We start from the raw sequence: 230,686 nt of genomic DNA, 5'->3' as shown, positions 1-230,686 counted from the left end.
GCGGGCGCGCAAGTCGATGTTATTGTTCGTCATGAGACGATTTTAGCGAACTTCTATCAACCATTTGTGACAGAGCTAGTTGCTAGTTTGAAGGCAGAAGGTGTTCGTTTTATCATGGATACTGATGTTGAAAAAGTTCAGGCCCAGGGAGCAAACTACCTGATTTCAGGGGCTGGTGATTTTGCATTAGAAACGTACTATGTGCTGAATGCAACTGGTCGGGTACCAAATGTTGAAAATATCGGCTTAGATATAGTTGGTGTGCAATATAATGCTAAAGGAGTCGTAGTTGATGAATTCCTGCAAACTTCAGTTGCAGGAATCTATGCGGCAGGGGATGTCGTTGATAAGCAAGTGCCTAAACTAACCCCGACAGCAATTTTTGAATCACACTATTTGGCAAAATTACTCAGTGGTGAAACAACTGCACCAATCAAGTATCCGTATGTACCAACGGTGACGTTCACGACACCACGGATTGCGATGGCTGGGGTAACACCTGATGAAGCCGCTGCACATCCTGATGTGTATGAGATTACAGAAAATAACGTGCGTGATGATTGGTATCGCCAAGTGCGTAATGAAAACTTTGGCCAAAACATCCTAGTTTTCGACAAAGCACATCATTTAGTGGGGATTACTGAAATTAGTGATCGGGCCGATGAAGTTGTTAATGCCGTATTACCAGCGATGGAATTTGGTTGGGGTCCAGCTGAATTTGAACGCTTACCAATGTTATTCCCATCAATCACCGCTTCCGCATTTGGCCAAATTTAATTACAAATAAAATTGACTCCATTCCGGCTGATGTGGGATTGAATAAAATTGGCCACTCCGTGCCGGCAAATTGCCGTCACTGCGTTAGTTAGTAATAATTCTCAAACTAGCAAAAAAACAGGCGTGAGGTGTAGATTTAATAAAATCAGTTATCGCTGATTTTGTGATTCGCTCAAACTAGTTCCTAAGGTATATTCGTTGGTACATGAGTATTCTTAAACCAAAGTCCAGAAATGAGAATCCCGCGCTAGCATAAATAAATCTATAAAAATAAGCGTCAGCCTAAATTAGTGGGCTGGTGCTTTTACGGTGCTTGCGTGGAAAAGAACGTGACCGGCATACAATAAGATGATGGCAGCAAAGATGACGTTCCAAAAGAGGGTAACGTGGAACATCGTGATTAACAGAATTGCGAGTGCGACGAGAATAACTGATAGTAATTTCATGAGGATTACCTCCAAATGCTTCTGTTACTATTGATACGTTAATTATAACGCATGCTGTGAATTAGCTGGGACCAGTTAGCTTGAGGTACCGGAAATTCATAGTGATTATTTTCCCAAAAGCACGTTAAAAAATAGTATAATAATTAAGGAATTAAATCACGGATAACAAAGAGGATAATCAACATGACAACAACTAAACCAATCGTAATCGGGGTAACTGGTGGTTCAGGTTCAGGGAAGACTACGGTTACTGAAGCTATCTTGAGTCAATTACAAGGCGAATCAATTTTAGTGTTGCAACAAGACTTCTATTACAATAATCAAGACGCAATGACAATGGATGAACGTTTGGCCGTTAACTACGACCACCCAGACGCCTTTGATACTGATTTGTACGTTGAAGATATTAAGCAATTAATGAATCGTGAAGCAATCGAAGTGCCAGTTTATGACTACAAAGAATTCACACGGTCAAAAGAAACTCGGCATCTTGAACCAGCTGATGTCATTATTCTTGAAGGTATCATGGTCTTTGCGGATCCACGCTTACGTGATTTAATGGATATTAAGGTTTACGTTGACACTGATGATGATGTCCGCTTTATCCGTCGTTTGGAACGTGATGTTGCTGAACGTGGGCGCACGGTCGAATCAGTAATTTCCCAATATATGGCAACTGCTAAGCCAATGTATCACCAATTTATTGAACCAACGAAGCGTTACGCGGACTTGATTGTGCCAGAAGGTGGTGAAAACAAAGTTGCTATCGACTTGTTGACCTTGAAGGCGCGCGATATTTTGGATGAAGCTAAAGCTAGCCAAGTAGATTAATAAATTATGAAACGGAATCACCATTTTACGGTTGATTCCGTTTTTTGCTGTTTTTTCGGGGCGCTATTGCGTCTGACGTGGAATTTATAAAATGTGATGAGATGTATGATGTCACTCCGCTAGATAAGCGTGGAATTATTGATTACCACTAAACTTGCAGCGACAAGGATTACGGCATATAACTAGTTAGATTGCCTGCTCAAACTAACGAAGAGGCTGGAAACAGGCTGGACTTTAGCTCGCACCGTGATGGCATAATCAGTAACGGGTTTCGTTACTGATTATGGATTTGTGAAGATGGTTACCGCGTTAGCGAACCAAGCTTCGCAAACATTTGAAGACCGCACTGTGGCTTCAAATGCTTGTCTTCCATCACGGTGTCCAGACTGGTTCCAGCCTCGTAGTGGGAATCAATCTGAGACATATATCCAAATTCCACGCTAGAAAAATTTTAGCCTTGTTAGGCCAAACGTTAATTGCTAATTATCTGAGAAGTCTGGTATGCTAATAAAGAATGAATTTTTAAGTCCTGAAAATACTACTGTCTGCAGTTTGACTGCTAATGTTGAACCAGCAGATAATACTTATAAAATTTAGCAAAAATCTAGTAAACGGATCGAGAAACATGGAAAAAGATAAAGTAACAATTACTGAAATTGCCGAGTTGGCGGGGGTTTCCATTGCGACAATTTCACGTTATATTAACGGACATCTAGACCGGATGTCACAAGAAACTTCAAAAAAGATTGCTAAAATTATTGCCGAAAATGACTTTGTGCCCAATAAAGCCGCGCAAAAATTGAAACGCCAGGCGACCGGCTTAATCGGCGTAATGATTGCTAACATTGACGATAATTTCTCAACAGAATTATTCAAAGGCGCCGATTCAATTTTACAAGCATCCGGTTATGATGCAATTTTGTTGAATTCAAACGCGAATGAAGATCGTGAACGCGACCAATTTGTAAAATTACGTAGCCAACAAATTGAAGGCTTGATTATTCAACCACTTAGCACGGATGGGGCACAGTACAATGATTTGCAAGATGACGAAATGCCGGCAGTCTTAATTGACCGTGAATTGACGCAAACCAATTGGCCAGTTGTTGAATCGAATAATTTTGATATTAGTGCGGAACTCGCAGGAGTGGTTGCTGACAAGGGTTATGAAAAAGTAATTGTTGTTACTGAACCTGTTGGGATGGTTTCAACACGGCATCAACGAGTAACTGGAATTGAAGCTGGTCTGGCTAATCGTGGGATTAAGCTGGAAATTTTAGAAGTTAGTGAAAAAGATTTTGATAGCAAAAAGATATATGCAGCGCTATGTGAACGGACCGCAGACTTTACGATAAAAACGGCGGTCATCGCACTGAAAGAACAGTTATTATTACGGTTATTAGCAATGGCATACCAGCATAATGTTAGTTATCCAGCAATGATTGGGTTGACTGGTTTTGCCGATACGGAAATGGTGCGCGTGTTGGCACCCGAACTGACAACTGTGCAACAAGGGCCATTTGCAATGGGTGCTGCCGCTGCCGAAATTTTAGTTAATCGAATTCAACATAAGAGTGAACAAGTTGCTAGTTATATCGTCAAAGCACACATCATGCAAGGAAATTCAATTTAGGGGTTGACGGGGACGTATTATTCGGGATAAAATACGTAATAAGGAAAACGTTTACCAAAGAGCTAAGACTAGTAGAGTACTGATTGATAGTAACAATCAGTACTTAATTTTCGCCTTTTAGGTAAACGTTTACCAACGAAACTTTGAATCTGCCGGTTTAATGCAGGTAAGGGTACTTATTTGTGCATATAGCTAACAGATAAATATTTTTTGTCATTTAGGTAAACGTTTACCTAAAAAAGGGGGAGGGATTTACATGAGTCGGACATTTATTGATGCCAAAGAATTTGCGATGCATTTTATGGATTCAGTTCAGTTTAACGATGAAGATCGTGATTTGACGAATGCGGCGAAGAAACGGTTAGTTGCATATTTAGCCGCATACTATGTGATTGAAGATTTTAATGCCGTTGAACGGCAAAATTTTGCGTCAGCGACGGAAAAGAAGTTTCAAGAAATGTCGTATGAAGAATTAATTGAACGCGTTAAGCATCTTAACAAATATTAGGGTGCAATGCGGGGGTTATCACTACAAGTTTTTGTCAACTTAGTAAGATATTAAAAAGGAGTACAGCATGAAACACACACAAATCGTATTAAATAATTTAGTTTTCGCTAAAGATGTCGCAGCAGGGGTTAAGCAATTAGCATTACTTGATCAAGCATTGGCATTGGGTATCACCAACGTCGAAGTGCGGCGGGAATATTTTACCGACGTGCTGGCAGAGGCACCTGTAATTAATGAAACGGCCGTCGCTAACAAGATGCGTTTGTTTTACAGTGTGCCGGAAGAAGTATTTGTTGATGGTCAGATAAATCCAGACTTACAAAAATATTTCGATGAAGCACAGGCACTTGGAATTTACGCAATCAAATTCAACATTGGTGATTTTGCAAACTTCACGGGTGATTTGAAGCGCGAATTGGCGCCATTTACGAGTCAAGGATTGCAAGTTAATATTGAAAATGATCAAACAAAAATTTCTGGAACGTTACAACCAGTTGAAAAATTCTTAAAGCAAGCAGAGCTAGCCGGTGTAGAAGTTGGTTATGTGTACGATCTTGGTAATTGGCGTTTCGTGGGTGAAGATGAACTACAAGCTGCCCGGGCGTTAGCACCATACACGCAATATATTCACGTCAAGGATGTTGAATACGTTGATGAGAAACCCGTAGTTGTTCCTTTGGGGGATGGGGTTGTTGATTGGCGCCAAGCATTAGCGCTATTGCCTAATGACAAACCGGTAGCCATTGAATATCCAACGGACAATACTGAGACAATTGTGGCAGCAATCGCAGCGTTAACGGAGGTTTAAAGTACTGTCATGACAAATATGATTATCGGGATTTTATTATTACTAACATTCTTTGCCTTTATCGTTTATGTCATTAAGGGCGGGAACCTAATGCTTGGTTTCTTCTTTATGGCGATCTTATGGTCAATTATTGGTTTGGTGCCACTGCAAACGGCAATTCAAAAGGTGTTCGCAGAGCCAGCCTTAAATTACGGACCGACCATTATCTATATTGCATTTGGTTCGTGGTTTGGACGGGTTTTAGTCGATAGTGGGATTGCCCAATCGATTAGTGCTAAAACGGAAAAAGTCGGTCGCAAATCACCACTACTTGCGGCAATCTTAGTAGTTTTAGTTACCGCCTTTATCTTCGTGAGTGCCTACGGGGTTGGTTCGGTAATCGCAATTGGGGTGATCCTCTTGCCAATTTTGTTCTCACTGGGTTTGCCAAAGCCGGTGGCGGTGGCAGCGTTTACGATGGCTATCGGGTCATCAATGTATGTCAACGTGGTTTTATTCAACCAAATCAAAGCATTTTTCCCACAAGTTCAATTTGGTGGTAAATACTTGCAATTCGGTTGGACTGCAATGGGAATTCAATTAGTTGCGGTAATTATCTTCTTGTTACTGAATTCGAAGAAAATTCATGCCAACCAAGTAAAAACGGAAATGGCAGAAGAAGTCAGCACTGATCCGGCCTTGCCAAAAATTAATCCAGTTGCGTACATCATTCCAGTATTACCCGTATTCTTTAACATGGTTTTACATTGGGATGCCGTACCAGCGTTAGTATTATCAACAATCTTAGCAATGTTATTGACTGGTAAATTGAAGTCATATAAAGGTGCAGTTGAATTTATCAATAACACCATCCAACAAGCAATTTCTGATATTGCCGGCTTGGTGATGTTCTTGATGGCGCTGGTGATGTTTTCATCAGCCGCAGTCATGAACACGCAACGGTTCCAAGGAATCTTTGCCGCTTTGATTCCATCAAATACACTCGTATTGGCGATTACCATCGGTGTTTTGGCACCATTAGCACTTTTCCGTGGCCCTTTGCACGTCTGGGGTGCGGGGGCAGCAACCGCCGCAGTCCTAGCGGCAACTGGGATGTTTAGTCCATATTTCTTGCTGCCATTACTTTATATTCCAAGCATCATGGCGGTTTCCGGGGATATTACACAATCATGGAATGTTTGGGCGTTAGAGTACACCAAGGTCCAAGCTAAAGAATTTTATAAATATACAATTCCAGTGATGTGGACGGTTTCAATTGTTAATGAACTTGTCGGCTGGGTATTCTTTGGCCGCTAAGCATGATTACTAAATAAAAATATTAAATACAATGAAGATGAGGAACGAACAATGAGCGAATTTTTAACAATTGGTGAACCCGTTGTGACATTTGGTGCGACTGATGCTGATATGGATTTAGCTGATGCACTTAATTATAAAAAGATTTTAGGTGGTGCGGAATTAAATGTGGCTGTCGGGGTAACTCGTTTAGGCCACAGTGCCCAATATATCAGTGCAGTTGGTGCAGATCCACTGGGCGAATTTACTAAACGTGAATTAGCAAAAGAAAATATTGGCACGGATTACATGAGTGAAACGGCTGACTATTGGACAGCATTTCAACTAAAACAACGCGTTACAAAGGGGGATCCAGAAACATTTAATTTCCGGAAAGGTTCGGCAGCTGCGCATTTAACGGCAGATAAATTAGATGGAATCAATTTTAGTGACGTGAAAATGGTCCACTTGTCAGGAATTTTCCCAGCAATTTCACAAACATCGCGGGCAACTTTTCGGCATTTGATTACGTTAATTGAAGAACATCACGTACCAACGACGTACGATCCTAACTTACGACCATCATTATGGGAATCACAAGAAGTGATGATTGAAACTGTAAATGATTTGGCCAAGCATGGTGAAATTGTCTTACCTGGTATTAACGAGGGTGAAATTCTGATGGGGAGTCGGGATCCGGAAGCAATTGCGGACTTTTACTTAAATAATTCAGAACGGACGCATACTGTCATCGTTAAGTTAGGAGCCGAGGGGGCTTTTGTGAAAACGGATGATGGTCAAAGCTATACAGTGCCAGGTTTCAAAGTTGAACACGTCGTTGATACCGTGGGAGCTGGTGATGGGTTTGCTTTGGGGATTATTACAGCGTTGTTAGAAGGCTTAACTATGCCTGAAGCAGTGCGACGTGCTAATGCAGTGGGGGCGTTGGCAGTGCAGGCACCTGGGGACAATGACGGTTATCCAACACAAGCACAATTGGCTGATTTTTATGCCACATATGAGAAATAGGAAGGAACGCTAATAATGAAATTACAAGTCGCAATTGATCGCGTTAGTTTGGCTGAAGCTCTGAAGCTCGCCTTACTTCTTGATAGCGAAGTTGATATTATTGAATTTGGAACATCGCTTGTTAAGGATTATGGTTTGTATGCCTTACAAGACGTGAAAGCTCAATTGAAGCACGCTCAAGTTTTGTTTGATTTAAAAACAATTGATGAAGGTGTTTACGAATTTGAAAAGGGCTACGCAGTTAACGCTGATATTTTGACCGTAATGGCAGGCTCAGCCAAGGACACTTTGACCAAAGTTTATGAAGTCGCTGAACGTGAAAACAAAGAAATGCTAATTGATTTGATGGAGACTGATGATACAAAATTAGTACAAATCACGGATTATGAGCATGCCATTTATGGGTTACACCATTCACACGACCGTGAAGACTTATTGGATGCAGCCGCAAGCGTTGCTGATTTTCATGAAAAATATCCAAACGTTAAGCGGATTGCAATTGCCGGTGGTATCGACCTTGAAAACGCCAAAAAATTAGCAGCGCAAGGTTTAACTGAAACCGTAATTGTTGGTTCAAAAATTTTGAAGGCAACTGATCCAATCGCTGCTGCACACGAATTTAAGGAGGCTTTAAAATAATGACTTTAATTGCAGATATTATGACAGAAATTGAAACGGTGATGGGTTTAGTTGATGAAAGTCAATTAACGGACGCAATGACAGAACTCAATAAAAAACGGCGTGTCTACGTTGTTGGTGCTGGTCGCAGTGGTTTCATTGCCAAAAGTTTTGCGATGCGTTTGATGCACATTGGTTATAACGTGTATGTGATGGGTGAAACGATTACCCCATCAATTCAAGCCGGTGACGTGTTAGTCGCAATTTCTGGTTCAGGTTCGACTAGCAGTGTCGTCGAAACCGCCCAAAAAGCGAAGAAACTAGGCTTGAGTATTGTTTCAGTCACGAGTGATGAGACATCACCATTGGCCGCGGTTGCCGATAAACTAATTATCGTACCAGGTGCGACCAAAACTGGTGCGGGGGTCAAATCAATCCAATTATTGAGTACATTATTTGATCAAACAGTACACATTACATTGGATGCCTTAACATTAATGCTTAGTCGCCGCGATCAAACTAGTAATGAAGACGCATTGCACGCCCATGTTAATGTGGAATAATTTCAACTACGGAATGCGACCAATAACAAACCAAAAAGAAAAGCGCTATTCCGTCTGACGTGGGATTGAATAAAATTGGTCACTCCGTTAGTTAGTAATAATACTCAAACTAGCGAAAAAGTCGTTGTGGGCCAAAGTGCATTGGAAACCAACTGAGTCGCTGGAATAATGCGCAAGTTTAATCAATCAGCAAATTGTCTGTAATTGAAATATTGTTTTCAGACAATTCGTAGGGTGTAGATTCAAACAAATCAGTTATTGCTGATTTTGTGATGTGCTCAAAACTAGTGCCAAGATATATTCCGTGGTACGTGAGTATTCTTAAAAAAGTACGGAAATGAGGGGCCCACGCAAGAATAAATAGGATCAAAAATAAGCATGTTCTAGGTATCCTTTGATATAATGGAAGTAGGAAAAACTTAGAATAGACAAACAACGTCAACGGGAAGATGTTACCATCATGGTGATATTTTTCGGTTGGCTTTTTTAGTGGAAAATCATTTTGTAAGTAGCAGTTCAACGCACGCAACGTGAAAGGAAAAAATCATGATTAAACGACGTTTGAGAATTGAAATGATGGCTGTTGTGGCGACATTAACGGTTGGAATATTTGTTAATGACGGAGCAACCATACAGGCTAGTGTTACGGATTATTATCTGCAAACAAAACCAGTTGATGATGATGACGCGCCGGCAAGATATGGGTATGGGCTGGCATATTTGGAAACCGATGATTTTGGTGAAGATGGGCCAGCGAATGGGTATTGGAAGTATTTGCACCCAATCAAAGGCTACACACGTAAGGAGTACATTGCTAAAAAACATCGCAATCCTAAATGCATGTATAATGCTGATAAATCTGGCGGGGTAACAAAAGTTTTTTTGAAAACGAAGAAACGTCTCTGGATTGGAAAAACGGCAACTGGTAAGAAATTTTGGGTTAAAAAGGGGACCGTATTGAATGTGGGGGTACCCGATCAACAAACAGGTGTCATATATAAAAAATACACACCATATGTCGTATTTCGGACGGACAACTTGCGTGACGGCTATAAAATTAAAACCGTGAATCCGATTAAATTAACTAAGCGGTCATTTACCAAAGTCAGCGTGCCATCGCCGTTGTATCACAAACCACTCGGACCACGTGTATCGCGGCCTGATACACTAATCACTGATTCTGCGGTACCGACAACCTCAATTCATGTTACGAGTGATGATTATTTAGAATTTAATCGCAGTTATAAATATGCAGACTTAACTGTAAAACCAGCGCAGTCAATTAAAATTCAAAGAACACGCGTCGTGGGTAAGACCACTTACTTGTATTTCAACGAGAGTATCAGTTCGTGGGACAATTCACTCCGCGATAAAAAGATTGGCAAGTACTACCGTTTAACAGTTACGGCGACTAAAACGAAGTACTTCTATAATCGGGAGAAAGAATATTCAGAGGGTTATCCAGTGCAATGGTTTAATGCCTACAAAGTTGGGGGCAAAGCATTTGTTTTGCAGAAAAGTTAAGTAATTAGGTTCGTGGCTGTAAGCAAGTTTAAATACATTTAAAGTCGTATTTGGTATAATGAAAGCAGGGAAAATAATATAGATATTTGACGTCAACGGGAAGATGTTACCTAAGTGGTAATGTTTTCAGTTGGCGTTTTTTGCATTATAAAGCTAGTTTGGGCTCTATTCCGTCTGACGTGGAATTTATAAAATGCGATGAGATGTATGATGCCACTGCGTTGAACTATTGATTACCGCTAAACTTGCAGCGACAAGGACTACGGCATATTACTAGTCAGATTGCCTGCTCAAACTAACGAAGAGGCTGGAACCAGGCTGGACTTTAGCTCGCACCGTGATGGCATAATCAGTAACGGGTTTCGTTACTGATTATGGATTTGTGAAGATGGTTACCGCGTTAGCGAACCAAGCTTCGCAAACATTTGAAGACCGCACTGTGGCTTCAAATGCTTGTCTTCCATCACGGTGTCCAGACTGGTTCCAGCCTCGTAGTGGGAATCAATCTGAGACACATATCCAAATTCCACGCTAGAAAAAATTTAGCCCTAGTTTGTATGCAATTTGATTGGAGGTAAGATATGTTTAAGAAGTTAATAACTCTAGTGTGTTTTATTAGTATCTTTATGGGAATACTTAGTTTTTCTGGCAGTGCTAATGCAAGGCCGAAAACATATACTGTCACCATAAAATATGTTGATAAAGATAATCACAAAAAAATAAGCGGTAATTACAAACGAAAAGTTAAAGTTAAATCACGGTATCGCGCCAAAGTTAAAGCGATTAAAGGCTATAAAAAGCCGGCACGAATCACGAAAAAAATTACTAAGAAAACTACGATAACATATAAATATACACCAAAAAAATATTCAGTCACCACCAAGCATTTGCATGCCCAAAAAGGAACCGAAGTTGGTAAAAAGCATAACGCCAAAGTGAAATTCGGGCGCAGCTATCTTGCACCAACCCGTAAAGTGGTCGGCCACCATACACCGAAACCACAGCGAATTGTTGTCAAAAAAAATACAACCATTAAGTATAGTTACCAACCGCATACGTATCAAATTACGATTCGCTATGTTGATATTAATGGAAAAGTGATTCGCCGGAATGACTACCTTGATGGGCAATATGGTGAGACCGTTAACATACCTGCAAAAGGAATTAGTGGTTATATAACACCAAAGCCATGTTCATTTGTAGTCAAGGGGACTGTCGAGGTTACTTATCGGTATGCATTGGTAAATGTTAATAAGCCAAGCACCGGACCAATAGTGAATCCGTTACCAGATTTGTTACCACCGCCTACTATCACTGATCCGTTGTTTCCACCAATAGATCCAACAGATCCGACAGACCCAACAGACCCAACGGATCCAACAGATCCCACGGACCCAACAGATCCAACAAATCCCACGGACCCAACAGATCCCACGGACCCAACGGACCCGACAGATCCAACGGACCCGACAAATCCAACAGATCCCACGGATCCCACGGATCCCACGGACCCGACAGATCCAACAGATCCAACGGACCCGACAGATCCCACGGACCCAACAGATCCAACAGATCCCACGGACCCAACAGATCCAACAGATCCGACAAATCCCACAGATCCAATAGATCCCACGGATCCCACGGACCCAACAGATCCAACAGATCCGACAGATCCCACGGACCCAACGAATCCCACAGATCCGACAGATCCAACAGATCCAACAGATCCCACGGACCCGACAGACCCAACAGATCCCACGGACCCAACAGATCCGACAGATCCCACGGACCCGACAGATCCAACAGATCCAACAGATCCAACAGATCCAACAGACCCCACAGATCCAAGTGAAACAGTGACACAGAATCCTCAGTTGGATAAAGCGAGTGCGATGAATGCCCTCGCTAATTCGCCAATTCAAACTACGGCGCAACTACAGGATCAAATTCACAAAATGAACACGGAAGGTTTTGAAATTGATGAAGCTTCAATTAGCGCACTGCACCCTGTATGGTTGGGAATGAATCTAATTCAACTTGAACAGATGGTGGCCGCAGAACCGATTGTGCAAAATTACTTGAAGGAAGGCGGGAAGATTATCTTGGCTGCGGACCCAAGTAGATTTGAAAGCGTTTATAATGTGGGACAAGCGTATCTGCCATCACATGTCATAGGCGATCGCAAAGTACCAATCACGATTTACTTAAATCCCGCAGCCTTTAACACGAGTGATTTGGCAGGTGACATGCTGCAATATGCTTACAATAGTGATTTAAAAGAAAGTTATCACTTTGACGATGGTGCGGCGTTATACACGGCGTTCCACGTTCCGGTTAAAGGTAGCAAATTACCTGTATATACAATTACTCATGAATTTGGTCATTTAATCCAATATATTTATATGCTTGTAACAAATGATTATGATCGTGAGGCGCCGATAACGGCCATTCAAAATCAATATTTGGCAGCAACTGGGCTGACTTTGGAAGATTTTGCCAGCGGAGTTAGTGCGTATGGTTATACAAGTAAGCCAGAAATGTGGGCGGAATTGTATACTAGTTATCGTTTAGGTGTACCAACGCCACAAAATCAATACGTTGCCGCAATGATTGCGCAATGGAATCAATTAGGATATGGATAATCTGATTCTTCACTAATGCTAGCTACCCTTGAAATGTATAAAATGAAAGGCTGTCGTTTTCTGGCAGCCTTTTTGGGTGGAATAATGTTAGGCCACGTTGCTGGTGCCAGGTACAAGGTGTATCCGCCTTGGCGCCTTGGAAGCTAAATACCCACAAATGAATTTGTCAATGCTTGCTTTGCAAGAAAATGATGTAGCATACCATCAGTTAGTTCGCCAAGTTGATGAAACAGTCGTACACCAGATTCCGTATGAAATAACTAATATCTATCAAATAAAAAAATGGCAGGAATAAATCAGTTTAACCCTTTACAAGTTGCCACCCAAAATTTATTTCACGGAACACAAACTGAAAATATGATGGCATGAGTTATTGAAACCACGGTGAGTATATTGGCAATCATTTGTGGTGATTTGGTCGTGTTAATTCGGTGCAATGTACTGAAAATTCCAAATAATTTACGTCCACAACGAGTGCGAAGTAGTGTACAATAAATATCATGCAAATTTATTGTACGATGGATTTGGACAGCAGACGGCTAAATTACATATTAAAAAGGTAGGATGAAGAGATGTCAGACAAGAAACCAATTATTATCGGGGTTACTGGTGGTTCCGGTTCAGGTAAAACCACGGTAACACAAGAAATTGTGAGCCAATTACAAGGTGAATCAATTTTGGTACTGCAACATGACATGTACTACATTAACCAAGATGATAAGACGATGGAAGAACGCCGGGCAGCCAATTACGATCACCCTGATCAATTGAACACGAACTTGTACATTGATCACATTCATAAATTGTTGAACCGTGAAGCAATTGACGTGCCAGTTTATGATTTTGCAACGTATACAACCATTGATGAAACGCGTCATTTTGAATCAGCTGATATCATCATTCTTGAAGGTATTTTGGTCTTCAGTGACCCACGTCTGCGTGATTTGATGGATATCAAGGTGTATGTTGATACGGATGACGATATTCGCTTTATTCGCCGCTTGAAGCGCGATGTGGCCGAACGGGGCTATTCATCAGAAACAATCATTAATCAATACTTGGCAACCGCTAAGCCAATGTATCACCAATTCATCGAACCAACGAAACGTTATGCCGACTTGATTATTCCTGAAGGTGGTGGCAACACCGTGGCAATCGACATGATGGTATTGAAAATGCGTGATATTTTGGACAAAGCGAAAGCTGCCAAAAACTAAAAATTATAATATTTAACAAAAAGGCCGACGAATTTCGTTGGCCTTTTGTGTACGTTAATATAGTCTGAATTCTCTTTGGTGATTTGTCTGGTGAAAAACAGGCTTATATTTGAGATTAGACGTGAGCGTTTTGTTATAAAATACTAATCTATAAGCAAAATTTTATTATAATTCGTGTTTTGGTATTTTTTTCAACTTTTGAGGTGTTTTAGTTCGTGAAAATTGAGTAAATATGATTAAAATGATATAATGTAAAAAGTTAGAAATTTGAAAATTATGCAATGATAACGGGGGTGATTACGCATGATTACTGTAATTAAGTGGGGGACAACTGGTGTGAAAATTGCATCAGACACGGCAAGATACACGGTATTTGACTATTTACGTAACATTAAAATTTCATTAGATAATAAACCATAGGGAAAAGAGCATACGGATATTGTGCTCTTTTTTTGTGGTGAATATTACTATTTTTGAAAAATAAAAATTAACACTTCTGGTTTGATTAGTGTTAGATTACTCTATGTTAAATATAAAAATTGGAGGTAGTTTATGTTATACAATGTGCAACCGTTACGGACGGTCGATGAAATTGCGGCTTTTCAAGCAGAATTACGAAAAGGTAAATACGGAAAACGCAATGAGTTTCTGTTCTTGCTAGGAATTAACACAGGTCTGCGAATGGGAGATCTGTTGAATATTAAAGTCGGTGATGTGACGAACTGCGAAACAGTTTCGATTACTGAGCAAAAGACAAAAAAAGCGCGCACTCTCTATTTAGGCGAGATGCGAGCAATGATTCAGGCATATGTAAAAAATTTAGGTAATAATCAGTATCTATTCCAAAGTCGAACGGGGCAGCAACTAACTGTGGATGCTGTCTATAAGATTTTTCAAAAAGCGTCTGATAATATTGGACGCCAAGACATTGGGACACACACGTTACGAAAAACATTTGGCTATCATTACTATCAGCGAACACATGATATTGCGACCTTGATGATGATTCTTAATCACTCAAGTGAGGCGATCACGAAGCGCTATATCGGCATAACCGACACCGAAATTAAACAGTCGTTGAAAGGGTTCAAATTAGGCTTTTAGTAATAAAGTCATGAATTTATGTATTTTCATGAACTAATCATATCATATGACCTTATTTTGCCATATTTCACTAAGAAATTCAACAGCAACTCCGCACATAAACACTGAAAACAAATAATACTTACGGCCCAACTAATTAAACAGCACACAATTTATAAATAAAACTATCTGAATGATAAGAATTAAATATAAACTTCCGAAAAAAGCTCTTGAAAATACATATTTTCAAGAGCTTTTTAATATCAGGTTGAATAAAGTCAGTCATACCAAGGGATTTGGCGACTTTGGGACAAAATATTGTGGGATGATTTGGAAGGAGTAACAAAATGGGGATGAAACAAAAGCGTAATGACACGACTAAAGTTCATTACAAGATGTACAAAAATGGTAAGAATTGGGTATTTGCAGGGATTGCAACGTTAACATTTTCAGCCATGTTTGTAGGGAGTGGCAGTGTCTCAGCAGATAGTACGACGGATACAACTAGTGAACAAGTTGCTGTGGTTGCTGAAGATACCAATGCGGTGGAAACACCGTCAGCCGATAAAGATGAAGACACGTCAGGTGATATTGATGTATCAGCTGATAAAGATGCAGCGGATAATATTGATCCGGTAGGCACAACAGAAAAGCCAACTGTTGATTTGCCGGCTGATAAAAATAGTGACACCACAAAAATTCCTGACACCGACGATACACAAAAGCAGCCAAGTGCAGAAGTTACGGATAATAATCAAGAAAATGTAGAAGGTCCAAAAGAAAACTCCGCTGATACAGATGCCGATAATCTTGCAAAAAAAGATGACACACAAAATACGGCTGATCCCGCAACGGAAAAGCAAGTAACAAGCGAAGTACCAGATAAAGTTGCGCCCAAGCAAGTTACTAAGAAAGTCACGACGCAAGCAGTCAAGGCCGATGTTAAGCCGGTTGCCGATACAAATACACCAGCTGGCTATACCGTCAAAGATCAATCATACGCAAATGCTAATGACGTTGACCCGGATAGTAATTACTATAGCTGGCAATCGAACAATGATAGTTTTCTAATTGCTGACGGGAAATTTGTCTTATCAATTAATCGCACTGATTTGACGACGGTTCATGTGATTTACGTTGGTAACAATGGTAAATCAGTCAAAATTGAAATTTCGCCTAATGGGACACAAACTATTAAAGGCAATAACGGTGTTACTTATACTGTCACGTATAGTAGCGATGGCAATATTACGATTAACAACGCTGGTAATCAAGTAGAGTTACCAGTACCAACTTTGGAAAATCAAACAACCCAATTTGTTGATGATCAAGGCAACACGTTAGCGCCAGATGTTGTGCAAGCAGGCATTACAGGTCAAGATTATACGACTGTGGCAAAAGACATTCCGGGCTACACACTTGTTACCCAACCTAAGAATGCGAACGGTAGCGTTTCACAGCAAAAAAATGCGTATGTGATAGGTATCACTAGAACATCTGATTTAACTTATAATGGAACGAAATGGGCCACAATGAAACTAACAATTGTTGATGAATATGGTTCAGTTTCACAAACGTTGACCTTGAATGATGGCACAGTCTACAGTGTGGCAAAAGTTGGACCAGGTGAGCGTTATACCTATACCTTTCCACTTGGAAAAACACCCTATGTTTCGTTTTATTATTTGAATACGAACATCATGATGGATACGGTTACCTACGTTTACACGGCTAATGCAGAGGAAGTTAATGTTCGTTATGTTGATAACAATGGTCAAACGATTGCCGATGCCGAAGTTGTTTCGGGCAAATTCAATGACGCATATCAAACAATACCGAAAAATATTGCGGGCTATGAACTAATTACCACACCTGCAAATGCAACTGGAACATTCGGCGAAATGAATCCGGATGTCGTCTATGTATATCAGTTGGCAAAAGTGGATGGGAATATTGTACCGAAGGATGGAGATGGCAATGACATTCCTGGCGACCACAACAAGCCATACGAAGGTCAACCAGGTGATGAGGTCGAAGTACCAGAAATCCCAGGATACACGCCGTCAACGCCAACAGTAACAATTCCAGAAAATGGTGGTGACATCGATGTGCCATATACTAAGAATCCGATTGATGGAAACATCGTACCCAAGGATGAAAATGGTAATGACATTCCCGGTGACCACAATAAACCATACGAAGGTCAACCCGGTGATGAAGTCGAAGTACCGGAAATTCCAGGCTATACACCAAGTACTCCAACAGTAACGATTCCAGAAAACGGTGGTGATATTGATGTGCCGTATACGAAGAATCCGATTGATGGAAATATTGTGCCGAAGGATGAAAATGGTAATGATATTCCAGGGAACTTTGATAAGCCATACGAAGGTCAACCGGGAGATGAAATTGACGTGCCGGAAATTCCAGGTTACACACCATCAACGCCAACGGTAACGATTCCAGAAGGTGGTGGTGACATCGACGTACCATATACCAAGAACCCAATCGATGGAAATATCGTGCCAAAGGATGAAAATGGCAACGACATTCCTGGTGACCACAACAAACCATATGAAGGCCAACCAGGTGATGAAGTAGATGTACCGGACATTCCAGGTTACACACCAAGTACGCCAACAGTAACAATCCCAGAAGATGGTGGTGACATTGATGTGCCGTATACCAAGAATCCGATTGATGGAAATATTGTACCGAAGGATGAAAATGGTAATGATATCCCTGGAAACTTTGAAAAACCATACGAAGGTCAACCGGGAGATGAAATTGACGTGCCGGAAATTCCAGGATATACACCATCAACCCCAACAGTAACAATTCCAGAAGATGGCGGCGATATCGATGTGCCGTATACCAAGAATCCGATTGATGGAAACATTGTACCGAAGGATGAAAATGGTAATGATATCCCTGGAAACTTTGAAAAACCATACGAAGGTCAACCGGGAGATGAAATTGACGTGCCGGACATTCCTGGTTACACGCCATCAACACCAACAGTAACGATTCCGGAAGATGGTGGTGACATCGATGTGCCATATACGAAGAACCCAATCGATGGAAATATCGTGCCGAAGGATGAAAATGGTAATGACATTCCAGGCGACCACAATAAGCCATATGAAGGACAACCAGGTGATGAAGTCGACGTACCAGAGATTCCTGGTTACACGCCAAGTACGCCAACAGTAACAATCCCAGAAGATGGTGGTGACATTGATGTGCCGTATACCAAGAACCCAATTGATGGGAACATTGTACCAAAGGACGAAAATGGTAACGACATTCCAGGAGACCACAATAAACCATATGAAGGACAACCAGGTGATGAAGTCGACGTACCAGAGATTCCTGGTTACACGCCATCAACACCAACAGTAACGATTCCAGAAAATGGCGGTGATATTGATGTGCCATATACTAAGAATCCTATCGACGGGAACATTGTACCAAAGGACGAAAATGGTAACGACATTCCAGGAGACCACAATAAACCATACGAGGGCCAACCGGGAGATGAAGTCGACGTACCGGAAATTCCTGGCTACACGCCAAGTACGCCAACAGTAACAATTCCGGAAAATGGCGGTGAAATTGATGTACCATACACCAAGAATCCGGTTGATAATAATGAACCAACAGAACCAACAGAACCAACAGAACCAACAGAACCAACAGAACCAACAGAACCAACAGAACCAACAGAACCAACAGAACCAACAGAACCAACAGAACCAACAGATGGCGACACGATTAAGCATACAAAGGATAAGGGGAAAGACGGTGGTGACACGCATAAGCCAGTTATCAAGGGCAAAGATGGCGGTGGCAAGCACAAGCCAACGGTCAACGGACCCCGTACGCCTGGTCATCAAACTAATCCTACGCAAAAGCAAACACCTACAAAAACAGTAGCTGCGTTGCCAAAGGATGAAAACAAGCAACCTAAATTAGTTCAAACTGGTTTAACCGCAAGTATGAATATTTGGTTGATTGTGTTGGGAACTGCGTTGATGGGGCTGGCTGGTCTGCTTGGATTCGGTCGCAAACATAACACTAAGTAAGCAACTAAATGATTTTGAGGTCAGACACTTATCTGGGCTGGCCTCATACATATAACTTTTAGGGGGAAGGTATGAGGAAACAGATATATCGAATATTGGCGGTTGTTATCGCATTAGTTGCTGGGGGAATGATCTATTTAGGTATGCATCCAGCGCTTTATATTGGAACGTTAGCACAATATCATGCCACCAAATTAGCAGATGCAAAACACATTGTTTCGGAAAATAAAAAAGACAAAGCCGCAAAATATAACGGCAATTTGGCAGTTAATAGTCTGTCGCAGTTAGAACAGCTGGCCAAAGGGAAAGACAAATTAACGTTACGAGGGTTTGTCAGTATTCCAAAAATTGGAGTTAAATTGCCAATCTATGAAGGGGCTTCTGACAAAGTACTTGCACTGGGGGCGGGAACTTTGAAAGCAGGTCAGCATATGGGCAAGGCGAATTATGCAATCGGTGCACATAATATGGCCGATAATCGCACATATTTTAGTCCGCTACAGACCAAGCTTAAATTAGGTATGCATGTTGATTTAGTTAATCGGGATAAACGATACACGTATGAGATTGTGCAGAAACAAGTGATTAGTCAAAATACCGTGGGGGTAATTACTGATCATGATTCGGGGGTAGCGACAATTACGTTAATTACATGTTATGAAGAGCCACCATATTTTACGGGGGCAACCAAGCGAGTGTACGCATTTGGTAAATTGATAACGACAACATTAATTTAAAAGAACACGGGGGAGTCAGGCATGAAGGAAAGTAATACTTATATTGGGGTGAAGTTAGCTGCAGTCACGGGATTTAAGAAAGTGATGCAAAATAGTACCATTCTTTTAAAGTTGAACCCAAACACGGTCGGGGAGTTTGACGAAAAAGGGCAACTGGCATTGTACACTGACAAAGCGGGGAAAGTCGCAAAAGTTGTTGTATATACAAAAATTCAGCCGGAACGGCGGTACGAAGAAGTGATGGAGTCGGAACCGCTAATCGCCTTCACTAATTCACATGTAAGTAAAAATATTGTAGACTTTATTCAAAAATTTTTACAGAACATGAAGAATGCTGATAAAAATGAAAACCACGCCCGTGAATTGCTCCTGAAGATTAAGCGCGATCAAGACGCAATTGACGAAAATGTACGCGAAATTTCCCGGAATGTTCAAAATGCCAATTAACACGATGGTGAATTAAAAGCAGATAGTAAACGATAACATGTATCCATTTGGAGAATTGTTATCGTTTTTTTCTATCAATTAAAGCAGTAAAGTCATATATTAAAAGTTGTTTACTTTTAGTAAGTAAATGATATAATAACTGTAGTAAGCGATTACATTGTATGCATTTAGCAAAAATAGCTAAGGAAAGTTCAATAGGTGGGACTCATGAACGAATATATTCTCTTAATTGATGCAGCGGGGATGTCGATTAGTTTGATGGCTAATCGCATGGAACAATATGCACGGGCAAACGATTTGGCATACGATGTCGAAGGTGTTGCCGATAGTATGGGGGGCGACAAAATCAAGGCACGCAAGCCAATCGCAATTATGGTTGCGCCACAAGTCCGCTATATGCTGGATAAGTATGTCAAAGAATACGAACCACAAGGTATTCCGGTTGGTTTAATTGAAATGCAACCTTATGGCATGATGAATGGTGAAAAAGTCTTGAAGTCAGCTATTGAGTTGTCAAAAAAGCTTGGCAAAGTAGTTTAGGGTAAACGTGCGTGTGACCGAAACTTAGTTACGCGAAATTGAAGTTGCGTTAAATAGTTAAAACATAGTCTGAGTCACCTAATTTGGTGGCTCTTTTTTTGTATCCGACGCAACTAACTACAAATTCGTCAAAATGACCAAGAAGCGTCTATTAATGCGAGGTTATAAAGCAGGTTTGGAAATTTCGCGGGGAACTTCTTCGCTAATCGGTAACAGTACATTCATATAAAATTGCGATAATTAATGTATGAAAATGAACAGGCTGTAAATTCGAAGGAGGAAAAAGAATGGTAGTGAAAAAAATTGATCGATACGAAGCACATAAAAAGCAACAAGAATTGGCACTGAAAATTGTCAGTATCGCCATGACCACAGGTTTGGTGTTTAGCGGTGTCCCAATTGCGGAGTTTATTCCGGATGCTCGGCAGGAGCAAGTGGTTCGTGCGGCGGATAAAGAATCGGATGGGTTCACGTACACTGATGACGGTACAAGCGTTACAATTACTGGCTATACTAGGGACGGTGGGCAAGTTAATATTCCTACGGAGATTGATGGCATGCCGGTGACAGCGATTGGTGCCCGGGCGTTCCAAGGAAGTCCGGCTACCAGTATTGAAATTCCGGCGAGTGTCACCACAATTGGTATATATGCATTCGATATGGCTGCACTAACCAGTATTGAGATTCCGGCGAACGTCGTCGAGATTGGTGCATATGCATTTGCCGGAACTTTTAATTTGGAGATGGTAACGTTCAGTGAAACCAGTAAATTAACAACGGTTGGCCAAGCTGCATTCTGGGAATCTGCGTTAACCAGCATTGAGATTCCGGCGAATGTCACCGATCTTGGTACGTATGCATTTTATGAAGCTGCTAATTTGGAGACAGTAAAGTTCAGTGAAAATAGCAAGTTGGGAACGATTAAATCTGGTACATTTCAGAAATCCACATTAAGCAGTATTGAAATTCCAGCGAGTGTTACTACGATTGAGTTAGGTGCATTCGCTTGGGCTTCAAACTTAGCCGCAGTAACGTTCAGCGAAAATGGCAAGTTGGCAATGATTGATGATTATGCATTTATAGAGACTGCACTAACCAGCATTGAGATTCCTGCGAGTGTCACGACGATTGGTTTAGAAGTATTTCGCGACGCTTCGAAATTAATGAATGTTACGTTCAGCACAGCCAGTAAATTAGCAACAATTGGTGGCAATGCATTTGAATCTACTGCGTTAACAAATCTAGCTATTCCATTAAAGACCACAATGGGTGGTGTAATTTGGGAGAAAGATAATGTGACAATAGCTAGTAATGACACCGGAATCGGGGCGATTTCGCGTATGCAAAAGGCGCAGCCAGGGGTACAGCCTATTGCGGCCGATAGAACAGGGGATACTATTAAATTAAATCCAGTCGCCGACATGGACTATGGTATTCAAGCAACATCTGATGATTTGATTACTTGGCAGACAGATGTTGAGATGTCAAATGTGTTTACTAATCTTGAACCCGGAACAAGCTACAACTTCTATTTGAGAACATCGAGTGACGAAGTCTCATGTGCCAGTGTGCCTAGTGAACCAGCAGTGATTAGTACTAAACCTATTCCTGATGACATCCCTTGGCCAACCGAGTTAGAAGCCACGTATGGCGACAAGTTGAATAAAATTACCGATTTTGATAATGGCTTTGAGTGGCAAAACGGTAGTGATTCAGTAGGTGATGCGGGACTGCAAAAACATAATCTAGTTTACACCCCGGAGGATACTGAAACATACGGATCTGTGACGCGAGCGGTTGATGTGAGGGTTATGCAAGCAACCTTCGAAGATATGATTAACTGGCCAACGGGCTTAAAAGCCACATATGGTGACGAGCTGAGTACAGTTTTTCTAGCCGAGCCTAATCACTTCGCGTGGGAAAATGATACTGTAAAAGTTGGTAGTGCCGGAAAGCAAACGCATACGCTAGTTTACACGCCAGCTGATCCTAATTACAAAACAGTGACAAATGGCATAGATATTGAGGTTAATAAGGCTAATCCAACTGACTTTAACTGGCCAGTTAGCTTCACGGCCACGTATGGTGACAAGTTGAGTGATATTGACTTAGGTGATGAAGGCCAGTTCTCATGGTTAGATGACACTGTATCGGTTGGTAACGTAGGACAACACGGACATACACTAATTTACACACCAGAGGATGACACTAACTACAACTCTATGACGAGTGATATTATGGTCAACGTTAATAAGGCTGATCCAACTGGAATTCTTTGGCCAACCGCTTTAGATTCCACATATGGTAATGTGTTAGGTGATGTTGAACTACCAGACAGTTTTAGTTGGGATGATAGTGATGAAACTTCTGTAGGTAACACCGGTGAAAATATCTTTGGCGTTTGGTTTACGCCAGAGGATGACAATTTCAATAGTTTGTTTGGTCAGGCTACTGTGAATGTCGGTAAGGCTAATCAAACAATTCCAGCGGAAGTACCATCGCAAGCGGATTTCGATGGCATGGTGGGCACGACTGAAACTTCAATTACGCTCCCAATATTTTTAAATCAAGCGGTTGAATACCAAGTTGATGGAGAACCAAGTGTCGATACATGGTATGTGCCAGGTACGGTAATTCCTAACGTGAAACCAGGTAGTGAACATACGGTTGTTGTTCGAGTTCCTGGTGATGACAATCATAATCCATCCGCTAGTTGGTCATACACCGTAACAACAGCGAAGACCGCTGTGAAGTTGAATATCGGTAACGCGCCAAGCCTAACATTTGGCACTGGTTCTTATGACTTAGCTAAGTTGATTGACGGTGTAAGTAATGTATATGCTGATGCAGTTGATCTTTCTACAGTTGAGATTAAAGTGGATGGTAATCCGCAACGGACGCTTAATTTGAACAAGGTTGGGACTTACAATGTGCAATACAGCTACGGCGATGTGCGTGTGATGCGGGTATTCGTAATCAAGCAAGCGATACCAACAAATATCATGTGGCCTCAGAACTTAACAGGCACGACTGGGCAAACATTAAATGATGTACCATTGCCAAACGTAGCCGGTGGTAAATTTACATGGAAGCAAGCTAGCACAACGAAGCTGGGCCAACCGGGTAATCATCAATTTGAAGTGATTTTCACACCGAATGATAAGAACTATATGGCTGTAAATGGGCAGGTGACAATTAAAGTTACTGAGGTACCTGCAGTCGCCGCAAAAATTGTTCACAAAATGCAAGCACGTGTCGCTAACAAACACGTAGTGCAAAGCAAATCTTTCAAGGTTGCTGTTACACATAATGGCTCTAAAAACATTACCGATGCCCATAAGCAAGTGACGTTTAAATCAAGCAACAAGCGCATCCTTACTATTAATAAGCAAGGAATTGCCAAGGCAAAGCGCGCCGGTAAGGTGACGATTACTGTGAGAAGTCAACATGATCAGAAACAACGTAAGGTTACAATTCAGGTACACCCACTAGTTAAGACGATGAAAATTGTGGCGAAGTATCCTGAATTACACGCTGGCCATGGCCGTCATGAAACGATTGCGTTGACGACGAAAGTCAACAAAAACGCCATTAACAAGGTGAGTTGGAAAGTCAGCAACAAGCGCATTGCCCGCATTACAAAAAATGGGCAAGTTATTGGTAAAAAGGCTGGTTGGGTAACTATTACGGCTAAAGCTAAAGACGGTTCTAACAAGACGGCGAAACTACGCGTTTATATGTTAGCGCCGAAAAAATAATTTAACCTTGTTGACAAGACAGTTGCTGACCTTGATTGGTGGTGGCTGTTTTTTTGCTAGAAGCGGCCGACGACACTGCCTATGGACATAATATTCAAAAACTTCGCGAATATACAACCACATAGTGTATAAATATGCAATTAAATGCGTTCTGCATTGCATAATTGTGGTTTGCTCTGTATAGTGATAAACATAGCATTTATAGAGAAACGAAAAGGGAAGTAGCAATTATGAAAAAACAGATTTTACATTTGATGTTGGTAGTAAGCATGGTACTGGGGATGTTTGTCAGTGCGGGGTCAGCATTTGCCGACGCAGCGCCAAAAACTGATTCAACGTTGCAGGCAATCAAGAAAAAGAAAGTTTTGGTTGTTGGGTTGTCAGCTGATTATGCACCTTATGAATTCCACCAAACAATTAAGGGACAAGACCAAATTGTCGGTTTCGATATTTCAATGGCGCAAGCAGTAGCCAAAAAGTTAGGCGTACAGCTCAAAATTCAAGAAATGGCCTATGATGCGTTACTTGGTGCGTTGACGACTGGTAAAATCGACATGATTATTTCAGGGATGTCACCAACCCCAGAACGGGCCAAAGAAGTTAATTTTTCAAAAACTTATATTTCAGTTGGTCAAGTAATGTTGATTAATAAGAAAGATAAGGACAAGTACAAAGCAGTGACCGATTTTAAAGGTCAAAGCGTCGCAGCCCAAAAGGGAACGGTACAAGAAACAATTGCGACCCAACAAATTACTGGTGATAAGCCAGTTTCACTAACTAAGTTTACCGATGCAATTATGCAATTGAAGACGGACAAGGTAGCCGGTGTGGTTGCTGAATCGCCAGTTGCCGATGCATATGCGCAACATGATAAAGATTTATATGTCCAAAAAATGAGTTTTTCAACTGAAAAAGGGGCAACAGCGATTGCGATGCCTAAGGGCGCGAATGCGTTGACAGCTCAAGTTAATCAAGTAATCGACAAAGTTCACAGTGATGGATCATTTGCTAAGTGGCAAAAGAAGGCTAATGCGGAAATGTTCCAATCACAAAGCTTCTTCGGTCAATATGGTAGTTACTTTATCAGCGGAACCGGCTTAACGCTTGCCTTGGCTGCCATCGGGGTATTCTTTGGTGCCTTGCTTGGGACGGTCTTAGCTTTGATGAAGCGGGCGCATGTTAAAGGAACGGCGTCAGCATTTGGTAAAGCTGGTAAAAGTCTCGCCAAAGGTTTCTCATATGTCTATGTTGAATACGTGCGGGGCACGCCTTTGATGGTGCAAGTTTACATGATTTTCTTTGGGGCAACGGCATTGTTCCACCTGAATATTAATGCGTTTTCTGCTGGTGCCATTGCGGTTTCACTTAATTCAGCCGCCTATGTTTCAGAAATCATTCGTTCTGGGATTAACTCAATTGCAGATGGTCAAACGGAAGCAGCCCGCTCATTGGGGATGTCTGAATCTAAAGCAATGCGGTTTGTTATTTTGCCCCAAGCGGTTAAGAACATCTTGCCTGCTTTAGGGAATGAATTTGTTACTGTTATTAAAGAATCATCAGTTGTTTCTGTTATTGGGGTTGGTGAATTGATGTTCAAGACTGCAACTGTGCAAGGGGCATCATTTAAGCCATTCTTGCCATTGGTAGTTACATCAATTATCTACTTCGTCTTAACATTTAGTTTGTCACGGCTTCTGGGCTTACTCGAAAAGAAGTTCAATATGTCAGATAAGCACTTAAACGTATAAAAAGGCCCTATTGCGCCTAACATGGGATTGAATAAATGAAAACGTATAAAATAGGAAAAGGTAGTCGTGTGCTGCCTTTTTTGTTTCGCCAATAAATAAATTTGAGCTATTTTTAAGTACTTTAGTTGGCTCAGTGGTGTATCATTGGATGAATAATCAATCATGGAGAATGTTATGCGAAAACGAATGAAGAAAAGTACAAAAATCATCATTACAGTTGCTGCAACCATTGTTTTGGCGAGTGCCTTTCTGTTCGTGCGGTTTGTTGTGGTACCATCTGAATTGTCGTACTGGAACGGACAGGGATACGAATATTCAAAGAGTGAATCGCCGGATCATAAATACGAAGCACGGATGTATGTAATTTATGGTAATTCATTTTCGGCCTTTAAAAACCGAATTGGGATTACACCAGTAGGCGCCAAGAATCCCAAGCGTGATAAGACGGTTTATCTACAATATAATGATTTGTATGCGCAAATGAAATGGCTCTCAAATACGAAAATCAAAATTGGTAAAGTCACGGTTGATATCAGCAAACCTAATACGTATTACATGTGGTCACAGCATACGAAAAAGGCGAAATATGGTCCTAATGGCGATACCGATGTCTCTGAAGATGATTAATTAGAAAGGGGTATAATGCTTACAATAATAACGTTTATCATTGGCACGATTTTGATTTTACTAAGCTTGTTCTATCGTAGCCAAGCGGAAATAGTTGCTAATGGTTTGAATATGAAAATGATTACGATTGCTAACAGGAACAGGGTAGTTATTGCACTGGCAACAATCGCATTAATTAGCGCAGTGCTATTGCCGGGTGTGTGGAATCGCGTCCTATTGCTCGTAGCCTTAGTATTAATCGGTTATGTGCTCTTGAATGCCAATCAACGTTTGAAGCGGCAGATAGCGAGTCTAGTAGCAAGTACTGCCACTAATAAGTACCGCATGCTGAGTCGCCTCTATCTTGATTTGTTAGGGCTGGGATTGTTAGTGTACTTTGTTGGCTTGGTTTATTAAGTAGGAAAATAATTCTGTTCCATTTCGTCTGACGTGGGATTGAATAAAATTGGCCACTGCGTGCCGGTAAATTGCTTGGCGCACCACGCTGGAAGCAGCCTCCCAAGCCAAAGTGCGGTCTTGGTCGGTTCGGACAAGCTGGGAGTCTAAGGAATAAATTCCTAAGACTCCTCATCTCATCCTCAGCGGAAATATGTGCTACACACATATTCCCCCAGTAGCGGTGTAAAGGCTGCGCCCGCCAAGCAATTTATCGGCACTTCGTTAGTTAGGAATAATGTAACTAGCGAAAAATAATTACCAACCAAAGGTCGTAGTAGTCTGGAAAAAACAACACCGACTATTGAACCTCAGTAATCCGATGATTGAAAATTACAGAAACTACAATCATACGCTGGAACCAATAATTCTTAAGGAGACCGTAATTGGTTTCCTTTTTTGATTTTCAGTCGGCTTGATTTCTGGTATGATTATAGATGCGAACAAACGTGCGAAATGTAGACAGTTATTATTGCTGTCTACATTTTAAAAACATATACATAATTAAAGGATACGAAAGGAAGTAACTCATGACAGATTTTTTTGCGGGATTGAATCCGGAACAACTTGCTGCGGCGCAAGCGACTGAAGGTTATGTCCGGGTTATTGCGGGTGCTGGCACTGGTAAGACCAAAACATTAACCGCACGATACGCTCACTTAGTCGAAAATTTGGGCGTTCCGAGCGATAATATTTTAGCGATTACGTTTACTAATAAAGCGGCGCAATCAATGAAACAGAAGATTCGGGCAATTCTGGGTGAAAATGCGGGCGGTTATATTAATACGTTCCACGGTTTTGCCGTCAAGATTATCAAGGAAAATCCAGAGTTCATTCACTTTCCGAAGAGCTTCATTATCATTGATGAGGAAGACCGGAAGCAAGTTATTAAGAAGCTGTTTAAGGATCTAAATGTGAATACGCGCCAGTACACGGTTAAAAAGGCGCTAGCAGACATTGATGGGCGGAAAACGACCTCATATCAAGCGGCTGAATTAATTTCAAAGCCAACTTCTGCGGACATTGATGTGTTATTTAACGCGACGGATAGTATTCAAGATAAAATTTTTTATGCGTATTTAAAGGTGCAACGCCAAAATTTTGGCTTGGATTTTAGTGACTTGTTGACGATTGCGATGCTGATGTTGAACGGCTCAGTTGAAATTCGTGAAAAATGGCAGAAACGCCTACAATACGTCATGGTTGATGAGTATCAAGACGTTAGTGAAATGCAGGTCGCTTTTGTTGAGTTATTAGCTGACCTATACAAGAATTTATTCATTGTTGGGGATCCAGATCAAACAATTTATACGTGGCGTGGGGCCGCGGTGAATTACATTTTAGATTTTGAAGTTGATCACCCCGATGCACAAACCGTTGTGATTGATAAAAACTATCGCTCATCGAGTGACATTATTAATGTTTCAAATGAACTGATTGAAAATAATAAACAACGCTATCCCAAAGCTTTGAATGCCACAAAGCCCGCTAGCAAGCAGGTGATGTATCAGCACGCTAAGACCGAAACTGCTGAAACTGAATGGGTCGTTAATCAAATCGAGACACTGCATGCATTGGGAATTAAGTACAGTGATGTTGCGATTTTGTATCGAGCGAACTCGATTACCCGCATGATTGAACAAAAATTAATTGAACACAAAACACCATACAAAGTTTATAGTGGCATGAGCTTCTATCAGCGCAAAGAAATTAAAGACGTTCTGAGTTTTCTCCGCTTGATTGTGAACGGTGATGATTTAGCGTTTTCCCGAGTGATTAATGTACCAGCTCGTGGGATGGGGAAAAAGCGACTAGAAAAACTGGAACAGTATGCAGAATTACGGCAAGTTTCGCTGTTTGAAGCATTTGGCGAATTGATTACGGAAATGCCAGCCGCTGCGCAGACGTTTCACCAAGTAATCATGGAGGCTCGTCAGAAGTGGGATAGTGTTCCCGTTGCTGCGCTTGTAACATTTGTACTGGAGCGAACTGGGTACGAGGCTGATTTGCGTTTGAGTGGGGAAAACGACCGCTTAGACAATATTGCCGAGCTTCGTCAAGGAATTGTCCAATATCAAAATGAGGACGAAGAGGCGGACTTGGCAGGTTACCTTGAAAGTGTTTCATTGTACTACGATGAAATTGAAGATGAAGACAACGACCAGGTGAAGTTAATGACGATTCATGCCTCCAAAGGCCTTGAATTTCCCTATGTTTTCGTAATTGGCATGAGTGAGGGGATTTTTCCGTCTAATAATGCTAAGAAAGCAGCCGAAGTGGAAGAAGAACGGCGCGTGGCGTACGTGGCATTCACCCGGGCCGAAAACGCTCTGTTTTTAACTGATTCGGAAGGTTACACTGGGCAAGGCTTGCAGAAATATCCATCAAGATTTATTACGGAAATCAATCCAACTAATTTAGAATTTGTCACGCAATTACCACAGGCTTTGCTTGATGAAGCTACAGCGTTTGTGAAAATGCAAGAATCACGGGCAGCGCTACCAGCAAAACCAGTCGTTGCGACCAATTTACTGGGCCCAGGTATGCGGGTGCAACATGAGTTTCTAGGGTTAGGCACCATTGAAGCATTTGATGAAACTACGTATATCGTTAAATTTGATACAATTGCGATTCCACGGCAAATTAATGCTGATAAAATTACGAAAGTTAACTAGAAAAAATGGCTAAAAAAAGACGAGCAAAAAATAAAAAACGTAATAAGTTTCACACATTTTTATCGATAATTTTGAGTATCTTTGCATTACTAGTAATTGCGTTTGGGATTCTCTCATTAACCCCAAGTGGCGCGGTTAAAGCAATGATGCTCACGTGGGGTGAACCCACCAAAGCATTAAAGTTACAGGTTAAGAAAAGTGCACCTAACAGGTATGTCGTCACTAAAAAGGGGCAATACTACCGGGTGCCTGGCACAAAAACGTATGTCCGCGAATTCAAAGTTGCCAAATATGGCCCATTTTACCTAGCAGAACACGGTTTAAAAGTTGATAATGTCTCTGATTATCAACAAAAGCAAAGTAAGTGATGAAAAAGGTTCTCGGTTGTTTAGCGTTTTGTGTGTTAATGGAGTGTTTGAGACACGCGGATTAGGATGAGTGAATAGCTAAATATCACGCTTGACAGTTTAGTGCTAGAAACGTTCTATCAGTAATGTGGATAGCAACAGACATAAAATGCACCACCTAAAAAAGCCTGATTTCTACCTCTAATAAGGAGAAATCAGGCTTTTTAGCGTGTGATAAAAGACGTCGTTTCATTTTTTATTTTGCTTAGTTTGTAAATCTTTTAATTCGTTGACGGTGGTAGTCAATGCGCGGATTTCGGCATGGAGTTCCTTGATTTCGTCGAGGGCGAGGCTCTCTTCGAATTCTAATTCGGCTTTTTCACCGGCAGTGCGACTTACAACGTTCGTGATTGCAGAGGTCAATGTACCGATTAATCCGATACCCATAATCATGAGGACGATTGCCAAGCCACGTCCGACCATGGTGTGTGGGGTAACGTCACCATACCCAACTGTAGTTACAGTTACAATTGCCCACCACATGGCGTTCCCAAAGCTAACATTTTCCGCTTGACTGAAAATAGCTGAGGCGACGAGTAACATGATAATTACAATGTATAGAACATACATCAAACCTGTCCCGTAGAAAAAGCGGTGCAGATTCCGCGTCAGCTTACCAGATAAGCCGACAACCCGAAATAGCAGGAACACTCGTGCCACGGAAGCGAGCCGGGCGACACGGAAGAAGCTGAAAATTGAACTGAAAGGCACAATGGCTAACAAATCAAAAATATTCGTATAAAAGAATTTCCAACGGTTTTCCGCTCGAATAAAGCGCCCGACATAGTCGATTGTGAACACCGTTAAGATAAAATCATTGATAACAGCATAGGGCATCGCCACAATATCGATTGTATTAGTTAAATCTAAAATCACCAATAAAATTGAAACGACCGCCATGGTTGCAATCATGATATGGTAGGCAACCACGATGCGCTTCGCTTTCAAAAAATGATGACCATTTAAAATGGCACGTAAATTGTTCATGAAAATAACCTCTGAAAATTATTTTATACGATGATGGGGCTGCATGCAAAACAAAACACCGCTCGTTTCAAAATCTTAATGAAAAGGGCGGTGTTTTAGTAGCTATTTACTTGTGTTAGTCAGCGGCTGGTTCAACCGTTGGCGCTGGCTTGGTACGCATTTTATTAACTAAGTTCAAACTTGGTGTGACATAGACTGTTGTTTGACCTTCAAAAATAACGAAACCAGGTTTAGCACCATTGGGTTTCCGAAGTCGTCGAGTTTGTAAGTAATCAACGGGTACGTTAGCTGATTCACGTGCTTTGGAGAAATATGCTGCCAGATTAGCAGCCTCCATGATTGTTGCTTCACTCGGGTTACTGTCGTGAATAATGACGTGTGAGCCTGGTAACTTTTGCACGTGTAGCCAAATGTCGGTCCGGGCAGCGGTTTTCAAGCTTAATTTATCATTTTGCAAGTTGTTCTTACCGACTTCAATTTCCGTGCCGTCAGTTGCCCAGAATTTTTCAGGCTTCGAGATTTGAATCTTGGCCTTCTTGTTCTTTGACTTATTACGAATGTAGCCTTCAGCAATTAATTCAAGCTTAATTTCGTTAATGTCTTTAGGACTCGCGATTTCGATCTGCGCCATGATGTTTTCTAAGTAGGCCAGTTCATCTTCAGCCAAAGCAATTTGTTCGTCGACGAAGGCCACGGCTTTTTTCAATTTATTATAGCGGGTAAAGTACTTTTGGGCGTTTTGTGATGGGCCGATTTGGTTACTCAAGGCAATCTTCATGGGCTTTTCATCTTCGTAGTAGTTTGGTAACGTGATTTCAGTCATACCGCGCTCAACTTGGTACAAATACGTCGTCAGCAATTCACCTTTCACTTTGAATTCATCAGCATGGGCTGATTCATCCAATGATTGGTGGAGCTTCTTTAATTTGGTCTTGTTTTTCTTAATTTCGTTGCGGACAACACGGATAACGGATCCGGCTTGTTGTTGCACCCGATCACGTTCTGCTTTATCAGCGAAGTAGAAATCGAGCAATTCACCAAGTGAGGCAAAGGTTTGTTGTGGTCCAGTCACCGTTAACCATGGGAAGGGTGTGTAAGCAGTTTTGTTATTGCCAATTTCCGTTAAGGTTGGTTGTGGCGTGTCAAACTTTTGTAGCCAATTTTGGGCGTGCTTCATTGCGTCGCCGTCTTCGTGGACCGCGGCAGCTAATTCTTGAGCTGAGTCAAACGCAAATCCTTGGAAATGACCTTGGATTTCCTTAGCGAGTTCCTTTTGATCAGGAATATCCAAAATCAAATTAGCTAAACCATTTAATGATTCATATGGATTAGTTAAATTTTGTTTTGGTGGCGCAATGTATTGGGCACCTGGGTAAAGCGAACGAACCCGGTTTTGGTCAGCTGAAACGTGCTTAATCAATTCAACAATCTTGTTTGATTTTTCATTAACCAAGAACAAATTCGAGTGCCGACCCATCATTTCAAGGATCAAAACGATATTTTCAATATCACCTAATTCATCGTGTGTTTGCACAAATAAACGAATAATCCGGTCATTTTCGACTTGTTCAATGCGATCTAAGCGGGCACCTTCTAAGTGTTTACGCAACATCATCGCAAAGTTGGGTGGGGTAGCTGGATTAGCATAGGGAATGTCCGTAATTTGGGCGCGGGCAAACGTTGGGTGTGCTGAAAGCAGCAATGGGTGATTCTTCCCATTAGCACGGACAACTAGGATAATTTCGTTTGGATATGGTTGGTGAATCTTGGTAATACGACCACCGGCCAGCTTACTATTTAATTCGCCGACCATGGCGTGTGTGAACATACCGTCAAAGCTCATGTGGAATGTCCTCCATTCATTTTTTATATAAATATTGTGACACGATTGGGCGTGTAATAAATCGCACTCTGATCGAATGACTATAAATCATTACAGCTGCCTAGCGGTGTCAGTGTTACATGTAGCTATACCTATTCTATTATACAGTATTATTACCGAGAAAAAGTAAGAATAGTATTATACAAAAGTCACATCTGAATATAATGGTGGCGTTTTGTGTTTGCGTAGCGTAGTAGTGGTTGCACATTTTGGGAAAATACACGGTTTGTATGTTATTCAAGGTTATGGGTTTATACAGCAAGTTTTGTTTCAGTGCGACTTTTTTTGACGACCTAAGCCGCCAGAATTTGCTGTTCTTACTTTACGAATTATGAGCGATTTTAGTCCTCATATGCCTATAACAAAAACGAAATTTGTAAGAACTTTGATATAACAAGAAATAAAAGGATTGCTTAATATATTGATATTATTGTACAATGCAATTTGTAGATAAATAATCAAGGTGTATTTGCTAGAACTAATTTGAACGAAGCGATGTGGGGCGTTCAAATGGTGAAAGCAATCGAACATACAAGAGCGGAGATAAATAAAAATGAAATCAAGTTTAGAAGCTTTACGCGATGCTGAAAAAATTCAAAAAGCAGCGTTGATGAAGATTACCAAAAAATACGGTTTGACGATTGCGGAATGGCAATTATTGAGTACGATGATGGAAGGTTTCGATACGCAAGACAAGTTATCAGCCGAAACTGGCTTAGATACGTCAACGTTATCACGCCAATTAAAGAGCATTTTGGCGAAGGAGTATGTCGACAAAGTTGCAACTGGACGCGATCATCGTCAGTTAGTTTACACAGTTTTGACAACTGGTTCTGATGCGGTCACTAATATTAATGGTGAATATAAAAACCTCGAAGATACGATTTTCGATAAATGGTCAAATGAAGAAGTTAACATGTTGCGGATTCTTTTAAACCGTTTGGAAAAATCAATGACCCGAGTTACTGAATTATAAAAAGTAAAATGCATTAATTTCATTTAGTCATGCAGAGAATTATGTTACACTATTGCCTATTATTAATTGAGAGAGAAGGACGATTGTAATGAAAATTGCAGTAGTTACCGATAGCACGAGCTATTTGACTGCCCAAGAAATTGCCGATAATCACATTACGATTATCCCAATTCCAGTAATTATGGACGGAAAGGTCTATAACGAAGGCGTTGATGTATCAAATCATGAGTATTATGAAATGCTCAAAACTTCAGCTTCATTCCCATCAACTTCACAACCAGCTGTGGGCGAGTTAATCGAAGTTTATGAAAATTTACGTGACGCCGGCTATGAAGCGATTATTTCAATTCATTTGGCTTCAACAATTTCTGGCTTTTCAAATACGGTTGCTAATGTTGCTAATGAGATTGAAGGCGTCAAAGTGTATGGCTATGACAGTCAAATCACGGTGCGCTTGATGGGGCAAATGGCGCTGCAAGCTGCACGTATGGCTAACTCTGAAGAATATAGCCCCGAACAAATCATTACCGAGCTTGACGCTTTGCGGGCAACCACTGGCGAATTGTTTGTCGTTGATGATTTACAAAATCTTGTTCGTGGCGGTCGCTTGTCTAATGCCGGCGCCTTCATTGGTTCTGTGTTGAAGATTAAGCCTTTGCTGACTTTTGACGATAAGACGCATGAAATTGTCGCTTTTGAAAAAGTTCGTTCAATGAAGAAGGCTAAAGCCCGGGTGGAAGAATTATTTGCTGAAGCCTATGCGAAAATTGATTATCCAATTCGGGTCACGGTATACCATGCTAACGATTTAGAAGCTGGTCAGACGTGGTTTAACGAATTACAAATGAAATATCCGGCAATGCCAATTGAACTTGCTGAGCTTGGCCCAGTCATTGGTACACACCTAGGTTCTGGCGCATTGGCAGTTACTTGGATTAAAGATGAATTAGCTGAATAGGCGATTTGAGAAGGAAGTAGGGTAAAAGTTGTGGCCCACTTCCTTTTTTGCTATTGCATAATGTAAGCGCTTACTTTATAATTGAGTTATTCACTTAAATAGAAAGCGAGATAATTAATAAATGACGACAAGCGCAAAAAGTACTCTAGCCTTACGGGCAAACGCAGAACGTTTCATTACCGACTACGCGACAAAAGAAGAACTCCTTGTTTTAAAGGCCCGTATCGGCCAAGCATTAAATGATATTGAAGAGGGTGAAACTATCAAAATCGACAATTTCTACCCAGAATCTGTACCAACTATCATGAAAAAAGGTTGCCGTTAATATTGATTGTGTTGTCCTCCTACAAAACAGCCAACATTAATGTTTGAGAAATCCGTTTGAGTTTAAGTGCTCGCGGATTTTTTGCTTTATAGGGAATTTTAAGTTCTATTTCTTCTGACGTGGGACTGAATAATATTGGCCACTGCATGCCAGTAAATTACTTGGCGCACCACGCTGGAAGCACATGTTCAAGCCAAAGTGCGGTCTTGAACAACTCGGATAAGCTGGGATTCTAAGGAATAAATTCCTAAGAATCCTCATCTTACCTTCAGCGGAAATATGTGCTGCACACATATTCCCCCAGTCGCGGTGTAAAGGCTGCGCCCGCCAAGTAATTTACAGGCACTTCGTTAGTTAGGAATAATGCTCAAGCTAGCGAAATCCAGTTACCAACCACAGGCCACGGTAGCATGGAAAAACCAACACTGACAATGACACCAAAGTAATTCTGTGATTGAAAAGGACAGAAACGACAATCCCACGCTAGAAAAAAATATAACCACTTTAATGCGAGCCAGTGAATATTAAAAAAGCACACATTCATCCGCGTGACACTTTCATCAAAGGGAATGAAATGGTACACTTGTACTAACAATAAGTAAGAAGAGGTGCTAAAGTATGGAGACTCCTACAGATCAAATTCAACCAATTTTAAATACTGCCATTCAGCTCACACAAGCTGGCAAATATGAAGAAGTGATTACCGCTTTGACACCAGCAATTAAGCTGTACAATGACGGCTTTTATAACGATGATGCAGATAGTGAATATCATTATTTGGATGCTGGATTTGAACAAATTCTATTTCAAAACTTTTATCAACCAACTAAGACTGTGCGCTTTATGCCAATTGATTTTTCGGCAATTTTCACGACAATTGGGCAAGCGTATATGGTGCTTGGTCAATTCACGGAAGCTAAAGACGCCTTTGCGACCGCTTTGAAAATCAATCCATTCCAATTCATCGCAATTTTTGGAATTGCCAACATTGATAAGCTCGAAGGGCACAATGAGCATGCGCGCAAGACGTTAAATGATGGGTTGATTTTGGCTTACATGCCGGCTCAAATCGCGCAAACATACCATGAAATGGCTAAATTATATTTGGATCAAGGTGTTGTTGGTATGGGAATCGCGTTATTAGAATTGAGCTTACGTTTCCAGGATGACGAAAAAATCATGCATGAACTGGATCAATTACAAGCGGTCAACCCTGACGTTTCACTTGGTGATGAATCAACGGAATGGTGGCAAATGGTTGAGGATGCCGGTATTCAAGTGGGACCAAGTACTGATGTGATCGCCATTGCCATGGGTGTTGCAAAATCAGCGGTGCAAAATCAAGAATTGGCCTTAGCTTTAGAAGTATTGCAATTGGTTTATGATTTGACTAGTGATGAGCGCGTGCTCGAATCAATCAATACAATTAAAGTTAATTTAGAAGCATAATTTGGACACAGTTCGTGATGCGTGAGTACTCTTAAACAAAAGTACAGAAATAGGGAACCCACGCTAGAACAATTAGAATCGAATTTGATCAAGGTTGGAGTGTTCAGATACCAACCTTTTTTAGTTGATTTGACACTTATTATTTGACAAAATTGGCGGCTAGCTCGTCGATACAAAAAGTGGTTGCTGAAAACCGTTGGAATTCTGGCAACGTGATGACGCCGACAGGTTAAATGCTTGGTTCCAATTATGTGATTTCTTATTATTATGATAAAATGTAAGCAAGAATAATGCTTGTGGAACTGTCCAATCACGCTTTAAGGATATAGTGCGTGGTGCTTGGGCAGTCTCTGAAAATAACTGAGCGATGAAGGAGATCCAAAATAATGTTAATTGGGATTGATCAAATGGCGTTTGCCACCTCGGATAAATATGTTGATATGGTTGACTTGGCGCACGCACGGAACCAAGAACCAGGTAAGTTTTTGATTGGGATTGGCCAAACGGAACAAGCCGTGATTCCAGTAACGCAAGATGTTGTTACCATGGGCGCAAATGCTGCCGAACAAGTGGTTGATGACAGTAATCGTGACGCAATTGATTTGGTGATTTTTGGTACCGAGTCAGGCGTTGATAACTCAAAGTCTGCGGCTATTTACGTGCAACGACTACTTAATTTAAATCGCTATGCGCGAACAATTGAAATGAAGCAAGCTTGTTATGCGGGAACTGCTGGCTTGATGATGGCGCGTGACTACATTGCCGCCCATCCTGGTAAAAAAGCGTTAATTATTGCGGCTGATATTGCGCGTTATGGCTTGGAAACTGCCGGTGAAGTAACGCAAGGTGGTGGTGCCGTGGCAATGATTGTTAGTGAAAATCCCCAAATATTGGCTCTGAATGATGATAGCCAATACATGAGTGCTGATATTATGGATTTTTGGCGGCCAGTTTATCGGACAGAGGCCTTAGTTGATGGGCACTACTCAGCGAATATCTACGAAGACTTTTTCAAAGAAGTGTGGGATCGCTATCGTGAAGTTACTGGCAACTCGATTAATGATTTCAAGGCATTTGCTTTCCATTTGCCATTTACGAAAATGGGCTTAAAAGGTTTGCGAGAAATTTTGCCGGAAGCTGATGAAAGTAAACAAACGGACTTATTAGAGGAATTTGAAGCGAGCCGGGTTTATAATAAACGTATCGGGAACCTATATACTGGTTCGCTATACTTAAGCTTAATTTCGTTGCTAAGTAATTCAACGGATTTGCAAGCGGGCGATCGTCTTGGTTTGTTCAGTTATGGTTCAGGTGCTGAGGGTGAATTTTACTCAGGAATCCTGCAACCTAATTACAAAGCCGGTTTGAAGACCGACTTTGGTGCTTTGTTTGAAAAACGCCAACGCGTATCCATTGCTGAATACGAAGCGATTTTTAATAAAAGCTTGCCCATTGATGGTACTGATTTGGAATTAGATGTTAGTGATGATTCGGCGCATTTTGTCTTAGGCGGTCTGCAAGCTGAACAACGCCAATATTTCGCTCACTAATTTAGTTTAAAAAATTCACACTTTGTTCGCTAACCATTCATTCTTATTGAGTATCATTGTATTCAGACTTAACATGGAAGGGCGTGATAAAATGCATAATATAGAAACCGGCATGCTGGTGCGTTGTCGTGAATCAGAGAAGATTCCCCAAGCGTTCATTGGCCGGGTTATCAATGTATGCGAAGACGCTGCTAACATCCAAGTGTTAAGCTTCAGTGAACAAAATCGGGAGTTGTTATGGTGTTTTGAAACACTGGTCAACGTTGAAAAATGTTTGATTCAGCCATTGAATGTTGTGAACGTGGATGATGAATAGTTATATCCAAGACGTTCACAAATAGGATATTCGCCAGTCCCGACTAGAAACTTGCTGTGGATAGGAAAATATCGATTTTAAAACAGCTCAATCCCTTGAGATTATAGGGATTGGGCTGTTTTTTTGGTTACTTGTATATTAATTGTGTTTTTTTTCCGCCTTAGCGAGGGGGGGATTAGAAAAAGTACCACTTTATTAGAAAAAATTCGGTGATTATTTAATATTATGTGAATATACAACCGAATTATGAGAGTTTTGTAGTATAATTTTAGTTTACATGAGAATATTATTTGTTTCTGAAATTATTATTAAAGTTACAGAAAGCTAAATATTAGGAAAGGTGCCTAAGATGGATATATTTAGAAAACTAGGTTGGTTTTTCAAGGACCAACGCAATAATTACATTCGCGGTGTTTTGGATTTATTAATGACCGCGTTGTTGAACATGTTACCGCCATTTTTTATTGGTTACACGGTTAACTTGCTTGTTGCACACCAACTAACAATTAGTAAATTAACCGGAATTTTACTGATCTTGGTGGTGGATGCGCTCTTGTTATACTTTTTCCGTTATTTGTGGGCGACACATATCTGGGGTGGTGCTACGATTTTAGAAAAAATCTTGCGGAAGCGTTTGTATGCACATTTTATGACCATGGACGAACAGTTTTACCATAAGTATCGGACTGGTGATTTGATGGCGCGTGCGACTAATGACTTGAACCAAGTCCGCAACGTTGCTGGTAGCGGGATTTTAACGTTCGCTGATTCGATTATTGGTGGAACGGTCACAATTATTACGATGATGATTGTGGTTGATTGGCGCTTAACGTTGATTGCCATCTTGCCGTTTCCATTGTTGGCTGTGATGTCAATGCAGCTCGGGCGGAAGATGCACAGTGCATTTGGTGCGCAACAAGATGAATTTTCGACTTTGAATAACAAAGTTCAAGAGTCTTTGTCGGGTATGAAAGCTATCAAGACGCTTGGTCAAGAACAAGCAGATCTCGCTGATATGACCAAACAAAATCGTAAACTACTAACGGCCTACAAGCGCGTTGAGTTTGTGGCGGCGCTGTATGATCCATTTACATCAATGATTATTGTATTAGCGTACGTTGTTACGATTATTTATGGTGGCTGGATGGTTTTACACCATGTGATTAATATTGGGCAGTTGGTGTCATTCATTGCGTATATCTCAATGTTGATTTGGCCGATGTTTGCGATTGGGCGTTTATTTAATATTATTGAACGCGGGCATGCTTCGTATGATCGGGTAATGGAAGTCTTGAATGAAAAAACGTCGATTCTTGATGATCCAAGCGGTTTACATGCTGAACCCCATGGTGATTTAATCATCGATATTGAAAACTTCACGTATCCTGATGAAGCTGATGAACAACCCGCCCTCAAGAATGTGCATGTAACTGTTAAGGCTGGCGAAACATTAGGTTTAGTTGGCCGGGTTGGTGCTGGGAAATCAACTTTGATGAAATTGTTACTACGGCAATTTGATGACTATCAAGGTGCGATTACGATTGCAGGGACGGATATTAAGCACTATGCACTGGACAGTTATCTGCCAGCGTTAGGTTACGTACCCCAAGAAAATTTCTTGTTTAGCACAACAATTCGGGAAAATATTCGTTTTGCAAGCCCGCAGATTTCGGATGAAGCAGTGATTGCCGCTGCAAAAAAAGCTGCTTTGCATGACGATATTCTGTTGTTACCAAAAGGTTATGATACGGAAGTTGGTGAACATGGGATTAGTTTATCCGGTGGTCAACGCCAACGGTTGGCGATTGCGCGGGCATTAATTATTGATCCGGAAGTTTTGATACTTGATGATGCCTTATCGGCTGTTGATGCACGGACTGAAACGGCCATTCTTGCAACGCTGAAAGCAGAACGCGCCAATAAAACTACGATTATTGCCGCTCACCGTATTAGCTCTGTGATGCAAGCGGAAAATATCCTTGTTTTTGACCATGGTGAAGTTAGCGAACGGGGAACTCATCATACGTTACTCAAGGTTGAAGGCTGGTATGCCGACATGTATCACCGCCAACAACTCGAAATTAAGCTGGAAGGAGGAGAATAATGGAAGATGAAAACCAATCAATTTGGGCTAAGCGCATGACTTTAAAGGACCAAGCTAACGTCATTAAAGGGCTATTCCCATTCTTAAAACCATTCAAATGGTATTTCGTTGCTGGGATTATCTTCATCGGCCTAGTTTCGATTATTAATGTTTTACTACCGCGAATTCTGCAAGACTTTATGAATAATCACTTGAGTAAAGCTTCGACGGAGTTTAAAACGTTGATTATGTTTGCAGCGATTTACTTTGGCATGACATTGCTCAAAGCAATTTTTCAGTTTGCTCAGCAATATTTGTATGGGTTGGGTGGAACGTATGTTGAAATTCATATGCGTGAAAAGCTCTATGAACATATTCATAAACTTGGGATGCGGTATTTTGATCAAACGCCGGCCGGTTCAATTTTGTCGCGGGTGACGAATGATACGCAAGCGATTTTCCAAGTCTGGTATTTGTTCATGTTGATGATAATGGGTGGGTTTGCAATGGTGACGTCGTTTTATGCGATGTTTGTCACTAATCATCAAATCGCCCTCGCCATGTTGATTTTTGTACCAATTCTCCTCGGTGCGGTTTACTATTATCAACGCATCAGCTCGCGGGTTTATGGTGGAATGCGGGAGAAACTTTCCCAATTAAACGCCAAAATCGCTGAATCAGTGACAGGGATTGAAGTCATTCAAGAATTCCGACAAGAAGAGCGAATGCAGACTGAATTTGCCCAAATTAATGATGAATACCGGAATGCGCGGATCAAAATGATTAAAACAGAATCATTACTGCTAAACCCGTTAATTGATGTGTTTTATGGGCTGGGGATTGTTATTATTTTATGGATGTTTGGTCTACAAGCTAATACTGGTGCGATTGTAGCGGCAGGGACAGTTTATGCCTTTGTCTCATACTTGGAAACATTTTATAATCCAATTAATGAAGTCATGGAACAACTTTCAACATTCCAGGATGGTTCAGTTGCGGGGACACGGGTGTTAAAAATTTTGGCGAATGATGAATATGCGCCCAAACAAGCACCCGATGCACATGGTGAAATCACCAATGGGAAGATTGAGTTTCGTGATGTAACTTTTTCATATGATGGCGTGCATCCAGTTTTGAAGCATTTGTCGTTTGTGGCTGAACCAGGTCAAACGGTCGGGCTAGTTGGGCATACCGGTTCCGGCAAAAGTTCAACAATTAATGCGCTCTTGCGTTTTTATGAATTCCAAGAAGGGCAAATCTTGATTGATGACCAAGATATTCGAGAATATCCAATTGCAGAAATTCGTAAAAAAATGGGACTAGTTTTACAAGAATCGTTCATGTTTTATGGCGATGTGGCCTCTAATATTCGCATGTTTAATTCGGATATTACTGATGAGCAAGTGCAAGCAGCGGCAGAATTTGTTGAAGCACGTTTTATCGATGAGCTACCGGGCAAATATCACGAACCTGTGATTGAACACGGAGCGACGTTCTCAGCTGGTGAAAAACAGTTGCTGAACTTTGCCCGCACGGTCGTCACCAATCCCAAGATTTTGGTGTTGGATGAAGCAACGGCCAATGTTGATACCGAAACGGAAACCATCATTCAAACGTCACTCGAGAAAATGCGGGCCAATCGAACAACGATTGCGATTGCGCACCGGCTCTCAACGATTAAAGATGCCGAACTAATTTTAGTGTTGGATCAAGGCGAGGTCGTTGAACGGGGTACGCATGAAGAATTGTTGGCGTTGAATGGGCGTTACCGCGATATGTATGAATTACAAGGGACAGTTGATTTGGATTAATTGGGTCACTGTATTGAGCACTATATATGATACGAGGGATTGAATAAACTAGCGACTAAGATATATTCCGTGGTACGTGCGTATTCTTAAACAAAAGTACGGAAACGACAATCCCAGGCTCGAAAAAGCACGCTTCTATCCGAACTGATAGAAGCGTGTTTTTTGCTATTGGTTAAAATTGAATGTGAAAAACTCTCATGAAATGTTAAAATATGGTTGGATGATTATCCGAAAAAGTAAACAGTGAACTTGGAGTTCAAAAAATGTACTTGACGACCACCGTGATGAGAATTACGGTTAGCCACTGTTTTAGTAAATGGTGTTTCGAATGAATTTACACTGTTTACCCCAAAACGGGGGATACAACAATTACTCGTGATTATAGTGAAAACAAGAAAGTGAAGAAAAATGACAGATAAACAAATCGTCGATTATATCGTCAGTAATATGCTCCACGATGATGATACGACAATTCAAGATACACAAACGGCCCACCGTTTAGAGTTAATTGCACAGTGGGATATTAAGCCAGGCGATAAAATTTTAGAAATTGGTTCTGGGCAAGGCGATATGTTGGCGGCACTGGCGTATGCAGTTGGTGAAACTGGGCATGTTGTTGGTGTTGATATTGCTGGTGCAGATTACGGTGCGCCATTTACATTAGGGCAAGCAATTGATTATTTAAAACAATCTGAATTATGCAGTCGTGTTGATGCGTATTTCAATAGAGATATTTTGGCAGGTACTGAATTTTTGCCAATTCAGCATTTTGACAAGGTCGTATTTGCCCACTCGTCATGGTATTTTGATGATATTGCACAGCTAGCGGCAACTTTTGCGGTAGTTCGTGAGTTGGCGGATACCATTTTGTATGCAGAATGGGACTTGGAAATCACGGATGCGCGGCAACAAAATCACTATATCGCTGCTAATGTCCAAGGCCAATTGAGTGCGTTTATGCCTGAACATGAGGCTAATATTCGGACACTTGTGACAAAACACCACATTGCCCAAATTACCGACAAATTAGCGTTGCAACTCGTGAATGATGGCGCAATTGATTCGACGACAATGCAAGATGCGGATTGGGAAGTTGGGTATGTTAAATACGCTTTCACACTAGAAAAATTGGTGGCTCGAGGTGTAACTCCGGTGCTGGCACAGTTTTTCGTGGATCAAGTTGCGTTGATTCATGGTGCCAATGTGCCATTGAATACTTATTGGGCGGTACTGAAGTAATTGGGATTCGACAAGTTCGGTACTGGCGAAACCAGTATTGGGATTTTATGAAGTTCGGCGTGATGAATGGACTGCGATGATGGAAAATGCGAAATAGGTGAGTACAGCGCTTACATAAATGCGTTGTATAAAATCGCTATCCGCTGTACAATTTGCAAGTAGATATTATGCTACTCTTATCAGAACTATTCGGTTTTACATTAGCACAATCCGTGTTAGTACTACGGTAATGAAAGATGGAGGCAAACATGCTTAATTTTAAATTTAAAAACACAACTGATATTCGTTTTGGTGAAGGACGAATTGATAGTGAATTACACGAAGTAATTGCACAATTTGGGAACAACGTCTTGTTAACTTATGGTGGTGGTTCAATCAAGAAGTCTGGCTTGTACGAACGGGTCTTGAAGGCACTTGATGGCTTGAATGTTACTGAATTGTCTGGGATTGAACCTAATCCAAAGATTGATTCTGTGCGTGCAGGTCAAAAGCTCGTCAAGGAAAATGATATTGATGTCATTTTAGCGGTTGGTGGTGGGTCAGTAATTGATGCGTCGAAGGTTATTGGTTCAGCCAAATTTTACGACGCTGATCCATGGGATTTAGTGCTTGATCCAAGCAAGCGACACAGCATCAACCAATTACCAATTGTTGATATTTTGACACTTTCAGCAACTGGGACGGAAATGAATGCTGGTTCAGTTATTTCTAATCCGGAAACTAACCAAAAGCTTGGTAGCTTCGGCCCAAATACGCCAGCCGTTTCATTCCTTGATCCCACACTGACTTACTCAGTATCCAAGTGGCAAACTGCTGCCGGCTCAATTGATATCTTTTCACACTTAACGGAACAATACTTCGATAAGGCTGAAAATATTGATATTACGCGTGGCCAAATGGAAGGTATCTATCGTTCAGTAATTAAGTGGGCGCCAATTGCCTTGCAAGATCCTGAAAATTACGATGCGCGGGCTAACTTAATGTGGGCTTCAACGCAAGCTTTGAACGGCTGGGTACGGGTTGGTAACGAAAATGGTTGGACAGTTCACCCAATTGAACACGAACTTTCAGCGTATTACGACATCACTCACGGAGTTGGGCTTGGTATCTTGACCCCGCGGTGGATGAAATTTGTTTTGAGTGCCGAAACTTTGCCACGGTTTGCTGAATTTGGCCGGAATGTCTGGGGAATTAACAACGACAATGACCAAGTTGTCGCAGAACTTGCGATTCAAAAGACTTACGACTGGGTGAAGTCATTGGAGGTACCAACAACTTTACCTGGCGTTGATATTACTGATGATAAGCACTTTGATGTGATGGCGGCAAGCGCTGTTAAAGTCGGCAATCTTGCGACTGGTGCGTATGTTGCAATGACACCAGCTGATGTCCGTGGGTTGTTTGAACAATCAATGACAACTGACGGTTTTGAAGATTAATATAAACGCATGAAAAGGAATTCGACCATTAACTGGGTTGGATTCCTTTTTTGGCGCTATTTCGTCTGACGTGGAATTTAGCTCGCACCGTGATGGCATAATCAGTAACGGGTTTGGTTACTGATTATGGATTTGTGAAGATGGTTACCGCGTTAGCGAACCAAGCTTCGCAAACATTTGAAGACCGCACTGTGGCTTCAAATGCTTGTCTTCCATCACGGTGTCCAGACTGGTTCCAGCCTCGTAGTGGGAATGGAGCTGAGACACATAGCCAAATTCTACGCTAGAAAAATTTTAGCCCTTTTTTGGCGTAATTGGCAGTCAGAAACGAATAATAAATGTGTTTATTAAAGTATAATGAGAAATGGTACAATCAAGGTAATAGAAAAGAGGGTACGGCGATGAAATCACTAAGCACATCAACAAATCGAATCCACCCACATAGTCTTAATGTGCATATTTCGCGCGACTTTAGTGGTGATTTAAAGGCTGAACTCAAGCAAATTAGAGCGGCGACTAAGTTACCATTACTTGTCAAGACGTATGACTCCAAATTGGTTAAAAAATTGACCGCACTAAAGTTCAAAATTATCAGCAAAACTTATATGTCAACGCTTAGTAATGTCCAAACAATGATACTCGATGGCAATCAGCGCTTGCGGGTTAAATCCGCAAATGAATTAACTGAGGCACAACGCAAAGCAGTTATTGGGCGGATGCGGACTGATTATTTACATGTACACCTGGAAAATCCAGCCGAAATGACACCGGCAGATGTTGCTAATGCGACATTTAATGCGGATGATTTTGCCCATGATGATAGTATTTTTTATTTTGATGATTTTGAAGAAGTAGCGGGTTACATTACGCTATTTCATGCAACACATCACGCGGTTGAAATTGGATGGCTTTGCGCTGACAACCCTAAAATGCTGACTCAGCTAGTTAATACGTTATTTATCAGGCTTAAGGGCGCTGGGTACCAAGCAATCAGCGGCGAGTTTGATACGGCCAATGCACAAGCACTGCGGGTCTACCGCGCACTGCCAGTTAGTTGGCCGGCAGATCATCAACCCCTCATCACATTAAGGGGGTAAGCGCCATATCTTGGAGCTGATCAATGTATCTTTGCCATTATTAAGCAACTTAGCACTTTGTTGAAGTGGGTCCATTCGGTCTGACGTCATCAGTCAAAACACATACTATATTCTAAGCAAGTTCATATTCACATGCTAGACTAGGGAATAAGTACACGAGGGGATGCGTCTTCTTGATGAACAAATGAGAGGAGACGGTGACATATGCCAGAAGAACCAGCTGATAAAATTGGCGAACTGTGGGACATTTTCGATAGCGCGGGGAACGCAACTGGGCGCACTAGTACGCGTGGGACATTGTTACCCGTCGGTGATTTTCATCGCATTGTTGAAGCTGTGATTATTGATGATTACGAAAATATTTTAGTGCAACAACGTTCATTTCAGAAACTTGTGCGTCCAGGTGAATGGACTAGTGAGACTGGAGGCAGCGTTCTTGCGGGCGAAACTTTACTAAAAGCGATGCACCGCGAAGTGTTGGAGGAAATCGGGTTAGCTGTTACTGTTGATTTGAATAATGTGTTTACAACGTTAACTGAGCGTAAACCTACTGATGCGCGGATTGCGTCCTGGTTTGCTATCCAGACCTCCGCAAAAGCACTAGATTTGACGCTACAAGCGAGTGAAGTTATTGCTGCCGAATTTGTGCCCTTATCTGATCCACGAATTGACAGTCGCCGCCAGTTAGTTAATATGGCGTTGGCGCATTTACATGAAAAAACAACATCGAGAACCAGTAGAACTTCAGAAATTGGATGATGGAAAATACGGAGACGATAATTCCGCAGGTTAGTGGAATAACAAAATCAAAAAAAGGAAAAAATAGCTCGATTTCTACTTTTAACAGGAGAATCGAGCTATTTATTTGCCGTCAGCATTACATTTTTCACGTATTGAAGTGAAAAATTTCATACATTATAGCACTTATAACTTTCCGATATATTTCAGCAGCTCATACATTATAGTAGCTTTCTACATTAGCGTTGCTCTGTGTGTTCACGCAAAAATTGAGATGTTGTTAAGCTGTTCTTGTAACACAATAGTGTGTTATGCCTATCAATAAATGAGGAAAGCGTAGACTAGTGAAAAAGATTTATCCAATTGTCTTTACATTTGTGTCGTTGCTTTCTTTTTTTATTTGCTTTTCCATTTTTTCGGAACGGCAATATATAAAAATTGATTCAGCAGCTAGAAATAAGAACAGTTATATGATGAGCCAACGGATTTTTGAAACGTCAAAAAAACAATTTAGTGCCATTCTGAATGAAATAAAGCATAAGTACAAAGTTAATGTTTTTCAAGAAAAATGGACTAGTAATGGTGATAAAATTTTTGTTGGCGTGTTTAACGATGATGTTTCACGTGCCAACAATGAACCGTTCCTGATTGAAGGGCAAGGCAAGCAGTGGCTATTACACAATGTAGTTAAAACAGAATCGTTAGAACAACAAAAATCAGTGGCAGGGCAATATACGATTCAGATTATTGGTTCAAATCAAAAAAATGTCGAAGCAATTGAAAATGAACTGTCGCAAGGCTTGAATATACCGAATTTAGCGCTCAACAGGAATAGGTTGATTGCAACAAGGGCACCGATTGAGAATGTTTTTTTGGTATTATTAAGCGTCGCGCTGGCTACCTTAACAATGTGTATGTGGTTTGACTATTTGGCAACCAGTCGGGAAAAGGCATTAAAATTACTTTTTGGATTCAGTAAAATGCAAATCTTTAAAGAAACTATTCTGAAAAGTATTAAGGCACTGGTAATTAGCACAGTTATTATCACCGGCATAACGGTTACGTATTCAGTCATTCGATTCTCAATTATTTATCCGTTGCTTTGGGTGTGGCTGTCAGCAATGGCATTGGTCCTTCTAACAACAATTATTAGCATAGTTGGATTTGGTCTCCTTTTGGTCATGTCAAAATTTTCACCAAGTCAAATAAAAAGGAATGATCAGGCGCAGATTTTGAATGGTGCCAGTTTAGTTGGAAAAGTTGTTGTGACGTTTATATTATTGATTTTGGCACAGAATGTTTTAGCTGAAACGCTCGATGTGTTGAAAGCAATGCCATATCAACAGTCAATTATAAAATATAAACAAGCAAGATTTATAACACCATTATCCAGCCATACAGGCCCAGGTACGGATTATTCTTTAGATGAAACAAACCGCAAAGTTAAATTGAAGCATATCAGGCAAATGAATGTCTATTTTCAAAACTTATTCCGTGAAAATGATTTAATGATTTTAGAAGCAAGTGATGCGGTTGCACAAATGAATTATCATCCGGAAACAACTAAGTTTTCTATTAGGGAATTAGAAAATGAAATTACTGTCTCATCAAATTACTTAACGATGACGCCAATTTATGACTTGGAAGGTGACCGCGTCAAAATTAGCGCGACTGAAAAAGATATGATTGAGTTGGTACCAAGTGCGTATACTCGGGAAATACATCAATTAAAAAAAGTTGTGGATGACGATAATCAGATGCGACAAAACGCAGACGCTGATAATGAATTACGTGACTCACCCGGTTTTTTTGCACAAAAGATCCGGTTTATTTATATTCAGACACCACATCCTAAATATGTGTATCTGCCACAAACTGTTGTCCGGCATCCATTAATACGAGTTTTAACGCCTAGTAACATGCGGAAAAACGTTTCTGAGTATCCCAGCGATGTTACCGGAAATTCAAATAATTACATGTTCACTAATAAAAATGGTTCAGCTACCAAGTTAGTGAAAAGAATCGGATTACAACCGTATTTTCAAGGGCCAATGCCAATTGAAGAACGGCTAAACTCGGTTAATAGTGATGAGATTTTATTCGTAGGGTTGTGTAGTATTGCGCTAGTAATAATGGTTAGCTTATACTACTTTTTCAGTGCACTATTCTTACGTAGTCACTTAGAATATAGCCGACGGACATTACAATTGGCAATCATTTTTGGTGGGAATAGAACAAAAATGGCATTGAACTATGTTTGGCCCAATATTGTAGTAATATTGATTATTGCTGGCTATAATTGGTACCACAATAGTTGGTTGTTTGGTTATTATTTGGGGTTTGCGGGATTGGAATTCATAATTACATTCATAGTATATTCGATTGCAATTAAAAAAATGACAAGGGGATTACGATGAAAATTGAAGTAATCAATTTAGAGAAGTCATTTGGTAAACATCAAATTATCAGTGGCTTTTCACATGAATTTAATGCAGGTAGCTTTACGGCTATTAAAGGCGCGAGCGGTACCGGTAAAACCACACTATTAAATATGCTTGGCTTACTTGAATCGGCCGATGAGGGTGAGTATTATTTAGATGGCAAACTACTAAAAAAATTAACGCCTCGGGTACATCGGAATTTATATCGGACGACCTTTAGTTTCGTTTTTCAAGATTATGGGTTAATGTTGAACGAAAGCGTCCAGACAAATCTCAGCTTGGCAACACGATTCACCAAAAATAAACGCCACAAAAATAAACAGGCCTATCTGCTGACTTTAGCGAAAGTTGGCTTATCGGCAGAGTATCTTAATATGAAGGCCTACGAGTTGAGTGGTGGTGAACAGCAGCGGGTCGCAATTGCTCGATTAATGTTAAAGCCCACCAAAATAATTTTAGCTGACGAACCTACTGGCTCACTCGATGACACGAATGCTCGCCAAATGCTTAGCTTTCTGAGACAGTTTGCAGCGGAGGGGAAGACGGTTATCATGGTGACGCACTCGAAAAATTTTGATGATTACTTTGATGAAATTATCAACCTCACGTCATACAACTAGACTGGTTATTTGAGTGTTCCGGATATTCAACTATCACGTTAATTGTAAGTTTTATAGCAAATAATCTTAGTAAAAATAATGCGTTACCACAGACTGTCTGACTTCGGCATAAATTGCAAGTTAGGCAGTTTTTGTTGTCTAACTGCGCGGGATTCCATCATATATTATTAAATATCGAACACTCGACAAACAGAGTGCGAGCGATGACACACATTACTTTGCGAAAAGTGTTAACATAAAGTAAGCATTTTATTTAAAATGGGGGACTTATTATGGAAAAAGAAGTAACACTAGGTAATATGTTTCGCTATGTCTTTGCAACTGTCCTACAGCGGAAAGGATTATTAGTTGTTAACGTTGTGGCATTGCTAATAATTACGGGCTTACAGTTTATTATTCCGCAATTCACACAACATATCATTGATACCGTTATTCCCGATCGCAACGTCAACCAATTATTTGTGTCGGTGGGCTTAATGTTATTAACGGTGATTATGCTCGGCTTATTCAATTTTGTTTCCGGCTATTTAATGAGTGTTTTGAGTCAAAACTCAGTAACAACCCTCCGCAAAAATTTGTATGCTTACATTATCCGGTTGGACACACATTTCTTCGAGTCTAGTAAAACTGGGGACTTGATGGTGCGCTTGACGCAAGATATTAATAACTTGCAGAGCTTGATCTCCCCAAGTATGTTGGCGATGGTTGGTAATTTACTAACATTTGTAGGCGTCTTAATTTTTATCTTCATTGTTAACTGGCAAATGGCATTGGCTGTGAGTGTGACTTTGCCAATAATCTTCCTATTGTATAGATTTTTCCGTTCGCGCATTCGTGACTCATTTAAAGCAGCCCGAACTTCGCAAGCTAAGATGTCCAATCAAATGCAAAACACGTTAACGGAGATTGAATTAATCAAGAGTTACACAAGTGAAGATGCGGAAGAAAATCGCTTTAATGAGTATGCTGACGAGAATAAGAAGTACACGATTACGGCGAATAAATATCAAGCGATTTTCTCACCATTAGTTGATTTAGTGAACTACTTTGGAACTGCGGTAATTTTGCTACTAGGGGCATACTTTGTAATGCAGGGTAGCTTGAAAGTCGGGCAATTAGTCGCTTACATGAGTTATGTGGTCATGTTACAAAATCCAGTTGCTCAGGCAGCTCGGTTATTAAACCAACTGCAACAAGCTCTAGTTTCATACGGTCGGATTATGGAGGTCTTAGCGGCCAAACGGGAAATCGTTGATAGTCCAACGGCCCAACCATTTCCAACTTTGCAAACGGGGATTACGTTACAAAATGTGTCGTTTGCTTATGATACTGAATACCGCAAAGAAGATACCATCGCTGCAATCCAGGACGTTAGTTTCCAGGTGCCAGCTCAGCAGACGATTGCGCTAGTCGGTCATTCTGGTTCCGGTAAAACCACGATTACCAAGTTACTCGACCGCTTGTACGACTTATCGGGGGGGTCAATTGCGTACGACGGCGTAGAAATTCAGCAGATTCAGTTGGAATCCTTGCGCCAAAACATCGCCATTGTTTCGCAAGATATTAATATTATTGATGGCACAATTCGGGATAATATTACGTACGGCCACCAAGACGCAACCGATGAGGAAGTGTGGGAAGTAGCTCAACTCGCTGATATTGCTGAATTCATTCACACCTTACCGCAAGAACTGACGACCCAAGTGGGTGAGCGCGGTGTGAAATTATCTGGCGGGCAAAAGCAACGGATTTCAATCGCGCGTGCCTTGCTAAAAGACGCGCCAATCATTATTTTAGATGAAGCAACAGCGGCATTAGATAACGAATCCGAAAAAGCAATTCAACATGCTTTGGATAACTTGATGCAGCAACGGACGTCAATCGTGATTGCGCACCGTTTGTCGACTGTGCATAATGCTGATAATATAATTGTAATGGACGCTGGCCATGTTGTTGAACAAGGCAACCATAAACAATTACTCGCCTTAAATGGTCAATATCGCCAATTATATGATGCTCAATTTGAGTGATTTGCGGCAGGATATGGCAAAGAAATATAACCAAATTGGTAGCTGACAGGGATGTTGGCTATTTTTGCGGACGAAAACATGCGAAAATAGGTATAATATACGTTGTTATAGAAAATGGGGGTAGCAGAATGGCATTTAGTCTATTTTTAGATAAAGCACAAAATAACTTACAAATCGCAACTAACGGATTAAACCCCAACAATGTCTATCGGGAGGTATTAGCCTATCTCGATACCAAAATTCAAGCACGCAAAGGTCAACAAGTAACCGACTACTCGTGGACGCTTGACGCGGATTTATTTGAAGAATGGTATCAAAAATATGATAATATCACGACGTATGCGCAACCGCTTGATTACATTCGGGGCACAGACACGCGGGTTTTCCCGACGATTACACCACAAGCACAGTTTATTAAGGAAAACCATGTGGAACCGTATCCGTTCCAAGTTGATGGGATTAATTTTCTCATTGGGATTAAACGCGGCATAATTGGGGATGAGATGGGACTTGGGAAGACCCTCCAAACAATGTATGCCGCGGTGGATCTGATTAAACAAGGTCACGCCAAAAAAGTTTTGATTGTTTCGCCGTCAGCGGTTAAATATCAGTGGCAGGGCGAAATCGTTAAATTTGCCGGATTAGATAGTCTCGTTGTTGATGGTACCAAAGCCAAACGGGCAAAAGTGTATACCGAATTTTTTAACGCCGCCAACCCGACCCCGTTTTTGATTGCGAACTACGAAACAATCCGGACTGACATTGAGACGGTGGCGCCGTTGGTTGATGAATTTGTCGATGTTGTGATTGCTGATGAAGCGCACCGGATGAAAAATCGCGAGTCTAAGTTATTTGCTGCGATGATGCAGTTAAACTCAGAGTACCGCTTTGCTGCGACGGGGACACCGATGCAAAACAATCCAGAAGAACTTTATGCGTTGATGGAATGGATCAATCCTGAAATTCTCGGTTCCCTACAAGAATTTCGGCGAAAATACATTGTCTACGGTGAAAAATTTGGCCGGCAGTTAGCATTAGGTTACCGTAATCTTGATGAATTACGGAACCAGGTAGCTCCCGTGATGCTCCGCCGGATGAAAAAAGATGTCGCCAAGGACTTGCCTGAAATCATCAATAAAGATATTTACGTGGAAATGGATAAAAACCAAGCGGCATTGTATAAGCAAGTCACCAAAGACGCCACGTACGCGCAAGATGAATTTCAAACGGCCATGGAAACGTATAACCGGCAAAAAACAGGGGACGCCCCAAGTGATGCAATTATGCTGGGCTACCAATATCTTGAACAAGCGATTAGCGATGACCCACAATTGTTGCTAAATAGTGATAGTAGCTTGGCAAGTCGTTATATCAAACTAGCTGAAGCAGCTAAAAAGTCCGCTAAAGTCGAAGAATTAATCGAAGTAATGCGTGATTTCTTGGCGAGCGATTCACGAATCGTGGTCTTCACCCAATACGTGCAAATGGTTGATATTCTCAAAGAACGTTTCATGACTGAGTTTAAGCAGGAACCATTTGTGATTGACGGGCGAGTCGCGGCCCAAGATCGTACGAAGCAACTTGAAGAATCGAAAACCACGGCGCATAGTCGGGATATATTGTTGATGAGTGATGCTGGGAACTATGGTTTGAACGCGCAACAGTTCGATGTTTTAATTAATTTTGATCTGTCATGGAATCCGGCGATTATGCAACAACGCACAGGTCGGATTCACCGGATTGGTTCGGAAAATGAACAGGTGACAATTATCAATATGCTGACGCGTGACACGATTGATGAAAATATCATGAAGATGTTACATGAAAAAGCAACTATTGGGGATGCGATTGTTTAGTACAAATGTAATGACGGCTCTTTTTCGGTTGATGTGGGAATGAATATAAAGTGCCACTACGTGCCAGCAAATTACTTGGCGCACCACGATGGAAGCAACCTCCCAAGCCAAAGTGCGGTCTTGGGAGGTTCGGACAAGCTGGGAGTCTAAGGAATAAATTCCTAAGACTCCTCATCTTATCCTCAGCGGAAATATGTGCTCCGCGCATATTCCCCCAGTCGCGGTGTAAAGGCTGCGCCCGCCAAGTAATTTGCCGGCACTCCGTTAGTTAGTGGTAATACTCAAACTAGCGAAAAACATTCGTTGGTGGGTAAATTCAATCAAATCAGGTATCGTTGATTGTGTGATGTGATCAGAACTAGTGCTTAAGGTATATTCCGTGGCGCATGAGTATTCTTGAACAGAAATGACAATTTTACGATAGAATCAAAAAAGGATGGTACTCCAAGTGAAGGGCTCCAAAAAACTTAGACAATTTAATATTTATGCCGCAAGGGCTTGATTCCGAATTTCAACAGGGGTCAAGCCCTTGTTTTTTCGTGAGATGCGAACGTTGTTGAACTGTGAGACATATCGCGAAAAGCTTTCTTTGAATTGATCAATTGATACGAATTCTTTTCGCCAAATGAATTCACGTTTAGCCAAGCTAAAGAAACTTTCCATTGGCGCATTATCCAAACAGTTTCCTTTACGAGACATACTTTGAATTAAACCTACTTCATCTAGACGGTTTTGGTAGTGTTCCCCGGTCGCTATGCAGAATTGGTTGGACGCCATCAGGTAATACTTGTTGTAATTGATCAACACAGGCGGTTACTTGTGCCATATTTGGTGACGTCCGAATATCATATGCCAATATTTCTTTGCTATACATGTCGATAATCGCAGCTAAATATAGTTTGGTACCTAATAAATTTATTTGAGTCACATCAGTGGTTAACACGGTGTACGGCTGTGTAACCACAAACTTACTCTTACGCCCACTTGTAACTACGTAGTCACGACGAACTAGGTTCTCAGCGACTTTTCCGTGCTCTCCTTTGTAGATGAAACTTTGCCAGATTTTGTCCAGTAACACGTTGGCATTTAGCTTGATTGAACGCATAATACGGGCGACAGTTTCATCATCGAGACATAGCCAAATAAGAATAGTTCATCTTGGATCCGGCGATAACCATAAGTTTCATCACTACCAGCGTAAAGCCATTTAATAAGATCTTTGACTTCACTATATTTGTCGTAATTCAAACGTGCTCGATTGTAGTAAAATGTCTTGCGATTTAAACCTATGAACTCAAGTAAATCTTCCAGTTTGAATTGATGCCTTAACGATTCAACTACTTGCGTAAGTTCTTTATTCGTTGCTTTTCCATTCGCAAGGCTCGGCACGTAAAGTCGCTGTTTTAACTCTAGATTTTCTTGAATTAACTTGTCAGTTTCAGATTTAGGTTGTGGTTTAGGATTTGTCATATGCTTATTAGGCCTGCCTCGCTTGGCTTTTAGCGCATCAATTCCGCCTACATCGAATCGCGTTTGCCAGTGAATCACCATACTCGGTTCAATGTCGAATTTAATCGCAGTTTCTGTAATGCTTAAGCCATTAGTTAACATGTAGTCTAATATAGATAGCTTTTCATTACATCAAAATCTCTTTGATGCTTACGCTTTAATGAATCAAAACCATGAAGTTCTGCTTTTCTGATCCAACGCCTTATCACTGAATCATGAATGTTATATTTCTTACTCAATCCGCGCTGGCTAATACTTCCAGTTCGATATTCTTTCACTATCTCAATTTTTTGTTCGATTGTATATTTTGCCATAATAAAAGGGCTCCAAGTCAGTTAGATTTTGTCTAACTTTCTTGGAGCCCTTCAAAGTGCAAAAACTTGAGTTGCCATCCTTTTTTATTTTGCTTGTAAATGTTTAATGGTGGTTAGGCGACCACGGATCCGTGTATTCGTTGTTAAACGCTAACCACTAATCACGGATTCGCTGCATTATAAGCTGCCAAGGATTCGTTGGTTGCTTTTTCGGCCGCTTTTAATGACTTTGTGATATTGGCACCAGCATAAATGGCTTGCATTGCGGCCTCAACATTGGCGCGTTCAATTGGTAAGATTGGCACGAGTAAACCTTGGGTGACGACGTTTTGTTTACTAGTTTCTAGTTGTTGCGTTGGTACGGCGAGATTGGGATTCTTTTTAACGGCGGCTAGGACCTTGGGATCTTCCTTTGCTTTTTTGTTAGTAGCAAGGTAACCAGTTTCGAGGCGCCATTGCGCTTGTGATTTAGGGCTTGCGAGGAATTTCAAGAAATCCCAAGCACCATTTTTTTGTTCAGTTGATTTATCCTTGGTGACCCAGAGTGAGGCACCACCAATTGGTAATCCATTACGTGGTGTGTCATCAGGGTGTGGCAAGTAGGTCACGCCGACATCGAATTTTGCGCCCGCTTGAATATCACCGATTGAAGCGGATGACTGCATGAAGATACCAACTTTATTGCTTAAGAAACCGGCGAGCTGGTTAGTTTCAGCAACCGAACCGGCGCCGTAATTTGCAAAGGATTTGTTATCAATGTTTACTTTGGCCCATTGCATTAATTTAATCGCAGCGGGGCTCGTCATGTTTAGTTTGGTTGCGCGTTTTCCTGGTTCACGACCATTTTGATGGTTTGCCAGTTGGGCGTTTTGATTCGCTGTTAATTCTTCAAACAGCCAACCATAGGCTTCAAGGGTCATGCCTTTGGTTTTATTGTTAGTTTTTTGCGTGATGGCTTTGGCTAAATTAGTAATGTCACTATAGCTTGGATCAACAGGTAGCGCTTTGAGCCCGAGCTTTTTCACCAAAGTTTTATTGTAGTAGAGGACAGGAACCGATGAATTAAACGGCATTGAGCGGAGTTTATTATTCACGGTGTAGTACTTAACCAATCCGGGTTCGAGGTCGGACACGTCGTAGTTTGAGTCCGCATCAACGAAAGTTTGGACTGGTTCGGTTGCACCACTTTTGATGAGGGCACTAGTCGCAATTTCTTGGGCTTGGAAAATTGTTGGAGCAACATTTGACTTAGCGACGTTCAAATATTTCGGGAGCGATTCTGGGTACGCCCCTTGATATTCGGCAACAATTTTGTATTTAGTTTGTGAGGCGTTGTACTGGGACACTAATTTGTTCAGCGCGATTTGTGGCGCACCAGCCATTGAGTGCCAGTAGACGATTTTGATACGGGTATCATCTGCGCTCGTGGTAGTGAATTTACCGCTAACCCCTAATGTGGCAAATACTAAACCAATGACGACGACTAAACCCATCCAGAATTTCTTGTTTTTTAGTAACATGGTTTCCTCCATTAGCGTAAGTTAATTACTTGATGGCTCCGTCAACTAGCCCCGTTTTGAACGTTTTTTGACTGATGAAGAGCACAATTAGACTAGGTAAGACAATGATGACAGCACTGGCCATGATTAAGCCCCATGAGTTAACCGTATCAATTGATTGTAACTGTTTGAGACCAATTTGGGCCGTCCGAACATTGTCGTTAAAACTAGTAATTAGTGGCCACAGATACATATTCCAAGTGGTTAAAAAGGCGTAAGCTGCCAATGTGTTGATACTTAATCGCGAGTAGGGAATCACGATTTTGGTGAAGAACTGCCAATGGCCAAGGCCTTCTAAATCAGCGGCGTCTTTTAATTCAGCTGGAATTTGCAAGAAAGCTTGCCGTAAGAGAAACGTGCCAAAGGCTGAAGCGAGAAATGGAATCGTTAAGCCAGTGTAGTTATTCAACCAACCTAAATTCCGTAACGTTTGGAAGTTTGGAATTAACTGGGCTTCAAACGGTAACATCATCGTCGCAATGAAGAGATAAAAAATCGTGTTTTTTGCCGGAAATTTGATGAAGACAAAGGCGTAAGCCGCCAGAGCAGCTAGTACCACTTGGCCAATCATCACAATCATTGAAACCCACACGCTGTTAAGTAAATAATGCACGATAGGCGTGGTTGTAAAAGCATTCCAGTAATTCACCAGCGTTAACCGGCTGTGAAAATAATTACCAGCCATAATGGCATCACTTGGTAAGAAACTTAGCCAAATACCGACAAGGACGGGCAGTAAAATAACAAACGCAATCACAATGAGGGCGGTGTAGCTACTAATTTGTTTTCCGCGGCTGATTTTCATTGGTATGTGACCTTCTTTTCTGTGAATTTGAATTGCAAGAACGTTACTAACGCAATAATGCCACCCAAAATGATTGATTCAGTGCTGGCCTGGCCAACATTCAAGTTTACGAATGCATCTTGATAAATTTGGTAGACGAGCAAATCTGTGGCGTTGTTCGGGCCACCTTTAGTTAAAATATCGACTTGCCCAAAGGTTTGAAAGGCATTAATCAACGTCACTGTAGCAACGAAGAAGACGGTGGGTGAAATGAGGGGTAACGTAATATGCCAAAATTTAAACCAAGGCGTTGCGCCGTCAATTTCAGCTGATTCATATAAGTGGGTTGGAACCCCTTGGAGCGCACCGGATAACACTAAAAAGCTAAAACCAAGGTTGAGCCACACGCTTGAAATAATGATGGCAATTAAAGCCCAGGTTGGTGAGGTGAGCCACGCAATTGGTGTTTGGTGCAAAGCGGTGAGGACTTGATCAGATAAACCAGTTGCTGGTTGAAAGATAAACAACCACATTACCGAAGCAACCGACACGGAAACGCCCATGGTTGAAGCAAAAAATGTCCGAAAAATACCCAAACCGCGCAATTTTTGAAAAGCTACATTAGCCATCAGTAGTGAAATGCTAATGGTCAAAACGGTTGTTGCCAAGACAAAGATTAATGTTGTACCAATGCTCGAAAGAAACAACGGATTGCTTAATAGATGCAGATAGTTTTGTAACCCTACAAATTTAACCGGTAACCCAGTAGCGTTGGTGGTGGTAAAACTATAATAGAGCGTTTTGAAAATTGGATAAAAAACAAACACAAGTAATAAAATTACTGAAGGTGCCAGAAACAAACTTGCTTGGGCATGTTCACGAAGCCGGCGTTGCTTTTTTGAAATCACGCGCTGTGCTTGTGGTGCTTCGAGTACGTGCGTAGCTTCAGGATTTCCCATTTGTATTAACCTACTTTCGTTGCAGTTAGGACACTACCGGTCGCGGCATCAAAATAATGCACGGCATGTTGCGGAACATGGACGACTAGTGATTGGTTATGATTGAAGGTGTGTTGCCCTTGTAATTTAAATTGGACCGCTTGGTCGGCCATTTGCACGTTGACCAATGTTGCATTACCAAGGCTGGCGTAACTCGAAACTTGACCAGCTAGTGCTAAATCATTGGTTTGGCGTGCTGTCAAATACACGCTATCGGGCCGAATGCCAAAGAGAAAGGCTCCATCAGGCGATAATTCTAATTTGTGTTGCGGGTTCATATAACCGCGTAAGACGTTCATTTGGGGGGTGCCAAAGAATTTGGCGACAAACTCATTGGCAGGGGTGTTATATAAATCTAGTGGAGTGCCGATTTGTTGGACTTGGCCATCATTAATGACCATCACGCGATCGCCCATGGTCATTGCTTCGGTTTGATCGTGAGTGACATAAATGACAGTTAAACCGAGACGTTGTTGTAAGTCTTTAATCTCAGTCCGCATCTTTTCACGAAGTTGGGCATCAAGATTGGATAGTGGTTCATCCATCAGTGTAATTTTAGCGTTGGAAACAATCGTCCGTGCTAACGCCACTCGTTGGCGTTGCCCACCGGATAGTTCGCGGGGGAAGCGCGCCGCAAATTCCGTTAAACCCACCATGGCCAAGGCATCGGTTAAGCGTGACTGTTGCGTGGCGGCATTGACCTTACGCGCCCGTAAACCAAACAAGATATTATCGGCGACATTCATATTGGGATAGAGCGCATAGTTTTGAAAGACCATGGAAAGATTACGATCTTTTGGTGAGAAATCATTTGCGACGACATCATCAATCAATAGTTCGCCCTGTGAAATTTCGGTTAAGCCAGCAATCATCCGTAAAATGGTTGATTTACCACTACCAGAAGGTCCAACCATCACGAAAAATTCACCATCCTGAATCGTGAAATTAATATCATGGAGGATATTGGTTGTCGCAAAATCTTTCGCGATGTTTTTTAATTCAATGGTCATGTGTGTTTCTCCTTTGATTGCGTTAACGGCTGCATAAATTACTTCGTTTAAAAGGCCCAGACAGTTCCTTTGATTTTCGGTGAAAAATGCTCGAACCCCTTAAGGTTGAATACCATCACTCTACGGGAAAATTATTAATAATTGGTCGTGATTCTGTATCAATTACGTATATTTACATAGTTAATAACTAACCTTTACGCAATCGCAATTTTAGCGCGCTATTCTAACAATGTTGGCTTGTCTGGGGCATGCTCGTCCTTGGCAAATTAATCAATTAATGGGAATGGGGATTAATATTTATGGAACATATTGTGATTGCACACCGTGGTTTGTCTGGAATTGCACCGGAAAATACAGCACCGGCATTTACAGCGATGGCTGAAAAAGATGTCCAATGGTTGGAAACCGATATTGATATTACTAAGGATGGTGAGTTGGTCTTATTGCACGACAATAGTGTTAACCGGACAACAAACGGTCGCGGGAATTTGCATGAATTAAGTTATCACGATGTTCAACAATTAGACGCCGGTAAATGGTTTAATCCGACTTTTGCTGGGACAACAATTATGCCGTTAACTGATTTAATCCAATTAATCAACCAAGACCATTTACACGTGAACTTTGAATTGAAGGCGGTTTTTAATTCCGATGATCAAAACCTAGCAGGTGTCTTATTACAAAAATTCACCGAAGCATTAAAATTAATTGACCCCGCTAGCGAAATCATTGTGTCGAGTTTTAATCCGAAGCTACTGGCACAGTTCAAGGCACTGAATCCAGCAACGGCGACGGCCATCTTGTTTGAAGATGCGATCCCAACAAATTGGCTCGAAGTCGCCCAAGCAGTCCAGGCAGAATATATTCACCCCGACGCAGCATTTTTGACGGCGGCCCAAGTTGCAGAGTTTACGGAACAGGGCTTTCGCACTAATGTGTGGACAGTCAACACCCAAGACAAGGCAAGCGAATTGTTTAGTTGGGGTGTTCATGGAGTCTTTACTGATTTTGCCCATGAATTAACATTTCAACCCGCATTTATCTAGATAATCACTGATAAGCAAAATGGACTATATTTTTTCTAACGTGGGATTGTCGTTTCGGTACGTTTTAATCATCGAATTACTGAGGTTCTATTGTCAGCGGTTTTTCATGCTGCTGCCTGTGATTGGTAATTATTTTTCGCTAGTTTGAGCATTACGCCTAACTAACGAAGTGCCGGTAAATTGCTTGGCGGTCGCAGACTTTACACCACGACTGGGGTGATATGTGTGAAACACATGTCGCCGCTGAGGATAAGATGAGGAGTCTTAGGAATTTATTCCTTAGAGTCCCAGCTTATCCGAGTTGTTCAAGACCGCACTTTGGCTTGAACATGTGCTTCCAGCGTGGTGCGCCAAGTAATTTACTGGCACGTAGTGGTCAATTATATTCAATTCCACGTCAGCCAAAATAAAAAGGATGTCCGCTCAAGTAAATTGAGTGAACATCCTTTTTATTTTGGCGTAGTTAGCCGTATTTGTGATAAATTAACGGGCTGGCGCTAGTATTATTTGGCGTCTGCTAGGACGGTATTTTTAACATCAGCGATAGTTTGCGTACCTGCTAGTTGCATGTCAATTGTTAATTCTTTCTTGAAGTGATTGTATACATCGGTCACACCTTGGACACCACCGAGGCTCAAGCCCCAGAGCATTGGGCGACCAATTGCGACGATATCTGCGCCACTTGCGAGTGCTTTGAAGATGTGTTGACCGCGGCGCACACCAGAATCGAAGATAACTGGCACACGCTTAGCAACTACTGCGGCAATCTCAGCAAGGGTGTCAAATGAACCAGGGGCACCGTCGATTTGGCGACCACCGTGGTTACTTACCCAGATACCATCGGCACCCGCATTCAGCAAGTCTTCAATATCAAGTGGTGATTGCACACCTTTAACAATGACTGGCAAATGCGTGTAATCCTTGATGGCTTTAATATCAGCAAGTGAAAGCTTTTGCTTGGCTTTGGCATAAATGGCGGCAATTCCTTCACCTTCGCCGGAATCTGGTCCCGCAGTCTTAGCGGCCCAGGCGGCAAGATTCTTCATTGGTAGTGGGAAGGCAAAATTGTTCATAATATCACTTTCACGATAGCCACCCAAAGTTGAATCAGCCGTCAAAATAATGGCCTTGTAGCCATCATTAACTGCCATATCGAGAATCCAGTGATTAAAATCATCATCTTTACTCATGTAGAGTTGGAAGAACTTGGCGGTGTCAGGACTTGCTTGGGCCACTTCATCAACGGTGGCATTACCATACGTTGAGAGGCTAAAAATTGAGCCAGCGGCACCGACGCCTTGGACGGTATCTTTTTCCGCTTGTTCATGCACTAAGCCGTGTGCGGCAATCGGAGCAGCAATGATTGGGGCATCAATATGAATGCCGAACAGTTCGGTACTCATATCAGGTTTTTCAACATTGCGTAATACCCGGGGCAATATTTTCTTATGTTCAAAGCTAGTTACGTTTTCGCGGAGGGTAATTTCACTTTCTGCACCACCGGCTAAATAACCGAATGCACCTTTGTTCATTTTAGCTTTAACAATTGGTTCGAGCGCAGGAATGTTTACGATATCAATTGGACGTTCTTCAGTACTTGTGTGATATGCCATATGATTACTTACCTCTTAATTAAAATTTTTTACTTTTTGGTTGGATGCAATGCGTGCATCACCAATTCCGTTTCCCCGTTGCTTATGATAGTCCTTATTAACTAAAAGATAAACACTTATTATTAATAAGTTGATTACCCAAAGTTAATACTAACTTTCTATGTTAAAATGATAACAAATCATGCGTAATTTTGCTTAGAGTAGGGTTCTAGTTACCGACTTTGCACAAATTTGCGCGAATACAAAACATGAGATGCAACTTTGACGGAGCAAGTCGAAGTTGCACATGAATTAAAGGAGTTAGATTATGTATGTAACTTTAACACGGGGTTATGAAACCAAAACGGTCAAAAGTGGCTTTTCTTGGACGACTTTATTTTTTGGCTTTTTCCCAGCGCTGTTCCGTGGTGATTTCACCGGGGCGTTATTAATTTTTATTCTTGAGGTTATTTTTTCGTTGAATACATTTGGGTTTGGCTTTTCAATTGTCGGTCTAATTTTTTCATTTTTCTATAATAAGATGTACATCAACAAGCTTATCCGGCATGGTTGGCGTTTTTAACATAAGGTAGTAGCATTACTTGGTTAGGAATAATAGTGGGAGAACATCTTGGGGAATGATTGTTCTTAGTTGGGAGTAGGGGTTAGGGGAATGAAGTTTTTAGCGTTAATTAGTGTAGTTTTAAGTGGCGTGCTAATGTGGGTTTGGCATACTTTTACAACTCGGCTAGGTGCGATGCAGCATCAAATTCCAAATGTTATGGTCATCAACAACTGGTTACATGTGTATTTTTATGTGGTGATTTCTGCAATTATTCTGATAGTGTTGCTACTGATATTACGGAAACCAAAGTTATTAGCAGTGGGCATTGTTTTGCAGATTGGAATTCTTTATTACGCAGTCATCGGGCAAGCCAATGCGGTTAATCAACAAGATGTGCGGTACTTCAAAGTGGCAGCCGGTGGTGGTCGCTATAAAAAATTAGCATATAATGACGCTCGGCAATTAACGCGTGATACGGGACAATATCTGATATACGTTAATCCAGCAAAGGGTAAGCAAACGCGGGAATTGCAACAATACATTAAAGCACATGGTATCATCTTACGAACATTACGGATCCAAATTAATACTAATTTGAACTTGTTAGCAGCGACAGCTCACCAACCGCGACCCACAAGTACACCGATATTTGCTGATAAGCCAATGCTAATTGTCGTTGGCCAGGCATCGGTCATGGTGGTCAATAAAAAGGCTAAGCAACACCTCTTTGGAACAGTTAGAACCCATGAATTGAAAACAACGAGTGATTTTATCAACCAAATAGCACTTTTTTATCACTAGTACGTAGGCAGCTAGCACCACGCGGGAGTGCAATCCGTGTGGTTTTCACTGGATTTTTTGGTGCCTAACTATGTAAGTGAGTCGGCGGCGCATTTGTTCCGTGAAAATTAAAAAACAAAGATGCAGGCTAGTTTTTCGTAGCATTGAAGTGAACCCCCGGTATTGGACCAAAATCCAATACTGGGGGTTTTCGTTATGTCTAAATTTTCAAAGCATTTCAAAATTAAGTAGTACAACCAGTGACAGGTCTGACAGGTTGATGACGGGAAAATGACCGGTTTTTTAGCCTACGTGACACTGCCATGAAGTCAGTGATGCTGAGTGATTAGCAAAATTCAGTGACAGGTAATTAATATTAATGGTGAACTAAACGTATATATATGTATAGGAGAAAGTTTCTAAGCGAATTTAGCGCATACGTGTCATATGTTGCTAAAAGTCCTGATATGACGGCGTTTGAAGCTATGACGTGTACTAGATTTTTTGGGTGTCACGCGGTGTCACAGTTACACTTGCTTTGTTGCAAATGAAAAAGCGACAAGGCTTGGATACTCGCGAAAAATTAAACTTATCACTTACATAAGATTACCGAGTATTTTTGTGCTAGTCAAGAATTTTGGCGTAATTTTGTTTTGGTGCTTGCGAACGTTCATTCTCATTTGATATACTAATAACATGAAAACACGAAGCTCAAAAACTACATTAACCAAGGATGAACGACAACGATTACTCGGCTTATTGACGCCTGAGCAACGGGGTGTTATCCAAGAACACGTGCGCTTTCAACGGACGTCATTGTTTGCGAACCAAAATCTCCTTGGTGAATCGACCAACTGGGAATTTATGGCGTATCACTTTAACGATAACTATGACGATAATCGGGGGCCACAATTGTTCTGTGATTGCGGTCGGCGCTTGAAACACCAATATATTTTACGTAATTTAAACAGTGGTAAAACATTGAAACTCGGTATAAGTCATTTTGCCGATCACACAGATATTCCAGAAAAGGTTATGAAACAGCTCCAAACCGAAATCCACCACTTAGACTTTGGTTTGGATGAAACTCTCCGCCGTTTTCGCCGTGGCGTTAAACTTAATCCAGAAATGCAAGCGTGGTTCCTCAAAGAAAAACCCGAACAGTTTGGCCAATACACTTATGAATATGCCCAAGCGGGATTGCCTTTAACCGTTGAAGATACACAGTTAGTTCGCAATGAATTTGCCAAGTATGAACGCCGTATTCAAAAGGCCAGTGAACCAGCAAAACCACGGACGCGGCGCACAAAAAAAGTCAAAAAAGCGGAAAATAAAGCCAAGGTCGACATGTATTTAAAGGCCTTTGACTGGTAGTTAATTAGCACTCGTGCCGTTTGTGGAAGAAAGGAAAATAACAATTGGATTATTTAGAAAGCTTATCAAAATCTGAATTCAAAGCTATTTTCCAAGCAGATGCGGAGCATTACCGTGCTGAGGTTGAAGCACAGCTAGCCACATTTACTCGCCGCCAAACACGAAATAGTGTTTTATATGCGATATTAGGAGTGGTGGTGTTATTTTTTGCGGTACTCGTAATTGATGACACATGGCTGCGATTTGCCTCGGTAGCGTATGCTGTATTTATACTAATAATTAGCTTGTTTCTCGAAATTAGTGCGCAGTACTCGATGCGCAAATATCGGTATCATTTTAGTGATTGGGTGGCTCAGATGTGGGCGGCTATCGCGAAAAATTTAGATACACCACAGCCAACGAATTTTGAAGATGCTAACTATTTTTACCGGAATCTTAATCGATCAAAAAAAGTCCGCATGGTGCGCATTGAAAAAGCATCTAGCTTGAAGTTCACATCGCATGACAATCATTTAAATTACGCATTTGGTTGGGCAGATTTTCACTCAAAGGGCAAGCGATTCAAACGGCAGGTACCAATTATTTTCTATGTAGGCGCTGATATATTAAATTAACGTAATCTATTTTGTTGATAATGCAAGTTCATAATTTACTAGTATTTTTAATAAAACTCAACTTCCCACTGCTTTCGTCTATTGATGACGAGGGCTATTTCTAATCGAGTTAGCTAATGCTGATGATACGCATTAGCTCCCATTTTGAACCCGGTTTTAAGCATTGCTACGTCACAAATGTGCATGTATAGTAACGACTGGGAATTTAGAATTTTGAAATGGGGCACGTTGACGTGAAACTCACAGTAACAAATGTTGGGCATAATGAATTACAAAAAGTAATTACCATATTGGTTGATGACCAAATTGTCGTTAATAAATTATTGAAACAGACCGAAACTTTCACGATAGAAGCTGATGATGTCACCGTACGAATTGGTGAAGGCTTCACCAAATGGTCTGAACTGTTGCGCTATATTGGCATTGTGGCATTCTACTGTATAGTTGCATTCGGCTTGGCACTGCTTACGCGTGGTGAAGGTTCTGGTAGTGGCTTAAGGATTAGGGGTGCATCAAGGACGTTCATTGATGAAGCCAATTTAACATTTGGTCAGAGCGATGCAACGATTGAATATGATTCTAACAATGAAGGGAGCATATATAAGTCCCCGGATCATTCGGTTACGATTCGTTACCGACAAGTCTCAACTAAGGTCAGAGTTTTATGGGTTGAATTTAAATTTTTAATGCTAATTGGTGTATTTTTGTTAATTGATTATGGTTTAATCGTCTTGATTCACGGGGTTTTAGGTGTTGCAGCAGTATTGTGTGCAGCCGGACCGCTTGAATTAGTCGGCGCGGTATTAATGCTCACGTCTATTAAAAAAGCTCGAAAATATATAATTAAAACAAAATGAGGATTTGTTATTGATTTCTCATTTTAAAGTGCTATATTAATACTTATCGAATAACGTTGAAGAGATAAGTACAAATGCAAGCGGGTCTGAATAGAGAGCTAACGTGGTGGTGAAAGTTAGTGACCCAGTGTTTTGGAAAATGGTCTTGGAGTTACTGTCATCGTGAGCAGTTTTACTGTAAACCGTGTCCGGGTGCGCCCGTTAAAGCGCAAGGGTATCGGCATATTGGTATGCTCGTACTTATTGAGGATGTTACAGTAATGTGCATCGAACTCGGGTGGTAACGCGAAAATTTCGTCCCGCAGTCTTTAATTAGACTGCGGGACTTTTTTTGCTCTATTTCGTCTGACGGGGATTGAATAAATTTGGCCACTACGTGCCAGTAAATTACTTGGCGCACCACGCTGGAAGCAACCTCCCAAGCCAAAGTGCGGTCTTTGGAGGTTCGGATAAGCTGGGACTCTAGGGGATAAATCCCCAAAACTCCTCATCTCATCCTCAGCGGAAATATGTGCTACACACATATTCCCCCAGTCGCGGTGTAAAGGCTGCGCCCGCCAAGCACTTTACTGACACTCCGTTAGTTAGGAACAATGATCAAACTAGCGAAAACAGTTACCAACCATAGGCCGCAGTAGCATGGGAAATACACCGACAACAGAATCTCAGTAATTCGATGATTAAAAAGTACAGAAACGACAACCCCCATGATAGAAAAAATATAGCCACTTTTTTGTCGTAAGCGCACAACTAATAGACACACACTGAAGGAGTAGCAAATGAGTAATTTAGAAATCAGTGACTGGACGCAAATTATTCAAGCCAGCACGCAACATGATCCAATTAGTGGGGCAATCAACACGCCCATCCAATTATCATCAACATTTGATCAAAAATCATTTGATGTCTTTGGTGAGTATGATTATGCACGCTCAGGTAATCCGACTAGGCAAGCAGGGGAAAATGCGATTGCGACCTTGGAACATGCCAAATATGGTTATTTATTCAGCACCGGGATGGCTGCGATTAGTAGCGTCCTGCTAACGCTGTCTAAGGGCGACCACGTAATTGCTAGTAAACATGTCTACGGGGGTACGTTCCGGGTTCTAACGGACGTTTTACCACGCTTTGGCATCGAACACGATTTAGTCGATTTTGCTGACTTAGCCGCAATTGAAGCGGCAATCAAGCCGAATACCAAGTACCTGTATATTGAAACACCATCAAACCCGGTGTTGCACATTACGGATATTTTGGGGGTCGTCGCAATTGCGCAGAAACATCATTTAGTCACGATTGCTGATAACACGTTCATGTCACCATTTTTGCAAAAACCGCTTGATTTGGGCGTTGATATTGTGGTTCATTCCGCCACGAAATTCTTAGCCGGACACTCCGATATTTTAGCTGGGGCGGTTGTGACAAATGACCAAGGATTAGCCGACCAGATTTATTTTATGCAAAATGCGGTTGGGGCAACGCTTGGCGTGACCGATACATGGTTACTACTACGTGGTATCAAAACACTGGGTGTGCGGATGCAGCAATCAAGTAATAGCGCTCAGAAAATTGCGGAGTACTTATCGGCTAATAAAAAGGTTACGCGGGTCTTGTATCCAGGGTTACCAAGCCACCCCGGTTATGCAATTCAGCTTAGCCAGGCTAAAAGTGGCGGTGCAGTTTTAAGTTTTGACGTTGGTAGTGAAGCGAACGCCCGCACCGTGGTGGAGGCGTTGCAACTTCCCGTATTCTCCGTTAGTTTAGGGGCAGTCGAAACGATTTTGAGTTACCCACCCAAGATGAGCCACGCTGAGCTAGATGCAGCAGAGTTGCTTGAAAATGGAATAACTCCTGGATTATTACGCTTTTCAGTTGGGTTAGAAGATGTCGCCGATTTAATTGCCGATTTAGACCAAGCACTGGCATTAATTTAAAACGAATAGTTAAAAGAAAATATTCGGGAATCTGAACACAACGAAATTACGCAGGTACCGGTCGGGCTGCCTGAATCTAATGAAATTATGAAGGGTGCCGATTGGGCTGCCTGAATCTAATGAAATTATGAAGGTGCCGGTCGGGCTACCTGAATGCAATGAAATTATGAAGGTGAATTCACTTATGACACAAGTAAAAGTACGAAAAATTATTGTTGGCGTTGTGGCCGCTGTGGCAATTATTGCCGGCGGAGTAACGTATGTTAAAGCTCATGATGGAAAATCATCATCCGCGATTACCATTGGCTCAGTAACGAGTGATGCCGATATTTGGCGCCACATTGCCCAAACACCCCAAGCTAAGAAGTTAGATTTAAAAATTAGTGTTAAAGAATTCACGGATGGCGCAACGTTAAATACCGCGACGGCGAATGGCGAAATCGACGTCAATGCCTTCCAATCATATGGTTACCTTGATGCCTTTAACAAAACCCATCCCAACACGCCCCTAGTTAACTTAGGTACGACATACCTCGAACCATTGGGAATCTACTCAAGTAAGTACAAGGCGGTTACCGACATACCAAATGGTGCGAAAATTGCGGTGGCAAAAGACCAAGCTGATGAAGCGCGGGGACTACGCTTGTTAGCAGCGGCTAAGCTAATTACGTTGTCACCGAAATTCACGGCATTATCTGGTTTAGAAGCAATTACTAGCAATCCCCATCACTTTAAATTCCTCGAAATTGATGACACAACTGGTCCACGATTATTGCACGACGACAGTATTGGGGCGGTACTGATTTCTAATTCAGTATCACAAGCAGCGGGGTTGAACGTGTTAAATGACTCAATTTTCTATGAGCATGTTGATAGCCACACAACGGCTAACATCAATATTTTAGCAACGGCCAAGAAGAATGGTGATAATGAAAGCTACAAGAAATTAGTTAAGTTATACCACGACAAAACGATCCAAGCGTATGTTACTAAGGAATACAAAGGCACGAAAACCGAAGTGCAAAAACCAGTTAGCTACTTCGATACGCAAAAATAAGCGGATTTACGATTACAACAAGCTGATAGTGAGGACAATTAACCATGTGGTGAAAGTGGCCTCGCTATCGGCTTGTTTGCGTTTAATGGTGTCGTGATTTCAGGTGTCCGCGAGTAGGATTCTGTGCGAGAACCACAATGGCACGCGCAAAATATGATATTATTAAAGTGAATATATTAGCGTATTTAAAAAAGCAATATTGGTTAGCTAAAGGCGTCCTTTGGCTAATCTTGGAGAGGGGGAAAAGTGGATATTACACAAATAATCCAAGCACTAATTCAGTTCGTCATGAATCCCATTGATTTGATGACAAACATTACCAATAATTATTCACAATATGCGTATTTGATTGTCTTTGTCTTAGTATTTTTGGATAATAGTTTTGTGTTTTTTGGTTGGATTCCGGCGCAATCACTCGTATTTATTATGGGAACCTTGAGCGCACAAATGAATAATAATCTTAATCCCATTATTTTGTTAATTGGCTTCATAATTTCGGCCCAGTTGGGTAATATCATTAAATACTACTCTGGTCGGCGAATGGGACCGATTAAAAGTCAACGGATTGCGGATTCGACAGACCTGGTGATGGAGCACGAAATTGTGGCGCTGACCCTTAGTAATTTTATTCCCGTGATTGGTTTGTTAGTACCAATTGTGGCGGGACGTGAAAAATTATCATTTAAGCGCTTTGCTTATCTTTCGCTGTTAGGTGAAGTCCTTTGGGCCGCAATCATTACTGCCCTAGGTTTCTTCTCAGGTCATTTGCAATTGGTAACCAAACACTATGCGATAATCGTGGCGCTATTAGCAATTCTGCCTTTTATCGTAACAATGTTATGGCAATTCTTAAAAGAAATCTTCAGGGTTTTGCGAAAAGATACCGAGCAAACAAAATAAGTACATTCTGTGGTACGTGAGTAGTCTTAAACAAAACTACAGAAATGCGAATACTATGCTAGCATAAATAGGAGTCTGGCAATGGTGTTGTGGGGTCTTTTTGTGCTCGTTAAATTGTAAGATGTGTCGTCAATTTTGACTGGTTGACTAGCTAACTAAGCAGGAATAAAGCTAGCTAACACGAAGCTATTGGTTCACACATTTTTAGCAGTAAATAGACAAAATTAACTAATCAGACAATTTCACTTGTTAAATGTAAGCGTCGTATTGTATAATAGAAGAACTGAAATTTTACGACCTTCAAATCGTAATGATTCTCAGAATCTATATTTGAAATGATGGTGATGTTTATGACTGATAATAGTCAAACTCGTGTCGTTGTAGGTATGAGTGGTGGTGTTGACTCATCTGTTGTGGCTGCGGTTCTTAAGGACCAAGGTTATGATGTAGTCGGTGTCTTCATGAAGAACTGGGACGATACTGATGAATTCGGTGTCTGTACGGCGACCGAAGATTACAAGGATGTGGCAAAGGTTGCATCTCAACTCGGAATTCCTTATTACAGTGTTAACTTTGAAAAGGAATACTGGGATCGTGTCTTCACTTACTTCTTAGACGAATACAAGAAGGGTCGCACTCCAAACCCTGACGTTATGTGCAACAAGGAAATCAAGTTCAAGGCATTCTTAGACTATGCTTTGGAATTGGGTGCTGACTACGTTGCTACTGGTCACTACGTGCAAGTAGAACGTGACGAAGCTGGAACTGTGCACATGCTCCGTGGTGCTGATGATAACAAGGATCAAACATACTTCTTATCACAACTCTCACAAGATCAACTTCAACAAGTTATGTTCCCAATTGGTAACATGGAAAAGGCCGAAGTTCGTGCCATTGCTGAAGAAAAGGGTCTCGCAACTGCTTACAAGAAGGACTCAACTGGCGTTTGTTTCATCGGTGAAAAGAACTTCCGTGAATTCTTAGGTAACTACTTGCCAGCTAAGCCTGGTAAGATGATGACTTTTGATGGCGTTGAAATGGGACCTCACGCTGGCTTGATGTACTACACAATCGGCCAACGTAAGGGTCTTGGTATCGGCGGACAAAAGGAATCAGACGAACCTTGGTTTGTTGTGGGTAAGGACTTAGCTACCAACACATTGTATGTTGGTCAAGGCGAAGATAACCCACACCTTTACGCAACGCACTTAGAAGCTTCAGACGTATCATTTGTTACGAATGAAGATCGTGGTTTAGAATTCCACGTAACCGCTAAGTTCCGTTACCGTCAAAAGGATACTGGCGTAACTGTTAAGTTGAACGCTGACAAGGCGGTTGCTACTGTAATCTTTGACGAACCTGTTAAGGCAATTACCCCAGGTCAAGCAGTGGTCTTCTATGATGGTGCCGAATGCCTCGGTTCAGCGATTATTGATCGCGCCTACAACGAAGCAACTTTGCTCCAATACGTTTAAGCATTAATAAACACAACAATTAATTAGGGGCTGAGCATAGATGGCTCAGCTCCTTTTTTAGAAACACTAGCTAAATTTTCCAAATAAATCCAACAATATCAAGCATTTTTGCGAATGCTGACACGCGTTTGTGGTAAGATTAGACAATAAAAATACGGCGGGTTGAACTTAAATACGCGTACGTAAAGAGAAAGTTGGATATTAAAGATGGAACATGGATTTGTTAAAATTTGGGATGAATTAAAAGGTTTTGGTTACATTGAAATTACTGGTCAAGATGACGTGTTCGTGCACTTCTCTGGGATTATCAATGACGGTGGTTTTAAGAAGTTAGCCGTTGGCGATTACGTGGAGTTTGTGGTGGTTGAAGGAATTCGCGGTCCACAAGCAGCGCAAGTGCACGTGATTGATGCACCTGTTGAAACTGAAGCAGAATAATTACTAATTCGGAGGTCTGGCATGAATTTCGAGGAGAAAGTCATTAAGCATGAGCCCAAGTTTAACGGGCATATTATCGATGTCGAAGTCCAAACGGTGGAATTACCGAACGGACAGACGGCGGTTCGCGATATTGTCCACCACGTACCTGCAGTAGCAGTGTTAGCGATTACGCCTGATAACAAGGCGCTAATTATGCAACAATGGCGGACAGCCTTACAAAAGGTGACCTACGAAGTACCCGCGGGTAAATTAGATGCGCGCGATACGAATCCGTTGCATGCAGTCGTACGTGAGTTAAACGAAGAAACACGGATGCAAGCTGGCCACATCGAAGAAATTAGTTCATTCTATTTGGCATCAGGTTACTCAGACGAATTAATGCATCTGTATTTGGCAACTGACTTAACACCGGTTGCTGATGAATTACCACAAGATTTTGATGAAACGTTGAACGTGCAAGCATACTCACTCGATGAGTTAGCCAAGCTCAATGAAGCGGGGAAATTAGATGATTCTAAAACCCAAATTGCTTATTGGTATTGGCAAGCCAATGCTGCCCGTGTGAAAGGAATGCTCCATGGATAAGAAGCCAACAATGAGTCGTGAAGAATATCGTCGTCGCAAGGAAGGGACTTGGGACAACCAACCCACAGAACCAGTCCATACGATGAACGATGGCCGTTTCGTTGATGAAAATGGTGAAATCCACCCGGGCGAATCACAAGACGTTAAAACTAAACTGCGCAAAAATCGCAAACTTGAAACCGATGCTTTTGGCGACTTAACTGTTAAAGGTAAAGAACAACGCTTAAAACGTCGGTTAAACATTGCCATCATCGTCTTATCACTTTTAATTATTGCCACTTACTTAATCTTACGTTTTGTTGGATAGGCTGTGAGTCACTGGAGACGCAGCAACAGAAAAAGGGGAACGCAAACATGAAATACGGAATTATTAACGCTATGCCAGAAGAAATGGTCGTGCTTGAAGCCGCCATGCAAAATGAAGTTGTCACGGATATCCATGGCATCAAATTTCACGAAGGCACGATTGCTGATCAAGCAGTGGTCGTCGTTGAATCTGGAATTGGCAAAGTCCAAGCTGGTTTAACCACCGCTTTATTGATTACCAACTTTGACGTCGATGTAATTATCAACTCAGGTTCAGCTGGTGCCATTGGTGGTCGCTTACAAATCGGGGATGTAGTTGTTTCAACGGAAACGGCCTATCACGATGTCGACGCTACCGTCTTTGGTTATGTTTATGGGCAAGTTCCACAACAACCAGCTCGTTTTGTAGCCGATAGTGACTTAATCCGTAAAATCATGGCCGCCGCTTCAACGGCTGGTTTGAATGCTGTTAAGGGCTTAATTGTCACGTCTGACTCATTCATCGCTAGTGCTGAACAAGTTAACCACATCAAGGAATTTTTCCCCGACGCTCTTTCCGCTGAAATGGAAGGTGCCTCAGTTGGACAAGTTGCTACTCAATTTGGCGTACCATACGTCGTTGTACGCGCAATGTCTGACAATGCAGATTCCGATGCTGGGGTAACTTTTGACGAGTTTATCGTTGATGCTGGTAAACGTTCCGCTAACATGTTGCTTGCACTCTTCAAAGCTGAACAAGCCGCAAACAAGTAAGCAAAAGTGGTTCTGTTAATGTATGGCAACTGACACTCCGTTAGTTTGTAGGTATCTTAAGCACGCTTGCAAATGAGGTGGGCGCCAAATAGCCACACATAAGACTCAACCATACAATTTCTAGGAAAAACGTAGCGCAAGTGTTTTGCATTTGTAATGGGTTTAATAGGGACCTAGAAATTCATGAAGGGAACGCTAAAAAAATGAAAGAAGTATCATTAGGGAACAACTTAGTCTATCTTGATAATGCCGCAACAACGCCAATGGCCGAGGAAGTCATTACCGAAATGATGGACAAAATGCAAAATACGTTCGGGAATGCGTCTTCAACGCACACTTTTGGTCGTGAAGCGCATACCATTTTGGAAAACGCCCGCCACACTATTGCCCGGTCAATCAACGCCCGTGACGACGAAATCGTCTTCACTTCTGGGGGTACTGAATCAGATAACACGGCGATTTTGGAAACTGCCGAAGCCCGTAAAGACTTAGGCATGCACATTATCACCACGGCTATCGAACACAAGGCCGTAATCCAACCGCTTGAATGGTTGGAAACTAAGGGCTATGAAGTAACTTATTTACCCGTTGACGAAAACGGTGTAATTAGCCTCGCTGACTTCAAGGCGGCTTTACGTGACGATACCATCTTGGTTTCAATTATGACTGGTAACAACGAAGTCGGTTCACACATGCCAATTCGGGAAATCGGTGAAATTTTGGCCGACCACCAAGCATGGTTCCATACCGATGCCGTACAAGCTTATGGTTTGTTGGACATTGATGTAAAACGCGACCACATTGACATGATGTCAACGTCAGCCCACAAGATTAATGGTCCTAAGCAATTAGGCTTTCTCTTCCGTCGCGATGGTTTAATCTTCCCATCATTCTTAAAGGGTGGTGATCAAGAAGAAAAGCGCCGTGCTGGGACAGAAAACATCCCCGCAATTGCTGGTTTCGCTAAGGCTGTATCAATCATTACACCAATGGAAAAGAAGCACCGCCAAGAAAAATACGCAGCGTTTAAGCAACGGGTTTTGAATGGTTTAGCTGAAAATGGTGTTGATGTGGCAGTGAACGGCTCATTAACCGCCGATAACTTGCAGCACGTCTTGAACATCTGGATTAAGGGTGTGTCAACGTACATCATGCAAACTAATTTGGACTTGGGTGGTATTGCCATCTCTGGGGGTTCAGCCTGTACTGCCGGCTCCCTCGATCCATCTCACGTTCTGACCGCAATGTACGGTGAAGACTCACCACGCATCAGCGAATCAATTCGCTTAAGCTTTGGCCGTTACACAACAAATGAGGACATCGACAAGTTTATTGCCAATGTTACGAAGACTGTTAAGCGGTTGAAGAAGTAATCCAATATAATGAAAAGGCTATGACTGATTTTTCAGTCATAGCCTTTTTTCGTTCTGATGTGGGATTGAATATAATTGGCCACTACGTGCCGGCAAATTACTTGGCGCACCACGCTGGAAGCAACCTCCCAAGCCAAAGTGCGGTCTTGGGAGGTTCGGATAAGCTGGGACTCTAAGGAATAAATTCCTAAGAGTCCTCATCTTATCCTCAGCGGAAATATGTGCTGCACACATATTCCCCCAGTCGCGGTGTAAAGGCTGCGCCCGCCAAGCAATTTACCGGTACTCCGTTAGTTAGTGATAATTCTCAGATTAGCGAAAAAGTTGTTGTTTAGAGTTATCATATGTAAAACAGTACTAATCAAAATTGGTTCGTGAAATCGATATACTATTGATATAGCATGTCGATTTTTTTGTATCTGCGTTTTCACTACGCCACATTATTGGTGCTTGAAATATTACTATCAGACAATTCGTGGGGTGCAGATTTAATCAAATCGGCTATCACTTGATTTTGTGATGTGCTCAAACTAGTGCCTAAAGTATATTCTCTGGTGGGGCATGTGCGTATTCTTAAACAAAAGTACCGAAATGAGGGTCTGCGCAAGAATAAATAGACAGTAATTTATCATAACGAAAAAGGGCTAGGGCATAAATTAGGCAGCCGGCAAAATAAGCCGGATTTCTCCTTATCTTAGGTAGAAATCCAGCTTATTAACGAGCAAAAGACTGCAAACGGTGATATAACTCACTTAATTCATCACTACACTCGTTTTTGCTCGCTATCGCTGACAAGTTAAGTTTCATTATAGCAAGGTTGCGAACCGCTTTTTGTCTCACTTCCTTTTTTCGCTATTTTGCAAACATGCATTGTTCCGGCTATATTTAGCCTAGCGTGGGATTGTCGTTTCTGTGGTTGGCAATTGTTTTTCCCTAGTTTGAGAATTAGTACTAACTAACGGAGTGGCAGTAATTTACTGGCACGTAGTGGGCAAGTTTATTCAATCTAACGTCAGACGGAATAGGGCCAAACTGGTAACTCATCCTAGCGCTCGCATCATAAATACATTTTTGTAAACTGCTCCAGCATATTTTCATGCATGGTCACTAAATCATTAGCTTCCAATTGGCAAAAGATATTCAACGCCGATTGGATTTTTTTGCGTCCGCCGGGTTCGTCAGTTTTTAACAAAAATAAGCCGTCGAAGAACAAACGGATATTTCGTTCGAGTAAATCTTCTTGGCGTAACTTTATTTGCTGGAGGGTACTCAAACATTGGTGTGCCACAGCAAATTGCTCATTTTGTAGTAAAACGGTGATGATATTAATGTACAATCGAAAAGTTTCGTTGCCGTAGTTTTGAATGGAGGAATACATTTCTAATGTGTGTGCGAGCCGATTGATAACCGTTAATACCAGCGGTAAATCAAAGATGAAAATACAATTATTGAATAATACAATTTCGTAGTGTGTCCACGTTTCGACGTGGTTTAGATAAGTACTAATAAGCCGTTGAGATGCTAGTGAGTCGGAATTATCCAAGCGTGAAATCATAATCTTGCATAATGCAAATAAGTGCGTGAATTTTACATTTTGGGACTGTTGTTGGGTGATTAGGGCTAGATCTGTTTGCAAGCCATCAATACTGTGTTGCTGAAAATGCAGCTTCATGCGATGCATAATTTCGGGAAAGGCAGCATGCGAATAACTAGTTTGAATGCGTAAAAACTCCTCGTGAGCTACACATAGATTTTCCAAAAGGCCATTAAACTTCGTGACTGAAATATCAATTTTATCGTTAACAAAGCGATTGTAATTAGATTTTGAAAGCACATCTTGGCAGACTTCTTCAATCGTCAAACCTTTCATCTTGCGAATTTGGTTGATCGTTTCTCCATTGTTCATAAGCTTCTCCTCATGATTGACAAATGTGGAATGACTTAGTGCTACATTACGGGATTTTGTGAATAAATATATTTGTGGGCTGAAACGTGCAAATGTGCACGTTTTTGAAACGATAACACGGTTTATGCCTATTATCAAATTATATTTTAACGGGAAAGGAGGAGTTGCCGTGTGGTATTTATTGATTTTAGAGTTTTAGAAAGGAGGCTTGTGACATTATGATCATTCATCTTGCCAACGGTTTGAATTTATTTTTCATCTATTATCCAATTGTGATGTCATTTATCTGGCTCGTGGGGGCGTTGTTTTTTAAATTAACGCATGCTCCCGCGAAACTTGTGTTAGTTAAGCCACCAAGTGTTGCCGTAATTGTGCCTGCTTATAATGAGTCCGCGACAATTATCGAAGTTGTCACGGCACTATTGAAACTAAACTATGCCAATTATCAATTAATTTTAGTTAATGACCAAAGTACCGACGATACGCTTGCCAAAATGCAGCAATTACAGCTTTTACACGGGGAAAACCGGATTCAAATCATTGACTTACCGCAAAATGGGGGTAAAGCACGTGCATTAAATGCCGCACTATCTATGATTACCACTGACTATGTGTATGTTGTTGATGCAGATGCTAGTACTCATCCGGATGCCTTAATGTGGCTAGTTCAGCGGATGGAAACGACACCAGCGCTAGGGGCAGCGACTGGGCGGCCAATCATTCGTAATCGGACATCAATCTTGGGGCGGGTGCAGACGCTCGAGTATCTGGGGATTATCGGTAATATCAAGGAAGCGCAGTCGTTTTATTTTCAACAAATTATGTCAATCTCAGGGGTATCGGCGCTGTATCGGACACAGGCATTGCAAGCAATTGGCGGCTTTGATGTTCAGGCAATGACCGAAGACATCGATGCGACTTGGCGCCTATATGCTGCTGGCTGGTTAGTTGGTTATGAACCACGCGCGTATACGTACATCTTGGGTCCCGAAACTATGCGGGGGCTGTTTCGGCAACGTTCACGGTGGGCAGTTGGGGGATTAGAAGTGTTGCTTAAGCAATTGCGGACTTTTACGCGGCAACGGTGGCAAGGTAAAGCGATGTTATTAGACATGCTGGCGGGGCACCTTTGGATGTGGTTATTTGTAATTTCGATTGTACAGTACGTCGAAACGTGTGTATTAACGCAACAATTGCATTTGGATGGGATTGTCGTGAGCATCTATATGGTGTGTGGCTTGTTGCAATTCTACGTGGGCATGTTACAGTTTCGGTCCTCCGTGCAAATTACGTTAGCGGATTTAAGTGTGATACCGGTGTATATGTTTTATTACTGGCTCTTGAACGCAATGGCGGCATTGGCAGCTGAGTTTACGCTCTTGTTTCACAAAAGTGGGAACGGCAAATGGGCAAGCCCAGATCGAGGATTATAGTTATGAAAAATATCATTATTCGCAAAAAACGTAATTGGGGACGTTATTTGCTTGAAAATACAATCATTGGGGTAATGTGGCTGATAGTCAGCCTATGCCTTGGTACCGTGGTGCTATTTGTGAGTGGGGTATACAGTGACAGCTTAGTCACCGTATGCTTGCTAATAAATGTTGATACCTATGCCTTAGTCCAATTAACACAAGCTATTTTCTGGTTACTAAGCGCATTAACGGTCTTTGCATTTATTAGCATCGGGCGACAATCTGGGGGAGTTTAATTAATTTTGTAATATGTATCAGGCAAGTTATCAGATATTGGGGAGACAGATTTTGAAAAAATTCATGATAATTATTGGCCTTGTGTTGTTTCTAGTCGGGGTGTTAGTCATTGAATTAGTAAGTGCCGCGCAACAAATTCAACAGGCAGCTAAAACCCAGCCAAACTATAGCAACACGAAGGCGTTTAGGAGCAGCGAAAACGGCATTGTAGTACTATGTTATCACCGGATTCTCAAACAAACTGACACCGTCAAAATGGCCGAACAAATTAGCCAAGACGCGCAACTGCAAACATTCAATGTCCCCGTAAATGAATTTGCTCACGAAATGCGTTATTTAAAAAGTCAGCATATTCCAGTGATTTCACCGTCGGAAATGCTCAAACTAGTGCATGGGGGTAAGATTAACCGGAAATATGTGGTTATTACCTTTGACGACATTGATCGGACAGTAATTGAAAATGCTGTGCCAATCTTGAAACGGTATCAATTTCCGTATACGACATTTATTATTACCGGCCAAACGCGCCAATATTTGAACGGCTCGGAAATGACGCCGTGGAGTGAATTGCAGGCAAATTATAATCCAAGTTATGTCACAGCAGGGTTACACACTAACGACTTGCACTATCTGCGCCATAACAAACCAATTTTGGCCGACAAAACACAATTCTCAACGTTCACACAAGATTACCGGCAAAGTCAAAAAACGCTCGCTAAAATGTTGACCGGCGAACCGGCGCATTTTTTTGCCTATCCATATGGTTATGGGGACCAGCGGATGTCTAATTACTTGCTGCACCATGGGATTCGGGGGATTTTTATGTTGAACAGTGGTATCGTCACTGCCAAAACCAATCCTGCCAAAATCCCACGGACAGTCGTTACCAAAGACAATTGGGCAAGCATTCACGGCTGGCTAGCAAGGGGGCAGCATGAGCAAAACTAGAAATCCTAATTTAGATGTTATTCGGTGTTTAGCCGTGCTCCTAGTAATCGTAATTCACTTTTTCTTGAACACCAAGTTCTATGATGTCACCATCAATTCTTGGCAACTGGAAATCATGGTTGGTATGCGGACAATTTGCATGATTTGTGTGCCATTGTTTATGTGTTTAACGGGATATCTCATGCACGAAAAAGAATTATCCTGGGAATTCTATCACAAATTGTGGCCGACCCTTAGTGTATATTTACAATCCTCAGCGTTGATATACTTAGCGCGGATTGGGATATTTCGTGAGCGCCTATCTTTGGCTGATGGCGTTCTCGGAATCTTTAGCTACTCGACGGCACCGTATGCATGGTACGTGGAAATGTACATCGGGTTATATTTATTAATTCCATTTTTGAATATGATTTGGCAGGGCTGTCAGACGCGTGGCCAACATCAGTTGTTAGTCGCGACTTTTGTCATATTATGTATTCTGCCAACGTTCTTGAATATTTTCGGTAAAATGATTCCCGATTATTGGGTAACGCTGTATCCATTGGCATATTACTTTTCGGGGGCGTACATTCACACGTATGAGACCGAAGTAACGCAAATCCCGCTTCGATTGGTGACATTAATGATTGTGTTACTGAGCGTGATGCACAATCTGAATGCTAGTGCTGGTCGTATTTTTCAATGGCTCCCAATGAACGACTTTGGTAGTTCAGAAATTTACGCCCTAACTATTGTGATATTTGTGGGGATTTTAAAAGCTCGGCTTCCAAAGACAATCGGCGATATCGCCAAATATATTGCGCCATACACGTTTGCAATGTATCTGGTTTCGTATATTGGTGATCAATTAATTTATCCGATCTTCATGAACTGGTTCAAAACGGAAAGCGCCATGCTCGCATGGATGGCAGTGCCAATTTTACTAATTTTCATTGGATCACTATTATTAGCGATTGCGCAGAAATTATTTTGGCAGCTGTTGCGGGTTTGTTTGGACAAGTTCTGGCAAAAGTACCAAGTTTTGTGATGTAGGGCGGCGTGTACAGAATACAATGTTGACCAGTATCATATGGAAATGGGGTTAAAAATTCCGGTTCTAGTTATTCTAGCGTGGGATTGTCGTTTCTGTACTTTGCAAATATTGAATTACTACGGTTCTATTGGTTCTCAGTTTTCATGCTATTGCGATCTATGGTTAGTAACTGTTTTTAGCTATCTTGAGCATTATTCCGAATAACGGAGTGGCAGTAATTTACCGTCACGCAGTGGTCAATTTTACGCAATCCCACGTCATCCAAAATAGGGCAAAAAAACACCAAATTTCTCCCGGCTTAAGCAGGAAAAATTGGCTCTGTGTCAAATTCTGTTGGTAGGACTATTTTGGAACTAGAATCTTAATGGATTCTGGTTCCTTTTTTGTTTATTTTGCGAGGATGGAACGGAGTGACATATGAGCCAAATAAATGGAGATTGGGACATCTTAAAAAATCTGACGGATTCGCCAGAGTAAGTGAGCCATATTTTTGTAACCACACGAGTTACGTTTAAGCTGTTTGATTTTGTGGTTCATACCTTCAACGCGTCCATTTGAATAGTTCGAGGTGATGCTGTTTGAATTCCTTATATCTTTGGCGAAAGTCGAAATTGCGCTGTCCATATCGTTTCCCATAATCGTGTAATGAGTGATGATGTCTTCGAAACCTGATAAATCTTTGTTATGCATTGCTTTCATAATTTCCTGATATGCAGTCCAAACCTGACCAAATTCAGGATATTCGTCGAAGACGATGCCAATCGCTTGTTCTTGTGTTAGATATTCATTAATTCCACGCATGTAATAAGGTTTCGTTTTTTCGAGATCCTCATACATCATGTGAAGATTTTTCCATTGACTCTTCATGATTTTATAGGGCTCGATTATTTGTTTATCATCAATGCGTTTTGAATGTTCTTACGAACACTATCCAAAGGCGTTACCCGATACGCTGAGCGATATGGAAGCCGTCGATAATGATTCTTGCGTTCGGAATAAGAACTTAATGAAACTGGCGTATTGAGCGTTTCATATCCATGACAACGTGCTTAACACGCTCCGATTAGCTAGTGAAATCCAAGAAAATATTGTTTGATTGTTTTGGTTAGTCGATTGGGCAGTACTTCAAATTGCTTGATTGAAGTGGCATCACACCAAATAAAGCTAAACTGATCATTGGCTGAGCGGAACTCATCCATGGAAATAGCTTCGGGTAATTGTTGTTTAAAATTGTATTGATACTTGTATTGTCCGCCTTCGTATATTGCGTCATATTCGATTCGTTGTACAGAATTAGGTGAGATATGAAGGTGCTTAGCTACAGTTTTTTCTGTCATCATATCTTCGTTTAGATTCTGTTTTACGATTACTTTCGTGTTTCGTGAAATTTGGCAGTTCTTTTCGAAGTCGGATGACGCTGCTGTAATGTTATTACCACAATTCTTACAGTGAAAAACGTTGTTTACGCAGCGCTAAGCGCACATCCCACAAGCTCGTGCCAGTGAGTCGCATCTCGGTTGAAGTCCACCCCCAGTGCTCGACGCAATCACGAAAACCACAGTCACTGCATCGGCTAACGGAATAGGTTAAATTAGCGGTATAAATTAAGCATTTATGTCGCTTGTCTCCGCGACCACGATAATCAAAATAGTTCCATTCTCCTGCTTCATTGTCGGTAAATGGATGTTTTTATTAAAATTTAACTCACGTAGATACAATTGTCTTGGGACATAATAAATAACCTCGCATACTTTTTGATTTTTGTCGGTTGGAACGTGGTGATGGACATTTAATATGTCCTTTTTGTTTTGTACATAATTATCTATTCTAGGCTCATCTGTCGCTTTGCTCCACCCTCGCGAAGAACATAAAAAACTGCTGACGGATTTCTCCACCAACAGTAAAAAGTATAGAGCCGAAAAATTTGGTGTTTTTGACGTGGATTTATTTTTCGTCCATGACTTTCTTAATCGCTTTAACATAGTGCAGCGAAACTGGAAGCTCGGCGCCGTTTTTCATCGTGATTGTTCGCTGTTTAGCATCGAAAAAATCAATATTATTGCGATTAATTAGGATGCTACGGAAAATGCGAATCATGAATGGATATTCGAGCTCAAACTCTTTTAAGTTACCATTTAATTCGGTAACTTTATTGGTGCGGTGCAGCACTAATTTGTGGTCGCCTGGGGCTGATTCAAGGTAGTATACATCTGATTGTTGGGTACTAAATTGCTTACTGCCAATCGTATAAACAAAACTAGTGCCGGATATTTGCTTGCGCATCACTTGGTGCTTTATTGCGAGCTCAATATCTTCAGAAATGCGTTGTTTCGTAACTTCGAGACCGCCCGTTTTGATAATGTAATCTAACATTGCAATTTTGGCGTTGATGGCCGTCATCGCTAGTTCATCATGTGACGTGATAAAAATAATATCCGCATCTAAATCAATTTCGCGAATTTTAATGGCTAAGTCGATACCGTTCATCAATGGATCCGCCAACTCAATATCAAGAAAATACAACCCACCGGTAACTTTAGTCATGTGCAAGTAATCAATAACTGGCTGTGAGGCTGGTGTACTCATGACCAATTCTGCTTGGTAATCGTTGATAAAAATTTGGTTTTGGATATGTTTTGCGTATACGCGGGCCAACTCTGGCGTGTCTTCAGCAAGAAATATTTTTAACATCGCTTAATCCTTTCGACTGGTAAGGGTAACTTGAAAATAAGAATCAGTTGCTTCAACACCAAAGAATACGTTGGGGTGCTTGTGGACAATGGCCTGTACCGTATGGAGACCGAGTCCCGTATGGTTTTCCTTCGTTGTATGACCAGATTCGTAAACATGTTCAATGTCAACGTGTTCAAAAATTGAATTCTTGATTACCAATTGGTTTTCATGTTCATTAGAGGTTAGGGTAATATTAATGTGGCTTTCTTCCGGATGGTCAGCGACGGCCTCAATCGCATTATCCAACAAAATGCTAACAACACGCACCATATCAACATCGGTTAACGTTAAAATAAAGTCTGGATCAGCAACTAAGTGTATTTGGGTACCTAAATCCTGTGCTTTGCGTAACTTCGTGATTAACGTGTGCCGTAAAGCCAGACTTTGAATGTTTTTGAGCATCGTGGCAACGTGGTCGGGTTCTAGGCGCTGATTGTTTAATTTGAGGATTTGGTTAATATAAACCCGTAATCCGTCCATATCATTCTCATCAATGTACGCTTCGATGCCCGATAACAAATTATTAGTATCGTGTTTAAACGCCCGGGCGTGATTGTTCGCTTCTACAAGTAGCTGATTATATTCTTGTAAAAATTGATAATTTGATTTTTCAATTTGCTGCTGTAAGGAATCTTCATACGCGCGGAAGAAAAAATGATACATCCAGATACTAATTACCGTAAAGGCCGTCAACGCCAACATCACGATATTGGTATACTGATCGCTTGTGATTTTCAGGTAGATATTAGCAATTAAAAAGAAGACCACCGACATGAAAGCAAAAAGTTTGAGCATCGACGCTTTATATTTATCTGAGAAATTATCAAAACTGTTAAGTGGCTTCGACAAAACTTTCCGGATTAGGACGGCAGCAACGACAAAGAACATGAGCGTCAATAAATCATCCGTCAATAATGCCAGCCAGCTTAGATATTGTTGCTTAGCTTGCGCGGGAAAGAACACGTGTGCTGTTAGCCAATCCCCATAAATCGGGGTCAATTCCCAAATCATCCAAATGATACTAAAATTAATGATTAATTTTTGATAACTAGCAGACCGCCGCCAAATAATTAATGCAACGACACTAACGTAAAATAAATCCGCCCACAAGTAGTTTCCTTCCGCCAAGGGCAGGAAAATGGCCATCGCAATATTGAATTTCGTCAACGTTTTAATTTTGGTTAGCTCTGGTAAAAACCAGTATGTAAGAATAATAAAACTCCAAACACTAATTATTTCTTCAACTAATGATTGTAAGGAAGTGGTAGTTGCCATAAATTTGTTTCCTCGTATTTCATTTTTTCAAAATCGGGTGCCCAGACCCGCATATTTTCATAAATCCCAAAATATCCGTATATCTGCGCGCGGGTATTTTGTTTTAGGATATCTTTCCAACCATATATAGGATACAACATTGGCTAACAAAATAGTTGGCTTTTTCTTAAAGCATAGTAAATCGTTCTTAAGATGAATTATGGGTGCTTCAGGGGAGTCAAAATATCGCTTTAGGACCCCAAAATGGCCTCTTAAGAAAATTTGTGCCACTAGTGCAAAATCAGTTTATGATTAACTATATTCTAGCGGGGGAGCGACGAATGGCTTTTGTTGCAGTAACAGTACATTACTGCAACCGCTAAATTAATAAATTTAACAATGCGAGGCGTAACTATGCTTGATGTTTATGATTTATTTGAAATAGCATCTGATTTTCTTTTCGACGACGTACTGGGGTATGTCAAAAATGAGAAGAAATCAAAATTAATCCGATTACTGTTGCTAACGCCTTTAGCGCTAATTAGCTTAACATTTACGACAATGTTTGTGTTGTTTGCGCAAACTGATCATTGGTTGCTCATGTTCTTTAGTGGGTTGATTGCCTTTTACACATTAGTTCACGTTATCCGACTAGTAAAGGTTATCTTGCAAAAAAGAGTGCAACAACTGACAACAAAGCGTGGCTATTAATATGAAGGCAATTATTATTGTTATTTTGGGGATTTTGGGCGTCTTTTCTATTTTAGTTGCTGCAGCAATTCGCGCCGCAATTAAGGTGCGTTGTTAGGGATGGTGTGAGTAAATGCGGTTTAAAATTGGGCTTTCAATCATGCCAATTTTATTAGAGTTTGGAATTATTAGTTCATTTATAGCAACGATCATTGGGGTTCACGCGATTAAGTTGCTGTTTTATCTAGGTTTTGGTCAATTTGTTTACATTGCGCTTTTACTAATTATGGGCTTCATTATTAATCAAACCCGGGGGATTAGTAAATTCGGCGGTGATGACAAGCAATGGCTGACTGGTTTAACACATATGTGGTTATTGACGCTGTTAATGGTAATTAGCGCAACAATTATTCATTGACTGCTGATTTACAGACTGTGTGCCTGTAAAGAATTTGTTACCACACATATTGGTATAGTTGATAACTCAAAAGGATGGGGCTTGGGACATATTGTCCTTTGCCTTTTTTTAATCAGCAAAACATGAAGGCTCTATTTCGTCTGACGTGGAATTTATAAAATGTGATGAGATGTATGATGCCACTGCGTGGAATTATTGATTACCGCTAAACTTGTAGTGACAAGGATTATGGATTTGTGAAGATGGTTACCGCGTTAGCGAACCAAGCTTCGCAAACATTTGAAGACCGCACTGTGGCTTCAAATGCTTGTCTTCCATCACGGTGTCCAGACTGGTTCCAGCCTCGTAGTGGGAATCAACCTGAGACACATATCCAAATTCCACGCTAAAAAAATTTTAGTCAAGATGAAATCGTGGCGTTTATACTTTTATAAACAATCGGTGGGAATACCTTGCTGAATTGGACATACTAGCATAGTATATGGAAATAAATAGACATTAATGGAATTTACAACATGATAGGAGCTTTTTACAGATGGAAAATCAAATGACGCCACCAGAATTTAATAATGCACCAGAACCAGATTCGTTTGAAAAACTAAAACAATATCGGGAGCAGAAAACTGATTTTGCCGACGATATCAGCCGTTTGCACAAATGGAATTGGGGCGCTTTTAGTTTCGGTTGGATTTGGGGTGTCGGCAACAACGCCTATATCATGCTGCTCGGGCTCATTCCGGTTGTTAACTTGGTGATGGCGATTGTCGGTGGTATCAACGGTAATCGGTGGGCATATCAGAACGGTGACTGGCGGTCAGTTGACGAATATCTGCGTGCCCAACGCTCATGGGACACGGCCGGTAAGGTGCAATTTTTCATCGCACTGGGTGTTTTTGGCCTATACGCTGTAGTCCTTATCATTGGCTTGGTTCTTGGCTTACTGGGATCTTTTGATTAGTTAAAATGAATTCAGCGAATATTTTGCAGCACAGAAAGTGAAGTGAGCAATGATTGAATTAAAGCATGTCAATAAAATGTATGGACAACAAGCCGCGCTCAAAGATTTAAATTTATCAATAAAGAGTGGTCAAATTTTTGGCCTGCTGGGACACAATGGTGCTGGTAAATCGACAGTGATTAAAAGCTTAGTTAGCATTATCCAACCAACTCACGGCTCAATCGAGTTTGACGGCGTTGATTTAGCAACTGAACGGTTAGCGATTAAACGGCGCATTGGCTACGTGGCAGACTCACCAGACATATTTCTCCAATTGACGCCTAACGAATACTGGCAATTAATTGGCGCTGCTTATGAACTAGCACCTGATTATCAAGCTAAACGACTGGATGAATTGGTGACCTTATTTGATTTAAACGGCAAAGAAAATGAAACGATTGCGGAATTTTCCCACGGGATGCGCGAAAAAACGATGATTATTGGGGCACTGCTTTCTGACCCTGATATTTGGATTTTAGATGAACCAATTCAGGGATTGGATCCCCAAGCCGCCTTTGATTTGAAGGCGTTGATGAAAGCACATGCGGCCAAGGGCAAGACAGTCATTTTTTCAACCCACGTTTTAGATACGGCCCAAGAAATCTGTGATGAAATTGCAATTTTGAAAAAGGGCGAGTTAATCTACAACGGTACGATGACTGACTTATTGGCCACACAACCGACGGAATCACTTGAAACCATCTACCTCCAAATGGCGGGGCGTCATGGCAATGATGCGGCGACGATGGCGAGCGAGGCGCTTACGCATGAATAGAAGGCAGTTCAGTAATTTATTCAAAATTAATTTGATATACGCAAATCCACAACTCACCACAAAGGCCCGTGAAAAAGGCAAATACGGGCGTAAGCTAATAAAATACTTACTAAGCCAAATGATGTTCACCAGTGTAGCATTATTGATAGCATACGTTTTCATGATGCTACCGATTAATTTCAGCCAACATCCGGGCTTGTTTACGTTTTACTTAGCGTTGTATACCTTACTAGGATTCTCACAGAGTATTTCGGCGGTGCAAAATGTTTTTTTCGAAGCGCACGATTTGGAAGCGTATCTACCACTACCAATATCACAAAGGACGATTTTTACGGCCAAATTAGCCGTGGTGGTTAGTGCCATGATGGCGTATTTACTACCATCGCTGCCCTTATTTATCCTGACAGCCATGCGGGCTAATTATACCGTGATACTCGGTATACCACTGGCGCTAGTGATTTTTATGCTATTTATGGCTGATTTACTCGTATTCAGTACGCTTTTAGTTTTTGGTTTGACTCAAACAAAGGTGTTCCAACGCTTCAAAAAAAGCTTAACAACCATTTTATTAGCCGCACCAATGATTTTAGTGGTTGGTGGAATTGTCCTGATAAATCGCACAACGAGCGGTGAAGGTGATGATCCGGCCGTCATTGGTCCTTTTATTCCGTTACAATGGGTCTTAGTGCATCCATTAATGCTTAAGAGTTTGTTGACACTACTGGTCATGCTTGTTTTTCTTGGGGGTGCGGGTTGGATAATAATTAAATCAATTATCCCCAAGCTTTATGACACTGAAACTAAACCCATGACAAGCGCTAAAACTAAGTTACCACGTGCGGGCCACCAAGGTGATAGTTTGACCAAGCAATTGGTGCGCTATAATTTCAGCCTCATCAAGAACCCGTCGTTACTCATGCAAGTTATTTCGCAGACCATTTTGCTACCAATGATTATGGTAATCAGCATAACGACAACTTCGGCGTTAAACTTTCATCAGCTAAGTTACACATACTTTGGAGTCTGTTTCGTGGTTGGGATTGTGTTTAGTCTAATGTCCGCTAACCAGGGGAGTCTGGCAGCTAATATTATTTCGCTCGACCGGGATAATTACGCGTATTTCTTGGCATTGCCGATTAGCCAATCCAAGTATTTAAAACTGAAATTCAATTTTAGTTTTGCAATCCAAATAGTGGTCACTGCCATTGTGTTAACAGCGACCGCCATCTTTTTAAAGCTACCAATCTTCTTAATTGGGATGCTCATCGTTGGCGCAATTGTTGGGGCGTTGCTTGGTAGTTCGTATTACTTTGCCCGTGATTACCGGCTGCGCAATTTGACTTGGACTAACGTTTCCCAACTATTTTCACGCGGCGGTTCAACTAAAACCATGCTCATACTCATGGCTGAAGTCTTCGGGGGCGGGATATTAATTACACTATATGCAATTCCTGTCGCGCTCAAGGTGATTAATTTACCCATTAATGTGGCAATATTTGCAGCAATCCTAGTTGGCGCGTTTATCGTTTATCGCCACTACCAAAAACATTTTTGGCAACAGTTTGTTGATTAAAGTATATTCTATGATATATGAGTACGCTTAAACAAAAGTACAGCAATGAGAATCCCACGTCAGATGTAATAGAGTCAATTTTTAGAAAGCTACAAAATGCAGTTTGGTTTTGTGGCTTTTTTAGTGTGGAAAATACCACAAAAAGGTTAACTTTAATCAGGAGTAGCTGACTGGATTTAACGGAAGTGGGACAAAAGGTGTTTTGCAACCTTGATATAATGAAACTTAATTCGTCAGCGATAGTGAGCAAAGCGAACGTGGTGATGAATTAAGTGAGTTATATCAATGGTTGCAGCCTTTTGTTCCACGTTAATAAGCCGGATTTCTACCTTACACAATAAGGAGAAATCCGGCTTATTTTGCTGGCTGGACAAGTTATGTCCCAGCCCCGTTCTTTTATTGGGCATCAAGATGAAATTTATATCGTGTGAAAGAAATTTGTCGCGCTGGTCTCAAATCATCTAACCTAACAATTTTAATTTTGTCCCGGTTTCTGCCACGGATCTTTCCAATTAATCACCAACGAAATAATCACTGCAATGGTGGCGAGTAGTGCAATCATCGTCAAACCACTGTGTAGCAAGTTACGCAAAACCGGTACAATGTCGGGAGACAATTGGCGGGCGGCGGTTGCATCAGTGATTTTATTCATAAGATTAGTTGTTACACCTTTAGTATGTTGGATTCCATGCGCGTTAACCCGGTTCATCGCTAAAGCAAATGTCGAGACCAACATCGTTGTCCCAAGGGTGCGAATTAAAGAATTCAAGGCAGTTGCGGCCCCAATTTCAGTTGGTGCGACGGCTTCTTGGGTGGCAACTTGAATGGTATTATTCACCATGGCCGTCCCTAAACCAAATATTCCCGCTAAGACAAGCAACAGGATTAACGTCGAATGAGGGGTCAAGACTAGCACAAGCCCACCAAAAATCATTAGCAATAAGCCATTACGAATCATTTGTTGCTCACTAAAGCGCGCTTCTAAGCGACTTTGCATCCGGCCATATAGAATCATTGCGATGGATGATGGGATTAACACGAATCCAGCGACCGTTGCGGTTGTACCAAGGACACCTTGTGACCAAGTTGGCAGATAGTTCGTATAAAAACCAAAAAAGCCATATTGGAAAAATGAAACAAAAACTTTACTTATAAATGACCGATTTTTAAAGAGGTGCAAGGGCACAATTGGATTACCGGCGTGCAATTCAATCTGCCACCACGCAATCCCACTAATTAATGCTAAAACAAACCAGATAACTAGTATGTGCCAAGCGATAACAGTTTGACTTAATGACTGCATCGCCATCATGAGACTAATGACCATCAACGCTAGCGTTAAGGCACCCGGAACGTCAATTCTATGCAGATTTGGTTTGAAATCAACTTGCTTGAAGTAAATTCCGACTAGAACCATCATCAATATCCCAATTGGCAAACTGATAAAGAAAGTTGCACGCCAACTAGCAATATCCACGAACCAACCACCTAACAACGGACCGACAATTGATGCCATTGAGTATGCTGCTAATACCCGCCCGATAACTAGGCGTCGCTCAGCTGGTGCGTACATCGAGCCATAAATGACAAACGGTAACTGCAACATTGCACCCGCCCCGATTCCAATAATCGCCCGTGCAATTATTAATGTAATGATATTACCGGCAAAACCACCAATGACTGAGCCGAGAATGAAGAGAGTTGTCCCAACTTGCATAATTGTTTTTTGACCAAAACGTTCTGAGAGCTTAGTCCAAATAGGGGCACTGACTGCCATAAAGAGCATGTAGGCGGTAATAATCCAACTCATCAGCGCAATCCCATGTAAATCTGAAACAATCGCGGGTAAGGCGGTCGCCACAATCGTGCCATCCAAACCGGCTAATACGTTACTTAATAAGAACGCAAAGCCCGCCATTTTCATTTGTCTTGAATTCATTTGCTTATTTCCTGCTTTCATATTTGCTGTGCAGGATTTATAATACTTTGTTAGAGTGACTCTAAGTCAACCAACAATTTTAAATTAATTGCAAAATCCTGTTTAGCGGGGTGAAAGTGGGTAAAAAAATGACAAAATCAATATCAAGTATCAGCGCTGAATTTGGCATTAGTGCATATACATTGCGATTCTACGAAAAAGAAGGTTTAGTGTCTGTGCCCCGGAACTCAAAAGGAATTCGTGAATACGATGAGCAAGCTATTCGGCGGATTAATGCGATTGCCCACTATCGTCGGACGGGGTTATCACTTGCGGAGATCAAACAAATTTTCACTACGCCCGATGACCAGCAGTTCCATATCGATTTATTGACCAAACAACTCGCAAAAATTGAACAGCAATTAGCTGATTTGCAACAAACCCATGAGTTTCTACTATATAAAATTGACCGCCATACCCAATTACTTGATGAACAACTGACCAAAGCTGTAAGTGAGACCAAATATAATACCGGTGCCCAAAATTAAAATATGAACCAATTGATAGCATAATCCGACCGGACAGTTAATTAATAGTGAAGAAAATATGCCTTGAAAATGGAAGTTAAAGGCAATTGTGACTATTTCGTGAACTGTTTGAAAAGTCAATGAATACGCTTGTGAAAACGCTTTCGTCTTGTTATTCTTATCCCATCGAGCAAATCATTTCAATTCGTTGAAAGCTGAATTTGCGTATCGGACAAAATAAAACAAAGACGAAAGAGGATATATATAATGGATTTTGAACTTAATGATTTGGTACTTTGTGCCGCAAACGGAAACATGGAGCATGACTTCATCGGTCGTATCGAAAAGAAATACGAAAACTCAGCAATGGTAACTATCATGGAACGCCATGACGAAGATCACTGGAACGCTATCGATTTAGCTGGCCGTGCCATCATTTCATTTGCGAAGATGGAAGCTGTCGGTAACCAAGAACAAGCTGAAATCGCCTAATGCGCGTGCGCGTGAATCACTTATTTAAATTTTTGATTCCCACTTAGCTACCGATAAAAAGGTGGCTTTTTTGTTTCGATTCCGTCTGACGTGGGATTGCATAGAATTGGCCACTGCGTGCCAGTAAATTACTTGGCGCACCACGCTGGAAGCACATGTTCAAGCCAGTCTGTGCTTATGCCTGCGAACCGGCAACGCAAAATATCCCAGCATTTTGTCGCACAAAATACTGAATCTAATCCTAACGCGATTAGATTAGCCTTGCAGGCTGGATGTCTGTCTTGAACAACTCGGACAAGCTGGGAGTCTAAGGAATAAATTCCTAAGACTCCTCATCTTCCAAACACCGGCCGTAGTAGCATGGAAAACAACACTGACAATAGAAGCTCAGTAATTCGATGATTAAAAAGGACGACAATTTCACGCTAGAAAAAATCTAGCCGATTGATGGCGAGTAGCAACTAAGGCGAAATGTTAGTAAACGGTGCGGTGTAGCGCATTTTAAAGTGCAGGTTGATGTGTGTTACAATTTAATCAATTAGAAAATATATGAAATCGAGGGACAACTAATGCCATTACTACGTTTTGATTTATATAAAGGATGGGATAAGCCTGAAATTAAGCAATTACTTGATGTCACGTATGAAGTAATGCTGGAAGCCTTCGGGGCTCCGTTGGGCGATCGCTATCAGATTGTTACGCAGCATGAACCGGAAGAATTCATCATGGAAGACACTGGGTTGGGTTACGAACGTTCTGCCAAATTTGTCTTGTTATCAATCCGCACACGTCCCCGGACTACCGAACAAAAGACAACGTTCTACCGTGAATTGGCGCGTCGATATCAAGCAGATCTCGGGATTGCTGGAAACGATATCATGATTAACTTAGTCACTAATAGTGATGAAGACTGGAGCTTTGGCGATGGGGAAGCCCAATTTTTAACCGGGCGCCTCTAAAATAGCATAACTAAATAACCGCCTACCGATTAATTTCGATGGGCGGTTATTTTATTTGTGTTTATGATAGAAATAATTATTTGTTGAACAAATCCCGTAAATACTGTGGTTCATTTGCCAAGCGGTGTTCATACAAGTGATGGACATGCTGACTATGACGCATCACTAACCGCCAGATGCCAAAACCAATCAGGGCACCAGTCGTATTTAAGATTAAGTCACTCGTTTCAAAATACCGCGCTGTGATATAGAAGTAACTGAAGACAAATTGATAGGTTTCAATACTTAACGAAACACCAAACGCCAGCAACCCAACTTGCCATAATTTGCGCAGACGGGGAAAGACATACGGCGCCATGATTCCAAATGGGGTTAGCATGATAAAGTTACCGAAGAATTGCTCAAACCAGAACCAACTCGGAAAATAATCAAATGCCCGCACCGGATTCAAGTGCACAAAATCAACCTGTTGCCCAAAGCCAAACATGTCCCCAACATACCAGAAATGATAAATGAAGATTGGTAGCATCGTCATACTCATAACTTTGGTAATATAAAAGCTGAAAATGATCATCGCAATCAAAGAAAGATCCGACCAGTGTTTGCCCGTTCGCCACTTATACACCACAACAAATAATAACCATAAGACCACAAAGGGCCAGGTGGCAGTCAATGCACGCGGATTTATATATGTATTATTAATTAGCATTGTTCTATTATATCACTCCCGTCTTTAGGCACAAGTATCGCAACATTGGGGCATGTGTGCTTATTGTTTGTTAAGATATTATTGGTACTGGTCACTTAATATTTGAAAAGCCGCGCTATGTGAGTCTAATGAATTTGAAAAGCCACGGGTGACTTCAAATATTTTGGGCTTTTTTTGCGAAGTATTGTTCATTCTACCCAGGCACGCAGTGGCCAAGTTTATTCAATCCCACGTCAGACGAAACACAGCAAAAAAAGAGGACAAGACATAATTTGTCTCATCCCCAGCAATATGTTTAAACGCTTAAGTAAATCGAGAGGTACATTAATGCCGCGCCACCAAGCACAAACAAGTGCCACCACACGTGCCCAAAGGGAATGCGTTTGATTGAATAAATTCCCGCTCCAACCGTGTACGTAATTCCGCCGGCTAACAGGAGCCAGAAGCTAGTGTGGCTAATTGAATGCCATAAAGTGGGCATCGCCATGACAATCATCCAACCCATGACAATGTAGATAATCACTGACAACCACAGCCAACGACCGACAAAGAAAATTTCATATAAGATACCGGCAACCGTCATGCCTAAAATCACGGACCAAATTACCCAACCTTGCGTGCCACCCATTGCTAACCAACAATAGGGCGTGTATGAGCCAAAGATAACCAAGAAAATGCCGGCATGATCAAAAATTTGGAAGACGTGACTGGCTTTGGTGAAGACTAGTGAGTGAAACAACGTTGACATCAACAAGAAGAAACAAACGGTCGCCCCGTAAATTGCAAAGGCCGTCATTGCAAATGAACTCCGTCCCAAGCCAGATTCGTGGACTAGTAGGATGACAAATCCTGCGACCGCCGCAATAAATCCAACCCCGTGTGTAATCGCATTCCAAACTTCGTAAACGATTTGATAGTGTTTACTTTCCCGCATATCCATAACTTTTTCCCCGTTTTCTTTGTATTGTTGAAGTTAGTATAACCTAGTTCATCTAGTCTTGTAAACTAGTTAATCTCATGAAAGGGGTGTTAAATGCTGAAATCGGCGTTAAATAGGCATTTTGCTGATAAAAAATATTGGGTTATGTAAACTATCCATGCTATAATACTGAATGGATTATGCTGACCTCGAGGACCAATCACGGTTTAGTCAGCGGATAGAAGAGGAAATTAATATGAACGAACTTCTTGGACGTGTTATTCAAGCCAAGGTCATTGATTCTAATGACAAATACTACTTTGTACAAACCAAAGGAACCACTTTTCAATTGTTGAAGAGTGAAATGGAAGCAGAAGGTAAGGAACTCCACATCGGTGGTTTAATTACTGGTTTTGCTTATGAAACTAATAACCACGATATGCAAATCACGCGTAACGTCCCTAAAGTTCAAATTGCGCACTATGCGTGGGGTGAAGTTGTGGCCCAACGGCGAGATTTAGGCGTCTTCGTTGATATTGGCTTACCTAACAAAGACATTGTCGTCTCAATTGATAGTTTGCCAACGATTCCTTCATTGTGGCCTCAAAAGGGTGACAAGTTGATGGTTAGTTTGGAAGTCGATAACAAAGGCCGTTTGTGGGCTAAGTTAGCGGATGAATCAATTTTTCGGGCCGTTACTTTGAAAGCCTCACCAGACTTGAAGAACCAAAACATCAAAGCAACTGTTTTCCGGTTGAAGATGGTTGGGACTTTTGTATTAACTGAAGATTACTACATGGGATTTGTACACCCTGACGAACGGGTCGTTGAACCACGTTTAGGTCAAGTGGTCGACGCGCGCGTTATCGGTGTGCGTCCTGATGGCTTGTTGAACTTAAGTTTAAAGCCCCGCGCATTTGAAGCGATTAGTGAAGATGCACAAATGTTGTTGTCATTACTCGAACACAGCCAAACGCACACGTTACCATTTACCGATAAGAGTGATCCAAAAGCAATTAAAGACTACTTCGGTATCTCAAAAGGCCAATTCAAGCGTGCCGTGGGTAACTTGATGAAGCAACGCAAAGCAATTGAAGAAGACGGCGTTTTAAAATTAGTCGGTGAACCTGCTAGTGCAACCGCATCAGCTGAACCAACTGAAACACCAGCCCAGGATTAATCATGAAGACGACCGAGTTAATTGCCGAGTATTTGCAATATGTCAAAGTCGAACGGGGCCTCGCCGCTAATTCAATTAAAAGTTACCAGCAAGACCTCATGAAGTTTAACGACTACTTAGTTAGTATTAAACGCACTGACTTAACCCAAGTTGATAATTTTATGATTGTTAATTTGCTGCAATATCTCGAAGAACACGGTAACTCTGAAAATACCCGGATTCACATGGTTACATCGTTACGCAAGTTCTTTCAATATTTAATGAAAATGAATTACATCACGACTAATCCGATGCAAAAGGTGAGCATGCCGAAAAAAAAGCAACACTTACCAGATGTGTTGAGTGTCGCCGATGTGGAATTGATTTTAGCAACACCGAAAACTGATACGCCACTGGGTGTGCGTAATCGGGCAATGCTTGAAGTGATGTATGCGACTGGGCTGCGGGTGTCTGAAATTGTGAACCTCAAGATTTCAGATTTACACTTTGAACTTGGTTTGCTACAAACCATTGGTAAGGGTGATAAAGAACGCATCGTACCAATTGGGGACTTAGCAATGGAGTGGGTCGCTAAGTATTACGCCAACGTGCGCCCAACTCAATTAAAGGGCACAACGAGTCCATATTTGTTTCTAAATGACCACGGCCACCAGTTAACGCGCCAAGGAATTTGGAAGATTATCAAGCAAATTGTCGCAGCGGCAGGAATCACCAAAGACGTGTCACCGCACACGTTGCGTCACTCATTTGCCACGCATATTTTGGAAAATGGGGCTGATTTACGGATTGTCCAAGAGTTATTAGGGCACTCAGATATATCAACCACACAAATCTATACGCACATCACAAACGAACGTGCCAACGCGGTCTACCGGCGTACGCACCCGCGAGCTTAACGCCAGTAGTAAATACTGAATTTTGCCTCGGTTAGTTGTACGTGGTTTCAGACGCAGTATCGTATCCGTGCCCACATACAGCAACCGAACCAATAATATTTCAAAGGGGAGTCATGTTAGTAAAATATCGAGAAGATAATAAAAAAGTTGCGATGGGCTTACTATCATTCGTACCTGGCTTACGTGACATGCATCACCTGCAAGATGAATTTGATTGGTATGCGGCCTCTGACAATCGCGAACTATTCTTATGGCGCGATGCCGATCAGCACTTTACAGCAATCGTTGGGGTTGAACATACACGCGGCGTGATGCTATTGCGACAAATCTCATTAACGCCAAGTTTACGAGATGGGCAATACATGTTCCAAGTCTTAGATGCCCTAATTGATATGTATCCGGAAGAAACGTTGATGGGCACAATTGCCGGTCAACGCATCGTCAACGCCTGGAGAAAATCACATGCCAAATGAATTACAAATTAAATTAACTGATTTTGAAGGCCCACTTGATTTGTTGCTTCACCTAATTAAGTCGGCCGAGATGGACATCTATGATATTCCCATCGTCGAAATCACTGAACAATATATGACGTTCTTGCACGAACAACAATTGTCACTCGACATCGCTGGTGAATACTTAGTGATGGCAGCTAGTCTAATGCAAATCAAATCCCGTTACTTGTTACCACAACAGCCAACATTTGATGAAACAACGGGGGATGAAGTTTATGAAGATCCCCGGCAACAACTGGTTGACCAATTGTTAGAATACCGCCAGTACCAAGATGCTGCGTCAAAACTGCATGAACGTGAAGCCGCGCGGCAACAGCAATTTTCACGCGCACCAATGAGTGTGCCCGCTGATTTGGATTTAGAAATCGTTGCCCCAGGTGTCCAACTCGATGATTTACACCACGCCTTTATGGCAATGCTGCAACGTAATCACGATAATCGGCCAATTGCGACGACTGTCCAAGCCGAAAACTTCACGATTGCGGAAAAGACAGCGTTGATTTTGCATCACTTACAAGCAAATCCCGATGGCTTTACCTTCACAAGTCTCTTTGCCAATGATCGGACTGCTGATGAAATGGTCACCACATTTTTGGCCATCCTCGAAATGACCAAACACCACAAACTCCAGTTGCAACAAACAACGGATGGTGGTGAAATTACCATTTTTGAAGGTGATCACGAAGATTTTGACATGGATGACGACGAAGCTGAAAACAACTAACTTACCTTGAACATGAGGAATGAAATTTTGACGAACTTAGCACAAATTGAGGGTTTGATATTTGTAGCGGGGGATGAAGGGATTAGCTTGGGCAATTTAGCCACGCTAACTGGTTTCGCCCGACCTGCAATTCAAGCCATGATTGAAACTTTGACTACTAAATACAACGAAGATGCCGACTGCAGTTTTGAGTTACTCACAAACGACAATATCTTTCGTTTCGCGACCAAACAAGCCCTCGGTGCGTTGATTAAGCGTTACTTTGAAACACCACTCTCAACGTCACTCTCACAAGCGTCACTCGAAGTCCTCGCAATTATTGCGTATCGCCAACCAGTGACCCGGGTTGAAATTGACGAAATCCGCGGTGTCCAATCCGGTTCAATGATTCAAAAATTGCAATTACGCAATTTGATTACCGACATCGGTCGTAAAAATGAACCGGGGCGCCCAATCATGTATGGCACATCAAACTACTTCTTAAACTACTTTGGTTTAACCAGTATTGATGAATTACCACAATTGACGGAAATGGGTGATTTGTTGGATAACGAGCAGATGACGGGTGACTTATTCTTGGCCGCATTTAACAATCGGTTGAGTAATGCGGGCTTAGAAACGACCGCCGAAAATCCATTGATGGATGGCGATGCCACGTTAGAAGCCACAACCGAATACACAGATAATGAAAATAATGAGGAATTAAATTAATGGCAGATCGTCTACAAAAAGTGATGGCCCAAGCTGGGATTGCATCACGTCGAGCATCTGAAGAAATTATTACCGCTGGCCGTGTGAAAGTTAACGGCCAAGTCATGAAAGAACTCGGCTACAAGGTTGAACCAAACGACAAAATCGAAGTCGATGGACAACCAATTGAACACTCAGAAAAGAAAGTTTACTATTTGCTCTACAAACCACGTGGGGTTGTCTCAACCGCCAAGGACGAAAAGGGTCGGAAAACCGTTGTCGACTTACTCCAAGACGTCGATGAACGCATTTACCCAGTTGGTCGGTTAGACTACGATACAACTGGTGCGATTATTTTGACAAACGACGGGGACTTCATGAACTTCATGACTCACCCTAAGTATGAAGTTGAAAAGACTTATACTGCTAAGGTTAAGGGTATCCCAACCAACGATGAGCTCGAATCATTACGTCACGGGATTATGCTTGACGGCAAGAAAACCAAGTCAGCACGCACAAAAATTTTGAACACTAAAAAAGGTGCTGACAAAGACAAGACCACAACTTTGGTTGAAATCACGATTCACGAAGGCCGTAACCACCAAGTTAAGAACATGTTCAAGGCAATTGGTCACGAAGTTGTTGGCTTGCGTCGTGAGAGTTATGGTTTCTTAACATTAGATGGTTTATCAGTCGGTGAAGCCCGCAAATTGCGTCGCGAAGAAGTCGATGCTTTCCTAGCTGGTAAAGCTAACGTGAAGCGTCAAGGACGTTTGTAATACTAAAGTGCATATAGATTAGGTGTTAGTAGATGTGAGTCTGTTAGCACTTTTTTGCTCTACTTCGTCTGATATGGGATTGAATAATATTGGTCACTACGTGTCAGTAAATTACTTGGTGCACCACGCTGGAAGCACATGTTCAAGCCAAAGTGCGGTCTTGAACAACTCGGATAAGCTGGGACTCTAAGGAATAAATTCCTAAGACTCCTCAGCTTACCCTCAGCGGCGACATGTGTTTCACACATATCACCCCAGTCGTGGTGTAAAGGCTACGCCCACCAAGTAATTTACCGCCACTTCGTTAGTTAGATATAATGCTCAAACTAGCGAAAAACAGGTACCAACTATGGGTCGCAGTAGCATGGAACAAACACTGAAAATAGAACCTTAGTAATTCGATGATTGAAAAGTACGGAAACGACAAGGCCACGCGAATAAATCGAACCGTTTTTGTTATTATGAAAGGAGGGCGTCATGCCACAATCTGCAGTAAGTTTAAAGTACTTGAAACAGGCATTAGCTGAAGTTTTGGTGCGTAAAGAACTCAACAACGTTACAGTGCAAGATATTGTGCGGCAGGCCGAAGTGGGGCGTTCTACCTTTTATCGGCATTTTCTGAATTTGGATGATTTTTACGATTGGCTGCAAGCTACCATGTTGGACGATATTCTCGGGCAATTTGCGATGGGCGAAACCGATAATACTGATTTTCTGAAATTTTATGAATATGCCACCGAAAATCGCATCTTGTTACAGTCATTTCTTAAGAATCGGCCTTGGCCGGAATTTAGTACACGTCTATATACAGTGGTGCTTAATAACTATATGCAGCTACTGGCAACGAGGCCCAATTCGATTCCAGCACGGATTCGCGCTGAATTCTTAATCGGTGGTCAAATTAGCCTTGTCCAATGGTGGCTTGGTGAAACGAATCCGCCCACACCACAACAAATGGCGAAATATCACAATGAATTAACCAGCTTATAAATCATGGCCCCGTTCACCGCCTAGAATTTGGCGATGGGGTCTTTTGAAGTGGGACACTTTTGGCGTTTGTTGTACTTCCTTGGAAGATAAATCCCGATTACAATGGATTTATCAAATAAAGGAAGTGAAACACATGCAATTTAAAACCGCGGATAATACAATTTTAAACGTTGAAAAGAATGGTCAAGGGCCAGTCTTAATTTTAGTTCCGGGTGCGAACGGTACTGGTGATATTTTCCGAGGTGTCGTTGCTATCTTAGCAGCTAAATTTACCGTGATTACTTATGACCGGCGTGGTTATGGCGCTAGCGTCTTGACTAATCCATTGCCAGCTGAAGCGGCAGATTACGATAATCGTTATCGTTTACTAACTGATGCCAATGACGTGCTTGAATTGGCCAAGGAATTTAGCCCAGATGCACCTAGTTATTTATTTGGGACGAGTTCAGGTTCAATTGTCGCGGAACAAGCATTTACTTTGGCACCTGATCAATTTGCTAGGATTGCCATTCATGAATCACCAATCATGACCGTGACTGCTGAAAACCGAGCTGATTTTGCCAACCAAGTAGCATTAGTTGATAAAGCGTTGAAGGGAAACTTTGGCTTAATTCAAAGTCTCTTCGCTGATATGCACGTAGCACCTTTGGACGCTCAAATGATGGGGATGGATCCTAATGTCGCACCAGACCCAGCTAAGTTGCAACCAATGTTGTACTGGTTGAAGTACGAAGTTTTGCAATACACGGGTCAAACAATTGACTGGCAAATTTTCGCTGACAACCGTGAAAAAGTGGTCTTGTTGAACGGAACCGACTCGATTGGTTTCTTGCCGCAAGCCATTACCCACGCAATTGGCGAAACGATTGGTGTACCAGTTCAAGCAATACCTGGCGCGCACCTTGGATATGCGCAAAAGCCAATTGAGTTTGCGACGACGTTGATTGCTGTTTTGACCAAGTAATCAGGTCGTAAGGTAACTGTAACAGCTAAAACTAGCCAGGTTACGTCGGCATTTTCACGAAAGTGTTGACATAACTCATAAGTATCATTTACAATAAGTAAGAATTAAATATGCAGTAATCTTCAGGGCAGGGTGTAAATCCCGACCGGTGGTTAAAGTCCGCGACCTCGAAATTCGTTTCGAGCTGATCTGGTGTAATTCCAGAACCGACTGTTAAAGTCAGGTATATAGAAGATTGGTTTATTTGTAATAGACAAATGACAATCTCTTTTTGTGCTGAAAAAGTTATGCCTAAGTAAAATTAGGTGGTAGCTTAAGCAAAAGGGGATTTTTTTATTACAATCGGGACGCATTTTTGCAACCCGTTTAAAGATTGCAATAAGATAGTTTGTCGTGTTATTACAAAAACACCAGACCAGAAGATGATGCCACAAAGGATGGTTTTATCATGCAAAAAGTTTCCAGCGTTTCAAGTACTCGTCGTTTAGTTGTGATTGCACTTTTATCCGCTTTATCCGCAGTTCTGATGATTTTTCCGAAAATTCCAATGTTCGGTTTCATGAGCCTTGATTTTTCGGTCGTCGTTGTTATCATCGGGATGGCAATGTTAGGTTTACCAAGCGCGTTAACAATCTTAGTTATCCGCTCAATCCTTAAGATGCTGATTAATAACAGCGGGGTAAATGATTGGATTGGTATGCCCATGAACATCGTTGCGATGGGACTTTTCATTACTGGAATTTGGTTGTTCATTCGCAAGAGTGAAGATATCAAGGTTTCACAATACATTTTGGGTTCAATTGTCGGCACGTTAGTATTAACCGTTGTGATGGCATTCTTGAACTGGGTGTATGCAATTCCTTTGTACGAAATCTTCGCGCACTTCAGTGTTGGACCTTTTTCAAAATATTTGGTCGGAATTGTATTACCATTTAACTTAATACAAGGTGTTGCTTTGTCATTAGTATCTGGACTTGTTTTATTCCCAATGCTCGGCTACATCAAACGACAAAAGCAACAGTTTTAATCTCGCTCCACAGGAAGAAGGCGCATCAAACTAATGTATGAAACAAGCAATGGAACAGAACGGAAACTCTCGGTACGTGAAATGGCGTTTTACCTAATCATTTCACTGGCGGTGAATACTTTTGGTAATGGGTTAACCGTTGCTTGCAACGCGGGTAGTGCTATGTGGACTGCCTCAGCTGCCAATATCGCAGCAGCCTCGGGTTGGAGTATCAGCGTGATTCTAATTGTCTACGGATTGGCCGTCGTCATTTTGAACACCGTACTACTTGGACATATTGAATGGCCGCGCATTATTGGTAATTTAGTGTTCATCGTGCCATTTGGCTACTTCGTTGGCCTCTGGGCTGATTTTTTCCGTCACTTTGGCGTGACCGCTTTACCATTTGGTTGGCGCTTAGTAATTGACATTGCCGGCTTAGTTCTAGTTGCTGTGGCTGTTTCAATCTATCAACGGGTTAATATCATTTTGCACCCGAATGATGATATGACCAATATCTTACGTTTCAAGTATTTGGGTGGTAGTGCAATTAAGGCGCAGCTTGCTAATTTTGCGATTCCGCTAGTTGTTATTCTGATTTTGTGGGCAGTCCGCGGGCAAGTAGTTGCGTTTAACATCGGGACTTTATTCGCATTCTTATTCCAAGGCGCCATTATTGGTTGGGGCGACAAGCACGTATTTTCTCACTTAACGCACCGCTTAGGCACCATTAAACAAAAATAACACAAAAAGAGGACTCCTGCGGGAATCCTCTTTTTTGTGTTTTCGGCTGACGTGGTATTGAGTAAAAGTGGCCACTGCGTGCCAGTAAATTACTTGGCGCACCACGCTGGAAGCAACCTCCCAAGCCAAAGTGCGTTCTTGGTAGGTTCGGACAAGCTGGGACTCTACGGGAATAAATTCCCTAGAGTCCTCATCTTATCCTCAGCGGAAATATGTGCTACACACATATTCCCCCAGTCGCGGTGTAAAGGCTGCGCCCGCCAAGCAATTTTCTGGCACTCCGTTAGTTAGGAATATTGCTCAAGATAGTAGCGAAAAACAGTTATCAACCATTGGCCGTAGTAGCATGAAAAGAAAACTGAGAACCAATAGAACTTCAGTAATTCGATACTTGAAAAGTACGGAAATGACAATCTCACGCTAGAAAAAGTAAAACCTTTAAAAACTTAATCAGCCACGTGGTTTATTATTTGTGGCGTAGATTGTATATAGCAATATCCAAATTAAGACTTCGGCTAAGACAATTGTTGGCACATAAAATTCGGCCCCAACGTGATTGTATATGCCAACAAGTGGTGAACCCACGGATGGTTTGGCAATCATCCAATAATTCATTCCCAAGTGATCATTTGCGAAGGTGACAATTGGTAAACCAATTAATACAAATAAAATTGGCATCCAAATCTCACCCAATTTCGGTTGGATTTCACCGGCTTTGACAAGCATCAACACGACTGCGATTAAGATTGCATGCGTGATAAAACTGTTGGCGCTATAAAAATTAAAGTAGGGTGCTTTTAGCCAGTCGGGGAAAATGAGCGCCATCATTGGTGAAAAAATCCCGATGGTGAACAAAACTTCCCCCGCAAAACGACTTGGTTTTAATACATAAATAAAAGCTAAAATCATCATTAGTGGACAGATTTGGATTGGTAGCCACTGATAATAGAAACCGTGCGCCAAAATTGATGAGCCTAAGACGATTACTCGATCAACCATCAAGAAACCCGTCAACCATAACAGCATTCGATGCCGCTGAGTCTGATTGCGTTGCAGATAGAGTTTAACGAGGCCAATGATCCCGAGAAATAATATTAATAACCAAATTAAGTGGCCTAATTCAAACGCATGATGTAGCGGGTGGCTATTGTAGGCTTCAAGTTGCTTAAAAAATTGCATAATATCACGCTCCTATCTTTGTTTGAGTTGTTAACACCAAAGTAAGCCGGATTTCTCCTTATTGTAGTAAGGTAGAAATCCGGCTTATTAACGTGCGAAAAAAGCTGTAACTATTGATATAACTCACTGAATTCATCACCACTATCGCTGACGAATTCAGTTTCATTATAACAAGGTTGCAAATCGCCTTTTGTCCCACGTCCTTTGGTTATTCAGTTGGTGAAGCGACCTGAATCTTATTCTGATTGGTATTGTAGAACGTATACAGCAGTACCCAAAAGATAATTTCGGCCAGCATCAGCGTTGGTACATAAAATTCGGCACCGACTTGATTATAAATTCCGACTAAGGGTGAACCAATCGAAGGTTTGGCAATCATCCAAAAGTTCATCGCTAAATGGTGATTAGCAAAGGTAACAATTGGTAGGCCAACGAAAACAAACAACATTGGCATCCAAATTTCTTGGATTTTCGGATGAATCTCGCCTGAACGCAGTAACATCATTACCACGGCGATTAAAATACCATGCGAAATGTAACTTCCAATACTATAGAAGTTAAAATATGGTGCCATGAGCCAATCTGGAAAAAGAATGGCAAGGGCAGGTGATGTTACGCCCATTGTGAATAAAACGGCCCCGGCAAAGCGATTAGGCTTCAAAGCATAGGCGAATGCCACAATCATCATTAATGGACAGATTTGCAAGGGAATCCATTGTACCCAGAAACCGTGTAGCAAGATTGATGAAATCAAAACCACTACTCGATAAGCCATCAGCCCACCGGTTAACCACAACAGCATTTTGCGGCGACCGGAATGCTGTTGCTGCATATAAAGCTTAACTAAACTAATAATACCAACAAAGATAACTAGCAGCCAAATTAAATCGCCAAGATCAAATAGATGGTGATAGCCAGGAAGTGGGTACGATTCGAGTTGACCAAAAAATTGCATAATTTAACGCACCTCATAAAAATTGATAAATAATAATGAATAAAACACAGCTTACCACATATATTGGTGGGTTTCCAAATTTTAGTATACGTTATTGACAATAATGCCATTTTTGTTGTTTAAAGCAGCGGAATTCTAAAAAAGGGCACAAAATCATAAAAATTTTTTTAACTTTTTTTCACACAATCGATATTTTTTACCAAGGTCTAAAAAACGTGAAATTCCCGTGATAAATAGTAAGTTGAATGAATTTGCCAAAATTATTGTTTTTCACTGAGTAACTATACATGTTTTATAAGCATAATCGAATTATTAATAAATGATATATTAAGCATTTTCGCTTTGTATGCAACTGCATAATTATTAAATTAAGTTAAGATAAATTAATTTTCTGCGAATTATTTTTTTCGTTATTTTTCTACAATTTTCATCTTTCACTGATATAATTATGACTGCACTGTTATGTTTATTATGATAAGCATAGGATATTTATGAACGAAGAATAAGAAAAATAGGTTTAGGGAGATCCATTTATATGAAGCGCATTTTTTATAAATATGTATTACTATTGTTAGCAACTTTCACCCTTGGTATGTTCACGCATGGGCAGATTCATGCGGCGACCGCCAATGGTGATAAATATGTCACCAACGTAACTTGGAAGAAGAAAAATGATGACAGCATGAATTCTGGTACAGCCGCTAGTAACAAGTTAACAGCGCAAGCTAATAAAAACATGTTATTAGACTATGCTTTAGATTTTAATGGGGAAACATTTGAACCCGGTAGTGTGATTACATTATCAATTCCAGCTGGCTTTTCACCAGAAGATTTCCCAGCAAATACGATCATGAATGGTCTCGATGAAAAAGGGAAGGCGTTTCCTTTCGCCGTCATCTCGATTCAAAATGGTCAACTTCAACTAGTTGTCACTAGTGACGCCGCTAACCGTGAAATGAAAACGGGTGACGTTCGCTTTAAAACGGATTTCACTGCAACGGCTAGCGCTACTGGGGGCTTCCAAACGGTTACCTTCCCCGGTAACAATGTTTTCAATTATTCCTATGTTAAAAGCACGTCCGATTCATCAACCACTGATTCACGCTGGATTACCAAAACTGGTAGTCAAGATACTGCCAATGGTGGGGCACCGTTCTTAGGTTCAATCACTTGGACAATTCGTGTAAACAATAACAAAGGCCAAGAAATTGATAATGCAGCCATTACCGATATTATTCCAAACGGCTTAACACTTGATCCAAGTTCGGTTAAAGTTAATTTGTATAATTTATCAGCCAGTGCAAGCGTCACTTCCAAGACGCCACTCGCAACAGTACCAGCAAGCGATATTATTGTCAGTCAAGATAGTGGCGCCCAAAAGTTAACTGTCCGCCTCGGTGACTTGAGCGAATTTACAGCAAATAAAACCGTGCCAGTCGCCGCTATGATTACGTATACGACCACGGTTAATGATTACTACCCAAATAAAGTTAGTACTTATACTAATACTGCTAAATTATTTGGTAACGATAACCCGTTAGATATGAGTCTTCCTGACAAACAAACCCAACCATTTATTTCTGGTCAAGGTTCAACCACATTAACGTCTAACCATGATGGTGAAATTGGTGGGAATGTCACGGCCGGAACAGTTATGGTTGCTCAACCACCATATAATGTCGCGGTGACAAAGTATGGCTTAGACGGTGACACACGAAGCTTGCTTAGTAACGCCGAGTTTACTTTGACGGATCTCGAAAACAATAATGTAATTGCCGTTGAAAAATCCGATGCTAACGGCCATATTAGTTTTGTTAACGCATTAAATCCATCAATTAGCGATACCTATAAATTGATGGAAACAGCCGCTCCAGATGGCTACGAAATCTTCAAGGGTGCTTACGTCATTTCCTTGAAACCGGCTGCCGACAATCAATGGGCCGTGAATATTGTTGATACTAATGACACGACTAGTTTACTCTCATCAACTAACTTGGCAGACCTAACAACAGATACTGCCATTACGTCAATGCAAGCTAACGCGGGTGTGATTGACTTCAGCATTTTGGATCAAGCAACGCCAAAGCCTGAGCCAATTTTGCCAGATACGCCAGTTGTACCAGAACCAGAATCACCAGTTACACCAGAAGAACCAGTCGTACCAGATGATTCAAATGTGCCAGATACAGATTCACCAGAACCAGATTCACCAGTCACACCAGACGAACCAATTGTACCTAGTTCAAACGAAACACAACCAAAGCATCATGCTTTTATGATGCCACAAACGCCTGCCGAACCTGAACGCCCGCAAGTGACGACAATCACGACTGAAAAAACACCAACACCAGCTAAACCAGTTGTCAAAGTATTACCACAGCCACTCAAAAAAGTGCAACATTTAGCAGTACCTAGCCAAGTAGTCAAACGGGCACCAGCACCGCAACCGTTGGCAACAAAGAAAATTGCTAAAACTGGCAAGGTTACTACATCAAGTAAAAATCTGCCACACACAGGAATCCAAGTGAACTTTGTCCTTGTAGTTCTGGGTGCTTTCTTAGCCATGCTTGGTGGCTTAACATGGTTTACTAGCCGGCGCCAAAATTAATCATTTAATTGCAAACTCGGTACGCAAATATGCATACTGAGTTTTTTAATATCAATTTGGAGGAAGTATGCGTAAAATACGAATTTTCGCAAGTCTATTAGTAGTCCTAGGGGTTATTTTAATTACGCTTGGATTACACCCGCAGTGGTACATTGGCCGCTTACAAACTACCTTTACCCAACAGCCAAAGCTCGCAATCAGCAATCAGGTTCCGGCCAAAGCAAAAGTGAAGTATGGCGATAATACGGAAGTTGATAGTTGGTGGCAGCTGCATCAAAACGCCAAACTGCCTGAGAAGTTGTATTTGCGGGGACACGTGGCAATCCCAGCACTGCAAATTAATTTGCCAATCTATGAAGGAACCTCGGACCGCGCCCTCGCGTTGGGTGCTGGGACAGTCGTGCCCAATGAAAGCATGGGGGAGCGTAATTTTATCATTGGGGCTCATAATATGGCCGACAATCAGACATTTTTCAGCCCGCTCCAAAAGCGTTTCAAACTTGGGATGATTGCCACGTTAACGGATCATGGGCACACGTATAAATACCGGTTGACCGCCAAAAAGATTGTCAGCCAAACCGATGTCAGTGTGCTTAACGACACGGCCGCCGCTACCATCACATTAATTACGTGTTATGAAGTACCACCGTATTACACTCATGCCACCCAACGTATTATTATTACGGGTGAATTAATTCGGTAAGTTAAAATGCCGAATGATTTGACGGGGAATTAGATAAAATTGGCCACTGCGTGCATTTAGGCAAATCAGATATCGTTGATTTTATGATGTGCTCAAACGTAGTGTCGAAGGGATATTCCGTGGCACGTGCGCATGCTTAAACAAAAGTCCAGAAATTCGAATCTCACGCTGGCATAAATAGAAACGTAAATGGCCACCATAGTCGTCGACATTCGGCATAATATGGTGGTTTTTTTGGCGACAAATCATGCGGATTGGCGGGACACAATTGTGACGCTCCATAATCCGAATAAATAATCGGCATCGTAAAGTAATTAGCGTATAATTAAAGTGAATAATAGTTTAAATTTGTGTCCACCGTTGTGAGTACGTCGGGCGGGATAAATTTAAACTATTATTCCAGCGTACACATTGCAATCATTTGCTCGCAGTTTGGCTGCCAGCGCACCTTACAGTGAAAGGTAAGAAAGATGAAGAAAATTCAGACAACAATTTTAATTATCGCAAGTTTATTTGCAGTAACTGCGTTAGCTAGCAACGCCAACGCAAGTAGCCGGTCTGCGCGCACGTACAATTCGCGCATTTATAAAGGCCAATTAGTACAATTAGATCAAGTTAAGCAGCTTAATGGCAAAAAGGTCTTTAAAATTAGTCGCAAGGGCAAGGCAGTTAAGGGTTGGATTAAAGATGCAAAATTAAAGCGGACGACAAAGTACGTGTTACCTGCTAAGTACACTAGCCAACTTTATCCTTTGTATGCGCCTGAAGGCTGTGAATCAGTGGCTTTAAAAATGGCTTTGTCTGTTAAGGGACAAAACATGCCACTTAAAAAATTTTTGCAAGCACTCCCATTAACCAATAATCCCAACACTGGATTTGCCAACGGAACCCCATTTAAGCCAGCGGGAAATAATTGTACGATTTACCCCAAGCCACTTTTGAAAGTTGCCCAAAAAAAGCAATTTAACTACACAAATGTTGCTAACATTACTGGTGCCTCAAAGGCCAAGCTAATCCGTGAAATTAAGCGCGGCAATGCAGTTGCGTTTTGGGGAAAATGGCACATGCAATCAAATGAAAAAGCCTGGCACGCATTAACTATCGTAGGTTACAAACCCGGCAAATTTTTAATTGCAGATCCATATGCCCAAAAATCATGGGGACCGTCATACCGTGAATTTTGGGTATCAACGAGCCAATTTATGAACATTTACAATTCGCGGGGTAAGAAGGCCTTGGTAGTCCGTTAAAGAGGACGATGTTGAGTAAGCTTTATTAGAAATCAAAATAGGCGGGGACAAAACGTTTTTCCCCGCTAAAATAAAAATCCTGTCATTTTACGTTTTTGCAGACGTTGATATGGCGGGATTTTTATATGGATTTCATTAAAATTTGATTTGAATTCGTTACCATTGTGATAAAATATGTTATCGAGAACATTAAGGCTCTATTCCGTCTGACGTGGTATTGAGTATAATTGGCCACTCCGTGCCGGTAAATTACTTGGCGCAGTGGCATAAAAAGAAAATTGAGAACCAATAAAACCGTTATAATTCGCTATTTGAAAAGTGGGGGAAATACAATCCAACGCTGGAATAAATAGAACTAATATTAAGAGGAGTTACACATGGAAATTATTAAATACGACACGCGCTACAACGACGAGGTTGTCGATTTGTACATCACTGTTTTTTCCCAAGCACCATGGAATGAAACATTTGATCGCAACAAGGTGGTGAACATGGTGAATAATCACGCTGCCAATAATTACTTTAATGCATATTTGGGAATTGAAAATGGTGCCGTCGTGGCGGTGAGCCTCGGTTTCATGAAGCCTTGGTACGATGGGTTTGAATACTACATTGAGGAATTTTTCGTTGCCCCAAATTCACAACATAGCGGTCGGGGAACCGCCTTGATGGCCGCAATTCGGCAAGATTTATTGCAACAAGACATCCACGCCATTATTTTAATGACGCGCCGCGATAGTCCCGCTGCCAAGTTCTACACCAAAGATGGCTTCAATGCTGAACCAGATTTATTGGTATTGGATAGTTATTTTAAGTAATCCGGTGCAGTTTAGATGCGACATCCCCACTAGGTAAGAGAAATAATTAAAAAATATGTATGGTAGGGTGAAACTGTCGTTTTTGGCGGATTCAAACTGCTATTTTTGTTTAGTGTTAAAAATGTCCAAAATATAAAATGAAGTCCAATTAGTACTGCTGAACATACCTGTGGTGCTACAATAATGACGGTCTCTGATAAACAATTACTAAAGGATGGTTAAAGCAATGAAACGAGCACTAAAGATACTTCTTACCGCAGCACTGCTTATTATCACGATTAAAGGCGTGTTTGGTAGCACAATAACCATTCATGCTTCAACGTTCGAAACTGCACCAACTAAGGATGTAAAAAAACTTCCAAGTAGTTGGAAAGGCACGTGGTATGGATATAACAAAGAGCTTTCTAAGCGTACAGAAAAAGTTAACTTCGAAAAAAAATACAGCGGGGCAGCAGTAGCAGCTCCCGCCATGTTCGCTAAGTTCACAAAAATTAGTAATGCCTACGAATTTGGCATTGGTGGTGGTGAACAAATATTCCGCAAAACCACAGTTAGATTTCACGGCCACACGTACCATGTCATCGCCGTAGCAGATTTGGACGACACTGGTGCATCAGTCACTTATTTCACGAGACACAAAGAACCCAAACTTCCAGTTCACAACATCAACTATTACTCCAGTACTGGTGACACTTCAAAATTGCTTACGCATTACGTTGACTACTATGTGCTCCAAATGGGCAACAAGCACCACAAAGCATAAGCGCGCAGGGATTCTTATAAAGGTCAGTAAAAAGAAGGAAATCAATTTGTCTAACACTGACATAATTGGTCTCCTTCTTTTTAATTTTTTAGACAAATTATTTGTTTAATTCATGCAAAGTTGATTCGGAATCCCGTTGGTGGATTGGGCAATATTTTGGGTACATTATCAAATCAAAACATTGCAACGCTGATGCGGAAATTACTGATGCTGTATTTTGTTGAATGAATTGTGAGTTATCTTTTGAAAATACTACACAATATGGTTCAGAGAATAATTTATTCTCAAAATATGTGTCCTCACTGTTGTTTTTCCCATGCCACCGCTGCCTGCTTTTCGCTAGTTTGAGCATTATTCCAAACTAACGGAGTGTCAGTAAATTGCTTGGCGGGCGCAGCCTTTACACCGCGACTGGGGGAATATGTGTGTAGCACATATTTCCGCTGAGGATGAGATGAGGAGTCTTGGGGATTTATCCCCTAGAGTCCCAGCTTATCTGAACCGACCAAGACCGCACTTTGGCTTGGGAGGCTGCTTCCAGCGTGGTGCGGCAAGTAATTTACTGACACGCAGTGGCCAATTACCTGCGCGAATTTTGTCCCCAAAATCAAATAAAAAAACACAGTTCGCAGCATTAAATCCACATGCAACCGACTAATAGATAACTGAACCATTGGTTATAAACCAAATGATTTGCGAACGTTAGTATAAATATTTTACGGGAAACTGAACTTTAGATGTAGACAATGTGAATTAAGTTAGGAGAAAAATGATACCGCTGGAAAATTAATTAAATCGTGCTATCATTGTCAGGTGTCAGAGATTTCCCGCAAAGATTATTATTGCCAGTCAGAAATGAGATGACAATTATGACATTATTTAGAAAGTATGTGTTTGATGACCAATATGTCTGGGAATTTTCAGAGTTGAAAAAAACAAATTCAACGGATCACTCATATAAAAGGATTTGGCATGGTGGCTTCAAGACGCGCGCATCTGCGGTCATGGAAAGTGCTGCGCAGCCAGATCGGGTCGAAATGGATCTCGCCCATGCGCTGACGTTTAGCGATGTGGTTGAGTTATGGCTACGAGAATATGAAAAAAGTGTTAAGGGGAGCACTTATCTACGAACTAAAAGTATCTTTGAAAATCATTTTCTCACACGTGATATGTTCGGAGATCGTCCATTAGCTGATATTGATGTTCAATTTGTCCAAGAGAAGCTCGAGCAATTAAATAGTCGTGTTTTTAAAGCGCGACGTTGCGTGTTTTACCTATCGCAAATTTTTAAGTATGCTTCATTGTACGGGCTGATCAAAGATAATTTAGTTGATCATTGTATTGTACCAGCAGATAAATCCGCAATTGCGGTAAATAATGAGCCTAAATACTGGGAGCTAGCACAACTGAAAAAATTTATGACGATTATTAAAGGGGAGTACTTAGGTACCACTGATATGATTTACGTTTTTTTCAAAGTGTTAGCCTATACTGGATTGCGGAAAGGCGAACTATTAGCACTACGGTGGCAGGACATTGATTTCGCAACTAAAGAAGTCCATGTTCAACGTACAGTTTCACGAAACAAAGACGGTAAACAAATTATTACCAGTCCTAAAACGTTGATGAGTGATCGCTATTTGGCATTAGACAATGGCACGCTTGATGTGTTGCGGACCTATTATCATTTAGTTCAGCCGGCTTCGAATGCCGAATTGGTGATAATGAATAAGTTTGGTGAAATGTTATGTATGACTACTTGTGATAAATGGTTGCATCACATTATTACTAAGTACGACTTAACACCGATATCGCTCCACGGATTTCGGCACACGTTTGCAAGTATTGCGTTTGAAGCTGGCCTTGATGTTAAGCAAGTTCAGTTTCAACTGGGGCACACAAATATTAATACGACTTTGGAAGTTTACTCGCATGTTACTAAGAAACGAAAGCACGATGGCATCAAGAAGTTCAGTAACTATATTAGCTGATGAACATTTTATATGCTAATTACAACGTGATTGTAGTTTTTGGGGGAACAAAAAAGGTTCGGGTTAGCCTAACCCGAACCTTTTTACTCTCGTTATCAATAAATACATTAGACCACATATTAAAATGATAAACAATAGTATTATGGATATAAATTGTGTTTTGCTGTTTTTTTCACTTGTGGTAGTCGTTACACCAGCCTTTCTAGTAACTAATTCGCCAACAATTTGAATGCGCTGGCGACCATCAGGGGTACATAATAATAACGTGATTGCCGGCTTTTTATAAGTCTGCGTAATCACCCCAATCTTTGTCGGTTCAATGATATGAATGGCATTTATTTTATATACATAAGTATTTTTGGTGTCACTCGCATAAATGAGGGCACCTTTTTTTGCGCGTTCCAATGGTGCAAACAAGGTTTTGTTGTCATGCACATTGTGGCCCGCTAAGGCGTAGTTGCCGGTTCCTAGGGCTTGATCTGGCGTCAGTGTACCAGCACCGACCAATAATGCCGTGTTGCTAATCCCATGGACAATTGGAATATTGACGTTGTATTTAGGAATACTGATGCGCCCGAGCTTGTGAACTTTCTGAAGATTAATACCACTCACAAGTGAATGGAGGTCGTAGTCGGTCACTTTTGAGTAATCAAAGTCATTTGTATCGGCGGGAATATTGGCTACTAATTCCGTTTTCCCACTCGTTGCCGTTATTTCACTACGCACGCGGACTAGATAATTGGCAATGCGCGCACTAAAAATCAATATTAAACCGACTAAAATTAATGTGGTAATTAGGTGAAAAAAGCGTAAATTTTTTTTACTTTCTGGATTTGGTTTCATGTGGCTCTCCTAAATAATATGTACAAAAAGTGGTAATTCACCAATTAATGGCGGGTTATCACTTTTTGTGTGTCAGTAAGTGGTTCGGATTAGGCTAATCCGAACCACTTATACCCACGTATCATGTTGGCACAAAGCCCGTCTAATCACATTGTCGTTGTCATTAATCAAAATTTTACTTGGCGATTAAAGATAATAGACACAAGGATAGGGTTAGAAATTTAGAACATTATTCGAAGCAGAATGCGAAGGGGGTGAATGTTTGAAATTACGAAATGTTGTGACAAGCGCACTAATGACCAGTGTTGGTGTGGCGGCATTTGCTTTCACTGTTGTGCCAGTGGCGGCGAATACCGTTGCCAATTATCCGACCCGTGGTCAAATTGGTTATGTTTATGGGCCTAATATTAATGGTCCAGATGACAACGCTCCAAAGGATTATGGCAATGTTGCGGGGGCAAATCCCCCAATCGCCAATAATATTCCACCGGTTAATGGTAATTCGCCATTAGCCGGTGGGGTTACCCAGCCTGTGGCAGCTAGCAATCATTTGATACCACAGACGGGTGCAGTTGTAGATAGTTTACAGTTGATGCTCCAGGGATTAGGCATCGTATTGGTTATCGGTGCTGGCGCATGGCTGTTAGTTCAACGAAGAAGTTTCAAACGTATTATTTAAAGTATTTTTGTTCGTATCGCAAACATAGGGTTTATAGAAAAGGGAGATTTATTCATGAAAGCAACTAAATTAATCGTTACACCACTTTTGGCAACTGTCTTGGTTAGCTTGGCACCATTGGCAACCATTGCCCACGCTGACACTGCTGGGACATATGGTACTACTGGTCAAGTAACATTCGTACCAAGTACTGATTCTTCAGTAACACCACCAGTTGATCCAACTAACCCAGATCCTAACACACCAGTTGTCCCAGTTGATCCAACTGACCCAACTAAGCCAGTTACACCAGGAACTGCTGGACCTTTGTCAATTGATTACGTGTCATCATTTAACTTTGGTACGCAAGAAATTACTACTAAAGATATGACATACTACGCAAGTGCTCAAAAATTCAACGGTAGCGATACATCAAAGCCTTTGTATGCGCAAGTTACTGATAACCGTGGGACTGATGCTGGTTGGTCATTAACTGCCAACGCTTCTAACTTCTCTAATGGCTCTGGTACATCTGAAAAAGTATTAACGGGTGCCCAAATTAGTTTAGCTAATGCCGGCTTAGAAACATCAACTTCTTCAAACGCACTCCCACCAAAGGCATCAAACACAACCTTGACACCAGGAACTGCTGTGACCGTTGCCTCAGCTTCAAATGGTCAAGGTGCTGGTACTTGGGCCAACTCATGGGGTAAGGACGCTGATTTAACTTCAGTGACTGATACCAATGGCGACACACGTGATGGTGACAAGGCAGTTTCATTGTCTGTTCCCGAAGGTGGTAACGCCAAAGCTCAAAAGTACACGTCTGATATCACATGGACATTATCTGATACACCAGCCAACTAATAATTAGCTACATACCCAAGTTTAATAACTTGGGTAGATATGAGCCGGAAGTAATCACTTGTGGTTCATATTTGCTCAAGTTGTTGATCTGATATGTAGTGTGATTAATTATGAAAGGTAGTTCCAGATGAATAATTTAAAACGAAAAAAAACACGGTTGCGTGGGCTGTCTTTAGCACTTTTGTCAGGGATTATTATGGGTGCTACTGTACCGACGCTTGCGAGTGCAGCGACAACTAATAATATTTCGACGGTCACTGATTTTGATAATGGTGTGCACGTTTCAGATAGCTCAAACACCAAAGCAAATGAAATGTTTGGTACCAGCGGTTCAGCCACGAGCGGCATGAATGGTTCCCAATATGTCGCAAACTTAACGTCGCAGTCTGGTAAAAAAGAAACCGGCGCCATGGCATTTAACAAGCAAATTGATTTCAGTAAAGATTTCGCGATGTCAGGACAAATTGGTTTTAGTAGTACTGGTGGGGACGGCATAAGTATGATCTTTTCACCAGTGAATCCCAACAAAATCGCCAGTGGAGTTTCGGGGGCTGGATTAGGGCTGTGGGGACTACCAAATTCATTTGGTTTAGTGTTTGATATGTATGCCAATGATGGTACGACCAACATTTTGGGAATTCATAATTACAATATGGGTGACTTCAATAATGATAAAGCTACCAATGCCAGCAAATCAATTAATGCCACATTTTCAGGATCTTATACTGATGGCATGAGTGGGGTGCCTGGTAATGGTAAAGACGTTAAAGCTAATAGTGGTGGTGGTGTGACTGGTGGGTCATCAGTTGGTGCGACCGAACAAGTGATTAACTGGCGCTACACAGACAATGCCGGTAAGTTAATTGCCGTCGATGGTGCCAATAAAAACACGGTGCTCGGTAGTAATCCAGGAAACCAAGTGGCCTCGGTTAATGCTAGTTTAACGAGTGGTTATGAGGATATGAACCTTTCATATAACGCTAGTTCCGGGTTATTGACGGTTTCCATTCCAAATAACGCTAAAACAGCACCAATCCTTGGCTTATTGAATCAAACGTATGGTTCAAATACAGATGCGAAAACATGGACGATTCAGATACCAGATACCTATAAAACCCAGGGTTACTCAATGGGGGTTGTCGCAACTGATTCTGATCAATCCGCCAACAATTTTGGCTTTAAGTTAAATAGCTACTCGATGCCAACCAAGACCGCTAACGTTACCGTTAATGGTCAAGCTGATCCAGCAACAAGTGATAGCAGTGATTTTGTCTACGGACAGACCAAAGCTGTTGCCAACGTTGGGGATGCGATTACCGTAATTCGCGATGATACCCAGTTAGCGGCAGCCAAGGCCATGCCAGGGTTTGATCCGAATTACGTTTATTTAGCACCACAGGTTAATGGTTATGTTTTTGATCAACCACAACAATTAATAGTTGATCAAGATGATAGCAAAAACCAATTTACGCTTAATTATAAGAAAAAAGCCAAGCTAACAGTGCACTACCAAATCAAGGGTCAAACGGGTTACATCGATGACACGGTTGGGGGAGCTGGTAGCGTAAACGGTGTTGAGGGGGATTCTTATAATATTCCAACACCAACTTTAGCAGGATATACGCCCGACATCGCGAGTGTGACAGGAAAGCTTAGTGGCAATACGACCGAAGTGGTTACTTATACACCATTAGTCATTAGTCCACTGAACCCATTAGCACCAGATGTCGCTCAACCAGTGCAACCACTTGATGGCGTTTCAGGCGACCAAGTTGGTAATGGTACTGGGGGTGCATTATCAATTGATTTTGCCCCATCGTTTAACTTTGGGACTCAAGCTATTAAAGCGGGCAAGCAAACGTATTATGCCAGTGCGCAACAATATACTAAGGGTACAACGGCGACCACACCATACTTGCAAGTAACTGATCATCGGTTGAAGCAACCCGGTTGGAAAGTTAATGCAACGCTCTCTAATTTTAAGAGTTCAACTGGAGAAATATTACCAGTTTCGTCGCTGAAATATAGTACCGATGCGGTCAACGTAGCCCAAGATAGTACGTTAGCAACACAAAATCAGGTTGGTTCAGGGTTAGGTAGTTCATTTACAAGCAATACCTTGCTGCCGACTGTTACAACGACGGTCTTAGCAGCTAAAAGCGGTGAAGGTTTGGGGACTTTTATCGCCAGTTTCGGTAAAGCTGATGATCTCGATAGCGGTCAGTATGACGCTGACGGGGTTGCCAAGCGAACCGTAGCTAAGAGCGTGGCATTAAACGTCATTGATGGTCAAAATGCAAAAGCGACCGCATATGACGCTTCAATCACATGGACGTTGCTTGATACACCAAGTAATTAACATTTATCACGAATGAAATATTGGGGCTTATTCATTGGCTCCAATTATGTACATACACTTAGGAGATACACGGAAATGAAAAAATGGTTCAAATTAATTTTGTTTATCGGGATATTTATCGGGGCAATCGCTACCAGTAAACCAGCGGTCATGGCGAGTGAATTGCCATTTGCGGTTAAAACTATCCTGCCAAGTAATCAGGTTAATAAATTACACACGTACTTTGACTTAAAAGTTAAGCCAGGTCAACAGCAAACACTTCGCGTGACCTTAACGAATGATACTAATCGTACGGTCGTTGTGAAACCAACCATTGGGTTAGCACGAACTAATAGCGCCGGGGTTGTTGAATATAAAAATGCCAAATTATCGATGGCCCAAAACTTAAAAATTCGCTTAGATAAAATTCTGACAACACAAAGCACAATTACAATCCCCGCCAAAACGGATAAAGTGCTTAATTTGCAATTAAAAATGCCCAAAACAAAGTTTCAAGGAGTTTTAGCGGGTGGCATTACCTTTGAAGAAGTTACTAAGGGCAAAGCATCAAATCCGACGAAGGGGATGTCGATTGTTAATAAATATGCCTACGTCGTTGGGGTTGTCTTGCGGGAAGCCAACACGCCGGTTAAATCCGCCGTCACGTTAAACAAAATTGCCGCTAACCAAATCAACTACCGGAATGTAATTTCTGCCCAAATTACGAATCAAAGTGCCAAATATCTAAATCAAGTTAAGGTACAAACCAAGATTACGAAACTAAACTCACCAAAAGTCCTCTACAACGGGCGCTTAACGGCCGGCCAAATTGCTCCAAACTCGGTCTTTGATTATCCAACACCGCTTAATGGGCAATCGCTCAAGCCAGGGAAGTATAGTCTAGATTTAGTTATGAAAGCTGGCACGGAAAAATGGCATTTTGTGCGGGAATTTACGATTTCTGGGCAAACTGCTAGTAAATTCAACAAATCAGATGTAACAATCAAACGTGATTACACGCAATATTTCATAATTGCCGGAGTACTGTTATTACTCATCGTAATCTACTTGATATATCGCCGTCTTAAGAAGCAAGACAAAAAATATCAAGCTTACATCGCAAAATTAGAGGGTAATCAGGAAAATGAAGCTTAAGCAAATTGGTGGAATTATCGCGCTTATTGTCGTCACGGCTGCTATTACAGTGATGGCGACTAGCTGGGGGATGAATCGCAGCGTTGCAACATCTAAATACGGTAACATCAGTAAAAATGCATTTTACACGGATGTTAAGACCTCAACGGCTGCTCAAAATCAGTTAAAACAGGCCATGCTAGACAAGATTTTAGCTGCCAAATATGGCAAACAAATCACTACGCAGGTGGTTAATAGTGAATACGAAAAAAGTGCGCGCGTGTATGGTGATAGCGCATGGAACACCATGCTCAAGCAGAGTAATTACACGGAAACTTCATTCAAAGCCAAAATTAAAGCAAATTTGTTAATAAGGGCCGCCGTGAAAGCGAATGTCAAAATTACGACGCAAGATTTACAGCAAGCTTTTAAAACATATCAACCAACTGTTACAGTGCAATCAATCATGGTAGGGCAAAAAAATGTTGCCCAAACCGTCACTAAGCAACTAGCTAGTGGTCAATCATTTGAAAAAATGGTGGTCAAATATTCCTTAGACACCAATACGAATAGTACCCACGGACAAATGGTGCCGTTTAACGCCACCGCCAAAAATGTTGATCCGGCGATAATGCAAGCGGCCTTCAAGCTTAAGAACCGGCAAGTTAGTGCACCGATTAAGGGGAAGAACGGCTATTACATTATCAAAATGGTTAATAATCCCGGTAAAGGGACAATGAAGGAACATCAAGCGTATCTCGAAACGCAGATCATCAACGACTATATGACCGGGAGTCACGGGAAAAGTCTGAATATGGTACTAAAGAAGCTCTACGATGCGGCGGATATTAGAGTTCATGATTCAGCCTTAACGGCAGTTGAAAAATATTAAATAGCAATGGGGGAATATTAAAATGGATAACTTTACCAAGCTGACAGTTGTTGGTTGGGGACTATTACTTGTGACAATTGTTGGGTGGTATCTCATGAATTTGCATCTTAAAAAGCAACATGACAATCACGAAAATTAATCAATATTGGGGTAATATGATGGCAGAAATTGTATACACAGGAATCAAAGTCAACGCAAGCAAGCCAACACGTGGAAATTTTGAAGATGATATCATTACTTTGCGTCAATTGAATCAAGTAATTGGGCACTATGATCGCCCTGGTCAATTAGTCTCATTTTTAGATGAAAAAGGCCATGTCGGGACGGCGCATGTTTATGAAAAATTGGAAAATGAAGTAACATCAACGCAACCAAGCTATGTCATGATTGGCTTTTCTAACCAATCAGTGTCACAAGGGACGATTGAGTATATTGAACGCCAATTTGCAGCCTTAGATGCTAATTTTTCAACAGATGCCAGGCGCCAGACGCTACTGGAGCAGATTAAATATGACCAGACCATGATTAATAGCCACCAACTCCAAATTACGGCAAACTATGATTACAAACGGCAAGATATTCAAGTTAACGGGTGAATTACTTGCTAAATGAGGTCTGCCATGGAATTGAATAGACTTGGCCAACTACGTGCCGGTAGTTAGGTGTAATGCTCAAACTAGTGAAAATAGGTATCAATCATAAATTGCAGTGGCATTGGAAAAAAACACTGATAATAGAACCTGCAAAAGCACCCCGAAATGACTTGGTGAAGTCGAGTTTCAGGGTGCTTTTTAGTTTGTTAATTTGGAGTATTTCACTAAGTGGTTTGTATTCCATTTTGACAGCTAGTTGCACTATCTACCGTTTCCAATGGTTATCATGCCACACGTGGATTTGATTTCACAATTCATTTCATTACAGGGAGGGATATCTAAACATGACACATTATTTCAGTGTCAAAACTCCTTTTGTACTCAATTTCGTACCTCAGTTTATTTGTGGGTCTCTAACCAGACTTGCGCGGATTCGATCAAGGTATCGTTAATTGAATATTGTGGTTGCCAATGCAAAATATTCTTGGCGTTGGCACTGCTCATCTTTCGCTCGATGCCTATGTCAGGAAGCATTTGGCGCATAATTGGCACGAGTGGTGCAATTAACTTAATTAGCCAAGTTGGTATCTGTTTGGTTGGGACTTTCTTACCAACTTCACCTAAGCCGTCTTTCAATATTTGACCAATTGCTTTCATTGGCATTGAAGATTCATGGGAAATGATGAAACGTTCCCCAGCGGCTTCAGGTGTTGTCATTGCGAGGATGTGGGCGTTGGCAATATCGCGGACATCGCTAACAGGAATCCAGATATCTGGTACGGCCGGCGTTTTACCACCAAGCATCATTGCTAGCAGGTGGTTTGAACCGGTCGTTTTGCCACCGAGAATTGGACCAAAAACAGCGACGGGCAAGATTGTAGCTAGTTCAAGCTTAGTCGCTGGTTGATTAACGAAATCCCAGGCGGCTTTTTCAGCTAAAGTTTTACTCTTGTAGTATGCACCTAGTAATTTGCTATTTACGGGGGCCCAGTCATTTTCAGTGAAGACACGATTACTTTCTTTTTTATTGCGCCCCATACCAATCGCGCCAAATGCCGATGTCATAATAACTCGTTTTACGCCGGCAGCATTTGCAAAGTTAAGAACGCGTAAAGTTCCTTGTTGAGCGGGGATGATGAGGTCATCTTCGTTCTTGGATTGAATCATTGGCGAAGCAACATGCATGACGTAGTCAACACCGTTCATTGCTTCAGCCCAGCCTAGGTCAGCGGTTAAGTCAGCTGCAATTAATTCGACTTCAGTATTGTGCGCGCCAGCTTCACGGAGATTGGCTTGGATCTCATTTTTCCGAGCCAGCGAACGGACAGTTGTGCGGACGTTATAGCCGGCGTTTAGCAGTTGCGCCATAATGTATTGAGCTATGTAGCCAGTTCCTCCGGTGACAAGGACAGTTTTATTAGTCATAGTATTTTCCTTCTGCTTTACATATTTAATGATTGCTCTTATCATAAAGAATATTAATAAGACTAGGAAGTAGTGTGTTTATACAGGTATTATTTCTACTACCTTGGAGGATAACGATGGTCAATAGTGTTGAACGAAAAAAAGAATTAGGTGATTTTTTAAAGGTTCAACGAGCCAAAATCACACCAGAACAAGTTGGTCTGCCAAAAGGTAAGAACCGGCGAACTCCAGGGTTACGCCGTGAAGAAGTGGCAACCTTAGCGGGTGTTGGGGTTACTTGGTATACGTGGCTTGAGCAAGGTCGGGATATTCAAGTGTCAACCCAGGTATTAGAAGCCATTGCAGGTGTGCTACAACTTAATGAAGTTGAAGTGCAACACTTATTTACTTTAGGGCAACAAGCTCAACCAACAGTGATTAATGATGTTCCGGTTGCGATTAGTCCAATGCTCCAACATGTAATTGATAACCTAGAGTACTCGCCAGCAACAATTCTTGACCAACGTTGGAATATTGTCGGTTGGAACAATGCCGCTGAGCAATTGTGGTACGACTTTTCAATGCTTAATATCGCTGACCGCAACGTGTTACGACTCATGTTTTTATATCCGGAAAATCAAGATAGTTTGGCCGAATGGGAAAAGTCAGCCAAGCAAATGGTTGCCCATTTTCGGATGATTTATGGTGAAAACGTCAATGATCCGTGGTATGAAAAATTTGTTCAGCAACTGCGAACTGAGTCACCAAAATTTAATGAACTTTGGCAGCAGCATGACATTATTGCGACTGAAGAGAAGATGAAGTTGATTAATCATCAAACATTAGGCCGGCTTGAATTTGAAGAAACGAGTTTCTTTGTGGGCAACGATAGTCATCTCGAGCTGAAGCTATTTACAGCAGCGCCGGGTAGTGAATCGCTTGCAAGGATTATGGAATATTTGAAATAAAACAATCAATCACTGATAGACGAAGCGAATTATGAATTGCAAGATATTCAAGTCAATGGGTAAATTGTTTGCGGAGTTCATGGCGAAGACCGACTAATAATTTATGGTGATAGAACGGTAGATGAACTTATGAGATTCAGATTTAATGCTAAAATTAATAATTTAGCATAACAAATTGGTACATGTGAAAAAGCATCCTGAAATGACTTTGTGAAGTCGAATTTCAGGATGCTTTTAGTTTGAGAATTATAACTAACTAACGGAGTGCCGGCAAATTACTTGGCGGGCGCAGCCTTTACACCGCGACTGGGGTGATATGTGTGTAACACATGTCGCCGCTGAGGATAAGATGAGGACTCTTAGGAATTTATTCCTTAGAGTCCCAGCTTAGTCGAACCTCACAAGACCGTATTTTGGCTTGGGAGGCTGCTTCCAGCGTGGTGCGCCAAGTAATTTGCTGGCACGCAGTGGCCAATCTTACGTCAGACGGATTAGTGTACATAAAAAGCTCTGATTTCACTTAAACGTAGAAATCAGAGCTTTTTTCATTATTTGCCGGAATAATGTGCCCGCATATTTTGTTACCGAGTGATTTTGAAGTATGACTTGATGTCGTAGAGTTTATCCGCTGGTTGTTCCAGTTTCAAATATGCCTCATAAGTCGCATCACGTAATTCTTTTGACCGATACCAATCCGCTGAATCCCAATTGTTTGGAAAACCGGGGATTTGGTCAGTGTGATGGATGCGAATCCCATATTCTAATTCGTATTGCGTCATTAATTGTCTCCTTCACAGGTGCAGCGCATTCAGTCTGCCAAGCTCGGTTCCACTAAAGTGTCCAAATCGGTAGCAAATTGGCTGAACGCGGCGGCAAATGGGTTACTCGTAATATCGATGCCTAACGTAGCGAGCATCTCGACAGGTGCCTGTGATTCACCAATGCTGAGATAATTTAAGAAATCAGCATTGGTGATTTCGTTGTGCCGTAATTTGGCAATAAGTTCAGTCCCAATCAACATCCCCGTTGCATATTGGAAAACGTAGTAACTATGGTTGTAGAAGTGGGGGATTTCAGTCCAAAGGTTGTCATCGGCAGGATTACGAACACCGTCATATTGGTCCGTTAAATTCCCAAGTAGTGAATTAAAATCAACGTTGCTTAATTTGTCATGGGTTACCGCGAGTTGGTGAATTTCATCTTCGAACTCTGAGTATTTAGCTTGGACGAAAACTTCTTCATAGAAATTTTGCAAGTGGTAGACTAATACCGCCAAAGTTGTCATCCCCGCCGGCAAGTTGTTAAGCAAGTATTCGGTCAACAAGTTCTCATGCATAATAGCGGCGATTTCTGAGGTGAAAATATGGTTAGTTCCATATTGAATTGGCTCGTGTTGATGCGTCAAATAGTGGTTCATGGCGTGGCCGATTTCATGCATTAATTCATAGAGACTGGTAAGATCACCAAACCAGCTCACCGAAATGTAAGTTGGTTCGCCGTACGTCGTCACAGAATAGGCATCACCCGCATCAGTTAGGTGGATTAAACCATCGTCAAAAAAGGAATCGACCACCGCGACGTATTCAGTACCGAACTCAGCTAATGCCGCGTGGATGATTTGCTTGGCTTGGTCGATTGATAACACCGGAATGTCAGCGTTAATTGCTGGGGCCTCTTGGACGTACTTTTGTGCAAGTGACGTGTGCTGTTTAACTTGCGCTGATAAATTACTATAAACAGTGCCAGGGAGGCTTAGTTGATTCAAATAATAATTACGCGCACTTTTGAAGTCATGTAACTGAGCTAAATGGTTATTATTGTGCACTTTAGTCGACAAAATATCGGCGAAAAGTTGTTCATAATCATCAATATCAGGGTTTTCATCAGCCATTAGTGCGCCCATTGCTTCGTTGAATGCCACGCTAGGTTGCTGAATTAGTTCATGCGAAAGCTGGCTTTCTTGTGCGGGGGCTAATAAATGTTGGTGCTGGCTAGCAAATTTGGTCAGCATAGTTTTGTATGCCGTTAAGTCAGGACTGGCCAACAATTCAGGCGCAATGTTAGCGAGGTAATATTGGAGTGCCGCCGCCTTTTCGAGGACATCACTTAACAACGGTTGTAGTTCCCTCATTAAATCTGGCATGTTACTAAGTTGGCCGTAAATGGCAAGTTTTTCAACTTGGCTACTTAATTCGATGAAGTCCGCTAACGTTAGGGCGAGAATTGAGGCAGGCAAAGCTTGAATTGTTGCCGTAATCTCAATATCCGCGTTGCGCATTTCAGCAGTTTCCAGTTCATCAAACCATTCGTCTTCATCAGTAAATAGTTGGGTTAAATCCCAAGTGGTATTAGGCATAGTTTACTCCTTTGGTGTTTTTATGTATTACCTAAATAATAGCATAGTACCGTGATTATTTATGTATTTGGTTATCGTCATGGTACTAAAATTTAGGCGAGGACTGGCAAATAAAACGTCACGATAAATAAAAAAAATAATTTAATAACATTGCGAATATTGTATAATAACTAACAGATATGGTACGAAACACGCAAAAATTATCACTTGAGTTTAATACTAGTTGTGCAAGCAATTTTCATTAATTGGGGGATTAATATGAAGAAGTTTATCAAAATCATCGGTGTTATCGCGGTACTGGGCGTGCTCATCATTGCCACTAATCGGATTACCCATTATGTGGACACCGTCCGGGCACCGAAATCACCAGTTGCGGTTAATGAATTACGGGTCAAACAAACAACAGATGATACGTTAGGGTTGCGTGGTGGTAGCGCGCAATTTGATTTTCATCGTACGAATAAGACAGGGAACGGGATAAGTTTCCAATTGATTCATTTGGAAAAAGGGGCGGTTATCAAAAAATACCCTAAGTTTGAGTTACAACCATATTCCAACTTATCAGAAACTGGTTATGTGAAGTTTGCAATTGTTAATCCGGCGGGCACGGCACCAATTTTTGTCATCGGACAATCAGCCAGCAACGACGGTGGGTTAACAACCCTTAATCAGTCACAGAAAATTTCATGGGCACCACAATCAACGATTTCAGATGTGATTGACCATGTTAAATTGCATAGTAACAGTAACGTACTCGTTGCTTATTGGGCAAGTATGAATAACGGCCGAGTTACTAGCGGTGATACTACCAAATCAATCGCACAACTCGCTAAGTTTGATTCGGCATACGCATTAGTGGCAAAAACTATTCGTGGGTGAATCGTTTTGAACTTCGGTATACCTAGGATAATCTGCAAAAAAACCGCTGCTAAACTAATAAGAAGCTCTTTTGAGTGTTAGCGCTTATCCTTGGTGGGGTGAAGCGCTCTTTTAATGCCGGCAAACACTCCTGACTATGAAATGATATACTAATCATTGATATTTATGAGGGAAGCGGGGGCTTATTTTATGACAATGCGTAGGAAATCTTGCCAAGTTTTTTTAATTAGTATGCTGGCACTTAGCTTGGTTGGGTGTGCAGCAAAATCACCAACAACGAAAGTTCCAAATGACACACGTATCGCTACCGAGGATACCCAGACATCATTGGAACAGTCAATCAAGCAACAGATTAACAGTAGCCTGACTCATTTGTCATTAGACGAGATGACCGAGGCGATTAGTCTTTCGGGTAACCTGACTAAGGCACCGTATCATTTAGCAATTGAGGTGCCGATGAGTCAAAAAATGATAAGTTCACCCGAAAATAAACCGCTGCAGCTTTCCCTGATTAGCGCGGTTGTTCACGGCTTAACCAAAGTTGCAGCCGTACAACAACTAACGGATGTCAAAATAACGATCAGTGACAAGTCACCAGCTACGATTTATAACTTCACTGGGGCGGAAATAATTCGTGCCAAAAATGCACCATTTGGTCCAGAATCCATGGACTTCCTAGCGAAAAAAACTTGGGAGCGGCCGGCAAAATAATTGAAAGGTGCATATTATGCAAACAAAGCAAGTTTTAGCCCTCGTATACTGGGTCCTGTGGTTAGTATTCTGGGTATTGTTCATTCTCGATATGTTCACAAGGCATCCATATTTTAGCGATGCTTTCGGTTGGGGCGCATTACTCGGCCTAGGATTAATTATCATCATTTTAAATCGGGTACTTGGCAAACTAAGCAAAAAACATACCGATTAACCAGTAAATAAATACATTTTCCAATTGAAGCAATTTTATGAAAAAACATTAACCGCATTTTTCGGTCTACTGCTACTAGGCGTGGCTGGGTGTACGACTTCACAACAAGCAGCTCAACAAAAGAGTGAAAGCAGTGCAAAAGCAAGTCGCCAAAAGAAAGCACAAGCACTTGCCAAGAAACGCATTCCTCAAGCAAAGCCGTTCAAATCTGAGGCAGCTGATAGCGCATATGCAGCCGGACTTTCAGCGACGGCGAAGAAGCTCACTGATGACCAACAAAGTACTGCAATTGCGAATGTAATCAACTTGGATTATGCAAAATTAGTTGCCAATAACGGCGTGTTTATGAACGATTTTTATCAATGTTCTGGCACGGAAGTGATTCAGGTCCTAGCTGCGGATAAACAGAGTGGGGCGTATTTAGTAGCGACACCGCAGGAACAAGACCAGACAACGTTTCGGATTATCGTTAAGGGCGATAGTCATCTCAAGGAAGGTGATATCATCAATGTCGCCGGGTTTATTGATGAAAACTATGCTTATGTAACCGATGCGAAAAAGACCTTAGTTGTGCCAACCATCATCGCCGACAAATCCGACATTAAAAATTACGGGCCACAACAAGATTCTGAATAAGTTATTTCTATGAGGCGTCAAGCTCGTGAATAACGTGATATGGGCATCCACATCGTAAGAACATCGCCATTATTCTTGGTAATACTACGTCTGTTTCAGGTATTCAAAAAGCATCCTTCCGGGATGCTTTTTTTCTTGTCGTGAGAGTTACTTGATTCTTGTGATATTCAACGGGGATTGAGACAAAACCCCCGTTATAAATAGGACTCATGAAGCAAAATATTCAACAAGCTATCTTTTTCACTGCACGCTAATAGGCCTGGCTTCTCCTGCGAGGTAGAAATCAGGCCTATTTATTGGGCTGGAAGTATTATGTCTCGAATCTCTGAAAAAATTATTCAAATAAATCTTGAACATCAGGCGGTTCTGGCTCATTAGTAGCATCCAGTGTAAAAATTTCTGGTTCGGTGTAAACCAATGCGCGTTCAAACGACATTTTCAAGTAGTCAGCGTATTCCAATTCAAACTCATCGAGGGGCATCCAAGTTTGTTTGGCATCAGTACTTATAACCCCACCGAATAATTTTGTAGTCAAAACAACGGCAATTAAAAAGGCGCGCTTGTCAACCGTCAATGGGGTTACATGATCAGTGGAAATGACGATATCACCGTGAATATCTGATTCAATGTTTATCCATTCAGTGTTGAATTCAGAATTTATTGGTATATAAATTTCGTTGATGGTTTCACTTTTCCCCCAACTTAATTCAACGCTGACTCCATACTTGCCTTGCGGTTCAAGCGCAGAATAGCCAGAGTTCATTCGCAAGTTTGGTGCCCACATTTTCTTATCAAAATATTCAGGATATGGTAATTTCGTAATTTTTATTGGGTGAATATAAAAGCGCATAAATTCTACCTCCCGATGTACTTTAATCCTTGCCGAAGTAGCTTGATTGTATCAGGATTCTTTTTTAGGTATTTTTGACCTTTAGAGGAAAAGTTCTTGATAATATCTGCATCGCTGGATGTGTGAGTTACTTTTGAAGTGTCTAATATCCACTTAAAGGCTTTGGATCCATTGGGCTGAATTTCAACTTTGTGAGAGTGCTTTTCAGCATCAACACGTGAAAGATATGTTTTTCCGCTGAATTTAACCTTAAATGATTTTCCAATAGTAATACTTGTACGCGTAGCAATTACATCTTCTTCGGTGTCTGTTGAGCCTTCAATTCCCACAACACCTTCGTAATCGTGAGCGGTCCCAACACCACCTTCAAGGTCAAAGTCTTCTATCTCATCTTCGGATTTGACAGCTTGAATATTTACGGGTAATCCCGTTTCGTTGTGGATATAATCCCCAACGGCTATTGCATTATCTAGTGTTTGTTCTGTGGGGTCAACTAAGACCATATCGTTAGTGTAATAGCCAAGTTTCGTCGCAGCATCAACAAATGAGATGCAGTTACCATTGGCATAATCCAAGATTGTTTGAACCAAGGTATTGGTTGATTGAGTTGCGAGACTTGTTGTTACCGCTGAATTTGTGCTAGATGTATCATCGGCAAAAGTAGACATGCCGCTGGCAAACAATGATAACGCCAACATACTTAACAATAAAAGTGATTTAAATTTCTTCATATATTCCTACCATAACTTTCGTATAGTGCGTTGAGAAATAGTTTAGGAATCTGATGGCCATCAGGTTTCATTGTTGTTATATTAAAACTTTTCTAATTGTAATGCAACTGATTTTTAAGTATTGGTTTACTTAACCATTAGCGCATAAAAAATAATTCAGATGTAGTTAATCCTAGTGACATGACGTTTGGCTAACTAACGAAAAAGACAAACGGGGATTGCTTACGTTTGTTTCTGAACGTTCTACCCCGATTCCACCTTTCAAAAATTCGGGAAAATGTCCCTTTCTATTGCGTTGAGGGCACAGATCAACAAAAACGCCATCAACAAAGTGAGTTGGAAGGTCAGTAACAAAAAGATTGCCCGCGTAACCAAAATGGGCAAAGTCATTGGTAAAAAAACGGGTGGGTAACCATCACCGCCAAGGACGGTTCTAACAAGACCGCTAAATTGCGTGTTTATATGTTAGCGCCTAAGAAATAATTAAAAAACAGCATTCGACCTTAATCGGCAATGTCATTAAATTAACTTAATACACTTTTTATAGTCTATCGAAGAAATTCGATAATATTATTGCCAATTTTAGGAAAATAAAAGAACTAAAAAAACTGCCACAATAATCCCTATGGATCAGCTAATATGCCCCACATTAATAACCCTTGATACCAGCGTTGGACTGAGTATCAAGGGTTATTTCAGTTATCTACACTACTAACCACCTGCACCCCACAAACCCGTGCCAAGCCAACCAACTCATCCCCATCCACCAACGTAATCGGCTTCACTCCAGCCCGTGACGCTGCGACAGCTTCCTTAGTAAAACGTGAAGTGGTGATGAAAATGCCAAAGTCGGCATGGAACTTGTCCATCGCCCCACGGAACGAGTCGATTTCGCGGCTGCCGATGTTGCTTTGCCAGCGTTTGGCTTGGATAGCGATGCGCTCGGTGCGTAAGTAGATTGTGCGCAGATACCCGAATCCATCAATACCACCGTCTGAGGACTGCTTTACCCCTAAATTCAAGTCGAGTTCAAGACCTAGCGCATGCATCAGTTCGCGGGTAAACACTTCGAACTGGTGGGGTGGCATCTGTAATAAGTGTTCCTTTAATTGGTGGTCGGGTGGCGCTGTAAGCACTGCGACTTTATCGTCTAAGAAGGTTGCCAAATGACTAAAAACTTGCTCACTAGTTAGGTGGACTGTTTGGCGTTGCTGTAAATATTTGACCATCGCAGGTATTAAGGGATGCACGACATCAGTAGCTGGGCCGGTACTACTAATCTGCCCGGTAATCCGTGCATAACTAATCAGTGCTTTACAGTAGGCGTTAAATCCGGGATGACTGCCAAAATGCGGGCGTTCAAGGAGTTCCAAAAGAATCTGGTCATCAATAACACTGATGGTCGGGTTGGGGCTACAACATGGTGAATTTATCACGGTGTGCTAATCCTCCTTTGCGTGTGTTTGTTGATTAAGTAACAGAACGGATGGAATTAGTTCGCAAGCAGCACATCACCAACTGTGGTTGCTAAACTATTAGGGGGTAAAAATAGGGTGGGCTTTGGCGGTTGGATTGAATAATGGTCTGAATTGTAGCTGGGCATCGACTGGCTCACTAATAAATAAGAGATATTTGTGGGCATCAGCGATAGGCACTAGGTGACCGAGCGGTGTGGACACGATGTCGGGTGTGCCCGGCAGGATTAAATGGCTGTCCCAAGTGAGGCCAAAAATGGGTTGTAAGCGTGATTGCATCGGTTAAGCTCCTTTGTGTTTTTTGCGGTTTGTGTGAGTGTTTGTGCAAGCTTTTGAATACGTATTTAACTAGATTGTGTAGGCATGACGCAGTGCCAATTCCCCCTAAGACGTGACGTCAACAACGTCCTATTTCCAAATCTCACGTGCCACCGCCTGAATCGCCTGGCGTTCACGACTAATCTGCGTGATACTAATCCCAAGCTTGGCGCTGATTTGCCGGAAGGTGTCGCCTTGATATAAGCTACACAAAATCTGGTATTGGCGCGGTGTTAGCTGTGCTTGCAGCAAACTAACATTGTGAATCGGGTCAAGCTCAAAATCAGGGCGAACCAACGCCACTTGGTGTTCAGTAATGATTTCAGTCCGGCGACGCTGCACCCGATAATGGTCGAGGACAAAATTACGATACGCCCGTTTGAACAAGCCGCGAAAGGCGCAGATGTCGTGTGTGTGCCAGTCTTGTTTCGCTGCGAGTAAATAGCCGAGTAACAGTCCCTCGTTCTTGAGGTCGTCGTATTCGGCTTTATTTGGCCAGCAATTGAAGCTACTCAGCGTCTTGCCGATGATTGGCTGTAGCGTTTCTTGTTCAAAAATATAATTAATGTGATCTTGATTGGTCATGGATACCTCCTTAGTCGGGTTTGCGTGGCGATGAATGCGAATGGATGTTTGGTTAATATAAATATTGTAGCAAGCCCATAGGTGAAGCACGAATTATATTTTAGGGGGTGTATTTTAGAATTTTGTGATTTTAGGGCATGAATTTAGCAAAAATCACGGCAATTTGGGGTGTTTTTACCTATTTTGGTCTGTTTTTCGGTAAAAAATCTAAAATAAGGGGGCTAAAATTTAATTTTCAATTTTGTGAGTAAAATATTATGATTAGATTATCAAATAACTAAATATACATAGGTTATTAGATAAAACTAATTATTTGGAGGAATTATAGTGGAACGAATTGTGATTGATATGGTGAATCGCCACGGTACTGACTTTCACACTGGCGTAGCCGAGTTACATGGGAAGTTAGATCCCCGTGCCACAATTACGTTTGGTAAGAAGGTGCAAGCAAATGACGAAACACGAAAAGCTAAGCCACGCTCATTGGATTGGAATCGGACGTACGGCGGCTTTGTCGAAGTCGAAGGTTGGCCAATGACTTGGATTCATGAATTTGAAGCAGCGCACGCGCATCTGAGTCGGGAAACGTGGGCCGGAATTATGAACCAGCCAGCAGTGGGGGCGAATGTCGTTGCAAGTGGCTTGCCAATTGTCTTTGACGGCTTTGTCTATGGTCTCTTTAGGGATCCAGATGATCGTAATTATATGATTATGGTGAACTTAACGAATGCCCAAACAATGAAAACGGTGGTGCAAGAAGGCCAGCCAGATGAAACAACCGTATATTTGGGATACGGTGAGCCGGCAGTTGACACAATTTATGAGGTGCGGTTGCCCGTGAAGCAGTATAAAATTCAGCGCATGATTAACTACGCCTGCTTCATGCTAAAATTTGAAGCCCAGCTAGTCGCTGAATATAGCCAACCGACTGCGTATGAACAATTGCCGACCCGCAAGTCGCGCTTGGGTGTGATGTATCGGGAAAGTGATGGTGACGTGAATTTAGCGAGTCTTGACCAAAAATCAATGATGGACGTGTTCAACACCGGCATGAAGAACAAGTTGTTTCAAGACGTGAAGAAAAAGCCCGAAGAAGTGGTGAACGATTTAATTGGGATGGCGGAGTTCAATTGTGAGAAAGTCATGGATCAGATTCACATGATGAAAGTCTGCGTGACGCAATTGGAAGAGTGGTTGCGAGAAAGCAAAAACGGCAGTATCGCAGGCTAGCAAAACGAATAAATCATAGAGGGGAAATCAGTAAATGGAAAAATTGCAAATCAAGCAACTGGCAAATGTCCAAGCGAGTATTGCCAAGTTAGCACGAGGGTTAGCGTGTAATCAGCAGGATTGCTACTGTGCCGTGCACGAAAAACTCGATAGCGCTAACAACTTAATTAATCAGGTGATTGTAGATTTAGAGTTATCGACGGCATTGACCCCATATGGCTTGGGGATGAGCTTAGCATTGGATGGCCCAGGGTGCGGGGCACCAATTCAGTTGGGCGATAATGATGCGCAATTGACGGCGAAAGGTGGTGCTTGCTGATGACATGTTATTTACGCGCGGGGGAACTGCAACAAGCGGGGATTCCAGTCTTTCCTTTGATTGCGGGCAGTAAGATTCCGCTCAAGGGCTCACACGGTGTCCGGGACGCGTCCACGGATGCCCACCACTTAGAACAATGGTTTATGCGCGGCGAATGTAATTTTGGGATTGCCTTAGAACCGGTGCACTTACTAGTTTTGGACTTAGATCGCAACCACCAAGCCGGCGCAGATGGCATCGCCAATTTTATGCAGTTTCGGCAAGAACGCGGTTTAACGGATTTTACGCTGGGGAACACATACACGGAGAAAACTCCGAACGAGGGTCTACATGCATTCTTTTCTTACCCAGCGCATTTGAAATTAAAAGCCAAAGTCGGGTTCCTACCAGGCGTCGATATTTTGACGGTGAGCACAATTATGGCACCGAGTCAGGTCAATGGGCGCCCGTACACCATCGTCAATGGCACGCTAAATGCCGTTGCGCCAGCACCACGGTGGTTACTGGAAGTGGTCAGCGCAACACCGTTACCAGCCGAACAGGTTACAGAATCTGATTGGGGTGTTGGTAGGCGGCAAGCCAAGTTTCGTGGTGGTAAAGCCGATTCATTTTTGAACCGGGTCTTTGATGGCTGCGGGCACGGTGAACGGAATAATTGGGTGGCATCGGTGGTCGGTTCGCTGTTGGCAAGTGGGACGCGGGAAGAAGTGGCGTATCACTTGATTCATTTGTTCAACCGTGAATTCGTGACACCGGCACTAGCGGAAAACGAAGTTAATCAAATCTTTAAGTCAATTTTGGGGCGCCATGTTCGGCGGTATGGACGATAGGAAATCAGTAGGACGACAAAATTGGTGGGATTTTATAAAAAGTGGGGATAAAAAATGGAAAAATTTACAGCGATTAAAGAACAAGTTTTGGCGGGCGTACCAGCGTGGATTGATGAGCTGACGCGCCATTCAACGGGTATCGTCAAGACGGGCTCACCGCGAAATGTGGCTTTGTATGTGAATAATAGTGCGGCGCTAGCTGGAGTCATTGGCTACAACGAATTTACCGGAGAAGTAGTAGGCGTAAAAGCTTGTCCGGCGCTTGGTTTGGCGAACGTGGGACGGCTGGAGGACATTCATGAAATTCATTTGAAAAGCTATTTGGAAGCCGAATATGATTTTTTGGCCGATGACCGGGCACTGACACAAGGGGTGGAATTGGCGGCCCGTGAGCTACCATTTAACCCGATGAAAGACTGGGTTGAGCGCAAAACGTGGGATGGCATTGCGCGGGTGGCAACGTACTTTATTGATTATTTGGGGTGCGTTGATGATGAGTATAACCGCATGATTGCGACGCGGTGGTTTGTCGGCTTGGTGGCGCGAATCTATCGGCCGGGCTGTAAGTTTGAAATTGTGCCCGTGCTGACTGGTAAACAAGGAATTGGGAAATCAACGTGTGTGGCGAATCTTGTGCCACGCGAGTATTTTACTGACCAATTGAGTTCATTTGCGCCCGAAAAAGACGAGCTGGCCAAATTAAATACCAAATCAGTGGTCGAACTATCCGAAATTCGCGCTGACAAGAACGCCACGATTGAACAGAAGAAGGCGTTTATCTCGTCACAAATTGATGAAATTCGCAAACCATATGGCCGCCGGGCGACCGTGATGGAGCGTGCCTTTGTTCTGATTGCGACGACGAATAATTCGGAATTTTTGAGCGATGCCACTGGGGAACGGCGGTTTTTCCCCATCGAAGCTGGGCGGACGACTGCGACTAAATCACCGTGGGATACCGCACTTGTGCAAGCAGAAGTAGCGCAGTTATTTGCGGAAGCCAAGGTTTTATTTGACGCGGGTGAACGCTACCACATCAGTCGGGATGATGCCGCGCTCGCCGACATCTACCAAGAACGCGCCAAACACACGGACTTAGAAGCCGAAGCCGTGTTGAAGTATCTGGATATGGAGGTGCCGGTAACGTGGGAAAAAGTCTCGAATGGCTTACGCGGGCTGTATTACCGCAACTATCCGGATAACCTCGAAGAAATTCGCCACCGCTGGATGGAGAAGAGCTTTGGGTTTGATGACCGGGAACCACTCGGACGGACGACTACCAGTGAAGTGCTGGGCAGCGTTTTTAGTGTGGAAACCGCCGATTTGCCCCGGATTTCTGCTGGACGGATGGGGAAGAAGATTGGTGTGACGATTGAAAATTGTGATGGGTGGGTGAAAAAAAGGACGAATACTTTTCGAGGCTATTTCCGCGAATTGTAGTGACGGGTGTGACGGGTCAGTGACGCGTAAATGACACGTAAATTGGGGTACGTGTCACCGACTTGAAGCCAGTAGTATCAAGGGATTGCCATTGTGTAGTGACGGGTAAGTAACTTTTTTCTTCTATTAAATGTATGTATATGTATGAGAGAAAAGGTTAGTCGATTTTGGGCCTGACGTGTCACGAATTGGTTGAAACGTTGATATTACTGGGGTTTGAGCGTGACGGGTAGTCGGATTCGAGGTGTCACCGGACGTGTCACTAATGATTTTATGACGAGTTGGCAGGCAGTGATTACTTGAATGAATTTGGGGGCGAGCGATGTGAAAGTGCTACGGTAGTTGTGAACGCGGGTATCCCAATACTTGATTAGCAAACTAGTTGCTTGAAAAATAACGAAAAGCGACTATACTGTGTAGAGATTATATGGACATAAGAGGAGCTTAATCATAAATGAGTAAAGTAACAAAGGGATTAATCGTAAGTACAGCGGCTTTGATGACGTTAGCCACGGCAGCAAGTGTTCATGCTTCAACGAGTACAGCCTATACAAACGCAATTACCAAGAAAACCAGCGGTAGCTATCATTTGAAGTCAGCTAGCGCCAAAGCTTACAAGTTAGTAAAAACAACTAAAAAGCACAAGACAACATACAAGTATCAAGCAGTTAACGGCAACTTAGCAGCCAAGGTGAAGCAAACAATCAAGTTGACTAAGCAAGTAACGTTGTCTAAGGGCAAAGCAAAGGTTACGATCTATTACAGCTCAACGGTTAAAGGCTACTTGATGATGAACGAATTGGCCAAGGGAGCGTATAAGGCGCCTAAGAAACCCAATGCAAAACCTACGAACACCAAGGTTCCTACTAAGCAACCCGCCAAAGTTGACGCAAATTCAACAAAAACGACACCAGTAGTTACTAAGCCAGATGCGTCAGGTAAGCCAGATGATGTGAAGCCGGTTGTGAGTGATTCATCAAGTGCGGATGCAAAAACAAGCCCTGTTACAATAACAGTCGCGCAAGTCCGAGCAGCCCTAACAGGGACATTAATGAATCAGGCCATTAATAATAAACTCACAGATAGCCAAATTCAAAATTATATTACAGAAGCATTGAATAACAGAAATACGGGTGTCAAAGGAGTAATTGGCTGGATATACGAAAATGGTCCATCTGTTTCTGTACAAGAACCAATAACAACGGTTAATGTTACGTTAAATACAACGCCAAAGGCTGTGGATTTTGGCAAGGTTGGAGATATAGTAGATAGTCAAAAACTGTTAACAGAGAGTCACTTATATCAATCAGAAGTAGATCATTTAAGAACGGTAGCCAAATTAGTAGGAACGGACTGGAAGCCAAAGTTTGCGGCAGTATATAATGACATGGCGGCTCAAAAATATAGTTACCCAAGCATAGCCACAAAGAGTGTTATGGATGCAAATGGGATAATGCAAACTAGTCCGGTGAATGCAACGACTGAAATAACTGAAAATTGGCAACCAATGTTAGATGGGTTGCAAGAGTACCATGAGTTAATGTCACAATTTATGCAATTTGGAACAATGGGCTATAATGACACAATGCCAAATCTAAGTACGCTCAGTTCAGAAGATAAAGCGGTCTACTCAGTTTTAGATGCATATAATCGGTGGTCAGTTGTGGTATCACTAATTGAAAATCTTGATTATAATTGGTTAGGAAACACAACTTATTATCCACTTATGGATGGCAAGGTACCTAATGTACATGACTATGAAAATTCCAATGGTGGCGATAACTATAATGAAGCCGCTGAGAATTATCAAAATATTGTGGCACATATAAGTACGGTTCAAAATCTGTCAGTTGGTTTATATGAAGCCGAAACAACGGCAGATGATAATTACGTTTTTTAAAATAATGGTGATAGTGGCAGGCATTCGTGTCTGCTATTTTTGTAAAAAAATGGAAGCATTAATTTTGATTTCGTAAAAAAGTTAGATGTCAGATTACACGATTGACATGGTTAAGCAATTTATCAGTATAACCTAACACCACCAAGCCGTCTAAATTGTACTTCAACTTTTGTTATGAGATAATTTAACTAAGGATTTTAGAAGAATATTCAACGACGTCAACGGGAAGATGTTACCGCAATTGGTAATGTTTTCTGTTGGCGTTTTTTTGACGAAATTGATAATGACAAGTTAGCAACACTAAATATATGGAGGAAAGGCCGATGAAAAAAATCATGAATTTTACTATATTGATGACAGTTGCAGTGCTGACCTTTGGACTTGGCACCGCGTCAGTTAGTGCTGCAACGCAAACGAGCACGCCAGTGGGGCAGCAAAGCAAACTTCCAAAAAAATGGAGCCGAACAGTTCCGAAAAAATTACGTGGCGATTGGTACGTGAATATTGCAGGTACCAAGAAATACGCTAAGTTTAAGATTAGGAAAAACTCGATGCATTTGAACATTGTCAGCGGGACAACCTCATATACGGTAATGGAAGTACCGAAGAAATATTTGGGTATTTATAAATCTAGTAAAAACACCTACACTTTTAACTCATTAAATAGTGCAGGTGAACCAACGAGTGAAGGTGTAGGGGTTAAATACACCACTAAAAAAATTAATGGTAAAAAGTACAAAGCATTAGGGGTTTCTGTTGATGTCACTCCTCCAGATTATTATATAAAAAAGAAAGTCATACCAAAAATTAGTAACAAGGTACCTAATCGTATGAAAGGAACTTGGTACAACACAGATGGCGGTGTTGATATGAAATTGAAAGGGAACACGGTCACATTTGGAACTTCGAGTTATAAAGCCTATTTTACATGGGGGAATTTTGGGACAATCTATATGCACATTGGTAAGATTGGAAGTTTGAAAAATGCATATGAGCTAACATATATGGGTGATTACCTAACGCTCAATGCCCCTGAAAACTCGATATTAGCAACGTCTTACTACTATTCACGTCACGGTAGTTAAAATTGAGTTAATGAAAGTGTAAAGTATCAAGTGAAAAAATGACAAAGCCAAAGAAAAGCGCCATTCGTTTTTATCGCTATACTCAAAGGAATAAAAAATATAAGTTTTGAATTAGCATAAAAAAGAGCAGTGAACTGACATAATTAGTCGGTGCGCTGCTCTTTTGCTTACCTATAAATGTAGGGCGATTTATGTTCGCCCAATATTTCACGAAACCACAATAACTTGCCCAACTCGAATCAGATTAGGATTCTTGATACCATTCAACCGCACAAGTCGCGCCACCGTTGTCCCATGCTTAACCGCAATTTGGGAGAGGGTGTCGCCAGGTTTAACTTTGTAGGTTTTATGGGGTACATTCGGTTTGGCCGGTTGCTGGGGGTTGCTCGTCGCAGGATTACCAACTGGCTTGAGGAATAACGCCGTTTCCGCCCGGCGCCGGTTGGCTAGTCCCTGGAGCACAACGCCACCGGCAAATTTGTAGCGTTGCATTTCGGCGGCAGCTTGTTGCCATTGCCGCGCATTGAGATACTTCAGCAACAAGCTATTATGCAAAATAGCTGGACCAAGATTGAAGTGAAAACTCACGAGCGAATCGAATTGATTTTGATTTAGCGGGACGTTGATGTATTGATAAATGCCCCGCGCGTGGGTTTGGACATCTGCGTTGAGGTACTGATTGGCCTGCGCTTCGGTGATGATTCATACCGCGGACAACGCCTTTGGTATGACCGTAGCCGATTGTCCAAACACCGACACTATCTTGGTAGGCTTTGAGGCGTAGTCCCTCAAATTGCTTGAGAAGTTGGCGGCCAGTGATGGATAGCTGTAAATGTGTGTTCATGGGGAACCTCCTTTGAATTCTGGAATAACAAGCAAGTTGATAGCATAAAAGGCGATCATTGCTGACCGCCTTTTTTGGTTGCGCACCTACCGTTTTGCGGGCAGGTGCACAGGTGGGTTAACTCGCGAGGATTATCTTGAGCAGTGCTATCAAGTCTTCGGTGGGGATGCCGAGAAGTGACAGGGTGGCTAACACAATCAAGCAAAGTAATAGTTTCTTCTGCATAGAATCACCATTCCTTTCCACGACGAGCGGAGCAATCAGTGGGGACAATTGCTAGGTATGCGGTAAGCGTGGGGCTTACATATGTATAAGCGAGTGGGGGTGGGGTTTGTTCCGTGAATGAGAAATATTAAGCCTAAAATTTGTTGGCAAAAGGAGAATACATGGGGTAACGAAAATTTTAGCAAATTAAAAATATTCAGTATTTTACTTATAAGTGGTAGTTAAGGTTGACAATTAAATACAAAAACAGGAGGCCAGACATTTTCGTCTGACCTCCTATTTACTTACAATGATACTTCGGTTGCGACACCATCTACGGCATCAGTTTGGGTTGCGACAATCCGTGCTGAGACTGGTGTCATATATTTAAAGTGACCTTCCTTGGTAACGAAGATTTTGCTTTGGGCGATTGTTGTCATGGCGGCCTTAACCTTAGCTGGATCAACCGGTTCCTTGAATTTGGCTAAAGTTAGTGAAGTTGATTTGCCATGTGAGCCTTTAAAAGTTAGAACTAATTTTTTAGCTTCGGTCATATTTATTTCCTCATTTCGTTTTGTGTATGTTGATGGGGGAGTCGGGGACTAGACTTCGATGTCGTGATTGTAAGTTTCAATCAAATTGAAGCTCATCAATTCGCCCAAATCCCAAATTTCTTCGAGCGCCAAAATGACGGGACGCGCTTGTTCGGCGGTCACATCATTGGCGATGTCGGTGAAGCGCTTCTTTACCACTTCGTTAAATGATTCTTCATCACGTCCTAAAATTGCGAGTGTTTTTCCTGCTGCCATATGCATTTCCTCCATTTAATGTGAATGCGCCAGAACTGGTCAGGGCTTGAATTTGTTGGATTCTCATACCGGTGATTCCAGCTGACTAGGATGTTTTGGGTTACATATAGTTAAGCGAGTGACGGGGGCGTTTGTTCCGTGGTTTTTAACAAAGTAATCGTTGATGCCGGGGAGTGCTGATAATCGAGTCAGTTGCTGGGTCCAAGTCAAATAATCGATACTTGGTTGCGACGAATTATCCAACGGTATAAGTTAAAACCAATCTCAATTCACGGTTTCAGACACACGGTTGCCACGTTAGCGTATGACGCTGCAATACGGGTAGATGAGGACACATAAATAGATTTCATGAATATTTATGCTTGGGAAAATAGAAAATAATAAATGCGTAGTATAATAAACATGTAACCTTGCATAAAAGCGAACAGGTTGTGTTGAAGGAATAATAGAAACTTGCAAGATTACAGTTGAAAATGGGGGAATTGGAAAAATGAAGAAAATCAGTAAGGTAATGGTGGCATTGATTGTTGCATTGAGTGTAGGGTCAGTGTTTGTGACGACAGCAAGTGCATCCACGGTGCCAAAAACACACAAAATAACAAGTGTACCAAAGGCATATCGAGGTACGTGGTATACGTACGGATATATTTATAATGAACAAACAGGTGCATCTCACAAAGGTTATATCAAAGCGAAAGTAAGCGCTAAGAAATTTGATTACTCAAAATACACAAAGAAGTTTTCACCTATGGCACTTACGGATGCGGGGGCAGAGTGGCAATTCATGCCGTATAAAGCCAGTGGAAAAGGGATTAAATCAAATACCATTTATCTATTAAATCGTCAGGGTATTCAAGCTGTTCGAGCACTCAAGGTAAACGGACAAAAAGTGATGCTCGTTAATAGTGAGCAAGGGCACTCAACAACGCTCACCATTTATGCTAAATCAAAGAACGTCAAATTGATAAAGAAAAGTGTTGAAAGCGTAAATCTATTTGGAATGGGAATTGATTCTAAAAATGATGCTAAAAAACAACGCAAAGATTTTATCAAGATGAATAAAATACTCAAGAAGTATATGGGCAAATCATTGCACTCTGCGAAACTTAATCACTTTGGTGTAACCATAAGATATTACACAGCGATTGATTACGTCAAATATAACAGTAACTACATTCCATATTTATAAGCATAGTAATAACAACTATTTGTGTGTCCACATGCCGAGTATACGGAAGATAACAGAACGAAAAAAACTGCCACAATAATCCCGATGGATAAGTGACAGTCTCTTTTATTTGAAAGACACCGCCCTGCACCGACAAAATAAACTCAACCGGCGCAGGACGGGGCAGCCACCGGTGCAGGACCTGACAAAAACGAGGGGCGCATTTAGTATTTAGTGCATACACATTACTGTAACATTCTAATAGCAATGTTTATGCACACTTCGTTAGTAATCAAAAAGCATTGAAAACCTATTAATTTAGATTTGACCTTTTTTGACCAATGGCGGTATTTTTGCATAATAATTGTATTTGAAACGACTACATGTGATTTGTAGTCGTTTTTTTTGCTTTAAATTATCAAATATTAATTAATGATAATAACTACTTTTTTAGACGGAGGGAATATGAGTACACAATTTGCAATCGGTATTTTTATCAGAAATCGCCGCAAAAAATTAGAAATGTCCCAAACTGTGTTAGCGCAATTAGTTGATGTTGACCAAAGTAGAATTTCAATTTTAGAACGAGGTGGGTCACCGCTCAAAGCAGAAGAGATTCCAAAACTCGCAAAAGCTTTGCACGTACCAAATCAAGAGTTTTATAACTTTATCGAATAGCGAAGGAAAGTAACTAATGAAACGAGCGAAAGGACAACTGAATAGAAAGGCTGGAACGCCAGCATACTTACGTCAGTTGCCGGCTAAGGTTGCTTTTAATCGTGATATTTCAGATGGTGCAAAGATTGTATTTAATATCGTACATTCACTAATTGACAATGACAAAGGGTACTCATGGGTGAAGAACGAAACCATGTCCAAGTGGCTAGGTGTTTCAGAAAGCATCGTGGGACGGCGAGTTGCTGAGCTAATTAAAGCTGGGTTGCTTCGTAGGAAGTTAATTAAACGTACAGTTGACGGTACTACACGTACAATTCGTCGTGAACTGTACGTAGATCGACGTGTAATGAATTTTAATTATGCCGGGAAAACAAGCCAACCTATTGCGCTGTTCGAGTTACAGGGGGCTGTTGCGTTTGATATAGCGCTTAGTGATTCGGCCAAACTGTATTGGGGTGTAATCATGCAATTATCATCAAGTCGTGGTTTCTCTTGGGTTACAAATGGTCAATTAGCTAAGTGGTTTGGTAAATCAAAACAAACGGTTATTAATGTGCTTACTGAATTGATTGATAACGGCTACATGAAAAAGGTTGTCGTGACTGCTGAGAACATTTCAAAGGTTGGTCGGACAAATAGGTTGGAACATCACTTAGTACTCACTAACAAGGCTTGGGGCGGTAATAAATATATCCCGTCTAACATTCTTGCTAAATTAAATTCACTTGATACACCAGTAGAATTTAAAAATGGTGAATTACAAGCTGAATTAGTTGAGAACAGTGAATTGGAGCAAGTTGAAATGAAAATTGAAGGTGCACGAAATGAGCGTCTATCTTTGTCAAAGGGGCTTACTGATGTATTTAATTCAGCCTGGTCAAAATTTCCAAGTTTAAAACGGCAAAATCACAAAAAAGAAGCTCGGGCAGCGTTATCTAACTACTGGTTACGAGTATACGATGCTCGAATTACTAGTGGTGAATTTGTGAACGTTGAAGACATGATTTACAAAGTTGAAAACGTTGTTGAGGCAGGTGTTATTAACTACTGGAAACAATATCTAGTAGCGGATAATAAATCAATGGTTCAACACGCTGGAACTTGGTTCATCAATGAGAACTGGGAAACAAACGATGTGCAAATTGATTGGGTTAATTGGACAAATGTAGAGCTAATTTTTAATGAATTAGACAAATTATTTGTGCAAGGAGACGTTGAAACTGGGCTAATGATTAGCCTAGTAGCGGATATAAATGTAGTACGTCAAAAGATTGCTACGAGACCCCAAATGCCATTAGTGGACATTTTTCACTTATAACAAATGAAAGGAGTTTCAGATGAATACATTAAAGGTTAAACCATATTATTTCAAAGGTGATTTTGTTGTTATTTCAAGGACGTCGTATCTTCCAAGCTCTAATTTTCAAAACCATCCAAGTATGGAAGTCGAGATTTTAGGTTTGGTTGCTGAACCACGTAGCGAATATGTACCAGAGTACTTGGTTAGTGATGGCCTCCATCAACTAATCATTCCGCAATATTCCATCACAGGCAAACTTAAACGCGCACAGGCAACGTTATTTTAATCATTTTTGAAAGACGAGGAGTAGGCAATATGACACAAACAAAAGGCTTTAGTTTCAGGGGACAATCTGTTGTTAATAAAGCTTACGTAACTGGTGATTTAGTTAATGATCGCATTGCCGGTAAAATGTTCATTGTGACAGAAGCATTATTTGATGAAAGCGACGATGGTACATTTAAAAGCTTACTGAATATTGATTTTGTAGAAGTGATTCCAGATTCAGTTCAGATGGATGTGATTAGTAATTAATATAATTGCTAAAAATTAAAAAGGATAAGGGTGAGGGGTAAAACGTATGTATATTTTGTTAGATGGCCGACGTGAATATATTCTTGATGAATCAGTTTCAAAAGCTAAAATTCTGCGAGGCTTACAGAGTGAATATCCAAGCACATTACCAAAAGGCATTCATAAGAAGCACACGTCAGAATTGTTACCATTAGCGATGCGGATTGAGCATGTTGGTGATTATCAGCTCCATGTAATCAAAGAAAGGATGAACAAGGAATCGAAGCTGTATTGGGAAGTAGTTCAAGAAATGGTACTGGAGAAAATGGGGGCATCGTGATGGGAGAAAAAATTCAGGTTGTTGATGCTGTAATACTATCGTATGAACAAAATGAAGTTAAGCCTGAATACTTTATTATTCCAAACCACTTGGATATTCAGAATCTTAGCAGGCATAAGCTCGTACTGGTTCACCAAAATGGAGATGAACATTTTAGGATTGCTATGATTTTACATGCTGCTCACGATAGGCGTTATCTGTCAGTTAAGGAACGAAAAGCATTGATGAACAACGGTCAGCTTGGACATGTTGTGGCTACCTTGAACACGTCTGCTGTGGAACTGTTTAAAGGAATGGATTTACAATCTCATAAATAAGAACAGAGGAGAAATAAGATGCAAAATAATACGGTGATTGGTCGTTTAACCAAGGATGTAAAATTAGAATTTGTCGGTCAAAATAGTACAGCGCGGGTACGGGCTGATTTAGCTATCGAACGTGAAGGGGGTAAATCAGTAGACTATTTACAATTTGTATTCTTGGGCAAGCTTGCAGAAAACTTGAACAATTATTCTAAATTGAAAGGTTCATTGATAGCAGTACAATTTACAATTCAAAATAATAATTACGTTGATAAAGAAACCGGGAACAAAGTTTACAAGGATCAATATGTAGTTACAAAAGTCAAATTTTTGGCATCACCAAACAATACCGCTAAGCAAGGAAACAACACTCAACAAGAGGTTGATTATTCACGCGAAAGTCAATTTGATCCTTTTGGTGGTTATGAGCAAATTTAAAGGAGTTGGGTAATCTACATGAGCCGAGGTAAAGAGAGAAAATCATTTCAAAGTAGGTTAGATGACCTACATTACGACTTAACACACCAGTATCGAACTAACTTAAAACGAATTACAATTGCATTTATTGGTGTCCTTTTCGTTTCATTTGTTATTCCTGTTTTCTTAGTGCAACGGACAAGTAGCGTAGCTGATACGAGAATCAATACTTGGTACAACTTGGGCACTAGCAACATTCAAGTTCGATTGAAAAATCGGGAATATAACGCCAAAGAACATTTTATGATTATGCAATTTGAAGTGAAGAATGAAATGCCGGACGTGACAAACTTGGTTACTGATAAGGATATTGATTTCGGCTTCGCGACCGAACCAAAGCAACGATTAGCCATGAGTATAGTGCCGACATCTAACCATACTTTTACTGCGGTAGTCCGAGGTATCAATTCTAGGTACCACGCAATCTTCGTAAATTTACGTGATGGATCACTTGGGCAAGACAATGCACTACAAAGTGGAACGGCATCAAGTAGTGAAGACAGTACAATGCAGTTCGTTGTTAATCGTAATGACAAAATCATTAATAATAATTTGAAGTTTAAGTCACAGCAAACATATGCAGTTGAGGCAATTGATAACTTAATTACTGAGAAGAAAAACTCGATTAAAAACGCCAATGGTCGCATTCAAAAGCTTCAAGATTTAATCAAGAATGACCAAACCGATTTAGCAACGTTAGAAAAAAATGCTGATGATTTTGTTGGTGGGAAGCAAGTTGATAACAAGCAAACCAAGGATCAATTGTTATCTGAAATAGTCGATGCGAAAACGCAAATTAATGATGAAAACAAAAAAATTGACTCGTTCAATAAGCAAATTGATGATTATAAAAATCAGCAAAATGGCATTAAGAACGGGTCAATAAAATTGCAAAAAGTTTGGTCAAACTAAATTAAAAATGCAAAAAGTTTATTGAAGCATTTTTGTAAGTATCGAAAATACAGAAGACATACTGTTCATAGTTGGTATTGTATCATTTTCGTTTTTTGCGAGTATGAACATGTGGGTGCGGAGTTGAATTCTGTCTATTTTTTAAGTCATCCATAGCAATCAATTTTATTTTTATATTTTGCAGAGAAGTAAAACATAATCTGTTTGTTCGTTTTCCAAACAGGAACATGTTATTTATATATGGAGTAAACATAAACAAAATACCACAGATAGAAAGTGACGCCCAGATAAAAGCATTGAAAAGCATAATTGCCATTGGAATCGTTAAATTCTTCCCTAAATTGCTGGCTAATTGTTGAATCAGAGTGGTGTAGGGGGTTACCAGAGTAAAGCCTAACATTAGCCAACAAATTTTTAGGTAAGTGTCTCGTTCAGCTAGACTTTCAGTTAACTGAAAGTCTAGGTCATTCTGTATTTCGTTGATTTGATCAACCGAATATAGATTATATTTTTTTAAACTTTCAATAATGCTATTGTCGAAGGATGCTTCAACCTCCAACCAATTTTTACTATTGTTTTCGTGCCGTTGTTGGAGAGAAAGAATGACGAGCACCACTAAAATAAAAATCATTATTGATACAGAAATGAGTTGCAGTTTTAGTGTTGATAATTTAAAAGTGTTAATGGAAATTAGTGTAAGTATTACTGCCAAGACAAACGAGACAATTGTTCGAACAGGGTACCATATAGACATTTTGTAATGACTATTAAACGCGGACATTACCTCCACAAATAGCTTGCTAGCAATGTCCGTCAGACCTTTTGTATTTGGTGTGCGAGACGTTTGTAACGACAAAATAGACCTCCAAAAAGATATTTTTCTTATATTATACCTGCCAGGCAGTTGTCAGACAACCGTTCTCAAACCGTCAGACATCCGTCAGACATTCTTCTGAACCATGCCCCACCCAGAACGCCCGCACCGCGGGGGAAACCACCTTGGTGGTGCACGTTCCCCTTATGCTCTTTCTATATTTAAAGCAACGACTAGAAAAATAGGTAATTACCATACTAATTATTGGAGGTTTCCGCTATATGAATTCATTCAAAATATTAAATGTACCTGACGCAATTAACGACAAATTAACTCGATATGCTGAAAACGATGGCATTAGTCGGTCTGAACTAGTGCGGAATATTCTGGATGACTATGTTGTGTTGCGTGAACATCAATTAGCAGATAAGGTACTCGGATCAAATCTGCAAGAGCTGATAATACAAATCAACAAGTTAACGCAGCAAGATAATAATTTGTATGAACTAATTGAGCAAGCAATGGTTAAGCTGCTCAGTGAAAATTCAAACGTGAATTATTGATATTCATCCGTAAAATTGGGAGTAAAGACACATGTTGAAAAAAGAGCGTCATCGAGTAAATGTTCTATTGGGAATTATTGCAATTTTTATATTGTTTATCTGGCTACATCAAGCACAAGCAAAAACATACTTGATGGGTTCTCTAGGTCAACAAATTGAAAATAAAATTCCAAAAACTAAATATAAAGATACGTCAAAATTAGCAAAACTAAATTGGCAAGCCAATTCAAAAAATCAGGTAATTAAGGTTCACAATAACATCGCAAGGTTTTCACCAACTGATTTAAGTTTGGAAAAGAAATCTTGGCAAAAGTTGGGCACCCTCGATACTCTCGGGCGCCCCCAAAGTGCGAACGCAATGTTAAATATATCTATGATGCCAAAGAAAGCACGGGAAGATTTATATATCAATCCTGTCGGGTTTAGAAACAAAAAGATACGCCACGCTGGTAAGGATGACTATCTATATAATCGGTCACATTTAATTGGTTTTCAGTTAACGGGTGAAAACAATAATATGCGAAACTTGGTCACATTAACTCGGGCGACAAATGCCTCAATTGATTCAAATCATTCGATGGAAACATATGAAAATAAGGTTGCCTCATTTCTGCGACTCCATAGAAATGCGTATGTGCGTTATCGAGTGACACCAATATACAGGGGCAATGAATTAGTTCCTAGAGGTATTCAGTTAGAAGCAAAATCAATTGGAACATCTGAGTTGAATTTCAATGTTTATGTGTTCAATGTTCAACCTGGCTACAAGATAAATTATGACGATGGTACTTCATCAATTGACACAGGGAGTATTAAAAATGGATGAATATAAAGAACACCTTAAATCAGTATTAAATAGCCACATGAAACGCCAAGCTAGTCTCATTAAGGCCAGTCAAAATGTTGATGTTATTCCTGAACTTGTACAAGACGAAATGGTATTTTTAGCGGATTCAATTAAAAATATTAATTCGGAACTTCAAACTGACAAAACACAAAAATCAACGCGTGCGACGCTAAGGCTTTCAGTAGCTACACAATACTATTTATCGGAAATTCAAAAGTATTTATCAAAAAAATCTGATGCAATTTCAGAGGATGTTAATACTAGTTCATTAATTAAATTTTTAATTCGTGATTTCTACAATACTCATATTGCAATATCGCAAAATGAAGCTTTACCGTATTTAGAGTTAACACGCAGAATAAATACAGTGGCGATCAAAAATAATCAACTTGATAAAATCGAACAATCATTAACTAGGCAGCAGGAACTACAAGAGTTTGGAATTGAGGGAATATTACATTTGATAATGATGCAGTTACCAGATGCAACGACACTGAAAGAACGGCATTCCATATGGGAAGCTGGCACACAAGAAAATGAGTTATTACGTGACTCATTACGAAAGAGTCATGAACAACGAATGGTTGCCACAAAAAAGAGTAATAAGATAATGGATTAATTTTGGAGGATGCTATGGATAACCGGATTAGTATGTTATTGCGTGTGGCTGAATTGAATCCCAATTTTTATATAAATGATGTCGATGAAGATATTGTATTTACACAAGTGAGCGAAATTTTTGATGGAAATTTTGAGAGGGTATCACAACTCAGATTACTATCAGCGCTAAAGAAAATTGGGTTAACTTCACCGGAAATTGAAAAAATTACGGGTTTATCACCAGCAACTCAAGGTCGCCGGTTAAGTCAATCGGGGTTAACCGATGATACATTGTTTACTATTTTTAATTGGGGTAAGTAAATGGCAAAAAACGGAAAAAAAGGCGCATTCAAGATTGAAGCTAGTAATAATTCTGGAGTGATTGTAACCCACGCTTTTGTGACGGCCGCAACTGCAAATTCAAAAGGAAAACAATTTAGTGGCTCACTTAATTACTTGCTCCGTGAAAGTGCTACGCTACAAGAAATACAAATCGATTCATTAGCGGTTGAAGAAACTGAGCATGACCGAGTTTTTGAACGTGATAATGAAAAATATTTGAAAAACGAAACCAATGTAGACCAAATTGAACAAGACAAAATATTAAGAACACTAGAGCGTTATCAAATTGGTTATCGGGCAACTACGGACTATCTGTTACGTAACTCAGCAGTGTCACTTGAAGATACTTCACTAGGTGAGACAGCGGGATTCAATGCGGACACACTAAACATGACAAATGAAAGAGTTGGGGACGCACAACGAGCATTTGATATTGGTCAGAATAATAATAATCCACTTCATGAAATGGCAATTTCGTTCCGAACACAATTTCTAATTGACCAAGAACTCTATGACCCAGGCACAAAAAATGTCGATGAAAAACGTATTAAAGTAGCCGTACAAGACTCAATGAAACGATTTTTAGCTGATATTGATTTAGGAGCAGATATTGAATGGGTTGGATCAATTCAACATGATACCGAACACCTACATGTTCATGTGAATTTTGTAAAAGTAAACCCTGAAACTAGGCAGCACAAACTCATGTACAACAATGATTCTCAAATGATTGAACCAATTGGAGAGCTGCAACAACGAGCATTTGAAAGAATTATTAGTAAAACATCGCATGGGTTAGAAAGTGACAAAACTCGAAGAATGCTAACTCCCATTTATGAAAGAAAAACACAACTTCGAGATTCACTAAAACTAGGTGTTTCAGATAATTTAGAAGTTAAACGTGGGACTAGTAAGTATGTAAATGAATTAGCTGAAATTTATAAAATGATGCCGAAAAATAAACGGGATTGGCAAGTGGGAAAGTTTGGATTACAAGCTGGTAAGAATGAAATGCGACCAGTAAATCAGCGGGTTAGTCGGTTATTGGACACGATATTACAAAATGAATTGAAAACTGATTTTGATGAATTTGTAGCTACCGCCAAAGAAGTACAACGCAATTCACCGAAACTGAGTAAAAATAATAATGAGTACGTAAATAATCAAATTGAAAATGAGTTAAAAAAGCCCATGGCTAATCAGTTATATAAATCATTTAAAGAACTAAATGAATCAGACCTCAAACAGGTTTTAGAACTGGATAATGAAATGCCGCCACTTGAAGATAGTCGAAGCAAAAATTTGTCGGATGATGTAGAGCAAACTTCAACACATGATATAAACAAAGGAAATGACTTTATCAAGCATTTAGAAACAGTATCACATGCCAGTCGTACGGATAATCAATTTAATTCGACAGCTAATCAGCGTACCGGAAAAAATAACGAAACGCATAGCAAAGCTAAGAGTAATATGTGGAAGAATGATGTGAAATTTGTATCTCTGCATAAATCAGATTTTGCGAATCAGGTTGAGAAAAAAATCGAAAAAAGGCGTCTAAATACACGTATGGTGCCGACTACTACGGCACTGAATAAAATTACCAGGACTGTTCTAAAAGCCGGTAGAAGTGAAGCGAGGGCACAGAAGAAACAAATGATTGCTATGGAGCGTGCAGAGGCACGTGAAGCACAAGAATTTTACCAGAATCAGATGCAAGGTCATTCACGATAATACATTAATTGAAAAAAGAATCCCTCGTTTGTAATGTAGGCTGTGATTGGTAGGTAGTAGACCTGTATAATTTGCTCAAAAAACAAGTCCAAGGAATATATAACTGTTAATCGGGATTAATAATCAACTTATTCAAGTAGTTTTTGTAAAAATTGTTGTTGCATAGTAAAGAAAGAAGGAATTCAAATGAAGAAAAACACAGTATTAAAGAACACGTTAACCGTAGCAGCATATATGACTCAGTTGGCAACGGTGATGTATCTGGTCCCAGCATTTATCAGTGTTGTGATGGTATATGGTGCGGTTGGACATGTCCAAGAAGTTACCGCGTCAGTTATACGCATGACGTATCTTGCTTCAATTATTGTATCCGCCAGTATGCTTTTTGCATGGCTTATCATGATGCAAGAAGTAGGCCGGGATCGTTCAGTTGCTAAGAAATTGCTACTTTTGACACTTGATATTGTAGCTGTGGGATTTGGTGCCAGTATGATTACTCGTACTGACGGCTTGATTACTGGATTAATCTTAAAAGGATCATTGCTTGGTGTAGCATATCTAGTGTTAAAAGTTGTATCACGTCGAGTGGATGCGCAAGCAATATCTGGTGAATTAAGTATTAGTCAGGAATAGTTGACTGCTACACAATCGTATTTGTCCCGTCCTAAAATAGTTATGTAGATTATTTGCAAATAAAAAGAACCCTTGCTATTGCTACAATAAAGTAACAAGAGTTCCAATTAGTGAGTTTAGCGCTTATCCTTCGCGGGGTCTAAGCGCTTTTTTTGTGCGGATTTAAAGTCGTTATGAACTTCTGTGTAGAAGCCTTTTGCAACTTTGTACAAAACCCATAGCAAAGCTAAAATCAGAATACCTAAAATAATACTCATGATAACTTGTACCTCCCATTCAGGTGGGCTTAATGCCCGCCAAGCGCCAAACAGACTAGTGATTAAGCTATCGTCATAGCTCAACCATAAATATTTTATACTAAATACATACTGTAACACCAATTAAAAACGTGGCAAAAACGTTGATATATAAGCGTTTTTGCCACTTTTATTTGCGTTCAAAATAATATAAATCAATATCGTTTAGTCGTGCGAATTTTCGTAAACCAGTTTTAAAAGCAACGATTAAAACTGAGAATGTGAGGGGTTCATCTTCGATTGGTTCCAGTTGGAAGCGGTGAATCACGCTGTCTGTTAACGACGTATTACGTAACTCCATATGTGCATACGTATCTACCGCACATTTATGAATTGTTAAATCACGTTTACATTGTTTAAGGATTTTTATGATTTCATCTCGTGAAGATTGTGAGATGTAATTAAAGAAAAACCGATTCAATTCAGTTTTAGTCGTTTTTGAAATTGGCTTCATCTGTAACTCCTTTTAATTAACGGGCTTTTCGTCTTTGCACCCGTGGCGATTTGGTTAAAATCTTGATTCTTCTTGACTACTTGTGTACGAGTCGCTACCTGTTACAAAACTATCCAATACGGACATATTAAACATTTGAATTGCTTCGCCTACTTTTTGATAGCCTTGTCGGTCAGCAGAGCTTTGTGTTGGGTCTCCGCTTGGATGGTTGTGTGTGATAATGACGCTTTGAGCGTTATCCATAATTGCGTGATAAGTAATTTCCTTGATGTTAATGGGGGTGCTATTTAATGTGCCTTTTGAAATTAGATATTCATTCAAAACACGGTGTTTTGTATCTAAGGTATACAACCATAGTTCTTCAACACGTTTGTTAGCGTGCATTTCAATAAGCTCTGCGCCAAACAGTTTACTAGATGTGATTTGGTAACCTACAAGTGATTGTGTCATTTTATTTACGTCCTTTCTTTTGACGGTAGCTATTCAATTCTCGTTCGGTGTTACCTAATGATTCGGTGACGTATACTGTCAGGAAAATTAAGCCAAACATTGCAAGACATGCGATAAGGCTTGCTAACGCTAAGGTCAATGCAAGTGCAACGATTGTGGCACTTCCAAGAATAATAAAAGTAATAACTTTTACGACGGTGATGATATTGAATTGATTCAACATAATTATTTCTCCTTGTGTGAACACCCACGGGCGGCTTTTTCTTAACCGCGAGCTTGCTCGCTATAAATTTATTTTTTTGTGTGTTGATGGACGAAATACAACATGGCATAGAAAAAGTACAAGGGGACACTTTAGTGTCAGATCAAAAGTTTTCAGCTAGTGGTTTTCTAGCGTTTTGAAAAGTTTTGACGGCCCTTGTACTTTTGTAAGTTCTTAGGCCGCCGGTTTTGCGACCTTAGAACTTCTTGCCATGTTTTAGTACGGTAATCGACTAAACAAAAATTTATGTGAGCAAACTTGAGGTTAAGAAAAACCATTGGAGGTGTTGTGAGGAACTCGCAATGCCTCCATTGTTCTTGAACTTGTGTTTTTGTCCCAAAATTTTTCATTTATTTAGTGATTAATTATTTTTGCGGTATCTTATGCTCGTACAAAATTAAAGGGAGTGTTTATACTATGGGCAAAATTGATAATTTATTGAAACGAAATGAAAAGAAAGCACAAGAAGCAGCTGAGTTAAAAGCTAAGGCAGAAGCAGCGGCAAAAGAAAAAAATGAAGTTGATTTGGAAATCTGGGCTGAAATTGGAAAATTAACAGCAAGATACCTGGAAACCAGTGATCAAGCAGAAACGTTCCAAATGTTAACCGATAAAATCAACGCAGAGCATAGCCCGGTAGGTGAACACCATGGGTAAAATGACGGATGAAGAAAAACAATATCTAAAATCGTTACCAATCGTTAGTTACATGGAACAACGTGGTATCCCATTTGAAAAGTTTGGTCGTAATGCCGTCAAAGTATTACCACACGGAGGGTTTGATCATCACACGGTGGTGATTAATACACAAACCAATTGGTATCACTGGAATTCTCGTGGTACACATGGTGATTTGGTTAAGTTCATCGAAATGTATGAAAATGTAGACCAAAAAGAGGCATTGCGGATTCGGATGGAATTTGGGAATTACGCGAAAGATAAGAATATTGATATTGAAGGAATCGTGAGAAATGCGCAAGCTGATGTACCTCGTGAAGATTTTAATATTGCTAAATACAGATTTGATAATAATACAGACCACGTGCGTGATTATCTGATTAACGAACGTGGATACAGCCCCAAATTTACCGATGGACTAATCAAGGTGGGGCTAGTTAAACAAGGATTCAAACGAAAGGACACAGATTCGGGCGAAGTCCTGAATCCAGAAGCGTTCTTTTTATGGCAAGATCCCATATCTGCCGAAATTAAAGGCGCTGACCGACAAGGCACAACTATTGACTATGAAAAATTCGGTAAACGTGGTGCGGAAAAGCGTATCGCATATAGTTCAGATAGTGATTCTGGGTATAACTTACACTATGGAACTGGGCGAGGAACCTTGTACGCATTCGAGTCACCACATGACCTAAACGCCTATGCGATGATGAATGGACATCAACTTAAGCAAGAAAATGCGCACTTACTATCAATCTCCGGTACGCCACACTACAAGAAAATATTGTCATACATGGATCACTATTATGGCGATATGGATAAGTTACCGAAAATCGTGTTCGCAATGGATAACGACTTGGAAGGACGGGAAGTTGCTAGTCGATTTAACGCAATTGAATTTAAAGATAAAAGTGGAGCAGAAGTTGAATTCGAAGTCCACGTACCACCAATTGGTATGAAGGATTGGAACGATGCTCTTAAAGCAAAAGCCACGTCTTACCGTATTGAAACGTTGGAAGAAAATGAACTTGTAGTCGAACAGTTACAAGCGGAACGCGAGGCACGAGATCAAGCGCAGCGTGAGCAAGCAGAGGAATACAAAAAGGTACAAAAAAAGGCATCAAAGGCAAATGACAACCCATTTGATGATGTAAAACTTAAGGAAGTCGCTGTGGTGGCGCTTGTAGCAGAGACTACGAGTGAATATGTTGCTGAAAAATCCATTGAACAGGCAAAAGTTGACGACAATGATAGTGAGAACGATTACCTTGAGCTGTATCGTGCCAATGCGGGTCGTACTATTAGCAATCAGGGAAGTGTGCAAATTACGCCCGATTCATTTGTTACTACTTGGGATGCGAGTGATGAAAGTTTAAAGTCAGGACTATTTGATATTTTATTAGTTCAAAATAACGACTATGACAATGCTGAAAAGGTTGGTGTCTATGACACAAATGAAACTTGGGCACAACGGGAAAGGGCTGCTCGAAAAGCCGTGGATAATGCAATCGAGTTACAAACAACGACAAAAGATTGGATTAAGTTACAAGAGAGCGGTGAACGTGCGCAGGTAACAACCCAAAACAAAGAAGTTGTTCAAGCACAAGTGAATAAAAAACCAGCAGAAAAAGAAGCAACATTAGACACTACAACTAAAACGAAGAAGCAAACCGGTCAAGAAATTATTGATGATGCAATGAAACGGGTTGAACAATTCAGTAATAATCCCAAGGATATTAAAGAATTACTCGATTTCTATGCGACACAATATGATTACAGTCCCCGAAATCTTGCGCTAGCAAAAGCTCAATATAATGGTGCGACTTATATTTCGTCGATGAAACGTTTGAATGACGCCGGATTAAAGATTCGTAAAGGTGAAAAAGCAATCCGTATACTTGGGCAACCAAGCATTACGAAGCTAATTGTTGATGGTGACAAGGTCGTGTCGGTTAAAAAGGCTACACCAGCGCAAAAAGCAAAAGCTGAAAGCGGTGAATTAAAAACCTTTGAACGGAAAACGTTCAAAAGTGTGAATGTCTTTGATATATCACAAACGGATGCCAGGGACGAAGACCTGCCCAAACTGTTACCAAACAAGCCAATTAACTTTAAGAAGCATGTATCTGATGATGACTTGCAAAACGCTTATTCTGCGCTAAAGGCATATGCAGTTACAAACGGCGTTCCGGTTATAGATAATCAACCAATTACTGATTTACACGGGGCTAAGGGGTATTACAAGCAATCATTGGATGGTAATGCCGGCTCAATTGCTATTCGGCCAGACATTCCATTGACTGATAAATTCTCAGTGCTTGCGCATGAAATTGGTCACGTAGAAATGCACAACGTAAAAACAGGTGATCAAAGTTTGACCGCACCACAAAAAGAATTTCAGGCGGAAATGGTTTCATATGTGGTTTCGAAGCATTTCGGTATTGATACCGACGAACATGCAGTTGGTTATATTGCTAACTGGACTCAAAACGGTGAGAAATTGGATGATAAAGCGAAGTTAATCGAGAAAGTTGGTTTGGTTTCACGTCAAATTAATAAAGCAGTTGATGGAAAAGTAAATGATGCAAATGAGCTGACGAAGACTAAGGAACAAACCAAAGAGAAATCGCTAACTCCTAAAAAAACGAAACAACCAGGGCAATATCCGAGGCAAAGCACCGAAAAAACAACCAGCAAAGACGCTGAGTTACTCGCGCCAGCACTAGAATTCACTCAGGATCAGATGAAACAATTACGATTCGCGTATGAACAAGGTGCATTAGGTATTGACCAACGAAGTTATCATTTTGAGTCCAGCGGTGCGTTTTTAGCGTTTTTGAAGGACGCGGGGGTAAACAGTCAAGTTGTCCAACGAACGGCGATGAAGACCACTAAAATTCCAATGAAACGTATTAATCATTGGGCAATTCAACAGCGTGAAGATGAAATAAAAAGGAAACGTATAAAATGACTGAAAAAACTGAACAACTAATTTTGGATGTTGATTCGAAGCTTTTAAGTAATATTAAACTCCAAATGAAAAATTATAACAGTACACAATCGGAACTCATGCAGTTACGAAGTATTAATGACACTGTAATGTTCTTTTTGTTAGCAGGAATGCAAGCACTAGACTATTCACACAAATAAGCGAGGCAACTATGGAACAAGAAACCGTACACACAAATTACCGAAGTGTCCCTAAAGCACAATTTAATCCCTCAGAAACGTATTCAAAATCTGTGGCAGAACGTAACAACGATATGGATAAAGTTAACGAAGAATATGATGAATACCGTGAACTAAAAAAAGATGCGTATCGAACAATTTCTACTAGCTCGGCGGATGACTTTACAGATGATTTTTTAATTGACCAATTATCTAAGCCACTCCCAGAATTTGGGGAAGATGTTGAAACTGATTTTGTCGAAATGACAGACGTTACGGACAGCACAAAGGCATTTGGATTAGCAGGTGAATAATGATGCTTGAAGATGGCTTTTTATCGAGGTATACAACTAATCTGAATGATAAAGTGCGAGAGAATATCCAGCGCTACAAAGTCTTTAGTCGTGAAACAGAAATTAAACAAGCAATGGTTAGCCTACTACAAGTAATTAAGAGCAATCCAATTTTAGTTGGTGAGGCCGGAGTGGGAAAGACGGCAATTGTTGAAGGTTTTGTGCATGAAATCATTCGAGGGAATGTTCATCCAAAACTCAAGGATAAAACTGTCTTATCACTGCAAATATCTTCACTAATGCCAACCGGTGATGGTATATCATTTGCGGCTAAATTACAGGGGATTGTTGACGAACTTGTCGTGGCAAACGAGGATTACATTTTATTCATTGATGAAATTCACCAAATCGTTGGGACTGGTTCTGAAAACAGTAAATCTGCTGTTGACGCTGGGAACATCTTAAAGCCCGTCTTGTCTCGTGGCGATGTACAAGTGATTGGCGCTACGACTATTGTTGAATATCACGATTACATTGAGTCCGATGAAGCGTTAGCGAGACGGTTTGATGTTGTTCCGGTAAATGAACCATCCAAAGAAGCAGCTAGGGAAATTCTTAGCGGTATTCATGGCTTATTTGAAGAAACACACGGCTTAACCATTACGAATGGTGCAATTGAAGCAGCCGTTGAATTATCGAGTAGATACATTACTGATAGATATTTACCAGATAAAGCAATTGAGTTAATTGATAATGCCAGTGCGCGAGCAACCATCAACGGTGAAAATACGGTTACAGAATTAGGTATAGCCACAGTTCTGGAATCCAAGTTAAACATTCCAGCGATGGTGCTTTTGGAACAGGCAGATGAAAAGCTTGAAAATTTGTATTCGATTTTGACGGCAAATATTCTTGGCCAAGATGAAATAATGGGTGAGATCGTTGGAGCGCTAAAAGTACGAAATGCCGGGTTAGCAGATACTAGTAAACCACTCTCATTTCTCTCAGGGGGAACAACAGGGGTTGGGAAGACTGAAACTGCCAAGGTACTGGCAACTGCATTATTTGGGTCAGCGGAAGCTATGATTAGGTTTGATATGTCCGAGTTTAAGCAAAGGTCAGACGTTGACCGATTTAAAAATCTGCTTATTGAAAAAGTTAAGCGTCGTCCCTATGCAATTCTATTACTGGATGAAATGGAAAAAGCAAATGTTGAAGTATTCGATTTACTGTTACAAGTCCTTGATGATGGGCGATTAAGTGATGACTATGGGCGAACGATTAACTTCAAAGACGTTATTGTCATAATGACATCGAACTTAGGTGCCGACCACATTCGCAATCGTTTTGCTAAAAGTAAGGAATTTCGTGAAGATAAACAGCATGCGGACAATTTTATGGCCGCGTATAAACGTTCATTAGTTGAAGGTGGTATGCGTGCTGAATTTATTGGACGGATTGGTCACATATTAATTTACAACGTTTTAGATACGCCAGCAATTCGTTCGATTGTACTAAACAAAATGCGTACTTTAGCTTTTAAATCAAAAGATAAAGGTTATGAATTGCTATATACAAATGAAAGCATATCGGCATTAGTACCTGAATTTGCCACTGGAAAACACATCGTTCGAGACGACTATGACCAAATAATTGCAAAGGAACCATTATTACCAATTGTTGATTATCTAGCTACATTAGGATTTAATCCCGATACAGGTGGTGCCAGGGCACTGGATTCAGTGATTGAAAAAGTTGTCGCTATTCCACTAGCTGAAATTATGTACAACGACAAACTGGCTGGAATGCAAAGTTACGATAAATTTGCGTTCTATACGCAAGGTAATCCACCAGATAAAACTACCACCGTCCGCCACGCAGAATGGCGCGCTATGATGGCTAAATCAAAAGTAAGACATCGAGTGGAGGGGTAGTATGGCAATAAAAACTGGGCGAACTCCTCAAAAAGGTAACAAATCACTTTTCAGTATGATTACCCATTTTTTCAGTGGTTTCGCACCTGATGGTAAATACAATTTTTTGCTCAATGGGCTATTCTTTTTTCCATTCACGTTAATTCCTACCAAACGTAGAAATCGAAAGAAGTACATTGCTGAACGAAATCGAAAACATGAATCAATTATTTTCTATCGTGGCCAATTTTGGTGGTTGATTGGATTTAATATATTCTTTTTATACTTCATTGGAATTAGGTTTGCGGTATGGATTGAGAGTGTAGCTATTGGCATTGCAACGCAAACTGGTAACAATTGGTCACAGTTGCACGGTTCAGGATTGATGAATGTTAATACGCAACGCTGGTGGGCAAATGTATGGTTGCTATTTGATATTGTAAAGCAATATATCAATCCACTCCGTCCACACTATGAATTAATTCGTGCGTTTCCCTTGGCATTTTTGATAGGTTTGGCATTGATTGAATTCTTTATAATTCGGAAATCATGGCGATGGTATGAACAGTTTCGTGGGACTATTACCGATATGGCATCACGCTGGACGACTTTTGATGAAATGATTAAACAGTTCCGTCTTGTCCCAGATAGAAATGAAAAATATACCGGTAATTTTGGTTATCAAGTAGGCCATGTATTTGGATATGATCCACGATTGCTTATTTTAAAACCCGGTGTTGCAATACGTTGGTGGCTCAAGTTTCTAGTGGGTAAGCAACGTCATTCCGCCGGTGGTTACATGGGATTTTACTTTCTAACCCAGGGTGCAAGTTCTCGTATGGTCACCGGTGGGTCCCGGACTAAAAAAGATGAATCTATTGGGTATTCAACTTTTAGTATTCTCTCTCGGTCTTCTAATCGTCCAAATATTATTGATAACGATGCTAAGGCCGAAGATTTCGCAATCGCACTGCCATATCTACGCAAGCAAGGTTTTGACACTTACGTTCTAAATATGTTGGACTACGTGAACTCAATTGGGTATAACCCAATGTATTTGGTAACGGAACTCGCACGCGAAGGTGAATTTGATTCTGTTCAGGAAGAAATGCAACGAGTTGTAGATGCAATGTACTCGGAAGTACAAGAGAAGTCATCTGATCCTTTTTGGTCAAATGCGGCAAAAGGTTTAATTAAATCTGGGGCATATGCGTTACTTGATATTGCGCAACGTCGTGGGACGTGGGAGGTAGTGACATTAACTAATATTTCTAAGATGTTTTCAGATTTTATTCGTTCAGATAATGATAACAATGGTCAATTAATTAATCTGTTGACTATCTACTTTGGATTTCTTCGGAAAATGCCACCAGATACAGTGCGAATGATGGCTCTCGATGCCTTTGCTCAATACGATGGTTCGGCATGGGACACAAAAAGTAGTATTTTGTCCTCTGTATATGATGGATTGATGATTTACCAAGAACAAAAGATTGCCGCTATTACTTCACATAGTACATTTTCACTCGAAAGTATTGGTTTTCCACGTGTGCTGCGTGTTGAATTTCCGGCAGAATACCGTTTTCAAACAGCCTCAATCTTAATTATGAATGATGCTGGTGAAATAGTTGAACGAGCAAAGCAACAATTAACCCGAGTTGGCTTTTTAAAATATCCATTTTCTAGCAAAATGGGCGAAGTATTTTCAATCAAAATTTTCTTTGAAACGACATTCGAGCACCGTGACTTCAATCCTCTAGATACTAACATGTTAATACAAGCTACTAAACAGTATGAACATATTGGTAGTAAGTTAACGCGTGATCCATATTCTAAAGAATTAGTCCTTAAAGAAATTCAAATCACGGATTTTTCGTCAACTGATGACAAAATTACGGCGAACAGCGTTGAAGTTAGATACGCTGAACGACCAAAAGCAATATTTCTGGTCACTCCTCCTGATAACAACACCTATAACCAATTAGCTAGTGTGTTCCTTAATCAAATGTATAACGTGAACTCGCACCGGGCTTCGTTACTTGACCGGAAGAAACTTGATACGCAAATTGTTTATAAATTCAACGAAGCAGGGCAAATGAATGCCATTGCTGACATTGATAAAAAGGTTTCATTGGGACTTGGTCAAGGACAATTCTTTGATTGGTATTTTCAATCACTTTCACAATTGACTCGACATTATAGTAAAGACGTTGCTGAAATCATCAAGGACAATTCATTACTTTGGTCGCATATCCTTAGTCCTAATCTTGAAACAAATGAGCAAATCTCAAAAATGTTAGGCCAACAAACGGTACTAGTTGATAACAACAATGCTGGACTTGGTGACAAGGGTAAAGTTCAACGTCGTTTACGTGAAGAAAAGATACCGTTATTAAGTGCTGACGAACTAAATAGTAAGATACTCGACAATGAAATGATTACTTTCAGAACGCTTGAAAGACAAGATAAGCGAGGGCTTTCAGTTTCAGCTAATCATATTTTTGCTTCCGACAATATGCGCATGCCATATCGGTATGAGAATGATACAGGAAACTTTAACTTAAACCATTATGTTGCCGATTTGAAATTAGATGCGGAACATGCGGACTTAACGATGTTCGACCTACGAGAAAACTTCCTTCCAGAACTTAAATTGCTAGCTGATGAAGTTGGTGAACGACTTGAATTCACAGAAACTGGCTTTATCTATGGCGAAAATGGAGTTGAGGAAGAAGTTAATATTGGAACACTTGATAATCGTGTGACCGAACACAATGATAATGATGAATTCTTGATGCAGTATCAATTCGAGGACAATAAGTTACTCAATAGTATTATTAAGCCGCAAATTAAGAGTTTAACTAAAACATTGAGTAAGATTAGTAATCCTGAAACAAAAGCTTACCGTGTCGCACTAGACAAAGACCCTGCATTATTCTTCAAAACGCCAGAGAATAACCGTTGGGGTGTTATGAAGGAATTGTTCGGTGATAATTTGGGAATCTTGTTAGACAAAATTAGTGCCTATGGGGAAATTTCTGGTGATGATGCTGTTAGTGAAATTGAAGACGACCTACATGTTAATGAAGATTATCAAGCTGATACAGACCGATTCTTATCGGCTGAACAAATCGAAGATGACAAGCTTCTGTTAATAATTAAGAATTCAGCAGTATCATTCCTTCCGGTAGGTAAAGACATTGCGGATGGAACACTTCGTCAAGTACGGAACCAACTTACTAACGCAGGTCAAATTAGATTAGTATTCAGACAGCCTGCGTACAATAATTGGGGCACGATGCGTAAATTATTCGATAAAAATTTCAATTACTTACTAGAAGCCATGCAAAACTATGAATATTACGAAGAAGATGAATTTTAAAGGACAAAATAAAGCTACAAATGAAAGGAGGGTACGATGAGTGTAGGAGCGTTTAGACTTTTTTCTAATACCCCTGTACCAAAAGATGGGCCGACCAATGCTTTTTATCAAGCATGGTCTGAATGGCTACAACCAGGTACGAATGGAACATCATCAATGATTGACGCTATGCAACAAGGAGTAGCACACTTTTTCTATCGAGTGACAGATGCCGTAGATACAGCATGGCAAAAGGCGTTTGATTTTGGCGGTTTTGCGACGAGCTGGGCAAATCCAGATAACGAGCTGTACAAATACGCACAAATCATTTTTGCGCTAGCTCTCAGCGCTGCAAGCATTATGATGACTGTTCAATTAATAAGATATCGGGTCACGAAGGGCAAAGCAGGGAAAGATTACCCGGTTGGAATTGTTGTTTCAATAATTGCAGTGACACTTTTGCCCTGGGCGCTTAACCTGGGTGGACAAACTGCTAAAACAGTCGCTGTTGATGGTTTCATGCAACCAATGGAGAAATCAATCGCAATTGCACCGTTTCAAGACAATGTATTAGATATGGGAATGTTAGCGTCTAAGGATTTTAATGATGATCCGAAAAAAATTGATCCGTCTAAATATAACAAGCTAACTGCTGATAATTTATTCGTAACACCCTTACAACAACGAATTGGTGATGATCAAAAAGATGCAATCAAAAAAATGGGTGCATCTGATGACGATATGAAGGTCTTTGATAGCAAGTTCAATCCTGATAATCCAAAAGGAGATGTATTGAAACTTGGTTCAGGAGCAATGCTCACAGGTGATACGTTTGCGGAATCATATCCAAGGTACGTAGTGAGTTGGATTAGTATTGATGTGACATTATTCATAACCATGCTAGTAAGCTTATTCTCGACGTTCTCTGTGCTTAAAGCATGGTTCGTACAAGCATTCTATGGTTTACCAGCAATTTGGTTCTTCCTAACTGATGGCGCCGTCTGGCAACGAAAAAAAGAACTATGGGCTATTATGCAAGGTTCACTCGTAACGATTGCAATGCAACCACTTGCTATCTTTATGTTTAGAGTCTGGCTGAAATTTGTTAACCAGACGATGCAAGCTTGGGAAGTTAGTCAGACTACCAGAACATTATTGTATATTACGGCGATGTTAGCAGCGTTTACAGTAGTTATGAGTGGCTTATCCAAGTTCGAAGAATGGACTGGTGCCTCTCAAAACCACGGTGCCGCGGCACAACAGTTTTTGGCAGCTTCCAGTGCAGCTCGTAGTGTTGGTGGGGTTGCTAAAGGTGTTGGAAAGCTGGGCATGGGTGCAGGTAGGGCGAGTGCGAAATTAGCTCGAAATGTACCAGGAACAGTGAAAAAAGTTGGGAACAACATGGCTAAAGCCGGTACCGGGAGTATGAAGTTAGCTGGTGGGGTTGCCGAGGCGGTATCACACCCTGTAAGCACAGCAGAAGGTATGAAGAATGCCGGTAAGAACGCAATTACTAATGGAATTGGCGCAACCAAAGATAAGGTTAAATCAGTTGGCCAATCAATCACGAGTAATTTTGACGATGGCCGCTATAAAATGGCCGATGTTGGAACAAAAAGTAGCAATCGTGAGTCAGCAACTGATAATAAACCTAACTCGGTTACTCCTAATTCACCCGTAAATGAAGGAGTGCCAAGAGCAAGTAGGTCTGTCGGTGAAACAACACCACATAGACAAAATACAAATATGGGTGGAAAAGCATCAAATCCCAATAGTGCTAATAACCAAGGGGCACCAGAGAACATGGCATCAAACTCAAATAACGTACCTCCTGAATCAAATGGAAATAGTACAAAACGGCCGTCAAATCCAAATAATGAAATCACACAGAATTTGGATGTGAATCAACAAAATGGAAACAGGATTAACACTGAAAGCACACCCGTTTATCAGGGTGCAAGTGGAAGTAATAATCAAAAATCAAAAATTAATCCAGCAACTAATCCATCAACCGTTACTCCACCTTTGAAGGCAAGCAAAGTACAAACAAAACCTAATGCTAATGCACCACAAGACCAATTTGTACCGAGCCAACCTGCAAAAATTGATTCGAAACCAAAGGGGAAAGCATCTTTTGGAAACCCAAACAAAAGGGTAAATCCAGCTAAAATTGCACCGGATGATTTTAGCTCAGTTTTTGATTCAAGTGATATTGGTTTTTCAGATGATGATATTCCACCAATGCCAGGAGAGTATTAATTTATCAAAAGTGACAATAGGTAACAGCAAGAAGTAATCACAATTAAGTGATTGCTTCTTTTTTGTCCCAAAATTTTTCACATTTTTTGTAAACCATATTAATTGCTGTATCTTTACCGTATTAAGTTTAGAGAGGGTTAATGAAAAATGGATTCAATCGAAAATACAAAGTCCACAAATTATGATAGTTTCACCGGGGCAACTGATATTTGGCGTCAATTTAAACCGTTCTTTTGGTTTTCTCTTAAGGCGCTTGGAATTATTGGATTTATGGTAACGATTTGTTGGCAGTTACTTAAACTATTTCCATTTGGATGGAGTTTTGGAAAGTTATGGTTCATGGCAATTGGCATATTATTTGGGTTCTTTTTAATAATGCCAGCCCCAGGTAAAAAGAACTTGATTGTGTTTGATGAAATACTGTTTGATTTGCGCAACGGTCGGAAGAAGCGGCACTTCAATGTGATTCCTTATAATCAAATTTTTGAGAGGTCAGAATAAATATGGCAATTAAGAATAAATCGAAGAACAACGTAGCTAAAGTTCGTTATTCAGGCGGAAAACAACAATCATTCTTGATTACGGATTTTCTTCAATACAAAGCTATTCTGGATGATGACCACCATTCAATTTTATTAACTAATGGTCATTTCATGGATATGTTTAACTTGCCAGGGCATGACTTGGATTACTTAGCGGAAGATGAACAATTAACGGTTATGTCTGACTATGAGGCGTATGGATTAGTGTATGGAAAGGGTTGGACAATATTAAATTCAACTTTGCCAGCTGATACCAAAATACAACAAGCGTTTTGGGCAAATACACTAGGTGAGATTAACGACAATTTGGCAATTGAAACAAATGAACGTAAGCAAGCCCAACTGCTAGCACGGCAACAAACTGCGCTTGAAGAATTGCAATTAGCTCGTCGGGTTGTTGAGCACGTTGATCATTTACAATTCACTTTTATCATGTTCGCTGATTCACAGTCACAACTTAAAGAATTACGGGAGAATGCTTTAAAAAATGGTGGAGTTGCAGTACAGCTCCAAGAGCTATCGGTCGAAGACAAGATACGAATTTTAAAGCAATTCAACAATCCTAACAATATGCTAACGAGAGGCAATTAACATGGCAGTTTTAACTAAGAAGAACACTAGAAAATTAATCGGTAATGGAACTGACTTGAATTTAATAACTGAAACTCAGCCAGAAGGTGGATTAATCGTGCATAGTGATTTTGTCCAAGGTTCAGATGGATATTCAGTGACACTTGAAGTGACAGGGCTTCCTAAACAGCGGTTAGGGCGTGGTTGGCTACGTAAGGTTGCAGAATTGCCAGATACAATGAGTTGGCTTTCAGTAGCCCCAGAAAATCAGCGTAAAGCTCAAGATGCCGTTGAACGGGCAGTTAACATCGACAGAGACGTTGCTATCGGTAATAGTAAGAATGCAAGTCCGAGTGACCAAACGATGGCATTAACCAATTGGCAGCTTAACCAGGAACAACTAGATGCCTTGGTTAATGGGAATGACATAATGATGCGAGTGTATGTACGTATTCGGGTGTTTGCTGATAGTGTGCCCGCTTTACGTACTCGTATTCGTGAAATTAAAAAGAGTCTTCATGGTTTTGGTATTTCATTACTCTTTGACGAACAGGACAACGAAGTTAAGTCACTTTTTACACCACCGGAACTACATGATGGCTTAGGAATGCCCAACAAGGGTATTCCAGTGACGATGCACAATTTAGCGGGCTCATATCATCTAAATCAAACGTTTCAAGCAGACCCACACGGTGCGTATATGGGACAAACGTTTAACGGTGGAGAAGTAATGTTTGATCAGTTTTACAACGATGGCCGTCACCGTTCTTCGCCACAAGTGTTAATTATTGGGGCACCCCGGACTTCCAAGTCAACAGTTGCAAAGAAGATGATGAAGCAAAACTTCGCCGCAGGCCATACACAGTGGGTTTTTGATAAAAGTAATGAATACAAGGGGCTAGTTGATGATGAAAATGGATTAAATATTGATATGGGTGGTGGTGAAAATCGAATTAACCTGTTTCAAATTTATCCAACTGTTACCGATGAGACGGGTTCGATACCAGACGAAATCGGCTCGTTTTCAGAACATGTGGCCAAAATAACAACGATTTTTTCCGTTTTATGGGTTGATGCAGAAGGACGGACACAAGCGACTGCTTATGATTTAGCAATGATGCGTGAATTATTAACAAACTTCTACATTCAACAGGGTATGTGGGATCCGAGTCCACGGGATAATCCACAAAATATAAAAATTTTCTTGAAAAGTAACAGTGATTATCCAACGCTAGAAACATTTGTTGATTTCGTTGAAACAGAAATTGTCACAAGTCGTCGTAAAACACACGAAGAACAACTCGCAATACAAAATATTTTGTTAGTCTTCCGTGAGCTCCTACAAGGGGATAGTGCGGACATTTTTGATGGCTATACAACTATTCCAGACTTACGTGATGAAATATTAGTTCGTTTTGATACTTCTAAACTTGCTTCTAAGGGTGGGGAAATATTTCGTGCGCAAAACTATGCAGTGTATTCATTAATGTCTTCATATGTGATTAACCATGGGCGAAAACAAAGAACATTGTTAAGCCAAGGGTTGATTCAAAAAGATGAAGCAAAATATTTCAATTTAATTCAAGATGAGGCTGACGAAATCATCAATAAGGAGAATCCACTTGGAATAAAAACTGTCACAAAATTAATTAGTCAGATGGGGAAAAATATGTTTGGATCAATATTCGTATTTCCACGTATGAGTAACGTAATTCCGGCAGAAGGTGAATTTTCAGAGGCACAAGATTTCTTCGGGTTGTTTCGGATTCACTTCATTACGCAATTGACTAGTGACGATCAGGTACAGACGCTACGGCGTGCATTAACTAGTTCAGTCACAACGTCACAGTTGCGACAAACGACAACATTTAAAAAAGGTGAAGTGATGCTTAATTTTGTGGGTGATAGAGCGTTATTCTTTACAGTTTCATTGTTGGACTACGAAGAACGCCAATTTGCGGGAGGAATTTAGTTATGGCATTTAACGATGAAGATTTCAAATCACTTGACCCTTTAATGCACCCAGGGAAATCATTCTCCCGCTTAGCTGAAACAAGTCGGGAAAAAGCTAAGCGTGACTTACAAGCTGTTCAAGATGGTGAGTACCATGTTGATGAAAGAAAGCGTAATACCGCATATAACGTTATGGCAATTGTTGCGGTTGTTACATTGGTATTAGTTATTTTGACTAAGCTATTCGGGTAATCAGATATGCAGACAATTATTGATTTCTTTATCTCTAAATACAAAATTATTTTAGGACTGATTGTGGTAGGTATAGTTTTGATATTCGCCTTAGTAATGGTGCTGTTTAGCTTAATGCAACCTCAAAATGATACAACGACAACAAGTGATATATCACTCGATATAAATAGTGAAATTGCTGGACGCGCAAAGGTAGTATATGACCGCCTAACTCAGCAAGAAAACTTCACTCCTGCCGGTGCCGCTGGTGGAGTTGCGGTAGCTGAACGTGAAAGTGGTATTGATCCATTAGCCTACAACGCTGGTGGAAATGTGGTCGGCGTTATGCAGTGGTCTAATGGCGGCGTGAATGGTAATCGTTACCATGACACACCACGTACAATGGATGCGCAAATGGACTTAATGAGTACAGAATTAAACTCCGGTTATAAAGAAACAAAAGAAGTCGTCGGAAAAGCCACTGACCCAGGGCAAGCAGCACTTGATTGGTCTAAGTTGTATGAAGGGGTTTCACTAACAGATCCACAAACTAAGCCAGAACAGATTAAGGCTCATGCCCAGGCATGGTATACCTTCTTTACTGGAGGTCAATTAAGTGATGAAATGTCAGGCTTAATTGGTGTGAATGGTTCTGGGACAAATACTGTGACTGTCACCGGTGAGAAGACGTCATACTATGATAATGCGATTGCTGATGGACTTAAACAAATTGGTAAACCGTATATGTGGGGTAATCTACCACCACTGACAGATAATAATCCCGTTGGATTTGATTGTTCGGGCCTCGTTAGTTGGATGTTAGGACGGCAAGGTATTTCGTTACCGCGCACAGCTCAAGAACAATACGATGCTACACAACGTATCGCAGATTCTGAACATAAGGCCGGAGATTTATTGTTTTTTGAAGGAACTACCTCGAAAAGTTCATATATCACGCACGTAGCAATGTCCATGGGTGGCGATAAGTTCATTGGTGCCCAAGGGTCAGCAACACAATTGGCAAGTTTAACTGATTCATATTGGAAACAACACTTTGTAGGGTACGGAAGGGTTAAATAGATGCAAACTATTAATATGATTAATACCGTAAAAATGAACGATCCGTTCACGCAAAGGGAGGAGATTAATAATGCAGGTGCCTAAAGGTGTAGTTATTGGGATTACCACGTTCGTTATCGGAATGGGAGCAATTACCGGGATTAGTTTATCCCGGTATAGTTCTGTCCGAAATGATTTATCTCAGGCTCAAACAAGCTTACAAACAATTAGGAACAGTAAGCAATCGGATTCAACAGAAATTAAAAAGTTGACGAGTAAAGTTGAATACCTTCAAAACAACTCAGTCCAAAATACTGCTGCCGTTAGAGTTAGTGATGATGTTACGTCGTTTATTACTACGTTATATAACTTCAATACCAGTGACCGGGGTAAACGCTTTGATGAAGCAGAGAAATTTGGCACAAAACGAGTTGTAGACATTTTACGCGGGCCTGGGGGTAATGACGTAAATAACAATGACAACGGATTTACAGTAGCTAATAAGCTCAAATGGGTACGTGTCTATAATCAGACAAAGCAAGGAAATGCTTGGAACGTCTTGGTGCATATTAAGTATCAGGTTTCGATTAACCAGGGAAAACCTCGGACACTCGAACAGGTATTTGAAATCACTTATGACACTAAGTCGCACATGATTGTGAAGAATGAAAACCTAGCATTAGGCGCTGTGAATTCATTGGAGAATCCGTAAGCATGAGTGAACCATTAAGCACATTCAAGTTAGGTGGTGGGCATGATTCGAAAGTGAAATTTCTAATTGGAATAATACTGGCTGCTTTGCCATTCTTTCCAAACAGTTCCACTGGATTAATTGGGTCACTAAGACTGATGATTACACTAATGGTCGCAGTAATCATAATGTTAATCACCTTGAAAAATGTGAAAAGTATCTTCAACAAAGTTTATTTTAGAAGCTTGAAGCTGATTGCTGGGTTTGTAATGTTAATTGAGATTATCCAGATTGTATATTCACTTGTCTCAACTCAAAATATTTCAGGTAGCCTAGATGATATTAATTTGGCTTGGTTAATATTTATCGGATGTTTTTGCTCGCCTATATTTGAAGAAGTGGTTTATCGTCATTTCTTATTCGGCTACTTTCTCAAGAGTGATAATCAAAAATGGAAAATAGTAGTTGTAGCAACCACAATAGGAATCATTTGGGGGCTCAGCCATTTTGACTTTGTTGGTTTACCGATTTACTTCTTGGTCAATGCTGTATTGTCGTACGTGTATGCAAAGGGTGGGGTGCGAGGTTCAATAACACTTCACGTTTTATTGAATTTGGTTTCACTTTGCGCATTACAATATTTTTGATAGTTAGTTTTGTCATTAACGCTTAGGAGACAAAGATGGTAGAATAGAAGCAACAGTCATATGAGTAGCTCGCGTCAGACAATCGGCCAAGATTATCTTCTGATGTGAGCCTTTCTTTTTATTTACAGGGCATACTTTTTTGCAATTAAAGTAATTGTATCGTCCTAAGACGCAATTTGTTTATTATAAACGGCTAAATACGTTTTTATGTTGACTTGATATTTTATATTGATAGTCAAAAAAAGTAAATCACGGTATAATAAGCTAGGTGAATAATCAAATACTAATAATTGATATTTGATAAATTGGAGGTGAAAATTTATGAAATACTCAGAAATTTATGATGATTCCATGTTAGAAATTTTTAAAAATGAAAGTCGATTATTTGAGGATATCGAAATTAATATAGAAGAACCGGTAATTGATGTTGAGAAAATTGCTGGTGTGCTAAAGATTCCAGTAGAAAAAAAAGATGATATATTTGAATCGGGTTCGATTACTCCTAAAGGCAATGGTACACCCGTTATTGAGGTAAACAGTTCAGAAGCTCCTGTAAGACAAAGATTTACCATAGCTCATGAATTAGGTCATTATTTCTTAATGGAAGAACTTAAAGAGAAAACAAATCGCACACCTGATTTAAGTTCATACGATTCAACACAGCGTGAACATGAAATCATTGCCAATAGTTTTGCGGCGGATTTATTAATGCCAATGGAACTTGTAAAAAAGTTAATGATTACTTGGTTAGAAGAAAATAACCTTGTTAATAAGCCTTTTTCTACAATTCAGTTATTAGCTATGCAAACAGAAATTGCCAAAAAAATGCAAGTTTCCGTGGAGGCATTGAAAATTCAATTCAAAACTAAGAATTTGGTGGTAAAAGCTTAAAATGTCAAGTAATGTTGGATATAATTTAAGTTCACTGAGAGACAAAGAAGATGACATTTTCGATGCTATTTATATCGATGTCAATATATTACCTAAAAACCCTAGTGCCGAAGCATTTAGCAAAGCGGATACACGCAGTTATTACATTGAAAAAATATCTGTAAGCAAAAATAGTACTACAAAAAATGTTTCGTTTGATCTCAAAACTAGGCAGCTCATTAGTAGACTTAATAAAAATACTGAGCTGTTAAACAAGGATGCCTCCGCGATGCACAGTACTTGGTCAGCGTTTTATCTCATTAAAGAAATCGTGCAACAAATACGGAAAACTTTTGAGGATAATACGTTGTATTTTCGAGGGCAATCCCACGATTGGGATGTACTTCCTGGAGCACTTCGAACTAATGTTTCAGAGGATTATGCGAACAAGTTTGATGATGTATACAAAGAATTTTCTTTTGAGTACGAGGAAATTGAATATTTTCCATTGAAGGACAATGGAGAAAATTTTGAAAAACGAACAAAACAAATTGCAAAATTACAACATTATGGACTGATGACACCTTTAATTGATATATCGACTAGTCCTTATGTTGGTATGTTTTTTATGGCATATGATGATAATTTAGAAATTCCTGTTTTCGATATTCTTTTAGAAAAAGCGGATGATGATTCTATTTTTCAAAAAGTCGAAAAAACACACGATAATATTCGATTGAAAGCACAAAGTGGTGCATTTATTAATTTTGAAAAGTTGTTACCACAAACGCAAACGCAAACTAAGGAAATTAAGAAGGTTCCTCGAATTGTTATTCGGTTTGTATATGATCAAAAAGCTTACGTTTCAGCGATTAATACCACAATTAATGAAATAAAGGATTTGGTGAAAAATGAGAACCGTCCAGGTATTCAGAACCTTGCTCTCAATGATTTGGGAAAAATAATATCGAAGCTTGATGATGTAGAGTATTCAGACCAGGTTAAGAAGGACCTTTTTGAGGGGTTGAAAAAGGATCTATTGCAAAAACTAAAAGAATTTGAATATACTGATAAAAGAATTTTTCCTGATTTAGCTAATTATGCTGATGCAATTAAGACTCAATATAAAGTGGACGAGACTTCTGATGAATATCTGCCATCTTGGAATTAAGCAGGTTACACTGAATCGAGAGTTAAAAAGCAATACGTGCAAATTATATTAAAAAAATCCATGAACTTTAAAATTCATTGATTTTTTTAATACACAATATTTTCAGGATGCTCTATTCACACGCACTTAAAGAAATAATGGGGAATGATATTATGTAAGAAATTCCTAAGAAAACAACGTTGAATGTTAAAGTTGATTCAAAATTAAAAGAGCAAGCAAGTTACACTAGAGGGTGATATGTTTGTTTCTTTTGAGGAATTGTCTGATGACATCCAGACTGGGATTTAACGTGAAATTGTTGAAGTGAATAATAATCATACTGTAAGTCAAATAGAAGTACGTAATCGTTTTAAAAAGTTACAGGCAGAAGGCACTCATTAATGGTGAGATTCTCACTGAGATGCAGCGGATCAACTACCGCCGCGTGTTTGCAAATAATTATGAGGTAGTTTATGTTATTCATGACAACCGAGTTGTTATTTCACGAATTTTGCATCAAAGTGAATACGTTGAAAATATTTTACGATAATGTGAACACGTATCGCAGGAGTTCACATTGGTATTATTTACACATGTTATGAAAAACTGAACATTTTACTCAAAAGAGTCAATGAATTTCAAAGTTCATTGGCTTTTTTTCGCATACAAAAATTTTTTGTCCCAAAATTTTTCATTAATTATGTCAAATAATTTTTTTACGGTATTCTATCCACGTTCACGAGAAAGTGACAAAAAATACAAAAGGAGTACGACACATGTTTAATAGCTTAGTTAGCTTTTCTCAACCCTACTTGGGGGTATTTAAACAGGCACAACGTTCTGCTGAACACTCAGGAAACATCTTACGCATGTTTGACCTGGCATCATCAATCAACGGCTTACAAGGGAAAGCAATGCTTATTATGGGGCCAATTTTTTTCTTAGTTGCGTTGATTTATAGCACGATTGATTTGGTCGGAGCTTTTAAGAAACGTCAGGGTGCTGGTATCGCAGAATTAACTGAAAATGTTCAAAAAGACATTATTATCATCATTGTCTTTACATTACTCGGTGTGATTATTGGTTGGGCAGTTCAGGCCGGTCAAGGTGCTGGGGGATCAGTTAAGCCAACATATGTACCAAAATAATAAATTAGGGAAAGGGGAAACTTATGTTCACAAGGAACAAAACATCAGAGTTCATGAATGATAGTTTGTTTCTGAAACTTGCATACCCAAAAAACAAGGAAGAAAAGAACACAATCCTTGAACTGGGTCAGGAAATTGAAGGATTTTCGGATGGCTTACCATATGTAAGTTTAGGAAACGCAGAGCGGTTATTTGAACAACTACGTCACTTAGCCACTCAAACAAATTTAGTATTCACTTTCGGGATTGAATTATATCAACTTGATAATAAGAATAAGCCGGAGTCAACAAATTTGGCAATTCAGCCGTTTGTAGTAGATTTGAATTTTGTTAATATTGCTCATTCCTACGTGGATGATTTTTTCAATAATAAAGAAAATCGCGATAATGACGATTTGACATATGGGGATATTAGTAGCTATTCAAATGACGTAATTAAAGCGGTATTAGCTAATACTAAAATACCGCACGCAATGTTGCCACAAATTCCGAGCGAAGCCGAATACTTCACGGCGGTTCAGAAGCAAACACCAATTAAGATTCAATCTCAAGGCGTCAGTGTAAAAAAAGACATTGATACGATGCAACAATCAGAATCGTATCGGCAACCAGAAGAAGTGCACTCCGGGATCCCGGTGGTTACTTCGAATGAACCTTCAATAGAAGTGGGCGAGGATGTTAGTAATCATTCTGGTGAATATCAGCCCGCACAGGGTAATTCAGTACGAGCTGATGTTGAACGTGTAAAATCTCCAGAGCACACCAAGCATGTTTCTTCTCAACCGGTACTACTAAATCAATATCAAGTACAACCACAGTTATTTGATATTGACGACACGCTTGTTCAGGTTGAACCCGCTAGCCCTGATTATGTTGCATATCGAGTTAACGAGGCACACAAGAACGCTAACAAGTACATTCAAAAAGTGGTTGATGAATTAAACCACAAAATGGATGCGGTGCAAAATGAACAATTTGCAAACATTCAGGCAGCAGTAGCAAACACGGTAAATGAAATTGAATCAGATTATTCGTACCGTGATGTGACCCACAAACAAGTTGTAGATGGCTTACTAGCATTACAACGTGAAGAATTAAGAGCCGAAATATTAGAACTCGATGATGCACACGAACAAGCACAAGCTGATGCGAAACGTGAATATGAATCAAATTTAGAACTGTTAGCTTCTAAACGCAAAAATGATGAAATGAATCTGCGAACTGTGTCAGCCGCTAAGTACAAAAATCTGGCAGCTGATAAGTATGCGGAAATCATTGAGCCGTTGGATCAAGACCATATGAAGAAAGTTGAGCGGTTAGAACGTGATGAACGAAAAGAACGTACATTACGTGTTCAAGCCAACTTGAATAAAGAAGTAGCTAAGAATGAACATTTACTCGCTCAAATCTTCAATGATATGGCTTCAACGATTGATAGTGATGCTAATGCTTGGCTAATTGAACAGGACAATGCAATTCAACACCAGGCCGTCTTGGAAAATACTAAACAGGCCGGGTCAAACGTTGAAGAACTACGACAACAAGTAGCAACTCGTGACCGGGAATTGGCTGAAAACAATCGTCAAGCAAGCATTCTTGAAACAACTATTACGGAACTTGAAAAGCAAAACACAAGTCTTCAAATGCAGGTACAATCTTTCGCTAACGTGGCTCAACAAGTCCCGCAACCAACTTCTCAATCTGAAAAGCCTAGTAAATTAGAACAATTGATTGAGAAACAAACTGAATTAGCAATGCTTAAACAAATCACAAATGATGAATCTTCTAAACATAAGCAACCTACGCAACAGAACACGCAATCGTGGAAACCAATGGCTATGGTTGGTAGTGCATTAGGAGTATTGATGATTGTTGGTATTTCTGGCACGCTACTGTTCTCTAATAGCCAACGTAGTGCCATGTCTAAATCTTATGACACACGAATTGAGCAGTTACAAAAGGATCAGTCGGCAACCGCAAGCAGTTATTCTAAACAATTGGAGAAGAATTCACCGTCCAAGGAAGCATCAAGTAAAGAAGTAACTAAACAGACTGATAATACTGATGGAGACGCAACGTTCATGCAACCATCAATGCCACCAAAAACAAGTACAGCTCAAAGTTCATCCAACGATAGTTTTTCTAAACTTGATGACGCTATTACATCTAAAGATGGTTATAGTATTACCAAGATTTATGAGGATAGCTTTGCCAACAAGGACTTAGTTACTGATGACCGAACTTACGCGATTGGTGCCAACTTCTTGAAGATTGACGACCTGGCATCAGCAAAAAATGTTCTTGCAACGAACAAGGGGCATAACACACGACTTGCTTACGCTATTGCAGACTATGAAGACCAATCAAGCGCAAAAGTTAATTCATAACAAGTCTACAAGTTAATTTGTAGAGCTATAACAAGTTGATTTGGCTACAAATTAATTAGTAGAGGTATACAGGCATGACAATTAAAACAACACGAACAAAGAAACGGAAGCATCACAAAGCGCAGATGGGGATTTGCATTACATTGATCACCATGTCGATTACTACTTTGGTATTAGCTGTTAATCCAGTTTGGTGGCAAGGTCGTCTTGGACAGCATAATGCAGACCGTATCGCGGCATCTTCTAAAATCAAGCATCAGCAAGTTAAGGCTGATTATGGTTTAGGAGATGATATTCCATCTTGGTCAGCAATGAATAAGCTACAAAAAGTGGTAAGAATGGAAACGCTACGAGGTTATGTGTCAGTTCCAGAACTTGGTATTGAGCTACCAATCTATGAAGGTACATCAAACGTCGCTTTAGCGTCGGGGGCTGGAACACCCAAAGGGGTAAATGATGGATTCCTAAAAGAAGCCGATGTAATGGGGAAGTCAAACTATGCGTTATCAGCGCACAACATGGCTGACTACCGAACATACTTCTCACCACTACAAAGGAACATTAGTGGGACGTCATTAGCTGGATTTAAGATTTATGTAACTGATGGGCGCAAGGTTTATCAGTATAAGCAAACGTTAAAGCATATTATTGATAACACTGATGCGGCTTCTGAATGGCTACGAAATACTTCTAAGACTGATAATTCACCAATAATTACACTCACAACATGTTTTGAACAGCCACCGTATTACTATCACGCCACAAAACGAATTATTATTCGTGGAGACTATGTAGGAGAACAAGCATTGACTGGAAAGTTGGCTAAGCAATTGTTCGAAATGATGCCGCCAAAGCAAATTGAGAGTAAATAAAAACACCTCACGATTTGCGAAGTGTTTGGAAATGATTATTGATATTTTTTTATACGAAGATATTGTGAGCTAATCCACCCCCAATAAGTTGTATCTCCATAATTACCGTATTTATCAAAGTATTCTTGTGGTGTACCGGTTTGCATAGGGGTAATTTGAGCATAGTAATAAATTTGAGTTTTTCCATCAGGCGTTACAAAACGCGCTTTTTTCGAAAAATCATAAATTTTCATGTCTTTAAGTGAGATTGATTTAGATAATGAAAAATTCGAATCATTCCCTACTTTTTGATATGCAAAACCGGCGTTCGCGTTTTTAAGATATGGGCCAGCTACGAGACTGCCGGCAAGATATGAGCTGGTTGTTTTACCGGTAAAAATATCGGTTCCAGTAGTTAATTTGAAATCTGACTCAGCTTGAATGTAGTAGTGACCTGTTGCTTTAACAGTTGCAGTATTGATTGTATAAGACTTCAAGGTAAGTCCAATAGTACCAAGTACAGGTCTCATACCTGGAGTAACTAACTTATCCTTACTTCTTGCTGCGCGTTCTATATTCAACATCAATTCATGAGCATCTTTATTAAATCCATAGGCTTTATCAGCCGCAACAACATCAGATGCTTTTAGTTTTGTAAGGTCACCAAATTTATTTTGATAAGCCGTTACAGGTTTAAATGTAGTTACGGCTTTTGTTTTAGAAGTTGACGAATATTTGCCAGTTTTTATTTTAGTAGAAGCAATGTATCCAAGTGTTTTGGTACCTTTCTTGATTAAAAAATAGGTTGTTTTCTTACCAGTTGAATACTTAATGGTAATTCGTTTCTTTGAAGAAAGGTTAACTTTCTTGAATTTTGACACCTTGTATTTTTTAACAAGTTTAACGGACTTTCTTACATGCTTGCCTTTGAGCTTGTAAATGTACCCGGATGATTTCTTAACATGGTAAGAACGGGCTTTCTTATATTTGGTAATTTTTGAAATGTGTGTATGTTTAGTAGCTGCGTCTGCTTGACTTACTGAATTAAGTAAGCCCCCGAAAAGGGTTGCAGCGACTAAAGTTGTAGCAATTAATTTGGTGTATTTCATGATCAAAACTCCCTCTGTTGCACGTGTTTATAAGCTCTAGTATCGCAAAAAAAAGGTTATTGTCAATAACCTTTTATAGAACAACGTTTCGTCGTTTTAAAAATATTGAATTTACCAAAAAAGGAATAGGGAAAATAATGGGAAATCATAAGAACAAAAAGAAATGGGTAAGGAAGCTACAACGTGCAATGGTAGCTTCAGCAATTGCAACTAGTGTCGCCGGTACGGCGGTTGTAGCAACCACCTACTTATCTCCAAACATCTTAAATGTTAAGGCAGCTGCGGATATTTCTGGTGTGGATTCAACAACTTGGGGCAAGCTTGGAGCAACCAAACTATCCAAAAATGATAAGGTTGAATTAGAAAATCAACCATTCCATATCAGCGCACTAAATATTACTAGCGTAAAAATTGAAAATGATGTGGGAACTTCATACAATGCAACAACCTATCAATCGGCGGTAGCTGGTGCAATGGAACAGAATCAACCGTCCCTTGCTTTTAAACTAGGTAATTCGGCCAATACCGAAAGTGAATTACCATCAGTCAGATATGCTATTAACCAAAAAGATGATGACGGTGATAAAGTTGATGTTATCTTATCCATCACTGGTGCTAAACATAATTCATCGTTTAACGGAGGAATTATTGCCTTCAATAAAGAAAGTATCGGATATACAACAACTGGATACGATGATACAACATATAGCTACAAAATTGTTAAGCACGGAACTAACGATTCGGCAAATTTAGGTGATAAACAAGTTTGGATTTCATTTAATGATATTGATGCTAATCAAGGAGTTGGGTTAAGCTCAAAAACAGCCGCTAATGTTGATGGTATGTATATCCTCGATGCAGACGGTGGTATTAAAGCTGGTGTAGATTCTAATGGAAATCCATATGCACTTGCAGGTATTGATTATGATGAAGGTGTAGAAAATACTGAAAATAATTGGCTCGTTATTTTCAAACCAGGTACATCTACTATTGCAGGTCATTTTGCTAAATCGTACACAACGTATGATCGTGGTAAGCCATATGATGCAGCAACAATTAAAACTCAACAAGATATTATTGATGGTGCTCCTGGAAACAAACGAACTGGTCAAGAATATTTAGGGTTCACGGCAGCATCCGCTTGGGCTATTTCCGAAAAGCCACAACCATTTACTGCGCCATACAAAAACGTAACCGATGATGACGAAGATGAAGTTAAGAACAATACTTTACCTAATGTAAATGAAAAACAACATTACGACATTGCGAATGATGTTCCTGAGAATCCTAAGTTATTGGACTCTTACCGATTACAAGATACGATTGATCCTATGTGGAATGTAACGGATGCCCGAGTATACGTAAGTCACAAGGGTAATCACGATGATGATTCACCGTTCCGAGGTGACGATGGAGCTTCTTCTGGGAACCAAATGTTTGATGCAGCAACTATTAAAAAGAATGCTGATGGCTCAACCTCTGTTTCAGCATCAGCGTTAAGTGACATCTTGAATGGTAAGAGTGGTCTTGGTTTTGCAGACCGTACTTACACACTTCGAGTTTATGTTACTCCAAACACTGATTACATCTTGGCTCACATGGGCGATAAAGGTGAAACATATAGGCACTCAGGTTACACAGATGTAGCTTCTTCTGGTGCGAGCTACAAATCAGGTAATAACGTTCAAGTCTACAATCAAGGTTCACTTTACTTGAATTACGATGGTGCTGCTGACGGTGACACCAATTCAGATGATTCGTCTGGTAACTTACAAACCAAGTACACTGGTACGACTAAAACATTGATTCCATTGATTAACGTCAAAGTATCAAAACAAGGTTTATCATTTGAAGACAATTCAACTGTTCGTAAAGAGCCAAATTCGGCCTATGATTTAAGTGCTGCTAAGTATGCACTGTACAAGGCCGCCGATGACGGAACTGATAATGCCCATGGCGGTACAAGTACCGACTACGCCCTAGGTAAGAAGCTTGGTGAAGCCCAATTGGGTTCAGATAATACCTACACGTTTACTGGTATTCCAGCTGGTGTACGGATGGACTTAGTTGAAACTGCGTCTGGTAAAGGTTATAACATTCCGGCAGCCCAAAGCGCCGGTGACTGGGGTACTTTAATTGCGAAGGGTGATACTAACGCAATTGCTGCTGGTGGAACTTACACAGAAACAGTTCAAGATAAAGAACAATACGGCTATGTCGAAGTTGACAAGTCCGGTGTTGATTTCGGAACAAACATGCCAAGTAGTTTCTACGCACTTACTGGTACAATGTTCCAGCTTTACCAAAAAGGATCAATGATTAAAGTTGGTGTACCATTTGCTGTTGATGCACTTGGTAAGTCAACTTCACAAAAGATTGCCCTGGGCGACTACGATATTCGTGAAGTTTCAACTGACCATGGTTACATCTTGAATAAAGATTGGGTTGGTTCTGCCTCAGTTAAGGCAAGTTTTGACTCAGCAAACCCGACGGCTCAAAATGTCGGCACAACCAAGGTAGCGGAAAAGAATCAGGAACAATATGGTTCATTCAGCTTCCAAAAGTATGACCGTGATAAAGATGCAACCTCACCAGCCGGTGCCGGTTCACTTGATGGCGCACAATATACGATTACTCGTCTTTACGATGGTAAGACTTGGACTGCGACAACTCACGATGGCGGGAAGATTACTTCTAAGGACTTAGGGGCATTCAATAGCTCCCACTTCCAAATTGCTGATTACAGCATTAAGGAAACAAAGGCATCAATTGGGTACCTGGTTGATTCAACAGCGACTAACTTCTCCGTGAAATATGCTGGCCAAGATGCCAAAGTAGCTGCTGATGTGCCAGTTAAGGACTCAGAACAAATCATTCGTAACAATGTAACAATTCACAAAGATGCGGATAGTTCTAAAGCCTTAGTTGCCGGCCAAACTGCAATTGCCGGACTTGATGAAGATTATTCAAACAAATCACTTCAACAACCATTGAAGGGCATCGAGTTTAAAGCGACGTTGACTGACGGTACTGGCTACAACAAGAAGGATGGTGTAGCTACTAAGATTCCGGCTGATGGTAATGTCTTTTACTCAGACTTATCAGATGACAATGGTAATGCAGTATTCCATGATTTACCCTATGGACACTACACAATCACCGAAGAAAAAACTAAGCAAGATGGAACCCAAAACTTTCCTGACGGATTAAAGGCTATTCAACCATTGCACATCAAAGTTACCGAAGACGCCAAGAACGGAGTCATTGATAACGATGGTAAGTCTACTCGTCCAAAAGGCTACACATTTGACGAAGATGATGACCAAATTTCATGGCCAATCAAGGTGACTAAGGTTGATTCTGAAACTGGTAAGGTAATTCCATTTGCTGATACCCAATTCAAAATCAAAGACTTAGTTACTGGTAAGTACCTTGAAATGAATGTGCCAAACAAGACTGATAAGACAGACATCTTCAAAACTAACGATGAAGGGTACTTTTTCACGACAGATTCACTTGATTTTGGTGTTAACCGTTATCAACTTGAAGAAGTCCATGCACCTAATGGTTATGTACTTGCTTCTCAACCAATGACTATCTCAGTCGATAAGCAAGACGATACTGGTAAGCAATACATGGAATTTAACTTCCCTGACGAAAACCAAAAGGGTAAGTTGACGGTCTCTAAGATTGTTCAAACAATGCAAGGCATTGGCGAACAAAAGTCTGACCTTGGTAAGTACATGGGTCTTACTTATGACAAGCGCCCAGGTGAAGGCTACCAATTCATGCTTAAAGCAACGAAGGACGTAGTTACACCAGACGGCACTGTTCGTGTTAAAGAAGGTCAATACATTGATGCTAAGGGTCTTGGTACTGATGACAAGGCAAAAGCACTTGTAATGACGACTGACAAAGACGGTAAGACAACCACTGGAGATGCTATCTTATACATCGGTTCATATGAACTTGATGAAACAAAGGCACCAGCCGGCGTGACGGTTGCCAAGCCATACAACTTTGACGTTACTTATGCCGGTGAAACGGTCAAGGCAACTTCATATGACACAACTGTTAATGACCAACTGCAATTATTGAACATCATTGGTCACAAATCAGAACAAGTATTAAAAGGCTACAAAGATAACCAACCACAAATTGATATTCAAGATGCCCAAGATGGTCAAGTATTCGCATTGCGTAATGCTGACGACTTTAAAATCTTGGATGCAGATGTGAAAGCGGATACGACATTAGCACTTGCCAAAGTGAAGAATGGTAAGTTTGAATTTGATACTTATCTGCCAGAAGGTAAATACTACGCTCAAGAAGTAGACGCTGGTAACTCGCACGTCCTCAACAAGAACAAGTATTACTTCACTTACAAAGCTAAGAACAATGATGACACACAAGGTATTCAAATTTATTCAAACGGTGCCCAACAAGATAAGGGTTCTGAATCTGATGACGATGCTGCGGCCGACTCCGAAGATGCAGACGCCGATAGCGACAAGGTAGTTTCAACTACTGAAATCGCTAATACAGATGTTAACTTTGATGAAAAGGACGCGGCTAAAGATGGTGAATTCAAACCTGAAAACATCATGAATAACTTGTTTCTTGCTGATGTTCCATTTGAAAAAGATAACCAAGTAATTGGTGATGACCTTTACGCTGGTACTGATAAGTATGTTCCTGCCACTGGTGCGGAATTTGAACTTAAAGACGCCCAAGGCAAAGTTATTCAAACTATTTCTACTGTAAACGGAAAGGGTACTTGGTCTAAGTTAGCGGTTGGTGTTTACTCAATGAAGGAAACTAAGGCTTCTGATTTGACGCACGCACTAAACCCAACTGAATACGTTATTACTGTCGCAAAGGACAAAACTACGATTGTTGCTGACGGTAAGACTGTCGGTACTATTGACAACACTAAACTTGAAAAAGCCTATGAAGATGAACAACTTCCAAAGGTTACGAAAGCTGTTGCTGATAACGCTGTATTGACTGACGCTGCTATTAAGACTGCCGTAGATGGTGTTGATACTGATTCAGAAGCATCGGTTGACACTACAAGTGATAAAGCGGCTGACGAAAAAGACACCACACCAACTGATAAAGCCGACTCAGAAGTTAATGATGACGTTAAGGTTGATGAAGCTGAAACATCAGTAGCGGACGCACTCGCGGTTGAATCAGCGTTCACTGTTAAAGACCCCGTTCTTCCAAACATGCCAAAGCCAGGTGTTGAAAAGTATATCGATACTCAAGCGGGACACGTGAAGGATGACAAGGACGATGTTGATCAAACTGTTAAGTTCGTAATCCCTGGTCAATTGCCATTACTCGATGCTGCCAAAGATTTAACTAAGGTTTCATTGAAAGATACACTTGAAGAAGGATTCACTTACAAGGCAGTTAAGATTATCGACGTGACAGCCGGTAACAAGGACATCACTAAAGCTGGTCGCTTAGTTACACCTAAAACTGGTTCATTTGGTGGCCTTGTCCAATGGTTCGCCAATGACTCAGCTTCATTGAACGATCATAAACTTGAAATGCACTTAGATGTTGCTGTAAATTCAAAGGCACTTTCAAAGAAGTACTATGACAAGAATACTGATGAATACGTTGTTCCAAACGTGGCTCACTTGTTGTTTAACGGCTTTGATTTGAATTCTGACGCAAAGACTCGAACAACCACTACACCTGATACTGATTTACCAACACCACCAGTTCACGTTCTCGTTAAGAAGCCTGGTGTTGATAAGAACATTGTTGGTAAGAACAACAAGTTACTCAAGGATGAAGCAGTCAAGAACTCGGCTACTGTTCCATATGTAATTGACGCTTACTACCCATACTCACACAACATGCGTAATGTAACCATTTACGACAAGGTTGTTGACGCATTAATCCCCGAAAAGATTGTTAAGGTCGTTTCTGTTGATGCGAAGGGTAAAGAAACTGATGTGACGAAGCAATGGAAATTATCAATCGAGAAGAAGGAAGCTGGATTAGTTAAAGCAGCAGCTAAGAATTCTTCTGCTTGGTCTGGCGCACACGTTCGACTTTACTTCACTGCTAAACTTGGTGCCCACTCTACTGATAAGAAGTACTGGGACGCTAAGAAGCAAGAATTTGTCATTCCTAACGCAGGCCACATGACTTACGATGACAAGGATTTAGATTCAAATGCTAAAACTCGTACACCAGGTAAGCCAGGTGCACCAACTGACTTGGTAACTCCTAATGTAACAGTACACTTCAAGCAACCTAAAGCCTCAGTTGAAAAATACTGGGTAACTGGTGGTAAGAAGTCCAAAGAATTGAATGCCAAGCTTGGTTCTGTTGAGAAAGCATTGATTATTGGGCATGTTCCATCTGTATCTGATTTGAAGAACTTACAAATCACTGATCCATTTGAAGATGCTTTCACTCCAACTGGTAAGTACAAGGTAACGGTTGATGGTAAAGATGTTACCAAGCAATTTACACCAAGTATTCAACAAAAAGCCGGTGGATTAGCGGTTGTTAAGGCTAAGAACTCACAAAAATGGGCTGGTAAAGACATTTACGTGTACTTTGATGCCAAGGTTAACTCAAACTACACCGCTAAGAAGTACCGTGATAAGGACGGCAAGGGCTACACGATTCCAAACGTGGGGCACTTGAAGTTCAACTCACAAGATTTACGCTCTGATGCCAAGGCCAATGCAGACGGCAAGGGGAATCATGACTTATTATCAAACAAGGTAGTGGTTCACTTGACTGATAAGCAACCAATTCCTGGTGGTCGCAAGCTTTCAAATACTGGATTCATGGCAACTACTAGTATGACACTGTTGTTGATTTCAGCAGTTATGATGGCAGGTGCCGGTTATATTGGATTCAAGCTTTACAAGGAACGAAAGATTTAGGTGAGAAACAAGCAAGGTTTGATAGTGGGAGAATTAAAAAACGTTAAAGGATTGCTTAGGCAATCCTTTTTTCTGTGATTTACGATTTTGATTACTAATATTAAATTTAATATGGTTTAATAAGCTGTAAACGTTTACACTGTACATAATGTATTTGAATAATACAAAGAAGAAACAAACATATCACATGAAAAATGAATAGAAAGGCTTTCAGAATGGACGATACAAAAACATTTAACGGTACAGACAGATACAAAATTCTTGAACGAATGGACAAGTGGTTGATAGAAAATAATGCTTCATATTATGGTAGCTCAGCTATGCAATGGACACTGCATGATGATGGTACATTTTCACTCAAGGTTCATTGGTCTGGTAATGACACAAATAAGTAATTCGACAAAAGGGGTTTCTCACGGTGATGAGGAACTCCTTTTTTGTCCCAAAATTTTTCATATATTATGTCAATGTATTTTTTTAATGTACACTGTGCGAGCTGTGGTAGCTGAATTGACAGCATACCAACAAAAAGAGCATAGGGAGATTTCAACATGCAACCCAAAAAGATTGCAGCACGATTTTTAGTTTCAGCGGCGGTGTTAGGCGTATTCGCATCATCAACCGCACCAATTGCGGTTCCGTTCTTCGGAACAACTACTGCAAGCGCTGCTTCTGATGTACGAGATGACACGTCAGAACGTTCAATTACTGTTCATAAGTACCAACGAGGCACAACTGCAACTACCGATGGTGAAACGACTGCCGGAATCGGTAATGAAAAAGGAATTGATGGTGCTAAGCCATTGGCAAATGTACCATTCGTTACTGTGAAGATTGCCCCCGCCACAGGCAAGACAGGTTCCGATATTGATTTATCTAAGTTAGAATCGGGCGCTGACTTGGCAGCGATTACTGCTGGCGAAACAGCAGGGAACTATACCGTTGTTGGTGCTTCAACAAATTACACGGGTAAAACAGACGAAGATGGTTCTTATAAGTTTGAACTAGGGACAGGTAAAGCGGCTGATGGGTACTACATCACTTCAGAACTTGCTTCTAAATCAGTTAAAGCACCTCACGCACCAACACTTGTGGCCTTACCACGGACGATTGACGACAAGCTGGTTTATGATGTCCAACTCAATCCAAAGAATGATATTGTCAACGATTTATCAGTTAATAAGTTCATTGAGAACTCAAAATTAGAGGGCGCATACGCTGGATCAACTAAAACCTATACATTTGCTGCCAATGCACCGGCAGGTTTATCTGATTCCATTAACGGATCAATTGTAACTGCTAAGAAATTTGAATTGTTGGATGCACTTAATGCGAACTTATCATATGCCGGCAACTTAAAATTTGCAGTAGGTAAGGTGTCTGATGGTGATACTGAATTATCGACTGCAACGCCGATTTCTTTAAACGCAGGAACTGACTACACAATTGCCGCGCCAACAGGGTTTGGTGGTGTTTTGAAGATTGACTTTACTTCTGCCGGAATGACAAAAGTAGCGAACGCAGTGGCTACGACCGGTGAAGATGCTAAGTTGTTAACTTCATTTGATACGACTGTTAAGGCCGATTCAAAATTGACAGGGTTAATTGCTAACTACTTAACTGTGGACTATACCAACGCTAACGGTGTTGAAATGGACAAAACGACTGTTCCAGGTACTCCAACGTTTACGCAAGACACTCCAGTTCCAGATCCTTTGTATCCAAAAACAACTGTAACCGAAAACGTTCCAGAAATTGCTTTAGGTGGATTTGATGGGGTTAAGGAAGATGAAAAATCTAAAGAACCGATTGCGGGTGCCAAATTTAAAATTGCGGCATCACAAGCAGATGCCACTGCTGGCAATTATTTACGATATAAATCAGCAACAGATGAAACTATTTTGACACCTAAGGACTCAGGATACGCTGCTGGGACTGATATTGAATTAACTTCGAATGCCGATGGTGAATTTTCACTGGGTGGGTTGTCTGTTGATGGCAAATTAGGAACTGACTATTTCGTTGTTGAAACACATGCACCAAAAGGCTATGACCGTATTAGTGATCCTGTGAAAGTTCATGTAACGATTGCGACGCTTGATGGCAAAGTTGACCAAGAATTCTTGGACGCTAAGCAAACAATTTTACCAATGACTGGTACTAACCTCGCGTTAGCTGGATTAGCACTTGTCGCTATTGTCGGCGCTGGTGGTGCATTTATTTTGAATAAAAACAATAAGTCAATTGACGCTGCCTTGGATGAATTAACAGATTAATTCAGGTAATTCATATCAAGCAGTATCAAGCTATATTAATTTAGAAAATAATCCATTTATCTCAGTCAATGTAGGCTTGGGGATCAGCCAGGGGCTTGTGGTTTTTTAATTCTACAATTCGGGTTCGATTCCCGATTGGTACTTTTGACGAACAATCATTTTCAATTGGTTGTTCGCTTCAATTTAGAAACAAAGATATTTATGCGAAATAGTGGGTGTAAACGTGGTTAAACAAAATATTGCTTTAATGACACCAGAGGAAAAAAGAGAATATGCAAAAAAATTAATACTTAAAAAGAAAAGGAAATCATTAGTGGCGACGCTAATGTTGATTACCGCGGTAATAGTTGGAATGTACCCTGTTGTCGGATATTTCATCAATAATCACTCCAACAGCTATGTAGTTCAGAAGTATGACGATTCTATCAGTCGTGCCTCAAAAGCAACGTTAGCACGGCAATTGACCGATGCGCGGTCCTATAATATTGAACTCTTCAAACGTCAAGCTAGTGACTCTGGTGGCACACAAGACAAATACATGAAGTCATGGTACAGCAAAACATATAACAATCAAACCTTGCTAGGCTATGTAGAGATTCCTGACATCAATATGAAGAACCTACCAATATATAAGCACACTGATTTAAATACTTTAGATCGTGGAGTTGGGCAATTTGATACATCTTCACTCCCAACCGGAAGTGATAACACACATTCAGTTTTGTCGGGGCATTCAGGAGTTAAGACGGAACGACTTTTTTCTGATGTACAAACAATGAAAAAAGGGGACGTTTTCTATGTTCATAGCCTTGGCAAGACGTTTGCTTACAAAGTGTTTGAAATTGAAAAGGTAAAGCCCAGTCAAGTTGATAAAACATTAATTCGTAAGAATCAAGATATTGTAACGCTATTGACGTGTTGGCCAACTGGAATTAACACGTATCGGATTTTAGTAATGGGAGAACGGGTGCCAATAAAAGTGGCCGAGAAAGTTCCCACACAAGTTCGAAATTGGTTTGCGTATCAATATGTGATTCCTGCATTTTTGATAGTTGTGATGTTAGTAATTGGCGTGTTAGCACTAAGAAAGAAACACAAGAGAAAAACACTTTTGGTGAAAGGAACATCAAATTATGAAAATCAATAAACCGAAAATATCTTTGGTTTTGACGGGAATGATACTAGCTAGTGTTCTATTCACGTTTAGGGTAGAAGCAAGTCAAAATCCCTCGGTAAGCATTGCGATTCAAAAAGATGTTCGTACTGGTAGAAGCAATACATTTATACCATTAAATCATGAACGATACACAATCAAGCAAGTTGTGGCCACGAATAACCATCAAATTGTTTTGAAAGATTCAAAATCGTTTTCCTTTACTGGATTTACAAAGGTGATAACGACTGACGTACATGGTCATGCGGAACTAACTGATCGTGATGGCATGACACCTGGCACATACGTAGTATTTGAAAACAAATCGAAATTAGTTAAGGCGCCGATGGAACCGGTCTTAGTTTCCTTGCCTTTGAAGGTAAATGGCAAAAGTTCATATCATGTTGAATTAATTCCTAAAAGTGGATTGATTCGTTCAGTACCATTGGAAAAACCGATTCAAAAGTTAGGACAAATTAAAATCCAAAGTTTGATAAAAGGGACAAATAAACCACTGTCTGGCATTAAATTGAAACTCGCGTTATCAAAAAAGGATGCAATGAATGGTGTTTTCGTTCAACGCAATGGCCGTGATTACACTGTTACGGCGGATAGACAAGGGTTTGCCACATTTCAAGGTTTGAGTAAGGCCAAGTACTGGTTGGTTGAGAGTAAAGGTGTCAATGGCTACAGGCTGTTAACTAAGGCGTCAACGGTCTATACATCCTTTGACATTACTTCAAAAACTGTAAAAGTTTATAGCGCTAAAGAACAAACACTTCGAAAACTTGCACAAACTGGCTTTGATATGAAACGTAATCCAGTGCTTTTAACCATTGGAGCTATTGGCATGGTTCTTGGAATGGTCATGTTATTTCTGAATAGAAAGCGAGAGGAAATTTAACATGATTATTGGCAAACTTATTAATTTCAAAGTTAAAAGAAGGAGTTTGAGAATTTATGGCAGTTAAGTATAAATTTTTATGTATTGCGATTTTACTATTTAGTATCGCAATTGGCACAAATTTTGTAATTAAGGACGCTCATGCAGACGTCGCAAGTGATTTTCAAAAGAACAAACCAACAATGGTAAATACCGATACGGACGAAGAAAACGTACAGGATAATAAATTAAGTGATAATAGCGAAAAGTGGACAAGCAAATATATTGAATACGTGCCAACAACTGATTCAGCATCGTATTGGAGTGATGTGAATTTTCAAATTTCAATTCCAAAGAATGATAATGCGTACTTCTATACAAGTTCAGTTGATATTTATCAAGATGGCACAGCTGATGTAACTAAAAAGTTTAAAGTGACTAGCACAAATGCCGGTGATGGAACTACGACAGTGACGTATACACCGGATAAATCATTTATCAGTTCAAGTGATTTTTATGGACACTCTTATGTAATTCAAAATTACTTTCATGCATCACAAACTAACACAAAAGATGACTTGCTAAAAGTAAGTGGGACAGCATATTTTAAAAATGATACAGACGAATATGATTTCTCATCAAATGAAGCCACAACACTTATACCGGGAATGACACTGATTCATTATATTGATCAAGATGGAAACAAGATTAAAGATGATGTGGTAATTAAAGACCCTACATCAAAGTCAACTGACTTTTGGCGAAATGAAACAGCGCCATTTAGTGGGCCACGTGATGCGGTCATTCAAAAAGGGATTGTTAATTATTATTACGATTCGGAATTAACCTATATTAATAATAGCAATTTTAGGATTCAGAGTTTTTCAGATTTAACATTCTCATCGGGAAGCTATCCAGTAATTGGGCCCAAGACTACGGAATTAACGTATGTTTATAGGCGACCTCAAAAATTGACCGTACATTTTGTAAATCAGTTTGGAGAGAAAATATTGGCTGATGTTGTTCCGGTTGCGATGGCCTGGCAAGGTGGTGGTGCAGGTCAGGTTACATTCAATTTTGATGAAAGTGATTCTAGTGAAATATTTGCTCAATTAAACAGTGATTATTCGACTTCAAAAGGCAATGAAAGGGACGGTGCAGTTAATGGTACAGGCTTAAATTATACGGATATTTGGATTCCTTCGCAGGATGGACAGAAAACGTGGACGGAATCAAGTCCATATTTACGGGTTACGAGTGCTCGTACTGCCGCGGGTCAAGCGCTAGCTGGATATAAGTTTTTACCAGATAGTTCATTTATTGATTATCCTCCCCGTAATCAGTTTACAAGCAATATAAGAGTTAATGGAGTTAGCGCGGCTTATATGGAAAATATTCCAATGTATAAGAATAGGAATGAAGTTGATGATGTAAATAATTATGGAATACCAGGTTATGGTGACGCAACTTTGGCCAGGGATAAAGAAATTACATTAGTCTACAAAAAGCCATCTAAAGTCCATTATTTTGACCAAGATGGCACTGAATATTTTCCAAAACAAGGTAATGCCAACTGGGCTTCATTAGGTATTGATTTCAACAGTTATACAGTTGATTGGTATCGAGCGAATACCAGTGATAGGACAAATACCGCTATGTTTAATGGGTATTTAGATAAAACGGATGATTCATCTATTCAGGAACCAATGCAGATTTCAAGTATGTTAACAAAATTGAAAAATAATAGTTTGAATTTTAATTGGAGCTCACCAAGTTCATCTGTGAATAATCAATCGTTACCAATTCCAGATTGGAACGATTTAGTAAACATCGTCCCCTTAGCCATTAATGAAGTATATCGGAAAGCACAAAAGCTTACGGTGCACTACGTTGATTCTGATGGTAAGTCAATTGCAAACGATATAACCAATAGTTGGTATCCAATTTTGGGATTTTATGGAACCTCAGATTTCGATAACAGCAGAGAATCAACTAGGAACTATTCATTACCGGTTTCATCATCGAATTACATGTTGATGAAAAATTCAAAATTATTTTACAACGTAAATAAAGACATTGATGGATATGTATTACAAAATCCAGATACAGCCGATGTTGCACTTGGAATGGACTATTTGAACGATGATAAGGCCGTTTTGATGAAAGATAAAGAAGTGACGTTGGTTTACGATAAGGCACCCAAAGGTGATGTATTAGTTACTAAACATGGAGTAGGTGGTGAGGTGCTTGCTGGTACTGAATTCTCGTTAAAAGATAAGGCTGGAAACCTTGTATCAATAGGTAAAACTGATGCAAATGGTGAACATATCTTCAAGGATTTGTTGGCAGGTGACTATTCATTAACTGAAACGGGTGCGCCAGATGGATACAACATTATGAATAAAAAGCCAGTTGACTTTACAGTAGTGGCTTCTAAACAACAAACAGTTTCGTTTGTCGATGATGCAAAAACAGAGCTACCTGATACTGGTACCAATTCAAGGATTTTGTTGGCGTCCCAAGGTCTATTTACAATTTTATTAGCAATTGGTGGTATGTTGCTGTCAGTCAAAATGCGAAAAACAGAGGAGTTAGGAAATTGATTAAAACACAAAAAGGACTATTAAAAGTGTTGCTACTACTAATGATCGTTATTGGTGGGACATCTGTACCTGGGATTGCTAGTGCAAGCACTAAAAGTTATTCACCAATTAATCCATTTAAGTTGGACAATCCCCAGCATATAACGTATCGATTTCAAAATGGTACAAAAGCAAATAAGCGGATTTTTCAAAAAGCAGTAAAGAAATGGAATGGGACAAAACTCGTACACTTCGAACAAGTTAAAACGAAGGCAACCATTGTTGTACGTTGGCAAAATAAAAGTGCTAAAGAGACGACTAATGCAACTGGAGCCACTAAGATTTGGACACGTGGAAACATGATTGATCACGAAGTCATTAGTTTATATACCCAGGCAGCTAAAGATTGGCATCTTTCAGCAGAAGGGAAGTACCTAAATGATGCACATGAACTTGGACACGCTCTTGGATTGAAACATGACAAGAATCGACACAGCGTTATGAATCAGTTCTTTATTGATGGAAAGTACGATTACTATATCACTACTCAAAATCTAAATGCTGTAAAGCAAATTTATCATGAGTAGATATAACATTGTGGAGGAAATTGTTATTACCAAACAAACCATTAAATTAATAATTGGGTGTTTAACGATGGTGGTTACAATGGCTTTTGTGTCAGATTTTGCGGTATACAATTTATACGCAAACGTGTTCAATGTAGCTCTGCCTAGGAAGGCATTGTTTTTTGCAGATTTAATTGTTGTTTGCGTCTCGATATTAGTCTCTGATTCTGTTGGAAATAGTAACGTAACATCTCATGAATAACTAGAGCATCAAGTAAATAACAAATTAGGGTGAAAGCCCCTAATTCTAGAAATGTCGTCTAATGGCAAGTCAATGTAACAACTTAAAGAATAAATTTTCCAAATGAAGTTAATGATGTCAATTTGTTACGGCTTAGCCGGAATATATGTAAAAAAATTGATGTCACATGACTACGAAGATATGCTAAACTCAAGACTATAAATTTGAAATGGAGAACTAACATGGCTAACAAAAAAGAACTTACTGACCAAGTAGCAGTTGCTACTGACTTAACTAAGAAAGATGCTGGAGCTGCCGTTGATGCACTTTTCAACGTAATTCAAGAATACTTAGCTAAGGGCGAAAACGTTCAATTGGTCGGCTTTGGTAACTTTGAAGTTCGTGACCGTGCCGCTCGTAAAGGCCGTAACCCACGAACTGGTGCCGAAATTGAAATCGCTGCCTCTGTTGTGCCTGTATTCAAGCCTGGTAAGGCATTGAAGGAAGCAGTCGCTAAGAAATAACATAAATGACGAGGTATGTCCATTAAGTTGGATAATACATCGTCATTTTTTGTTTGAATTATTACATCTCGTACATATGAAAATTGCGAAAGGTGTTAATTATGTAACGTTGCTGAAACTACAATTGGTGCAGTTAACAATAAAATCTCAAAAAATTCACAAATAATTCAAATGCATAAGCTTTAATGAATATACATAGTTAATTATTATATTTTTGGGGGAATATTTTATGAACAAAGTTTTAAAAAATGTAGGGGTGATGATAGCAACCGTGGGAATTGTTAACGAGTTGCTATTTTCGATTGGATTGGGTATTGGACGTGCTGATGTGCTTCAAGATACGTATACTGAAGGTGAAGATACGCTTGTTGTCACCAAAGATGGGGGTGCGGAATTAAAATCGTATTTAGATGAAAATGAAATTGACGCTATTATTGGAAATGCAAAATATCTCCGAGCTGCTACAGTAAACGAACTTAACGGTGGAGATAGTGCAACTTTAAATAAAGCTTTTGCCGCAGTTAGTGCTAATGGTAAAGTTAATCTCCAAGGCACATTTAAAATTGGTACGGAAGTTAAACTGCCGGCTGCTAGTGGTGTTACTATTGATGCAAGCGGTGCAACCTTTACCGGATCGGGATATTTTTATTCCGTTAAACAAGCCAAAAATTTGACTTGGAAAAACGGTACATTTGCAACAAAAGGTGCTACATCAGGTTCTCATTCATTTCGTCTTTTCAAAGTTGATGGATTGACACTGGATAACCTAACCATCAATTTTCACGCGGCGAACACCCACTTTGTGGATTTAATGGGTTGTAAAAATATTAATATAAAGAATTGTGATTTTAATGGCTATGGGGCTACTAAGGACCGTGGGAAACTCCGAGATACGGATGATGAAAAGAAAAACCCTACACATAAATATAAAGGTCTATATAATGAATCTATTGACGTAGATTATGCCTCAGATGAAGGTGCGGGCGGATTTGGTGAAAAGCACGTAGCCAAGGGAGATTTCGACGATACACCAACTACAAATATCGATGTACGCAGAAATCGGTGGGTTCCTCGTAGCGATTCTTACGCACAATTTCCTATTGGGCAGCACTATAAGGTTACGGGCAAAAAAATCAGTGGAATTAAATTCAATTACAATTATGTCTATAACCCGGTTCCAACAGGTGGCTTATCGATAGGAAGTGATATGTCTAATTCATTACTCGCACCTGTGCACTTTCCAAAAATTTGGGATAGCACATTTGCTGGAAATTATTTCCGTTATAACTATGCAGACTACAAGGTAGACAAGAGTATCGCTATTTCAACTTGGGTTAAGAAAACGCATACTGAGAAAGTTGATATGACAAAAATTCGGGTTTACGAAAATAAATCAAGTGATGGTGCCAAGGGAGGTGGGATTGGATTCTTTAATAAAAGTGGTAGTACGATGCACGTTTCCATTGTAGGTAATAATTTTGGATCGTACAACAAAGATAGTGGTGTAACCTATGATGGTGGTGCAATTCCAGATGGGTTTGATAGTGCCCAAATGATTAAGGAGTAAATTATGAATAAGAAGAATGCATTTTTGGGATTGTTAACAGTTATTGCTAGTGTGTCTTTTGTTAGTAGTGCTTCCGCCGCGACAAGTGCTAAAAGCTATATTACATCTGAGCCAACATATGTGAAAGCAAAACAAAAAATTGCAGTGGGGTACACTGGAAAAAACGGTAAGAAGAAAGTTTACGTGAAAAAAGGAACTGTTCTTCGAGTAATACCAAGCGAAAATGTGAAGGGAATTCCTACGTTTAGTTTTGATGCTAATACACTAAGTTCGAAACAGTTGAATAAGAAAAAGATTAACGCGACAACTATTGTAACGGCTAAGAAAAAATATTTTTCAATCGTTAAGCCCAAGACAAATAGTATAAATGGTTGGCAGTTCCGGAACACCGGTGCAACCGTCACTTTGAGTGATTTTGAAGAGTCACTCCAAACCCCAACTTTTTCGATTACAACTGACGGTAAATCATTGAAATATAATGACTATGGTGAAATGTCTGAACACAAAATTACTAAGATGACGAAAAAAGGATCTAAATATACGGTTATCTATGAACGGAAATTACCAGGGTTTAAAAATAAGAAGAACTCAAAAAATAAGGGAACGTACAAACTCACAATACAAAATAAATTTAAAAAAGCTTATCCATTTAAGAATATTAGTGCAGTTCATTTAGCACAAATTCAGGATGCCGGTTATTCAATTAGTAATGAAGATAAAAAAGTTGTGATTTATCAGTATAAAATTAACGATAAGACTCTCTTTTCGAGACGTGGCCTACCACAATATGGACAGTTTGTTTAGAAAAATTGTGAGCGGAGAAATAACACACGAATAAATAAAAAATCAGGTAACTTAGTAATATTTGGTTATCTGATTTTTGTGTTATTGTGAATTTTGTCGAACTCCTCGAATCCAGATCTATTGTGATTGAAAACAAAGTATTCTTGCATTTAAGCCAGGTAAGGCATTGAAGGATGCTTAGCTGTTAAGAAGTAAGACCATTATTGTGGTTTTTTCTCCTTTTTTGAATCAGGTATTAGCAGTACAATACATAAAAGAAACAGAGAGGATAACAAATTAAATGTATCAAGTAATTGGAATAAACAGCGATAAAATCTATTTCGAAGGAAAAACAAAATCGGACGCAGTTCAGTGGGTTAATTCGCTCGAGACAGATAGCAAATCTGGATATAAAAATGGTGGTGACTTAAATATTCCGGAACCGTTACACATTATTCGTAAACCGGGGAATGAATAGATGTACGAAGTCACAATTAATGTTGTGACTTTTTTAATTTGATGAAGTAAACGAAAGGGGTGAAGGCAACTACTACATTGAAAAAACTTAAAAATGAATGCATTGGATATAGAATCTAAGCACAATCAATTCACTACAGCTTATGCCTAGGAGAAACGGTTAAATATACATAGTTGGGATTTATGTGTGATGGGAATTTTGCTGAAAAGTTACATTAAATTCACTGATAATTCACATTGTTCCTATAGAGTTGGGGCTGTTGATACGATGTGATTGACCGAAAAATAATTATGCCGTGCCAACAATTTATTTCAATGTTGTTATGATCAATTTCTGTTTCTGTTTCTGTTTTTTAGACAAAGGAGAAAATTTATGGCATTTCCAACACCGAAACATATTACTGCACACCACGAGTTTAACATTAAGGGTATGCACTGGACGAACACTATTCAACGGTATTACGTAGGCACAACATATGTGTATGCGTTGCAAAAGCATGACGATGGTGATACTGATGTGAATTATATTCACCGTTTATTGATTGATAATTCCACAACGCCATCGACGGCTACATTCCAAGACAGTATGCGATTGAATAACGTCGGGCATACGCAAACTCTGTCGTGGTATCAACACAATGGTCATGATTACTTTTGGGTCGGGGCAAACTTTAACACAGATATGCCAGCCGGTGAAGAACATGATAATTGGTCGGATCAACTTGGGCGTATCGAATACGTTGCAGGTAAAACAATCAATTATACCGACATTACACGATTGATTACTTTAGCCCGTGCGTCAAAAGATGGTTCGTCAATTGGGCACATTTATCGGGTAGATTCAGCGCTGTCAACTGATAATGCACATATGCTTGCATGGACTGAAAATAATTACAAAGTATATCCTTCGGAAACACGGACAATTCGTTATACAATTTATGACTTCAATGCAATCAATAAAGCATTAGATAATGTTGAAGCGTCCGGTGGTAAAACACTTGCTTGTGATGATGCCGCAGTAAAAGATGCTTGGTACTCTCAATATTCAGAAACATCTGATTTCTTTTTACCACATAATTCATGTCAAGGTGTAGAATTGACAAATGCAAATAACATTTATGTATGTGGTGGTGCATCAGATGATTATCCAGAATTTGGTCGTATGAGTGATACTGGTGGTTCACGTGTTAGTGTTGAGGCACATAACTCTAATTTTGATGCAAAGTCTGAAACTGAAGGAATTCAAATTAAATCAGATTTGGTTTACTTTGGAATTACAGATTCCGATAAGGACATTGATGATGGCCGATTTACAATTTGGACATTCCCAACATCCGATTTCTAAATAATTAAAAATAGTAGACACTCAAATTATTGGGTGTCTTTTTCTAGGTTCAGTTGGTCAAATGAAATTATGGTGTTACCAGTAACGCCTTATTTCAGCTTATAGGCCGGGTAACACACAGAACATACTCTTTTATTACACATTAAGTGCAAATACTTCACACTCAAAGTGTAAAGTTAAGTATGTTAATACCTTGTTAATAGTATTAATGTTTCCAGATTATTTCAATGTTGTTCTTATACAATTCTGTTTAGGCAAAGGAGAAAATTTTATGGCAGACTTTCCAGATCCAAAAGTAATTTCAGCGCGGTTAGAATTTCAAATCCATGGTATGCACTGGACTAACACAATTCAACGTTATTATGTGGGTTCGACTTATGTATATGCATTACAAAAACATGATGAAAACCCAGATGATCCGGATACACATGTTGATGTGAACTATATTCACCGGTTATTAATTGACGATTCAACATCACCGGCGACTGCAACATATCAAGATAGTATGCGCATGAATAATGTTGGTCATACACAAACGCTCTCATGGTATCAACATAACGGACATGATTATTTCTGGGTGGGAACAAATTTCAATACCAATGTACCGGATGAAGAAAAGCATGAAGATTGGGCAGATCAACTAGGCCGTGTAGAATACGTGGCTGGAAAAACTATCAACTATACTGATGTTAGTCGTTTGATAACGTTGGCGCGCGCCTCACAAGATGGGTCTTCGTTTGGTCACTTGTATAGAGCTGATTCAGCATTATCATCAGATAATGGACATATGTTAGTATGGGCAGAGAATAACTATAAAATGTATCCATCTGAAACGCGAACGATTCGGTATACAATTTATGATTTCAATGCCATCAATGTAGCATTAGATGCTGCGGAAATTGCTGGTCGAAAAACAATTGCATGTGATGATGCCGAAGTCCGAGCCGCAGTGGTCTATCATGAATATTCAGAAACTAAAGATTTCTTTTTACCTCATGGATCATGTCAAGGTGTTGAATTAACAAATGCGGATAGTATTTATGTCTGTGGAGGCGGTTCTGCTGATTTTCCAGAATTTGGACGAATGAGTCACACTGGTGGTTCACAGACAAGTGTTGAAGCTCAAAATCCGGAATTTAAGGATCATAAATCTGAGACAGAGGGTATACAGATTAAAGATAATCGAGTTTACTTTGGTATCACAGATTCAGATAATCCCATTGACGAACGATTCCATATATGGTCATTCCCAAGCTCTGATTTTTAATCATAATTAATAAATAGCTTCATGAATCTAATGCAGATTTGTGAAGCTATTTTTCAATATTTGTGCAATGAATATTACAAAAATGCCGAAAACACTATTCCAAAAAAATCTGGTAATTTGTGAGCGATTTTGAAACAAATAGGGCGCTAAAAACGCCCTCGTATGCTATTCTTGGTTTTATGACGTAACGATAGTTATTATTACATTAAGAATCGAAAATATAACCGAAATTATTGACAATGTGTGCGATGGGCGAATATATTGAATGCAAGTGACTCGAAATGGGTATTTAGTTAGTAGTGAAGGAGATATGGATTTGTTGAAGTATGGGGAATTAAATAAATATACGAAACAGCATGGGGTATGGTTAACCATTATGCTAGTTGTAACAATGGGATTGACGTTTGGATTGCTGCTTCTAAGTGGCACGTCACTGGTTGCGCAAGGTGATTCATTCAATCAGCATATTAACGTCTATGCTCAATTCCATCAGTATCTAGTAGAGTTCTTACAGCATCCAAAAGCGTTCGGGACATGGGATTGGCGGATTGCTAATGGGAGTGATTGGTTCAATACGTTTTCATATTATATTGTGGGTGATCCGTTTGGCTATCTCATGTTGTTTTTTAATCGGGCACATACGTTATTAGGCTATGAAATTATTGTGTTGTTGCGTTTTGTAGCGGCAGCGTTTGCTTTCAATTACATGGCAGCAAAGTTTAAATTTTCACCAAAAATTGCGGCGCTTGGGAGTACATTATATGTTTTTTCAGCGTTTGGCGTTTACGCTACTTTAGTCCAACCGTTATTTATGAATGCAATGATTATTTTACCGTTGTTGCTGGTCTTAGTTGAACGTTATTTTGCGACTAAGAAAGGACTATGGTTGAGCGTTGTCATTGCGCTAGCGTTCACAAGTAATTTTTATTGGGCGATTATTCTAGCAATTATTGTTGGTATTTATGCCTTAACAACGTATCTAATAAATTATCGCAATACTAAATGGCTTTTCGACTGGGCACAATTGATTGGTTACATCGTACTAGGGGTTGGATTATCCGCGGTACTATTATGGCCAACGATGACAATGATGAGTCAATCATCACGTGTGGGAACTGGTTTTGAGAATCTGACAGCATTTTATCCATTACGTTATTATGTGCAACTATTATCAATGCCACTGGGTTTAAAAAATACAATTTCACCAAGTATCTACTGGATTCAAGGTAGTGTAAGTGCGTTATCATTAATCGGAACAATCTGGTTAATTGTCCAACGCAAACAACTGAAAGTTCAAGCCCGGATGATGTTCATCGTGTATGGGTTACTGCTCTTTCCAATAACCAGTGTGCTGATGTCATTGGGTAACTTGGCAACAAACCGCTGGATGTTCTTTGTGAATATTCTAACGTCATTTGGCGCCATGCATTTATTAACTAATCGAAAGTCTGTTACGGCGAGTGAGAAGGGTACCTTTGTCAAAATACTGGCTGGTTATTTGATTGTATTGGCAGTAAGTAATATATTCTTCCCGATTAACAATTATTCGGTATATACCCAACTAATTGGATTAGTAATTTTCACATTGCTGATTTTTAACCCAGGTAAAGGCAAATGGATTAAGCATGAAACGTTGTTTGCCGGTTTTTTTGTTGGAATGCTTGTGCTAACGGTTGGGTCGCAACTATACGATCCACTGACATATAGTTCCGTGAGTCTATTACGCACACAGACCGTTAAACAACGAACTAGTGATCCGACGGGATATAATAAGTTCTTTGCGAATTTAGCCACACCAGCTCAGCGTAAAACTGGGACTAATCAGTTAATCAAAGTTACACAAGCGGTCGGTTATCTCTTGCCGCGCTCGCGTAACAGCATGTTGAACATTTTTCCTGGTGATATGTATCTGGTGAATGATTATTATTCAACGGTACCCGCCTCTATGGTTGATTTTGGGAAAAATCAACTACGATTACCGAATTATCGGGAAGTTGCACCAATTGGGAGCGCCGATAATCGGTTTGTAGTCGCAAGCTATTTAGGGGCCGATTATATTCTTGCCAATCGTAAAACTTCATTGAGTAAGATAAAGCAGTATGTTCAGGTTGATAAGAATATTGCAGGTAAGTCTATCTTATTGAAGAATACTATGGCGCAGCCAGTTGCGTACTGGATGGCTGCTGATAAAGCATATGAAGCACCGGATGCCCTTAGTAAGTACTCGGATACATTATTACTGACTAACGTTGGTGTAAATGATAAAAAGGTAGCTAAGAACGCTGCGCAAATGATTAAAATGGCAAATGTAAGTACTGCCAAGCCAGTAGGTTACAAAACGCAACGTCCAAATGGCACAAAAGTCATGGTAAAACCAATTAATAACGATACCGCACAAGTCATGATTAAGTATCGTAAGGGCACAAAAGTGCAGTTACCGGCAACAATTACTGCTGGCTTAGGTGAAACACATGTCTACATTGATGACTTACAGTTTAAAGCGCTATCAAATATTGCGCAAGCTAAGTTAGATGCTAGACGTTTATCTGTCAAACACTGGCAAGGTAAATACATTGCTACCCGTCACGTGCTATTAGACTTTCATAAAACTTTTGGAATGCAAGTTGAGGCAAATAACTCTAAGCGAGTTGCACACCTAGAGCAAGCAGAACCCTCCAAAGGGGCCATGTATGAAAAACGTGATAAAGCTACGTTTAACCTAGGTATCACTAATAAAACTTTAGATTATATTCGGTTCCGCTTCAACCGTGATGGGACGTATACGTTTAAATTACGAATCGTACGCTGCAATTTAAACCAACATGTTCTACAAGATATTAAGACAAATCAACAAAATGCAATGACAGTTACACGCGCAGATTATTCGGGCATGACAGGAATGGTGAATAAACCCAAGGCGGGGTACCTAGTTACAAACATTCCATATTCAAATGGTTGGCGGGCAACTGTGAATGATCATGCAACAAAAATTGAACGAGTTAATAATGATTTTATTGGCTTAAAAGTTGCTTCTGGAGCAAATAAGATTAAGCTCAAATATCAAACACCAGGATTGAAGCTGGGGATAATAACGAGCTTGCTTTCACTATTAGTAGCACTTGTAATTGTATTAGTTGGAATTAAACGTCGGAAAAAGTAAAACACGATATTAATTAAGTAGCGTAATAGTCACTATTGAACTTGATGTTCGTGTGAAGAAAGTTAGATTAATCTGTTACTTCATAATAAAGTGTAATTTGAGATGATATACTAAATTTTAAAGTTAATGAGGAAGTACGGAATGGGGAAAGTTTAAATGGAAAATCAAACGATACAGGCGGCTAGTACTAGGAAGGTCAGGCTGGCAAATTTTGAATGGCTACGTGTACTAGCGATTTCGATGATTGTGTTATATCACTATACAATCTACTCAGGTTGGCACTTTCATAATTTGTTAGGACTGAATCGGATTACAACACTTGTCATTGGAATGGGTGGAAAAACCGGGGTCAATCTGTTTGTTATGATTACTGGGTATTTCATGATTAAGTCGCATGCGAAATGGCAGAGTCTGGTGAAGTTGTGGATGGAAGTCACGATTATGTCGTTAGTGATGTATTTAGGCGTGGTGGTCCCATTCCATATTCGCGGTAGTGAATTCGATATTTTGAAATTTATCCATGCCTTATTCCCAGTGATTTATCGAAATTGGTGGTTTATCTCAGTATATTCAATGCTTTATATGTTGATTCCGCTGCTTAATCATGCCGTACAAGGACTGTCAAAGCAGCGTTATCGGGTTATGCTGGCTATTAGTGCCTTACCAATCGTTATTTGGCCAATTTTTTACAGTCGAGCAGGTATGAGCTACTCGCATATTGTGTGGTTCATGTTCGTTTACTTGGTTGGTGGGTATCTGCGAATGTTCCCAGAAGATTACAAGCGTTTCAAAATCAAGCAAATTCTCGCCGCAATTTTCGGAATTGTCGCGGTTACAACTGGATTAACGGTTCTGATTTTAAAGGCTAAAACGATGCCTGGTTCATCGCTACATTTTGTCATTACAAATGTCTTAGAGTGGAAGGCCGACACCTTCGTTGGGCGGAATTCTTCCAGTATGATGTTGTTATTAGCGGTGGCACTGTTTATTCTATTCTCGAAATTCACGATGAAAAATAATGTAGTGATTAGTGTTTTAGGTAAAGCAAGCATTGGCGTTTATTTACTGCAAAGTACACCAGCTTTAGGCTCACGGTTCATGTACCAACGAGTGTTCCATGGGGCAGCAAGTTACTCATCAATGCATATTATTTTGTATGGAATATTTGTTGTCGTTGCAATCTATCTTGTAGGAACGTTGGTCTATTTAGTGTTACGACCAGTGAACGTTATCGTTGATCGGTTCGTTATTGGTACAATTGATAAGATTACGGCGCACTTTAAATCTAGAGGTCAGTAAAAATTAATGTTAAGTCCAATAAGTCGGAATTTTCGACTTATTGGGCTTTTTTGTTTAGCATTTTTATTTGTGAAAAAGGTAGTGCAGCAGAGCGTATTCCAAAGAGTGCTCTTGCTTAATTAATTTATTTTAGTAAAAGGTCAATGCGATGGTCATTTGCTTTTTTTAATATTTTACAAAAATATGCTAATTTTATTAGGATTACATATTAACATTTGCTCATGTGATTAGTGGATAATGATAGTCTCTATTAGGATGATATCTAATCAAAAAATAACTAAGGCTTTATTATTGGAATGCAAGTCAGTTAGGTGTATTCTATTCCAATAAAGAAAGAGAGATACTAATTATCATGAAAAACAACGTATTATTGGGATTAGTTGCGGCTGGTACTTTAATTGCTACGGTACCAACAATTGGTGTACACGCCGCAAGTAGCAATTACTTGACTAGCGCTAAAAAGACGAGCTTTGTTAAAGCTACGAAAAAAACAGCAGTTGGCTTTACCACTTATGCAAAGAAGCCAAATAAAACCTTCTTTGTCAAAAAGGGAACTGTACTTGCGATTAGTAAGGTAAGCAAATCTAAGGGTAAGGTTTACGCATATCTCAACACTGATGTCCTCAGCACTAAAGTAACTAAAAATAAAGGGACTACTTATGTGAACGCAAGCAAGGTTGCGTTGGCCAAAAGTAACTTTAAATTAGTTAAGGCGCCATCGAAGGTTTCTGGCAAGCAAATCAAAATTGGTAAAGTTGCCGGTCCTTACAAAAATCTTGTATTAACTTCGGACAATTATCTCGAATATAATGGTCAAAAAGCCGTTAAAATTACCAAGTTCAAGCAAGCTGGTAAGAAGACGTACGTGTACTACAAGAAAAATGTTAAGGGTTTGAAGAATGTTAAGTTGAAGAACGCTTACCGTTTAACTATTAAAGCGGGAAAGATTCAAAAAATTAACCAAACCGATGGTGCGAATGGTGTAGTCGGTTATATTAAAGTGGCTAATTACACAGTTGGTGGTAAAGCCGCATTTGTTGTACTTAAAAATACAGTGAGTGATTAATATGAAAGCGTGATTGGAATCGAGAATGATTGCCATCGCGCTTTTTGATTGGTTTGACTTCAAAATGGGGTGGAAAATGTGGAATTAAACATTAGTCTCAAAAGCGGCAACAGTGACGTTCAAGATGTGGTTACGGTAGTTGCTAATCACAAAGTTATTTTAAATAAAGTTTTGACGACAACTGAAAAAGTCGAAATTGAGGAAAAAGAATTTACAATCAATATTAGGGAAGGATATACAAACTTTAGCTCATTAATAGGTTTTATATTCTCGTTTATATTGGTGAATACGGGGCATATGTCTGCTGCTGGCAGAGGCAGATTGTATTTTCTCTTCAACGATGTTGCTCATGTGAAGCAACATCAGATATAGTAAACATTGATTATGACTCTCAAAATACTTGGGCAATTTTTAACTCACCAGATAATTCAGCGAGAATTAGGTATGAAAAGATTTCTACCAAGCATCGAATTATGATGTGGAAAATTTTTTTCCTGGCACCTGTAGTATTTGTTTTTGCTTCAGTAGCGCTATTTTTTGGTTTAACAAGTAGTAGTTTTGAATCAGGATTATGGACTACGTTAGGAATTCTGGCATTTGAGAGTCTTTTTTTTATACCAGCTTGGTATGCTGTCCGTGATGCAAAGAAAGCAATAAAATAAGGTGCCTCATTTATTTTACAAAAGGATAGTTAAATGAGACTAGTTTTAAATGATAAGAATTATGGATCACAGGTACCCAAAAGACTTTTAATTTATGTAGACGAAAAAGTTGTGATTAAAAAAAATATAAGTAAGCGCGAGATTTTTGAACTCAGCGCTGACTCATTTAGAATTGAAATAAGTAACGGGTCAACGACCTTGGTGGGATATTTACTTTATATTTTATTTGTGATTGTAGGTTTTTTCACGGAAGATAGCAGCGGATTTGGAAGACTTCTTTATGTAGATGTTGCGGATGTTTCAAGTCGTTCAGAAATTGTGGAAATAACCTACGATGCTAGTAAAAGTGAAAAAATATATTCAGCATTAGATAATAGTGCGGTTATTAATATTAGCGAATACGCAACGCGCAAAAGAATACACATTTATGAATGTCTGTTTTTAATACCGCTCTTTATTTTGTCAGTCTTAGCCGACTATGGTTTATGGGTTTCAGCACCGGGCAGAAAAATGTGGATTCTGGTGATTGTAATAATGTTACCATTTGAAATTTGTATCCACAGCATTTTGATTTTTAGAATTGTGCGGGCTACGAAAAAAATAAAAGTAGACTAAAAATGAACTACGTGTACGATGAAGAATTTTAGATGGGGAATTATAGCAATATCGGAACTTATTATATTGTTGTTTCTTCAATTTGAACTTTGGAGTTACTTTAACTTTGTAATTTCTTGGGTAAGTATTGCTCTTGTATTATTAGGATTTTGGACAGGCACTGTCTACAATTATATGAAAGTGAGGGACAAAGAGCTTTTTAAAAAGGCAGGCATTCTTTTTATTAATGGTGGGCTTGTCAATGATTCTGTTCATTTATTTATGTATATATTATTTGCTCACGAAAGGGCCTCTGTTTAGGTAGATAAAAAATGAAAGAGACTGCCACAATATCCCTATGGATGAGTGACAGTCTCTTTTATTTGATAAAAAATTTTCGCCAGACTGTAGAAGCAATCAGTACCAGCACGCTGACAACGCCTGTGATACCGGCCTTGTCATGATATTGGAATATAACTTGGAGAGCTGTCATGCCACTGTACGGCGAGATATAGAGCATGTATATGCTAATGAACAGTACAACAAGTGCCACCATTGTTACTACATATAAAATTCGGTCAACCATATTGATAAGTTCCTTAATGTTATTTGTCTACAAGTCTACTAATTAACTTGTAGACTTGCAAACGCATAATTAATATACATGTTAATTTGTAGACAAATTACAAATCTACGAGTTAACAAATTACTGAGTAAGGTCACGTAATTGCTGAACCTTTTCTTCATAACCATTTTTAAGCACCCAATCAGTCACGGCTTCATCAACAATTTCTAACATTGTTTTGCTATCAATTACTGTTTTAAGTAATTGGAGGGTATCCCGAGTTGATGTTTTAACTCGAATAGTAGTAGCTGGTACCTTAATTTTTTGCATTGGCTGGACACTATTGGCCAGTTGTTCATGTATTTGTTGGCCATTGGTTGCGAGTGGTTTGTTATCTACTTGTTTATCAAAATTCATCTTCATTGTCCTTTCTTACAATTGACCGTCAGTAATTGCGTCAAATACAGTTTGGTAGGCGGTATCAAGTTCTTGTAAGAACTTCTTGGCGGAACTATCCAGCAGCTTAGGGTAGGCCTCATAGTATTCCCAAACCGTCATTTTCATTTTCTGCGCGGTATCGAAGACGGTACGGAAAGGCACGTATGCTAGAAGATTTTCTACTTCGCCAATCTTTGCTTTGAGTTCACGCGAAAGCTTCGTATTATGGTGCATTTTATTAGCTAATAGAATTGGTTTAACCGTAACTTCTGAAACACCGTACTTGTGGTTATACATTTTTTGTTTTAGATTCTTGATGTTTATCAAGATTGTGTCGGCACCACCTTGGCTATCTTCATCCTGTTCTATTGGGATCAAAATGTTATCCGAAGCGAGTAATGCCGCCTGAATGGTATTTTCAAAATCTGGGTGCGTATCATAGATAATAAAATCATACGCATCAGGATTAACGTTCTCTTTAATCCAGTTGTAAATTAACCAGAGTTTGTTGGGCTCACTATCAATTTCTTTGTTGATTGCCGACATGAATACTGAACCAGGTACCAGGTCAATATGTTCACGGACTTTGACAATTTTAACGTCACCATAGTGGGGATTAAAGATGCCAGCTGCGGTATGCTCAGTTGCGTACACGTTGAAGCGCTGTGACAAATTAGTTTGGTAATCTAGGTCAAGTAGTAAGACACGAAGGTTACGGTTAACGACGTTTGAATAGTGTCGTGAAACCCAATAGCTAAAGTGCATGGTATTAGTTGTCTTGCCTGTGCCACCTTTATCAGTACCAACAGTTAGGCCGAATGTTTCAGTTGAATTGCTCATATGTTCACCCCGTTATTAAATTAACAAGTAGACTAATCACTAATTAATTAGTTGTTTAGTTAACTTGTTACAAATTGATTAGTTAATGTATTACAAGTTAATTTGTTAATTCACAGCTTTGTGATTCGTCTACAAATTAACTTGTAGTCACAGTATAGTCTTAGACTACAAAAGAAGTCAATAGTCTAAGACTAGAAAAATCGAAAAGAAAAACCGTTGCACTTAAGCAGCGGTTTATTTGTCGTTATCCAATTGTTCTGTATCCGTAACTGTTAGTTCTTTTAATCGTTTTTCAAACAGAGCTTGTTGAATTTCCATGTATTCAGTTAATTCTTGTACATTATCACTAAGTTCAATATATCTTTTCGCAGCCGATTTATAACTGTTTAATTTTTTACGTCGTGCGTGTGCTTCATCAGCTAAATAGTTTTTGTCAGCTTTTTGTTGTGCTGATGTCCATTTACTCGTTGCCATTTTTTCAAAACCTCCGAAGTTTAAAATAAGATATGTACATCAAAAAGTCATTTCAATATCAATAATGGTATCACGCTTGTATTGGTTGGGAAAGTAATTCTTCCTGCTTTACCGAGGGTGATATGCAGATATTTGACCAGTCTAAGATATGAGTTTTACAACGGTCTAAGATTTGCAGTCTTCACTAGTCTAAAATATGCGCACGTTACTACTACTAGTTATTACTATTACTAGGGCGTAGATAATAAAAGCTAAAAGCATGGCGGTTAACGTGCAAAAAAATAAACGCACAAATCATTTAGTATTTCCTTAACAAAGACGTCAAGAGTGTCAAAATAAAACTTGTCCGCAAGGATAAAAGATACAAAGGAGAAAAATGTTAATGAAATACCAAACGTTAAGTTCATATGAACGGGTCGAAATTGAGGTACTTTTGAAAGAAGGGTATACCCAATCAGAAATTGCACGAAAGTTAAGAAGGAACCAATCAACAATCTCACGGGAAGTACATCGTAGTTACCGTCGTCAAGATGTGCACTTTGATTTAAATTTATTTCCGTATGATGCGAGTTACGCGGATCGAGTTGCAGTTGAAAACAAACGATTACGAGGTGTAAAGACTAAGGCAACTAAAGCAAGAGTCAAGAAGATCGAAAATTACCTGATGAAAGATTGGTCGCCCCAACAAATAACGATGGGTGTTAAAAATATTGGGGTTAGTACGGTCACAATATACAGTTGGATTTATCAAGGACGCTTTGAAAACTTCACCGAAAATGATTTATATTTCGGTAGACGTCCGCGAAAAGTAAAATACATGCCTAAGGCTCGGCCGGATAAGAGTCTTTTTGTTACGCACTCAATTGACAATCGGCCAGCACTAGTCAATAGTCGGCAACAGTTTGGACACTGGGAAGCTGATGGAGTGGAAGTAATCAACTCAAAGAAGATTATTTATACATTTGTGGAACGAAAAACACGATTATTTGCGGCGGTATTAGTTCCTGACAAAACTTTTTCATCAGTCAAACTAGCAGTTGATACATTTATGTCCCAATACGAAGACTCAGTGAAGTCGATAACAACAGATCGTGGCTCTGAATTCACTAGTTACGCATTTATTAGGCTACTAAAACACGAATATAACGTCAAAATTTGGTATTCACATGCCTATTCACCACAGGAACGGGGAACAAACGAGAATCGGAATGGTCGTTTAAGACGTTATGTACCAAAGCGAAAAGTTCAAAGAAAGGTGACCCAAAATATTGTCAGTTATGGTGTGAGACGGATGAATAATGCACCAATGGGAGTATTAGGTTGGAAAAGTCCACAACACCAATTTGAGAAAGCTAGAAAGGCAATGCTCAAAGCAAAAAAATGATGGAATTTAAGTTCCCTGAAAGTGTGCACCAAGGAATTAGGAGGCTTTAGACACAAGGAAAAGGGAATGTTACATAAATGTAATATTTGACGATAGCTCTAGAAATGCCTATTTAAAGCCAAAAATAAGACATTTCTAAATTTCGTAAAAAAAGCTTATGCACTATCTATTGACATCCACCGACAAAAACGAGGTTTACATAATATCGAACCCGAAAACACCTTGCCATATGCAACACCCCGTCAAAACGGCATTTCAACATTTTGTCAAGGGGTTGACAAAAGGGTAGACACAAATTTTTTTCGTGGTATAATTAATAACTATATTGATAATAATGTAAGAAGTCGTGCTCGATGCATTTGAGTGCGGCTTTTCTGGGCTCAATGAAAGTTGGTGAAATTATTGGCCAGTCGGATTCCGGAAGCAGTAATTGATCAGGTACGGACGTCAGTAAATATTACTGATGTTGTCAGTGAATATGTCCAGTTGCATAAACAAGGACGTAATTTGTTTGGAAAGTGTCCGTGGCATGATGAACGGACACCTTCATTTTCAGTTAATGAAGACAAGCAAATTTTTCACTGTTTTTCTTGCGGTCGTGGGGGCAACGTTTTTCAATTCTTAATTGAGTTACAAAACTTAAGTTTCCCCGAAGCGGTCGTGAAAGTTGCCGAAATTGCGCACGTACCGTTGGACGCTGCTTACACACAAACGCAGGCAGCAACACCGGTGACGAGCGAAAACGGCCAATTGTATGAACTATATACCGAAGCTGCGAAGTTATATCACCACATGTTGGTGAACACCGCCCAAGGTGAGCCGTCGTTGGAATATCTGCAAAAACGGGGCTTAGATGAGCAAACGATTGATTTATTTGCTCTCGGTTATGCCCCGAAGACACCGTTATTGTTACCGTATTTCCAGGAAAAGGGTACGGACTATCAACTATTGCGGCAAAGTGAGCTGTTCATTGTAAACGATGATGGTACGCTCCGTGATCGGTTTGTTAACCGGGTTTTGTTTACCATTCGCAATGCCCAAGGACAGGTAATCGCCTTTTCTGGGCGTTCGCTTGAACCAAATGAGCAAGCCAAGTATATCAACTCACCTGAAAGTAAAATTTTCAATAAGAGTAAGGAGTTATTCAACTTCGATTTAGCGCGGCAACACATTCGCCGGGCCAAAACCGTCATCTTGTTTGAAGGTTTTATGGACGTGATAGCGGCGTACTCATCTGGTTTACAAAACGGTGTCGCATCCATGGGGACATCCCTGACGCAGGATCAAGTCCGTTTACTTGACCGGGTCACCGATAAAGTTTTAATTGCTTATGATGGTGATAATCCTGGGCAAGAAGCCACGAAACGCGCAATTAGTTTGCTGGGACAATATGCGCCCAACATTCAAGTGCAAGTGGTTCATTTACCTGAAGGATTAGATCCAGATGAGTACCTGCGTAAATACGGTGCTGATGAATTCGTAAATGTATTCAGTCATGCGCTTGAGTCACCAGTGACTTTTGCCATGCGGTACTTGAAAAAGAATCGCAATCTTGCCAATGAATCCGAAAAACTGGCCTATATTGATGATGTGTTAGCCGTAATTGCGACCGGTCAAAATCCGGTCGAACGCGACTTGCAATTGAATCAATTAGTCGCCGAATTTGGGATTTCACGTGAGAGTTTGCAAGGGCAATTACAGCAACTGATTTTAACTAATCGGGCGCAAGCGCAGCAACAAGAGGCGCCGTATCAAGATTTTAGTAATCAGAATGCGCCTTTTGACATGGTTGAACCCGTGCAAGTAACTTTGCAAGTGCAAAAACGCCCACGGACAAAAGTTGAGCGCGCTGAACGTACTTTGCTACTGTGGATGTTGCATAATCACAACATTTGGCAAGAAGTGACGGCAATTCAAGGGTTCCATTTTGCGCATTCAGACTATGAAGCCTTGTTCTTAATGGCGCAGGGTTACAAAGCGACGCACTTGGAGTATGATGTTGGTGGTTTCCTAGACTTCATCGGCGACGACAAGTTACAGCGCTTGCTGACTGATATTGAGAATGATGACTTTGTCCCCGAACCCAATATGCGGGCGGTTAACGACTATGTCACACTGATTATGCAAGATAGTCCGCTCGAGGAACTGATCACGAGCAAAGCCCAACAAATTAGCGAGGCTAAGCAATTAGGCAACGCTCAGTTACAAATCCAATTAACGAATGAATATATCGAATTGTTGCGGCAACGCCAAGCAAAACGATAATTTAAAAACCAAAAGGAGGCCAATTCAACATGGCTGCAGAAAAGAAAGATTTTGACCAAAAAGCTTATGACAAAGACGTCAAAGCTTTAATCAAGGAATACAAAAACCTCAAGGAAATCAATTATGATGATCTTGAAAGTAAAGTAGCCCAAAAATTTGAATTGGATGCTGAACAAATCGACACATTGATTGAAAAGGTTGAAGATGCCGGTATTTCAATTGTTGATGAAAATGGTAACCCATCAGAACACGCCTTAAAGTCAAAGCAAAACATGCCTACCAAGAAAGAATTGGCAGCTGCAGATACTGCTCCAACTGGGGTTAAAATCAATGATCCCGTGCGGATGTACTTGAAGGAAATCGGTCGTGTTTCACTGTTGACTGGTGACCAAGAAGTTGGTTTGGCACTCCGGATTGAACAAGGCGACGAATTAGCTAAACAAGAATTGGCTGAAGCTAACTTGCGTTTGGTGGTTTCTATCGCTAAGCGTTACGTTGGTCGGGGAATGCAATTCCTTGATTTGATTCAAGAAGGTAACATGGGTTTGATGAAGGCCGTTGAAAAGTTTGATTACCGTAAGGGATTTAAGTTCTCAACTTATGCCACTTGGTGGATTCGTCAAGCGATTACTCGTGCGATTGCTGACCAAGCGCGGACTATCCGGATTCCAGTTCACATGGTTGAAACAATCAACAAGTTGATCCGGATCCAACGTCAATTGCTCCAAGATTTAGGCCGTGAACCTACCCCTGAAGAAATTGGTGCCGAAATGGATATGCCAACTGAAAAGGTCCGTGAAATCTTGAAGATTGCGCAAGAACCAGTTTCATTGGAAACACCAATTGGTGAAGAAGATGACTCACACTTGGGTGATTTCATCGAAGACCAAGATGCCACTTCACCAGCTGATTCAGCCGCATACCAAATGTTGAAAGAACAATTGGAAAACGTCTTGGATACGTTGACTGATCGTGAAGAAAACGTGTTGCGTTTACGTTTTGGTCTTGAAGATGGTCGGACACGGACTTTGGAAGAAGTTGGTAAAGTCTTCGGCGTTACGCGTGAACGGATTCGTCAAATCGAAGCCAAGGCATTGCGGAAGTTACGCCACCCATCACGTTCAAAGCAATTAAAAGATTTCCTAGATTAATAACGATATTTAAGTGGAACTCATTCGTGGGTTCCACTTTTTGGTTTGAATAAATTTGACCACTCCGTGCCAGTAAATTACCGCCACTCCGTTAGTTAGGAATAATTTTCAAACTAGCAAAAATAGTACCAACCATAGGCCACAGTAGTATGGAAAACCACTGACAATGGAACCCCAGTAATTCGATGATTGAACAGTGCAGAAACGACAATTCCACACTAGAAAAAATATAGCATAAAAACAAATAGTAGTTTTTACGGCTATTCTTAATAAAGCATTCCATCATCAGAATGACCTCGTTTAGTTGAGCTTAGTGATTTGCCAATCATTAACGATTTCAATCATTTCGGTGAGGGATTCATCACGTTGTTGCTACATCCAGTTGGTCGGAGTTTTTTTCTAACTTGGGTTATTTTTTCGCGGGGGAAGGGCTTTTTTACGTATTTTAACTATAGAGGGAATTTTACTCAAATAATTTGAAGGAGTATAATTATGGTTAAAATACAACATATTGTGACTGGGGAAATGGTTGACGCGCACGTTGAGTCGGTCAGTATTTCGCAAAGCGATGCCCGTGGGATGCAAATTGAGGGGTGGCGCTTTGATTGGAGTTATCCGGCCAACCCGGCGCAAACTGTATTGGCGTTGAAAACGTTCGGTGGGATTCAGGGGTTGATTGGCTTTACGCGACACCCTGAGGACTACTATACGTTCATTCATTTGCTGGAGTCGGCGCCGGCGAACATTGGGCACAAGAAGAAGTATCGTTTTGTGCCGGGGGTATTGTTAGGAACAGTAGCACAGGACGCGTTTGAGGCTGGATTTGATGGGTACATGACATTAAAACCTAAGACTAAATTGTATGATTTGTATATTGATACGTACGGTGCCGAAATGTTCGTAAATGGAATGGTGCGGTTTACGGCTAGTCAGAGTGCACATTTAATTCATAAATATATTGGAGGGAATTATAATGAATAAAGACAGTTACTTAACAGATCCTTACCTAAGGGCAGCAGACGAGATGGAAAACAACATGACCGATGGTGTCTGGGCAATACCAGCTGAAGATCGGCCATTCAATATGCGCAAGGCCGACCTGTTGATTAAAAAACTAGGGCGCCCGTTAACGGATGAAGACATGGAACCTTTGTATCGTGAAGCGGCTGAACGGGATAAGCAGCGAGAATAAATTAAATAAGTAGTGGATGGGGAGTTCCAGCACGGTTAGTTTGCTAACTGGGGTGGGGCTTTTTTTATGGCTAGTACCCGTTGAAACGCCTTAACCACGGCGTTCTTGGCAGTCACGCCGTTAACTTGCGGCATGAGCAATCTACAAAACACCCTTAATTAACAATAAGTTATTAGTTAAAAATGCGAAGTTGCCGCATTCTTATTATTTTACTTATGGTAACATACTAAAAAGAGCGCTAATTAGGGATAATAAGTGCCACTAATTTAATAGTTTGTAGGATAGGGAGAGTCAAGTTAAAATGAACAAAGCACAATTGGGAATTACCTTGTTGGCAGTAACTGCCTTTGGGGTAGCAGCACCAAGTTTGGCATCAGCGAATCAAGTTCGCTCAAGCCGCTTACAACATGTCGTATATAATCCACGCACTCATAAGTTGACGGCGCGCACCGGGAAAAAGGCGACTGTCCGCATTTACGATAACGGCAAACGCGTTAAAACTTTTATTGTTCGCAACGGGAAAGTGACGTTACAGCATAATTTCAACGCTGGTCATGCGATTAAAGTCGTTTCATTGACGCGTAGCACCAAGGCAGTTAAGTACCGTAAAGCGGTCAAGACGACTAATGCCGGCGCTGTTAGTTATTTACAGCATGTAGCTTATAATTCACAATCAGGTAAATTAACGGCTAAAACAAATCTGCATGCAACTGTCAAAATCTACGATAACAATACTTACGTTAAGCGGATTACGGTTAAGAATGGGCAACTTAATTTTCAACACAAATTTGCCGTCGGTCATAACCTCAAGCTTGTGTCCACCGCTAAACGGACGAAAAAAATAACCTATGTTGCAACGACGGCCAAAATTACCGTTGCCAAGTTTATCCCCGCAGGTGTGATAAACACCAATATTGGTAACGTAAATGATAAAAACTTTGATCAACGTTATGATTACAATGGGACATTGGGTTACCAATACGCCACCAATGCAACGAGCTTTAAGTTGTGGGCACCAACCGCAAAGTCAGTTAACTTAATTACGTATCAAACGACTGCACCTAACGCAGCGGTGAAGAAAACCACAGCGATGAAAATTGCGCACAACGTTTGGTCAGTACAACTCACCGGCAATCAAACTAATACGGCTTACGCGTTTCAATTGACCTTCCCAAACGGTAAGCAAACTGTGACCCAAGATCCATATTCAACGGCAGTTACTGAAAATGGGGATCGCTCAGTAGTCCTAGCACCCGCAGCTACGCAAGTGAAGAACTTTGACCGGATGGGCAAATTTAGCCAACCAACTGATGCTGTTATCTATGAAGCTAGTGTGCGCGACTTGTCAATGAACAAGGATTCTGGCATTGCTGATAAGGGAACATACAAGGGAGCAGCCGAAAGTGGTAAGACTAGCCAAGGCCAAATCACCGGGTTAGATTACATTAAATCATTAGGTGTCACTCACGTTGAATTCCTGCCATTTAATGACTTTAATAATAACGAAGCGCAAAAACCAGCACCATATAACTGGGGCTACGAACCAAAAAACTACAACGTACCAGAAGGTAGTTACAGCACTCATCCCCAAGACCCAAGCGCGCGCATCATCGAAATGAAGAACATGATTAATACCTACCATAAAAATGGTTTACGGGTTATTCAAGATGTCGTGTATAACCACGTGTTAGGGAATGGCGGTAAGAACGGTACCTACGACGCTTCATTCTTTGAAAAAACTGTCCCTGGTTACTACTTCCGTAAAAATGCGGATGGTTCACTGGAAAAAACATCCGGTGTCGGTAATGATTTAGCGACCGAACGTCCAATGATGCGTAAATACATCGTTGACAGTGTTACTTACTGGGCAAAAAACTATCATATTGACGGTTTCCGTTTTGACTATTTAGGATTAATTGACGTTACAACGATTAATCAAGTCCGCCAAGCCTTAAATAAGATTGATCCATCAATCATCATGCTTGGTGAAGGTTGGAACAGTCCCTCTGCAATTCCTGCGAGCCAACGGGCAGCCTTACCTAACATGAACAAAATGCCTGGTGTCAGTGCATTTAATAACGATATGCGCGATACGACAACGGGTAATGTCTTTAAGAGTGACGATTTAGGCTTTATCGGTGGGACACCAAATAACGAAAATACCATCTATAAATTAATGACTGGTAGTCATAATTTGAATGAAAAAACATTTTTGACACCTAGTCAAAGCATCAACTACATTGCGGTGCATGATAACTTGACCTTAGCCGATAAACTCGCCACAATTAATGCCAATGCCTTAACGACTCAAAAAGATACACCAGCACAAGCGCAAAAACGTGACATGCTCGCAACAACGATTCCGGTACTAGCTGATGGGACGCCATTTGTGCATTCTGGGCAAGAATTTATGCGGACTAAGAATGGCGATAACAATAGTTATAACAAGCCTGATAGTGAAAACTCATTAGACTACAACTTAGCTATCAAAAATCGCGATGTAGTGAACTACTTCAAGCAATTATTAGCATTACGTAAGAGTGAACCAGCGTTCCGCTTAAATGATTACGCAGCTATCGACAAAGCCACTGCGCAACTCCAACTTAGCGATAATGTTGTAGCTTACCATCTTCAAGGTGCGACAAAGCAATACGTCGTTGTATTAAACGTAAACAATACACCACTTGATTTCAAAGCGACCGATATGACCGGTTACAAGTTGGTTCTTACTAACGATAGTACCCAAACAACTGGTGCTAACATTGCTACAAAGGACGCCACCGTACCAGGAATTGGCGTGAACGTTTTTGCCAAGTAAATCTGTTGATAGATTTGCCGGCATTTAAAAATTAGCACGTTTAGCACCGCTTCATAGCACACTACACTGTTAGACAGCGACTTGAATAACGCATTACAACATTAAAAGACCTTGAAAGCCGGCTACCGGTAGTTTCAAGGTCTTTTGTTTGGATTTAATTAATATACGTAGGCATGGTGGCGTACTCGGCCAACAAACGAAGGGTGCCACTGGCTAATTGTTGAGATTTCAACCCGTCCGCCTGGTTCGGGAGCTTGAATGAACTGGGCGTGACTAATCGCAATCGCGACGTGATAGACATAACCGTAATGTGACCAGAAGAGTAAATCGCCTGCTTTTACGTTGCTACGCTTGATATGTTTAACCATCCGAGCTTGGCGGGCTGCTTTATGTGGTAAGTAAATGTGAGCAGCATGCTCGAAGGTGTACGCAACAAGTCCTGAGCAATCAAATGACCGTCGTGACATGCCACCTAACACGTAAGGTGTCCCAATAAACTTTTCGGCATAGTGGACAACCTTCATCCGGTGAACGGTGACGGCGGCATCAGCAGTCGTTGGTGCAACTGAATTGATAGCGGTGAACACCGTCACTGTAAGTAATAACGCGAGGATTATCTTTTTTATATGCATGGTTTAATAGCCTTCTTATTTTATAAAATTTTATATTGTATCATTTGAATTAATTTATGACACACGTCATTGTAGCCGTCCACTATTACAAAACTGGGTCAAAAAAGCCGCTGATTTGATGTCGAAAGTTACGACCAAGTTACGTCATAAGCGACAGGGTATTAAGAAGATAAGCTAGAAAGTGTTTTATTTACGCGCTGATACGGTATAATTTATTTAATTAAAAAAATCAAGGAGGTTAATCCGATGTGTAGCCGAAAAAATCCATACAAGAATCTCAATAAAAATGGTATTCCAAAGAACCGGTCACAAGAAACCATGGCCGACCTAGATACCGCACATAATACGAGTAAGAATGGTATCAAACAAAATGCGACGTTTATGTCGTTAGAAGATCTATGGGCTAGTGACGATACTGATAACGTCAAAACTGAAGTGTCAGTTGAAGCACTGCCCAAGTTCCAAAAGCGCGTTGATTTAAGTGAAGTAGCGGTATTGGCTGAAAAAGAGCAAACCAAGTTCACCAAGCACCCTAATGATAATGGGGGCCAGTACTTTAAGCGCGACAAAAAGAAATATGTGAAAAATGACAATCGTGATGCTAGCAAGGGGAGTGATGCCTATGCATTCGACTTGCAGGGTAAGCGTATCTTACTTTTAGGCGGGAAATCATTTACTAGTCAATGTAGTGCTAGTATTCAGCAGTACAACGGGTTGTTTGATTATTACGATGCGCACCCCATTAATACCGCAATCCTCGAGGCTAAGATTGCCAAAGCCGATGTAGTTTTGTTTGTCCTCGAACAAATCAGCCACCAACTTAGCTGGGATGGCCATGATCTCGCCAAGAAACACCACGTCCCATTTGAGGAATTCCGTGGTTACGGCACGGGGATTGTCTTCCGCTCCATCAAAAAAGCCCTCACCGATTATGCCGATGCCCATAGCGATGAAATTACACAATAATTAAAGCGCTAGCACATAACTCGGCTAAGCGCCCGTAAAACAAAGCCTGATGTCTCCCGATTGTAGTAAGAGGGGCGAATTCAGGCTTTTTAACGTGCGCTAAAAGGATTACGGCATATTACTTGCTCAAACTAACGAAGAGACTGGTTCCACACACGTTGTGGGAATCAATCTGAGACAGACATCCAGCCTGCAAGGCTAATCTAATCGCGTTAGGATTAGATTCAGTATTTTGTGAAACAAAATGCTGGGATGTTTTGCGTTGCCGATTCGCAGGCATAAGCACAGACTGGCTTGGTCGGTTGCTTCCAGCGTGGTGCGCCAAGTAATTTACTGGCACGGAGTGGTCAATGTTACTCAATCCCACGGCTACCGCAAATCGTGCGTTAATGCACTTCCTTTTTTACGCATAATCCCGTTGAAAATGCTATACAACGCCCGCTGAAGGTAGTAAGCTAGAAAGTGCACGATTGCGCAAAGTTATTTTTTCCTTGTCGTGACTAGCGAAATAAAATAAACTAATTAAGTTATCGCCAATACCCAGTAAGTGATTAACCAGCGGGTTATCATTTAAAAATTAGTCCATCCAGGGTATTAGCGTGCTGTAATTAGTTTAAATAAAACAATTAAGATTTTTAATGAAAGAGGGAATCCTTTAGATGGCGAAAAAACCTGAATATTCAGATGATTCCATTACGGTCCTTGAAGGACTTGAAGCCGTACGTAAGCGACCTGGTATGTATATCGGGTCAACTGACGGCCGCGGCTTGCACCACTTAGTATACGAAATTGTTGATAATGCGGTCGATGAAGCCCTTGCTGGCTATGGTGACGAAATCAACGTGACCATTCACGCCGATAACGCAATCACGGTTGTCGATCATGGTCGGGGGATGCCCGTGGGGATGCACGCCTCAGGTAAGCCAACACCTGAAGTTATCCTAACTGTCCTCCACGCCGGTGGTAAATTCGGTCAAGGTGGTTATAAAACTTCTGGTGGTTTACACGGGGTTGGTTCATCCGTTGTTAACGCGTTAAGTGAAGCATTAACCGTCACGATTGTCCGTGATGGCTTTAAATATGAAGAACACTTTGCGAATGGTGGGACACCAGTTGGTACCTTGGAAAACTTAGGTAAGACTAAGGAACACAATGGTACTAAGGTGACCTTTAAACCAGATCCCAAAATTTTTTCAACGACTGTGTACAATTTTGGTACGCTCTCAGAACGTTTACGTGAATCAGCTTTCTTATTAAAGAATATCAAGATTACGTTGACTGATGAACGCGCCAACCAAGAACGCCACGAAGAATTCTTCTATCAAGAAGGTATCAAAGAATTTGCCGCCTACTTGAATGAAGACAAAGAAACCCTTGGTGACATCATGTATTTCGATGGCTTTTCACAAGGTGTTGAGGTAGAAGTGGCCGCTCAATATAACGATGGCTACACCGAAACTACGTTGTCATTTGTTAACAACGTGCGGACCCCGGATGGTGGTACGCACGAAGCTGGTTTCCGTTCCGCTTGGACGAAAGCCTTTAACGAATACGCCCGTAAGGTTGGCTTGTTAAAAGAAAAAGATAAGAATCTTGAAGGTTCCGACGTGCGTGAAGGCCTTGCAACCGTCATTTCTTTACGTGTGCCTGAAGAATTACTTCAATTTGAAGGTCAAACTAAAGACAAACTCGGGACCCCCGAAGCCCGTTCAATTGTTGATACCGTTATTAACGAGCAACTTGGGTACTATTTGATGGAAAATGGTGACTTTGGGCAAATGCTTATCCGTAAGTCATTGAAGGCCCGCGAAGCCCGTGAAGCTGCTCGTAAAGCCCGTGATGAAAGTCGTAGCGGTAAGAAAAAGGGCAAGACAGAACGGTTGCTATCTGGTAAGTTAACCCCTGCTCAATCAAAAAACGCCAAGAAAAATGAATTGTTCTTAGTCGAAGGGGATTCTGCCGGTGGTTCCGCTAAGCAAGGCCGTGATCGGAAGTTCCAAGCGATCTTGCCATTACGTGGTAAGGTCTTGAACACCGAAAAAGCCAAATTAGCTGACATCATGAAAAATGAAGAAATCGCCACGATGATTTATACAATTGGCGCATCAGTTGGTCCTGATTTTAGCCTAGAAGACGCTAATTATAGTAAAGTCATCATCATGACCGATGCCGATGATGATGGGGCTCACATTCAAACCTTGCTCCTCACTTTCTTCTATAAATACATGCGCCCATTGATTGAAGCTGGTAAGGTTTATATTGCCTTGCCACCTTTGTATAAACTTCAAAAAAGTGTCGGTAAGAAACAACAAATCGTCTATGCTTGGACAAACGAACAACTTGCCGAAAAGCAACAAGAACTCGGTAAAGGTTTTGGCCTGCAACGCTTTAAAGGGTTGGGTGAAATGAACGCCGACCAATTATGGGATACGACGATGAATCCTGAATCACGGACATTAATTCGGGTCCGGATTGACGATGCCATTCTGGCTGAAAAACGTGTTACCACGCTGATGGGTGATAAAGTCGAACCACGCCGGAAGTGGATTGAAGACAACGTCGCCTTCACGTTAGAAGAATCAGACTCGATTTTGGACACGGCGAGCGTGCTCAATGATGAATCGAATTTGGCTGAAGATGCAGCTGTCGCAGTCGTAACAACCGATACAGCGGTTGATGAATTACCCACTGCTGAACCAGTGATTACTGATTGGCGCACAACTGCCGACAATGAAACTAAAACAGATCCAGATATTAAGTTATTCTAATTAATTAACTAGCATTTAAAATTTAATCAAAGGAGATTGAGATGGCTGACGATAATATTCAAGAATTAGCCTTAGAAGATGTCATGGGTGACCGCTTTGCGCGTTATTCAAAATACATCATCCAGGAACGGGCTTTACCCGATATTCGTGATGGCTTGAAGCCTGTTCAACGCCGAATTTTGTTTGCGATGAACAAAGACGGTAACACATATGATAAAGCCTTCCGTAAGTCGGCAAAATCCGTTGGGAACATCATGGGTAACTTTCACCCACACGGGGATTCTTCAATTTATGAAGCAATGGTCCGATTGTCCCAAGACTGGAAGTTACGCGCACCATTGATTGATATGCACGGGAATAATGGTTCAATGGACGGGGATTCTGCCGCCGCAATGCGGTACACGGAAGCCCGTTTGAGCAAGATTGCCGGTGAAATGCTCCGTGATTTGGAAAAAGATACCGTGGATATGGTCTTGAACTTCGATGATACGGAATATGAACCCACAGTATTGCCAGCCCATTTCCCTAATTTGCTCGTGAATGGGGCGACAGGGATATCAGCCGGTTACGCGACGGATATTCCACCACACAACTTACGTGAAGTCATTGACGCATTGGTGTACTTATTAGCGCATCCAAAAGCTGAACTTGAAGACTTAATGGAATTTGTCAAAGGTCCTGATTTTCCAACCGGTGGTATTTTACAAGGGATTGATGGCATAAAAAAAGCCTACCAAACTGGTAAGGGTCGCGTGATTTTACGTTCTAAGACGGAAATCAAGCCCCTTAAAGGTGGTAAGCAAGCGATCGAAGTAAGCGAAATTCCCTATGAAGTTAACAAAGCCCAACTTGTTAAGAAAATGGATGAAATCCGTTTAAACAAGGATGTAGCTGGAATTTCTGAAGTTCGTGATGAATCTGACCGCGAGGGTTTGTCAATTGTCATTGAATTAAGTAAGGACGCCAATGCCGATGGGATTTTGGCATACTTGTTTAAGAAAACTGATTTACAAGTGACTTACAACTTCAACATGGTCGCCATTCACAATCAACGCCCTGAACACATCGGCTTGAAAACAGCGCTAGTAGCTTACTTAAATTTCCAAAAAGAAGTTATCACTAAGCGGACTCAGTTTGATTTGAAAAAGGCGAAGAAGCGCCAACACATCGTTGAAGGTTTGATTAAGATGGTTTCGATTCTTGATCAAGTTGTTGCCACAATTCGCGCTAGTGAAAACCGTAAAAACGCCAAAGACAACATTATGGCGGAATATGGTTTTAGCGATGAACAAGCTGAATCAATCGTGACTTTGCAATTGTACCGTTTGACGAATACTGACGTGGTTGCGTTACAAGAAGAAGCAGCTAAGTTAGCCGCTGCCATTGAACAATATAATCTAATCTTGGCGGAACCAAAGGAACTCCACAAAGTCTTACGTGCTGATCTGAAGCAAATGGCAAAAGACTTTGGGGATGATCGCCGAACAGTTATCGAAGACCAAGTTGAAGAATTAAAAATTGACACAACGGTCATGGTTGCCGATGAAGATGTCATTTTGATGGTTTCTAAAGCTGGTTATGTGAAGCGTTCATCTATCCGTTCATTTAACGCCTCAGGCACCGACGATAATGGCTTGCGCGATGATGACCACCCAATCTTCCTTGATAAGGTTAATACGTTGTCACACCTCTTTATATTCACAAATAAGGGGAACTTGATTTACCGACCAATTCACGAAGTTAGTGATGTGCGCTGGAAGGAAATCGGTGAACACGTTTCGCAAACGATTAACGGCTTAGATGCAGACGAAGAAATGCTCAATGTCTTTGTCTTTAAGACGCTCGAAGAAGCGGGCACATTCTTAGTTGCCACTTCTGACGGTTACATCAAGCAAACCGCTTACACCGATTTGACACCTGGTCGCGGCTATAAAAAACGCGCCAGTGTTTACACTAAACTCAAGACTGATGATGCCAAAGTGGTTAGCGTGACCTATGTTCCGGTGGCCGCTAGTGGCGCCGTCCTCTTGATGTCACAGAATGGTTATGGTTTGCGTTATGACTTAGCTGAAGTGCCAACGAACGGCCCCCGAACTAGTGGGGTAAAATCAATGGACTTGCGTGATGACGATGTCGTGGTAGATGTAGCGCTTACCGATGACAAAGCTGATGTCGGGCTAATTACGCAACGTGGTGCCTTCAAACGCATGCAAGTAGGGGAAATTGCCCCAACTTCACGGGCGCGCCGTGGTGTCCAAATCTTGCGCGAATTAAAGTCTGAACCACATGAAATTGTGGACTTTGTCGTGTTAGACTCACTCCAACACGCGTTAACTGTCACTACCAGTCGTGGTAAAACCCACGATATTATTCCTGGTGATCACCCTAATTCACAACGCTACTCAAATGGTTCATTTGTCGTTGATGTTGATACTGAAGGGGTACCTATTGCAATGGAAGCACGTTTGCTAGAAGTTGTGACTAATTAATTGATTTTGATATTGGAGCTTTACCTTTATTATTGGGGTAAAGCTCTTTTGTATTAATGGTCCTATTCCGTCTGACGTGGAATTTATAAAATGTGATCAGATGTATGATGCCACTGCGTGACTGAAAATCACATTGTGCACCGAAATGGAAGCACATGCCCAAGCCAAAGGGCGGTCTTGGGCAATTCGGGATAGCTGGCAGTCTAATGGCTAAAGCCAAAAGACTGCTCATCTACCCTCAGCGACAAACCTGACACATGGTGTCAAGTTCGTCCCATTTCGGTGTAAAGCATGGCCACAATGTGATTTTCAGTCACTCCGCTAGATAAGCGTTGAACTGTTGATTACCGCTAAACTTGCAGCGACAAGGATTACGGCATATTACTAGTCAGAATACCTACGCAAATTAACGAAGAGGCTGGAAACGGGCTGGACTTTAGCTCGCACCGTGATGGCATAATCAGTAACGGGTTTCGTTACTGATTATGGATTTGTGAAGATGGTTACCGCGTTAGCGAACCAAGCTTCACAAACATTTGAAGACCGCACTGTGGCTTCAAATGCTTGTCTTCCATCACGGTGTCCAGACTGGTTCCAGCCTCGTAGTGGGAATCAATCTGAGACACATATCCAAATTTCACGTAAGACCAAGTAGAGGCAAAAAACGCTAAAGTTTGCTCATGTATTAGCAAAGGGTATTAATATTTATAAATAATAAGTTAAAATTCTTGCATTATGCCTAGCTAATGATTATGATTATTCTATAAGCAAATGTAATAAAGGAGCATTATCGATTATGAAAACGACGCAAGAAAGTATCTTTTCGTCAAAGACATTAACCTATTTCCTCCAATTGGCGGAAACAATGAACTACACGCAAGCTTCACAAATTCTCGGAATTACGCAACCAGCTTTGACACAACAAATCAAAAAGTTGGAACGGACAGTTGGTGCACCACTTTTCTACTCAATCGGTAAAAAGTTACGGATGACTGATGCTGGTTTGACGATGTTGAATGCGACCCACGAAATCTACGCCGTTTTGAACAAAGCAACCGATGCCATCCAACAATCAACTTCTGCTACGCAAGGTGAAATTTCAATTGGTTTACTTTCATCAATTGAAGATCGTGTGTTGGAAGACTTTATTGCCACATACTACAAGGAACATCCAGATATTCGCGTAACATTCTACACTTTAAACCGTAAGGAAATCTGGGAACGTTTAGAAAACAACCGCATTGATTTGGCAATTATGTACTTGCCTGACGAATCAATCAAAAACTGGAAGCCATACGCATCAAAGAAGATTATGACTGAAGATTTGATGTTCGTGCACAACAATCCTGAATTGGCTGATAAAGATAAAATTAAGTTGAAGGATACGTTGGGTGCTAAGTGGGTAACATACCCTGAAAACTACTACATTGACCAAACGATTCACGAAACATACAAGAATCACTTGATTGATGTGCCAACTTCAGTGGCGCGTTTCTCAACACCAAACCAAATTTTCCGTTTTGCTGAACAAACAGAAACGTATACTGCCTTGCCAATGTCATTCCTTTCAAGTCAAAAGGAAAGCATTACAACCAAGGTAAAGGCCGTTCCGTTTGAACCAAACATTCAATTCGATTTATCATTCGTCTACCGTAAAGATAAGATTGATATTCCACGGATTATTAGTTTCTTAAACGAATTTGACGCTTACTTAGGTGAAGCCGATTACTTAACTCGTTTAGAAAGCATTAGTGCTGAAAAGTAACCACCAAAAAGACAAACTCGACGCTGAGTTTGTCTTTTTATTTGGACGTTATTCCGTCTGACATGGATTCTCATTTCTGTACTTTTGTTTAAGCGTACTCACTATACCTTAGGCACTAGTTTGAGCACATCACAAAATCAGTTTGAATCTGCATACTACGACCGTTTTTACTAGTTTGAGAATAATTACTAACTAACGGAGTGCCGGTAAATTACTTGGCGGGCGCAGCCTTTACACCGCGACTGGGGGAATATGTGTGAAGCACATATTTTCGCTGAGGATGAGATGAGGAGTCTTAGGAATTTATTCCTTAGACTCCCAGCTTATCCGAGTTTGCCAAGACCGCACTTCGGCTTGGCAATGTGCTTCCAGCGTGGTGCACCAAGTAATTTACTGGCACGCAGTGGCCAATTTCATCCAATTCTATGTCAGACGGATTACCGAAAACCGGTGAACATGAATTTATTTGTGCACGAATTGGTATTTTAGCTTATAATTGAATTTAGCAATAAATCACACAAATCAAAGGAGTCTCTTATGACAAAGAAATTAGTTTTTGGACACTCAAATCCTGATACTGATACCATCGTTTCAGCAAAAGCCTACTCATATCTTTTGAACCAACTTGGTGAAGATACTGAAGCAGTTGCTCTTGGCACCCCAAACGAAGAAACCCAATATGCTTTACGTCACTTTGACGAACCAGCACCACGGGTTATCACTGCTGCTAAGCCAGAAGTGGACCAAGTTGCTTTAGTTGACCACAACGAAGCTGCTCAATCAGTTAGTGATCTCGCTGAAGTCGAAATCACTAACATCGTTGATCACCACAAGTTTGGCTTGACTACCTCAACACCATTGTTCATCCGTGCCGAAGCTTTGGGCTCAGCCGCATCAATCCTCGTTAAAATGTTTGATGAAAACAAAGTCGAAATTCCTGCTAAGTTGGCTGGTTTGATGCTTTCAGCAATTATTTCAGATACTTTGTTGTTGAAGTCACCAACCACAACTGAATTCGACAAGATTGCTGTTAAGACTTTGGCTGAAATTGCTGACGTTGATTTTGAATCATACGGTCTTGAAATGTTGAAGGCCGGCACTAACTTATCAACGAAGTCAGAACTTGAACTCATCGACGGTGACGCCAAGTCATTTGAAATGGGTGGCAAGACGCTCCGAATTGGTCAAGTTAACACCGTTGATATTGCGGAAGTCTTTGAACGCCAAGCAGCATTAGAAGACGCTATGAAGGCTGAAAATGCCAAGAACGGTTACGATGCGTTCTTATTTGTTGTTACTAACATTCTTACTTCTGATTCAGAATTGTTGCTTGTCGGCGACGTGACTGAACAAGTTGAAAAGGCCTTTGCCGGCAAGTTGGTTAACAACCGTTTGGCATTGCCAGGCGTTGTTTCGCGGAAGAAGCAAGTTGTGCCACCATTGACAGCTGCCTTCTAATTTATAGTTAAAGTTAAAACATCTCATTTTTTGAAGTGAGGTGTTTTTTGTTTCACAATGAGACCCGCGTTGTCATTAACAAACTCGTGAACAAACTTACTTTCATTTTGGCGCCAGTAATTCTATACTGAGAGTAATAAGTAACTAACATTCAGGGAGCCGTCTGAGCCTCCTGAACGCAACACAATGCTGGAGGGGCAACTATGTACTTAAAAATTGACGATGGGGTTCAAAAAGCAATTGCGCGCAAGACGGATGAAAATTCGCGCATTCTCTTCATGTATGAAGATGGGGTTTCACCTTATTCCAAATCAGGACCAGGGGCCATGATGATTTCATTTGTGATTGTGATTATTAACAAGGATCAGCCATACCTAGAATGGTTTGATGAAACTGTGGACACTAACCTGGGGCCTTGGCCAATTAAAGGGTATGCGAAGAATTATCTCGATGAAGCGATGGAATTGGAAATTAAGCCATTTGGGGACATTGTGTTAAAGTCTGAGAATGGTATTATTGATGATACTGTGGTGATTCGCGATGAACGGCAACCAGCCGCATTGTAATAGCCAAACGATGATGTGAGTTAACACTTGCGTCATCTTTTTTTACCTAAGGATGTGACAACTGTAACACCTTGGTTATTTGCACTATACTTTAGTAAGTAAAAGAACTACAATTACCTTGTTAAAATTTGATGATCAATGATTCGCTAGTGTGTTGAATCAAACAATTACGGCATCAAATTTGGAAGGTAGGTTAATGATATGCAATTAAAAATTGATGAAGGCGTCCAACAAGAAATTGCCCGCTACACAGATGAAAATTCACGAATCCTGTTTTTGTATGAAGATGGGGTATCGCCATACTCGCACGTTGGGGAAATTGCGATGATGATTAGTATGGTAATCATTATCATTGATAAGGATCAACCATATTTGGAATGGTTCGATGACACCATTGACACAACAATGGGCGCTTGGCCAGTTAAAGGGTATTCAAAAGCATACCTTGATCAAGATATGGAACTTTACATCAAGCCATTTGGCGATATTGCGTTGAAGTCTGAAAGCAGTGTAATTGATGATACGGTCGTGATTCGCGATGAACGGGTCGCCAAAAAAGTCTTGTCCAAGTAAATATTTTACGCTGCTTAGACTGGTTAGTTCACGGTCACTATGCACTGAAAGTGGGATTTGGATCCCCAAGCTAGCAATATAAATTTTCGTTGTGTAATTCTGAGCATATCGTTAGACAAATATGTAACAATTTGGTATTGTCTATTTGTAAACGAATTCATACATCATAAGTTTATAGGGGGCTTGATAATATGACTAATTCTTTAACTGGTAAAGTGGCGATTGTCTCAGGAGCAAACTCAGGAATTGGCTTGAGTATTGCGAAAAAACTCGTGGCAGAGGGTGCCCAGGTTGTTTTAACGGGACGACGCAAGGAAGCAGGCGTGACAGCATTGGCCGAAGTCGACGGTGGGGACAACGCGATTTACGTCATTCAAGATGTTGCCATCGAAGCTGATTGGAAACACGTAGTTGAAGAAACAATTACTAAATTTGGTAAGCTAGACATCCTGGTAAATAATGCAGGGATTGGTGGCCCAAACGGTTACATTGATCAAATCAGTTTAGCTGATTGGCGGCAACTAATGTCGATTAATCTTGATGGTAATTTCTTAGGTGCCAAGTATGCTTTCACCCAATTTAAAAAGCAAGGTACTGGTGGGGCAATTGTTAATGTTTCAAGTGTTGGTGGTTTAAAACCAATCCCCGGGGCTGCGGCATATTCAAGCTCAAAGGGTGGTACGCTGATGTTAACAAAAGAATTAGCCTTGGAAGGGGCAAGTTTCGGTATCCGCGTTAATTCGGTGCACCCTGGGTGGATTAATACGCCGATTGTCCCAGACGCCATTCGCGCAACTGAAAAACAACAACAGCCTTCAGGTCACTTTGGTGAACCAGACGACATTGCTAACATCACATCATTCTTAGTTAGTGATGACGCGAAAAACATTACTGGTGCACAGTTTGTCAGCGATGGCGGTAATCTTTTAATCTAATACATTCTGATAACGGTGCTCGCTATATTTAGTGGGCATCGTTTTTTTATGGCTAGATTTCTTCTAGCGTGGAATTTGGATATGTGTCTCAGATTGATCCCCACTACGAGGCTGGAACCAGTCTCTTCGTTAATTTGAGCAGACAACCAAACTGGTAATATGCTACAATCCTTGTCACTGTGGGTTTAGCGATAATCAATAATTCCACGTCAGACGAAACAGAATCCTAATGCTTTTACATTTCCTAATCAAGGTCATATAATAACATTAGTTAGGGAAAACGAAAGATAAGAAAATAAATTATACAGTCAATCACTGACTGACTAGGAGGAGCCATGAGCCAGTTATACATTAAACAAAAAGTATTCAGTATTGGTGACAAATACACCGTTACCGACGCACAACAACGCCCGCAGTATGCCGTGGCCGGCAGCCTTTTTAAGATTCCCAAAGAATTTGTCATTAGCAACATGGCGGGACAAGCGGTTGGTAAAATCACCCAGCGCATGTTTCAGTTCTTACCAAAATTTACAGTTAGTTTAGGTGGCCGTGATGTGGCCGTAATCAGCAAGCGATTTTCATTATTTCGCCCAAGTTATGACATCGATGCGTTTGGCCTAACGATTCAAGGAAATTTTTGGGATATGAATTTTACCGTATTGCGGAATGGCCAACAAGTCGCCCAAGTCGATCAGCGCTGGTTAAGCTGGGGTGACACCTACGAAATTAATGTGGCTGACGAATCACTAGAATTACTAATAGTGAGTTTAACAGTTGCGATTGATTACGTGAAACAAGAAGAAGCTGACACGTCAAATTCTAGTGTTTAATCAACGGGCTCTATTTATGCTAGCGTGAGATTCTCATTTCTGTACTCTTGTTTAAGAATACTCACGTACCACGGAAAATACCTTAAGTACTTATATGAGCACATCACAAAATCCGCGATAACTGATTTGTTTAGGACTGTTTTTTGCTAGTTTGAGCATTATTCGTGGCTAATTGCTTGG

The 230,686-nt window shown here is 40.6% G+C and carries 213 protein-coding genes, 1 pseudogene and 1 riboswitch (1 of these 215 cut by a window edge); of the genes and pseudogenes, 169 read left to right on the top strand and 45 right to left on the bottom strand.

Annotated elements, in window-relative coordinates:
* Window positions 1-777, top strand: the 3' portion of a protein-coding gene (locus tag EQG49_RS01050) for a dihydrolipoyl dehydrogenase family protein (protein ID WP_175577942.1). Its footprint begins 549 nt before the window's first position; only the last 777 of its 1,326 coding nucleotides appear in the window; the start codon falls outside the window, past its left edge; it ends in the stop codon at window positions 775-777.
* A 287-nt stretch (window positions 778-1,064) separates the two neighbouring features.
* On the opposite strand, the gene EQG49_RS13565 is transcribed toward EQG49_RS01050, so the two are convergent.
* Window positions 1,065-1,223 carry a hypothetical protein gene (locus EQG49_RS13565; RefSeq protein ID WP_165964705.1) on the bottom strand — a complete coding sequence of 53 codons (159 nt, stop codon included), beginning with the start codon at window positions 1,221-1,223 and terminating at the stop codon, window positions 1,065-1,067.
* Window positions 1,224-1,406: 183 nt separating this feature from the next.
* Between EQG49_RS13565 and udk (EQG49_RS01045) the strand changes: the two genes are divergently transcribed.
* The 23 genes from udk (EQG49_RS01045) (at window position 1,407) to EQG49_RS00930 (ending at window position 30,374) form a co-directional block, all read left to right on the top strand.
* Window positions 1,407-2,054: a uridine kinase gene (gene udk / locus EQG49_RS01045; RefSeq protein WP_133362218.1), complete on the top strand. Its 648-nt coding sequence runs from the start codon at window positions 1,407-1,409 to the stop codon at window positions 2,052-2,054.
* A gap of 625 nt (window positions 2,055-2,679) precedes the next feature.
* On the top strand, window positions 2,680-3,687 hold the full coding sequence (locus EQG49_RS01040) for a LacI family DNA-binding transcriptional regulator (RefSeq protein ID WP_165964704.1): 1,008 nt from the start codon (window positions 2,680-2,682) through the stop codon (window positions 3,685-3,687).
* 256 nt (window positions 3,688-3,943) lie between these two features.
* Window positions 3,944-4,195, top strand: coding sequence for a hypothetical protein (locus EQG49_RS01035; RefSeq protein WP_133362216.1), 252 nt, complete (start codon window positions 3,944-3,946; stop codon window positions 4,193-4,195).
* A gap of 67 nt (window positions 4,196-4,262) precedes the next feature.
* Complete coding sequence (locus EQG49_RS01030) at window positions 4,263-5,003, top strand: sugar phosphate isomerase/epimerase family protein (RefSeq protein WP_133362215.1); 741 nt, start codon at window positions 4,263-4,265, stop codon at window positions 5,001-5,003.
* Window positions 5,004-5,012: 9 nt separating this feature from the next.
* Window positions 5,013-6,299 carry a transporter permease gene (locus EQG49_RS01025; RefSeq protein ID WP_133362214.1) on the top strand — a complete coding sequence of 429 codons (1,287 nt, stop codon included), beginning with the start codon at window positions 5,013-5,015 and terminating at the stop codon, window positions 6,297-6,299.
* 51 nt (window positions 6,300-6,350) lie between these two features.
* Window positions 6,351-7,307, top strand: a complete 957-nt coding sequence (locus EQG49_RS01020; protein ID WP_133362213.1) for a sugar kinase — start codon at window positions 6,351-6,353, stop codon at window positions 7,305-7,307.
* A gap of 15 nt (window positions 7,308-7,322) precedes the next feature.
* Window positions 7,323-7,946, top strand: a complete 624-nt coding sequence (locus EQG49_RS01015; RefSeq protein WP_133362212.1) for an orotidine 5'-phosphate decarboxylase / HUMPS family protein — start codon at window positions 7,323-7,325, stop codon at window positions 7,944-7,946.
* Complete coding sequence (gene hxlB, locus EQG49_RS01010) at window positions 7,946-8,488, top strand: 6-phospho-3-hexuloisomerase (protein ID WP_133362211.1); 543 nt, start codon at window positions 7,946-7,948, stop codon at window positions 8,486-8,488. The genes EQG49_RS01015 and hxlB overlap by 1 nt, the downstream gene beginning before the upstream one ends.
* Before the next feature lie 546 nt (window positions 8,489-9,034).
* Entirely contained in the window at window positions 9,035-10,012 is a 978-nt protein-coding gene (locus tag EQG49_RS01005) for a hypothetical protein (protein ID WP_133362210.1), read from the top strand.
* Between the two features lie 581 nt (window positions 10,013-10,593).
* Window positions 10,594-12,654 carry a MucBP domain-containing protein gene (locus EQG49_RS13560; RefSeq protein ID WP_165964703.1) on the top strand — a complete coding sequence of 687 codons (2,061 nt, stop codon included), beginning with the start codon at window positions 10,594-10,596 and terminating at the stop codon, window positions 12,652-12,654.
* A 157-nt stretch (window positions 12,655-12,811) separates the two neighbouring features.
* On the top strand, window positions 12,812-12,949 hold the full coding sequence (locus EQG49_RS13555) for a hypothetical protein (protein WP_165964702.1): 138 nt from the start codon (window positions 12,812-12,814) through the stop codon (window positions 12,947-12,949).
* Window positions 12,950-13,226: 277 nt separating this feature from the next.
* The gene (gene udk / locus EQG49_RS00985) at window positions 13,227-13,871 is read left to right on the top strand and encodes a uridine kinase (protein WP_133362209.1); all 645 of its coding nucleotides are present in this window, start codon (window positions 13,227-13,229) and stop codon (window positions 13,869-13,871) included.
* Window positions 13,872-14,423: 552 nt separating this feature from the next.
* Window positions 14,424-14,975, top strand: coding sequence for a tyrosine-type recombinase/integrase (locus tag EQG49_RS00980; protein WP_133362208.1), 552 nt, complete (start codon window positions 14,424-14,426; stop codon window positions 14,973-14,975).
* Window positions 14,976-15,301: 326 nt separating this feature from the next.
* Window positions 15,302-19,039, top strand: coding sequence for a MucBP domain-containing protein (locus EQG49_RS00975; protein ID WP_133362207.1), 3,738 nt, complete (start codon window positions 15,302-15,304; stop codon window positions 19,037-19,039).
* 71 nt (window positions 19,040-19,110) lie between these two features.
* Entirely contained in the window at window positions 19,111-19,776 is a 666-nt protein-coding gene (locus tag EQG49_RS00970) for a class A sortase (protein WP_133362206.1), read from the top strand.
* Between the two features lie 21 nt (window positions 19,777-19,797).
* Entirely contained in the window at window positions 19,798-20,223 is a 426-nt protein-coding gene (locus EQG49_RS00965) for a hypothetical protein (RefSeq protein ID WP_133362205.1), read from the top strand.
* 207 nt (window positions 20,224-20,430) lie between these two features.
* Window positions 20,431-20,763 carry a PTS sugar transporter subunit IIB gene (locus tag EQG49_RS00960; protein WP_133362204.1) on the top strand — a complete coding sequence of 111 codons (333 nt, stop codon included), beginning with the start codon at window positions 20,431-20,433 and terminating at the stop codon, window positions 20,761-20,763.
* Between the two features lie 287 nt (window positions 20,764-21,050).
* Window positions 21,051-24,521, top strand: coding sequence for a leucine-rich repeat protein (locus tag EQG49_RS00955; protein WP_133362203.1), 3,471 nt, complete (start codon window positions 21,051-21,053; stop codon window positions 24,519-24,521).
* A gap of 230 nt (window positions 24,522-24,751) precedes the next feature.
* Window positions 24,752-26,269, top strand: a complete 1,518-nt coding sequence (locus EQG49_RS00950; protein ID WP_133362202.1) for an ABC transporter substrate-binding protein/permease — start codon at window positions 24,752-24,754, stop codon at window positions 26,267-26,269.
* Window positions 26,270-26,443: 174 nt separating this feature from the next.
* The gene (locus EQG49_RS00945; protein WP_133362201.1) at window positions 26,444-26,896 is read left to right on the top strand and encodes a DUF5412 family protein; all 453 of its coding nucleotides are present in this window, start codon (window positions 26,444-26,446) and stop codon (window positions 26,894-26,896) included.
* 15 nt (window positions 26,897-26,911) lie between these two features.
* The gene (locus EQG49_RS00940) at window positions 26,912-27,292 is read left to right on the top strand and encodes a hypothetical protein (RefSeq protein ID WP_133362200.1); all 381 of its coding nucleotides are present in this window, start codon (window positions 26,912-26,914) and stop codon (window positions 27,290-27,292) included.
* Window positions 27,293-27,861: 569 nt separating this feature from the next.
* Window positions 27,862-30,006, top strand: coding sequence for an ATP-dependent helicase (locus EQG49_RS00935; protein ID WP_133362199.1), 2,145 nt, complete (start codon window positions 27,862-27,864; stop codon window positions 30,004-30,006).
* 5 nt (window positions 30,007-30,011) lie between these two features.
* Window positions 30,012-30,374: a hypothetical protein gene (locus tag EQG49_RS00930; RefSeq protein WP_133362198.1), complete on the top strand. Its 363-nt coding sequence runs from the start codon at window positions 30,012-30,014 to the stop codon at window positions 30,372-30,374.
* 228 nt (window positions 30,375-30,602) lie between these two features.
* Here the strand turns inward: EQG49_RS00930 and EQG49_RS00925 are convergent, their stop codons facing one another.
* Window positions 30,603-31,400 carry a potassium channel family protein gene (locus EQG49_RS00925; protein ID WP_133362197.1) on the bottom strand — a complete coding sequence of 266 codons (798 nt, stop codon included), beginning with the start codon at window positions 31,398-31,400 and terminating at the stop codon, window positions 30,603-30,605.
* A 115-nt stretch (window positions 31,401-31,515) separates the two neighbouring features.
* Window positions 31,516-33,243: an NFACT RNA binding domain-containing protein gene (locus EQG49_RS00920; protein ID WP_133362196.1), complete on the bottom strand. Its 1,728-nt coding sequence runs from the start codon at window positions 33,241-33,243 to the stop codon at window positions 31,516-31,518.
* Between the two features lie 592 nt (window positions 33,244-33,835).
* Between EQG49_RS00920 and EQG49_RS00915 the strand changes: the two genes are divergently transcribed.
* From EQG49_RS00915 to EQG49_RS00840, 16 genes are all read left to right on the top strand, one after another.
* On the top strand, window positions 33,836-34,258 hold the full coding sequence (locus EQG49_RS00915; RefSeq protein WP_133362195.1) for a MarR family winged helix-turn-helix transcriptional regulator: 423 nt from the start codon (window positions 33,836-33,838) through the stop codon (window positions 34,256-34,258).
* A gap of 88 nt (window positions 34,259-34,346) precedes the next feature.
* Entirely contained in the window at window positions 34,347-35,216 is an 870-nt protein-coding gene (locus tag EQG49_RS00910) for a DegV family protein (protein ID WP_133362194.1), read from the top strand.
* Between the two features lie 121 nt (window positions 35,217-35,337).
* Entirely contained in the window at window positions 35,338-35,541 is a 204-nt protein-coding gene (locus EQG49_RS00905) for a hypothetical protein (RefSeq protein ID WP_133362193.1), read from the top strand.
* A gap of 618 nt (window positions 35,542-36,159) precedes the next feature.
* Window positions 36,160-36,990, top strand: coding sequence for a tetratricopeptide repeat protein (locus EQG49_RS00900; RefSeq protein ID WP_133362192.1), 831 nt, complete (start codon window positions 36,160-36,162; stop codon window positions 36,988-36,990).
* A 386-nt stretch (window positions 36,991-37,376) separates the two neighbouring features.
* On the top strand, window positions 37,377-38,540 hold the full coding sequence (locus EQG49_RS00895; RefSeq protein WP_133362191.1) for a hydroxymethylglutaryl-CoA synthase: 1,164 nt from the start codon (window positions 37,377-37,379) through the stop codon (window positions 38,538-38,540).
* A gap of 91 nt (window positions 38,541-38,631) precedes the next feature.
* Entirely contained in the window at window positions 38,632-38,856 is a 225-nt protein-coding gene (locus tag EQG49_RS00890) for a hypothetical protein (RefSeq protein ID WP_133362190.1), read from the top strand.
* Window positions 38,857-39,205: 349 nt separating this feature from the next.
* Window positions 39,206-40,960, top strand: a complete 1,755-nt coding sequence (locus EQG49_RS00885; RefSeq protein WP_133362189.1) for an ABC transporter ATP-binding protein — start codon at window positions 39,206-39,208, stop codon at window positions 40,958-40,960.
* Complete coding sequence (locus tag EQG49_RS00880; protein WP_133362188.1) at window positions 40,960-42,750, top strand: ABC transporter ATP-binding protein; 1,791 nt, start codon at window positions 40,960-40,962, stop codon at window positions 42,748-42,750. The genes EQG49_RS00885 and EQG49_RS00880 overlap by 1 nt, the downstream gene beginning before the upstream one ends.
* 408 nt (window positions 42,751-43,158) lie before the next feature.
* Window positions 43,159-43,989 (top strand): SAM-dependent methyltransferase, encoded by an 831-nt coding sequence (locus EQG49_RS00875; RefSeq protein ID WP_133362187.1) that lies wholly within the window; start codon window positions 43,159-43,161, stop codon window positions 43,987-43,989.
* Window positions 43,990-44,237: 248 nt separating this feature from the next.
* Window positions 44,238-45,428, top strand: a complete 1,191-nt coding sequence (locus EQG49_RS00870) for an iron-containing alcohol dehydrogenase (protein ID WP_133362186.1) — start codon at window positions 44,238-44,240, stop codon at window positions 45,426-45,428.
* A 401-nt stretch (window positions 45,429-45,829) separates the two neighbouring features.
* A complete protein-coding gene (locus EQG49_RS00865; protein ID WP_133362185.1) occupies window positions 45,830-46,525 on the top strand; it encodes a hypothetical protein in 696 nt (231 codons plus the stop codon).
* Window positions 46,526-46,729: 204 nt separating this feature from the next.
* The gene (locus EQG49_RS00860; RefSeq protein ID WP_133362184.1) at window positions 46,730-47,284 is read left to right on the top strand and encodes an NUDIX domain-containing protein; all 555 of its coding nucleotides are present in this window, start codon (window positions 46,730-46,732) and stop codon (window positions 47,282-47,284) included.
* Between the two features lie 323 nt (window positions 47,285-47,607).
* Window positions 47,608-49,680: a hypothetical protein gene (locus EQG49_RS00855; RefSeq protein WP_165964701.1), complete on the top strand. Its 2,073-nt coding sequence runs from the start codon at window positions 47,608-47,610 to the stop codon at window positions 49,678-49,680.
* A complete protein-coding gene (locus EQG49_RS00850; protein ID WP_133362182.1) occupies window positions 49,677-50,324 on the top strand; it encodes an ATP-binding cassette domain-containing protein in 648 nt (215 codons plus the stop codon). Before EQG49_RS00855 ends, EQG49_RS00850 begins: the two co-directional genes overlap by 4 nt.
* A gap of 272 nt (window positions 50,325-50,596) precedes the next feature.
* Window positions 50,597-52,354 carry an ABC transporter ATP-binding protein gene (locus EQG49_RS00845; protein ID WP_133362181.1) on the top strand — a complete coding sequence of 586 codons (1,758 nt, stop codon included), beginning with the start codon at window positions 50,597-50,599 and terminating at the stop codon, window positions 52,352-52,354.
* 128 nt (window positions 52,355-52,482) lie between these two features.
* Window positions 52,483-54,210, top strand: a complete 1,728-nt coding sequence (locus EQG49_RS00840; RefSeq protein ID WP_133362180.1) for a DEAD/DEAH box helicase — start codon at window positions 52,483-52,485, stop codon at window positions 54,208-54,210.
* Between the two features lie 483 nt (window positions 54,211-54,693).
* Here the strand turns inward: EQG49_RS00840 and EQG49_RS00835 are convergent, their stop codons facing one another.
* The 8 genes from EQG49_RS00835 to EQG49_RS00800 form a co-directional block, all read right to left on the bottom strand.
* Window positions 54,694-54,909 carry an IS3 family transposase gene (locus EQG49_RS00835; protein WP_165964700.1) on the bottom strand — a complete coding sequence of 72 codons (216 nt, stop codon included), beginning with the start codon at window positions 54,907-54,909 and terminating at the stop codon, window positions 54,694-54,696.
* A gap of 19 nt (window positions 54,910-54,928) precedes the next feature.
* Complete coding sequence (locus tag EQG49_RS00830; protein ID WP_133362178.1) at window positions 54,929-55,315, bottom strand: DDE-type integrase/transposase/recombinase; 387 nt, start codon at window positions 55,313-55,315, stop codon at window positions 54,929-54,931.
* Complete coding sequence (locus EQG49_RS00825) at window positions 55,297-55,821, bottom strand: helix-turn-helix domain-containing protein (RefSeq protein ID WP_133362177.1); 525 nt, start codon at window positions 55,819-55,821, stop codon at window positions 55,297-55,299. Before EQG49_RS00825 ends, EQG49_RS00830 begins: the two co-directional genes overlap by 19 nt.
* A gap of 5 nt (window positions 55,822-55,826) precedes the next feature.
* Complete coding sequence (locus EQG49_RS00820) at window positions 55,827-56,033, bottom strand: helix-turn-helix domain-containing protein (protein ID WP_133362176.1); 207 nt, start codon at window positions 56,031-56,033, stop codon at window positions 55,827-55,829.
* A gap of 161 nt (window positions 56,034-56,194) precedes the next feature.
* The gene (locus EQG49_RS00815) at window positions 56,195-57,553 is read right to left on the bottom strand and encodes an ABC transporter substrate-binding protein (protein ID WP_133362175.1); all 1,359 of its coding nucleotides are present in this window, start codon (window positions 57,551-57,553) and stop codon (window positions 56,195-56,197) included.
* Between the two features lie 25 nt (window positions 57,554-57,578).
* Window positions 57,579-58,391 carry a carbohydrate ABC transporter permease gene (locus tag EQG49_RS00810; protein ID WP_423245975.1) on the bottom strand — a complete coding sequence of 271 codons (813 nt, stop codon included), beginning with the start codon at window positions 58,389-58,391 and terminating at the stop codon, window positions 57,579-57,581.
* A gap of 2 nt (window positions 58,392-58,393) precedes the next feature.
* The gene (locus tag EQG49_RS00805) at window positions 58,394-59,335 is read right to left on the bottom strand and encodes a carbohydrate ABC transporter permease (protein ID WP_133362173.1); all 942 of its coding nucleotides are present in this window, start codon (window positions 59,333-59,335) and stop codon (window positions 58,394-58,396) included.
* A 5-nt stretch (window positions 59,336-59,340) separates the two neighbouring features.
* Window positions 59,341-60,384 carry an ABC transporter ATP-binding protein gene (locus EQG49_RS00800; RefSeq protein ID WP_133362172.1) on the bottom strand — a complete coding sequence of 348 codons (1,044 nt, stop codon included), beginning with the start codon at window positions 60,382-60,384 and terminating at the stop codon, window positions 59,341-59,343.
* Window positions 60,385-60,683: 299 nt separating this feature from the next.
* Here EQG49_RS00800 and EQG49_RS00795 point away from each other — a divergent pair, with 299 nt between their 5' ends.
* Window positions 60,684-61,430 (top strand): glycerophosphodiester phosphodiesterase family protein, encoded by a 747-nt coding sequence (locus tag EQG49_RS00795; RefSeq protein ID WP_133362171.1) that lies wholly within the window; start codon window positions 60,684-60,686, stop codon window positions 61,428-61,430.
* Window positions 61,431-61,933: 503 nt separating this feature from the next.
* Here EQG49_RS00795 and EQG49_RS00790 read toward each other — a convergent pair.
* Entirely contained in the window at window positions 61,934-63,043 is a 1,110-nt protein-coding gene (locus EQG49_RS00790) for an alpha-hydroxy-acid oxidizing protein (RefSeq protein WP_133362170.1), read from the bottom strand.
* Between the two features lie 307 nt (window positions 63,044-63,350).
* Here EQG49_RS00790 and EQG49_RS00785 point away from each other — a divergent pair, with 307 nt between their 5' ends.
* The 14 genes from EQG49_RS00785 (at window position 63,351) to EQG49_RS00720 (ending at window position 76,036) form a co-directional block, all read left to right on the top strand.
* Window positions 63,351-63,605, top strand: a complete 255-nt coding sequence (locus EQG49_RS00785) for a DUF2628 domain-containing protein (protein ID WP_133362169.1) — start codon at window positions 63,351-63,353, stop codon at window positions 63,603-63,605.
* 90 nt (window positions 63,606-63,695) lie between these two features.
* Window positions 63,696-64,388: a hypothetical protein gene (locus EQG49_RS00780; protein ID WP_133362168.1), complete on the top strand. Its 693-nt coding sequence runs from the start codon at window positions 63,696-63,698 to the stop codon at window positions 64,386-64,388.
* A 675-nt stretch (window positions 64,389-65,063) separates the two neighbouring features.
* Window positions 65,064-65,741 carry a hypothetical protein gene (locus EQG49_RS00775; RefSeq protein WP_133362167.1) on the top strand — a complete coding sequence of 226 codons (678 nt, stop codon included), beginning with the start codon at window positions 65,064-65,066 and terminating at the stop codon, window positions 65,739-65,741.
* Between the two features lie 44 nt (window positions 65,742-65,785).
* Window positions 65,786-66,355 carry a hypothetical protein gene (locus tag EQG49_RS00770; RefSeq protein ID WP_133362166.1) on the top strand — a complete coding sequence of 190 codons (570 nt, stop codon included), beginning with the start codon at window positions 65,786-65,788 and terminating at the stop codon, window positions 66,353-66,355.
* A 233-nt stretch (window positions 66,356-66,588) separates the two neighbouring features.
* Entirely contained in the window at window positions 66,589-67,212 is a 624-nt protein-coding gene (locus EQG49_RS00765; RefSeq protein ID WP_133362165.1) for a hypothetical protein, read from the top strand.
* A 794-nt stretch (window positions 67,213-68,006) separates the two neighbouring features.
* Window positions 68,007-69,146 carry a trans-sulfuration enzyme family protein gene (locus tag EQG49_RS00760; RefSeq protein ID WP_133364500.1) on the top strand — a complete coding sequence of 380 codons (1,140 nt, stop codon included), beginning with the start codon at window positions 68,007-68,009 and terminating at the stop codon, window positions 69,144-69,146.
* A 184-nt stretch (window positions 69,147-69,330) separates the two neighbouring features.
* A complete protein-coding gene (locus EQG49_RS00755; protein WP_133362164.1) occupies window positions 69,331-70,203 on the top strand; it encodes a MetQ/NlpA family ABC transporter substrate-binding protein in 873 nt (290 codons plus the stop codon).
* 246 nt (window positions 70,204-70,449) lie between these two features.
* Entirely contained in the window at window positions 70,450-71,103 is a 654-nt protein-coding gene (locus tag EQG49_RS00750) for a DedA family protein (RefSeq protein ID WP_133362163.1), read from the top strand.
* Window positions 71,104-71,453: 350 nt separating this feature from the next.
* A complete protein-coding gene (gene mnmA, locus EQG49_RS00745) occupies window positions 71,454-72,578 on the top strand; it encodes a tRNA 2-thiouridine(34) synthase MnmA (RefSeq protein WP_133362162.1) in 1,125 nt (374 codons plus the stop codon).
* A gap of 207 nt (window positions 72,579-72,785) precedes the next feature.
* On the top strand, window positions 72,786-73,016 hold the full coding sequence (locus tag EQG49_RS00740) for a cold-shock protein (protein WP_133362161.1): 231 nt from the start codon (window positions 72,786-72,788) through the stop codon (window positions 73,014-73,016).
* A 21-nt stretch (window positions 73,017-73,037) separates the two neighbouring features.
* On the top strand, window positions 73,038-73,604 hold the full coding sequence (locus EQG49_RS00735) for an NUDIX hydrolase (RefSeq protein WP_133362160.1): 567 nt from the start codon (window positions 73,038-73,040) through the stop codon (window positions 73,602-73,604).
* Window positions 73,597-73,911: a hypothetical protein gene (locus EQG49_RS00730; RefSeq protein ID WP_133362159.1), complete on the top strand. Its 315-nt coding sequence runs from the start codon at window positions 73,597-73,599 to the stop codon at window positions 73,909-73,911. The genes EQG49_RS00735 and EQG49_RS00730 overlap by 8 nt, the downstream gene beginning before the upstream one ends.
* Window positions 73,912-73,958: 47 nt before the next feature.
* Window positions 73,959-74,663: a 5'-methylthioadenosine/adenosylhomocysteine nucleosidase gene (locus EQG49_RS00725; protein WP_133362158.1), complete on the top strand. Its 705-nt coding sequence runs from the start codon at window positions 73,959-73,961 to the stop codon at window positions 74,661-74,663.
* Between the two features lie 203 nt (window positions 74,664-74,866).
* Window positions 74,867-76,036, top strand: a complete 1,170-nt coding sequence (locus EQG49_RS00720; protein ID WP_133362157.1) for a cysteine desulfurase family protein — start codon at window positions 74,867-74,869, stop codon at window positions 76,034-76,036.
* 1,057 nt (window positions 76,037-77,093) lie between these two features.
* On the opposite strand, the gene EQG49_RS00715 is transcribed toward EQG49_RS00720, so the two are convergent.
* Window positions 77,094-77,942: an Rgg/GadR/MutR family transcriptional regulator gene (locus EQG49_RS00715; protein ID WP_133362156.1), complete on the bottom strand. Its 849-nt coding sequence runs from the start codon at window positions 77,940-77,942 to the stop codon at window positions 77,094-77,096.
* 218 nt (window positions 77,943-78,160) lie between these two features.
* Here EQG49_RS00715 and EQG49_RS00710 point away from each other — a divergent pair, with 218 nt between their 5' ends.
* Genes EQG49_RS00710 through EQG49_RS00695 form a run of 4 tightly spaced genes read left to right on the top strand, consistent with a single transcriptional unit; the run spans window position 78,161 to window position 81,629 of the window.
* Window positions 78,161-79,375, top strand: a complete 1,215-nt coding sequence (locus tag EQG49_RS00710; protein ID WP_133362155.1) for a glycosyltransferase family 2 protein — start codon at window positions 78,161-78,163, stop codon at window positions 79,373-79,375.
* 2 nt (window positions 79,376-79,377) lie between these two features.
* Window positions 79,378-79,653, top strand: a complete 276-nt coding sequence (locus tag EQG49_RS00705; RefSeq protein ID WP_133362154.1) for a hypothetical protein — start codon at window positions 79,378-79,380, stop codon at window positions 79,651-79,653.
* 52 nt (window positions 79,654-79,705) lie between these two features.
* Window positions 79,706-80,602: a polysaccharide deacetylase family protein gene (locus EQG49_RS00700; protein WP_165964699.1), complete on the top strand. Its 897-nt coding sequence runs from the start codon at window positions 79,706-79,708 to the stop codon at window positions 80,600-80,602.
* The gene (locus tag EQG49_RS00695; protein ID WP_133362152.1) at window positions 80,589-81,629 is read left to right on the top strand and encodes an acyltransferase; all 1,041 of its coding nucleotides are present in this window, start codon (window positions 80,589-80,591) and stop codon (window positions 81,627-81,629) included. Before EQG49_RS00700 ends, EQG49_RS00695 begins: the two co-directional genes overlap by 14 nt.
* 453 nt (window positions 81,630-82,082) lie before the next feature.
* Here EQG49_RS00695 and EQG49_RS00690 read toward each other — a convergent pair whose 3' ends face one another.
* The 4 genes from EQG49_RS00690 to EQG49_RS00675 form a co-directional block, all read right to left on the bottom strand.
* A complete protein-coding gene (locus tag EQG49_RS00690; RefSeq protein WP_133362151.1) occupies window positions 82,083-82,502 on the bottom strand; it encodes a transposase in 420 nt (139 codons plus the stop codon).
* 200 nt (window positions 82,503-82,702) lie between these two features.
* A complete protein-coding gene (locus tag EQG49_RS00685; protein WP_133362150.1) occupies window positions 82,703-82,975 on the bottom strand; it encodes a hypothetical protein in 273 nt (90 codons plus the stop codon).
* Between the two features lie 604 nt (window positions 82,976-83,579).
* The gene (locus EQG49_RS00680; RefSeq protein WP_133362149.1) at window positions 83,580-84,326 is read right to left on the bottom strand and encodes a LytR/AlgR family response regulator transcription factor; all 747 of its coding nucleotides are present in this window, start codon (window positions 84,324-84,326) and stop codon (window positions 83,580-83,582) included.
* Between the two features lie 3 nt (window positions 84,327-84,329).
* Window positions 84,330-85,643, bottom strand: a complete 1,314-nt coding sequence (locus EQG49_RS00675; protein WP_133362148.1) for a sensor histidine kinase — start codon at window positions 85,641-85,643, stop codon at window positions 84,330-84,332.
* A gap of 393 nt (window positions 85,644-86,036) precedes the next feature.
* Between EQG49_RS00675 and EQG49_RS00670 the strand changes: the two genes are divergently transcribed.
* The 5 genes from EQG49_RS00670 (at window position 86,037) to EQG49_RS00650 (ending at window position 90,075) form a co-directional block, all read left to right on the top strand.
* On the top strand, window positions 86,037-86,333 hold the full coding sequence (locus tag EQG49_RS00670) for a hypothetical protein (RefSeq protein ID WP_133362147.1): 297 nt from the start codon (window positions 86,037-86,039) through the stop codon (window positions 86,331-86,333).
* Between the two features lie 112 nt (window positions 86,334-86,445).
* Window positions 86,446-86,730 (top strand): hypothetical protein, encoded by a 285-nt coding sequence (locus EQG49_RS00665; RefSeq protein WP_133362146.1) that lies wholly within the window; start codon window positions 86,446-86,448, stop codon window positions 86,728-86,730.
* 535 nt (window positions 86,731-87,265) lie between these two features.
* Window positions 87,266-87,688, top strand: coding sequence for a ribonuclease G (locus tag EQG49_RS00660; RefSeq protein WP_133362145.1), 423 nt, complete (start codon window positions 87,266-87,268; stop codon window positions 87,686-87,688).
* Between the two features lie 49 nt (window positions 87,689-87,737).
* Complete coding sequence (locus EQG49_RS00655; protein WP_133362144.1) at window positions 87,738-88,502, top strand: ABC transporter ATP-binding protein; 765 nt, start codon at window positions 87,738-87,740, stop codon at window positions 88,500-88,502.
* Window positions 88,495-90,075, top strand: a complete 1,581-nt coding sequence (locus tag EQG49_RS00650) for a hypothetical protein (protein WP_133362143.1) — start codon at window positions 88,495-88,497, stop codon at window positions 90,073-90,075. Before EQG49_RS00655 ends, EQG49_RS00650 begins: the two co-directional genes overlap by 8 nt.
* Before the next feature lie 475 nt (window positions 90,076-90,550).
* Here EQG49_RS00650 and EQG49_RS00645 read toward each other — a convergent pair whose 3' ends face one another.
* A complete protein-coding gene (locus tag EQG49_RS00645) occupies window positions 90,551-92,014 on the bottom strand; it encodes an MFS transporter (RefSeq protein ID WP_165964698.1) in 1,464 nt (487 codons plus the stop codon).
* Between the two features lie 128 nt (window positions 92,015-92,142).
* On the opposite strand from EQG49_RS00645, the gene EQG49_RS00640 reads away from it, so the two are divergent.
* The 3 genes from EQG49_RS00640 (at window position 92,143) to EQG49_RS00630 (ending at window position 93,971) form a co-directional block, all read left to right on the top strand.
* On the top strand, window positions 92,143-92,541 hold the full coding sequence (locus tag EQG49_RS00640; RefSeq protein ID WP_133362141.1) for a MerR family transcriptional regulator: 399 nt from the start codon (window positions 92,143-92,145) through the stop codon (window positions 92,539-92,541).
* A 246-nt stretch (window positions 92,542-92,787) separates the two neighbouring features.
* Window positions 92,788-93,012, top strand: coding sequence for a hypothetical protein (locus EQG49_RS00635; protein ID WP_133362140.1), 225 nt, complete (start codon window positions 92,788-92,790; stop codon window positions 93,010-93,012).
* Between the two features lie 569 nt (window positions 93,013-93,581).
* Entirely contained in the window at window positions 93,582-93,971 is a 390-nt protein-coding gene (locus EQG49_RS00630) for a tautomerase family protein (protein WP_133362139.1), read from the top strand.
* Window positions 93,972-94,047: 76 nt separating this feature from the next.
* Here EQG49_RS00630 and EQG49_RS00625 read toward each other — a convergent pair whose 3' ends face one another.
* Together EQG49_RS00625 and trhA are read right to left on the bottom strand one after the other, a co-directional pair.
* Window positions 94,048-94,545, bottom strand: coding sequence for a VanZ family protein (locus EQG49_RS00625; RefSeq protein ID WP_165964697.1), 498 nt, complete (start codon window positions 94,543-94,545; stop codon window positions 94,048-94,050).
* 430 nt (window positions 94,546-94,975) lie between these two features.
* A complete protein-coding gene (trhA, locus tag EQG49_RS00620; protein ID WP_133364499.1) occupies window positions 94,976-95,614 on the bottom strand; it encodes a PAQR family membrane homeostasis protein TrhA in 639 nt (212 codons plus the stop codon).
* 241 nt (window positions 95,615-95,855) lie between these two features.
* Here trhA and EQG49_RS00615 point away from each other — a divergent pair, with 241 nt between their 5' ends.
* The 10 genes from EQG49_RS00615 (at window position 95,856) to EQG49_RS00570 (ending at window position 104,087) form a co-directional block, all read left to right on the top strand.
* Complete coding sequence (locus EQG49_RS00615; protein WP_133362137.1) at window positions 95,856-96,779, top strand: CvfB family protein; 924 nt, start codon at window positions 95,856-95,858, stop codon at window positions 96,777-96,779.
* A gap of 2 nt (window positions 96,780-96,781) precedes the next feature.
* The gene (gene xerD, locus EQG49_RS00610) at window positions 96,782-97,675 is read left to right on the top strand and encodes a site-specific tyrosine recombinase XerD (protein WP_133362136.1); all 894 of its coding nucleotides are present in this window, start codon (window positions 96,782-96,784) and stop codon (window positions 97,673-97,675) included.
* A 113-nt stretch (window positions 97,676-97,788) separates the two neighbouring features.
* A complete protein-coding gene (locus EQG49_RS00605; RefSeq protein ID WP_133362135.1) occupies window positions 97,789-98,148 on the top strand; it encodes an N-acetyltransferase in 360 nt (119 codons plus the stop codon).
* Window positions 98,138-98,914, top strand: a complete 777-nt coding sequence (locus tag EQG49_RS00600; RefSeq protein WP_133362134.1) for a segregation and condensation protein A — start codon at window positions 98,138-98,140, stop codon at window positions 98,912-98,914. Before EQG49_RS00605 ends, EQG49_RS00600 begins: the two co-directional genes overlap by 11 nt.
* 27 nt (window positions 98,915-98,941) lie before the next feature.
* Window positions 98,942-99,625, top strand: a complete 684-nt coding sequence (gene scpB, locus EQG49_RS00595; protein WP_133362133.1) for an SMC-Scp complex subunit ScpB — start codon at window positions 98,942-98,944, stop codon at window positions 99,623-99,625.
* The gene (locus EQG49_RS00590) at window positions 99,625-100,383 is read left to right on the top strand and encodes a pseudouridine synthase (RefSeq protein ID WP_133362132.1); all 759 of its coding nucleotides are present in this window, start codon (window positions 99,625-99,627) and stop codon (window positions 100,381-100,383) included. The genes scpB and EQG49_RS00590 overlap by 1 nt, the downstream gene beginning before the upstream one ends.
* Before the next feature lie 477 nt (window positions 100,384-100,860).
* Complete coding sequence (locus EQG49_RS00585; RefSeq protein WP_133362131.1) at window positions 100,861-101,373, top strand: TetR/AcrR family transcriptional regulator; 513 nt, start codon at window positions 100,861-100,863, stop codon at window positions 101,371-101,373.
* Window positions 101,374-101,506: 133 nt separating this feature from the next.
* Window positions 101,507-102,337, top strand: coding sequence for an alpha/beta fold hydrolase (locus EQG49_RS00580; protein WP_133362130.1), 831 nt, complete (start codon window positions 101,507-101,509; stop codon window positions 102,335-102,337).
* 114 nt (window positions 102,338-102,451) lie between these two features.
* A riboswitch (FMN riboswitch) is annotated at window positions 102,452-102,577 on the top strand.
* 208 nt (window positions 102,578-102,785) lie between these two features.
* The gene (locus EQG49_RS00575; RefSeq protein WP_133362129.1) at window positions 102,786-103,364 is read left to right on the top strand and encodes an ECF transporter S component; all 579 of its coding nucleotides are present in this window, start codon (window positions 102,786-102,788) and stop codon (window positions 103,362-103,364) included.
* Between the two features lie 33 nt (window positions 103,365-103,397).
* Entirely contained in the window at window positions 103,398-104,087 is a 690-nt protein-coding gene (locus tag EQG49_RS00570) for a DUF6198 family protein (RefSeq protein WP_133362128.1), read from the top strand.
* Between the two features lie 450 nt (window positions 104,088-104,537).
* Here EQG49_RS00570 and EQG49_RS00565 read toward each other — a convergent pair whose 3' ends face one another.
* Window positions 104,538-105,266 carry a YwaF family protein gene (locus EQG49_RS00565; RefSeq protein ID WP_133362127.1) on the bottom strand — a complete coding sequence of 243 codons (729 nt, stop codon included), beginning with the start codon at window positions 105,264-105,266 and terminating at the stop codon, window positions 104,538-104,540.
* Window positions 105,267-105,474: 208 nt separating this feature from the next.
* The gene (locus EQG49_RS00560) at window positions 105,475-106,221 is read right to left on the bottom strand and encodes a YwaF family protein (protein WP_133362126.1); all 747 of its coding nucleotides are present in this window, start codon (window positions 106,219-106,221) and stop codon (window positions 105,475-105,477) included.
* Window positions 106,222-106,756: 535 nt separating this feature from the next.
* Between EQG49_RS00560 and EQG49_RS00555 the strand changes: the two genes are divergently transcribed.
* The 6 genes from EQG49_RS00555 to EQG49_RS00530 all read left to right on the top strand — a co-directional run bounded on the left by EQG49_RS00555 (window position 106,757) and on the right by EQG49_RS00530 (window position 114,354).
* On the top strand, window positions 106,757-108,829 hold the full coding sequence (locus tag EQG49_RS00555) for an LPXTG cell wall anchor domain-containing protein (RefSeq protein WP_133362125.1): 2,073 nt from the start codon (window positions 106,757-106,759) through the stop codon (window positions 108,827-108,829).
* 67 nt (window positions 108,830-108,896) lie between these two features.
* Window positions 108,897-109,532, top strand: a complete 636-nt coding sequence (locus EQG49_RS00550; RefSeq protein WP_133362124.1) for a class A sortase — start codon at window positions 108,897-108,899, stop codon at window positions 109,530-109,532.
* A 470-nt stretch (window positions 109,533-110,002) separates the two neighbouring features.
* Window positions 110,003-110,782, top strand: a complete 780-nt coding sequence (locus EQG49_RS00545; RefSeq protein ID WP_133362123.1) for a C39 family peptidase — start codon at window positions 110,003-110,005, stop codon at window positions 110,780-110,782.
* 377 nt (window positions 110,783-111,159) lie between these two features.
* On the top strand, window positions 111,160-111,600 hold the full coding sequence (locus EQG49_RS00540) for a GNAT family N-acetyltransferase (RefSeq protein ID WP_133362122.1): 441 nt from the start codon (window positions 111,160-111,162) through the stop codon (window positions 111,598-111,600).
* A gap of 226 nt (window positions 111,601-111,826) precedes the next feature.
* Window positions 111,827-112,363 (top strand): hypothetical protein, encoded by a 537-nt coding sequence (locus EQG49_RS00535; protein WP_133362121.1) that lies wholly within the window; start codon window positions 111,827-111,829, stop codon window positions 112,361-112,363.
* Window positions 112,364-113,232: 869 nt separating this feature from the next.
* Complete coding sequence (locus EQG49_RS00530) at window positions 113,233-114,354, top strand: tyrosine-type recombinase/integrase (RefSeq protein ID WP_165964696.1); 1,122 nt, start codon at window positions 113,233-113,235, stop codon at window positions 114,352-114,354.
* Between the two features lie 63 nt (window positions 114,355-114,417).
* Here EQG49_RS00530 and EQG49_RS00525 read toward each other — a convergent pair whose 3' ends face one another.
* The gene (locus EQG49_RS00525; protein ID WP_133362119.1) at window positions 114,418-115,197 is read right to left on the bottom strand and encodes a class A sortase; all 780 of its coding nucleotides are present in this window, start codon (window positions 115,195-115,197) and stop codon (window positions 114,418-114,420) included.
* A gap of 262 nt (window positions 115,198-115,459) precedes the next feature.
* Here EQG49_RS00525 and EQG49_RS00520 point away from each other — a divergent pair, with 262 nt between their 5' ends.
* The 6 genes from EQG49_RS00520 (at window position 115,460) to EQG49_RS00495 (ending at window position 121,682) form a co-directional block, all read left to right on the top strand.
* Entirely contained in the window at window positions 115,460-115,876 is a 417-nt protein-coding gene (locus tag EQG49_RS00520; RefSeq protein WP_133362118.1) for a hypothetical protein, read from the top strand.
* Window positions 115,877-115,930: 54 nt separating this feature from the next.
* Entirely contained in the window at window positions 115,931-116,722 is a 792-nt protein-coding gene (locus tag EQG49_RS00515) for a WxL domain-containing protein (RefSeq protein ID WP_133362117.1), read from the top strand.
* 127 nt (window positions 116,723-116,849) lie between these two features.
* Window positions 116,850-119,081, top strand: a complete 2,232-nt coding sequence (locus EQG49_RS00510) for a WxL domain-containing protein (protein WP_133362116.1) — start codon at window positions 116,850-116,852, stop codon at window positions 119,079-119,081.
* 75 nt (window positions 119,082-119,156) lie between these two features.
* Window positions 119,157-120,215 (top strand): WxLIP family cell surface protein, encoded by a 1,059-nt coding sequence (locus EQG49_RS00505; protein ID WP_165964695.1) that lies wholly within the window; start codon window positions 119,157-119,159, stop codon window positions 120,213-120,215.
* Window positions 120,205-121,086, top strand: a complete 882-nt coding sequence (locus EQG49_RS00500) for a peptidylprolyl isomerase (RefSeq protein ID WP_133362114.1) — start codon at window positions 120,205-120,207, stop codon at window positions 121,084-121,086. Before EQG49_RS00505 ends, EQG49_RS00500 begins: the two co-directional genes overlap by 11 nt.
* Before the next feature lie 155 nt (window positions 121,087-121,241).
* The gene (locus tag EQG49_RS00495) at window positions 121,242-121,682 is read left to right on the top strand and encodes a hypothetical protein (RefSeq protein WP_165964694.1); all 441 of its coding nucleotides are present in this window, start codon (window positions 121,242-121,244) and stop codon (window positions 121,680-121,682) included.
* A gap of 396 nt (window positions 121,683-122,078) precedes the next feature.
* Here the strand turns inward: EQG49_RS00495 and EQG49_RS00490 are convergent, their stop codons facing one another.
* Window positions 122,079-123,104 (bottom strand): SDR family oxidoreductase, encoded by a 1,026-nt coding sequence (locus EQG49_RS00490; protein WP_165964693.1) that lies wholly within the window; start codon window positions 123,102-123,104, stop codon window positions 122,079-122,081.
* 116 nt (window positions 123,105-123,220) lie between these two features.
* Here EQG49_RS00490 and EQG49_RS00485 point away from each other — a divergent pair, with 116 nt between their 5' ends.
* Window positions 123,221-124,051 (top strand): helix-turn-helix transcriptional regulator, encoded by an 831-nt coding sequence (locus tag EQG49_RS00485; RefSeq protein ID WP_133362111.1) that lies wholly within the window; start codon window positions 123,221-123,223, stop codon window positions 124,049-124,051.
* A gap of 581 nt (window positions 124,052-124,632) precedes the next feature.
* Here EQG49_RS00485 and EQG49_RS00480 read toward each other — a convergent pair.
* The gene (locus EQG49_RS00480; RefSeq protein ID WP_133362110.1) at window positions 124,633-124,830 is read right to left on the bottom strand and encodes a hypothetical protein; all 198 of its coding nucleotides are present in this window, start codon (window positions 124,828-124,830) and stop codon (window positions 124,633-124,635) included.
* A 29-nt stretch (window positions 124,831-124,859) separates the two neighbouring features.
* Window positions 124,860-126,407 (bottom strand): M3 family metallopeptidase, encoded by a 1,548-nt coding sequence (locus EQG49_RS00475; protein ID WP_133362109.1) that lies wholly within the window; start codon window positions 126,405-126,407, stop codon window positions 124,860-124,862.
* Between the two features lie 258 nt (window positions 126,408-126,665).
* Here EQG49_RS00475 and EQG49_RS00470 point away from each other — a divergent pair, with 258 nt between their 5' ends.
* The 4 genes from EQG49_RS00470 (at window position 126,666) to EQG49_RS00455 (ending at window position 128,847) form a co-directional block, all read left to right on the top strand.
* Entirely contained in the window at window positions 126,666-127,286 is a 621-nt protein-coding gene (locus EQG49_RS00470) for a hypothetical protein (protein WP_133362108.1), read from the top strand.
* Window positions 127,287-127,475: 189 nt separating this feature from the next.
* Entirely contained in the window at window positions 127,476-127,997 is a 522-nt protein-coding gene (locus EQG49_RS00465) for a hypothetical protein (RefSeq protein ID WP_133362107.1), read from the top strand.
* Window positions 127,998-128,013: 16 nt separating this feature from the next.
* Window positions 128,014-128,211 carry a hypothetical protein gene (locus tag EQG49_RS00460; protein ID WP_133362106.1) on the top strand — a complete coding sequence of 66 codons (198 nt, stop codon included), beginning with the start codon at window positions 128,014-128,016 and terminating at the stop codon, window positions 128,209-128,211.
* Between the two features lie 24 nt (window positions 128,212-128,235).
* Window positions 128,236-128,847 carry a hypothetical protein gene (locus EQG49_RS00455; RefSeq protein ID WP_133362105.1) on the top strand — a complete coding sequence of 204 codons (612 nt, stop codon included), beginning with the start codon at window positions 128,236-128,238 and terminating at the stop codon, window positions 128,845-128,847.
* A 334-nt stretch (window positions 128,848-129,181) separates the two neighbouring features.
* On the opposite strand, the gene EQG49_RS00450 is transcribed toward EQG49_RS00455, so the two are convergent.
* Both EQG49_RS00450 and EQG49_RS00445 read right to left on the bottom strand, forming a co-directional pair.
* On the bottom strand, window positions 129,182-129,697 hold the full coding sequence (locus EQG49_RS00450; protein ID WP_133362104.1) for a hypothetical protein: 516 nt from the start codon (window positions 129,695-129,697) through the stop codon (window positions 129,182-129,184).
* A 5-nt stretch (window positions 129,698-129,702) separates the two neighbouring features.
* Entirely contained in the window at window positions 129,703-130,428 is a 726-nt protein-coding gene (locus EQG49_RS00445; RefSeq protein WP_133362103.1) for a hypothetical protein, read from the bottom strand.
* A 268-nt stretch (window positions 130,429-130,696) separates the two neighbouring features.
* Between EQG49_RS00445 and EQG49_RS14125 the strand changes: the two are divergent.
* Window positions 130,697-130,840, top strand: a pseudogene (locus EQG49_RS14125) (Ig-like domain-containing protein); the annotation flags it as partial.
* 283 nt (window positions 130,841-131,123) lie between these two features.
* Here the strand turns inward: EQG49_RS14125 and EQG49_RS00435 are convergent.
* The 3 genes from EQG49_RS00435 to EQG49_RS00425 all read right to left on the bottom strand — a co-directional run bounded on the left by EQG49_RS00435 (window position 131,124) and on the right by EQG49_RS00425 (window position 132,806).
* On the bottom strand, window positions 131,124-131,801 hold the full coding sequence (locus EQG49_RS00435) for a restriction endonuclease (RefSeq protein ID WP_133362101.1): 678 nt from the start codon (window positions 131,799-131,801) through the stop codon (window positions 131,124-131,126).
* Window positions 131,802-131,963: 162 nt separating this feature from the next.
* Window positions 131,964-132,182, bottom strand: coding sequence for a hypothetical protein (locus tag EQG49_RS00430; protein ID WP_133362100.1), 219 nt, complete (start codon window positions 132,180-132,182; stop codon window positions 131,964-131,966).
* 129 nt (window positions 132,183-132,311) lie between these two features.
* Complete coding sequence (locus EQG49_RS00425) at window positions 132,312-132,806, bottom strand: RNA polymerase sigma factor (protein WP_133362099.1); 495 nt, start codon at window positions 132,804-132,806, stop codon at window positions 132,312-132,314.
* Between the two features lie 327 nt (window positions 132,807-133,133).
* Here EQG49_RS00425 and EQG49_RS00420 point away from each other — a divergent pair, with 327 nt between their 5' ends.
* From EQG49_RS00420 to EQG49_RS00395, 6 genes are all read left to right on the top strand, one after another.
* Complete coding sequence (locus EQG49_RS00420; RefSeq protein WP_133362098.1) at window positions 133,134-134,036, top strand: hypothetical protein; 903 nt, start codon at window positions 133,134-133,136, stop codon at window positions 134,034-134,036.
* A gap of 34 nt (window positions 134,037-134,070) precedes the next feature.
* Window positions 134,071-134,355: a hypothetical protein gene (locus EQG49_RS00415; protein WP_133362097.1), complete on the top strand. Its 285-nt coding sequence runs from the start codon at window positions 134,071-134,073 to the stop codon at window positions 134,353-134,355.
* Entirely contained in the window at window positions 134,355-135,185 is an 831-nt protein-coding gene (locus EQG49_RS00410) for a bifunctional DNA primase/polymerase (RefSeq protein ID WP_133362096.1), read from the top strand. Before EQG49_RS00415 ends, EQG49_RS00410 begins: the two co-directional genes overlap by 1 nt.
* 54 nt (window positions 135,186-135,239) lie before the next feature.
* Window positions 135,240-136,625, top strand: a complete 1,386-nt coding sequence (locus EQG49_RS00405; protein WP_133362095.1) for a virulence-associated E family protein — start codon at window positions 135,240-135,242, stop codon at window positions 136,623-136,625.
* 454 nt (window positions 136,626-137,079) lie between these two features.
* The gene (locus tag EQG49_RS00400; RefSeq protein ID WP_133362094.1) at window positions 137,080-138,525 is read left to right on the top strand and encodes a hypothetical protein; all 1,446 of its coding nucleotides are present in this window, start codon (window positions 137,080-137,082) and stop codon (window positions 138,523-138,525) included.
* A 323-nt stretch (window positions 138,526-138,848) separates the two neighbouring features.
* Window positions 138,849-139,610 (top strand): hypothetical protein, encoded by a 762-nt coding sequence (locus EQG49_RS00395; RefSeq protein WP_133362093.1) that lies wholly within the window; start codon window positions 138,849-138,851, stop codon window positions 139,608-139,610.
* A gap of 207 nt (window positions 139,611-139,817) precedes the next feature.
* On the opposite strand, the gene EQG49_RS14010 is transcribed toward EQG49_RS00395, so the two are convergent.
* From EQG49_RS14010 to EQG49_RS00380, 4 genes are all read right to left on the bottom strand, one after another.
* Window positions 139,818-140,249: a glycoside hydrolase family protein gene (locus EQG49_RS14010; RefSeq protein ID WP_279232844.1), complete on the bottom strand. Its 432-nt coding sequence runs from the start codon at window positions 140,247-140,249 to the stop codon at window positions 139,818-139,820.
* Window positions 140,158-140,454, bottom strand: a complete 297-nt coding sequence (locus EQG49_RS14120; RefSeq protein WP_423245967.1) for a glycoside hydrolase family protein — start codon at window positions 140,452-140,454, stop codon at window positions 140,158-140,160. Before EQG49_RS14120 ends, EQG49_RS14010 begins: the two co-directional genes overlap by 92 nt.
* A 509-nt stretch (window positions 140,455-140,963) precedes the next feature.
* The gene (locus EQG49_RS00385) at window positions 140,964-141,212 is read right to left on the bottom strand and encodes a DUF2922 domain-containing protein (RefSeq protein ID WP_133362092.1); all 249 of its coding nucleotides are present in this window, start codon (window positions 141,210-141,212) and stop codon (window positions 140,964-140,966) included.
* 48 nt (window positions 141,213-141,260) lie between these two features.
* Entirely contained in the window at window positions 141,261-141,467 is a 207-nt protein-coding gene (locus EQG49_RS00380; RefSeq protein ID WP_133362091.1) for a hypothetical protein, read from the bottom strand.
* 490 nt (window positions 141,468-141,957) lie between these two features.
* On the opposite strand from EQG49_RS00380, the gene EQG49_RS00375 reads away from it, so the two are divergent.
* The 9 genes from EQG49_RS00375 to EQG49_RS00335 all read left to right on the top strand — a co-directional run bounded on the left by EQG49_RS00375 (window position 141,958) and on the right by EQG49_RS00335 (window position 147,157).
* A complete protein-coding gene (locus tag EQG49_RS00375; RefSeq protein ID WP_133362090.1) occupies window positions 141,958-142,656 on the top strand; it encodes a hypothetical protein in 699 nt (232 codons plus the stop codon).
* Window positions 142,657-143,100: 444 nt separating this feature from the next.
* Window positions 143,101-143,313: a helix-turn-helix domain-containing protein gene (locus EQG49_RS00370; protein WP_165964692.1), complete on the top strand. Its 213-nt coding sequence runs from the start codon at window positions 143,101-143,103 to the stop codon at window positions 143,311-143,313.
* Between the two features lie 16 nt (window positions 143,314-143,329).
* Window positions 143,330-144,631 (top strand): helix-turn-helix domain-containing protein, encoded by a 1,302-nt coding sequence (locus EQG49_RS00365; RefSeq protein ID WP_133362088.1) that lies wholly within the window; start codon window positions 143,330-143,332, stop codon window positions 144,629-144,631.
* Window positions 144,632-144,650: 19 nt separating this feature from the next.
* Window positions 144,651-144,899 (top strand): hypothetical protein, encoded by a 249-nt coding sequence (locus EQG49_RS00360; protein WP_133362087.1) that lies wholly within the window; start codon window positions 144,651-144,653, stop codon window positions 144,897-144,899.
* Window positions 144,900-144,928: 29 nt separating this feature from the next.
* On the top strand, window positions 144,929-145,147 hold the full coding sequence (locus EQG49_RS00355) for a hypothetical protein (protein WP_133362086.1): 219 nt from the start codon (window positions 144,929-144,931) through the stop codon (window positions 145,145-145,147).
* A gap of 46 nt (window positions 145,148-145,193) precedes the next feature.
* The gene (locus EQG49_RS00350; protein ID WP_133362085.1) at window positions 145,194-145,466 is read left to right on the top strand and encodes a hypothetical protein; all 273 of its coding nucleotides are present in this window, start codon (window positions 145,194-145,196) and stop codon (window positions 145,464-145,466) included.
* Entirely contained in the window at window positions 145,466-145,783 is a 318-nt protein-coding gene (locus EQG49_RS00345) for a hypothetical protein (RefSeq protein ID WP_133362084.1), read from the top strand. Before EQG49_RS00350 ends, EQG49_RS00345 begins: the two co-directional genes overlap by 1 nt.
* Window positions 145,784-145,801: 18 nt before the next feature.
* On the top strand, window positions 145,802-146,206 hold the full coding sequence (locus EQG49_RS00340; protein ID WP_133362083.1) for a single-stranded DNA-binding protein: 405 nt from the start codon (window positions 145,802-145,804) through the stop codon (window positions 146,204-146,206).
* Window positions 146,207-146,224: 18 nt separating this feature from the next.
* On the top strand, window positions 146,225-147,157 hold the full coding sequence (locus tag EQG49_RS00335; RefSeq protein WP_133362082.1) for a hypothetical protein: 933 nt from the start codon (window positions 146,225-146,227) through the stop codon (window positions 147,155-147,157).
* Between the two features lie 82 nt (window positions 147,158-147,239).
* Here EQG49_RS00335 and EQG49_RS00330 read toward each other — a convergent pair whose 3' ends face one another.
* Complete coding sequence (locus tag EQG49_RS00330) at window positions 147,240-148,013, bottom strand: hypothetical protein (RefSeq protein ID WP_133362081.1); 774 nt, start codon at window positions 148,011-148,013, stop codon at window positions 147,240-147,242.
* 239 nt (window positions 148,014-148,252) lie between these two features.
* Here EQG49_RS00330 and EQG49_RS00325 point away from each other — a divergent pair, with 239 nt between their 5' ends.
* The 6 genes from EQG49_RS00325 (at window position 148,253) to EQG49_RS00300 (ending at window position 152,690) form a co-directional block, all read left to right on the top strand.
* Window positions 148,253-148,534: a hypothetical protein gene (locus EQG49_RS00325; protein ID WP_133362080.1), complete on the top strand. Its 282-nt coding sequence runs from the start codon at window positions 148,253-148,255 to the stop codon at window positions 148,532-148,534.
* 31 nt (window positions 148,535-148,565) lie between these two features.
* Complete coding sequence (locus tag EQG49_RS00320) at window positions 148,566-149,360, top strand: DNA/RNA non-specific endonuclease (protein WP_133362079.1); 795 nt, start codon at window positions 148,566-148,568, stop codon at window positions 149,358-149,360.
* Entirely contained in the window at window positions 149,353-150,000 is a 648-nt protein-coding gene (locus EQG49_RS00315) for a hypothetical protein (RefSeq protein WP_133362078.1), read from the top strand. The genes EQG49_RS00320 and EQG49_RS00315 overlap by 8 nt, the downstream gene beginning before the upstream one ends.
* A 14-nt stretch (window positions 150,001-150,014) precedes the next feature.
* The gene (locus tag EQG49_RS00310) at window positions 150,015-150,302 is read left to right on the top strand and encodes a hypothetical protein (RefSeq protein WP_133362077.1); all 288 of its coding nucleotides are present in this window, start codon (window positions 150,015-150,017) and stop codon (window positions 150,300-150,302) included.
* The gene (gene mobL / locus EQG49_RS00305; RefSeq protein ID WP_133362076.1) at window positions 150,303-152,057 is read left to right on the top strand and encodes a relaxase MobL; all 1,755 of its coding nucleotides are present in this window, start codon (window positions 150,303-150,305) and stop codon (window positions 152,055-152,057) included.
* Between the two features lie 186 nt (window positions 152,058-152,243).
* Entirely contained in the window at window positions 152,244-152,690 is a 447-nt protein-coding gene (locus tag EQG49_RS00300) for a hypothetical protein (RefSeq protein WP_133362075.1), read from the top strand.
* Window positions 152,691-152,806: 116 nt separating this feature from the next.
* Here the strand turns inward: EQG49_RS00300 and EQG49_RS13550 are convergent, their stop codons facing one another.
* The 4 genes from EQG49_RS13550 to EQG49_RS00285 all read right to left on the bottom strand — a co-directional run bounded on the left by EQG49_RS13550 (window position 152,807) and on the right by EQG49_RS00285 (window position 154,113).
* Window positions 152,807-152,947, bottom strand: a complete 141-nt coding sequence (locus EQG49_RS13550) for a hypothetical protein (protein WP_165964691.1) — start codon at window positions 152,945-152,947, stop codon at window positions 152,807-152,809.
* Between the two features lie 169 nt (window positions 152,948-153,116).
* Window positions 153,117-153,440: a hypothetical protein gene (locus tag EQG49_RS00295; protein ID WP_133362074.1), complete on the bottom strand. Its 324-nt coding sequence runs from the start codon at window positions 153,438-153,440 to the stop codon at window positions 153,117-153,119.
* Window positions 153,441-153,494: 54 nt separating this feature from the next.
* Complete coding sequence (locus EQG49_RS00290; RefSeq protein WP_133362073.1) at window positions 153,495-153,890, bottom strand: JAB domain-containing protein; 396 nt, start codon at window positions 153,888-153,890, stop codon at window positions 153,495-153,497.
* A gap of 1 nt (window position 153,891) precedes the next feature.
* On the bottom strand, window positions 153,892-154,113 hold the full coding sequence (locus EQG49_RS00285; RefSeq protein WP_133362072.1) for a hypothetical protein: 222 nt from the start codon (window positions 154,111-154,113) through the stop codon (window positions 153,892-153,894).
* Window positions 154,114-154,569: 456 nt separating this feature from the next.
* Here EQG49_RS00285 and EQG49_RS00280 point away from each other — a divergent pair, with 456 nt between their 5' ends.
* From EQG49_RS00280 to EQG49_RS00190, 19 genes are all read left to right on the top strand, one after another.
* Window positions 154,570-154,809 carry a hypothetical protein gene (locus tag EQG49_RS00280; RefSeq protein ID WP_133362071.1) on the top strand — a complete coding sequence of 80 codons (240 nt, stop codon included), beginning with the start codon at window positions 154,570-154,572 and terminating at the stop codon, window positions 154,807-154,809.
* A complete protein-coding gene (locus EQG49_RS00275; protein WP_133362070.1) occupies window positions 154,802-157,801 on the top strand; it encodes a toprim domain-containing protein in 3,000 nt (999 codons plus the stop codon). Before EQG49_RS00280 ends, EQG49_RS00275 begins: the two co-directional genes overlap by 8 nt.
* A 190-nt stretch (window positions 157,802-157,991) precedes the next feature.
* Complete coding sequence (locus EQG49_RS00270; RefSeq protein WP_133362069.1) at window positions 157,992-158,312, top strand: hypothetical protein; 321 nt, start codon at window positions 157,992-157,994, stop codon at window positions 158,310-158,312.
* Window positions 158,312-160,225, top strand: coding sequence for an AAA family ATPase (locus tag EQG49_RS00265; RefSeq protein WP_133362068.1), 1,914 nt, complete (start codon window positions 158,312-158,314; stop codon window positions 160,223-160,225). Before EQG49_RS00270 ends, EQG49_RS00265 begins: the two co-directional genes overlap by 1 nt.
* Window position 160,226: 1 nt before the next feature.
* On the top strand, window positions 160,227-163,586 hold the full coding sequence (locus EQG49_RS00260) for a type IV secretory system conjugative DNA transfer family protein (protein ID WP_133362067.1): 3,360 nt from the start codon (window positions 160,227-160,229) through the stop codon (window positions 163,584-163,586).
* Window positions 163,587-163,622: 36 nt separating this feature from the next.
* A complete protein-coding gene (locus EQG49_RS00255) occupies window positions 163,623-165,824 on the top strand; it encodes a pLS20_p028 family conjugation system transmembrane protein (RefSeq protein WP_133362066.1) in 2,202 nt (733 codons plus the stop codon).
* Window positions 165,825-165,971: 147 nt separating this feature from the next.
* On the top strand, window positions 165,972-166,325 hold the full coding sequence (locus EQG49_RS00250; RefSeq protein WP_133362065.1) for a hypothetical protein: 354 nt from the start codon (window positions 165,972-165,974) through the stop codon (window positions 166,323-166,325).
* Window positions 166,326-166,327: 2 nt separating this feature from the next.
* Window positions 166,328-166,957, top strand: coding sequence for a hypothetical protein (locus tag EQG49_RS00245; RefSeq protein WP_133362064.1), 630 nt, complete (start codon window positions 166,328-166,330; stop codon window positions 166,955-166,957).
* Between the two features lies 1 nt (window position 166,958).
* Window positions 166,959-168,908 carry a hypothetical protein gene (locus EQG49_RS00240; protein ID WP_133362063.1) on the top strand — a complete coding sequence of 650 codons (1,950 nt, stop codon included), beginning with the start codon at window positions 166,959-166,961 and terminating at the stop codon, window positions 168,906-168,908.
* Window positions 168,909-168,910: 2 nt separating this feature from the next.
* A complete protein-coding gene (locus EQG49_RS00235) occupies window positions 168,911-169,141 on the top strand; it encodes a hypothetical protein (protein WP_133362062.1) in 231 nt (76 codons plus the stop codon).
* A 6-nt stretch (window positions 169,142-169,147) separates the two neighbouring features.
* Window positions 169,148-170,200: a phage tail tip lysozyme gene (locus tag EQG49_RS00230; protein ID WP_133362061.1), complete on the top strand. Its 1,053-nt coding sequence runs from the start codon at window positions 169,148-169,150 to the stop codon at window positions 170,198-170,200.
* Window positions 170,201-170,270: 70 nt separating this feature from the next.
* Window positions 170,271-170,891, top strand: coding sequence for a hypothetical protein (locus EQG49_RS00225; RefSeq protein ID WP_133362060.1), 621 nt, complete (start codon window positions 170,271-170,273; stop codon window positions 170,889-170,891).
* Window positions 170,892-170,893: 2 nt separating this feature from the next.
* Window positions 170,894-171,517: a CPBP family intramembrane glutamic endopeptidase gene (locus EQG49_RS00220; protein ID WP_133362059.1), complete on the top strand. Its 624-nt coding sequence runs from the start codon at window positions 170,894-170,896 to the stop codon at window positions 171,515-171,517.
* A 321-nt stretch (window positions 171,518-171,838) separates the two neighbouring features.
* Entirely contained in the window at window positions 171,839-172,408 is a 570-nt protein-coding gene (locus EQG49_RS00215; protein ID WP_133362058.1) for an ImmA/IrrE family metallo-endopeptidase, read from the top strand.
* Between the two features lies 1 nt (window position 172,409).
* A complete protein-coding gene (locus EQG49_RS00210) occupies window positions 172,410-173,558 on the top strand; it encodes an FRG domain-containing protein (protein ID WP_133362057.1) in 1,149 nt (382 codons plus the stop codon).
* Between the two features lie 400 nt (window positions 173,559-173,958).
* Complete coding sequence (locus EQG49_RS14115) at window positions 173,959-174,087, top strand: hypothetical protein (RefSeq protein ID WP_133362056.1); 129 nt, start codon at window positions 173,959-173,961, stop codon at window positions 174,085-174,087.
* 226 nt (window positions 174,088-174,313) lie between these two features.
* Window positions 174,314-174,685, top strand: a complete 372-nt coding sequence (locus EQG49_RS00200) for a hypothetical protein (protein WP_133362055.1) — start codon at window positions 174,314-174,316, stop codon at window positions 174,683-174,685.
* A 23-nt stretch (window positions 174,686-174,708) separates the two neighbouring features.
* Complete coding sequence (locus EQG49_RS00195) at window positions 174,709-177,072, top strand: coiled-coil domain-containing protein (RefSeq protein WP_133362054.1); 2,364 nt, start codon at window positions 174,709-174,711, stop codon at window positions 177,070-177,072.
* Between the two features lie 74 nt (window positions 177,073-177,146).
* Window positions 177,147-177,944 carry a class A sortase gene (locus EQG49_RS00190; RefSeq protein WP_133362053.1) on the top strand — a complete coding sequence of 266 codons (798 nt, stop codon included), beginning with the start codon at window positions 177,147-177,149 and terminating at the stop codon, window positions 177,942-177,944.
* A gap of 35 nt (window positions 177,945-177,979) precedes the next feature.
* Here the strand turns inward: EQG49_RS00190 and EQG49_RS00185 are convergent, their stop codons facing one another.
* Window positions 177,980-179,032, bottom strand: a complete 1,053-nt coding sequence (locus EQG49_RS00185; RefSeq protein ID WP_133362052.1) for a hypothetical protein — start codon at window positions 179,030-179,032, stop codon at window positions 177,980-177,982.
* Window positions 179,033-179,169: 137 nt separating this feature from the next.
* Between EQG49_RS00185 and EQG49_RS00180 the strand changes: the two genes are divergently transcribed.
* The 19 genes from EQG49_RS00180 (at window position 179,170) to EQG49_RS00095 (ending at window position 206,718) form a co-directional block, all read left to right on the top strand.
* Window positions 179,170-185,952 carry a SpaA isopeptide-forming pilin-related protein gene (locus tag EQG49_RS00180; protein ID WP_133362051.1) on the top strand — a complete coding sequence of 2,261 codons (6,783 nt, stop codon included), beginning with the start codon at window positions 179,170-179,172 and terminating at the stop codon, window positions 185,950-185,952.
* Between the two features lie 215 nt (window positions 185,953-186,167).
* Window positions 186,168-186,347 (top strand): hypothetical protein, encoded by a 180-nt coding sequence (locus EQG49_RS00175; RefSeq protein ID WP_133362050.1) that lies wholly within the window; start codon window positions 186,168-186,170, stop codon window positions 186,345-186,347.
* 156 nt (window positions 186,348-186,503) lie between these two features.
* A complete protein-coding gene (locus EQG49_RS00170) occupies window positions 186,504-188,228 on the top strand; it encodes a SpaH/EbpB family LPXTG-anchored major pilin (RefSeq protein WP_133362049.1) in 1,725 nt (574 codons plus the stop codon).
* 223 nt (window positions 188,229-188,451) lie between these two features.
* Entirely contained in the window at window positions 188,452-189,375 is a 924-nt protein-coding gene (locus EQG49_RS00165; protein WP_133362048.1) for a class C sortase, read from the top strand.
* Entirely contained in the window at window positions 189,362-190,285 is a 924-nt protein-coding gene (locus tag EQG49_RS00160; RefSeq protein ID WP_133362047.1) for an MSCRAMM family protein, read from the top strand. Before EQG49_RS00165 ends, EQG49_RS00160 begins: the two co-directional genes overlap by 14 nt.
* A gap of 56 nt (window positions 190,286-190,341) precedes the next feature.
* Window positions 190,342-192,867 (top strand): SpaA isopeptide-forming pilin-related protein, encoded by a 2,526-nt coding sequence (locus tag EQG49_RS00155; protein ID WP_133362046.1) that lies wholly within the window; start codon window positions 190,342-190,344, stop codon window positions 192,865-192,867.
* On the top strand, window positions 192,864-193,433 hold the full coding sequence (locus EQG49_RS00150) for a matrixin family metalloprotease (protein WP_133362045.1): 570 nt from the start codon (window positions 192,864-192,866) through the stop codon (window positions 193,431-193,433). Before EQG49_RS00155 ends, EQG49_RS00150 begins: the two co-directional genes overlap by 4 nt.
* A gap of 462 nt (window positions 193,434-193,895) precedes the next feature.
* Entirely contained in the window at window positions 193,896-194,177 is a 282-nt protein-coding gene (locus EQG49_RS00145; RefSeq protein WP_133362044.1) for an HU family DNA-binding protein, read from the top strand.
* 229 nt (window positions 194,178-194,406) lie between these two features.
* The gene (locus EQG49_RS00140) at window positions 194,407-195,744 is read left to right on the top strand and encodes a hypothetical protein (RefSeq protein WP_133362043.1); all 1,338 of its coding nucleotides are present in this window, start codon (window positions 194,407-194,409) and stop codon (window positions 195,742-195,744) included.
* A gap of 3 nt (window positions 195,745-195,747) precedes the next feature.
* Window positions 195,748-196,548 carry a hypothetical protein gene (locus EQG49_RS00135; RefSeq protein WP_133362042.1) on the top strand — a complete coding sequence of 267 codons (801 nt, stop codon included), beginning with the start codon at window positions 195,748-195,750 and terminating at the stop codon, window positions 196,546-196,548.
* Window positions 196,549-197,377: 829 nt separating this feature from the next.
* On the top strand, window positions 197,378-198,349 hold the full coding sequence (locus EQG49_RS00130) for a helveticin J family class III bacteriocin (protein ID WP_133362041.1): 972 nt from the start codon (window positions 197,378-197,380) through the stop codon (window positions 198,347-198,349).
* A gap of 271 nt (window positions 198,350-198,620) precedes the next feature.
* Entirely contained in the window at window positions 198,621-199,616 is a 996-nt protein-coding gene (locus EQG49_RS00125; protein ID WP_133362040.1) for a helveticin J family class III bacteriocin, read from the top strand.
* Between the two features lie 265 nt (window positions 199,617-199,881).
* Window positions 199,882-202,776, top strand: coding sequence for a YfhO family protein (locus EQG49_RS00120; RefSeq protein WP_133362039.1), 2,895 nt, complete (start codon window positions 199,882-199,884; stop codon window positions 202,774-202,776).
* A 156-nt stretch (window positions 202,777-202,932) separates the two neighbouring features.
* Window positions 202,933-204,075 (top strand): acyltransferase family protein, encoded by a 1,143-nt coding sequence (locus EQG49_RS00115; RefSeq protein WP_133362038.1) that lies wholly within the window; start codon window positions 202,933-202,935, stop codon window positions 204,073-204,075.
* A 352-nt stretch (window positions 204,076-204,427) separates the two neighbouring features.
* Complete coding sequence (locus tag EQG49_RS00110) at window positions 204,428-205,141, top strand: hypothetical protein (RefSeq protein WP_133362037.1); 714 nt, start codon at window positions 204,428-204,430, stop codon at window positions 205,139-205,141.
* Window positions 205,142-205,219: 78 nt separating this feature from the next.
* Entirely contained in the window at window positions 205,220-205,513 is a 294-nt protein-coding gene (locus tag EQG49_RS00105; RefSeq protein WP_133362036.1) for a hypothetical protein, read from the top strand.
* Between the two features lie 101 nt (window positions 205,514-205,614).
* Entirely contained in the window at window positions 205,615-205,803 is a 189-nt protein-coding gene (locus EQG49_RS13545) for a hypothetical protein (protein ID WP_165964690.1), read from the top strand.
* Between the two features lie 33 nt (window positions 205,804-205,836).
* The gene (locus EQG49_RS00100) at window positions 205,837-206,418 is read left to right on the top strand and encodes a hypothetical protein (RefSeq protein ID WP_133362035.1); all 582 of its coding nucleotides are present in this window, start codon (window positions 205,837-205,839) and stop codon (window positions 206,416-206,418) included.
* An 18-nt stretch (window positions 206,419-206,436) separates the two neighbouring features.
* Window positions 206,437-206,718, top strand: coding sequence for a hypothetical protein (locus EQG49_RS00095; protein WP_133362034.1), 282 nt, complete (start codon window positions 206,437-206,439; stop codon window positions 206,716-206,718).
* 385 nt (window positions 206,719-207,103) lie between these two features.
* Here the strand turns inward: EQG49_RS00095 and EQG49_RS00090 are convergent, their stop codons facing one another.
* The 3 genes from EQG49_RS00090 to EQG49_RS00080 form a co-directional block, all read right to left on the bottom strand.
* A complete protein-coding gene (locus EQG49_RS00090; RefSeq protein WP_133362033.1) occupies window positions 207,104-207,379 on the bottom strand; it encodes a hypothetical protein in 276 nt (91 codons plus the stop codon).
* Between the two features lie 15 nt (window positions 207,380-207,394).
* Window positions 207,395-208,240, bottom strand: coding sequence for a ParA family protein (locus EQG49_RS00085; protein ID WP_133362032.1), 846 nt, complete (start codon window positions 208,238-208,240; stop codon window positions 207,395-207,397).
* A 234-nt stretch (window positions 208,241-208,474) separates the two neighbouring features.
* A complete protein-coding gene (locus EQG49_RS00080; protein WP_133362031.1) occupies window positions 208,475-208,714 on the bottom strand; it encodes a hypothetical protein in 240 nt (79 codons plus the stop codon).
* Between the two features lie 382 nt (window positions 208,715-209,096).
* Between EQG49_RS00080 and EQG49_RS00075 the strand changes: the two genes are divergently transcribed.
* The 6 genes from EQG49_RS00075 (at window position 209,097) to pulA (ending at window position 217,524) form a co-directional block, all read left to right on the top strand.
* A complete protein-coding gene (locus EQG49_RS00075; protein WP_165964689.1) occupies window positions 209,097-210,098 on the top strand; it encodes an IS30 family transposase in 1,002 nt (333 codons plus the stop codon).
* A gap of 393 nt (window positions 210,099-210,491) precedes the next feature.
* Window positions 210,492-212,363, top strand: a complete 1,872-nt coding sequence (gene dnaG / locus EQG49_RS00070; protein ID WP_479724611.1) for a DNA primase — start codon at window positions 210,492-210,494, stop codon at window positions 212,361-212,363.
* Between the two features lie 29 nt (window positions 212,364-212,392).
* Window positions 212,393-213,514 carry an RNA polymerase sigma factor RpoD gene (rpoD, locus tag EQG49_RS00065; protein ID WP_133362029.1) on the top strand — a complete coding sequence of 374 codons (1,122 nt, stop codon included), beginning with the start codon at window positions 212,393-212,395 and terminating at the stop codon, window positions 213,512-213,514.
* A gap of 492 nt (window positions 213,515-214,006) precedes the next feature.
* Window positions 214,007-214,495: a GNAT family N-acetyltransferase gene (locus EQG49_RS00060; protein ID WP_133362028.1), complete on the top strand. Its 489-nt coding sequence runs from the start codon at window positions 214,007-214,009 to the stop codon at window positions 214,493-214,495.
* A gap of 43 nt (window positions 214,496-214,538) precedes the next feature.
* The gene (locus EQG49_RS13540; protein ID WP_165964688.1) at window positions 214,539-214,706 is read left to right on the top strand and encodes a hypothetical protein; all 168 of its coding nucleotides are present in this window, start codon (window positions 214,539-214,541) and stop codon (window positions 214,704-214,706) included.
* A 301-nt stretch (window positions 214,707-215,007) separates the two neighbouring features.
* Window positions 215,008-217,524 (top strand): type I pullulanase, encoded by a 2,517-nt coding sequence (gene pulA / locus EQG49_RS00055; RefSeq protein ID WP_133362027.1) that lies wholly within the window; start codon window positions 215,008-215,010, stop codon window positions 217,522-217,524.
* A 158-nt stretch (window positions 217,525-217,682) separates the two neighbouring features.
* Here the strand turns inward: pulA and EQG49_RS00050 are convergent, their stop codons facing one another.
* Window positions 217,683-218,156 carry a C40 family peptidase gene (locus tag EQG49_RS00050; protein ID WP_133362026.1) on the bottom strand — a complete coding sequence of 158 codons (474 nt, stop codon included), beginning with the start codon at window positions 218,154-218,156 and terminating at the stop codon, window positions 217,683-217,685.
* Between the two features lie 246 nt (window positions 218,157-218,402).
* Here EQG49_RS00050 and EQG49_RS00045 point away from each other — a divergent pair, with 246 nt between their 5' ends.
* From EQG49_RS00045 to EQG49_RS00005, 9 genes are all read left to right on the top strand, one after another.
* Window positions 218,403-219,122 (top strand): DUF2325 domain-containing protein, encoded by a 720-nt coding sequence (locus EQG49_RS00045; protein ID WP_133362025.1) that lies wholly within the window; start codon window positions 218,403-218,405, stop codon window positions 219,120-219,122.
* Window positions 219,123-219,781: 659 nt separating this feature from the next.
* Window positions 219,782-221,890 (top strand): DNA topoisomerase IV subunit B, encoded by a 2,109-nt coding sequence (gene parE, locus EQG49_RS00040; RefSeq protein WP_133362024.1) that lies wholly within the window; start codon window positions 219,782-219,784, stop codon window positions 221,888-221,890.
* A gap of 41 nt (window positions 221,891-221,931) precedes the next feature.
* On the top strand, window positions 221,932-224,379 hold the full coding sequence (gene parC / locus EQG49_RS00035) for a DNA topoisomerase IV subunit A (RefSeq protein ID WP_133362023.1): 2,448 nt from the start codon (window positions 221,932-221,934) through the stop codon (window positions 224,377-224,379).
* A gap of 796 nt (window positions 224,380-225,175) precedes the next feature.
* Entirely contained in the window at window positions 225,176-226,144 is a 969-nt protein-coding gene (locus tag EQG49_RS00030) for a LysR family transcriptional regulator (RefSeq protein ID WP_133362022.1), read from the top strand.
* Between the two features lie 537 nt (window positions 226,145-226,681).
* Window positions 226,682-227,602, top strand: coding sequence for a manganese-dependent inorganic pyrophosphatase (locus EQG49_RS00025; protein WP_133362021.1), 921 nt, complete (start codon window positions 226,682-226,684; stop codon window positions 227,600-227,602).
* Window positions 227,603-227,805: 203 nt separating this feature from the next.
* On the top strand, window positions 227,806-228,168 hold the full coding sequence (locus tag EQG49_RS00020) for an iron-sulfur cluster biosynthesis family protein (RefSeq protein WP_133362020.1): 363 nt from the start codon (window positions 227,806-227,808) through the stop codon (window positions 228,166-228,168).
* Between the two features lie 201 nt (window positions 228,169-228,369).
* On the top strand, window positions 228,370-228,741 hold the full coding sequence (locus tag EQG49_RS00015; protein WP_133362019.1) for an iron-sulfur cluster biosynthesis family protein: 372 nt from the start codon (window positions 228,370-228,372) through the stop codon (window positions 228,739-228,741).
* 191 nt (window positions 228,742-228,932) lie between these two features.
* Complete coding sequence (locus EQG49_RS00010; protein ID WP_133362018.1) at window positions 228,933-229,676, top strand: SDR family NAD(P)-dependent oxidoreductase; 744 nt, start codon at window positions 228,933-228,935, stop codon at window positions 229,674-229,676.
* A gap of 335 nt (window positions 229,677-230,011) precedes the next feature.
* Entirely contained in the window at window positions 230,012-230,506 is a 495-nt protein-coding gene (locus EQG49_RS00005; protein ID WP_133362017.1) for an LURP-one-related/scramblase family protein, read from the top strand.
* Window positions 230,507-230,686 lie beyond the last annotated feature (180 nt).

The organism is Periweissella cryptocerci, assembly GCF_004358325.1.
GTDB lineage: Bacteria > Bacillota > Bacilli > Lactobacillales > Lactobacillaceae > Periweissella > Periweissella cryptocerci.
This window is presented reverse-complemented; position numbering and strand designations above follow the sequence as displayed.

What these genes read in the sequence shown, in the direction of transcription:
- EQG49_RS00660 (WP_133362145.1), top strand. Translation starts at nt 87,266, where the DNA reads ATGGAAAATCAAATGACGCCACCAGAATTTAATAATGCACCAGAACCA.
- EQG49_RS00360 (WP_133362087.1), top strand. Translation starts at nt 144,651, where the DNA reads ATGAATACATTAAAGGTTAAACCATATTATTTCAAAGGTGATTTTGTT.
- rpoD (WP_133362029.1), top strand. Translation starts at nt 212,393, where the DNA reads ATGGCTGCAGAAAAGAAAGATTTTGACCAAAAAGCTTATGACAAAGAC.
- EQG49_RS00135 (WP_133362042.1), top strand. Translation starts at nt 195,748, where the DNA reads ATGAATAAGAAGAATGCATTTTTGGGATTGTTAACAGTTATTGCTAGT.
- EQG49_RS01025 (WP_133362214.1), top strand. Translation starts at nt 5,013, where the DNA reads ATGACAAATATGATTATCGGGATTTTATTATTACTAACATTCTTTGCC.
- EQG49_RS00375 (WP_133362090.1), top strand. Translation starts at nt 141,958, where the DNA reads ATGAAGAAAATCAGTAAGGTAATGGTGGCATTGATTGTTGCATTGAGT.
- EQG49_RS00090 (WP_133362033.1), bottom strand. Translation starts at nt 207,379, where the DNA reads ATGAATTTTGATAAACAAGTAGATAACAAACCACTCGCAACCAATGGC.
- EQG49_RS00680 (WP_133362149.1), bottom strand. Translation starts at nt 84,326, where the DNA reads ATGTTAAAAATATTTCTTGCTGAAGACACGCCAGAGTTGGCCCGCGTA.
- EQG49_RS00865 (WP_133362185.1), top strand. Translation starts at nt 45,830, where the DNA reads ATGAAATCACTAAGCACATCAACAAATCGAATCCACCCACATAGTCTT.
- EQG49_RS00410 (WP_133362096.1), top strand. Translation starts at nt 134,355, where the DNA reads ATGACATGTTATTTACGCGCGGGGGAACTGCAACAAGCGGGGATTCCA.
- EQG49_RS00505 (WP_165964695.1), top strand. Translation starts at nt 119,157, where the DNA reads ATGAAAAAATGGTTCAAATTAATTTTGTTTATCGGGATATTTATCGGG.
- EQG49_RS00730 (WP_133362159.1), top strand. Translation starts at nt 73,597, where the DNA reads ATGGATAAGAAGCCAACAATGAGTCGTGAAGAATATCGTCGTCGCAAG.
- EQG49_RS00400 (WP_133362094.1), top strand. Translation starts at nt 137,080, where the DNA reads ATGAGTAAAGTAACAAAGGGATTAATCGTAAGTACAGCGGCTTTGATG.
- EQG49_RS00885 (WP_133362189.1), top strand. Translation starts at nt 39,206, where the DNA reads ATGGATATATTTAGAAAACTAGGTTGGTTTTTCAAGGACCAACGCAAT.
- EQG49_RS00315 (WP_133362078.1), top strand. Translation starts at nt 149,353, where the DNA reads ATGGATGAATATAAAGAACACCTTAAATCAGTATTAAATAGCCACATG.
- EQG49_RS00050 (WP_133362026.1), bottom strand. Translation starts at nt 218,156, where the DNA reads ATGCATATAAAAAAGATAATCCTCGCGTTATTACTTACAGTGACGGTG.
- EQG49_RS00950 (WP_133362202.1), top strand. Translation starts at nt 24,752, where the DNA reads ATGAAAAAACAGATTTTACATTTGATGTTGGTAGTAAGCATGGTACTG.
- EQG49_RS00415 (WP_133362097.1), top strand. Translation starts at nt 134,071, where the DNA reads ATGGAAAAATTGCAAATCAAGCAACTGGCAAATGTCCAAGCGAGTATT.
- EQG49_RS00635 (WP_133362140.1), top strand. Translation starts at nt 92,788, where the DNA reads ATGGATTTTGAACTTAATGATTTGGTACTTTGTGCCGCAAACGGAAAC.
- EQG49_RS00280 (WP_133362071.1), top strand. Translation starts at nt 154,570, where the DNA reads ATGGGCAAAATTGATAATTTATTGAAACGAAATGAAAAGAAAGCACAA.
- EQG49_RS00835 (WP_165964700.1), bottom strand. Translation starts at nt 54,909, where the DNA reads ATGTCTCGTAAAGGAAACTGTTTGGATAATGCGCCAATGGAAAGTTTC.
- EQG49_RS00820 (WP_133362176.1), bottom strand. Translation starts at nt 56,033, where the DNA reads ATGGCAAAATATACAATCGAACAAAAAATTGAGATAGTGAAAGAATAT.
- EQG49_RS00860 (WP_133362184.1), top strand. Translation starts at nt 46,730, where the DNA reads ATGCCAGAAGAACCAGCTGATAAAATTGGCGAACTGTGGGACATTTTC.
- EQG49_RS00690 (WP_133362151.1), bottom strand. Translation starts at nt 82,502, where the DNA reads ATGAAGAGTCAATGGAAAAATCTTCACATGATGTATGAGGATCTCGAA.
- EQG49_RS13560 (WP_165964703.1), top strand. Translation starts at nt 10,594, where the DNA reads ATGTTTAAGAAGTTAATAACTCTAGTGTGTTTTATTAGTATCTTTATG.
- EQG49_RS00475 (WP_133362109.1), bottom strand. Translation starts at nt 126,407, where the DNA reads ATGCCTAATACCACTTGGGATTTAACCCAACTATTTACTGATGAAGAC.
- EQG49_RS00425 (WP_133362099.1), bottom strand. Translation starts at nt 132,806, where the DNA reads ATGACCAATCAAGATCACATTAATTATATTTTTGAACAAGAAACGCTA.
- EQG49_RS00325 (WP_133362080.1), top strand. Translation starts at nt 148,253, where the DNA reads ATGAATTCATTCAAAATATTAAATGTACCTGACGCAATTAACGACAAA.
- EQG49_RS00385 (WP_133362092.1), bottom strand. Translation starts at nt 141,212, where the DNA reads ATGACCGAAGCTAAAAAATTAGTTCTAACTTTTAAAGGCTCACATGGC.
- EQG49_RS00975 (WP_133362207.1), top strand. Translation starts at nt 15,302, where the DNA reads ATGGGGATGAAACAAAAGCGTAATGACACGACTAAAGTTCATTACAAG.
- EQG49_RS00265 (WP_133362068.1), top strand. Translation starts at nt 158,312, where the DNA reads ATGATGCTTGAAGATGGCTTTTTATCGAGGTATACAACTAATCTGAAT.
- EQG49_RS00380 (WP_133362091.1), bottom strand. Translation starts at nt 141,467, where the DNA reads ATGGCAGCAGGAAAAACACTCGCAATTTTAGGACGTGATGAAGAATCA.
- EQG49_RS00815 (WP_133362175.1), bottom strand. Translation starts at nt 57,553, where the DNA reads ATGTTACTAAAAAACAAGAAATTCTGGATGGGTTTAGTCGTCGTCATT.
- EQG49_RS00705 (WP_133362154.1), top strand. Translation starts at nt 79,378, where the DNA reads ATGAAAAATATCATTATTCGCAAAAAACGTAATTGGGGACGTTATTTG.
- EQG49_RS00310 (WP_133362077.1), top strand. Translation starts at nt 150,015, where the DNA reads ATGGATAACCGGATTAGTATGTTATTGCGTGTGGCTGAATTGAATCCC.
- EQG49_RS00605 (WP_133362135.1), top strand. Translation starts at nt 97,789, where the DNA reads ATGTTAGTAAAATATCGAGAAGATAATAAAAAAGTTGCGATGGGCTTA.
- EQG49_RS00935 (WP_133362199.1), top strand. Translation starts at nt 27,862, where the DNA reads ATGACAGATTTTTTTGCGGGATTGAATCCGGAACAACTTGCTGCGGCG.
- EQG49_RS01015 (WP_133362212.1), top strand. Translation starts at nt 7,323, where the DNA reads ATGAAATTACAAGTCGCAATTGATCGCGTTAGTTTGGCTGAAGCTCTG.
- EQG49_RS00725 (WP_133362158.1), top strand. Translation starts at nt 73,959, where the DNA reads ATGAAATACGGAATTATTAACGCTATGCCAGAAGAAATGGTCGTGCTT.
- EQG49_RS00285 (WP_133362072.1), bottom strand. Translation starts at nt 154,113, where the DNA reads ATGTTGAATCAATTCAATATCATCACCGTCGTAAAAGTTATTACTTTT.
- EQG49_RS00695 (WP_133362152.1), top strand. Translation starts at nt 80,589, where the DNA reads ATGAGCAAAACTAGAAATCCTAATTTAGATGTTATTCGGTGTTTAGCC.
- EQG49_RS00235 (WP_133362062.1), top strand. Translation starts at nt 168,911, where the DNA reads ATGGCATTTAACGATGAAGATTTCAAATCACTTGACCCTTTAATGCAC.
- EQG49_RS00930 (WP_133362198.1), top strand. Translation starts at nt 30,012, where the DNA reads ATGGCTAAAAAAAGACGAGCAAAAAATAAAAAACGTAATAAGTTTCAC.
- EQG49_RS00445 (WP_133362103.1), bottom strand. Translation starts at nt 130,428, where the DNA reads ATGAAGAAATTTAAATCACTTTTATTGTTAAGTATGTTGGCGTTATCA.
- EQG49_RS00645 (WP_165964698.1), bottom strand. Translation starts at nt 92,014, where the DNA reads ATGAATTCAAGACAAATGAAAATGGCGGGCTTTGCGTTCTTATTAAGT.
- EQG49_RS00640 (WP_133362141.1), top strand. Translation starts at nt 92,143, where the DNA reads ATGACAAAATCAATATCAAGTATCAGCGCTGAATTTGGCATTAGTGCA.
- EQG49_RS00015 (WP_133362019.1), top strand. Translation starts at nt 228,370, where the DNA reads ATGCAATTAAAAATTGATGAAGGCGTCCAACAAGAAATTGCCCGCTAC.
- EQG49_RS00080 (WP_133362031.1), bottom strand. Translation starts at nt 208,714, where the DNA reads ATGGCAACGAGTAAATGGACATCAGCACAACAAAAAGCTGACAAAAAC.
- EQG49_RS00775 (WP_133362167.1), top strand. Translation starts at nt 65,064, where the DNA reads ATGAAAACACGAAGCTCAAAAACTACATTAACCAAGGATGAACGACAA.
- EQG49_RS00580 (WP_133362130.1), top strand. Translation starts at nt 101,507, where the DNA reads ATGCAATTTAAAACCGCGGATAATACAATTTTAAACGTTGAAAAGAAT.
- EQG49_RS00540 (WP_133362122.1), top strand. Translation starts at nt 111,160, where the DNA reads ATGGAAATTATTAAATACGACACGCGCTACAACGACGAGGTTGTCGAT.
- EQG49_RS00675 (WP_133362148.1), bottom strand. Translation starts at nt 85,643, where the DNA reads ATGGCAACTACCACTTCCTTACAATCATTAGTTGAAGAAATAATTAGT.
- EQG49_RS00515 (WP_133362117.1), top strand. Translation starts at nt 115,931, where the DNA reads ATGAAAGCAACTAAATTAATCGTTACACCACTTTTGGCAACTGTCTTG.
- EQG49_RS00225 (WP_133362060.1), top strand. Translation starts at nt 170,271, where the DNA reads ATGCAGGTGCCTAAAGGTGTAGTTATTGGGATTACCACGTTCGTTATC.
- EQG49_RS00075 (WP_165964689.1), top strand. Translation starts at nt 209,097, where the DNA reads ATGAAATACCAAACGTTAAGTTCATATGAACGGGTCGAAATTGAGGTA.
- EQG49_RS00555 (WP_133362125.1), top strand. Translation starts at nt 106,757, where the DNA reads ATGAAGCGCATTTTTTATAAATATGTATTACTATTGTTAGCAACTTTC.
- EQG49_RS00910 (WP_133362194.1), top strand. Translation starts at nt 34,347, where the DNA reads ATGAAAATTGCAGTAGTTACCGATAGCACGAGCTATTTGACTGCCCAA.
- EQG49_RS00905 (WP_133362193.1), top strand. Translation starts at nt 35,338, where the DNA reads ATGACGACAAGCGCAAAAAGTACTCTAGCCTTACGGGCAAACGCAGAA.
- EQG49_RS00825 (WP_133362177.1), bottom strand. Translation starts at nt 55,821, where the DNA reads ATGTTAACTAATGGCTTAAGCATTACAGAAACTGCGATTAAATTCGAC.
- hxlB (WP_133362211.1), top strand. Translation starts at nt 7,946, where the DNA reads ATGACTTTAATTGCAGATATTATGACAGAAATTGAAACGGTGATGGGT.
- EQG49_RS00755 (WP_133362164.1), top strand. Translation starts at nt 69,331, where the DNA reads ATGACACAAGTAAAAGTACGAAAAATTATTGTTGGCGTTGTGGCCGCT.
- EQG49_RS00155 (WP_133362046.1), top strand. Translation starts at nt 190,342, where the DNA reads ATGGCAGTTAAGTATAAATTTTTATGTATTGCGATTTTACTATTTAGT.
- EQG49_RS14120 (WP_423245967.1), bottom strand. Translation starts at nt 140,454, where the DNA reads ATGAACACACATTTACAGCTATCCATCACTGGCCGCCAACTTCTCAAG.
- EQG49_RS00140 (WP_133362043.1), top strand. Translation starts at nt 194,407, where the DNA reads ATGAACAAAGTTTTAAAAAATGTAGGGGTGATGATAGCAACCGTGGGA.
- EQG49_RS00450 (WP_133362104.1), bottom strand. Translation starts at nt 129,697, where the DNA reads ATGCGCTTTTATATTCACCCAATAAAAATTACGAAATTACCATATCCT.
- EQG49_RS00530 (WP_165964696.1), top strand. Translation starts at nt 113,233, where the DNA reads ATGACATTATTTAGAAAGTATGTGTTTGATGACCAATATGTCTGGGAA.
- EQG49_RS00370 (WP_165964692.1), top strand. Translation starts at nt 143,101, where the DNA reads ATGAGTACACAATTTGCAATCGGTATTTTTATCAGAAATCGCCGCAAA.
- EQG49_RS00585 (WP_133362131.1), top strand. Translation starts at nt 100,861, where the DNA reads ATGCCACAATCTGCAGTAAGTTTAAAGTACTTGAAACAGGCATTAGCT.
- EQG49_RS00570 (WP_133362128.1), top strand. Translation starts at nt 103,398, where the DNA reads ATGTATGAAACAAGCAATGGAACAGAACGGAAACTCTCGGTACGTGAA.
- EQG49_RS00405 (WP_133362095.1), top strand. Translation starts at nt 135,240, where the DNA reads ATGGAAAAATTTACAGCGATTAAAGAACAAGTTTTGGCGGGCGTACCA.
- EQG49_RS01035 (WP_133362216.1), top strand. Translation starts at nt 3,944, where the DNA reads ATGAGTCGGACATTTATTGATGCCAAAGAATTTGCGATGCATTTTATG.
- EQG49_RS00120 (WP_133362039.1), top strand. Translation starts at nt 199,882, where the DNA reads ATGCAAGTGACTCGAAATGGGTATTTAGTTAGTAGTGAAGGAGATATG.
- EQG49_RS00060 (WP_133362028.1), top strand. Translation starts at nt 214,007, where the DNA reads ATGGTTAAAATACAACATATTGTGACTGGGGAAATGGTTGACGCGCAC.
- EQG49_RS00025 (WP_133362021.1), top strand. Translation starts at nt 226,682, where the DNA reads ATGACAAAGAAATTAGTTTTTGGACACTCAAATCCTGATACTGATACC.
- EQG49_RS00045 (WP_133362025.1), top strand. Translation starts at nt 218,403, where the DNA reads ATGTGTAGCCGAAAAAATCCATACAAGAATCTCAATAAAAATGGTATT.
- EQG49_RS00535 (WP_133362121.1), top strand. Translation starts at nt 111,827, where the DNA reads ATGAAACGAGCACTAAAGATACTTCTTACCGCAGCACTGCTTATTATC.
- EQG49_RS00470 (WP_133362108.1), top strand. Translation starts at nt 126,666, where the DNA reads ATGAAGAAGTTTATCAAAATCATCGGTGTTATCGCGGTACTGGGCGTG.
- EQG49_RS01030 (WP_133362215.1), top strand. Translation starts at nt 4,263, where the DNA reads ATGAAACACACACAAATCGTATTAAATAATTTAGTTTTCGCTAAAGAT.
- EQG49_RS00840 (WP_133362180.1), top strand. Translation starts at nt 52,483, where the DNA reads ATGGCATTTAGTCTATTTTTAGATAAAGCACAAAATAACTTACAAATC.
- EQG49_RS00195 (WP_133362054.1), top strand. Translation starts at nt 174,709, where the DNA reads ATGTTCACAAGGAACAAAACATCAGAGTTCATGAATGATAGTTTGTTT.
- EQG49_RS00925 (WP_133362197.1), bottom strand. Translation starts at nt 31,400, where the DNA reads ATGAACAATTTACGTGCCATTTTAAATGGTCATCATTTTTTGAAAGCG.
- EQG49_RS00710 (WP_133362155.1), top strand. Translation starts at nt 78,161, where the DNA reads ATGATCATTCATCTTGCCAACGGTTTGAATTTATTTTTCATCTATTAT.
- mnmA (WP_133362162.1), top strand. Translation starts at nt 71,454, where the DNA reads ATGACTGATAATAGTCAAACTCGTGTCGTTGTAGGTATGAGTGGTGGT.
- EQG49_RS00460 (WP_133362106.1), top strand. Translation starts at nt 128,014, where the DNA reads ATGCAAACAAAGCAAGTTTTAGCCCTCGTATACTGGGTCCTGTGGTTA.
- EQG49_RS00550 (WP_133362124.1), top strand. Translation starts at nt 108,897, where the DNA reads ATGCGTAAAATACGAATTTTCGCAAGTCTATTAGTAGTCCTAGGGGTT.
- EQG49_RS00830 (WP_133362178.1), bottom strand. Translation starts at nt 55,315, where the DNA reads ATGCGTTCAATCAAGCTAAATGCCAACGTGTTACTGGACAAAATCTGG.
- EQG49_RS00920 (WP_133362196.1), bottom strand. Translation starts at nt 33,243, where the DNA reads ATGAGCTTTGACGGTATGTTCACACACGCCATGGTCGGCGAATTAAAT.
- EQG49_RS00100 (WP_133362035.1), top strand. Translation starts at nt 205,837, where the DNA reads ATGAGACTAGTTTTAAATGATAAGAATTATGGATCACAGGTACCCAAA.
- EQG49_RS00780 (WP_133362168.1), top strand. Translation starts at nt 63,696, where the DNA reads ATGAAGTTTTTAGCGTTAATTAGTGTAGTTTTAAGTGGCGTGCTAATG.
- EQG49_RS00365 (WP_133362088.1), top strand. Translation starts at nt 143,330, where the DNA reads ATGAAACGAGCGAAAGGACAACTGAATAGAAAGGCTGGAACGCCAGCA.
- EQG49_RS00510 (WP_133362116.1), top strand. Translation starts at nt 116,850, where the DNA reads ATGAATAATTTAAAACGAAAAAAAACACGGTTGCGTGGGCTGTCTTTA.
- EQG49_RS00215 (WP_133362058.1), top strand. Translation starts at nt 171,839, where the DNA reads ATGAAATACTCAGAAATTTATGATGATTCCATGTTAGAAATTTTTAAA.
- EQG49_RS00870 (WP_133362186.1), top strand. Translation starts at nt 44,238, where the DNA reads ATGCTTAATTTTAAATTTAAAAACACAACTGATATTCGTTTTGGTGAA.
- EQG49_RS00720 (WP_133362157.1), top strand. Translation starts at nt 74,867, where the DNA reads ATGAAAGAAGTATCATTAGGGAACAACTTAGTCTATCTTGATAATGCC.
- EQG49_RS00955 (WP_133362203.1), top strand. Translation starts at nt 21,051, where the DNA reads ATGGTAGTGAAAAAAATTGATCGATACGAAGCACATAAAAAGCAACAA.
- EQG49_RS00230 (WP_133362061.1), top strand. Translation starts at nt 169,148, where the DNA reads ATGCAGACAATTATTGATTTCTTTATCTCTAAATACAAAATTATTTTA.
- EQG49_RS00295 (WP_133362074.1), bottom strand. Translation starts at nt 153,440, where the DNA reads ATGAAGCCAATTTCAAAAACGACTAAAACTGAATTGAATCGGTTTTTC.
- EQG49_RS00170 (WP_133362049.1), top strand. Translation starts at nt 186,504, where the DNA reads ATGCAACCCAAAAAGATTGCAGCACGATTTTTAGTTTCAGCGGCGGTG.
- EQG49_RS00970 (WP_133362206.1), top strand. Translation starts at nt 19,111, where the DNA reads ATGAGGAAACAGATATATCGAATATTGGCGGTTGTTATCGCATTAGTT.
- parC (WP_133362023.1), top strand. Translation starts at nt 221,932, where the DNA reads ATGGCTGACGATAATATTCAAGAATTAGCCTTAGAAGATGTCATGGGT.
- EQG49_RS00495 (WP_165964694.1), top strand. Translation starts at nt 121,242, where the DNA reads ATGATGGCAGAAATTGTATACACAGGAATCAAAGTCAACGCAAGCAAG.
- EQG49_RS00275 (WP_133362070.1), top strand. Translation starts at nt 154,802, where the DNA reads ATGGGTAAAATGACGGATGAAGAAAAACAATATCTAAAATCGTTACCA.
- EQG49_RS00130 (WP_133362041.1), top strand. Translation starts at nt 197,378, where the DNA reads ATGGCATTTCCAACACCGAAACATATTACTGCACACCACGAGTTTAAC.
- EQG49_RS00960 (WP_133362204.1), top strand. Translation starts at nt 20,431, where the DNA reads ATGAACGAATATATTCTCTTAATTGATGCAGCGGGGATGTCGATTAGT.
- EQG49_RS00650 (WP_133362143.1), top strand. Translation starts at nt 88,495, where the DNA reads ATGAATAGAAGGCAGTTCAGTAATTTATTCAAAATTAATTTGATATAC.
- EQG49_RS00670 (WP_133362147.1), top strand. Translation starts at nt 86,037, where the DNA reads ATGCTTGATGTTTATGATTTATTTGAAATAGCATCTGATTTTCTTTTC.
- EQG49_RS00665 (WP_133362146.1), top strand. Translation starts at nt 86,446, where the DNA reads ATGCGGTTTAAAATTGGGCTTTCAATCATGCCAATTTTATTAGAGTTT.
- EQG49_RS00880 (WP_133362188.1), top strand. Translation starts at nt 40,960, where the DNA reads ATGGAAGATGAAAACCAATCAATTTGGGCTAAGCGCATGACTTTAAAG.
- EQG49_RS00940 (WP_133362200.1), top strand. Translation starts at nt 26,912, where the DNA reads ATGCTTACAATAATAACGTTTATCATTGGCACGATTTTGATTTTACTA.
- EQG49_RS00145 (WP_133362044.1), top strand. Translation starts at nt 193,896, where the DNA reads ATGGCTAACAAAAAAGAACTTACTGACCAAGTAGCAGTTGCTACTGAC.
- EQG49_RS00010 (WP_133362018.1), top strand. Translation starts at nt 228,933, where the DNA reads ATGACTAATTCTTTAACTGGTAAAGTGGCGATTGTCTCAGGAGCAAAC.
- EQG49_RS00655 (WP_133362144.1), top strand. Translation starts at nt 87,738, where the DNA reads ATGATTGAATTAAAGCATGTCAATAAAATGTATGGACAACAAGCCGCG.
- EQG49_RS00255 (WP_133362066.1), top strand. Translation starts at nt 163,623, where the DNA reads ATGAGTGTAGGAGCGTTTAGACTTTTTTCTAATACCCCTGTACCAAAA.
- EQG49_RS00615 (WP_133362137.1), top strand. Translation starts at nt 95,856, where the DNA reads ATGAACGAACTTCTTGGACGTGTTATTCAAGCCAAGGTCATTGATTCT.
- EQG49_RS00915 (WP_133362195.1), top strand. Translation starts at nt 33,836, where the DNA reads ATGAAATCAAGTTTAGAAGCTTTACGCGATGCTGAAAAAATTCAAAAA.
- EQG49_RS01040 (WP_165964704.1), top strand. Translation starts at nt 2,680, where the DNA reads ATGGAAAAAGATAAAGTAACAATTACTGAAATTGCCGAGTTGGCGGGG.
- EQG49_RS14115 (WP_133362056.1), top strand. Translation starts at nt 173,959, where the DNA reads ATGCAGCGGATCAACTACCGCCGCGTGTTTGCAAATAATTATGAGGTA.
- EQG49_RS00795 (WP_133362171.1), top strand. Translation starts at nt 60,684, where the DNA reads ATGGAACATATTGTGATTGCACACCGTGGTTTGTCTGGAATTGCACCG.
- EQG49_RS00190 (WP_133362053.1), top strand. Translation starts at nt 177,147, where the DNA reads ATGACAATTAAAACAACACGAACAAAGAAACGGAAGCATCACAAAGCG.
- EQG49_RS13540 (WP_165964688.1), top strand. Translation starts at nt 214,539, where the DNA reads ATGGAAAACAACATGACCGATGGTGTCTGGGCAATACCAGCTGAAGAT.
- EQG49_RS00560 (WP_133362126.1), bottom strand. Translation starts at nt 106,221, where the DNA reads ATGCAATTTTTTGGTCAACTCGAATCGTACCCACTTCCTGGCTATCAC.
- EQG49_RS01020 (WP_133362213.1), top strand. Translation starts at nt 6,351, where the DNA reads ATGAGCGAATTTTTAACAATTGGTGAACCCGTTGTGACATTTGGTGCG.
- udk (WP_133362218.1), top strand. Translation starts at nt 1,407, where the DNA reads ATGACAACAACTAAACCAATCGTAATCGGGGTAACTGGTGGTTCAGGT.
- EQG49_RS00980 (WP_133362208.1), top strand. Translation starts at nt 14,424, where the DNA reads ATGTTATACAATGTGCAACCGTTACGGACGGTCGATGAAATTGCGGCT.
- EQG49_RS00095 (WP_133362034.1), top strand. Translation starts at nt 206,437, where the DNA reads ATGAAGAATTTTAGATGGGGAATTATAGCAATATCGGAACTTATTATA.
- xerD (WP_133362136.1), top strand. Translation starts at nt 96,782, where the DNA reads ATGAAGACGACCGAGTTAATTGCCGAGTATTTGCAATATGTCAAAGTC.
- EQG49_RS00945 (WP_133362201.1), top strand. Translation starts at nt 26,444, where the DNA reads ATGCGAAAACGAATGAAGAAAAGTACAAAAATCATCATTACAGTTGCT.
- EQG49_RS00685 (WP_133362150.1), bottom strand. Translation starts at nt 82,975, where the DNA reads ATGATGACAGAAAAAACTGTAGCTAAGCACCTTCATATCTCACCTAAT.
- EQG49_RS00335 (WP_133362082.1), top strand. Translation starts at nt 146,225, where the DNA reads ATGAGCCGAGGTAAAGAGAGAAAATCATTTCAAAGTAGGTTAGATGAC.
- EQG49_RS00735 (WP_133362160.1), top strand. Translation starts at nt 73,038, where the DNA reads ATGAATTTCGAGGAGAAAGTCATTAAGCATGAGCCCAAGTTTAACGGG.
- EQG49_RS00805 (WP_133362173.1), bottom strand. Translation starts at nt 59,335, where the DNA reads ATGGGAAATCCTGAAGCTACGCACGTACTCGAAGCACCACAAGCACAG.
- EQG49_RS00545 (WP_133362123.1), top strand. Translation starts at nt 110,003, where the DNA reads ATGAAGAAAATTCAGACAACAATTTTAATTATCGCAAGTTTATTTGCA.
- EQG49_RS13565 (WP_165964705.1), bottom strand. Translation starts at nt 1,223, where the DNA reads ATGAAATTACTATCAGTTATTCTCGTCGCACTCGCAATTCTGTTAATC.
- EQG49_RS00845 (WP_133362181.1), top strand. Translation starts at nt 50,597, where the DNA reads ATGGAAAAAGAAGTAACACTAGGTAATATGTTTCGCTATGTCTTTGCA.
- EQG49_RS00085 (WP_133362032.1), bottom strand. Translation starts at nt 208,240, where the DNA reads ATGAGCAATTCAACTGAAACATTCGGCCTAACTGTTGGTACTGATAAA.
- EQG49_RS00485 (WP_133362111.1), top strand. Translation starts at nt 123,221, where the DNA reads ATGGTCAATAGTGTTGAACGAAAAAAAGAATTAGGTGATTTTTTAAAG.
- EQG49_RS00565 (WP_133362127.1), bottom strand. Translation starts at nt 105,266, where the DNA reads ATGCAATTTTTTAAGCAACTTGAAGCCTACAATAGCCACCCGCTACAT.
- EQG49_RS13550 (WP_165964691.1), bottom strand. Translation starts at nt 152,947, where the DNA reads ATGAGTATTATTTTAGGTATTCTGATTTTAGCTTTGCTATGGGTTTTG.
- EQG49_RS00245 (WP_133362064.1), top strand. Translation starts at nt 166,328, where the DNA reads ATGGCAATTAAGAATAAATCGAAGAACAACGTAGCTAAAGTTCGTTAT.
- EQG49_RS00490 (WP_165964693.1), bottom strand. Translation starts at nt 123,104, where the DNA reads ATGACTAATAAAACTGTCCTTGTCACCGGAGGAACTGGCTACATAGCT.
- EQG49_RS00900 (WP_133362192.1), top strand. Translation starts at nt 36,160, where the DNA reads ATGGAGACTCCTACAGATCAAATTCAACCAATTTTAAATACTGCCATT.
- EQG49_RS00875 (WP_133362187.1), top strand. Translation starts at nt 43,159, where the DNA reads ATGACAGATAAACAAATCGTCGATTATATCGTCAGTAATATGCTCCAC.
- udk (WP_133362209.1), top strand. Translation starts at nt 13,227, where the DNA reads ATGTCAGACAAGAAACCAATTATTATCGGGGTTACTGGTGGTTCCGGT.
- EQG49_RS13545 (WP_165964690.1), top strand. Translation starts at nt 205,615, where the DNA reads ATGATGTGGAAAATTTTTTTCCTGGCACCTGTAGTATTTGTTTTTGCT.
- EQG49_RS00355 (WP_133362086.1), top strand. Translation starts at nt 144,929, where the DNA reads ATGACACAAACAAAAGGCTTTAGTTTCAGGGGACAATCTGTTGTTAAT.
- EQG49_RS00740 (WP_133362161.1), top strand. Translation starts at nt 72,786, where the DNA reads ATGGAACATGGATTTGTTAAAATTTGGGATGAATTAAAAGGTTTTGGT.
- EQG49_RS00345 (WP_133362084.1), top strand. Translation starts at nt 145,466, where the DNA reads ATGGGAGAAAAAATTCAGGTTGTTGATGCTGTAATACTATCGTATGAA.
- EQG49_RS00110 (WP_133362037.1), top strand. Translation starts at nt 204,428, where the DNA reads ATGAAAAACAACGTATTATTGGGATTAGTTGCGGCTGGTACTTTAATT.
- EQG49_RS00395 (WP_133362093.1), top strand. Translation starts at nt 138,849, where the DNA reads ATGAAAAAAATCATGAATTTTACTATATTGATGACAGTTGCAGTGCTG.
- EQG49_RS00180 (WP_133362051.1), top strand. Translation starts at nt 179,170, where the DNA reads ATGGGAAATCATAAGAACAAAAAGAAATGGGTAAGGAAGCTACAACGT.
- EQG49_RS00850 (WP_133362182.1), top strand. Translation starts at nt 49,677, where the DNA reads ATGAAAATTGAAGTAATCAATTTAGAGAAGTCATTTGGTAAACATCAA.
- EQG49_RS00260 (WP_133362067.1), top strand. Translation starts at nt 160,227, where the DNA reads ATGGCAATAAAAACTGGGCGAACTCCTCAAAAAGGTAACAAATCACTT.
- pulA (WP_133362027.1), top strand. Translation starts at nt 215,008, where the DNA reads ATGAACAAAGCACAATTGGGAATTACCTTGTTGGCAGTAACTGCCTTT.
- trhA (WP_133364499.1), bottom strand. Translation starts at nt 95,614, where the DNA reads ATGCGGGAAAGTAAACACTATCAAATCGTTTACGAAGTTTGGAATGCG.
- EQG49_RS00800 (WP_133362172.1), bottom strand. Translation starts at nt 60,384, where the DNA reads ATGACCATTGAATTAAAAAACATCGCGAAAGATTTTGCGACAACCAAT.
- EQG49_RS00340 (WP_133362083.1), top strand. Translation starts at nt 145,802, where the DNA reads ATGCAAAATAATACGGTGATTGGTCGTTTAACCAAGGATGTAAAATTA.
- EQG49_RS00005 (WP_133362017.1), top strand. Translation starts at nt 230,012, where the DNA reads ATGAGCCAGTTATACATTAAACAAAAAGTATTCAGTATTGGTGACAAA.
- EQG49_RS00590 (WP_133362132.1), top strand. Translation starts at nt 99,625, where the DNA reads ATGGCAGATCGTCTACAAAAAGTGATGGCCCAAGCTGGGATTGCATCA.
- EQG49_RS00895 (WP_133362191.1), top strand. Translation starts at nt 37,377, where the DNA reads ATGTTAATTGGGATTGATCAAATGGCGTTTGCCACCTCGGATAAATAT.
- EQG49_RS00290 (WP_133362073.1), bottom strand. Translation starts at nt 153,890, where the DNA reads ATGACACAATCACTTGTAGGTTACCAAATCACATCTAGTAAACTGTTT.
- EQG49_RS00250 (WP_133362065.1), top strand. Translation starts at nt 165,972, where the DNA reads ATGGATTCAATCGAAAATACAAAGTCCACAAATTATGATAGTTTCACC.
- EQG49_RS00350 (WP_133362085.1), top strand. Translation starts at nt 145,194, where the DNA reads ATGTATATTTTGTTAGATGGCCGACGTGAATATATTCTTGATGAATCA.
- EQG49_RS00185 (WP_133362052.1), bottom strand. Translation starts at nt 179,032, where the DNA reads ATGAAATACACCAAATTAATTGCTACAACTTTAGTCGCTGCAACCCTT.
- EQG49_RS00030 (WP_133362022.1), top strand. Translation starts at nt 225,176, where the DNA reads ATGAAAACGACGCAAGAAAGTATCTTTTCGTCAAAGACATTAACCTAT.
- EQG49_RS00890 (WP_133362190.1), top strand. Translation starts at nt 38,632, where the DNA reads ATGCATAATATAGAAACCGGCATGCTGGTGCGTTGTCGTGAATCAGAG.
- EQG49_RS00785 (WP_133362169.1), top strand. Translation starts at nt 63,351, where the DNA reads ATGTATGTAACTTTAACACGGGGTTATGAAACCAAAACGGTCAAAAGT.
- EQG49_RS00715 (WP_133362156.1), bottom strand. Translation starts at nt 77,942, where the DNA reads ATGAACAATGGAGAAACGATCAACCAAATTCGCAAGATGAAAGGTTTG.
- EQG49_RS00790 (WP_133362170.1), bottom strand. Translation starts at nt 63,043, where the DNA reads ATGGCATATCACACAAGTACTGAAGAACGTCCAATTGATATCGTAAAC.
- EQG49_RS00465 (WP_133362107.1), top strand. Translation starts at nt 127,476, where the DNA reads ATGACAATGCGTAGGAAATCTTGCCAAGTTTTTTTAATTAGTATGCTG.
- EQG49_RS00125 (WP_133362040.1), top strand. Translation starts at nt 198,621, where the DNA reads ATGGCAGACTTTCCAGATCCAAAAGTAATTTCAGCGCGGTTAGAATTT.
- EQG49_RS00600 (WP_133362134.1), top strand. Translation starts at nt 98,138, where the DNA reads ATGCCAAATGAATTACAAATTAAATTAACTGATTTTGAAGGCCCACTT.
- EQG49_RS00965 (WP_133362205.1), top strand. Translation starts at nt 19,798, where the DNA reads ATGAAGGAAAGTAATACTTATATTGGGGTGAAGTTAGCTGCAGTCACG.
- EQG49_RS00625 (WP_165964697.1), bottom strand. Translation starts at nt 94,545, where the DNA reads ATGATCATTTTCAGCTTTTATATTACCAAAGTTATGAGTATGACGATG.
- EQG49_RS00200 (WP_133362055.1), top strand. Translation starts at nt 174,314, where the DNA reads ATGTTTAATAGCTTAGTTAGCTTTTCTCAACCCTACTTGGGGGTATTT.
- EQG49_RS00160 (WP_133362047.1), top strand. Translation starts at nt 189,362, where the DNA reads ATGAAAATCAATAAACCGAAAATATCTTTGGTTTTGACGGGAATGATA.
- EQG49_RS13555 (WP_165964702.1), top strand. Translation starts at nt 12,812, where the DNA reads ATGAATTTGTCAATGCTTGCTTTGCAAGAAAATGATGTAGCATACCAT.
- EQG49_RS00115 (WP_133362038.1), top strand. Translation starts at nt 202,933, where the DNA reads ATGGAAAATCAAACGATACAGGCGGCTAGTACTAGGAAGGTCAGGCTG.
- parE (WP_133362024.1), top strand. Translation starts at nt 219,782, where the DNA reads ATGGCGAAAAAACCTGAATATTCAGATGATTCCATTACGGTCCTTGAA.
- EQG49_RS00630 (WP_133362139.1), top strand. Translation starts at nt 93,582, where the DNA reads ATGCCATTACTACGTTTTGATTTATATAAAGGATGGGATAAGCCTGAA.
- EQG49_RS00270 (WP_133362069.1), top strand. Translation starts at nt 157,992, where the DNA reads ATGGAACAAGAAACCGTACACACAAATTACCGAAGTGTCCCTAAAGCA.
- EQG49_RS00525 (WP_133362119.1), bottom strand. Translation starts at nt 115,197, where the DNA reads ATGAAACCAAATCCAGAAAGTAAAAAAAATTTACGCTTTTTTCACCTA.
- EQG49_RS00175 (WP_133362050.1), top strand. Translation starts at nt 186,168, where the DNA reads ATGGACGATACAAAAACATTTAACGGTACAGACAGATACAAAATTCTT.
- EQG49_RS00500 (WP_133362114.1), top strand. Translation starts at nt 120,205, where the DNA reads ATGAAGCTTAAGCAAATTGGTGGAATTATCGCGCTTATTGTCGTCACG.
- EQG49_RS01005 (WP_133362210.1), top strand. Translation starts at nt 9,035, where the DNA reads ATGATTAAACGACGTTTGAGAATTGAAATGATGGCTGTTGTGGCGACA.
- EQG49_RS00575 (WP_133362129.1), top strand. Translation starts at nt 102,786, where the DNA reads ATGCAAAAAGTTTCCAGCGTTTCAAGTACTCGTCGTTTAGTTGTGATT.
- EQG49_RS00320 (WP_133362079.1), top strand. Translation starts at nt 148,566, where the DNA reads ATGTTGAAAAAAGAGCGTCATCGAGTAAATGTTCTATTGGGAATTATT.
- EQG49_RS00480 (WP_133362110.1), bottom strand. Translation starts at nt 124,830, where the DNA reads ATGACGCAATACGAATTAGAATATGGGATTCGCATCCATCACACTGAC.
- EQG49_RS00020 (WP_133362020.1), top strand. Translation starts at nt 227,806, where the DNA reads ATGTACTTAAAAATTGACGATGGGGTTCAAAAAGCAATTGCGCGCAAG.
- mobL (WP_133362076.1), top strand. Translation starts at nt 150,303, where the DNA reads ATGGCAAAAAACGGAAAAAAAGGCGCATTCAAGATTGAAGCTAGTAAT.
- EQG49_RS00430 (WP_133362100.1), bottom strand. Translation starts at nt 132,182, where the DNA reads ATGCAATCACGCTTACAACCCATTTTTGGCCTCACTTGGGACAGCCAT.
- EQG49_RS00300 (WP_133362075.1), top strand. Translation starts at nt 152,244, where the DNA reads ATGAAGAAAAACACAGTATTAAAGAACACGTTAACCGTAGCAGCATAT.
- EQG49_RS00210 (WP_133362057.1), top strand. Translation starts at nt 172,410, where the DNA reads ATGTCAAGTAATGTTGGATATAATTTAAGTTCACTGAGAGACAAAGAA.
- EQG49_RS00220 (WP_133362059.1), top strand. Translation starts at nt 170,894, where the DNA reads ATGAGTGAACCATTAAGCACATTCAAGTTAGGTGGTGGGCATGATTCG.
- EQG49_RS00240 (WP_133362063.1), top strand. Translation starts at nt 166,959, where the DNA reads ATGGCAGTTTTAACTAAGAAGAACACTAGAAAATTAATCGGTAATGGA.